This is a genomic window from Sphingopyxis sp. SE2, from assembly GCF_032227185.1.
In the GTDB taxonomy this organism is placed as follows: Bacteria; Pseudomonadota; Alphaproteobacteria; order Sphingomonadales; family Sphingomonadaceae; genus Sphingopyxis.
The window spans coordinates 3,713,727-3,944,412 of sequence record NZ_JAPMXW010000001.1; the positions used below are offsets into that span (position 1 = coordinate 3,713,727).

A 230,686-nucleotide genomic window follows, 5' to 3' on the forward strand; every position below is an offset into this window, starting at 1 on the left:
TCGGCCGCCTTCACATCGTCGAGCACGCCCTTGAGGCGCTCCTCGAACTCGCCGCGATATTTGGCGCCCGCGATCAGTGCACCCATGTCGAGCGCGAGCAGACGGCGGTCCTTCAGGCTGTCGGGCACGTCGCCGTTGACGATGCGGAGTGCCAGCCCTTCGGCTATCGCGGTTTTGCCGACGCCGGGTTCGCCGATCAGTACCGGGTTGTTCTTGGTGCGGCGCGCGAGGATCTGCACCGTGCGGCGGATTTCCTCGTCGCGGCCGATGACGGGATCGAGCTTGCCCTCGCGCGCGACCTCGGTGAGGTCGCGGGCGAATTTTTGGAGCGCGTCGTAGCGGTCCTCGGCCGACGCCGTATCGGCGGTGCGGCCGCCGGTCAGCTTGGCGATCGCGGCGTTCAAGGCTTCGGGCTTCACGCCGGCGTCGGCAAAGGCCTTGCCCACCGGCGTGCTCGGGGCGAGCACCATCGCGAGCAGGATGTTCTGGACGGCGACATATTCGCTGCCCGCCTTTGCCGCGACCTGTTCGGCTTGGTCGAGCAGGCGCACCGCGTCGTTGTCGAGCCCCGGTGTCGCCTGCGCGCCCGATCCCGACACGGCGGGGAGCTTGGCGAGCAGCGCGTCGATGCCGGCCACCGCGCGCGCGGTGTCGCCGCCGCTGTTGTCGATCAGCCCTGCGGCCATGCCCTGATTGTCTTCGAGCAAGGCCTTGGCGATATGCTCGGGCGCGATCCGCTGATGGTTCATGCGGATCGCGATCGTCTGCGCCGCTTGCAAAAAGCCCTTGGCGCGGTCGGTAAATTTTTCGAGGTTCATTCTGGATAAGCCCCTTTCTCGCCGGGCAAGATAGTGTTGCTATTGTGCAACACAAGGGGCATTGCGAGGTTCCGCAAGACTCTATTCGCTGTCTCGCGCGAGCTGGTCGAGCAGGCGCACGCCGAAGCCGGTCATTCCCTTGGGAACAAGCGGTGTTGCTTTGTCGGCCTGGTTGACGCCGGCGATGTCGAGATGCGCCCAAGGGGTCGCCTCGTCGACGAAGAATCCGATAGCGTGCGCGCCGAGGCTGGCGCCCGGTCCCTGCCCCGGCGCGATGTTACGGATGTCGGCGATGTCGGATTTGAGCTTCTCGGCGTAATTTTTGTGGAGCGGCATCCGCCACAGCTCCTCGCCGCTCGCGGCGCCGGCGGCGAGCAAGGCGTCGGCGAGCTTTTCGTCGCGCGCGAAGAGGCCGGCATATTGATCGTCGAGCGCGCCGACGATCGACCCGGTGAGCGTCGCGATATTGACGATCGCGCGCGGCTTGTAAGTCGCCGCGACATATTCATTGGCATCGGCAAGGACGAGACGGCCTTCGGCGTCGGCGTTGAGCATCTCGATCGTCTTGCCCGACATGGTGCGCGTGATGTCGCCGGGGCGCTGGGCATTGCCGTCGGGCATATTTTCGGCCAGCGCGGCGACCGCGACGACATGGACCGGCGCGCGCGACTTTGCGAGCGACAGCGCCGCGCCGACGACCGAGGCGGCGCCCGACATGTCGCCCTTCATGTTCCACATGCCGTTTCCGGGCTTCAAGGAAATGCCGCCCGAATCGAAGGTGATGCCCTTGCCGACGAAAGCGATCGGCGCGTCGGATGTGCCCGCTCCGCGATAACGCACCGCGAGCAGGCGCGACCCGCGCGGGCTGCCCTGTCCGACGCCGACGAGCGTTCCCATGCCGAGCTTGCGCATCGCCGCTTCGTCGAGCACCTCGATGCTGACGCCCGGCGCCCCGGCAAAGGCCTCGCGGACGCGCGCGACGAAGCTTTCGGGATAGATGATGTTCGCTGGCTCGTTCGCGAGGTCGCGCGACAGGCGCACGCCGTCGACAAGCGACTTCCAGCGGCGGGCGAAGGCGGTTTCGGCCGCGGCGGGGTCGGCGCCCACCAACGTCACCGCGCCCGTCGGCGGCGTGTTTTTGTCGACCGTCTTGTAGCGGTCGAAGCGATATTGGCCGACCGCGAAGCCATAGGCGGCGTCTGCCGCGCTTATGTCGCCGAAAGCGCCCGCGATGGTCACCGGATGCGCTTCGCTCTTGAGTTCCTGTGCCGCCTTGCCGCCCGCTTCGGCCAGCGCGAGCGACGAGGGCGTAGCGCCCGCGCCGACGAGCAGGATGCGTGGGTGCGCGCCAATGCCGCGCAGCGACAGCGTCGATCCGGCCTTGCCGTCGAAGCCCGCCGCGGTAGCCGCTGCGGCGACGGCCTGACGCTCGGCCGCGGTCAGCGCGACGCCGTCGAGCGGCGGCAGCGTGGCGTCGGTCATTATGACGACGAGCGCGGCGCCCGCGGGTGCCGTCTCGGCAAAGCCGATCGCGCGCTCGGCGCTGTTCGCGGCGGTCGCCGGGACGACGCCCGACCCGATGACGCTCTGCGCCATCGCGGCGGGTGCGGGCGCCAGCGTAAGGCAGGCGGATAGGAGCAGGCTCTTGATGCGCATCGTTCGAAATTCCCCGTTGTTCAAAGACCTGTATCCTGCATAGCGGCGCTCGGCCCACCCGCAAATCCGCCTCGACGAACGACAGCCGCTTGCCATCGGACGACATGACGGCCACAGATGCGCCCGGACCGGCGACGAAGAGGACCCACGATGCTGCGACGGATTTTACTGGGCTTTCTGGCTCTGGTCGTCGTTGCCGCCGTATCGCTCGCTTTTTGGGAACCGCTGACTGCCGAAGCGCCGCCGGCCCCCGTCTTCAAGCCTGCCGACGTCCGCATCGCGCGCGACAATTTCGGCGTGCCGCATATCTTCGGAAAGACCGACGCCGACGTCGCCTATGGCGTTGCCTATGCCCATGCCGAGGATGATTTCTCGACGCTGCAGGAAGTGCTCGCGATGACGCGCGGGCGCGCCGGCGCGATGCTCGGCGAGGATGGGGCGAAGGTCGACTATGCCGCGGCACTGCTCGATATCCGCGCGACGACGCGGCGCGACTGGCCGCGGCTTCCGGATGACGTGAAAAAGCTGTTCACGGCCTATGCCGCGGGGCTCAACCATTATGCCGACAAGCATCCGGACGAGGTGCGGCTGGCGGGGCTGTTCCCCGTCACCGGCGAGGATGTCGTCGCGGGCTTCGTGCTGCGCTCGCCCTTTTTCTTCGGGCTCGATTCGGTGCTCGGTTCGCTCACCGAAGGCACCGAGATCGGGCGCGAAGGCGGCCCCGCGCTCGACAAATCGGGCAAGCTCGTCCCGCGCGAGCTGACGCCGGTCGGCACCGACCCGGCCGATAACGGCTCCAATGCGATGGCGGTCGCGCCAGCGCGATCGACCGACGGCGCGACGCGGCTCGTCTCCAATTCGCACCAGCCGTGGACCGGCGGCGTCGCCTGGTACGAGCTGGTCGTCCATAGCGATGAGGGCTGGGATTTCGCCGGCGCCAACTTCCCGGGCTCGCCTTACCCCTTCCTCGGCCACAATAAACATCTCGGCTGGACCAACACGGTGAACCGGCCCGACCTGATCGACGTCTACAAGCTGGTGCTCGACGACAGCGGCGAAAATTACCGCTTCGACGGCGCGTGGCGCCCGCTTGCGGAGCAGCGCATCTGGCTGAAGGTCAAGTTCGGCCCGTTCGTGCTGCCGGTGCCGCGTACCATCTGGCAGTCGGTCCACGGGCCGGTGGTGAAGAATGAAAAGGGCGCCTTTGCGATCCGCTACGCCGGGATCGATCAGGCGAATATGGTCACCCAATATTATCGGCTCAACAAGGCGAAGAGTTTCGCCGAATGGCGCGCGGCGATGGCGGGGCAGGGCGTGCCCGCGACCAATTTCATCTATGCCGATGCAAAGGGCAATATCGGGCTTTTCTACAATGCCATGTTCCCCGACCGCCCGGCGGGGTTCAACTGGCGCGGGGTACTGCCCGGCGACACGTCGGCGGATCTGTGGACGAAGACGCTGCCGTTCGACCGCGTGCCCGCGCTCGTCAATCCGCGCTCGGGCTATGTGATGAACGCGAACAACACGCCGTGGGTCGCGGCGGGGCCGGGCGACGAACTCGACGCCGCGGCCTTTTCGCCGCTGCTCGGGATCGAGGACGATATGACCAATCGCGCGGTGCGGCTGATCGAGCTGTTCGAAGCGTCGGGGCAGATCGACGAGGCGCGGCTCAAGGCGATCAAATATGACACCGCCTATTCGCGGAGGGGCTATGCGAAAGCGTGGATGGACCGGCTGCTCGCACTCGACACCAAGGATGATCCGGCGCTCGCGCGGGCGCAGGAACTGCTGCGCGCATGGGACTGGACTCTCGACGGCCGGGGCAAGGGCGACGCGCTCGCGCTGATGGTGCTGCGTCCGGCGAACGGCCGCCATTACCAGCGCCGTGCGGCACCCGACCCGCGCACCGTGCTGAAGGAGACGGTCGCGCATCTGCAGGAACATTTCAACGGGCTCGATCCGAAGCTCGGCACCGTGCTGCGCCTCCGCCACGGCGAAGGCGCGAACCGCGTCGACCTGCCGCTCGACGGGGGCAACGACACGGTGCGCGCTTCGACCCTGTGGGACGAGGAGCCCGACGGGCGGCTGAAGGTGCGCCACGGCGACAGCTTCATCATGTTCGTGACGTGGGACCGGAACGGGCGCGTGCGCTCCGAATCGATCCAGCCGTTCGGCGCCGCGACGACGCGCCCCGACAGCCCGCATTACAATGATCAGGCGCCGCTGTTCGTGGCGCATAAATTGAAGCCCGTGCTGTTCGATCCGGCCGCGCTGAAGGCCAGCGGCGCGCGTTTCTATCGGCCTTGAAAGCCCGGAACCGCTGTCCTAAACCGTTGATACAGTGCCGTCCGGCACCCGATTTCGAGCAGGCGTTCGCCTGCGTGCCTTGATCTAGGGGATTTTCATGGCTCGTTTCCATCGTTTCGTCGTCGCCCTTGCCTTGTCGACCTCGCTCGTCGCCGCCGCTCCTGCGCTCGCCAAAGCCGCGGCGCCCGCGCCGACCGCCGACCTCGTCAAAGCGGTCGATATTCCCTACGAAGCCTTCACGCTCGACAATGGCCTGCGCGTCATCGTGCACGAGGATCGTAAGGCGCCGGTCGTCGCGGTGTCGGTGTGGTACCGCGTCGGGTCGAAGCACGAGCCCGCGGGCAAGACGGGCTTCGCCCATCTGTTCGAGCATCTGATGTTCAACGGCTCCGAAAACGCTCCCGACGATTTCTTCGAGCCGCTGCGCCAGGTCGGCGCGACCGATTTCAACGGCACCACCTTCCTCGACCGCACCAATTATTTCGAAACGGTGCCGACCGGCGCGCTCGATCTCGCGCTGTTCCTCGAAAGCGACCGCATGGGGCATCTGCTCGGCGCGGTGACGCAGGAAAAGCTCGATAACCAGCGCGGCGTCGTCCAGAATGAAAAAAGGCAGGGCGACAACAATCCCTATGGGCTGCTTCGCTACGAGATTTTCGAGAATCTCTTTCCCAAGGGGCACCCCTATCATCACAGCACGATCGGCTCGATGGCCGACCTCGACGCGGCGAGCCTCGACGACGTGAAGACATGGTTCACCGACAATTACGGCCCGAACAATGCGGTGCTCGTCCTTGCGGGCGACATCGACGTGCCGACCGCGAAGGCCAAGGTCGGCGAATGGTTCGGCGACATTCCGCGCGGTCCCGAGATCAAGGTGCCCGCAACCTCGCTGCCGACGCTGCCCGCGCCGCTCGCGAAGGAGGTCAAGGACCTGATCCCGACGACGCGCATCTATCGCATGTGGACGATGCCGGGACTCAACGATGCCGAATCGGTGCCGCTGCAGATGGCGATGTCGGTGCTCGGCGGGCTGTCCTCGTCGCGGCTCGACAATGCGCTGGTGCGCAAGGACCCGATCGCGGTCAGCGTTTCGGCCGGCGCGTCGCCGTTCGAGGATGCGGGGATCGTGCTGGTCCAGGCCGACGTCAAGGCGGGCGTCGATCCCGCGCATGTCGCAAAAAGGCTCGACGAGGAAATCACGGCCTTTCTCGCAAGCGGGCCGACCGCCGACGAATTGCAGCGTGCGACCGCCAGCTATCTCGGCGGGGCGATCTCGCAGCTCGAATCGGTCGGCGGTTTCGGCGGCAAGGCGGTGACGCTCGCCGAGGGTGCGCTCTATTCGAACGATCCCGCTTACTATAAAGTCGAGCTCGAGCGGCTTGCCAAGGCGACGCCCGAGCAGGTGCGCGACGCGGCGCGCAAATGGCTGTCGCGCCCCGCCTTTTCGCTGACCTATACGCCCGGCGAGCGCACCGAAGGCGGCGAGCATCGCGGCGGCGCGGTGGTCGCGGCGAAGGGTGCGCCGGCGGTCCAGCCCGACCGCTACTGGAACCCGGCGCTCGGCGACGTCGGCCCCGACAGCGGGATCGGCGCGGCGACCGCGATCGCCGACCGCTCGCAGTTTCCTGACGTGACGGGCCTCAAGGCGCTCGAATTTCCCGAGATCGAGCGCGCCAAGCTCAAGAACGGCATCGAGCTGGTGTTCGCGCGCCGCACGACGGTGCCGACGGTCAACGTCCAGGTGAGCTTCGATGCCGGCTATGCCGCCGACCCGCGCAGCGCGCTCGGCACCCAGTCGCTGATGCTCAGCCTGATGGACGAGGGCACGACCAGCCTCGATTCGATCGCCTTTGCCGAAGCGAAGGAGCGGCTCGGCGCGCAGACCTATGGCTATGCGGACGCCGACGAAACCGCGCTCGGGCTGTTCGCGCTCAAGCCGAATTTGCGCGCGTCGCTCGCGCTGCTCGCCGATTATGTGCGCAATCCGGCCTTCGATGCGAAGGAGCTGGAGCGGGTGCGCGCGCAGCAGCTCAACCGGCTCAAGGCCGAACTCAACGAACCGCGCGCGATCGCGCAGCGGGTGCTGATGCCCGCGCTCTATGGCGCCGAGCATCCCTATGGCATTCCGCCCTCGGGCCTCGGCAATGCCAAGGCGGTGACCGAAGCGACGCGCGATCAGCTCGCGGCTTTCCATTCGGCGTGGATCCGCCCCGACAATGCGCGCATCTTCGTCGTCGGCGACACGACGCTCGCCGAGGTGAAGAAGGAACTCGACACGGCGTTCGGCGACTGGAAAGCGCCGGCAACGCCGAAGCCGACGAAGCATTTCGAGGTCGCGGTTCCGAAGCCGCAGCCGCGCATCCTGCTCGTCGACCGGCCCAAGGCGCCGCAGTCGGTGATCCTCGCGGGCAAGGTGCTCGACGCCAAGGGCGGCGACGGGCTGGAAGTGCTGCGCGCGGCGAACGACATCTTCGGCGGCAATTTCCTGTCGCGCTTCAACATGAATTTGCGCGAGACGAAGGGCTGGTCCTATGGCGTGCGCACAAGCGTGTCGGGCGAAAAGAATCGGGTCAGCTGGATCGCTTCGGCGCCGGTGCAGGCCGACCGTACCGGCGATTCGATCAAGGAGTTGCAAAGCGACCTCAAGGCCTTCCTCGGCGACAAGGGCGTGACCAAGGAGGAATTGCAGCGCACCGTGAACGGCAGCGTCCGCGAACTGCCGGGCAGTTTCGAAACCTCGAGCGACGTGCTCGGCGGGCTGCGCGCGATCGAGAAGTTCGATCGTCCCGACGATTATTACGAGAAGCTGCCCGCGACCTATGAGGCGATGACGCCCGAAGCATTGGATGCCGCGGCGCGCGGGGCGCTCAGCACCGACGATCTCGTCTATGTCGTCGTCGGCGATGCCGCCGTGGTGAAACCGCAGCTTGACGGATTGGGTCTGCCCGTGGAAACGGTGTCTCCCGCTAACTAACATCAGTTTCAGTAAGGAGAGCGCAGATGTCCCAAGTCGATGGCAGCTATGATTGCGTCACCAAGTCGCCGATGGGCGACCAGAAGTCGGTTTTCACCGTCGCCAGCAACGGCGACAGCTTCACCGGCCAGAACGCCGGCGCGATGGGGTCGCTCGATGTCGAAAATGGCAAGGTCGACGGCAACAAGCTGAGCTGGACCATGAACATGAAGGTGCCGATGCCGATGACGCTCGAATGCGAAGCGACGATCGACGGCGACGCGCTGACCGGCACGATCAAGGCCGGCGCGTTCGGTTCGATGGCGATGACGGGCACGCGTCAGGGCTGACCCGTCCACGGGCAACAAGCGAAGGGCCGCCTTGATCGGGCGGCCCTTTCTCTTTGCATAGCAATGCCCTTTCGGCTTTGCGGACATTGGGGGGCTATCCAAAGCGGCGGCTTGGGCGCATAGGCTGCTGCCATGCACAAGCCGGCCCAATCCCCCCAACGGAGCCTGCCGGGCGACCGGGAAATGGTGGTCATGATGGCGATGGTCATGGCGCTCAACGCGCTCGCCATCGATTCGATGCTGCCCGCGCTGCCGTCGATCGGCGAGACGCTGGGCGTCACCGTCGCCAACGACCGTCAGCATGTCATCTCGATCTATCTGCTCGGCATCGGTTTCGGGTCGTTGCTTTACGGGCCGCTTTCGGATCGCTTCGGGCGCAAGGGTGTGCTGGTTCCGGCGCTGTTCGCCTATCTGGCGCTGTCGATCGGCTGCGGGCTCGCGACGAGTTTCGAAATGCTGCTCGCGCTGCGCTTCATCCACGGGCTGGTGAGCGCCGCGCTCGGCGTGATCGTCGTCGCGGTGATCCGCGACCTGTTCGCGGGCGACGCGATGGCGAAGCGGCTGTCGCTGATCTTCCTCGTCTTCATGATCGTGCCGATCATTGCGCCGACGATCGGCGCTGGCATCGCCGCGGTGGCGGGCTGGCGTGCGATCTTCATCGTGCTTGCGGCGATGTCGATCGTGATGCTGCTCTGGCTCCGCCGGCTACCCGAAACGCTCGATCCCGCCGACGTGCGCCCGCTCGATTTCAAGACGATGGTCGCGGGTTGGGCAACGGTGACGCGGCACCGCCGCGCCGCGGGCTATATGATCGCGTCGGGGATGATGCAGGGCGCGCTCTACGGCTATCTCAACAGCAGCGAGCAGATCATCGCCGAGGTGTTCGGGGCGCGGGCGATGTTCCCGTTGATCTTCGCCATCGTCGCGGTCGGCATCGCGATCGCCAATTTCTCGAACGCCGCGATCGTCGAACGCTTTGGCGCGCGGCGCGTGTCGCAGTCGGCGGTGTTCGCCTTCATGGCGACGTCGATATTGCAGATCGTCGCGGCGCTCAGCGGCGCCGAGACCCTGTGGATGTTCACCGTGCTGATGATGGTCAATGTCGGTCTCGTCGGCTTTATCGGCAGCAATTTCGGCTCGATCGCGATGGAGGATTTCGGGCATATGGCGGGCGTCGCCTCGTCGTATCAGAGCTTTGCCAAGACGCTGCTCGCGGCGACCGTCGGCGCGACGATCGGCCAGCAATATGATGGTACGACGCTGCCGCTCGCTTATGCCTTCCTGATCTCGGCCGTCGTCGGCCTCGCGCTCGTTTTCTGGGCCGAACGCGGCAAGCTATTCACCCGGCCGGGAACCGCGCCGAAAAGTCCGTATTGACGACCATCTAGGCTCGCGGTCATAGGATCCGCTTGGGGGTGGAGAGTTACCGTTTCCTAAAGCCCAAAATATCGCGTTCGGACAAATCTACCGAGGTAGAAGCCTGCGATAGCTCCTGCCGATGGCCAAAGAGGTCCGAACAGGAAGTCTAGCCCGCTCGTAGAACGGAGACTTTCTGGGTGCTGGCTCTGCCATCTGCTTATGTAGGCAATCATGGTGATTGGAATCGGCAATAAGGCCAAGCAGCCTATCTTGTGGCTCGGAATTGCCAAGCCAACAAAGAAACCCGCAACGAGGCCGATGATTAGAAGAGCTTCAATCCCAATCACACGCTCTTTTTAGGTGCCATAATCAACGTTCGCAATCGGTCGATTGCTGTCATCGTCTTATCGGATAACAAAAAAAGGGGGCCGAAGCCCCCTTTCCCTCTATTGGTCGAACCGTCAGTTGAACGACGGTGCCGGCGGGACCGGCGGCGGCGGTGCGTCGGGGTCGTCCTCGTGCACTTCGACATGCCCCAGACCCACATGGCTGCGCTTGCGGCTGTAGACGAAGTAGACCACCAAGCCGACGGCGGCCCAGATCAGGAAGAGGTTGATGCTCTTCTGGTCGAGATTGAAGAAGAGGTAGAGGCAGCCGAGAATCGCGATCGGCGCCGTGATGTAGATCAGCGGCGTCTTGAACGGACGGTGGCGGCCCGGATCGGTGCGGCGGATCACCATCACCGCGATCGACACCGCGGCGAAAGCGAAGAGCGTGCCCGAGTTCGAGATGTTCGCCAGCTGCCCCACGGGGAAGAAGGCAGCGAACAGCGCGACAGCGACGCCGGTGATGATCGTGATCACGTGCGGCGTGTTGAATTTCGGGTGGATCTTCGAAAAGGCCTGCGGCAGCAAGCCGTCGCGGCTCATCACGAAGAAGATGCGGGTCTGGCCGAACATCATCATCAGAATGACCGACGGCAGCGCAAGGCCGGCGGCGAGGCCGATGAGATTACCGATCTGCGGCCAACCGATTTCGCGCATCGTCCACGCCAGCGCTTCCTTCGAGCAGACCACCGCCTGATCGCTGATGGCGCCGCACGCCGCCGCGAGTTCGCGGCTGCCGGGTTCGAGCGCATGGCCGGTCGCGGCATCGATGCCGACCGGCTGCGCGCCGACGGTGCCGATGACGCCCGCTGCAACGAGCAGGTAGAAGATGGTGCAGATCGCGAGGCTGCCGATCAGGCCGATCGGCATGTTGCGCTGCGGATTCTTGGTCTCTTCGGCCGCGGTGGAAACCGCATCGAAGCCGACATAAGCAAAGAAGATCGACGCCGCAGCGGCGCCGATGCCGCCGATACCCAGCGGAGCGAAGGGTTCGAACTTCTCCATGTTCATCACCGGCAGGGCGAGGACGATGAAGAGCGTCAGCGCGGCGACCTTGACCACGACGAGGAAGGCGTTGACCGTCGCGGATTCGCGTGTTCCGATGACGAGCAGCATCGTGACGAGGCCCGCGATGAACATTGCGGGCAGGTTGATCATACCGCCATCGAACGGCCCGAGCACGTATTTTGCGGGTATATCTATCCCGAAACTATGCTCGATCAACCCGACGACATAGCCCGACCAGCCGACCGAAACGGCGCCCGCGGCGACCGCATATTCGAGGATCAGCGCCCAGCCGACCATCCAAGCGATCAGCTCGCCCATCACGGCATAGCTATAGGTGTAAGCCGATCCCGACACCGGGACCATCGACGCCATTTCGGCGTAACAGAGCGCGGCGAAGGCACAGACGAAGCCGGCGATGATGAAGCTGATCATCATGCCGGGGCCCGCCTTTTGCGCGGCTTCTGCGGTCAAAACGAAAATCCCCGTCCCGATCACGGCGCCGATCCCCAGCATGGTTAGCTGAAAGGCGCCGAGCGTGCGCGTAAGCGATTTCTTTTCCGCTGTCGCCAAAATGGCATCGAGCGGCTTTACGCGGTCAAATAGCATATTCTTCCCCTTTGGAGCGGCTGAGCTGCCGCCCGTCTCATGGCGGGGCAGACTAGCCGCTCCGCGCGTCAGCGCAACTTAATTTCAGAGGGCCACCGCCTTACCGTACCGTAAAGCGCACACGGTCAATCATTCGGCCGCCTGGATCAACCAGCGCGAGCATATGCGCGCCCGGGCGGGGCAATATTTGCTGCCCGGCGTCGGCATCGCCGAGCGGTTTTTTGTCTAGGATCAGCCGGTATCCGGCGACCGATCCGCTGACCGTGACCGCGAGCCGCTGGCGATCGATCGGGATGTCGGGGTCGAGCGCGTAGACGCTGCCGCTGACCGGGCTGGTGATGCGCGGGCGGCGCGCGGCCTGCGGCGCGGAGGCCATTTCGGTCTGCGCGGTGCCGGCGAGGAAATATTCGCGGCGCGGCGGCTCGCGCGTGCCGGGGAGGCTGACCTGCCGCACCTCGACGCCGTTCGGCATTTTCGGCGGCTTGCCGGGGCTGCCGGCATGGAGCGCCATCATCACGTCGCGCCAGACCGGCGCGGCGCCCGAGGTGCCCGACACCGCGCGCATCGAATCGCCCTCGAGATTGCCGACCCACACCGCGACGGTGAAGCGGTCGGTAAAGCCGACGCACCAATTGTCGCGCATGCCTTTCGAGGTGCCGGTCTTGGCCGCGGCCCAGAAGGGGAGGCGGAGCGCGCTGTCGGCGCCGAACGCGTCGGCGCGGGCGGAGGCGTCGGCGAGGATGTCGCCGACGATGAAGGCGGCGGCGGGGTTGACGATCGCGCGCGCTTCTTCACCATCTTTGCGCATATCGCTGAAGTGGACGGGCGACCACTTGCCCATATTCGCCAATGTTCTGAAGGCATTGGCTTGTTCGACGAGCGACACTTCAGCCGAACCGAGCGCGAGGGAGAAGCCGTAATATTCACCGTCCTCGACAAGGCCGTGATAGCCCAATGCCCACAGGCGGTCGCGGAACTGCTGGACGTCGTCGATGATGAGCGTGCGCACCGCGGGGACGTTGAGCGACGAGGCGAGCGCGTGGCGGACGCTGACCGGTCCCTTGAAGCTGCGGTCGTAATTTTTGGGGACATAGAGCCCCGACGCGGTGTCGAGCTGGACCGGGCTGTCGTCGAGGATCGAAGCGGCGGTGAGCCAGCCATGCTCGATCACCTGCGCATAGAGATGCGGTTTCAGGGTCGAGCCCGCCTGCCGCCGCGCGTTGGCACCGTCGACCTGCGCGGCGGTTGATCCGAGGCCGACACCCCCGACATAGGCGAGCACCTCGCCGGTCGCGTTGTCGAGCACGACGACCGCGCCGTCGCGGACGCGGTTCGCGCCGAGCCCCTCAAGCTGGCGGCGCAGCGCGACGATCGCGGCGGTCTGGATGCGGCGGTCGATCGTCGTCGCGACGCGCTTGCCGGGCTTGTCGAGCAAGCGGACGGCAAGGTGCGGCGCGAGGCCGGGGTCGAAGCGCGCGGCATGCTCGCCCGAGACGAGCGTTGCGGCGGCGGCGCGGATCGCCGAACAATCCTTCGCTTTCGCAATGCGGCACGCGCGGCGGCTGAGCGCCTCGGCGCCCGCGGCGGGATTGGGGAGCAGGCCCGCGAAGAGCGCGGCGTCGGTACGATTCATTTGGGCGGGCTTCTTGCCGAACAGGCTTTGCGCGCCCGCGCCGATGCCCTGCGCCTCGCCGCGCAAGGGCAGGAGGTTGAAATAGGCCTCGAGCATCTGTTCGTGCGACCAGTTCGACGCAAGCGCCTGACCCGCGCGCATCTGACGGATCTTCGTGCGCCAGTCGCGCTGGCCCGGCTGCGCGAGGCCGGGATCGAGAAAGGCGGCGAGCTGCATCGCGAGCGTCGAGGCGCCGCGCGAGCGGTCGCCTGTCGCCCCTCTTGTAAAGCGCGCGCGGACCGCGCTCGCGACCGCGAGCCAGTCGACCCCGCCGTGCGACCAGAAACGCCGGTCCTCGGCGTTCACCACCGCGTCGCGGACGGCGGGGCTGATGTCGCCGAGCGGCACCCACGCGAGGCGGCGGCGTTCGAAATCGACGCGCTCGCTGTCGAGAAGCTGGCCGTCGCGATCGTAGAGCCAGGCTTCGCTGGGGCGCCAGTCGGCGCGGACGGTGGCGAAGTCGGGCATCGGGGGTGATTTCGTCGCGAGGTGGGCGATGGTGGTGAGGACGAGCGCAGCGAGCGCGAGCCAGGCGAGGGCGTCGCGGAGGCGGAATCGAACGGTCATTGGTCGCGAGGCCTAAACAATCCTCCCCGTGCCGAAGGCATGGGGAGGGGGACCGTCGCCGCAGGCGATGGTGGAGGGGCGGCTACCTCGCGCCATAGCCCCTCCGTCAGCGCTTCGCGCTGCCACCTCCCCATCGCTGCGCGACAGGGAGGATTTTGCGGGCTCGCGCTTGCCCATCAAGACCCCACGCTCGCCACCGTCAGCGGCGCGTTCGGCCACTGGCCGCGGATCGCGGGCGAATACATCGCCTCGACGCGTGTCGGGGGCAGCGTGAAGCGGCCCGAGCCGTTCAAACGCACGACATATTCGACCGCGTGGGTGCCCGCGGGCATCCAGCCGAAATAGCCGCGCCAGCTGTCCTTGCCGCGCTCGACATAGCTCGGCTGCGCGCCCGATCCGCCCGCCTGTTCGGCGAGCATTTCGGACTGGCCGCCGAGATTGCCGACGATCGTCGCGCCCGGGGCGACCGGATCGCTCACCACGACCCACGTCCGGCCCGCGGTCGCGACGACCTCGATCCGCACCTTGATCACATCGCCGCGCGTCAGCCGGTCCTTGTTCGCCGCCTTGACGATGCTGACCGAGCGCTTGATCCGATAGCCGGCGTTGAGCGGTTCCTTGAGTGGCACCGCCGCCTTGACGATGACGGTGGCCCATGGCGCGCCGCCGCCCTGATGGCTGAGGCTCATCGTCGCCGCGTTGAGCGCGACGCGGAGCGGCGAGACCGGCTCCGCCGGCAGCGGCCAGCTTTGCGTCGCGGTGTCGCCCGCGAGGCCGATGTTGGTGACGCCGGTGATCGCGCTCGCCGGATAAAGCGCGGCGAAGCGGCGGACGGTGACCGCGCCCCATGCGTTGGCGGGGGTCGTGTCCCAATGCCCCTTGCGCTGGCGCTGCGCGACGCCGACCATCAGCTTGCCCGCGTCATCCTCCCAGCCCTTGCGGCCGAGCACGGCTTCGAGCGCCTTGATCGCCATCTCGTCGCCGCTGGTCATCATCCACCACGGCGCTTTCGCATCGTCGACGAGGTCGAGGCGCGTGCCTTCATAGACGAGGCGCTTTCTGAGTTCGGCTTCGGCCGCGGTGCGCAGACCGGCGGCATTTCGCACCCCCGGCGTCTTTTCGAGCGCGACGAGCCAGTCGGCGAGCGTGCCCGTCGTCATGTCGGCGGGCGCGACGTCGATCGCGGCGACGAGGCTGGCGCTCGACGCCTTGTTGCGTGCGAGCGCCGCCAAGGCCGCGATCCGCACGGGGCGGATGTCCCACGGGCCGTATCCCTTGCGCGTGAGGCGTCCTTCGACGACCGCCTGCAGCGCCTTCACCATCTTTTCCCTCGATGCCTCGGGGATCGCGAAGCCGTTCGCGGCGGTCACGTTCATCACATAGGCGGTGAGTTCGATCGATCCTTCCATCCGTTCGTTCGGCCAGTAGCGGAGCAGCCCGTCGTCATCGAGATAGGTCGGCATTGCCCCCGCGAGCGCCTGCCAGCGGCCGATGTCGCCCAATGCCACGGCGCGCGACGTCTGCTGTTCGAAGCAGGTGTAGGGATAGGCGCTCATATAGTCGCGCACGCCGGTGAGCGGCGGCGCGAGCGTGCCTGCGAGCGCGATATCGACATAGCCGCCGGGGAGCGCGCCCGCGGGGATCGCGATCGGCAGCGTCGTCGCGGGGCCGACGCGGAACAGGCTCGCGGCCCAGGTTTCGACCGGCACCGCGGGTTCGACGACCTGTTCGAAGACGAGCCGGTCGCGCGCCTTGCCGCCCTTGGCCACGGCATCGACGGTCCATTCGATCGGGCCGGTCTGATCGGGCGCGGTCATCGACCAGCTGATCGGCACCGTGCCGCCCGCGGGGATGGTGACAGTGAGCGGCGGCGCGGTCGCGACGGCGGGCGACAGCGTCGGGGTCGCGGTGACCTCCATCGGCTGATCGGTGCCGTTCCTGAGCGTGAAGCGCGCGTCATAGGTGTCGCCGGTACGCACCAGTTCGGGCATGCCGGCGAAGACGCCGAGATCCTGCACGGTGCGCACGCTCGTCTCGCCGGTGCCGAAATATTGCGAGCCGTCGGTCGCGATCGCGACGAGGCGGAAGCCCGAGAGATTGTCGCTGAGCGGCACGTCGACCGTAGCGCGGCCCTTGGCATCGAGCGGGACATGGCCCTTCCAGAGCAGCACGGGGCGGAAATCCTCGCGCGTCAGGCCCGAAAGGTCGCCGCCGCCGCCGCCGCCCGGTTCGAGCGCCTTGCGGCCATAGTGGCGCTTGCCGACGACCTGCATCTGCGCGGTCGAGGTGAGCACGTCGAGCGTGCGTTCGCCCATCATCGCGTTGAGCACTTCCCAGCTTTCGTTGGGCGCGAGCTGAAGCAGCGCTTCGTCGACCGCGGCGAAGGCGACGTCGGCATTTTTCGGCGCCTTGCCACCCGGGGTCTCGACCTCGATCGCGACCTTCGCGGTTTCGCGGACCGCATATTTCTCCTTGTCGGCCTTGACCTTGACGCCGAGCTGATGGCCTTCCCAGCCGACCTTGATGCGCGCGATGCCCATGCGGTAGGCGGGCTTGGCGAGGTCAACGAGGGCGGTCGGCGGCGCGCCCTCGCTATTCTCGATCTTGAAGCCGGCCGTGCGCTTGAGCTTGCGGAACCAGCTTTCGCCGCCGGTGACGCGGCCGCGCACCGCCATCACCGAGACATAGACGTCGGGGGCGTAGGTCGCGGGCAGCTTGACCTTGACGACGGGATTGGTGCCCTTCAGCGGCACGACGAAGCTCGACAGCACGCCCTCGCGCTCGACGGTGACGAGCGCGGTCGCTTCGCGGAATGGCATGCGAACCTGGAATTTCGCGGTGTCGCCCGCGTCGTAGCGCGGCTGTTCGGCGATCACGTCCATGCGGTCGCCATTGTCGCCGCCGAACCACCAGTCGTCGTCGCCCGCGAGCCAGACCGAGCGCACGGCGCGCGCTTCGTTGCCGTCGACATCCTGGGTGGTCGCGACGACGGTGATTTCGCCCGAGACGCCGGGCGCCATCGCGCAGCTCGCGCGGCCGAGCTTGTCGGTCGTCGCGCTGCATGTCGCGCCGAGGCGCGTCGTGCGCATCTGATTGTCATAGGCGTAGAAGCCGCCGATCAGGCGGCGCCGCGCGGTGATAATCTCGCGGTTGTAGAGCGCGACGGCGACGCGCTGGCCGCGGATCGGCTTGCCGTCCAAGTCGAGCGCGATGAAGTTGAGGCGCAGGTCGTTGTCGCGCATCAGCCAGCCGTCGGTCTTGAGCCCGAGCCGGACGGCCGAGGGATAGAGAGTGATGCGGCGGCTCGACGTCAGCGTCTCGCCGTTCGCATCCTCATAATCCATTTCGGCGGCCATCAGCGTCGGTTCGGTGATCGGCTGGTCGACGGTGACGCTCGTCGTCGCGCTGCCATTGGCGTCGAGGGTGAGCGGGACCGAGCGCGCGAGCGGCAGGTCGGCCGACGGCGTATCGCCGCTGTCGTCGAGCTGGACCACGCCCTCTTTCACCGGCTGGCCGTCGAAATCCCAATCCTTGTAGTCTTCGGGTGGCGACCAGCTCGAGCGGAAATTGGTGCGCAACTCGACCGGTATGTTCGGCGCGGGGCCGCCCGAGAGATAGCCGACGAAGAGATTGAGCGGCACCGCGGCGGGGCGCACGAGCGCGGTCTTCGGCCCGGTGATCGTCGCCTTCATCGTCGGCAGGCGATATTCGTCGACCTTGACCGTCTGGCCCGGCCAGATCGTCTTGTCTTCGCCGTCCTTATCCTTGGTGACGAAGACGAGTTCATAATCGCCCATCGGCGCCGAGGCGGGGACGTTCCATACCGTCTCGCCGCTGCCCGCCGCGGTGATGGCGAACGGCATCTCGAATTCGGTGTCCGAGCCGCGGTGGACGAGGCGAAGCTTGCCCGCGAGCGGTTCGGGGGTGCGGAAGCCGAGGCCGATCGGGCGGCGCAGGATATGCTTCATATGCACCGTCTCGCCCGCCTTGACGAGCGCGCGGTCGAAGACGGTGTGGAGGATGTCGCTGCGCTCCGACCAGCCATAGGGGAGGTCGAAATCATAGGGACGGATGCCGTTTCCCCAGTCGGTGAGCGTGAAGCTGAAATCGTCGCCCGAGCGCGCGCTGACCATCAGGGCATGGCCTTCGCTTTTCGCCATGTCGGGATTTTCCTCGCAGCTCGACCAGGTTTCGGGCTCGGGCAGCGCCGATGGGAAGGCGAGGCGGCCCGCCTTGTCGGCGCTGCCCCGCGCGAGCAGGCGGCCGGTGCAGGCGTCGGTGACGCGGATTTCGGCGCCGCCGACGGGAAGGCCGGTGTCGAGCGCGGTCACCCACGCGAGCGAGCCTTCGCGGCCCCATTTGAAATGCACCGCCATATTGGTGACGAGCGCGGCGGTCGCGACATAGCGCGTGCCGCGGCGGCCGAGCAGCGCGGCGCCCAATTCCGGACTCGCGATCTCCACGACGTGGAAGCCCTTTTCGGCGAGCGGGATGCCGACGACCTCGAATTCCTTGCCGCCGCCCGGCGGGGTCAGTTGCAGGTTGCGGCGTTCGCCGCCCGCCGGGGCGCCGACGAACACCGATTTGGTGCCGGTGTAGTTGACGGTGACGTCCTTGCCCGCGGCGTTCTTTTCCTCGCGATAGTCGGTGTCGTCGGCGTCGTCGACGCGGCGAAGCCAGCGCGCGATCGCGGCATCGTCGTCGCCGACCCGAAGCGCGGCCACGGGCATCTTGAGGTTCGACTGGACGAGGCTGGCTTCGACCCCGCGCACGGTGACGGGCAGAACGCCGCCTTCGCCGGCTTCGAGGATGCCGAATTCGGCGGCGAATTTGACCAAGGGTGGGGCGCGGTCGATGTGGAATTTCAGCGGGAAGTTCGACTGGTTCTGCAGCTTGCGGCCGCTCTGGTCGGTGACGTTCGCGGGCAGCACGAGCGTCGCGTCGACATTCTGCTGCAGCGGGCCGGCGAAGCGCACGGTGGTCAACCAGTCGTCGTTCTTGTCGTCGTCGTCGATTTTGGGCGTAAGGCGCTTGCCGTCGGACGTGCTCAGCGTCGCGGCGAGCGCGCTCTCGCGCCGTACGGGCGAGGCGAAGCTCAACACGACATCCTTGATCGGATTGCAGCCCGCCTGCGGATTGACGCGGCTGCACGACATTTTGGCGGTGAAGGCGGGGCGCACGTCATAATCGAAACGCTGGTCGCGGCCCGCGGTGCGGCCGGGCACCCCGGCTTGGCTGATGCGCGCGTCCCAGACGAGCGCCATCTCGCGTCCCGGCGGCAGCGGGCGGCGGCATTTGAGCGCGACGATGCGGTCGAGCGCGGCTTCGCGGTCGACGCCCGCCGCGGGGAAGCGCTGCGGCAGCCCGGCGTCGTAGGTGAAGGACTGGCGCGACCAATTATTGTCGCCGAGCCCGGTCAAAATCTCGGTCGCGGTTTCGCGCGGCAGGACATGGCCCCTGTGCATTATGCGGACACAGATTCACGGTAGCGGTTTGATGAGCAGCGGCATGAGGCCATTGGCGTCGAGATCGAGGTGATCGGACCAGACATAATCGCCGGTGAGATTGATGCGATCCCAGCCCAATGGTGAGAGCCGAGACAGCATAGCCGGATCGATCTGGCTTCCGCGGCGGCGCATTTCTTCGACGGCGTGCCCAAGATAGCGACAGTTGAACAGGATGATCGCTGCGGTGACGAGGTTGAGGGCAGCCGCGCGGGTTTGCTGGTTCTCCAAGCCACGGTCGCGAAAGCGACCGAGCCGATGGAAGGCGACCGCTCGCGCCAGGCTGTTGCGCGCCTCGCCCTTGTTCAACTCGGCGGTGACCGTGCGGCGTAGCGCCGGATCGTCGAACCAGCGCAACGTGAACAGCGTGCGCTCGATCCGTCCTACCTCGCGGAGCGCCGCGGCGAGGCTGTTCTGCTGGCGGTAGGCGGATAGCTTTTTGAGGATCAGCGAGGGCGTAACGGTGCGATCACGCATCGCGCCGATGACGCGTTCGATATCCGGCCAGTGGCTGACGATCAGATCCCGGTTGAGCCTGTGACCGAACAGTGGCGCAAGCCTGCCATAGCGCTTCGAAGGTTCGAATGCGTAGAGGCGCCGGTCGGACAGGCGAGGAATGCGCGGCTCGAAATCGAGCCCGAGGAGATGCATCGTTGCGAACACGATGTCGGAAACGCCGCCTCCATCGACGTGCAGTGCGGTCAGATCGGCGTTGCTGTCATGGCCGAGGAGCCCATCGAGCGCATGGATGGCTTCTCCTGCCGTGCCGGCGATCACCGTCTGGTGCAGCGGCGCGTAGCGGTCGGTGATGGTGGTGTAGATCTTGACCACTGGGTCGCGACCATAATGGGCGTTGACCGCTCCGCCGGCTTCGCCCGGCCCGCCCAGGTAGAAGGCCTGGCCATCCGCGGAAGCCCGGTGTCCTTGCCCAAACCAGGCGGCGATCGGCTCGGCGTGGATGGCGTCGGTCAGACAGGCGAGCGCCGCCCGAAAGGTTTCCTCGCGCATGTGCCATGTCTGCATGCGCAGCAGCGCGCGGCGTGACCCTGCGCCGCATACCTCGGCCATGCGCGACAGCCCAAGATTGGTCGCTTCGGCAATCAGAGTGGCGAGGAAGGCCTGCTCATCGCCAGGCGGCAACCCGGTCGAGACGTGCCCGAAGTGCTGGGTGAAGCCGGTCCATCGTTCGACCTGCGACAGCACGTCGGTGATACGCGTGGCAGGCAGCATACCGTAGCAGGCAAGCGTCAGATGCCGTCCTTCGTCGTGCCCGGCATCATCGTCCTTCAGTTCCTTGGGGAAGCGCAATCGCTCGCCAGCGAACAGGGCAGCATCACGTCCGGCCAGATTCTGGGCGACGTCGCACAAGGCTTTGTCGAGTTGCGCGGCGCGCTGATCGAGCCATGCGTGTGGATCACCGAGCGAGAACACCGGTTGCAGCGCTGCGCCACTTGATGGCGCGAGCAGCACGTCCAGCGACCTGTGCAGCCGTGACCTCGGCACCCAGATATCACCCGATGCCAGTGCATTGGCGAGCGCCCCGTAGGTGGCCATCTCCCAATGCGTCCGGTCGATCTTGCCGGCGACCACGACATGGCGGTGCCAGCGCCGCTCGACATGACCGAGCGGAACGTCGGCAGGGAGCGGCTTGCGCCAGTCGCCATCAAGATCCGACAGGACCGTCATCGCATTGCGCAACGCCGCGGTGCCGACCCGGCCGTGGAAATCGAGCGTTTGCAGGAATAGAGGTCCTATTCGTTTGAAGGTCCGGTATTCGGCTGCGATCTCGCTCAACACATCGTCCCTGTGAGGTGCCGCGGTACGACGGATGATCGCGGCATCGGCATCGAGCATGTCGAGAGGCACGATATCCCTGAGGGCCGCGCCGATATCTTCACCGGTGCGTGCTACCCGGCTAACTGTTTCCAGCACGGTGGCGATGCGCATCAGTCGGTCACGGCCTTCGCGTCCCGAAATCGCGATTCCCTGTTCCAGGCGTTTGCGGGCACGAAGGTGAGCGCGTCCCATCAAGGCGCCGAACATGGCGATCGCCGCGTCGGTAAGCGTGGCTTCCATCTCGCGCAGCGTAGCAAGCAGGATGGCCCGCCTGCGGGAGGCGCGCATCTGTTGGAAGGCCTGGGCGGTATAGCGCACGCCTTCGCGGGCGAACTGCGTCATGCGTGGCTCGTGCAGGGGATCGACCGGAACACAGGAAATTCCGGTCCTGCGGATCAGAGCGATCTTCTCAAGGATTTCGGCGAGCGAGGCTGACGCGACGCGGGGCTGTGGTTCGCGCAGCCACGACAAGCGGCTCTGTCGATCATGCACCTTCTCATCGACCAGCGTATCGAGGCGCTGACGCATATCCGCATCGAGTTTATCATGGATTGCAGCGACCAGATCGGTTTCCACCCGCAGCATCGCCTCGGCCGCCATCCGCTCGACTACGCTGATGCCGGGGATAACGATGCGCCGCGTGCGCAGCTCGTCGAGCAGTCGATCGAGCAGAATACGCCCGTCCACGATGGGCATGGCTTCGATTTCCAGCCAGGTCATCATGATACCGCGCGCTGGCCGGCTCAGATCGGTGAAGCCGAAGCGCGCCTTGATGGCGGCAAGCTGATCGTAGCGGGTCGGCGCTCGCCGCGCGAAGTCGGCGATGGCGCCTGCATCCACCCCGACCTGCTCGGCGATATGGTCGAGCATGATCGCAGGCAACAGCTCGCCTGCGCGCAGATGCCGCCCCGGAAAGCGGAGGCAACAGAGTTGCAGGGCGTAGCTCAACCGGGTTGCCGGAGTGCGCGCGGTGCCGATTGCAGCAAGGTCCTCGGCATCGAGGCCATAGTGTCGCACCACCGCCGCCTCGCTGTCGGGCAAAGCAAGCAATGCGGCGCGCTGCCGCTGGGTCATCGGAATACGTGCGGGCATGTTTCATCCTTCAAAAACCTCTTGCCTTTTGCCCGCTTAATGAAAGAGGATTGTGAAAGGCCCAAGGCTGCGGAAATTGGTGCATCCTGTTTCCACCTCCGGATACGGCCGTTTGTGAAAGAGACGCAGATGACGCGCGAACCCTATCTGATCGGCTATGCCCGCGTATCGAAGGGCGACGACCAGTCGAACGCCGCGCAGCGGCGCGCGCTCGATGCCGCCGGCTGCAAGCGGATGTTCGAGGAGACCGCCAGCGGTGGGCGGTGGGACCGACCCAAGCTTCTGGAGATGATCGGCCAGTTGCGCGAGGGAGATGTCGTCGTCGTCTGGAAGCTCGACCGACTGTCGCGCAGCTTGAAGGACATGCTGCACATCATGGAGCGGATCGAGCACGCGGGAGCGGGCTTTCGTTCGCTGACCGAGGCGATCGACACCACCACCGCGGCAGGGCGGATGATGATGCAGATGGTGGGAAGCTTCGCCGAGTTTGAGCGGGCCATGATCCGCGAGCGTACCAGCGCCGGCCTTGCCCAGGCTCGCGCAGAAGGACGGATCGGCGGGCGTCGGCCCAAGCTCGGCGACAAGCAGCGCCGCGAAATCGCCGAGTCCGTCACGTCCGGCCGCAAGTCCGGTGCCGAGATGGCGCGGCTCTACGGCGTCAGCGAACCCACCGTCTCGCGCATCGTCGCCGCGCACCGCCAGCAATTCAGTCAGCAGCAGAGGGAACAGGCATGAAGCGTGGTCACGATCTGTCCGGCGTCATGAAGTTCGCCACCTCGCCGGCCTGGGGCGAGCATCTGGGCGAGGCGCTCGGCGATCATCTCGGGCTGGCGATGGAGGAGTTCGACTTCGAAGCGGACGAGCTGGCGGACATCGTCGGCGATCATTGGGCCGGCGTGTTGTGGGGATGCGCGTTCGAGGATCTGCTCACGCGCACCATCGAACCCGGGGACCGGAACATCGTTGATGACTATATTCGGCGCCGGGGCTGGAACGAGAGCGGCCCGACCAAAATCTACCTGCGTGCCCTCCGATCGTCGGTGATGAGCCTCCACGAGGTGAGCGAGGTCGAGCCCGGGAGCGGCTTCCTTGTGCGTGACCTGATCCAGGGCAGCGAGCCGCTTCGAGTATCCGAGCGCAGCGCCTCGCAGACGCTGAAGCAATGGGACAGGATCGGTGCCCGCGTCGTGCAGGTCGGAGGCAAGCACCTCCTGTCGGGGGGCGTGCTGTCGTTCACTATGGAGGCGGCCGAGGCGATCGTCGCCGATCTACGGCGCTCGAAGGGCAAGCGCAGCCCGCAAACCGCGTTGAACCTAGACGCCGACGATCTGGCTGCACTTCCGGCCCTCATCAGCACGGCATGGCTGTTCGATGTCGTTCCCAGGACCATGGGACCGGCGTCCATCCCCACGCTGCACAACAGTGATGGCGAGGAGGTGATGTTCCACCGCGTGCGCTTTCCCTTCGCACGCGGCGTGACCCAGGCGCTGGTCGGCGAGCGGCTTGATACTCTCCCTGCGCTTCAGCGGGAAACCACGCACTTTTGGAACTGGCTGGGCGAGAAACCGAACGGAAAAGCGAAAAGCACCGGGCGCATGGCGTGGGGTGTGACGATGGCGGACGGCACCCCGGTGCTCGGCAATGTCGAATTGAAAGGCCGCGCCCTGATGCTCGCCGTCACCTCGGCCGAGCGAGCGAAACGCGGCACCACGCTTATCAACGATGCGCTCGCCGGGTTGGTCGGCTCGCCGCTGACCACGATTGAGACGGTCGAACAGGCCATGGCGGCGCGGGCCGAGGGGCTGACATCATCCGAACCGGCACCCGCCATTGCGCCAGAGGTTGCAACCCCGCTCATCCATGCCATGCTCGACCGTCAGTACCGCGCGACGCTCGATGAACCCGTCGGCATGCTCGGCGACATCACCCCGCGCGCAGCCGTTCAAACTGCCGCAGGCCGGCACCGAGTAGCCGGGTGGCTCAAGCATCTCGAAAACCGCAGCAGCAGCCAACTCGACGCGAACGACCCGATGGCCACCTACGACTTCACTTGGATGTGGCGCGAACTTGGCATCGAGAACCTGCGCAAATAGTTCGCTACCCCTGACGTCGATGCCTACCGTGAATCCGTGTCCCTACAATGCACAGAGGCCGACATCGAGCGGGATCTTCTCGCCGATGCCGTCGACCGCGCAATAGCCGTAGCGGCCGACCGAGGCGCGGTCGGCGGCGACGTTGGTCGCGACGAGGAAGATCTGCTCCTCCTCGATCCCGCCGCCCATGCCGCCGACGAGCACCGCGCGCGCCGAGGGGCCGCCGGTGTCGAGCGCGAAGCGGCTGTTGCCCGCGACCGCGACGCCGCGCGCGGTGGTCAGCCCGTCGCGCAGCTCGACATGACAGGCGAGCCCGCCGGGGAGCGGTTTGTCGAACTCAAGCACCCAGGTGCGCGTGTCGACCCAGCGGCCGGTCGACGGAAGCTTGCAGTCGTTGGTGGCGGGTGCCGGTGCGCGCGGGTCGCCGAGCGGGACCATGTCTTCGGAGAAACGCAAGGTGAAGCGCGTGATCGTGCCGTCGCCGGTGCCCGAGCTGCCGGGGGTCGCGAGTGTGACCTGCGGTACGGTGTCGGCGGTCGCGGTCGCGGCCATCGCGAGGGTGAGCGGCAGGATCAGCGCCATTTTCGCCTTGCCGGCCAGCCATGTGCCCAGCGCGCGCCATGCCTTGCCCATCGCTTCGTCTCCCCTTCTGGCCCGGATATCTATCCTGCTGGAAACAGGGGCAAGAGTCCACCCGTCGCCGTGCATCGCGCACGCTTAGTCGCAGAGGGGGAAAATGCTGTGACCGGGGTCACAGACGGAGCGCGATATCAGCGCGCGAGCATCGGGCCGAGCGGCTGGCCGGCGAAGATGTGGACGTGGAGGTGCGGGATTTCCTGATGGCTGTCGAGGCCGGTGTTGGCGAGCAGGCGGTAGCCCGGCGCGACGAGGCCCTGATCGCGTGCGACCTTGCCCACCGCGCGGACGAAACCCGCGATCTCGGCTTCGCTGCCGCGCTCCGAAAAATCGTCCCAGCTCACGTAAGCGCCCTTGGGGATTACGAGGATGTGGAGCGGCGCCTGCGGGTTGATGTCGTGGAAGGCGAGGGCATATTCGTCCTCGTAGACCGTCTTCGACGGCAGCTCGCCGCGCAGGATGCGCGCAAAGATGTTGCTGTCGTCATAGGGGCGGGTCGCGTCGATCGGCATGAGGAAGCTCCTAGTGGGGGCGGCCGGCCTTTTCGGTGTGGCCCGAGGTGCCGTGGCGGCGCGCCAGTTCGGCGGCGATGTCGTCCCACGACAGGCCGCGTGTCGCAAGCAGGATGGTGAGGTGGAAGACGAGGTCGGCCGCCTCGCTGGTCAGCGCGGCGTCGTCCTCGGTGAGCGCCGCGATCACCGTCTCGACCGCTTCCTCGCCCAGCTTTTGCGCGATCTTGCCGCGGCCTTTCGCGGCGAGGCTCGCCACATAGGAAGCCTCGGCGTCGCCTGCCGCGAGACGGTCGCGGATGATCGATTCCAGCCGGTCCAATGCTTCGCCCATCGCGCTCACCATCATCCGATCCTTTCGGACGCGTGCGTAGCGGTGCGCGCCGGTCGCGGCAAGCGGGTGCGAGGCCCAAAAAATTACCGCTGCGTAAACCATATCGAAACGCCCGGCGGATAATTTTGGGTGCGCCGGGGGGCGAGATCAACTTCTGAATGGACAAGGATATGGAAATGGGCACCGGCCCCCGGGTGTTTCTGGCTGCAACGGCCTCGGCGATTGCGCTCGCGGCGAGCCCCGCAATGGCGCAGGACGATGGCGACGAAATCATCGTCACCGGCTCGCGCATTGCGAAGAGCGAATTCACCAGCGCCGACCCGATTCAGGTCATCGACCCCGAGACGGCGAAGCTGCAGGGGCAGGTGCAACTCGCCGACGTGCTGCAGTCGACTCCAGCAGCGCAGGGATCGATCCAGATCAATTCGGCGATTTCGAACCGCTTCGTCGCCAATGGCGGCAATGACGTTCAGACGGTGTCGCTGCGCGGGCTCGGCGCCGAGAGGACATTGGTGCTGATCAACGGCCGCCGCGCGGGGTCGGCGGGGATTCGCGGTTCGGTTGCGCCCTTCGACCTCAACGTGCTGCCGCTGTCGGTGGTGCGCCAGGTCGAGATACTCAAGACCGGCGCCTCGTCGATCTATGGCTCGGATGCCGTGGCAGGCGTGGTCAATATATTAACCCGCGACGACCTCGACGGGTTCGAAGCGGGCGGTCTCTCGTCGATCACCGAACATGGCGGCGGCGAAAGCTACGGCGCCGACGCGAGCTTCGGCAAGACATTCGACCGCGGCCATTTTTTCGCGACGGTCGACATCTTCCGCCAGCAGAATCTGACGCGGCGCGACCGCGGCTTCCTCTTCTGCTCCGAAGAATATCTGAAGCGCGAGGCCGACGGCAGCCGCGCCGACATCGTCGATTTCCGTACCGGACGTCCGGCGTGCAGCAGCACGCAGGCGAACATGATCGTGTTCAGCGATTTTTCGGGGGTCGACGAAAATGGTTTCCCCACATTCGGCCCCGGCCTGATCGCGCCGAACGGGCAGGCGATCTTCGCCGGACAATATGGCAATGAATTTGCGGGCGTCGGCATCCCGATCAATGCCTATAATCCGATTGGCGTGTTCGGGCCGGACAATTTCTTCGGGGTCAATTTCGACGGGCCGTCGACCGGCGCGCTCAACCAGTTCGAGCCCGCCGAGCAGGGTTCGGACGTCTTCTCGAGCGTGCGCCGGGTCAGCGCTTTCGTCGAGGGGGCTTACGACGTCACCGACGGGATTACCGCTTATGGCGAATTCCTGTTCAGCAACCGCAAGTCGCATAACAATGGCGTCCAGCGGATCGAGCTGCAGCAGTTCACCGGCGCGTCGATGCTGCCCTTCTTCCTGTGTGATCCGACGCAGTATAATTGCGATCCGGGTGACATGGGCGATCCGCTCAACGGGGAGTTCGGCGGCAATCTGATCCTGCGCCCGCGCGTGCTGGTGAAGTCCCAAGCCCAAGCCGACGTCGATTATTATCGCGGCGTGCTGGGCCTGCGCGGCGAGATCGGGGCGGCATGGAAATGGGATGTCCACGGCCAGCACAGCCGGTCGGACGCGAGCTATACGCAGGACGTCATCTATCAGGATGCGATCGCGTCGCAGAGTTTGCGCACGCGTTCGTGCGCGGGGACGGTGACCGCGATTCGCGGCGTCGAGTGCATCGACATCGACTTTACCGATCCGCGCGTGCTGCGCGGCGATTTCACGGCGCAAGAACGCGCCTTCCTGACCGGACGCGAGACGGGGCGGACCTTGTTCGAGCAGAGCTCGGCCGAGGCGCTGCTGACGGGCAAGCTTCTGACGCTTCCGGCCGGGCCCGTCGGCGTCGCCTTTGGCGCGAACATCCGCCGCGACGAGATCGACGACACGCCGGGCGAGGCGACGCTCGCGGGCAATGTCGCCAATTTCACGACCTCGGGCATCACCGCGGGGCGCACTGTGTCGAAGGAGCTTTTCGGCGAGGTCGAATTGCCGCTGCTCGCAGGCGTGCCGATGATCGAGCGGCTGACGCTGTCGGCCGCGGCGCGCTACACGCATGTCGAGGCGACGGCACGCGGCGGTGCGCAGGACAGTTTCAGCGATACGACGTGGAAGGTCGGCGCCGACTGGGCGGTGACCGACTGGCTGCGTTTCCGCGGCACTTGGGGCACCTCGTTCCGCGCGCCGGCGCTGTTCGAACTCTTCCTTCAGGACCAGACGGGCTTTCTCGGCCAGTCCGACATCGATCCGTGCATCCAGACCGCGGCGCGGCTTGCGGCGGGGGCGATCAGCCAGCGCATCTTCGACAATTGCGCCGCCGACGGCATCGCCCCCGACTATGCCGGCGGGATCGGCCCGGCGACGATCGTGTCGGGCGGCGGGCTCGGCCGGCTCGAACCCGAAACCTCGACCGCGAAGACGGTGTCGGTCATCCTGACCCCCGATCTGTCGGGGGCGCTGTGGGGCGGGCTCAAGACGCGCCTCGCGGTCGATTATTTCGACATCAAGGTGCGCGACGAGATCGCGCTGCTCGGCGCGGCCAACATCCTCACCGGCTGCTATGATTCGGAAAATTTCGCCAGCGAAGCCTTTTGCGGCCTGTTCACGCGCACCGCCTCCGGCCCCGACGCGCAGAGCGTCGCGAGCGTCACCGACCGCTATGTCAACATCAGCCGCCAGCAGGGTCGCGGCGTCGACGTGTCGCTCGCGGTCGATCAGGACCTCGGCAATCTGGGGTCGCTGACCTTCCGCGCGCAGATGACATGGCAGGTCGAGGACAAAGTCGAGCTCTTCCCCGGCACCGAGATCGACGACAATGGCAAGATCGGCAATCCGAAATGGGTCGGCGACTTCAACCTCGGCTGGACGAAGGACAAGTGGACGCTTTTCTACGGGCTCGATGTCACCGGCGCGGCGTCGAACGAAGAGGATCTGCTGCGCGCGCAGGGCGGCGATCCGTGCCGTACCTCGAGCTTCCGTCCCGGCGGGCGCTTTTGCCCCGACGTCAGCGTGCCGGCAACCTTCTATCACTCGCTGTCGCTGAGCCGCGACGTCGCCGACCGCTTCCGGATCACGCTGGGCGTCGCCAATCTGTTCGACACGCCGCCGCCGCGCGTGTCGACCGTCGTCACCGCGACGCCGCCGGTCATCGGGCAGGCGCCGGCGTTCGGGACGCAATATGATTATCTGGGGCGGCGTTTCTTCCTGGGAGTGCGCGGGAAGATTTGAGCCGGGTTCCGTTTTGGGGTGGGGTCTATCGGCCTTGCGCAAGGCCGATAGACCCCACCCCAACCCAGTATCAGGTGAAACGTCCCCCCGGACGTTTCAGATCGGTCCGGGGGACCGATCGACCTGATACTCCTGAAGGGGAGGGGCTTTCTTCTCTCAATGGCAGCAATCGGTCACCACCGGTCGTTCGCAAACCGGCGTTCCAAACAAAAAGGGCGGCTCGCGGGCCGCCCTTTCGTTTGCCTGTCCGGCCGATCAGTCCTGATGCGGCTGGATGTTCACCGCCGCGAACTTGCCGCGGTCGTCGACTTCGATGTCGAAAGCCACGCGGTCGCCCTCGTCGAGGCCGGTCATGCCGGCGCGCTGCACCGCGCTGATGTGGACGAAGGCGTCGGCCTGTCCGTCGTCGCGCGCGATAAAGCCGAAGCCCTTCGTCGTGTTGAAGAATTTGACCGTGCCCGAGGTGCGTTCACCGGTCAGCTGACGCCGGCCGCGGGCGCCGCCCGGACGGTCGCCGTCGCGCTGGCGCGGGGCGAATTCCTCGATCGGCAGGGGCTCGCCCTCGATCTTGAGGTCGATCGCCGACACCTTGCCGTTGCGTTCGACGAGCGTGAAGCCGAGCGGCTGGCCCGACGCGAGGCCCTGGAGGCCCGCCTGTTCGACCGCGCTGATGTGAACGAACACATCTTCGCCGCCATCGTCGCGGGCGACGAAGCCGAAGCCCTTCGATGCGTTGAAGAACTTCACCGTGCCCTGGCCCTCGCCGACGACCTGCGCCGGCATACCGCCGCCGCGTCCGCCGCCGAAACCGCCGCCGCCGCGATCGCCGCCACCGAAGCCGCCGCGGTCGCCACCGCCGAAGCCACCGCGATCGCCGCCGCCAAAGCCGCCGCGATCACGATCGCCGAAGCCGCCACGACCGCCGCCGTAGCTGTCGCCGCCGTAGGGAGCCGGTTCGAAGCTGTCGAAATTGCCGAAATCATCGCGCTTGCCGCGTCCCCGATGGCCACGGCGATCCTTGTTGAAACTCATTGCTTAGTAGTCGCTTTCGGTCGTCCACACCCCATTCAACCGGCTCCTTGCGCCGGACGGGGACGCAGTTCACCACGGGCACGGACTCGCCCCATGCCACCAAGAGCGCAAGATATAGCCTAATTATCCACAGGCTGCGAACAGAAAATTTCAGAAAGGCGGCGGGGAATATCGCCCGCTTTGCCGCGGGCTTCGGCGGTCCGGGGCCGGGCCCCGAAACCAGCCATTGAGCGGCAGGGCCGCTTGGCCTAAGGCGGGCGTCTATGACAGTCTATTTCCACGAAGAAGATCTGCCCGAGGGCGTGCTGCGTCCGGGGCCGGTCGCGATCGACACCGAGACCATGGGTCTGAACCCGCTGCGCGACAGGCTCTGCCTCGTCCAGATCAGCGACGGGACGGGCGACGAGCATCTGGTGCGCTTCGGTCCCGGTAGCGCCTATGATGCGCCGGTTCTGAAAGCGATTCTGACCGATCCTTCGCGGCTGAAACTCTTTCATTTCGCGCGCTTCGACATCGCCGCACTGCAGCAGGCGCTCGGCGTGGTGACCGCGCCCGTCTATTGCACCAAGATCGCCTCGAAGCTGGTGCGCACCTATACCGACCGGCACGGGCTTAAGGAACTGGTGCGCGAGCTGCTCGGCCAGGAGGTGTCGAAGCAGCAGCAGTCGAGCGACTGGGGCGCGGCCGAGCTCAGCGACGCGCAGCGCGACTATGCGGCGAGCGATGTGCGTTTCCTGCATGCGATGAAGGACATTCTCGACGCGCGGCTGGCGCGCGAGGGGCGCATGGCGCTTGCGCAGGCCTGTTTCGATTTCCTGCCGACGCGCGCCGCGCTCGACCTTGCGGGCTGGCCCGAGGTCGATATTTTCGCGCATAGCTGAAGGTCCGGGAGGTTTCGCCCATGTCCGAACGCGCCGATCTCGATCGCACGATGCGCCAGATGTGGGCGGCGAGCGGGTCGAGCCACGACCGGGTGGTGCGCATCCTGCGCTTCGGGCTGCCGCTCGTCATCGGCGTCGTCGCGGCGGTGCTCGTCTTCTCACCCTTCACCCAGCGCGCCGAGATCAGCTTTCTGCTCGCCAAGGACAAGGTCGATATGGCGAGCGAGCGGATGAAGGTGACGCGCGCCGAATATCGCGGGCAGGATGCGAAGGGACAGCCCTTCGCGCTGCTCGCGGGCAGCGCGGTGCAGAAAAGCTCGGCCGAACCGATCGTGCGGATGACCGACCTGTCGGGGGCGATCAAGCTCGCCGACGGCCCCGCGACGATCGTCGCGAAGAACGGCGCCTATAATATGGAGACCGAAAAGGTCGCGGTCCCGGGAACGGTGCAGGTCAAGAGCGCGAACGGCTATAGCATCGACGCGAGCAATGTCGCGGTCGACCTCAACACGCGCACGCTCTCGGGCGAGGGCGGCGTCGACGGCACATTGAACATCGGTCGCTTTTCGGCCAATCGGCTCTCCGCCGACCTCGACAAGCGGATCGTGCGGCTCGAGGGCAATGCGCGGCTCAGGATCAATCAGGGAGTGCTCAAATGAACCGGCTTTGGACCCTGAAGAGCATGGCGCTTGCGGGCGCGAGCTTCGCCCTGACCAGCTTGGCAATGCTGTCCAGCGGCGGCGGCGACGCGGCGCGGGCGCAGGCACTCGCCAATCACAACAGCAACGCGCCGGTCGATTTCGCGGCGGGCAGCATCGAGGTGCAGGACCGCGCCGACCGCGTCGTGCTCGCGGGCAATGTCCGCGTGATGCAGGCGGGGCTGACGGTCACCGCGCCGCGGATGACCGTCGCCTATACGCGCGCGGGCGGCACCGACGTCAACCGGCTCGACGCGACGGGCGGGGTGACGGTGGTGAAGGGCGACGAAATGGCGAAGGGCAATGTCGCCATCTACGACCTCGACCGGCGCCTGATCACGATGGTCGGCAATGTCGAACTGCGCCAGCGCGGCAACAATCTGCGCGGCGGACGGCTCGTCATCGACTTGAGCAGCGGGCGCGCGACGGTCGACGGGCGCGGCGCGGCGCGCGGACCCGACGGCAATCCGGTAGAGGGCGGCACCGGCGGGCGCGTCACCGGCACCTTCACGGTACCGGAAAGAAAGCAGTAACCACGCCGCTTTACCGGGCCGCAACCATGCGGTTTCACCATGGCTGCAGGGACCAGGTCATAGCGGTGCCGGGGGGCAACGCCGCGCATAGTTGAAAGCAGCCCCCATGCGCTTTGCTCCCATCGTCCCGCCCCGGCGTCCGCTGTTCGGTCGCCGCCAGGAATCGCCCACCGCGATCGTCCCGACCCCCTCCTCCGAGGAACGGCGGCTGATCGACCGGATCATCCGCCACGCGGGACGGCGCGAGTCGCGCTAGACGAGGGAGTTGGCGCGGCGGCGTTGTGCCCCTACATGGGGCGTCCATGCCCCCCGATACCGCAACATCCGCCGACGCCAGCCGCGAACCGCCCGTCCTTGCGACGCTGCGGCGCTTTCTCCCCTATCTGTGGCCCGCGGGGCAGGCCGAGGCGAAGCTGCGCATCGTCCTTGCGGGACTCATCGTGCTTGCGTCGAAAGGCGTGCAGCTGTCGATGGGTTTCCTCTACGGCGCCGCGATCGACCGCATGGCGCCGGGAATGGAGGAGGGCGTGGCGCTCGCGATCGGACTGGTGCTCGCCTATGCGGGCGCGCGTTTTGCCGGGGTGTTGTTCGACAATCTGCGCAACGTCGTGTTCGAGCGCGTCGGGCAGGATGCGACGCGCGAACTCGCGATCGCGACGTTCAGCCATCTCCACGCGCTGAGCCTGCGCTTCCACCTCGCGCGGCGTACGGGCGAGGTCACCAAGGTGATCGAGCGCGGCACCAAGAGCATCGACACGATGCTCTATTTCCTACTCTTCAACATCGCGCCGACGGTGATCGAACTCGCCGCGGTGCTGATCATCTTCTGGACCAAATTCAGCTTTGGCCTAGCGAGCGCGACCGCGCTGATGGTCGTCGTCTATATCATTTTCACGCGCAAGGTGACCGACTGGCGCAACGCGCTCAGGACGCGGATGAACGACCTCGACACGCTGACGATCGGGCGGAGCGTCGACAGCCTGCTCAATTACGAAACGGTCAAATATTTCGGCGCCGAAGAACGCGAGGAAGCGCGCTACCGCGACGTCGCCGACCAATATGCGCGCGCCGCGGTCAAGAGCGAGAACAGCCTCGCCTGGCTGAACATCGGGCAGAGCCTGATCACCAACGCCGCGCTCGCGGGGGCGATGGCCTATACCGTCTGGGGCTGGTCGACCGGCGAGTATAAGGTCGGCGACGTGGTGCTGGTGAACACGCTGCTTGCGCAGCTCTTCCGACCGCTCGACATGCTCGGCATGGTCTATCGCGTGATCCGGCAGGGGCTGATCGACATGGAGGCGATGTTCCGCCTGATCGACACCCCGCCCGAGATCGCCGATGCGCCGGACGCGTGGCCGCTCGTCGTGAACGGCGGCGCGGTGGCGTTCGAGAATGTCGTCTTCGGGTACGAGCCCGACCGCACGATCCTGAACGGCGTCAGCTTCGCGGTCGGCGCGGGCGAGACGCTGGCGATCGTCGGGCCGTCGGGCGCGGGCAAGTCGACGATCGCGCGGCTGCTCTTCCGTTTCTATGATCCGCAGGGCGGGCGGATCATGATCGACGATCAGGATATATCGCAGGTGACGCAAAAGAGCCTGCGCGCCGAGATCGGCATCGTCCCGCAGGACACGGTGCTGTTCAACGATTCGATCGGTTACAACATCGCCTATGGCCGCGAAGGCGCGAACGCCGACGAAATCGCAGCGGCGGCCGAGGGCGCGGCGATCGACAGCTTCATCGCGTTGCTGCCGCAGGGTTACGACACCGAGGTCGGCGAGCGCGGGCTCAAGCTGTCGGGCGGCGAGAAGCAGCGCGTCGCGATCGCGCGAACTTTGCTCAAGAATCCGCCGCTGCTGATCCTCGACGAAGCGACGAGCGCGCTCGACAGCCGCACCGAGGCGGCGATCCAGTCGACGCTCGACCGCATCGCGGCGCGGCGCACGACGCTGGTGATCGCGCACCGCCTGTCGACGGTGACGAACGCCGACCGCATCATCGTGCTCGAGAAAGGCCGCGTCGCCGAGACGGGGACGCACGACCAGCTGCTGGGCATGCGCGGCCTCTACGCCGACATGTGGGCGCGGCAGCAGGCCGAACGCGACGAGGGCACGGTCGACGCCTGATCGCGGCGTTCGCTAAATTTTAACGCCGGTTTACATTTCTGTAAGTGATTCCCACCCATTGAGCCTCTTTGGCTCTGTCCGCCTGACGGACGTTCGAGGGGAAGGTGGGCGCTTGATCAGGCTGGCGATGTGTATCGCGATCGACCACGATCCGTGGCTCGTCGCGCTGGCGGTCGCGATTTGCGGCGTCGGCGCCTTTGCGATCGTCCAGATGTTCGAGCGCGCGCGCGATGGGTCGCGGTCGCAGGGAATCGCCTGGGCCTTCCTTGTCGCCGTCGCCGCGAGCGCGACGATCTGGTGCACGCATTTCGTCGCGATGCTGGCGTTCGAGGCGAAAGCGCCGGTGACGCTCGATCCGGTGCTGACGATCGCCTCGCTGATGGTCGCGATGGTCGGCAGCTTCATCGGCTTCGCGGTCGCGGCGTGGGGCAAGGACGAGGTTTTCGGCGCGATCGGCGGAGCACTGTTCGGCGCCGCGATCGCCGCTATGCACTTCACGGGCATGACCGCGTACCGGGTCGACGGGATCGTGACTTGGGACGGCCAGTATATCGCGGCAGCGGTGATCTGCGGCATGGGTTTCGCCGCCGCGGCGCTGACCGTGTTGCGCACGCGCCGCGCGGTGCGATACCGCGTGCCGCTCGCGACTTTGCTCATCGTGCTGGCGATCGCGTCGCTTCATTTTCTCGCGATGACCGCGATGCGGATCACCCCGATGGCGCTCGACGAGACGCCGCTGCGTCCGGCCGAGTTCAGCGCGCTGGCGCTCGCGACGGTGCTCGTCGGCGGGATGGTGATCGCGGCGGGCGTCTTCGCCGCGATGCTCGACCGCCAGACGCGGTCGGAGGCGCTGCGCGAGATGACGCGCATGGCGATGAACGACGCGCTGACGGGCCTGCCCAATCGCGTCGCCTTTCGCGGCGAATTGGCGCGGCAGATCGGCGCGGCGATGGTGAGCGGCGAGCGGGTCGGGCTCTGCGCGATCGATCTCGACCGTTTCAAGGAAATCAACGACGTCCACGGCCACAAGGCGGGCGACGAGGTGCTTGCGCGGATTGCGCAGCGGATGCGCGATACGCTGGGGCATAACGAGTTCGTCGCGCGGCTGGGCGGCGACGAGTTCGTCGCGCTGACACGCTTTACCGAGCGCGCGCAGCTGACGGCCTTCGCCGCGCGGCTCGATGCCGAACTCAAGGCGCCGCTGGTCTTTCCCGATTTCGAGGCGCGGCTCGGCGCGAGCATCGGCGTGGCGGTCTTTCCCGACGATGCGGCGACCGCCGAGATGCTGGCGAACAATGCCGACCTCGCGATGTACCGCGCCAAGGCCGATGCCGCGACCACCCCGTGCCATTATGACTGGCAGCTCGACGAGGCGATCCGCGACCAGCGCGAGCTGGCCGCCGACCTGCGCAGCGCGATCGATCGCGGCGAACTCGACGTCCATTATCAGGTCCAGACCTCGGTCACGACGGGCGAAATTACCGGATATGAAGCCTTGCTGCGCTGGACGCATCCGGTGCGCGGCGCGATCCCGCCGGCGGTCTTCATCCCGCTCGCCGAGGCGAACGGTTTCATCCTCGCGCTCGGCGAATGGGTGATGCGGCGCGCCTGCACCGACGCGGCCGCCTGGCCGCACGCGTCGAAGGTCGCGGTCAATGTCTCGCCGCTGCAGCTCGCGCACGTCGACCTGCCGCGCCTGTTCCACCAGATATTGCTCGACACCGGCCTGCCGCCGCGGCGGCTGGAGATCGAGCTCACCGAAACCGCGATCATCGCCGACCGCGAACGCGCGCTGCACGTGCTGCGTCAGATCAAGGCGCTCGGCGTCGGCGTTGCGCTCGACGATTTCGGAACCGGCTATTCGTCGCTCGAAACGCTGCGCGCTTTTCCCTTCGACAAGATCAAACTCGACCGCTTCTTCCTCGCCGAGCTTGCCGGCAACGTCCAGTCGACCGCGATCCTGCGCGCGGTGCTCGCGCTCGGCAAGAGCCTGTCGATCCCGATCCTTGCCGAGGGCATCGAGACCTCCGAACAGCTCGACGTGCTGCGCCGCGAGGGCTGCGACGAGGCGCAGGGTTTCCTGATCGGCCGGCCGGGGCGCGGCGTTGCGCAGGGCGACGATCGCGGCGGCGACGACCGGGTGTTCGCCGCCTGACGGCTCGATCGCAACGAAAATAGCCGGCTTGGGTTGACCCTGCGCGCGCCGCGCCTTTACGCAGGGTCTCATGCCGCATGATACCACGCTGATCGGAACCATCGTCGCGGGCCTTGGCGTCGCCTTTCTGATGGGCGCGCTCGCGCACCGGCTCAAAATATCGCCGATCGCGGGCTATCTGCTCGCGGGCATCCTCGTCGGCCCCTTTACACCGGGCTTCGTCGCCGACACCGGGCTTGCGATGCAGCTCGCCGAGATCGGCGTCATCCTCCTCATGTTCGGGGTGGGCCTCCACTTTTCGTTCAAGGACCTGCTTTCGGTCCGCAAGATCGCGGTGCCGGGGGCGACCCTGCAGATCGCGGTCGCGACCGCGCTCGGCACGATGCTCGGCCTCTGGCTGGGCTGGTCGATCGCGGGGAGCGCGGTGTTCGGGCTGGCGCTGTCGGTCGCATCGACCGTCGTGCTGCTCCGCGCATTGCAGGCACGCGACATGGTCGAGACCGAGAAGGGGCGCATCGCGGTCGGCTGGCTGATCGTTGAGGACCTCGTCATGGTGCTCGCGCTCGTGCTGCTGCCCGCGATGTTCGGCGACCGCGGCGACGAAGGAGTGAGTGCGGGGCTGCTCCAGTCGGCGGGTATCGTGCTGGTCAAGGTCGTCGGTTTCGCCGCATTCATGTTCCTGATCGCGCGGCGGGTGCTGCCGTGGGTGCTCCACTGGGTCGCGCATTCGGGGTCGCGCGAGCTGTTCCGGCTCGCGGTGCTGGCGATCGCGCTGGGGGTCGCATTCGGCGCGGCGGTGATGTTCGACGTATCCTTTGCGCTCGGCGCCTTCTTCGCGGGCATGATCCTCGGCGAGACGCAATTGTCGCGGCGCGCCGCCGAAGAGACGCTGCCGCTGCGCGATGCGTTCGCGGTGCTGTTCTTCGTGTCGGTGGGCATGCTCTTCGACCCCAAGGTGATCGTCGAGCAGCCGCTGCCGGTGATCGCTACAGTCGCGATCATCGTCATCGGCAAGTCGGTCGCGGCCTATGCGCTCGTCCGTGCCTTCGGCCATAAATCGCAGACCGCGCTGACGATTTCGGTGAGCCTCGCGCAGATCGGCGAATTCTCGTTCATTCTTGCGGGGCTCGGCGTCGGGCTCGGGGTATTGCCTGAGACGGGGCGCGACCTGATCCTTGCGGGTTCGATGCTGTCGATTCTGTTCAATCCCATCCTTTTCACGCTGGCGGTGAAGCGCATCCGCGCCGACGAACCGATCGAGGAACCGTCGGGAGACATTGTCGAGGAAGCGCCCGAACCGTGCAACGCCGGGGTCGTACTGATCGGTTATGGCCGCGTCGGCAGCCATATCGGCAGCATGATCTGCGGCCGCGGCGAAGGGCTGACGGTGATCGAGGACCAGAACGACATGGCGGCCGCGGCGCGTGAGGCGGGCGCAACGGTGATCGTCGGCGACGCCACCAAGGAGAGCATTTTGCGCCAGGCCGGGCTCGACGAGGCGTCGACGCTGCTGATCGCGATTCCCGAGGGGGTCGAGGCGGGGGCGATCGTGCGCCGCGCGCGTGCGATCAACCCGAAGCTGGTGATCGTCGCGCGCGCGCATTCGGACGAGGAAGTGAGCGACCTGGTCCGTCGCGGCGCGGACCATGTCGTGATGGCCGAACGCGAGACGGCGTCGCGGATGGCCGAACGGGCGATGCTGACCTTGGCTTGAGTTTTAATCTCGTCATCCCCGCGAAAGCGGGGACCCAGAGCTTGCGTCGGCTGATCCCGCCCTGGGTCCCCGCTTTCGCGGGAATGACGAGGTTGGTTTGTTGCGCGTTTGGATGAGTCCGGGGCTTCCCTCTCCCCATCATCCGCCCTATCGCCCTCTCCAATGTCCGCCGACGCTCTCCTCCCGTTGCTCAAATCGACCTTCGGTTTCGACCATTTCCGCGGCCGACAGGGCGATGTCGTCGCGCGCGTGATGGCGGGCGAACGCACGCTCGCGGTGATGCCGACCGGCGCGGGCAAGTCGCTGACTTATCAGCTGCCGGCGGTCGCGCTCGATGGCTGCGTCGTCGTCGTGTCGCCGCTGATCGCGCTGATGCACGACCAGCTGCGCGGTGCGCGCGCGGCGGGAATTCGCGCCGCGAGCCTGACGAGCGTCGATGCCGATTTCGCCGACACGCGGCAGGCGTATCGCGACGGCGAACTCGACCTCCTCTATATCGCGCCCGAGCGCGCCACCGGCGAAGGCTTCCGCTCGTTGATGGAAGCGCGCACGCCCGCGCTGTTCGCGATCGACGAGGCGCATTGCGTTTCGGAATGGGGGCATGATTTCCGCCCCGATTACCGGTTGCTCCGCCCGTTGCTCGACGCTTTCCCGTCGGTACCGCGGCTTGCGCTGACGGCGACGGCCGACAAGCACACGCGCGAAGATATCCTCCTCCAGCTCGGCATCCCGGCCGAAGGGCTGGTGCTCGCGGGCTTCGATCGCCCGAACATTCGCTATCGGGTGACGCCGCGCGTGACTCCCGCAAAGCAGCTCACCGATTTCATCGCCGCCAATCCCGGGCCCGGGATCGTCTATTGTCCGACGCGCGACGGGACCGAACGCATGGCGCAAAAGCTCGCCGCCGCGACCGGACGCAGCGTCGCCGCTTATCACGCCGGGCTCGACGCCGAGCGCCGCGCGCGGGTGCAGCACGACTTCGTTGCGTCGGAGGATGGCATCGTCACCGCGACGGTCGCCTTCGGCATGGGGATCGACAAGCCCGACGTGCGCTTCGTCGCGCATGCCGGGCTGCCGAAGTCGATCGAGAGCTATTATCAGGAAACGGGACGCGCGGGGCGCGACGGCGACCCCGCCGAGGCGCTGATGCTATGGGGCGCCGAGGATTTCGCGCGCGCGCGGATGCGGCTCGGCGAATTGCCCGAGGCGCGCATCGCAAGCGAACGGGCGCGGCTCAACGCGCTCGCGGCGCTGGTCGAGACCGTCGAGTGCCGCCGCGCGCTGTTGCTGCGCCATTTCGGCGAGTCGCCGCCCGAACGCTGCGGCAATTGCGACACCTGCCTCGAACCGCCGCGCCAGCTCGACGCGACGGTGCTGGCGCAGAAACTGCTTTCGGCGGTCTATCGCACCGGGCAGAGCTTTGGCGCCGGGCATGTCGAGGCGGTGCTGACGGGGCGGAACGACGAGCGCATTGCCCAGCGGGGGCACGACAAGCTCTCGGTCTTCGGTATCGTCGCGGGCGAGGAGGCGCGGCTGATCAAGCCGCTCGTGCGCACGCTCGTCGCGCGCGAGGCGCTCGAGACGACCGAGCATGGCGGGCTGATGTTCGGTCCCGCCGGGCGCGCGATGATGAAGGGCGAAACGCCGGTGTTGATCGCCGAGCCGCCGGTGAAACGGACGCAAAGGGCTTCGCGGGCGGATCGGGCCGCCGCGAACCCGGTCGGCGATCCCTTGTTCGACGCGCTTCGCGCGATGCGGCGCGAACTGGCGGCCGAAGCCGGGGTGCCGCCCTATGTGATCTTCCACGACGCGGTGCTGCGCGCGATGGCGAGCGAACGGCCCGCGACGCGGAGCGCGCTCGCCGACATTCCCGGCGTCGGCGGCAAGAAGCTCGACGCGTGGGGTGACGCGTTTCTGAACGTCATCCGCCAATATTGATTGCAGCTTCACGCCCACCACCTTCATGCTTGTCAGCAAGTGGGCGGCGGGAGTAGATCGGCGGCATGAGCGATTTTCGTCCCCTGTCCGCCCAGTTCAGCGTCGCGCCGCAGATCGGCATCGAGGATGTCGCCGAGGCCAAGGCGCAAGGCTTTGCGCTGGTGATCAACAACCGTCCCGACGGCGAGGAGCCGGCGGCGCCGCAGGGCGAGCATATCGCGGGCGCCTGCGCCGCCGAGGGGCTGGCCTATGCCGCGATCCCGATCGGCCATGCGGGATTCAGCCATGCGCAGATCGACGCGCTCGACAAATTGCTGGCGAGCGCGACCGGACCCATCCTCGCCTATTGCCGGTCGGGAACGCGCTCGACGCATCTCTGGGCGCTGACGCGCGCGCGCGCCGGCGACGATGTCGGCGGCATCGTCGATGCGGCGGCAAAGGCGGGCTACGATCTTTCGGGGCTGCGGCCGATGCTGGACGCGCTGTCGGGGGAAAAATGACCGCGGTGCTTGTCCAGACGGGCGCGTCGCTCGTCGCGGTGCTGTTCATCGCCTGGCTGGTCGGCAGGATGGGGCTCGGCGCCGATCCGCGGATTGCGGACGAAGCCCACGCGATCCGGCTCGCCGAAGAGGCCGAAGCGGGGTTTCGCGGGATCGAAGTCGCGCGCGACCGCGCGGGCTTTGCCGCGATCGTCCGCAATGCCGAGGGGCGGATGATGCTGATACGCGCGCATGGCAATCATTTCGCGGCGCGGCCGGTCGATGCGAGCGTTATCGGACGGCTCGACAAGGATTTCCTGACTTTGACGATGCCGGAGCGAACATTCGGCGCGGTGACGCTGCAACTGGGGAAGGATGCGGGGATGTGGGCATCGCGTATGCGGGAGTTCGGCCGTGCCTGAGCTGCCCGATCCCGTCGTCTACGCGGTGCCGGGTTTCATCCTGCTGCTGATCGTCGAAATGATCGTGTCGCTGCGTCGCGACAAGAGCCGTTACGAGGCGCGTGACACGCTGACCTCGCTGATGCTCGGCACGGTGAGCCAGGTCGCCGGAGCGCTCGTCGGCGCGGCGGTGATCGGCATGGCGGTGTGGGTCTATCAATTCCGTCTGTTCGACATCGGGATCGAGTTCAGCACTTGGTGGTGGGCGTGGATCCTCTGCTTCTTTCTCGACGATCTCGCCTATTATGCCTTTCACCGCAGCGCGCACCGCGTGCGCTGGTTCTGGGCGAGCCATGTCATCCATCATTCGAGCCAGCATTATAATCTGTCGACCGCGCTCCGGCAGACGTGGACCGGCTTCTTCAGCCTTGGTTTCATCTTCCGCCTGCCGCTGTTCCTGATCGGCTTTCCACCCGCGATGGTCTTTTTCTGCGCGGGGCTGAACCTGATCTACCAGTTCTGGATTCATACCGAGGCGATCGGGCGGATGCCGCGCTGGTTCGAAGCGGTGATGAACACCCCGTCGCACCACCGCGTCCATCACGGCGTCAATCCGCGCTATCTCGACGCCAATTATGCGGGCGTCTTCATCATCTGGGACAAGATGTTCGGCAGCTTCGTCGCCGAACGCGACGACGAGCCGGTGCGTTACGGCATCGTCAAGCAGCTCGGCAGCTTCAACATATTGTGGGCCGCGGTGCATGAATGGGTCGGGATCGCGAAGGACGTGTGGGCCGCGCCGTGGAAGCACAAGCTGTCCTATATGTGGCGCGAGCCCGGCTGGAGCCACGACGGCAGCCGCGCGACGAGCGCGATGATCAAGCAGCGCTGGGCAGCGGGGCGGTCGGTCGAGGAGCCGGCGGAGTAGGCGCCGAAAAGGGGCACGCGGAGACGCGGAGGGATTACCAACTCCGTTCGTGCTGAGCTTGTCGAAGCACAGTTTTTCGCCTTGGCGTCGTAAGAAGGAAGAACGGCCCTTCGACAAGCTCAGGGCGAACGAAGAAGGAAACCCCTTCTTCCTTGCTTCGCCACCTAATGACATTCATGTAAGTCGCAGTGGACCACCGACCGGGTGGCGAGGGGAGCGGCTTATGGATCAGTTCGACATCATCGTCATCGGCGGGGGCAGCGCGGGGAGCGCGGCGGCGGGGCGGCTCGCCGAGGATGGCAAGCGCGCCGTCTGTCTGGTCGAGGCGGGCGGGCGCAACGACAATATGCTGATCAAGACGCCGGGCTTCATGCCCTTCATCCGGAACAGCTCGAATTATAAATATGAAACGGTGCCGCAAAAGGGGCTGAACGGGCGCACCGGATACCAGCCGCGCGGGCGCGGGCTCGGCGGCTCGAGCGCGATCAACGCGATGGTCTATATCCGCGGCCACGCCTTCGATTACGACCAGTGGGAATCGCTGGGAGCGACCGGCTGGAGCTATGCCGACGTGCTGCCCTGGTTCAAACGCGCCGAGCATAATGAGCGCGGAGCCGACGATTTCCACGGCAGCGGCGGGCCGCTCAATGTCATGGACCAGCGCTGGCCCAATGTGACGAGCCGGCGCTTCGTCGAGAGCGCGGCGGCGCTGCAACTGCCGCGCACGGCCGATTTCAACGGTGCGAGCCAGGAGGGGTTTGGCCTCTATCAGGTGACGCAGAAAGCGGGCGAACGCTGGTCGGCGGCGCGCGCCTATGTCGAACCCTTGCGCGAACATGGCAATTTCGCGGTGCGCACCGGCGCGCTGGTCGAGAAGATCGTCGTCGAGAACGGCCGCGCGACGGGGGTGGTCATCCGGCGCGGATCGAAACGCGAGACGCTCCGCGCGCGCGGCGGGGTCGTTCTGTCGGCAGGCGCCTTCAACAGCCCACAGATATTGATGCTGTCGGGGATCGGGCCGGGCGCGCATCTCAAGGACAAGGGGATCGCGGTCGCGCTCGACCGCGCCGGAGTCGGCGCGAACCTGCAGGACCATATCGACTATGTGTCGAGCTGGGAAACGCGCTCGGCCGACCCGTTCGGCGACAGCGCGAGCGGCACTTGGCGGATGCTGAAAGCGATCTTCGAGCATCGCCGCCAGCGCACGGGCATCATGACGACATGCTTTGCCGAGGCGGGCGGCTTCTGGAAATCGCGGCCCGATCTGCCCGCGCCCGACATCCAATATCATTTCGTCCCCGCGATGCTGGAGGATCATGGCCGCACCAAGGTGAAGGGCCACGGTTTTTCGTGCCACGCCTGCGTGCTCCGGCCCGAGAGCCGCGGGTCGGTGACGCTGGCGTCGGGCGATGCCGCCGCGGCGCCGGTGATCGATCCGGGCTTCCTGACCGATGCGCGCGACATGGCGACGCTGCGCGCCGGGGTGCGGATGATGCACCGGATCGCCGCCGCGCCGCCGCTGTCGGATTATGCGGGGGTCGACCGTCACCCGGTCGATCTCGACGACGATGCGGCGCTCGACGCGCTGATCCGCGCGCGCGCCGATACCGTCTATCACCCTGTCGGCACGTGCCGGATGGGCAGCGATGCCGATGCGGTAGTCGATCCGGCGCTGAAGCTGAACGGCGTCGAAGGGTTGTGGGTCGCCGACGCGAGCGTGATGCCGCGGCTGGTCAGCGGCAACACCAACGCGCCGAGCATCATGATCGGCGAACGCGCGGCCGACTTCGTGAAGGCGGCGCTGGCCTGAGCGCTAAGAGCAAGCGGCCGCCAACAATCGGCCGCTGCCCGTCAAGTCATACCGACTCGCGGGCGGGCGCATATCGATCACCTCGCGCGTCACCAGCCCATGGCGCCCAAGCGCGGCCAGCCCCTGCGACAGCGCCCGCGGTGTCGCAGGGGCGAGCAGGCGCGACAGCGCGTTGAAGCGGTCGTGCCCCGCGCCGATGCCGACGACGAGCGGCAGCCCCCAGCGCGTCGCGGCGCCAGGGGGCAGGCCGAGCGCGCCATGGGCTTCGGCGATCGTCGCGGCGCGCGCGGCGGCCGCCTGTCCGCTGCCGGTCAATATATATTCGGGGCGAAGCGGGTGGCCGTGACCGGGGTTGCGCCGCACCCAGCCGATCGCCTGCGCCGCCTCCAGCGTCCGCGTCAGGCTGTCGCGCGACAGTCCGAGCCGGTGGACGAGTTCGACGAAGCGCGCGCCTTTGCGGGCCGCGAGATCGGCGAGCAAGGGCACCAGCCAGCGGTGGCTGCCGAGCTGGACCAGCAACGGATCGGACTTGCTTGACGGCATTTGCAAGTAACTATACAAACCAGACCATCGATGCAAGGATGCTGGCAGAGGGAGCAAAGGCATGGCACTCGAATATGGATCCGAGCTTACCTGCTCGATGGGGGTGAAGGACATGACCGCGTCGATTGGGTGGTACGGGCGGGTGATGCGCTGCGAACTGCTCTACCGCGCCGACGAGATCGGCTGGTGCGAAATGAAAACCCCGATGGCGGGGGTCAATATCGGGCTGAGCGAGGTCGAGAGCGTCGTGCAGGGCGGCGGCGCGACCAATGTGTTCGAGGTCGCCGACATCGTCGAAGCCAAGGCCCATCTCGATGCCGAGGGCGTGCGGCAGGACGGCGATATCCAGCATATTCCGGGGCTGGTGAAATTGCTCACCTTTTACGATCCCGACGGCAACGCCTTCATGTTCTCGCAGTCCGATATGGCGTCATGACGGCACTCGGCTGGGCCGCCGCGGCGCTTCTCGCGTCCGCGCCGCCCGCCGCCGAGCCACCGTCGCTGACCGCCTGGCACGGAAGCTGGGTCGGTGAGGGCGAGGCGTTCGGCAAGCCCGCGACCGCGACGCTCGAGATCGCGCCGGGCGAGGGCGGCGCGACGATGCTTTCCTATCGGCTGAGCATCGAGCGAACCCCGCCCGTCGCCTACTCGGCAGAGGCGACCTATGCCGTCGATGCGAAGGGGCGCGTCGGCGGGAAATGGACCGACAGCACGGGGCGCACGCGCGCGGTTGCGGGCGGGGTGAATGCGGCGAAATGGTGGACGCATTGGGGCAGCGCCGATGTCGAGATCGGCCGATCGACCTATGTCCTCGACGAGAGTGGGCGGCTCCTCGTCAGCGATTCGGTCCTGCAGGAAGATGGCGGCTGGCGCGTCTTCGCTGTGCTGCGCTATACGCGCAAAAACCCCTGAAAGCCGCCACTTTTCAGGCGGGCGCATGTTGTGCACAAAAAAAGAGGGCCGGGACTTGCGTCCCGGCCCAGCCTTTCAGGCTCTCCCCTCCTGAAGGCCTCTGTGCATTGTAGGGACACGGATTCACGGTAGGCATCGACGTCAGGGGTAGCGAACTATTTGCGCAGGTTCTCGATGCCAAGTTCGCGCCACATCCAAGTGAAGTCGTAGGTGGCCATCGGGTCGTTCGCGTCGAGTTGGCTGCTGCTGCGGTTTTCGAGATGCTTGAGCCACCCGGCTACTCGGTGCCGGCCTGCGGCAGTTTGAACGGCTGCGCGCGGGGTGATGTCGCCGAGCATGCCGACGGGTTCATCGAGCGTCGCGCGGTACTGACGGTCGAGCATGGCATGGATGAGCGGGGTTGCAACCTCTGGCGCAATGGCGGGTGCCGGTTCGGATGATGTCAGCCCCTCGGCCCGCGCCGCCATGGCCTGTTCGACCGTCTCAATCGTGGTCAGCGGCGAGCCGACCAACCCGGCGAGCGCATCGTTGATAAGCGTGGTGCCGCGTTTCGCTCGCTCGGCCGAGGTGACGGCGAGCATCAGGGCGCGGCCTTTCAATTCGACATTGCCGAGCACCGGGGTGCCGTCCGCCATCGTCACACCCCACGCCATGCGCCCGGTGCTTTTCGCTTTTCCGTTCGGTTTCTCGCCCAGCCAGTTCCAAAAGTGCGTGGTTTCCCGCTGAAGCGCAGGGAGAGTATCAAGCCGCTCGCCGACCAGCGCCTGGGTCACGCCGCGTGCGAAGGGAAAGCGCACGCGGTGGAACATCACCTCCTCGCCATCACTGTTGTGCAGCGTGGGGATGGACGCCGGTCCCATGGTCCTGGGAACGACATCGAACAGCCATGCCGTGCTGATGAGGGCCGGAAGTGCAGCCAGATCGTCGGCGTCTAGGTTCAACGCGGTTTGCGGGCTGCGCTTGCCCTTCGAGCGCCGTAGATCGGCGACGATCGCCTCGGCCGCCTCCATAGTGAACGACAGCACGCCCCCCGACAGGAGGTGCTTGCCTCCGACCTGCACGACGCGGGCACCGATCCTGTCCCATTGCTTCAGCGTCTGCGAGGCGCTGCGCTCGGATACTCGAAGCGGCTCGCTGCCCTGGATCAGGTCACGCACAAGGAAGCCGCTCCCGGGCTCGACCTCGCTCACCTCGTGGAGGCTCATCACCGACGATCGGAGGGCACGCAGGTAGATTTTGGTCGGGCCGCTCTCGTTCCAGCCCCGGCGCCGAATATAGTCATCAACGATGTTCCGGTCCCCGGGTTCGATGGTGCGCGTGAGCAGATCCTCGAACGCGCATCCCCACAACACGCCGGCCCAATGATCGCCGACGATGTCCGCCAGCTCGTCCGCTTCGAAGTCGAACTCCTCCATCGCCAGCCCGAGATGATCGCCGAGCGCCTCGCCCAGATGCTCGCCCCAGGCCGGCGAGGTGGCGAACTTCATGACGCCGGACAGATCGTGACCACGCTTCATGCCTGTTCCCTCTGCTGCTGACTGAATTGCTGGCGGTGCGCGGCGACGATGCGCGAGACGGTGGGTTCGCTGACGCCGTAGAGCCGCGCCATCTCGGCACCGGACTTGCGGCCGGACGTGACGGACTCGGCGATTTCGCGGCGCTGCTTGTCGCCGAGCTTGGGCCGACGCCCGCCGATCCGTCCTTCTGCGCGAGCCTGGGCAAGGCCGGCGCTGGTACGCTCGCGGATCATGGCCCGCTCAAACTCGGCGAAGCTTCCCACCATCTGCATCATCATCCGCCCTGCCGCGGTGGTGGTGTCGATCGCCTCGGTCAGCGAACGAAAGCCCGCTCCCGCGTGCTCGATCCGCTCCATGATGTGCAGCATGTCCTTCAAGCTGCGCGACAGTCGGTCGAGCTTCCAGACGACGACGACATCTCCCTCGCGCAACTGGCCGATCATCTCCAGAAGCTTGGGTCGGTCCCACCGCCCACCGCTGGCGGTCTCCTCGAACATCCGCTTGCAGCCGGCGGCATCGAGCGCGCGCCGCTGCGCGGCGTTCGACTGGTCGTCGCCCTTCGATACGCGGGCATAGCCGATCAGATAGGGTTCGCGCGTCATCTGCGTCTCTTTCACAAACGGCCGTATCCGGAGGTGGAAACAGGATGCACCAATTTCCGCAGCCTTGGGCCTTTCACAATCCTCTTTCATTAAGCGGGCAAAAGGCAAGAGGTTTTTGAAGGATGAAACATGCCCGCACGTATTCCGATGACCCAGCGGCAGCGCGCCGCATTGCTTGCTTTGCCCGACAGCGAGGCGGCGGTGGTGCGACACTATGGCCTCGATGCCGAGGACCTTGCTGCAATCGGCACCGCGCGCACTCCGGCAACCCGGTTGAGCTACGCCCTGCAACTCTGTTGCCTCCGCTTTCCGGGGCGGCATCTGCGCGCAGGCGAGCTGTTGCCTGCGATCATGCTCGACCATATCGCCGAGCAGGTCGGGGTGGATGCAGGCGCCATCGCCGACTTCGCGCGGCGAGCGCCGACCCGCTACGATCAGCTTGCCGCCATCAAGGCGCGCTTCGGCTTCACCGATCTGAGCCGGCCAGCGCGCGGTATCATGATGACCTGGCTGGAAATCGAAGCCATGCCCATCGTGGACGGGCGTATTCTGCTCGATCGACTGCTCGACGAGCTGCGCACGCGGCGCATCGTTATCCCCGGCATCAGCGTAGTCGAGCGGATGGCGGCCGAGGCGATGCTGCGGGTGGAAACCGATCTGGTCGCTGCAATCCATGATAAACTCGATGCGGATATGCGTCAGCGCCTCGATACGCTGGTCGATGAGAAGGTGCATGATCGACAGAGCCGCTTGTCGTGGCTGCGCGAACCACAGCCCCGCGTCGCGTCAGCCTCGCTCGCCGAAATCCTTGAGAAGATCGCTCTGATCCGCAGGACCGGAATTTCCTGTGTTCCGGTCGATCCCCTGCACGAGCCACGCATGACGCAGTTCGCCCGCGAAGGCGTGCGCTATACCGCCCAGGCCTTCCAACAGATGCGCGCCTCCCGCAGGCGGGCCATCCTGCTTGCTACGCTGCGCGAGATGGAAGCCACGCTTACCGACGCGGCGATCGCCATGTTCGGCGCCTTGATGGGACGCGCTCACCTTCGTGCCCGCAAACGCCTGGAACAGGGAATCGCGATTTCGGGACGCGAAGGCCGTGACCGACTGATGCGCATCGCCACCGTGCTGGAAACAGTTAGCCGGGTAGCACGCACCGGTGAAGATATCGGCGCGGCCCTCAGGGATATCGTGCCTCTCGACATGCTCGATGCCGATGCCGCGATCATCCGTCGTACCGCGGCACCTCACAGGGACGATGTGTTGAGCGAGATCGCAGCCGAATACCGGACCTTCAAACGAATAGGACCTCTATTCCTGCAAACGCTCGATTTCCACGGCCGGGTCGGCACCGCGGCGTTGCGCAATGCGATGACGGTCCTGTCGGATCTTGATGGCGACTGGCGCAAGCCGCTCCCTGCCGACGTTCCGCTCGGTCATGTCGAGCGGCGCTGGCACCGCCATGTCGTGGTCGCCGGCAAGATCGACCGGACGCATTGGGAGATGGCCACCTACGGGGCGCTCGCCAATGCACTGGCATCGGGTGATATCTGGGTGCCGAGGTCACGGCTGCACAGGTCGCTGGACGTGCTGCTCGCGCCATCAAGTGGCGCAGCGCTGCAACCGGTGTTCTCGCTCGGTGATCCACACGCATGGCTCGATCAGCGCGCCGCGCAACTCGACAAAGCCTTGTGCGACGTCGCCCAGAATCTGGCCGGACGTGATGCTGCCCTGTTCGCTGGCGAGCGATTGCGCTTCCCCAAGGAACTGAAGGACGATGATGCCGGGCACGACGAAGGACGGCATCTGACGCTTGCCTGCTACGGTATGCTGCCTGCCACGCGTATCACCGACGTGCTGTCGCAGGTCGAACGATGGACCGGCTTCACCCAGCACTTCGGGCACGTCTCGACCGGGTTGCCGCCTGGCGATGAGCAGGCCTTCCTCGCCACTCTGATTGCCGAAGCGACCAATCTTGGGCTGTCGCGCATGGCCGAGGTATGCGGCGCAGGGTCACGCCGCGCGCTGCTGCGCATGCAGACATGGCACATGCGCGAGGAAACCTTTCGGGCGGCGCTCGCCTGTCTGACCGACGCCATCCACGCCGAGCCGATCGCCGCCTGGTTTGGGCAAGGACACCGGGCTTCCGCGGATGGCCAGGCCTTCTACCTGGGCGGGCCGGGCGAAGCCGGCGGAGCGGTCAACGCCCATTATGGTCGCGACCCAGTGGTCAAGATCTACACCACCATCACCGACCGCTACGCGCCGCTGCACCAGACGGTGATCGCCGGCACGGCAGGAGAAGCCATCCATGCGCTCGATGGGCTCCTCGGCCATGACAGCAACGCCGATCTGACCGCACTGCACGTCGATGGAGGCGGCGTTTCCGACATCGTGTTCGCAACGATGCATCTCCTCGGGCTCGATTTCGAGCCGCGCATTCCTCGCCTGTCCGACCGGCGCCTCTACGCATTCGAACCTTCGAAGCGCTATGGCAGGCTTGCGCCACTGTTCGGTCACAGGCTCAACCGGGATCTGATCGTCAGCCACTGGCCGGATATCGAACGCGTCATCGGCGCGATGCGTGATCGCACCGTTACGCCCTCGCTGATCCTCAAAAAGCTATCCGCCTACCGCCAGCAGAACAGCCTCGCCGCGGCGCTCCGCGAGGTAGGACGGATCGAGCGCACGCTGTTCACGTTGCGCTGGTTCGACGATCCGGCGCTACGCCGCACGGTCACCGCCGAGTTGAACAAGGGCGAGGCGCGCAACAGCCTGGCGCGAGCGGTCGCCTTCCATCGGCTCGGTCGCTTTCGCGACCGTGGCTTGGAGAACCAGCAAACCCGCGCGGCTGCCCTCAACCTCGTCACCGCAGCGATCATCCTGTTCAACTGTCGCTATCTTGGGCACGCCGTCGAAGAAATGCGCCGCCGCGGAAGCCAGATCGATCCGGCTATGCTGTCTCGGCTCTCACCATTGGGCTGGGATCGCATCAATCTCACCGGCGATTATGTCTGGTCCGATCACCTCGATCTCGACGCCAATGGCCTCATGCCGCTGCTCATCAAACCGCTACCGTGAATCTGTGTCCGCATAATGCACAGGGGCCCTGAAACTGTTGACCCAATGAATGCCATATTAATGTCATGTTGGAAAGGCTAAAATTGCGGCAATGCTGCACAAAATTTGTGCAGCATTTCAGTTGAGAAAGGGGCCGGCACGCGCCGGCGATCCGGCCCCTTTCGCGGCCGCTTAAAAGCCCTTTCGCACCGTGACGCCGAAGGTGCGCGGCTGGTTCGTCGCAAAGCCGAGCCGCGCGCGTCCGCCGCGCTCGCGGTCGAAGGCGAGCAGGGCGTTTTCGTCGAACAGATTGTTCACATAGACCGAGATTTCGAGTTCGTCGGGAAACTCGATTCCCGCGCCGATATTGACCAGCTGATAATCGGGCAGCTTGAGGTCGAGCGTCGTCGCCGATCCGATCGGTGCGCCGCCGAAGGTGAAGCCGTGGACGAAGGTCCGCGGGTTGTTCTCCTGATCTCCCGGCTGCGTATAGCGGCTGCCGACATGCTGGAAGGAGGCGGTGACGAAGGCGTTGCTGTTCCCCGAGGTGTCGATCGGGAAGCTGTAGGTCGCGTTCGCCGCCATCTGGAACTTGGGCACCGAGGGCAGGCGGTTGCCGTCGCGGATGCCCTCGATCACCGTTCCGTCGGGGCGCGTCAGCGTCGAATCGAATTCGGCCTCGACATAGCTGCCCGACAGTCCGAGATCGAAGCCGGTGAACGGGCTCGCCGACAGCTCGAATTCAAGCCCCATCGTATGCGCGTCGGCGTTGAAGACGATACGCGACGAGCAGCTGCCGGCATCGGCGGTGACCTGCAGATTGTTGATCTTGGTATAGAAGCCCGCGGCGTTGAAGGTGATGCCGCCGAACTGCGCCTTCACCCCGCCTTCATAGTTCCACAGCGTTTCGTCGTCGTAGCGCGGCCGGCCGCCGAAGGTCTCGGCGTCGGGGCCGCCCGGATTGCCGCCGTCGCAGAGCGGCAGATTGAGCGGATCGTTGACGCCGCCGAGGCGGAAGCCCTTCGACGCCTGCGCGTTGAGCGTGACGCCGTCGGCGACGTCGTAGCTCAAGAGCAGGCGCGGCGAAAAACCGGTCGACGAGGTCTTGTCGCGGTCATTGTCGCCGTTCGTGAACAGCCCGCCCGATACGAAGCGCCGCGTTTCGTCGAAGGCGTAATAGCGGCCGCCGACCGTCGCGGTCAGCCGTTCGGTGAAATCATAGCTGACCTCGCCGAAGATCGCGATTTGCGACAGGTCATAGGGGATGTCGGCATTGTAAGGCGAATCGGGGCCGAAGCCATTCGCCACCGCCGCCGAAGTTCCAGCGCCGAGGGTCGCGTCGGTGAAGGCGTCATAACCGGGCGTCGGCAGGCGCTGGGCATAGTCGCGTTTGACGTTCGCATAATAGCCGCCGACGAGCCATTGGAAGGGGCCCTCGCCTGCCGAGTTCACGCGAAGTTCCTGCGTGAACTGCTTGACCCCCGTCGTATCGACGAGGTTCGACGGGAGCAGGATGCCCGCGTCGGGGAAGCCGAGATCGGCCGACACGCTGCCGGTGAGCGCGCTCGCGTCGCGGCTGACGAGGATGTCGCGATCGGTATAGCTCGTGACCGAGGTCAGGCCGATCGTGTCGCCGCCATAGTTCATCGTGAGGTCGAAGAGCTTGACCTCGTCCTCGAAGGCTTCGTCGAGCAGCAGATATTGCTGGCGTTCCTCGAAGGTCACCTGCGGGCGCGTCGTCGTGAACTGGTTGGCATAGAGATTATAGACCTCCTGCCGGTTGAAACCGTCGGTGGTCACCTTTTGATAGAGGAAACGCGGGGTGATCGAGAGATTCTCGGCCGGTTCCCAGCGGAGCGACACGCGGCCGCCATAGCGTTCGCCGCTGTTGACGTCCTCGCTCTCGCCGCCGCCTTCGCGCAGCGCATCGATGAAGCCGCCGTAGCGCGTGTAGTAGCCGACCGCGCGCATCGCGAGATTCTCGCTTAGCGGCAGGTTGATCGCGCCTTTCAAATGCCCGCCGAAATCGTCGCCATCGACGAGATTCACATTGCCTTCGACCTTGCCCTCGACGCGGTCGGTGGTCGGCTGGTTGGTGATGTAGCGGAGCGTGCCGCCGACCGAACCCGAGCCGAAAAGCGTGCCCTGCGGCCCGCGCAGCGTTTCGACGCGGTTCAAATCGAACAGGTCGAGGTCGGGGGTGAAGAGCGACAGCGAGACGACCGATTCGTCGAGATAGACGCCGACCTGTTCCTTGACGCCCGGCTGGTCGCGCGCGATCTGGCCCGCCGAAACGCCGCGCACCGATACCTGGCTCTGCCCGGGCCCGAGATTCTGGACGGTCAGCCCCGCGACGTTGCGCGACAGATCCTCGATCGTGCTCGCATTGGCGCGCTCGATCGCCTGTTCGGTCTGGGCGTTGATCGAAAAGGGAACGTCCTGAAGGCTGGCGTCGCGCTTGGTGGCCGTGACGATGATCTCGTTGCCGTCATAGCTGTCCGACGGCGCGTCCTGCGCCGCTGCCGGGGCGCTTGCGAGCGCAAGGCACGACAAGCCTGCGAGCAAAGATGCTCGTGCATTCATGATAATCCTCCTCCTGGTGGCCAATCTGACTCTGGTCCGGGCGGGAGGGTGCGCTTCTTGCGGGTGAGAGGCAATGGGGGACGATTCGCGCGCAATAAAATTACCCGGACCTGTTGCGTCGCGGCCACAGTATAAAAATGGCCGGGGACGTCGGTCGCGGGCCCGTGGCCCTTTCGGCCACAATCAAAAAAAGAGGCCGGGACGGCGGTCCCGGGCCCGTGGCCCTTTCGGCCACAATCAAAAAAAAGGCCGGGACGTCGGTCCCGGCCAGTGGTTCGCAGGAGGAACCTGGTGAGGATCCCGCCGCCGCCGATTGAAAGGAGAGAGACGTGCGGCGACGGGTATCCTGTCTCGTCAATAATTATAGGCGCGCTCGCCGTGCTCGCCGAGGTCGAGGCCTTCGCGTTCGACCTCTTCCGACACGCGCCCGCCGGTGACCAGCTTCGCGACATAGAAGGCGATGGCCGAGCCGGCGCCGGACCAGAGGATCGCGACGAGCACCGACTTGATCTGGATCCAGAGCTGGCTGCCGAGGACATAATCGTCGCCTGCGGGGCCGCCGAGCGCGGCGAGCATCGTCACCGCGGTGCCGACCGAGCCGATGATGCCGCCGAGGCCGTGGATACCGAACACGTCAAGCGAATCGTCGAAGCCGAGCTTGGGCTTGATCTTCATCACGAACCAGCAGCAGACGATGCCGGCGATCGCGCCGAGCAGGATCGCGCCGAACGGACCCGAATTGCCCGCGGCCGGGGTGACGGCGACGAGGCCGGCGATCGCACCCGAACAGGCGCCGAGCAGCGAGCCCTTGTGGCCGAGCGCGCGTTCGGTGAGCATCCAGAAGAGGACGCCCGCGGCGGTGGCGGTGAAGGTGTTGATCAGCGCGAGGCCGGCCGAACCATTGGCTTCGAGCGCCGAGCCGGCGTTGAAGCCGAACCAGCCCACCCAGAGGAGGCCGGTGCCGATCAGCGTCATGGTCAGCGAGTGCGGCGCCATGATGTCCTTCTGGTAGCCGCTGCGCTTGCCGATGATGAAGCCGCCGACGAGCGCTGCGACGCCCGCGTTGATGTGGACGACGGTGCCGCCCGCGAAGTCGAGCGCGCCCCAGCCGAAGATCAGGCCGGTCGAGGCATCGTCACCGCCGAGATACCAGACCATGTGCGCGATCGGATAATAGACGATGGTCAGCCAGACGATCGCGAAGACCATCACCGCCGAGAATTTCATGCGCTCGACGAGCCCGCCGAGGACGAGCGCGACGGTGATCGCCGAGAAGGTCATCTGGAAGGCGATGAAGACGAATTCGGGGATCACGACGCCATCGGTGAAGGTCGCGACGGTCGAATCCGCGGTGACGCCGGCGAGGAACATCTTTCCGGCCGAGATGAACTGGTTGGCGTCGCCGCCGAAGGCGAGGCTGTAGCCGTACATGACCCAGAGGATCATCGCGAGCGCCGCGACGGCGAGCACCTGCGTCAGCACCGAGGCCATATTTTTGGTGCGGACGAGCCCACCGTAGAACAGCGCAAGGCCCGGGACGATCATCGCCATGACGAGCACGGTCGAGATCATCATCCACGCGGTGTCGCCCTTGTCGGGCGTCGGTACGGCTTCGGCGGCGGCGGGCCCCGCTTCGGCGACGGCTTCCTGTGCCCAGGCGGGCAGCGCGGCGAACAGCGAAAGGCCCGCGGCCCCGGCGCCCGCCGCAATCTTGTTTGCGAACTTCATTGCTTCCCCCTTTATCATTACAGAGCCGCCTCGCCGGTTTCGCCCGTGCGGATGCGCACGGCCTGACCGACGTCGAGGACGAAAATCTTGCCGTCGCCGATCGAACCGGTACCGGCGCTTTGCTGCAGCGTTTCGACGACCCGCGGCGCGAGCGCGTCGTCGCAGACGAGTTCGATCTTCACCTTCGGCACCATGTTGGTGGCATATTCGGCACCGCGGTAGATTTCGGTCTGCCCCTTTTGCCGGCCGAAGCCTTTGACCTCGGTCACGGTCATGCCGGCGATGCCGAGTCCGGTGAGCGCCTCGCGCACCTCGTCGAGCTTGAATGGTTTGATGATGGCCAGGATCAGCTTCATGACGCCCCCTTTTGCTAATGGCACCATGTTGCACTGCAACGGGCGTGCCAAATTGCGCCCGAGGTTCGAAAGTTAACATTTTGTGACGGTTTTGGAGTCACCGACGCACCGGATCGTGCGTTCGGTGGGCAGTGGAGGCAGGGCGTTGCCTAAAATTTAGGCAGCATTGTTCCCCTCCCGCTTGCGGGAGGGGTTAGGGGAGGGCCTGTAACGTCGCTGCCCTCCCCGCTGCGACTAGCGAGCAAGCTCGCAAGTCTCGCTGCCCCTCCCGCAAGCTGGAGGGGGTTTAAGTGTCGGCGGCGGCCTTGAACCGCGCCCAGATGGGCAAATGATCCGACGCCCTCGCCGCGAGCGCGCTGCGATGGACGCCCGCCTCGACCGCTTCGAGGTCGGGGGTCGCGAAAATCCGGTCGAGCTTGGCGACGGGGCGGCGGCTGTGGAAGCTGTGGCCGGTGTCGACGAGGCGGTGTTGCGCGCCGAAATCGGCAAGGCAGCCGCCGGTCGCGCGCCATTCGTTGCAATCGCCCATCAGGATCGTCGGCAAGGGCTCGCCCTCGGCGACATGGTTCAGGATCGCGCGCGCCTGCTGGCGGCGGCGCAGCCCCGAAATATCGAGGTGCATGCCGACGACGCGGAGCCGCGTATCGCCGATGCGCACCGTCGCGGCGACGGCGCCGCGCGGTTCGAGCGTCGGCAGGTGGAGCGCGTGACTTTCCTCGACCTCGGCACCCTTGCGCACGAGCAGCGCATTGCCGTGCCAGCCGATCGCATAGGGACGCCCGCTCAAGAGATCGACGGGGACATAATCGCTATGATCCGCGAACATGTGCGGCGGGATCGCGCTCGCGCGGGTGCCGAAACGCCGGTCGGCCTCCTGCAGCGCAACGATGTCGGCATCGAGTTCGCCGAGCACCGACAGCACGCGGCCTGGATCGCGGCGGCGATCGAGCCCGATGCCCTTGCGCATATTGTAGCTGGCGACCTTGATCATCTGCTTTTCAAGCGCTCAGGCCGCGGTTCCGTTCCCGCCGCCCTCGAACTCGGTCATCAACGCGCGCGCCTCGTCCAGATCCTCGTCGAGCACCATCACCCGCACCGGAATGAGCAGCCCGACGCTCTCGGCGATATTCATGCCCGCGTCGAAACAGACCGCGTGGACACCCGCGCTTTCGAGCCGGCCGCGCAGCAATTCGGCCTCGGCGCCGTTGGGAAGCCGCACCAGCTCGACGAGCGGCATTAGGACGTAAACCCGTAGATTGCGCGGTCGAGGCGCCGAAATGGCGAAGATATCGGCTTCGCGCGGCTGTCGCAGAGGGTGGTTCCATCTGCAAGGCCGCGCGGGGGCGAGATCGAAGCCATTTCGACGTCCCCCACAACAAGCGGAAGGGGGGATTTGACCGATTTTGTCCATGGCCGCGTCAGCAAGCCTGGGAATATACTCATATGCCTGCGCCTCGCTTCCTTGCCCTGAACAAAATCGCTTCAAACCTCGAACGCGCAATCTACGGATTTACGTCCTGAGGCTCGCCCGAAATGAAACGGTCGGTCGGGCGCGTCGGCAGGCCGTCGATGCTCCGGTCGCGTTCCTTGAATTTTTCGACCCACAGCGCGCGGTCGGCTTGGCGGTGATATTTTTGCAGCGTGTCGCGCTCGTGTTGCAGTTCCATCATCGGCACGCCCCAGCCGCAGCTCGTCTGCACGCTTTCGATGTCGATCACGAAAATCTGGCGCGTGCCGGGAAGCAGCTTGAAATGGGCCGCGAGCGCGTCCCATTCCCCGTCCTGCGGCAGCACGGGACGCCCGCGGCCATAGATGCGCAGGATCAGTGCGCTGCGGTCGAAGGCACAGAACATGATCGTGATCCGGCCATCGGCGGCGAGGTGCGCGTGGGTTTCGTTTCCCGATCCGCCGAGGTCGAGATAGGCGACCTGATTTTCGGAAAGGACGCGGAAACTGTCGGCATAGCCCTTTGGCGACAGGTTGATCCGGCCGTCGGCGGCGGCGGTCGCGGTGAAAAAGACCGGCTGCTTCGCGATGAAGGCGATATGCTTTTCGGTCAGCGTATCGGTGAATTCGGCCATGGCTGTTCTCCGGTTCGGATCCGCCCTATCACCAATTCTTGCCCTCTTCTATCGCCGCTTCCTCATCGGGCCGGGTCGCGCGGCCGAGCGCGTCGTTGCGGTGGGGGAAGCGGCCGAAGCGGTCGACGATGTCGAAATGCTTCTTGGCATAATCCTGAAACATCGGGTCGTCGAACTGGCCGAACAGGCGCAGCGATTCGCGCTGGTCGCCGAGATCCTCGCTATGCTGAAAGGGCAGGCAGGCGAACTGGCGGCGCTCGTCGGGCCAGCTTTCGTGCCAGCCGCGCGCGACGATGCCGCGCGCGATCGCGCGGGCGAGGCTGTCGGTCGCGAAGGCGTCGGCGTGGCCGCGATAGATGTTGCGCGGCACCTGATCGAACAGGATCGTCGCCGCGAGCGCGGTGTCGGGGTCGGTCAGAAAGGCCTCGGCGGGCTGCGAACGGAGGGCCTCGTGCCAGCCTTCAGCAAGATCGCGGACCTCGGCATCGAAATCGGGGCCGCCGCCGTACCAGTCGTCCATGCCATGGTCGTCGAACCAGAAGGCGAGCAGCTGCCGGGCCCAGTCGGCGGGGGGCGGTGCGGGTGCTTGGGAATCGTTCGTCATTGCGAGCGCAGCGAAGCAATCCAGAGCGGTTTGCGCAACCCTGGATCGCTTAGCTGTGCGCTCGCGAAGCTATTCGCCCTTCGCTTTTCGATAGGGGACGAATTCGCCGAGCGAAACGAAGCCGCTGTACATCCGGCTCGTCCGATCGTGCAGTTCGAGCGTGTCGATGCTGCACAGCTGGCTCCCCGTCGTCCTGAGGACGAGAATATCGTCGTCGTCGAGCGATTCGGCGCCGCCCTTGGGCCGGTTGACCCAATAGGTGCTGCCGACCTTGTAGACGATCGCGGTCTTGTCGATGATCTGCGAGCTGCGCGCGGTCGACAGCGGGATGCAATTCTGCGGTTCGCCGGCGACGCGGCCTTCGAGCAGCTTGGCGAGCTCGGCCTCGGGATCAAGCTTCTCGCGCGCGGTCGCGGCGGGAGCGGCCGCTACGGCCGCGGCGGCAATGAGCGCCGGGATGAGGTGACGCATGGTTCGACTCCTGTCTTCATCATAGCCTACCCGGCGCCCGTTTACGCGATTGTGCGTGAACAGGGGCTGACTCGCCGCCGTTTCAGCACGCCCCGTCGGGGAGCGGAATGCCGAACGGGCCTTTGCACTTCTTCTTTTTCGCGGGCTCGGCCGGAGCGCTGCCGCCCGTCGACGCCCCGCCCATGCCGCCGAAATCGGCGCCGATCATCAGCATCGTGTGCGACCGGAAGCGCACTTTCGCGGTCCAGTCGATATTCCACACCGCATTGCCCGCGGGCTTTGGCGGATAGGAGAAATTCGCCTCGGGTCCGAAGGCGTTCAAATTGCCGATCATCATCTCGCCCGACGCCTTCTTGACCTCGGCGGGAATCTGGCAGCTCGTCTGCGACGGGGGCATCACGATCCTTTTGGTGATCAGGTTCGCGACGACCGACGGCGGCAGCCAGTCCCACAGGCCGCCGCCGAATTCGCGCGCGTTGCTGCTCGTCCACCACACCATGTCGCCGTTCCCGCCGCCGCGGTCCATGCCGCCGAACGCCCAGGCGACATAGCCGGTCGCCGGCTGGAGCGCGTTCCAGCGGATCATCACCGACCCGTCGCCCTGCTGCACGGTCGAGGCACCCAGCGCGGGCATATAATCCTGCGCGAGCGTGAAATTGATCTCCGGCCCCACATTGCCCGCGACGCGGTGCGCGCCGAGCAGCGAGCTGTCCTTCGGCACCGCCTTTGACGATTTGCGGTTCGGCCAGTCGGCATAGGAGTCGCTGTTCGACGCCATCACCTCGCGGATGCGCGGGACGGTCGAGGTGAAAAGGTTCGGCGGCACTTGCCCCGCCGCGACCTTGGCAAAGTCGATCACGACGGGCTGCCCCGGCCCGGCCTTGGCGCCGCAGCCCCAAAAGAGCAGCAGGCGGCCCTTGGGACGTTCGAAATTGTCGGGCATTTCATTGCCGTCCTCGCGCGGACGCGGTTGTCCGGGCTCGGGCCCCCATAGCGGCAATGACGCGCCAAGCTTCGCCTGCGGCTGGAAAAAATGGTCGGCGCGCACGGGCGGCTTGGTCGGCGGCTGATTCGCCCCGAGCCGGAGTTCGATCGTGCGCGCGACCTGATTTTCGGGGCCGCCGCCGAACATCATCCCCATCATTCCGCCGACGCCGGGCTTGCGCCCGCCCGCGGTCATCGCGGCGAAACCCGACGCGGTCGCGACGTCCATTTCATAGCGTTCTTTGGGTCCGGTGGTCTTTTGCGCCGAGCCCGGAACGGCGGCGAGCATCGCGGCGATGGCGGCGACGGAAACGAAACGCAGAGTCGAACGCATGCTATCCTCCCTGTTGCGAGGGATCCCCCCACGGATGATGCGACCGAAACCTATTCTTGTTTGGATTGTCTATAGGCGTGAGGTGGCAGAACGCCAAGTGAGGGCGATCACAGGAGTGATTATCCTTTGGCGCAGTTTTGTGTTGGATTCCGAGCCGGAAATTTCGGCTTAGAATCCGATCCTAACAGATGGTAAAAATTTTTTGAGAACCCTCTTGCCTATTTTGCCTAGGTGAATCATTTTTACGTACCCAAGATTTTTTGGGTTATCGCCAGAGGAGAATCGTATGGCAGCTCGGAAGCCCATGATGGGTCCGACGCCTGAACGCAATGATCTCGAACAGCAGGTAAAAGAGGCTTTGGCAAAGCCGCTGACCGATGATGAGTTTGATCAACAGAAGGCAAGCTTTGCCTATGGGAATGCGCCAGACTCGGATTTCATCACCAAGGACAGCGCTATGCGCGCAATTCATAGTTTCCGTTTGAAGGAAGCAGCCTAGGGAAGGGCCCGGCGAGAGCCGGGCTCTCTTTTTATGATCGTTTTGGAATCGCAAGATGCCGAACTCTATGCTCGGCTTCTGGAGAGAAATCTGATCCGCCAGTACGACTTGCTGGCAAACTGCATTGAAATTGGCCTTAAACAAGGTCCCTTTGCGTTGGATATTATGATGCCTTGAAGGCAGCCGACCGCGCGTGGGAAAATGGAAATCTCGACGTGTCTGCTCTCGAAGCATATCTGGCCCAACTGGTTTCCGAGCAGCTAAGCGACGCATAGATATCAGGCAGTCCCGCCCACCGTCAGCCCGCTGACCAGCAAGGTCGGCTGGCCGACGCCCGCAGGGACGCTCTGCCCCGCCTTGCCGCAGATGCCGATGCCCTCGTCGATCGCCATGTCGTCCCCGATGCCGGTGACCTTGGTGAGCACGCTCGGCCCGTCGCCGATCAGCGTCGCGCCCTTGATCGGTGTGCCAAGCTTGCCGTTCTCGATCTTGTACGCCTCGGTGCAGGAAAAGACGAACTTGCCCGACACGATATCGACCTGTCCGCCGCCAAAGCTCTTGGCGAAGATACCGTTCTTGACGCGGCTCAGAAGCTCGGCGGGATCGTCATTCCCGCCGCGCATGAAGGTGTTGGTCATCCGCGGCATCGGCGCGTGCGCGAAGCTCTCGCGGCGCCCGTTGCCGGTCGGTTCGACGCCCATCAGCCGCGCGTTGAGGCGGTCCTGCATATAGCCTTTGAGGATTCCGTCCTCGATCAGCACCGTCTCGCCGGTCGGGGTGCCCTCGTCGTCGATGCTGAGCGAACCGCGGCGGCCGCCGCCGACCGGGCTTTCCATCGCCCCGTCGTCGACCACCGTCACGCCGGGCGCCGCGACGCGTTCGCCGATACGGCCGGAAAAGGCGCTGGTGCCCTTGCGGTTGAAATCGCCCTCGAGCCCGTGGCCGACGGCTTCGTGCAGCAGCACGCCGGGCCAGCCGGGGCCGAGCAGCACGGTGAACTCGCCCGCGGGGGCGTCGACCGCGCGCAGATTGACGAGCGCCTGGTTCAGCGCCTCGTCGATCGCGCGGTTCCACTGTGCGGGTTCGAACAGATGGTCGTACATATAGCGGCCGCCGAGGCCGAAATAGCCGCTCTCGCGGCGCCCGTTCTCCTCGACCACGATCGAGACGTTGAGGCGGACGAGCGGGCGGATATCGGTCGCGAGGAAGCCGTCGGCGCGGACGATCTCGACCACCAACCAGCTCCCGGCGAGCGCGACCGAGACCTGCACGACGCGCGGATCGCGCGCGCGCGCGGCGGCGTCGACCTTCTGGCAAAGCTCGACCTTCTTCGCGAAGGGGATGAGGTCGAGCGGATTCGCCTCGTCGTAAAGGTGGCGGTTGGTGCGCGGCGGCGGGCCGGCGGGAGCTTGGCTGGCGGGATCGAGCAACGCGAGCGTTTCGGCAGCGCGGCGGATCGCCCCTGCGCTGACGTCGCTCGCATGCGCGAAGCCCGTCATCTCGCCCGATACGGCGCGGAGGCCAAAGCCGGCGTCGGTCGAATAATCGGCGGTCTTGAGGCGCCCATCGTCGAAGCCGAAGCTCTCGGTCGCGCGATATTGCAGGTAAAGCTCGCCGTCGTCGGCCTTGGCGAGCGCCTCGCGCGCAAGCTTCTGCGCGAGATCGGGGTCGAGCGCATCGGCGCGATAGAGGAAGCGGCGGGGGTCGGTCGGGCTCGTCATTGGGGTGATATAGGGAAGCGAGCCGATGACGCAAAGGCCCGTTCGCCGCGCCGTGGCGAACAGGAGGCTGGACAAGCCCGCCGCGCTCTGGTGAAGCCCATGGGCATGGCCGAGGTCAAACTGCATCCCGACTGGCTCGCCCGCATCGGCGGCGAGTTCGAGCAGCCCTATATGGCGGCGCTCAAGCAATTTCTGGCGGGCGAGCGCGACAAGGGGAAGGCGATCTTTCCGCGCCCGCGCGACTGGTTCGCCGCGCTCGACGCGACGCCGCCGCAGGATGTGCGCGTCGTGATCTTGGGGCAGGACCCCTATCACGGGCCGGGGCAGGCGCACGGGCTCTGCTTTTCGGTGCAGCCCGGCGTGCGCACCCCGCCGAGCCTCGTCAACATCTACAAGGAAATGAAGAGCGACCTCGGCATCCCGCCCGCATCGCACGGCTATTTGAAACATTGGGCCGAGCAGGGCGTGCTGCTGCTCAACAATTGCCTGACGGTCGAGGCGGGGATGGCCGCGTCGCATCAGGGCAAGGGATGGGAGAAGTTCACCGACGCCGCGGTCGCGGCGGTCGCCGCCGATCCGGCGCCCAAGGTCTTCATCCTGTGGGGCAACCATGCGCAGAAGAAGGCGGCGAACGTGCCGGGGCTGGGCCCCGGCGGCCCGCACCTGATCCTGCGCGCGCCGCATCCCTCGCCGCTGTCGGCGCATAACGGCTTTTTCGGGTCGCGGCCGTTCAGCCAGGCGAATGCCTTTCTCGAGGCGAAGGGGCGTGGCGCGATCGACTGGCGCTTGCCCGAAAACCCCGACGCATGATCCCCGCCGCATGAGCATCCTGGCCGATCCGGCGACGCTGGCGATTCTGGTCGTCGCGGTCGTGTTGCTCGGCATGGCGAAGGGCGGGCTCGCCGGGGTCGGTGCGCTCGCGACGCCTCTGGCGGCACTGGTGCTGCCGCCGGCGACCGCGGCGGCGCTGCTGCTGCCGGTGCTGATTGTGCAGGACGTGATCAGCGTCTGGTCGTTCCGCAAGACATGGGACGGCTGGATCATCGGCTGGATGCTGCCCGGCGCCGCGCTCGGCATCCTCGCGGGCTGGTACTATGCCGAACGGGTGAACGAGGCTCAGCTGATGGCGGCGCTGGGCGCGATCACGCTCGCCTTCGGGCTTTACCGTCTGTGGGTCGAGCGCGGCGGGCGGATCGTCGCGGCGTCGCAGTCGCCGGGCTGGGTCGGCAGCCTGTTCGGCTTCGCGACCGGGCTGACGAGCCAGATCGCGCATGCCGGCGGCCCGCCGTTCCAGATGTGGGTGACGCCGCGCCGCCTGCCGCACCTCGTCTTCATCGGGACGAGTTCGGTGCTCTTCGCGCTGATCAACTGGATGAAGGTTCCCGCCTATCTCGCGCTCGGCGCCTTTCCGCACGAGGTCGTCGTCGCGGCGCTGCTGCTGATGCCGCTCGCGATCGTCTCGACGCTGCTGACCGTGCGCTGGATGAAGCGGATGAACCCCGAACGCTTCTATGTGCTCATCTATGCGCTGATGGTGTTGCTCGGCGCCAAGCTGCTCTGGGACGGGCTTTCGGGATGAGCGCGCCAGTGATCCTCGTCGATGCCGACGCCTGTCCGGTGAAGGACGAAATCTATCGCGTCGCGTGGCGGCACGAGGTGGCGGTCAAGGTCGTGAGCAACAGCCGGCTGCGCGTGCCCGAGCATCCGCTGATCGAGCGGGTGGTCGTCTCGGACGGCTTCGACGCCGCCGACGACTGGATCGCCGAAGCGGCGGATGCGAAGAGCATCGTGGTCACCGCCGACATATTGCTCGCCGACCGCGCGCTGAAGGCGGGGGCCACGGTGCTCGGCCCGAACGGCAAGCCCTTTACCGCGGCATCGATCGGCCCCGCGATCGCGACGCGCGCGATCATGGCCGACCTGCGCGCGGGAATGGACGGCCGGGTGGGCGGGCCGCCGCCCTTTTCGAAGGCCGATCGCTCGCAATTCCTGCAGGCGCTCGATGCGGCATTGGTGCGGCTCAAGCGCGGTTAGAGCATCAAGCTGATAATCGGAATCAAACCCGACCCCGTTTGTGCTGAGCTTGTCGAAGCACCGTCCTTCTTCTGCGGTGCCAAAAGAAAGAACGGCCCTTCGACAAGCTCAGGGCGAACGGGTTTTAATTAGCGCACGATGCTCTAAAAAGTTTCTTTCTTTTCTTTTCAAGTCTTTGTGAGTTTTTCTCCGGCGAGTGACGGCGATCACCGCCGGGTGCGATGCCGCGCGGCATAAGCAGCGCATCGGGAAAGACCCGAACCCAATTCGATGACTTTGAACCGATTCTGAAAGGAAATGAAGATGACCAAGAAGATGATCGCCCCTGTCCTCGCGCTCGCCATCCTCGCTTCGGCGACCCCCGCGATGGCGCAGTCGGCGCAGCCCGCGCAGGGCAGCATCACGGTGACCTCGAACCCGATCCAGATCCTGATCGGCCTGCTGCTCCCCGCCGTGCAGAAGGTGCGCGAAGCCGCGCGCTAGGCGCGACCGGTTTCCTATCCGGGCCGCCCCACCACGGCGGTCCGGAACCACAGCCCTCCCGCCCCTGCGACCCAGGCGGGAGGGCTGTCTCGTTTTCGAGTTCCGCGCCTAGGGTCCTGACCCTAGCCCGCGGCGCCCGCCGCCTGCATCTCGGCGATCAGCCCGTTGTCGATTTCTTTCGCGCGCTGGTAGGCCGGGCGTTCGCGAAGTCCGGCGGCATAGGCCTCGAACGCCGGGCGCGGCGCGATGGTGCCGAACTGCAATCCCCAGTCGATCTGGCTGCCGACATAGACGTCGGCGGCGCTGAAGCGGTCGCCCGTGACGAACGCCTTGCCCGCGACCGCGCCTTCGAGCGCGTCGAGAGCCGCGGCGAGCGAACCGAAGCCCGCCATGCGCTGCTGGTCGGCATCGGGTTCGATTCCGAAATGCTTCGCGGTGATCGCCTGTTCGACGGGGCCCGCGGTGAAAAAGAGCCAGCGATAATAATCGGCGCGGTCGGCCGGGTCGGGGGCGAGGCCCTTTTCGGGAAAGGCGTCGGCGAGATAGGCGCAGATCGCGGCGCATTCGGTGACCGCCTTGCCATTGTGGACGATCGCCGGAACCTTGCCCATCGGGTTCACCTTGAGATAGGCGGCGTCCTTCATCGTCGTCCCATAATCGAGGATGCGCGGTTCGTAAGGCACGCCGACCTCTTCGAGCATCCAGCGCGCGATCTGTCCGCGCGACATCGGGTTGGTATAGAAAATCAGTTCGTCGGCCATCGCGCTTCTCCCATTGGATTGATTCGGGTAAGAACATATCAAGAACAAAGTTCGACTGCCAGCGGACTTGTTTTGTCATGCCAGCGGGCTAAGGCAAAGCGATGAGCGACGAACGCATCTGGACCGCCGCCGTGCTGGTGATCGGCGACGAGATTCTCTCGGGCCGCACGCAGGACAAGAATGTATCGCAGATCGCGACCTGGCTCGACGTGCAGGGAATTCGCTTGCGCGAGGTGCGCATCGTGCCCGACGTCGAGGACGAGATCGTCGATGCGCTGAACGCGATCCGCGCGCGCTACGACTATGTTTTCACCACCGGCGGCATCGGCCCGACGCACGACGACATCACCGTCGATGCGGTGGCCAAGGCACTGGGCGTCGGCGTCATCGTCCATCCAGAGGCGCGCGCGATCCTCGAGGGCTATTACAGCAAGCGCGGCGGCGAGCTGACCGAGGCGCGGCTGCGCATGGCGCGCACCCCCGACGGCGCCGAGCTGATCCCCAACCGCATGTCGGGCGCGCCGGGCATCCGCATCGGCAATCTGTTCGTGATGGCCGGTGTGCCGCACATCACCGCGGGCATGCTCGACGCGCTGACCGGCGAGCTCGAAGGTGGCAAGCCGCTCGTCGCGCATACGATCGGCGCATGGGCGCCCGAGAGCGAGATCGCCGACCTGCTCCGCCTCGGCGAAAAGGAGCATCCGGGGGTTGCGATCGGCAGCTATCCCTTCTTTCGCGATGGCAAGGTCGGGGCGAATTTCGTCATTCGCTCGACCGATGGCGCCGAGGTCGCGGCCTGCATCCAGATGCTGACCGCGGGCTTCGATGCGCTCGGCTATGCGGTGACCGACGGCGGCATCTGATCGGCCGGCTGCGCGCGCGGCAGGCGGCGGAGCATGGCAATCGCTAGCAGGCCAAAGACGGCGGCGACAATGAAGGCGGCGCCCGGAAAATGCACCGGCGCCTTGTCGGCGGTGAAATAAGCCATCGTTCCCGTGAGCAGCAGCGGGGCGACGAGCTGCCCCAGCCCCATCGCCATCGCCGAAATCCCCTGAACCTCGCCCTGCGTCTCCGCCGTCGCGCGGCGCGACATCATCGCCATCAGCGACGGCTGCACCGGCGCCTGCAGCGCGATGGGAATCAGCAGCAGGAAGGCGCCGATCGTCGAGGTGGTGAAGGCATAGCCGATATAGACCGCGACCGCGACGAGGATGCCGAGCGTCGCCGCGTCGCGCTCGCCGAAGCGCGCGACCGCGGGCCCGACGACGAACGCCTGCCCCAATGCGATCATCACCCCGACCGCGGCAAGGCTCGCCCCGATCATCCCCGGCGTCCAGCCGAGCTGCGCGATGCAATAGAAGCTCCACGTCATCGGATAGACGAGGCTTGCGATTTGCCACAGCACGAGCACCCCCGCGACGCCGTCCATGCCGGGCAGCGCGCGCATCGTCTGCCACGCGCCCAGCGGATTGGCGCGGCGCCAGTCGAAGGCGCGACGGCGTTCGGGCGGCAGCGTTTCGGGAAAGATGAACAGGCCGTAGAGCATGTTCGCGGCGGCGAGGATCGCGGCGGCGACGAAGGGCGCGCGCGGGCTCATCTCGCCGAGAAAGCCGCCGATTGCCGGCCCCGCGACGAAACCGATCCCGAACGCCGCGCCGACGAAGCCGAAGTTGCGCGCGCGCTCCTCGGGCGCGGTGATGTCGGCGATCGCCGCCTGCGCCGCGGCATAGCTGCCGCCGAAAATGCCCGACAGCGCGCGCGCGACGAACAGCCAGGGCAAGGTCTCGACCACGGTGAGCAACGCATAATCGACCGCGAGCCCGCCCAATGCGAGCAGCAGCACGCGCCGCCGCCCGAAGCGGTCGGAGAGGTTGCCGAGCACCGGCGAGGCGAGGAAGGTCGCGACCGCCATGACGAGGCCGATCCACGCGCCGACCTCGATCGCGTGGGGCAGGTCGATTTCGCCGACCTCCATCACGAGCTGCGGCAGCACCGGCATGATGATGCCGAAGCCGATCGCGTCCATGAAGATCGTCGCGACGATGAACGGGATGGTCCGCGCCGGCGTCACGTGTTCTTTTCCCTTGTCCCGGCCTTTGTCCTATTAAGCGCCACCGAACCCTCCTTGATGCGTTGCCGATAGATGAAACTCGAAATCTCCGCCTCCCTAAATTACCGCCTGTCCGAACCGGTCGACCTGATGCTCCAGATCGAGGCGGCGAACGGCGGCGGCCAGCATGTCGAGGACGCATCGCTCGACCTCGGCGAGCCCGAATCCATTTCGCGCGTACCCGCGGCCGACGGCATCTGCGACCCGATCTGGCTGCGTGCCGAGGGCACGCTCCGCGCCGAATATCGCGCGCGCGTCGCGGTGGACCGCCCCGACATCGATCTCGCTTCGCTGGCCGAAGTGCCGCTGCACCGCCTGCCGGCCGGCGCGGTGCCCTATCTCAACGAATCGCGCTATTGCCCCTCGAACAAGTTTCACGCCTTCGTCGACCGCCGTTTCGGCGAGCTCGAAGGCGGGGCGAAGATCGTCCGCATGCGCGACTGGATCGAGAACCGCTTCACCTATGTCGCGGGCACCAGCGACGTCGATACCGGCGCGCTCGACAGCTTCGTCGAACGGCGCGGCGTGTGCCGCGACTATACGCATGTGATGATCGCGCTCGCCCGCGCCGCGCATATCCCGGCGCGCATGGCGAGCGTCTATGCGCTCGGCGTCGAGCCCATGGACTTCCACGCCGTCGCCGAAGTCTATCTGGATGGCGACTGGCATATGGTCGACGCGACCGGGATGACGAGGCCGTCGGGATGCGCGCGCATCTGCATCGGCCGCGACGCCGCCGACATCGCTTTCCTCACCGCCTATCGCGAGATCCAGCTGGTCGAGCAGTCGGTGAGGGTGAAGCCCTGCGAAGAGAAGTAGGCCCGGCGTGGCAAAGCCACGCCGTCAGTCCCCGCGTCGCGGGGCTGGCCGAGCTTTCGCTGATCGCGATTTGCGAAAACTGGAGCGGTGAAGGGAATCGAATAGTCGAGAAAATTAAAGAGAATCGAAGCAATATTGTCCGATGCCAATCCGAAGGCCCCCTGAAAGGCCCCCGTCAGTTCCTGACTTAAAAGTTCGCGGGTTCGATTCCGAACGCGGCGCTTGCTGGAGATTCGTAGCTATAACGACAGCCCGAGCTTTTGGGAATGAGGGCCTTACCGGTCCTCTCATAATCCCAGAATGCAGGCTGCCGACCCGCGCGGCGTAAGCATCAAATAGGCTAGCGTTGAAAGCGCCGCACCTACAAGTGCCGCGCCGCTCACGACCTTAAGAGCAGTCCGATGCCAACTGACTCTCTTATCAAGATCGTCATACATTCCGACAAACTCATCTCGCAACGCGGCCTCTTCACGGTTCAAGCGTGTGCGCTGCGCCCCCATCTCCAAGCCGATGGTGTCGAGGGTGTGAAGCTGGTTGCGAACCGCGACCCAAAGTAGTCCGATGAAAATCCACGCCCCAAGAAGGACCGCCGTATTCGTCCAGAATGCTACATCGCACCCCTCAGGCTTCTTAAGCTGCGTCGCAACCACGATCGTTGCCACGGGAATGCCGAGGAGCTGACCTTGCACATCAACGATCGTCTTATGAATTTTCCCGACGTAATCTAACCGCGCGGTCTCAATCTCCTTTTTAACCTTCGAATACGAGAAGCTCGACACGAATAGGCGATAGCCTTTTTCCACTTTCTCACAGAGAAGTCCGAGGTTCGCGATGAGGTAGACAAACCGTTCCGATTGTCGCTGAGCTCGCACGACTTCGGTAACCGCATCCGCTAGCAAGCGGGTTTTCTCATCTCGATGCGTCGCCCCCTCAAAAATGGCGTTCAGGCGTGAAGCCTGGCCTTCGAGAGACGCTGGGAGATCCGAGGCAACGAACGTAATCGGCACTACGACCTGTTCCTCACCGAGGAAAACCAGTTCTCGCTGAAGCTCGCTAACGTAGTTTGCGGCCTCGCGGAGAAGTGAAACAACAACCAGCATTGCCCGGTAGCGAGCTAACGGCGCCGGGACGGGATCATCACCGCGAGCATACCCGGGATCGATCACATAGTATGCTGACGGTTCTTCAAAAGATGCGTGGGGAGCGGCGAAAAGGGCATCGAAGTTTCGTGCAAGAAGCCCCAACTTGTAGCTGGGCGCTCGGACGTTGATAGATACATCATCTCCGACATTAAACGGGTGAGCATCGACCAGGCTGATCTGAGTTAGGTCATACAACCGTTCATCGGCATCAATGGCCCGAAGAATTCCTGCTATATGATCGTTCGCCACACGGAGCACGCCGCCGCCATCACCATTGAACGTGATATGGCGATACAACTCAATAAGGTCGGCAAAGCCGACGTCAGCCATGGCCGAGCCCTTCTGATTGTAGCTGGGCAACAAGTTCATCGGGCAGGCCGGTTAAGGTGAGTGTGTTGGCTTTCGGATCGTAAATCACCGCGCGGCTGCTGACCGCGTCACGGTCAAACTCGACCTTCCACTGTTTCGTGCCGCCCTTGAAGCGAACCAGCGAGGCCAATGCGCGACGATCCGGCACGAACCGGTCACTCAGCGCACGATCGGTATTCCCGAGATGGTCGGTTAGTTGTTTCGGATTTTTCGGCATGAGTTCGTTCGCTAGACTCTCGAACTCGATCTCTTCGCGGTTGCTTGACGCCCGTTCGCAGATGGCCTTTGCTCGCGCGAGAAATTCGTTGCCGTCCTTCTCCGGCATTTTCATCTCGGCCACAAATTCCTTTAGCGCTGCAACGAGATTGGAGGTGTCGACTCGCGCCTCGACTACGGAATCGCAACCCAAAAAAAGTCGAAAATACTCCGAAACGTCACCTTTCCCCTTAAGGAAACTGATGTAACGATCGGCACCTTCTGCCCAAGCTGTCAAATTTATCCGCCCGGCGAAGCGAAAACCCTCAAGATCAAGATGGTTCACGTCCTTGATATCTTCTTGCCCGGAGAGGGCCGCGCTGATTTTGTCGGAAACGATTGAAACCAGCAGAAAATCCCGCCCCTCGCGACGAAAATGGGCAAAGAAGACATGGCCGCCGGTCGACGCCGTCCGTGCTTGCGCTTGGACGCGAAGCGTGTCCATCATCCGGATCGTCAGGCGCAGAAAGTCCTTCTCCGGCTCATCCACATAATCTCGAATTTGACCTTGGGTCGGATATCCCTCGCTGGTCGTGAACTTGCCGTAACTCTTCGAGGCGCGACGATTATAAAGGTCATACAGCTCGTCGATGACACGCTGCGTCGTCTTCGTGACGGGCAAGGTTTTTGTGGGCGCTTTGACAACGTACGCCCCATCTTGCCGTTCAAGATCGTGAACGGCCAAAGCAACGATTTGGTTCAAAGCGGCATCCCCTCTTTACGGCGCTATTAGGCTCGCCGCATCCTCCGACGGAGAACACAATAGCAACCTCTCAGTCTAGAGTGCAACTGACGAAGGTAGGTGCAGACTTCAGTTCCGCCCTCGCTTCATTGGAGCGGCCGCCGCCTTGGCCGCAGGCTTGCGCCCGCCGCCGCGCCCTTTGGTACCTAGCCCGATCTCCTTGGCGAGCGCTCGGCGCGTCTCGGCGTAGTTCGGGGCGACCATCGGATAGTCCTTCGGGAGGTTCCACTTGGCGCGATAGTCATCGGGCGTCATACTGTAGTGCGTCATCAAATGGCGGCGCAACATTTTCAGCTTCTTGCCGTCTTCGAGACAGACAATGTAGTCGGGTTTTACCGACGCGCGGATCGACACAGCCGGTTTCTGCTCTTCGACCGGCTCCTCGACCGGACCGCCAAGTCCCGCGAGCGCGCCATGCACGCGTGAAATCAGGTCGGGTAGATCGGCCATGCCGACGCTGTTGTTCGATACATGCGCCGCGACAATATCGGCGGTCAGCGTGAGCAGCATATCCTGGGTGTCGTCAGACATCGGCGATCTCCTTTTCTGTCCGTGTCCTATCAACTGCCTGATCGTCCGGCCACGACTATTTGACCGATAGGGCATCGCGCCGCGCGCCCGGAACGGGCGAGCGGCGCGCGATTTTTCACTCTCAAGGATAGAGGGCGGCGGGATGCCGCCGCCCTAAGTTCACGCCGCTTCGCGCTGCGCCTCTGCGTCGTGCGGCGCAGCCTCGGTGTGCGCAGTAACGGTGCCGACCCCGCCGCGCTCGGTGTAAGCGGCAGGTGGAAAGGCCATCCACCTCGGCACCCACCCTTCGACCTTTGCGCGGCCATTACTCCCGTCAAGATGATCGCGAACGATCGCCTTCAAGGTCGCGCCCTTCTCATTGGCGTTGACGGCGGCGACCTCGGCCCCGCCGACATCTGCAACCAGCGCGGCCAGCACCTCCTTGTCGCGAAGTCCGGCGAAGAAGGCGTCGTCGGCGCTCCACCACGCGGTCATGTCGATACCAATTTGAAGGCCCACCGCCTCGACGACAGCGCTTCCGGCGAACAGCGTCTCACCCATGACGATAGCAAGGACGTCCATTACCGCTCGGTCGGGCAGGTCGAGCAGCCGCTGGAACAGGTCCGCGAGCGGCATCGAATTGCCGCCCGTCACTGTCGGTTCCTCGGCGTCAAAGCCGAGCAGCGCCAACACCGCGCGCCGCTTCTCATCGAACTCCGCCTCGGCCCTGCTGACTTCGACGCTCTCGCGTACATCGTCATCCTTCGCCGACTGCGGCTCTACCCGCACACTCCAGAGCGGCGAACCCGCGATGGCGTGGGCAATCATCAACCGCAGCGCGACCGCCGGATGGCCGGTCAGTTCGGCGCGCACGGCGGCATGGCGATGAAGATCAACATAGGTCTGCATCCGCGCAGTCAGTTCGGGACGCGACGCCTTGGGCGCGGCCTCGATTTTCTCGCCCTTTTCGAGCCGCGCCGCTTCTTTCGCGGTGACATAGCCCTCGTGGATGTCGACCTCGCCGCTATCGCGGACCTCAATATAGACACGCCCGCCCTTGCGCTTAGCCGCGTGGCGATGTTCCCATTCGCGAAAATATTCGCCCTTCGGCAGGACGACGACCTCGTTCCACCCCGCGTCTAGAAAGCGCGCGCGCCGCTCCTCGACGGCGGCAAGCTGCGCGGTCCAGAACGCATCGCTGTCCGCGAAATAGCGCTCGTCCCCGAACAGGTCGGCGATGATCGCGAGGCCGCTCGCCTCGACGTCGAAGAGGGCATGGGTCGCACTGATCGCGCCGCCGCCGAACAGCCAGTTCTTAAGCTGCTGGCCCTGAGGGCAATAGGCATTTGCGTCGTCGAACAGCGCCAGCCATGCGCGCTGCTGCGACTTGGACGCCATCGTCAGATGCCGCACCGTGCCCGCGCTGATCTTCTCCTTCGCGTAGAGCGAGCGGATGCGCGGCAACAGATTGCCGAGCGCGAGGATGCGCTTGACCATTGCCTCGGGCATTCCGAACGTGTCGGAAATATCGGCGATGCTGCGCCCCTCGCGGACCAGCCGCGTATAGGTAACCCATTGCGTCACCTCGTCGGCATCGCGCCGCGCCACATTCTCGATCAACGAGGCTTCGAGCGCGGCGGCATCGTCGCCTTCTTCGAGGATCGCACAGGGCAGCGGCTCGGCATCGCCCTTTTCGCTGGCGACAATGGTCGCAGCCGTGAAGCGCCGCGCTCCTGCCACAATCTCGAACGCACCCTCAGCGCAGTTTGGCCGGACGATGAGCGGAACGAGGATACCACGCGCGCGAACGGTCGGCAGAATATCCGCCACATCCGGCGCCTTCTTGGCGTAGCGCATATTGGTCTTGCTGATCGACAGCTTGCCAAGGTCGATAAAGTCGAGTTTCATTGTCTTCACCTTTCTTCTGGAAGGTGCCGGTCCGTCGAGTTTAGCGATTGGGCGGACCGGCTTAGGTTCGGCGGCGAGACGCGCCGCCCGCGTCTGCCTCAGCCCTTAGGCTTCGGAAGTTCGTCGCCGCGCGCGGCATGGCGGAAATTCTGTTCGGCGGTGATGATCGACCCCGCGCGGCGCGCCGCAGCGGTCCAGCCCGACAGCGGAACCTTGGATGCAAAGCCCAGATCGCGCTCGATGCTGAGCCCAAAGGGCAGCCGCACCGACGCCAGCTCGGACAGGCTGAACGAACCGAGTTCGGGGCAGCCGAAACCAAGATCGGCAAGCCCGAACAGCGTGTCGCCATCCTCGCCCAATTCGGTCGCAAGCCACGTGGCCGCGCCGACTGGGGAGAAGAATTTGGCAACGGGCACGAAATCCGGCTCCACCGCACCCGCCATCACGGCAGCACGTCGTGCCTCGTCATTCGCGCGCAAGGCGGCATGTAAATCTGTGGACAGGAGCTTGCCTCCATCACGGCGCTCATTGGTCTTTCCCATGTCATCCTCCATTCCCGCCCCCTAACCATCAGGCCCCCGGCGGAGCGGGGGTGGGCGGCGAGATCGACCTGCCGGGCGCGGCCAAGAAGGCGGCCCGCACCCGAAGGGCTGGAACGAAGAGGAAGAGCCGCGCAGCGGCTTGCGGGACGCCGGGACGCGCCCAGAGGGGAGAGCCGGCCAACCCAGCGACAGACGGGAGGCCGATTAATAAGTAACCGTGTCCTGAAGGCCGCCTTGCAGGAAGCTGCTGCGCGGTATTGATTGCCGCTCTTTGCGAGGAGCGGTGATGAGCGAGGATATCGAGGTGGCGGGAGCGAGTACTCTCGTGAGTGGTCATATGAGTAATCATATGAGTAGTCAGATCGCGGTGGTTGCCGGGCGCCGCCGCTGGTCAGCGGACCAGAAGCTGTCCATTCTGCGCGAGGCGTTCGGCTCCGATGGCTCGATCGGTGCGACCTGCAAGCGGCACGCGATCGGTAGCGGACAGCTCTACACATGGCGCCGACGCGCGCTGGCGGGCGATCTGGACGGATTGAAGCGCACTGCGCCTCCATCATTTGCCGAGGTAGATATGTCCGTGTCGACCGCCGCGATGATGGGAACCGGCCAGATCGGGATCGAGCTCCCGTCGGGGGTAAGGCTCACGGTCGATGCGGCGGTCGATGCCGGCGCACTGGCTCGGGTGATGTCCGTCCTTGCCCGATGATCCCGTTACCACCGACGACACGTATCTATCTCGCCTGCGGCGCCACCGATATGCGCAAGGGGTTCGATGGCCTCGCGGTGCTGGTGCAGCAGGTGCTGGAGAAGAGTCCGCACTCGGGCGCGCTGTTCGCGTTCCGCGGCAAGCGCGGCGATCTGGTCAAGCTGCTCTGGTATGATGGTCAGGGCCTGTGCCTGTTCTCGAAGCGCATGGACCGCGGCCGATTCGTCTGGCCGATCACCAAGGCGGGCAAGGTCAGCCTCACCGCGGCGCAGCTTTCGATGCTGCTCGAAGGCATCGACTGGCGGCGTCCCGAACGCACTGCAGTGCCCTTGCTCGCAGGGTAAAAAGTGGCGGATTAGTTAGGGTTTTACTGGCATCGCAGCGCCTGTTTTGCTAGGTATCCGGGGTGTCGGAACCAGCCTCTTCCTGCATCGACAAAGACGCTCGGATCGCCGAGCTCGAAGCCGCTCTCGCGGCCCGCGATACGCTGATCGATACCCTCCGCCACCAGCTTGCGCAGCTTCGCCGCATGACCTTCGGCCAGTCCTCGGAGAAGCTCGCGCTGCAGATCGAGCAGCTTGAGCTCGCCCTCGAGGAGCTCGAAGGCGAAGCCGAGGTCGCGGACAGCCGCACCGCCGACAGGGCGCCCGCCCAGCGACCCTCGCCGGTGCGCGCGCTGCCCGATCATCTGCCGCGCGCCGAACGGCGGATCGAGCCTGAGGCCGGCAACTGCACCTGTCCCGATTGCGGCGGCGCGCTGCGCCCGCTTGGCGACGACAGTGATGAGCAGCTCGATATTGCCCCGGTCCAGTGGCGCGTCATCCGCACCGTGCGGCCCAAGTATAGCTGCCGCGCCTGCGACAGGATTGTCCAGGCACCGGCGCCGGTGAAGGCCATAGCACGTGGCAAGGCCAGCTTCGCGACGCTCGCCCATGTCGTCGTCCACAAGTTCGATCACCATCTCCCCCTCTATCGCCAGGCAGAGATGATGGCGGCGCAGGGCATCGACATCGATCGTTCAACCCTCGCCGGCTGGGCGGGCCAGGCCGCGCATCTGCTCGATCCCATCGTGAGCCGCATCCGCGAGGAAGGACTGAAGGCCGCCAAGCTCCACACCGACGACACGCCGGTGCCGATGCTCGTGCCCGGCAAGGGCCGCACCGCGCAGGCGCGGCTCTGGGCCTATGTCGTCGATGACCGCGCATCGGGCGCCGCCACCCCGGCGCTCGCCTGGTATCGGTTCACCCCCGATCGCAGCGGCATCCATCCGCAGAGCGAGCTGGGGTCGTTCACCGGCCTTCTTCAGGCCGACGGTTATGCCGGATATGACAAGCTCTACCAGGGCAACGGCATCCAGGAGGTCGCCTGCTGGGCGCACTTCCGCCGCAAGATCTTCGAGTGCCACCAGACGAGCCCGACGCCGCTAACCACCGACCTGCTCGATCGCATCGCCGGGCTCTACCGGATCGAAGAGGACGTCCGCGGCCAGCCGCCTGATGTCCGGCGCCGACACCGGCAAGAGCAAGCAATGCCAAAGATCGACGCGCTTCGTGGCGTGATCGACGACGCCCTGCGCCGCCTATCGCCCAAGTCGGCGATGGCAAAGGCGCTCGCCTATGGTCGCAAGCGCTGGGACGCGCTGACCCGCTACATCGACGAGGGCATGGCGGAGATCGACAACAATATCGCCGAGCGCGCCATCCGAGCGATCGCGATCGGGCGCAAGAACTGGCTGTTCGCCGGATCGAAGGCCGGCGGCGAACGCGCCGCCGCCATCTACTCCGTCATCGAGACGGCCAAGCTCAATGGCGTCGAGCCGCAGGCCTATATTGCCGATGTCATCGAGAAGATCGCCTCAGGCTGGCCCGCGTCCCGCTGGGACGAGCTCATGCCCTGGAACTGGCAGCCCCAGCAGCCGATCGCTCAGGCCGCGTAACTGCGGCCTTCAGACCACGCTTACATTAATAACGCCGGCGCGTTCAACGCGGCGCCAACACGATCGTCAGCGACGAAGAATTATTCGCCGTTCCGGCGGATATAGAGAAGGAACGCGCTCTCGGGCGGGCCGCAGGCGGTGCGGCGTGCGTGCGCAGATGTGCTTAGCCGCCGCACCGCCAAGATAGCCGGACCGAGTGCGCAGCGCGGTCAGGACAGACGCGCGATCCCTGTCGGCGCCTGCCGCCGGCAGCGCGCGCACATTTGCAACCGCGCACAATTTCCGGGGCGTCGCGGGGGCGGCTAGCCCCTGCGGAAGGGGTGCGGACGGACCTTAATCCGGCCGTCAGGGGAAGGCTTTCCCCTCATCCTACATTTAGCCAGCACCCTAATGAGCTGATTGCGCTAAGCTATATATTCGACCTAAGGTTTAATCTCTTTCCGAATTTTGGGGGCGCTATGAGGGCAAATTTTCTAGCAATTCTGGCTGTTGCAACCTCCGCCAGCATTGTGCATCCGTCTTATGGTCAGCAGATCCTAGTTTACCGTGGGGCAGTAAAGTATCCCGAATTCGCTGGGCGAGACAAGGCCTACGCCTATTTGCGCACGCGCATCGTCGAGGAGATGCGAACCGGTCCGAACTTTGCTGGGCGCTATGCCATTCTGCAATTGGGTTGCGGTACTGGATGCAGCTCTGTCCTAGTCGCAGACGTGTCCACGGGCAGGGTTTATAATTTCCCCTATGGCGGCGAAATATATCAGATGCTGACACTCAAATACGACGTAAGCGTGGTCTGAAGGCCGCAGTTACGCGGCCTGAGCGATCGGCTGCTGGGGCTGCCAGTTCCAGGGCATGAGCTCGTCCCAGCGGGACGCGGGCCAGCCTGAGGCGATCTTCTCGATGACATCGGCAATATAGGCCTGCGGCTCGACGCCATTGAGCTTGGCCGTCTCGATGACGGAGTAGATGGCGGCGGCGCGTTCGCCGCCGGCCTTCGATCCGGCGAACAGCCAGTTCTTGCGCCCGATCGCGATCGCTCGGATGGCGCGCTCGGCGATATTGTTGTCGATCTCCGCCATGCCCTCGTCGATGTAGCGGGTCAGCGCGTCCCAGCGCTTGCGACCATAGGCGAGCGCCTTTGCCATCGCCGACTTGGGCGATAGGCGGCGCAGGGCGTCGTCGATCACGCCACGAAGCGCGTCGATCTTTGGCATTGCTTGCTCTTGCCGGTGTCGGCGCCGGACATCAGGCGGCTGGCCGCGGACGTCCTCTTCGATCCGGTAGAGCCCGGCGATGCGATCGAGCAGGTCGGTGGTTAGCGGCGTCGGGCTCGTCTGGTGGCACTCGAAGATCTTGCGGCGGAAGTGCGCCCAGCAGGCGACCTCCTGGATGCCGTTGCCCTGGTAGAGCTTGTCATATCCGGCATAACCGTCGGCCTGAAGAAGGCCGGTGAACGACCCCAGCTCGCTCTGCGGATGGATGCCGCTGCGATCGGGGGTGAACCGATACCAGGCGAGCGCCGGGGTGGCGGCGCCCGATGCGCGGTCATCGACGACATAGGCCCAGAGCCGCGCCTGCGCGGTGCGGCCCTTGCCGGGCACGAGCATCGGCACCGGCGTGTCGTCGGTGTGGAGCTTGGCGGCCTTCAGTCCTTCCTCGCGGATGCGGCTCACGATGGGATCGAGCAGATGCGCGGCCTGGCCCGCCCAGCCGGCGAGGGTTGAACGATCGATGTCGATGCCCTGCGCCGCCATCATCTCTGCCTGGCGATAGAGGGGGAGATGGTGATCGAACTTGTGGACGACGACATGGGCGAGCGTCGCGAAGCTGGCCTTGCCACGTGCTATGGCCTTCACCGGCGCCGGTGCCTGGACAATCCTGTCGCAGGCGCGGCAGCTATACTTGGGCCGCACGGTGCGGATGACGCGCCACTGGACCGGGGCAATATCGAGCTGCTCATCACTGTCGTCGCCAAGCGGGCGCAGCGCGCCGCCGCAATCGGGACAGGTGCAGTTGCCGGCCTCAGGCTCGATCCGCCGTTCGGCGCGCGGCAGATGATCGGGCAGCGCGCGCACCGGCGAGGGTCGCTGGGCGGGCGCCCTGTCGGCGGTGCGGCTGTCCGCGACCTCGGCTTCGCCTTCGAGCTCCTCGAGGGCGAGCTCAAGCTGCTCGATCTGCAGCGCGAGCTTCTCCGAGGACTGGCCGAAGGTCATGCGGCGAAGCTGCGCAAGCTGGTGGCGGAGGGTATCGATCAGCGTATCGCGGGCCGCGAGAGCGGCTTCGAGCTCGGCGATCCGAGCGTCTTTGTCGATGCAGGAAGAGGCTGGTTCCGACACCCCGGATACCTAGCAAAACAGGCGCTGCGATGCCAGTAAAACCCTAACTAATCCGCCACTTTTTACCCTGCGAGCAAGGGCACTGCAGTGCGTTCGGGACGCCGCCAGTCGATGCCTTCGAGCAGCATCGAAAGCTGCGCCGCGGTGAGGCTGACCTTGCCCGCCTTGGTGATCGGCCAGACGAATCGGCCGCGGTCCATGCGCTTCGAGAACAGGCACAGGCCCTGACCATCATACCAGAGCAGCTTGACCAGATCGCCGCGCTTGCCGCGGAACGCGAACAGCGCGCCCGAGTGCGGACTCTTCTCCAGCACCTGCTGCACCAGCACCGCGAGGCCATCGAACCCCTTGCGCATATCGGTGGCGCCGCAGGCGAGATAGATACGTGTCGTCGGTGGTAACGGGATCATCGGGCAAGGACGGACATCACCCGAGCCAGTGCGCCGGCATCGACCGCCGCATCGACCGTGAGCCTTACCCCCGACGGGAGCTCGATCCCGATCTGGCCGGTTCCCATCATCGCGGCGGTCGACACGGACATATCTACCTCGGCAAATGATGGAGGCGCAGTGCGCTTCAATCCGTCCAGATCGCCCGCCAGCGCGCGTCGGCGCCATGTGTAGAGCTGTCCGCTACCGATCGCGTGCCGCTTGCAGGTCGCACCGATCGAGCCATCGGAGCCGAACGCCTCGCGCAGAATGGACAGCTTCTGGTCCGCTGACCAGCGGCGGCGCCCGGCAACCACCGCGATCTGACTACTCATATGATTACTCATATGACCACTCACGAGAGTACTCGCTCCCGCCACCTCGATATCCTCGCTCATCACCGCTCCTCGCAAAGAGCGGCAATCAATACCGCGCAGCAGCTTCCTGCAAGGCGGCCTTCAGGACACGGTTACAATACGACGTCAAAAGCAGCGCGATCACTGCCACTTGGCTTAACGAGGATGGTCAGTGCGAGTCTGATGATATGATTTGGAACGGTGTCCGCTTTTTATCGCAGAACCGACGGATTATCGGTAGTCGCGCTCGCTGCGAGGACTGATATTCAGACTGCCGACTGTCATGCAGCCTGCCGAGTTTCAACAGCTGACTGGACTGCTTTAGCTACATCCTGAATGAACCTGTGGAGCCCACCTGGCTTTCCAATTCCCCGAATTCCTAATGCCATTGCCCTGACTGTGCCTAAGGGAATTTGCGACACTTCTAGTAGCGTTGGCGGCGTGCCCACGGGTGCAGCTTCCAAGCTCGGATAGATCAACGTCGCGCGGACGGTGCCTGTTGCGTGCATGAAGGCAAGCATTTCGTACCGATCTGCTGCGGTAATTCCCTCGAAGCCTCGTTCTTGGTGCCCTTTATATTTAGCGTCAATGATGTGTGATCCGAGTGAATCTGATATAACTGCGTCAGGATAAACCTGAAGAGCCGATTTTTGGGCTCCCTTTTCTGAAGTCCCGAACCGGTAGGGCCTTTGAAGTGCTACGCGGTTAGCACCAATAGCCATTACAAGCGCACGCTCTAGCAATGCCTCCCACGTCTGCCATGTGGCGACAGTAAATCCGAATGTGGAGAAGGGACCCATTGACGGCGATGTGCTAGCTCCTCGGTTAAGCTCAAAAGAAAGATCGTAAGCCGATTGCCAAGCGGATAGCCGGGGTGGCATCGTTCGGTGGATTAGGCTTGGCCGAGTTCGCGGGCGGCCCCATCGCACAGCAAGGTCGGTCAATCCGCCCGACACGCTAGCATCGCGGACATGCGGTATCAGAGACGAGATTCCCGCGTGAATCGTTGCCAGCCATTCGTTGTCTAGGCTCATTTGATAGACACGCTGCGACCACCCTTCGTCGTCAGGGTTGAGGAGCGCCTCCGGATCAAGCTCCGAAACTGGTTCAAATGAGAAAACGGTGGACGCACGCCGTGTCTTGAGTGGCCGACGACTGTTCTGCCGGATTAACCCAAGCAGTATTCTGCCAACGAGGTCCGCCATCGTGTTTTGCGACGTGCTCGAAGCCGCGACTGTCCGGATCAGATCGACGTGCCCGTAGACCGTAAACAGCGCCAGAAACAATAAATCTTCCTGCCACTGATCGCCGGGCAGCGCAAATTTCGGTCGGATTTCCAGTTCTGCATTTCGTCTGATCGAGATCGTTCCCGCAATCCCCTTTGCGGACACGCCCTTGGCACTGATCTCAATGGGGCTGGACGACAAGGAATGCTGAGCCTGTAGCCGCTCTCCAACCTTGCGCAGTTCCTGCTCGGCGTCAGCTGATGAGCTCCCAAGGTGGGACGCTAATTCACCAAGGATCGCGACCGGAGGGCCATACTCCACAAGTTGGAATATGCGGTTTACGCTAGCCACCGGCCACTTGCCGAAGAACAGCGTAGATCGTTCCGCTCTCGATATTTGGAGCTACGAGTTGCTGCTTTTGATCGATTCCATAAGGTGTGCTGACAATACTATAGCCCGCGCCATCCTGGCTCTCGTTGAAAACCACTCCGGCTCCGATCAGGTCTCCGAAGAACACTTCCTGTACGTGTGACGCGATTCGCTTCCACCAACTCACCGCTCTGTTGAGCGCCTCGGGTACATCTGCTGGCGCAGAATCTGGTGATAGGAAGATGCCGTGTCCAATTCGAAAGTCTGGGCCGCGGCCCAGTGCGATGCGCTCGTTTACTTTCTCCCAAGCTCGGACAGCGGCCTCGACCACGTCGCCGGGCGCTTGCGGAGCATCTAGACTATTGCCGGATGCACCGAGCAAGCCACGCACGATGTCCGGCCGGGGCTCTAATGGGATTGGCTCAAAGCGCCGCAAAAAAGCGACATCCAGCGGCTCAATCGAAACGTCGGCTTGGTTTATTGCGGCCAAGATATAGAGATGCGGCGAGAGGCGCATCTCGGCTATCTGGCCATCGTCGTTGAGAATGTGAATCGGCCACGTGGTTTTGGTGGGCTGATCATTCTTATCGAGCCGCTTGTCCGGTTCGATCGCAACGATAGAATCGCCAAAAAGCTGAACGGCTGGCCCGCGGTTCAGCTCGTCAATCATCAAGAGCGATGCTCCGCCGCTTAACGCTGCTTCATTTGCACGGATTAGCGCGCCCTTCGCCACCTTAAAACTTGCGACGCCGCCAGTTACGCTCGGGACAAAGGCAGTCGTGAAATCGCGAGCACGAGTGTTAGCGGAAAAAGCTATTCGTTCTACATGTCGGTTTTCGCGATCAGGACTGGGAAGACCCGGGACCTGAGGATTCGGCACCGCTACCTCAGCCGGGATTGCGACTCTTTGTGGGATCGCTACCGGCTGAGCGGGCTGAGCGGCTTGCGGAGCTCCCGCCGCGAACGCGTCCGCCACTTCCTGCAATAGGTAGGTCTTGCCACATGACGGTGGGCCTGACAGCAAGACGTTATGCCTTGTGCTCAGGGCAGCGAGAATCGCTATGGCCTCATTGGAATACGCCATCAATATTTGATCCAATGAGTATGCTTCTCGAAGTCGATGAAGCCTTGATTAGCGTTGGTTTTCTGTGGGGTCGCCAACACTTTCTTGAAGAAATCATTCACGACTGAATGCCACTGCCCGCTCGCCAAATCTTGCTCGCTATAAAATGTAAGGATCACGTTAGCACTGGCATCTTCTATGATCAGAAGGAAGAACCGACCCTCACCAGCTGGTGGCTCGAGACCAAACTTACTCAGTTGGGCGAGCCGACCCTCTCCCTCTCTAGCCGTCGTCGGCGGCTCGAACCGAAGCTCCCTTGTCGAAGCTGAACCATTCTTTTTCGGAATGCTTACATCTGCCGTATATAGGGTGACGCTCGTTCGCACCCCGTTGCGAACGCGAGGCTTTTTTTCGCGACCGGGAAGGGCACGCGCGAACACACCGTCGAATTTTTCGAAAGGCGTGAAACGAAAATCGCGAGCGCCGCCTCCGGTATTAGAATCGGCCGACGTCGCCGTGAATTTCCTCAAATCTCCTGGCATCACTTCGCGAAAAATGATGCGTTTTACATTTGCACCAGCCATTGCCCCCTCCGATTCCAGCTTTATGTCGCTGCACGAAGCGGTTGAACAGCGTTGTTTTCAATATTTGCTGATTGCGACGGCCGATAGGGCCGCGCACCTAACTTGATCGCCGTTTCTACCCTTTGAGCAAATGTGTTCTGGGCGGCCGACTCAACAGCTGAGAGTATAAAATCCCGGGTCACAGTGGAACGACGCTCGCCGGCTAGAGCCGGCTCGCTGCGGTCAAGACTCGGGAAGTCGCTCAAAATTAGGGCAATTTCATCTGTTGAAATGCCGTATGCGCGGAAACAGGCGAGGTCGATGTTGCGGCGCAATTCGGCGATCGCCATTGCTGAATCCGTACCGCCGCTCGCCGAAAGCGCGGCAACTTGCCGTGCGTCCATTGCAACACCCCGCCCCGGTAATTCGAAGGGCCGAAGAGGTGGGAGAGGCACGCTCTGAAGAAGAAAATAATTTACCGTGGTGGTGAGCACACGCCGAAGCATCCAGTCAAACGCGAAGCTGTTGACCATCCCGCACCATAGATCGAGCGCCTCCGTACCAGGCAAGTTTGGGAACGAAACGGTCGGCACCTTATTGCCACACACCACCCCTGCCGGAATCACCGCCGCCATCATCGATCGCTCGTTTGTCTGGCCTGCAATATCACAGAACCCCGCCCTAACGGTATCTACGCGCTTGGCAGCAGACTTGGGAATGTCGGACTTCCCGATCCAAAACTGGGGCTCGATCGATGTGACGCCGAGCGGAACCGGTGTCCAGATTGCCCGACGCCCACTGCCTTCAAGATAGCTTTTTGCACCGAAGCGAAATTGGTGAACCATGCGTCCTTCGACCAATGGTACCGCGTTTGCTACCGGATAATCGCGAAAGGCATGTCGCTCGCGTGTCATGTCGACTTCACGCATTAAGTGCGGCCACCAAGGTGAAGTTGGCTCAGACCATCGCTGCCCAGCTTCCGCCATCCGTTGGAAAAGTTCCCACTCAGCGACACTGCGGACTTCGGGAATAGAGAGATCGGGCCGAATTTGCTCCAGCGTCTTTCGATCAATGCTTGAGAAAGGACCGCGCTCGCACGCGCTGCCGGTAGCCTCTCCGTAACCGATTCTGACCGCCGAATTCGCGTTTGACCGACGCTGATCGGCAGTCATTGCAACGAACTTGAACCGAGTGTCGATCTCAAAGAAACGCTGCTTGTTGTCTAGGACGGTAAACGAGACCTGTCCGAACTGATCGAGCAGCAGCTTCCGCACTTCCGTCGTTGACTTCGAGCGAATCAGGCCGGCAGGAAGCAGCGCCGCGATGCCAGCTTGGCCGTCAGTAAGTTCGACCATCATCTGCGTGAATGCCACAAATAGGTCTGTTTCGCCGCGACCGGCCAGCGGGTAGCGGGCGACGATTGCTTCCGTGTATTCACGCATGCGGAGCCGCTCTTCTTGGAGCGCCACTCCCGGTTCCTGGGAATGGGCCGCGCCATAATGCCTGTCCGCGCCAGCTGCTACTTCCTGTTCATGCCGCAGAACTTTGAGCTTTTCCCATGGCGGATTTGCGACAATCACCCCTAGCGTCCCATCAATCGCGGCGCGCCATTCAGACTGGGTTCGAAGCAAGCTATCCCCATGCAGCCAGCGAGACGACATTTCCGTGATCGCTGCTACGTCATCCGTTAATGAAGCGAGTGAGAGTTGAGCACCGCGGAGTGCGTTGCTGGATTGGTCGGCTGCTATCACCTTCTCGGCGAGCCACCGAGCAGGCGCATGGCCCCTCTCGCAGGCGGCAATGCTCGCCGCAGCAAGCAGCATGCCTGCTCCTGACGCCGGGTCAAGAATTTGGTCGCCCCGGCTGTTTAGTTCCGCGGACATCTGTCCAATTAGCAAGGCGAGGCGGAAGTCCGTGTAATGAGCGCCGGCGATCCTCGTCTCGTGCTTCGAAAGGGGTTCGCGAGCGAGCGCGCTGAGAGCCAACGCATGAGGAATCCGCGTGCGTGCGATTTCGGCTAACACAGGCTGAGCGAGTGTTGAGGCCTCGGCGACAGTCAAGCGCGGCTCAGAGAGCACACATTTTTCGCGATATTTGGCCAGATCAAAGCCGCCAATGAGCGCAGCGGCGGCGTCCAATATTTCCAGCCGTTGTGCAAACTGCTCCGTTGGAGCACTAGATGACCCATGGGCCAGAATTTTATCCGCCTTAGCCAATAGCACTCGCTCAAGAGGAGGCGGAGCGCTCATGTGGCAAGCTCCTGAAGCCCGTAGCGCGCGCCAAGCCTCAGCCGCTTGGACTCAAATTTATCTTCGGCACGCATGAAGCTCAGGATATATTCGGTCACGCTATTCCCGTTGGCGCTAGCCATGCGATTGGGCCGGTAGCGTCCCACGCCTTGGATAGGCGTGCATTCCACGCGGCCGGTCCTTTGCAAGGCGGCGCAGAGATCGCCCAGATCAACATGCCCTTCACAGCTGTACGAAATTAACACGCGTCGCGACGGCATGCGCTCTACCAGTGACACCAAAGCATCAAGTGCTTTTGTCTTGTAGCAAAACGCCGACGCTTTGTTCTTCCAAGGTCGCAAACCACTGACACCCTCGACGTCCGGGTCGTCGCCTACAGCGATCGTTTCTAAGATATGATAATACGACGCGTACTGACGCTTGGTGTACGGCGGATCCAAATAAACTAGGTCATCGGGCGCCGGTCGCAGGTCAGCAACGTCAGCAACCGTCGTCTCAAGCTCCACCGACTCCGCCTTCAACTCGCGCGGAAGCATTACGAGTGGCGAATGTGCCGCATTTTGCCACTTGCTGAGGAAACAGCCGTAGGTGCCGGCGATGTTGGCCACCCGATTAGCTGCTGAGATGAGATCGCAAATAAGCAACTGTTCTTCGCGAGGCGTCAACAAGCCGTTCTCGACCCAACTTACAATCTGCGCGCGTATAGCGTCGATAGCGCCTGCATTCTTCTCGGTAAAATATCGCCGTTCTATTCCTTCGGCGTCGAACTGCACCGAGGCCGGGCTATAAGTTCGCCACATGGCACCTTGGATCGGTCTGAGTCTGTTGAGCCTGTCTATGGCGCCGAGGTAGCCTCCAAGCTGCTCCATCCGAATGTCGGCTTTCGACGCCAACCTCGCTGAAGTCATTACGATGGCGCTCTCTAACGCATCGTTGGCCCAAATCGGCCACCCGAGAGACGCGGCTAATTCACTCACGGCTCCTGTGCCGCTGAACGCATCCACGAATCGCCCGCTTCCATCGTCGAAAGCCTCAATCGCTTGCTCTAAAGGCGTGGTAAGCCGAGCCTTGGAGCCGATGTACCGGAATGTCATGCGGCCCCCTTCAAGGTCAGATAATTGCGATTGGGGGCAACCTAACAGGAACGCGATTCAATGGGAATCGGGCACGCGCATAAAATTTCGTCACTCAATGCTCACTCATTCGGACTCTGCTTCGAACTCGAATCACGAGGGACCAAGCTGACCGGCAGGGCAGGGACATGGCCGGGTTCCCCGCCCTCAATTAAACTCAGTATAGTGGCTCCCAAAGTGCGCCCCCCTTCAGCACCGCTTTGGCGAATCGAACTGATCGACGGGCGATGCAAGCTTGCGATAGGGGCGTCATCGAAGCCGATGATCGCAACCTCTGCTGGCACGAGAACATTTTGGGTAATCAGCGCGTCGCAAGCGCCCGCAGCGATGGCATCGCTTGCGGCAAAAACCGCATCAAACGAAATATCGGCATTAAGGGCATTGCAGGTCGCGTCAAAACCTCCCGAATGCGAGAACTGTGCTGGTAGCGTCGCAACGAGATGAGCGTCAGTTGATTCCAAATACTGACGTAAGCCCGCTAAGCGGGCAGCGACCTCTGGATGGCGAGTGTCTCCCAGAAACAATATGCGTGACGCCCCTCCGTCCACAAGATGCTCGGCCGCCAGCGCTCCGCCCATATGATTGTCGCTTCCCACGACGACGGTCTTCCCCCTCGCCGGAGGCTCTCCCCATATTACGGTTGGCACAGTCAAATTCGACGTCTCGTTCACGCGTCCCGCATTCGCTCCTTGGCCCAGAATCACAGCGCCATCGACGCCGACCGCGCCGGACGACGCGAAGTGTTCGCTTGTCGTGAGTAACATGGAGTATCCGGCCGGAGTCAGGACTTCGAGAAGCCCCCCGATCATTGAAAGTACTAGAGGGTCGGCGTACGCATCTCGACCGACTAGTTCGTGATCGATCGCGACCGCTATCGTCCGCGATTCCCGGGTGCGTAGATTACGCGCCGCTACGTTCATCCTATAACCAAGGTGACGAGCGATCTGGGTGACGTGCTCGCGAACTTCTGGCCGTACCAGCTCGCTACCACGCAGTGCGCGAGAAACGGTTATTGTCGAAACGCCAGAAAGGTCTGCGATGGTTTTCATCGTTGGTCTGTCACGTTCGCGAATGGTTCACCCCCGGTGGCCCACCACCTCATCAATCTCAGCACGCCGGCGTACTCAATCTCGCAAAACGCATGGCCGCAGCGGACGGAATTTGCATTGACCGCCCGACGGTAGCCGTCAAGAATGGCCGGATCAAAACATCATTGATGAACCTGGCGCCTAAGGCCCACGACAACTAAGGGAACTGCGGGACGAGCAATGGCGACATATCGTGAGATACAAAAGCTAGTGAAGGCCCAGGGGAATTTTGTGCCTAAGACGTGTTGGATCGCTCATGTGAAAAGCGACTTCGGGCTAACCGACAGGATTGCATCGACCCGCCTCGTTCAGAACGACCGCCGGTATCCATGCCCTGCACACCGGCGCCCGGCGATCGAAGCCGCCCTCGCGCATTTCAATATGATCCAGTCGTAGGCACGGCGGCGGACACATATTAAAGTTGGTCCCGGTTGCCCTCGGTGGGCCATGCGATCCAGTCACCACTGTTGAAATGCAACCGCCTTTCGACACCGCGCGAGCGCCCGCATCATATGATACTCAACCCCTTGTTCCCGGATGCCAATTTCTTCCGCGATCTCCCGATAAGTCTGGCGACGCAACCGATGCATCAAGAATATGCGCCGCGTGCGACGGGGCATCGCAAGAAGCACGCGTCGTAAACCCCGCCGCAAATCCGATGCTTCCATCGCCAACATCTGTTCCGGACCGGCTGGCGCGTCACGACCTTCATCGAAAGGGAACAACCCCTTTCCCTTGCGTTCGTTCTGACGTGCGCGCTCAATCACGAGATTGTGCGCAGCACGGAAGAGGTAGGCGCGAGGATTTTCGACCCGCTCGAATGCGCCGGTCCGCAACATGCGCGTGAATGCTTCTTGCGTGAGATCAGAGGCTTCCTCGCGGCCCACGCGACGCCTGAAGAAGTGGAATAACCGCCGGTTCTCGAGGCGGTAGAATTGATCGAAGGAGGCGAACGGACCGGGCGTGGTCATGGCCGTTCCTCCCGATTGCCTCGGGTGGGCAGCGGCGCATCCCGCGCAGCGCGGTAAAGGGCGATACCGGCCTCGATCCGGTCGAGGATGAAAGTGTCGCGTTCGGACTTCGCCGCGCGGATGTCGGACTTCGAGTAAACTTCGACATCAACGGCACAGCGATTGCTCAGTTCGCGGTCAATCGTCGCCCGCGCGCGCCGCCAACAAAGTTCGTCAGTGAAAAGCGGATGATTGACGACGACCCAGAATTCATAATCGGAAAATTCGATCGTCCGGCGGTCTTCGTACCAGGATCGCCGCGCATAGGGACCGACCAGGATGATCCGCTTGACCTGTCCCGGCTCGGGCGCCTGAACCTGCGAGGGATCGAACAGGCCACGCAGGATGCGGGTGATGCGCTCGATTTCGCGCTGCTTGCGCCGGATGAGATGGCCGACGCGCGCCATCACGACCTCGCGCGCGTAAACGTCGGTTGTTGGGGGTGTCATTTGCAACTCGCACCGCGGCGGTCCGCGCGATTGGGCGCGGATGGGCAAGCGGTGTTCGCTGTGGTGCCGCCAGAGCGGCTATCAGCAACCGTCCGACACGCGGCCGGACCTACATGATGCCTGGCAGGATAATCCCCGGAATGGCCGCCAGTCGTTCCGTTCCGTGCGGTGGATTATTCCAGAATCACCGCCGCTCGGCAAGTGACAAGGCCCAGCGGACAGTTCACTGAGAGATTGACGAGCGCCGACTGCCTGCCAATATTGCTTAGTGCAATTAGTAAGGAGGCCCCCGTGGCACTGATACCAGATGGTCGTGAAGTGGACACGGAATTTGGGACGAACAGGTCTGGGAAGGACCTGAAGGGCAACCCCGTTGTCGTAAGCGGTTCGCATGAAGCGATCCAGGATTATGGTTGGCGAACGATTTGGGGCGCAGGCGAAACGAAATATCAGCGGGGCAAATACGAGCAAATCGGCGATACTCGGCTCGTCCGCGTGACGGTCGCGGACTGCGCAGAGGAAGAGTCGGATGCCTGAGCGATGCGGGTCCCGATCCCGTGCTTACTTTCGGGCTGCTCTCTCAAGCACCGCGATCTTCTCAGAACAAACCTGATGGACGACGCGGCCGAGTTCCTCGACGCGTTCGCCTAGCCATAACAGTTCGTCCTCGCTAATTTTGTAGTGCTTAGAATAGCGAGCCTTGGTGTAGGCTTCCTTCAGCTTCTGGAACATCGATCGCTCGCGATGCGTATCCTCCGGCCAAATGCCGAAAAGACGGCGATCCAACCCCTCGGCGAGCGACCGCAGGAATGCGATATTGTGATTGTATGGCGTGTAGAAGGTTAGCGTGAGCAATAAGCACCCGTATAGTCGTTCGGTTGCCTGATGAAGCTGAAAGGCGGACTCCTTCAGCCTGCCTCGGCTAAGCGCGTACTTCGACGTATCTAAAAAGCCCGCTGCACTCGGCATCCATTCCTCAAAATACTCTCGGGCAGCATCAAGCGCCTGCTCGGCGGTTTTGGGTTTCGGTGCCCCCAATTCACGATCATCGGCCTCGTATAGCGCGATACCGTCCTTCGCGACCTCCATGAAAAAGACGCGCCCGTGCGAGAGCCCGTCGTTGACCTCGTGCAAGCTGTGCACGATGAAATTGACCGGGGTGTGGAGGGTCTTCTCGATCGTGTAGGCGCGGATTAGACGTTCCTCGGCCTTGGCCCAATAGGCGGCACGATCCGTCAGTTCCTTCTGGCTGACGATGACGAGGATGTCGAAGTCAGATTTATACTGGTTGGCGGACAGTGGCGCATCGACCCAATCGCCTCGGGCGTGGCTGCCGAACAGGATGATCTTGAGAATACGCGCGCCCTTCCGCGGGCCGGTCGCATTTTCGGTCGCGCCCCGAAACTCCTCGAAGATTGTCTCGACGACGCGTTCAAGTTCGCGCTGCTTGGCGGCAGGAAGGTGATCAACGTCTGTTCGCATGATCATCGAATCTTCGAGAAACTGTAGTGGTTTGGCAAGGACAATCGGGTAGCCGGTGTACAGCTCTGCCGACGACCGTTTTTCGGAGAGGCAATTGGCAAGACCCTGAAACCTGGGCAGGGTCAGCAACCTGACTCTAAGCATGGGCGAGGAAAATACATGGGCAGACCGCCGAAACATGACCTCTCAAGGTGGAATGTGGTCGACGATTGGCCCGATCCGGTTCCCGTCACAGAAGTGGAGATTGCCGTGTTCGAACGCTGGTTCGGCGACGTGTTCGACGAACTATTTGACCCTCCCGCTCCGCCTTCGATCGCGCCAGAAACGAGCGCGCACGTAGAAGAGATGGTCGCTGAGCCTTTGTGGTCTTGGCCCGACCTGCGATGCATTCGCCAGCAGGGATGAAAAGCTATTGGATGTGACATTCAATCAGATGAGCGGCGCCATAGGATCGCTGATTTTACTCTGGTCCAGGATTGAACGGTCTGCTCGCGATGACGTCGTCCGTCTCTTGGGATTCCTCCCGGCCAAGGCACACGGCATCAAAGCCGTTATAGGAACTTGGGAAGGCGCGGTCGTCGAGGCCCAGCCATCCGACACGCTGTGCTCCCTGCTAGCGGCTACTCTCAGATTGCAGCTTCAGGGGCAGCTGGATATTCGCAACGGGATTTGTCACGGCCTGATCGGAATTATGGGGTCGGTCGGCGACGCCCCTGCCTCGTTGAGCTGGGAGTTGAACGGCTCGAAGCACTCGATCTCCTGGGAAGAGTTACAATCGTCACTTGGGTGGCTTTCCAAGATTCCTTTTGCCTTCTCGATGATCTCGAATCCGGCGTTGGACCGCCTCGACTGCAGGGTGGTCGACACAATCGAGAACCGAGAATGGTGGCGGGCCGAGTGGGGTCTGCACCTGCCGTAACTGCGACCACAGGTGGAAATGCTCTCTGTCAGCGCAATCTCGGTTGAAGAGGTCAAAGTCCAAATGCCGCAAGGTTTTTAGATAATGCCGAGCCCGCCACTTTGTGAGCGTCGGCCGTCGGCGACGCAGCCTGTTCGATGGCCGTCTGCACGGCGCCAGCGCGTTCATTGATCGCCGAAACCAGCCTTGCGCGATTATCGGTGACGATCGTCGCCGACTCTTTCGCTCGCGAGATGCCGACGTAGAAGCTCTTCTGGTCGACCAGATTAGTTGCTTTGCTGTCGGCGTGGATGATGACATGATCGGCAGTGCGCCCTTGGGCCGCGAAGGCGGTATCCACATAAGCGTGGGCGACATGCCGGTCGCGCGCAGCATCGAGGTCGAGCGTCTGCACCTGACCGCGAGCGCCAAGTACCGTCGCGGTCCGTGCCTGTCCGTCGATCGCCGTAATTTCGCCCCGCGCTCCATTGATCCGCCCGGCGTCGCGATCGTTGCGGGTAAAGCGGATGTTGTCACCGGTCCTGAGGTCCATATTCTGCGTTGCAAACACCTGCACCTTGCCGGCGCCCCATTGCCGAAGTCGCCAGTCGACCTCCAGTCCATCCTCGGACCTCAGCGTGATGGCGGCCTTCGCCGGATCGACCGCCTCGACACGATAGGCTTCGCCCCGCGCGACGCCCTTGTCGGCATAGTCGCGGGTGAACCGCACGACATCGCCCCGGTCGTAGCTCAGCGGATCGCGTGCCTCGGCGCGGGTGAGGCTCTTGTTGACGAGACTTTCGATGGCGACGGCGGGACCGGAAAGCACGCCCGACTTGACCAGCGCCGCCCTTATGTCCGCCGTCAACGCATCGCGCCCGTCGCGCGATGGCTCGATCACGAGCGTTCGCGCCCGCGCCGCCTTGTCGAGCCCGGCATAACGCTCGGCGATGGCTACGAAGCGGCTGGCGCGATCGGCATGTTCGACGATCTGGCCGCCACCGCGATCGAGCGCGGCGAGCGCCTTCTTCGCATCGCCCTCGATCGACGCGAGCACCGCATCCTTGGTGGCCGCATTGCTCTGCCGGACGATTTCGCCGACCGTGGCTGTCTGCATGCCGGCACTCTGAAGCTGCGCGAAGGCCGCGCCGGCCTCGACCGATCCGAGCTGCTTCACGTCGCCCACTAGGATGACGCGGGCATCATGCTGCTCGGCCAAATGGAACAGCCGCGCGGTATCGCGCGCCGACAAGAGCGAGGCTTCGTCGACGACCCATGCGACCGGCTGACAAGACGCAGAACCTTCCGGCACGAGCAAATGGCGCGCCACGGTATCGCCGCGCGTGCCGAGCGCCTCTCCGAGTGTCATCGCAGCCGATGCGGTCGGCGCCAGCGCGACTACCGACACGCCGCGCGCTTCGGCCTCGCGCGCGAAGGTGGCGAGCACCGTCGTCGTCTTGGCGGTGCCAGCATAGCCCTGAACCGCGGTGATCCGATTGCGGCTGGTAAGGAGCTGTTCGGTCGCGGCCTTCTGGTCAGCGTTCCAGCCAAAGCCGGACCGCTCCGCCTGCGCTGCCGCGCCCGCGACCGCCTTGGCGGCAGCGAGCGGGGAGGCGATCGGCGCGAGCACACCGCGCCCGTGCGCTTCGATACGAAGCAGCGTCTTCTCGGCCGCGATATTCTGGCGGGTCGTGAACCCGGCGAACGCGGCGCCCCGCCGATCGAGGAAAGTGCGGTCGACCAGCTCGCCCTCCTTCGCCGCCCGCCCGATCGCGTCGCCGATATCGGCATAGCTGACCCTGCCAAGGCCAACCCGCCCCGCTTCCTCATGCAGCACTGCCGCCGGGAACACTGATTGCCGCTCGCCAAGCTTGTCGGCGGCATGGGCGACGGCGCGATCGGCGATCGATGCATCGGGAAGGTGAAGGCCGTTCGCTACCCTGCCCTCGGCCTCGCGCACCAACGCCAGCCGCGCATCGGCATCGAACCCAGCCCCGTCGGCGGTCGCGCGCCAGTCGGCGACAAGCGTGCCATGGTCGGTCGCCATCTTCGCCTGTCGTGTATCAAGCGCAGCCACCTGCTTTTCGGCGGCGCTGGCTTCTTCGCGAGACGTGCCGCGCTCGCCGAGCGCCGCCTCGATCTCGGCGCTGCGCGTGCTGAGCGCCGCCATCACGTCCGCCGAGACGCCTTTGATCTCGAACATCGACTCCTTGCCCGGTGCAATCTCATAGCCGAGCTCGCGGACATTCAAGGCAAGCTCCTGCCGGTAGATGGCGCCGATCTGTTTCTGGAGCTGATAGATGGCGCGGGGCTCCAGGCTGCGCCACGAGCCATCGTCGCCCTGCGTCGCATTCATGATGACATTATGGGTATGGAGCTGCGGGTCCTGCGCCCGGCTCGTCCCATGCTGGAAGCTCGCGACGATGAGATTGCCGGTGCCCTCGCGCGCCACGCTGCCGCCATGCCGGACGCGGGTCGCGGCCATATGCGCCTCGACATGCGCGAGCGCGGTCTTCACCGCCTGCCCATGTGCCTCGATCAATCGCCGGTCGCCCGCAACCTCGGCCATGATCGACACCGACTTGGGGGCACTCAAGGTCACATCCCAGCCGGGCCGATGTTTGAGCTGGCCGTCACGAACCGTGCCGAGTTGCTGGCCCGCGACCTTGCCGTCGAGCAGTTCTCGAAATCGGTCGCGGTCAACATCGCCCGACAGACCAAGTTCCTCGGCGCCTTTGCCGTGCCATTCGGACGGCGATAGTCCGCCCTCGGCGTAATAATCGTCGGCCTCATAATAGCTGCTCGCTTGCGCCGAACTCGTCAGCGCCGATACCGACGCGACCATCAGATTGGTCCACCATCGTCGGCGGGCGGGGGTGCCGACGACTTCTTCCTTGATTTCGGCTTTTCGGCGACCGGCTCCTCGGCCGGTGATGGCACTGCGCTATCTGGCTCTTCTTTGGGCGCCGCCTCCAATGGCCGGTGCCAGAGGGTCGTCTCCGGGTTCGCCGCAACAAAAGCTGGCTGGCGCGGCTCGCCGCGTTTCTCGATATGGTCGGCAGTGAGCGCGATGCGTGCGACGGGAAGCCCATCGGGGAACAGCAAATAGCCCTCATAGCGTGCAAGACGGAGTTCGCTTTCGAACACGGCGGGACGGGTCTTGCGCTGGCGGCCGAGCGTCATCCGCGGCTTGTCGTCGCCGTCGCCGAGCGCGCCGGTCATGGTTTGGACCTCGACCTCGCAGGTGCCGATCGTGTCGCTCGCCCAGCGCCGGGACTCGCCATCGCCCATCTGGAGGAACAGCTTGGTGTTGCAGCAGCCGAGCATGGATTCGGCAAGATCGTCGCCGTAGCGATGCCGCATCTGCCCGACGCCCTGGAAGGTCAGCACAACCGCTGCCCCGAACTTGCGGCCCTCGGGCAGCAGACGCGTCAGATTGTCGACGCGGGGCAGGTCGGCAAGCTCGTCGAGCAGGAACCAGACGCGCCGATCGGGTGACGGAGCAAGGCCAAGCATGGCACTCGCGGCGCATTCGAGCCAACAGGCGAGCAGCGGCTTCAGCGCCGCAAATTGTTCTTCCTTTCGCGGGACGAAGATCCAAGGCTTGGCGCCTTTCGTTTCGTCGAGCCCGCCGATGAAGTCGCGGAACGAAAAGACCTTCTCGCCTTCCTCTGGCATCCGCAGGAACTGGATCAGGTTCGCGGCCTTGGCGAGCATGAAGAGCACGCTGCCTGTGGCCCGGTCGGCGTCGTCGGAGAAAGTGCGCGCCGACGACGTGTCCTTGAGCCAGGTCTTGAGCTCTTCCTTGCCCAGCGTCTTCAGTGCCGCGTGCAGATCGAGCAGTGTGCATCTTTCCTCTCTCCAAAGTTCGCGGATCATGTTGGCGACGAGGATGCGGCTGGTCTCCAGCCAGACATCCTTGTCCTTATCACTGGTCTCCGTGACGAGTTGCTGCGCGATGCGATCGGCGTCGGCGGGATGCGCGATCTCGGCGAAGGGCGACCAATAGACGCAGCGGGCATCAAACGGATTGAGGATGATGTCGCCGCACTCGGGCCGGAAGTAGTGGGCGATGAACTCGCCGCTGGTGTCATAGACCAGCGCGGCTTCGCCGCGGGCGGCGATCCCGTCGAGCATCTGGCGCAGCACCGTCGTCTTGCCGCTGCCGGTCGTGCCGACCATCGCCATGTGCCGGGTTTCGAGGCGACGGGGAAAGGGGACGGGACCGATCGCCAGCGGCCGTGCACCGGCTTCGGTTCGCGCTAGCTTCACAAGCTCCTTCTCGCTCGTCACCCTGGTGCCGTCGATCACGCGATCGCGAAGTGCGCGTTCGCGCCTGCGCGCGGCGACATCGCGAAGCAGGAACAGGCCGGAGAGCCACGCGACAAACCCCAGCATGGCGCCGCGCATGACGAACGACTTGGCGATGCTCGCCCGGCGGACAAAATATGGATCGGTCGCGACCGTGCGGGCGGGCGTCAGATAGTCCGCGCCCTCGTAATGAATCACCATACCGGGATCGCCGCCGGCGCTGCCGGAAAACCATGACAGCATCTTCGCGTGATAGTGGGTGCCGGTGTCCCGAAGGATGCTCGGGTCGAGCATTAGATAGGGGGCCGCCAAACCGCAGAGCGCGATCGACGAGACCATGATCGCGAACTGTCGTTTGAACCGCCGCGTCTGACTGTAACGAAGATGACGCCGCAGCGTCTCGGCATGAAGCCGGAGATCGTGAGGCTCGCTCATGATCGTTCCTCCGCCGCCGCCCGTTGCCGGTCGTAAGCCCGCTGAGTCTCGGCGGTGATGACCTCGTCGCTCTTGCCGCCTCCCTTCGCCGCGCTGCGCGCATAGCAATAGGCAGCGCAGGCTGTGTGCAGGGTGCGGTCGAGCAGGCGTTCGACATCGGTGAGGCGCGCGCTGATCGACGCCACCTCGGCGACCATTTCGCGATCGTCGGAGCTGCTGACGGCGGGATTTACCTGCCCGTCGATCCCTGTCTTCACGCAGCGGCGAAGCATCGCGTAAACCGTCTTTCCCTGCCGGTCGGCGAGTGCGCGAAGCGCCGTGTCGAGGGCCACGGGCAGGCGGATGGAATGTTGGACGGTCTTCATCGCACCGCCTCCCTGAGGGTGCGGATCGCACCCTCGGATTTTGGCGGAATAGCGTCACTTCGGCGAAGCAATGGAGGAGCGCACTCTGATCGCACCCTCGAAAAGTGGCGGAAAAGCTGGATGCACCCGTGCGTGAGGTGTGTATCCAAATTACGGGTCCGATGCGTAGCATCGCGGCCCTGCGACCTTGCGTCAAAGGCGACCGATTCAGACATGATCCGGGCCCTCCGTGACGGGGCGCCTAGCTCCCTTGCGAGCGGCCCAATCGGCGATCATTGCCTTCGCTTTGCGGTCTGCCGTTCGGCGGTCGTAAGGATTTTTTGCCGGTGGAGATTCGCGGCGACCATTGTCCGCAAGCCAGGCGAGAATGGCGCGCTCGATAGCGGCCCGCATATGTTCGCGAAGGTCGTTTGCCTCGAAGGGATCGAGGGCAATCGTGACGCCGCGGCTGAAGATTTCTCCGCCCAAGGGAAGCGCAAAGTCGCCCGCCAATTGAAGCGGACCATCGATGTGGCAGTGGCTCACGTCCCCATCGTAGACTGCCAGCGGTGGCCGCTCGGCGTAGCGCCAGAAATTGACGGCGGCGCGGTACGTGTCACCGTCCTCGCCGTGGGCGAGCAACTTTTTAATGATCGGCCACATGTAGACGGCGGTCTGAACATCTGCGTCGATCTGCATGTCGGGCTTTCGGCCCCAAGAAAAAAATCGAGCAAGAGCGTTGCGAAGAACGGACATGTCTTGTCCTCCTGAATCGAGATGTGATCGGGATGCGCGGGCGGCAATTCGCCGCGTCGGTATCAAGTCTCGGGGCGAGCCTCGGTGAGCCGCGCGATGGATGCGGTCGTGATCAGCGTTCGCGTGCCGATCTTCAGCGCATCGACCTGGCCGGTCTTGATGAGCTTGTAGATTGTACTCCGGCCGACGCCGAGCGCCTTGGCCGTGCGGTTAATCGAGTATGCGAGTTCATCCATTGTCGCCTCCGTTGGAGTGCCGCGATGCGGCGGGCGACAGGATCATTTGCAGCTAAGCGCGGGCAGTTCGAACGGTGTGCGTTTTCGTCAGAAATCCGCCGTTCGTGGCCGTTCCCCGGTAATTGGCCCCGATTGGACACCGCGCAATTGCGTGGTTTCTCGGTAATTCAGGCTAGGATTTAGACGAGCGATTTTTCGCGATCGTCTCCAGAATCTGCTTTGCGTAAGAGGAAAGCTGCGTTCTGCTTGGGGTTTCACGGCGGCGGCTGTCATACCAATCTTCCAGCAGCTCGATAATTCGGGTCTGATTTCCGCGCTTCTTGGTGATGTCGATCGCCTGCACCTCGGGATGCTCGATCAATGAGATGACCGCGTCGGTATAATCATATTTCTTGGGCGCTCCGGCGCGATTTGGCTCGGCTTTGGCGTCAGCAATAAGCTTGTCTACATCCGCCTCGAGGAATAGCTCGCGGTCGAACCAGAGTCCGACTGGGCCGAAGAATGCGCTGCGGATCGTGTTGTCCTTGGCCACATGCGCGGCGCGAAGCTTTCCGAAGAAGTAGCGGTGGTCAACATATCGGCGCGCGCCATTGCGGGAGTAGTAGAAGGGGCGTGACGTCGATTCGAGCTGGAGAATGGCGAACAGGCGTTCCAGATTGCGAACTGCCAAGTCAGACTGGTCCGCGTAAACCGGGCTCTGGGGCGATTTCGCTTTCATCCCGCCATACTGAAACACGCGCCACGATGCTCCAATCGCGATCATCAACGCGGCGCCGCCAAGTCCAATCAGCGTGGCCAAATCCGCGCCCGGCGCCTTGCCAACCGTAAGAGCGCCACCAATGAGAACAGCGCCGGCTGTAACTAATGCCGTCATCATAAACGACGACGTCCAGATCCAGTATCGTTTCTGGATCGCGCGTGAGGCATCCGCTGTGATGCGGTCAAGCTCGGCAAGTCCGATCTCTTCATCGGCGTTGATGAAGCGGGCCGCGACGACGCGGAGCGGCAATACTTCCTTCCGGTCGTCCACCATCTTCTCCTAGCGAGGGAAGTCTACATTGCCTCCATCACGGAGCTGACACAAATAATCACTCCACCACTGGGCCATCTCGACGCGTTCCGCCCAATAGGCCGACTGGTTATATATGCGCCTGATGCTCCCCGCGACCAAGTGAGCGAGCGCGCGTTCGATGGCATCGGGGTTCCACTTGCCCGACTCGTTGAGCAGCGACGAGGCGGAGGTTCGAAATCCGTGGGCCGTCATTTGCTCCTTGGAATAGCCCAGACGACGAAGCGCTGCATTGATCGTATTGTCACTGATAGGCCGCGCCCGTGTTCGTACCGAGGGGAACACATATTTGCCGTTACCAGAAAGCCCGCGCATACTATCCAAAATCGCGAGTGCCTGGCGTGACAGTGGCACCGCGTGCGGTTGGCGCATTTTCATCTTGGCAGCGGGCAACGTCCAAACCGCCTTCGCGAAGTCGATTTCTGTCCATTCCATCTGGCGCAGTTCACCGGGCCTCTGAAATACATGTGGGGTCAGCTTGAGCGCATGCATCACTGCTGGATCACCCACATATCCCTCAATCGCGCGGAGTAGGGCGCCAAACTCCAATGGGTCAGTGATCGCCGCGAAATGCTTTACGGTCGGTTGGATAAGCGCGCCGAGCAACATCTGTGCAGGATCGCGCTCGGCCCGTGCCGTAGCGGCGGCGTAGCGGAAAACGCGGCTCGCGAAACCCCGGGCCTGCTTGGCCGCCTCTAGCCGCCCGCGCCGTTCCTGCTTCTTCAACTCGTGGAGTAACTCCGCAGGCGTGATGTCGGCCACCGGCCGCCGCCCGAACTCTGCGCCCAGCAAACGCAAAAGCCAGCGATGCTTTTCGAGTGTCGCGGGTGCGACACCTTCCTTCTCTCGCTTCGCTATCAGCTCTTCGGCCACCGCCGCGAAGCTGTTGCCTGCGCTGATACTCGCAGCGATTCGTGCCTGCCGCTTGGCAGTGTTGGGATCGACGGCATGGGCGAGCTGCTTCTTCGCATCATCCCTTGCCGCTCGCGCTTCGGCGAGCGTGATTGCAGGATAAGCGCCGAGCGCCAGTTTACGCTCCACTCCATGAAGGCGATATTTAACGCGCCAAAGCTTGCTGCCGATCGGATTGACCAAGAGATAAAGGCCGCCCGAATCCGAGACCTTATAAGGCTTATCTTTTGGCTTCGCCTTGCGGATCGCGGTGTCGGTGAGCGCCATTTGGGGGCCTCGCAAATCAGGGACTTTGGAAAGGCCCCCGGATATGCCCCCGAATCGTTCAGCTACACGCGATCATGGGCAATCACCGGAAGCCAGTGAATGCTCAAAAATTAGCGGATTTTCAGGGTTTTTTCAACCATCAGCGGTTGCGCGTGGGCAGCAAGATGGAGCGGGTGAAGGGAATCGAACCCTCGTCGTAAGCTTGGGAAGCTTCTGCTCTACCATTGAGCTACACCCGCATTTCAACCATTTAGCTGCTGCATGGCGCGCTGTTTTACAGTTCGTTTTACCGCAGCGGTCGAGGCACCTGCCTTTGCCGCCATCCGGATCGCCGGTCAATGGGTTCATTTCGATTTGCAGGCCGCCGGGGCCAAATGGAGCCCCGGCTAGACCTCGAGGCGGAATATCTGGCCCGATCCGTCGAGGACGAGCTCGTGGATCATGTCGATCCGCTCGCCGTCCCAGTGATAGCGAAAATGGCGGCCTTGCACGGGCTTGGCGATGACGTCCGGCCAGAAGGCGGCGACACATTCGCCGCCGGGATTGCGAACCGAGGGATAGACGATCCCGTCGCTGCCGGCGTCGCGCTGCCGGCGCGCGAAATTCTGCGACGGCGCGTAATCGTCGGGGGCGAGGAGCGCGTCGAAGCCGCCCGTCCGGATGTCGATGAGCGCGGCCTCGACGGCGCCGACGAGTTCGCGCATGTCCGAGATCCAGCCCGGTTCGTCGCGGGTGTCGAGCAGGCGCCGGGCCTGATGGTGGGTGACTTCGGCAACCGCCGTTTCGAAATTTCCGGCAGCGTAATAGGCGCCGAAATGGCCGTCATGGAATCGCCCCGGCCGGTCGGGCGAGCAATGGGTGAAGGGCGCCATCACATAGCTCGCGCCCGGTCCCGCGACGCGTCGTTCGACCGGCACGAGGTCGAGATTGCCGATCGTCTCGGCGATCCGGGGGTTCGTCTTCGCTTCGGCCGCGGCGAGCAATTCCCAATCTTCCGGCTCGGCGAGATCTTCGAACAGGTCGATCGGCGGATATTTGCTTTCGATCAGGCGGACGGCCGACGGCCAGTCGACGCGGGACAGCGGCGCGCCCGGCATCCCTCCGTCACCACGCGCCGCGATAGCTGTCGAGATAACGGCGCACGCGCATCAGATCGGTCAGCTGGCCGCCGAGCATGATCTCGAGCGCCGAGCGGTCGCCGAAGGCGCGGTTGGGCGCCTTGACCCAGCGATAACCGCGGTCCGCCTCGGTATAGAGGAGCCGCAGCGCCTTGTGGATGCCGATGAGGTTCGAGAGGCGCGCCGCCAGATCGACGGTCCAGCGGCCATATTCGCCTTGCTTCCAACGCTGATAGGTTCGCACGGCGATGTCGCCGAGCAGCACCGCCGCCTGCGCGTCGGTCACGCCCCAATGGTCGAAGAGCCGGATCACCGCACGCTGCATGGCCTGCACTTCCGCATCGGAGAAGCGGAGAGCGGGCGGTGGCGGTGCGCTTTTGATGGCAACGAGTTGCATAAGCCTTTCCTATGACAATTGGCGTATATATAGATAAATTACGTCAATTGTCAATTGGGATGGCGAATCCGCGGGGCGGCCATTCCTTCAGCGCGCCGATTCGAGGATCGTTTCCATCGCAACGAAGGTCGAGGTGCTTGCGACATGGGGCAGGCTCGAGATTTTTTCGCCCAGCACGATGCGATAGCGGCGGATGTCGGGGGTGCGGACCTTGAGCAGATAGTCGAAGCTGCTCGCGATCATATGGCATTCCTCGACCTCGGGAATCCGCCGCACCGCATTGTTGAACTGCTTGAGCGCTTCCTCGCGCGTGTCCGACAGCTTGACTTCGGTAAAGGCGACATGGTCGAGCCCGACCTTGGCGGGATCGACGATCGCGCGGAAGCCGGTGATCAGCCCGCTGTCGACGAGGCGCTTGACGCGCTGCTGGCAGGGGGTTTTCGAGAGGCCGACCTGGAGCGCGAGCTCGGTGAAAGTGATCCGCCCGTCGCGCCCCAGAATCGCGAGGATCTTGCGGTCATATTCGTCCAGTTCGACTGCCCAGGAGCTATTTTTCATGTGAATCGACTAGGATCAATCCAAAACTTGGTCAATTCGTATATGGAATCCCCGTAAACAAGTCGGATCGACTTACGGCGATATGGTAACAGGGGGCATGACCCAAAGCCCCGACCGCGCCCCCCTCCGCACCTTGGCCCGCCGCAGCGAAGCCGACATCGTCGCCGGTCTGCGGACCGCGCTCGCAACCTCCCCGGCGAGCGTCGAGGCGGTCACCCGCCGCGGGCTCGAACTGATCCGCAAGGCGAAGGCCGACGGCGAGCGCGAGACGCTCGTCGCGCAGCTGATGAACCGCTATCGCCTCTCGACCGAAGAGGGCGTCGTGCTGATGTGCCTTGCGGAGGCGCTGCTGCGCGTCCCCGACAATGCGACCGCCAATGCGCTGATCCGCGACAAGATCGCCGGACGCCACTGGGCCGAGGGCGACGATGACGACAGCCCGCTGGTCGTTGCGCTGTCGGCGCGCGGGCTGTCGCTCGGTTCTGCGACGTTGATGCTCGATGCAATGGGCAGCAAGGCGAACCCGCTCAGCCTGCTCAAATCGATGATCCGCCGCTCGGGCGAGCCGGTGATCCGCCAGGCGGCGCTCGCGGCGATGAAATTGCTCGGCCAGCAATTCGTGATGGGCGAGACGATCGACGCGGCGGTCAAGCGCGCCGACAAGGAAAAGAGCGAACTCGCAAGCTTCGACATGCTCGGCGAGGCGGCGCGTACCGCCGAGGATGCCACGCGCTACTATGACAGCTATGCGAATGCCATCGCGCGCATCGGCAAGGGCGCGAAGCCCGGCGATCCGCACGCCAACCACGGCATTTCGATCAAGCTGTCGGCGCTCCACCCGCGCTACGAATATCTGCAAGCAGCGCGCGTGCGCGATGAGCTGATCCCGCGCGTGATCGAACTCGCGAAGGCGGCGCGCGCGGTGAACATCCCGCTGATGATCGACGCCGAGGAAAGCGACCGGCTCGAACCGCATATGGACGTGTTCGCGGCGCTGATCGACGCCGGGATCGCCGATGGCTGGACCGGGCTCGGCATCGTGATCCAGGCGTATCAGAAGCGCGCGCCCGCGGTGATCGACTGGCTGGCCGAGCGAGCCCGCGCGCGCGGGGTCAAACTGTCGATGCGCCTCGTCAAGGGCGCTTATTGGGATACCGAGATCAAGCGCGCGCAGACGCTGGGCTTGAGCGACTTTCCGGTGTTCACCGCGAAGCTCCACACCGATCTCAACTATATGCGCTGCGCGCAGCTGCTGCGCGACTGTCAGGACTGCATCTATCCGGCGTTCGCGAGCCATAATGCGATGACACTCGCCTTCGTCGCCGAACTGTTCGCGGGCGCCGATTACGAGCTGCAGCGGCTGCACGGCATGGGCGAGGGCGCGCACGACGCGCTCGTAGCGTTGTTTCCGCCGCCGCGCCCGGTGCGCGTCTATGCGCCGGTCGGCACGCATCGCGATCTGCTCGCCTATCTCGTCCGCCGCCTGCTCGAAAATGGCGCCAACTCGAGCTTCGTGCATCAATTCTCCGACCCCGACGTCAGCGCCGAACAGCTCGCGGTCGACCCGCGCAGCGTGGCGAGCCCGGCGGTGCCCGTCATCGCGACGGGGCTCGGCCTGTTCGATCCGGTGCGGCGCAATTCGCGCGGCTACGACCTTGGCGATCCGGGCGTGTCCGAGGCGCTGGTCGCGGCGATCGGCGCGGCGCGGCGGAGCGATATGGTCGCGGCGCCGATCGTCGGCGGCGTCGCGCGGGACGGCAAGGCCGAGCCGGTGCGGAATCCCGCGACGGGCGCGGTCGTCGGGCGGGTGATCGAGGCCGACGCGGCGACGGTCGCCGATGCCGTGACCGCGGCGCGCGCGGCGCACGACAATTGGAGCCTCGCGGGGGGCGCCTTCCGCGCCGAACGCCTCGAACGCGCCGCCGACCTGCTTGAGGAGCATGACGCGCTGTTTCTCGGCCTCGCGATCGACGAAGCGGGGAAGACTCTCGTCGATGCGGTCGCCGAGGTGCGCGAGGCGGTCGATTTCCTCCGCTACTATGCCGCGCAGGCGCGCGCCGATTTCACTTACCCGGTCGCGCTTCCCGGCCCGACGGGCGAGCGCAACGAGCTGATGCTCGAGGGCAAGGGCGTATTCGTTTGCATCAGCCCGTGGAACTTCCCGCTCGCGATCTTCCTCGGGCAGGTGTCGGCGGCGCTCGCCGCGGGCAATGCGGTGCTCGCGAAGCCCGCCGAGCAGACCCCGCTGATCGCCCATGCCGCGATCGAACTCCTGCTCGAAGCCGGCATCCCCGGCGATGTGCTTGCCTATCTTCCCGGCCGCGGCGAAAGTGTCGGCGCGGCGCTGACGAGCCACGACGACATCATCGGCGTCGCCTTCACCGGATCGACCGAGGTCGCGCGAATGATCAACCGCAGCCTCGCCGGGCGCGACGGGCCGATCGCGACGCTGATCGCCGAAACCGGCGGCGCGAACGCGATGATCGTCGATTCGACCGCGCTTCCCGAACAGGTTGCGCGCGATGCCGTCGCGTCGGCCTTCCAGTCGGCGGGCCAGCGCTGTTCGGCGCTGCGCCTGCTTTGCGTGCAGGAAGATGTGGCGGGCACGATGATCGAAATGGTCGCGGGCGCGATGGCCGAGCTCAATATCGGCGATCCCTCGGTGCTGTCGACCGACGTCGGCCCGATCATCGACGAGGAGGCGCGGGCGAACATCGCCGCCTATGTCGCCGAAGCGCGCGCCGCGGGCCGCGTGATCGCCGAGGCCGGGCGGACGAACATGCCCGCGGGCGGCCATTTCGTGCCGCCCGTCCTGATCCGGCTCGACCATGTAACTGACTTGAAGCGCGAGATTTTCGGTCCGGTGCTGCATGTCGCGACGTGGAAGGGCGGCGAACTCGATGCGCTGATCGATGCGATCAACGCCTCGGGCTATGGGCTGACCTTGGGCGTCCACACGCGCATCGACGGCGTCGCGGCGCACATCGCGGCGCGCGCGGCGGTCGGCAACGTCTATGTCAATCGCAACCAGATCGGCGCCATCGTCGGCTCGCAGCCCTTCGGCGGGCGCGGCCTGTCGGGGACGGGCCCCAAGGCCGGTGGTCCGCATTACCTGCACCGCTTCGCCGAGGAAAAGTCGATCTCGACCGACATAACCGCGGCGGGCGGCAATGCGGCGCTGATGGCGGGGTGAGGCTGGGACGGGCCTCTACTTTCCTCGTCATCCCGGCGAAGGCCGGGATCTCGCCCGAGCATCTTTACGCACCGGCGAGATCCCGGCCTTCGCCGGGATGACGATTCGGGCGGGAATGGTCGGATTGGTCCGGGTTCCAGCCGGAAAACCACGAGGCCCGATACAGAGTGGACGGCTGTCCCGGGCAATACGTCCGAAAGCGTCTCGCGGCGAAATGCCGCGGCGACCCTGTGTTCTGGTTGCCCCCCGCAGCGGCGCCGGATTAGCCTTTTCCCGGCGGTGCGCCAATGGGGATTTTTACGCGCCCGGCACGCCCAGTAGCTGCGCCTGCGCCGTCAACCGCCCAGCCGCCGCCGGGTTCGCCGCGATGCCGTCCTTCAGCGCCTGCGCGGCCTTCGCCGTTTCGCCCAGCGTCATGCGGCTGCGCATCAGCATGATCCAGCGGTCGACGTCGGCCGGATTGGCCTTCAGCTTGGCTTCGAGGCCGCTCACCATGCCTTCGATCATCGCGTCCTGCTGCCCCTTGGGGAGCTGCGACGCGGCTTCCATGTCGGCGCGGCTCGGCCCCGGGATCGCGCGCGCGGCGACGGGCATTTCGTCGGGCGTCAGCGCGCGCGGCTGCGTGGCGGCGAGGCGCGCGGCGACCTCGATTTTGTGGATCTGGCCGACCTGTTCGATCGTCCGGCGCAGATCGGCTTCCCACGGCGCCCCCTGCGGCGTGTCGGCGAGCAGCGCGAACCAGTCGTCGATCGCGCCTTTGTGATCGCCGCCGATGTCCTTTTTCACCGCAAGGAAGTAGCGCGCGCGCGGATCCTTCGCGTCGAGCGCGATCGCCTTGTCGAAAGCATCCGAAGCGGCGGCGGGCATCGGGTCGCTGTCGCTCGCCATCACCCGCGCTTCGCCGAGCGCCGACCAGAGTCCCGCCGATTCGGGCGAAAGCGCGACGGCCTTTTCATAGGCGGCCGCCGCGCCCGCGAAATCGCCGAGGTCGAATTTCGCCGCGCCGAGCGTCGTCCACGCGTCGGCACTGTCCGGTTCGCGCTGCGTCCGCGCTTCGAGGTCGGCGAGCTGGTCGGACGGCGCGGCGGCGGTTTCGCTGGCCGGACCCGTGGCGGACGGTGCGGAATCGCGCCAGATCGCATAGCCGATGGCCGCCGCGAGCAGCACGAAAGCGGCGATCAATATCATGCGATTGTTTCTCGTCATGCCGCCGGTCATGCCCCCGCCATCCTGTTGCTCTCGCTCATTTTTACCCCTCATCATACGGCGCACGAAAAATGCCGGCTGTGCGCTCCGTCATATTGCCTTTGCCCGGCGATGGTGTAGCCTTTGGTTCATAAGGTCGGTCAACGATAAAATCGTCAGGGGTCGCACCGGCTTTCCCAGTCAACAGGGGAGGGGTGCATGGCAGTTTCGGATCACGTCGATTTTGCGACGTTCATGGAAGGCGTGAAGCGGCGCAATCCGGGGCAACCCGAGTTCGTGCAGGCGGTGCAGGAAGTGTCGGAGGACATTTTCGACTTCATCGCCGACAAGGAAGAATATCACGCGCAGCAGATATTGCGGCGCATCGCCGAACCCGACCGGGTCGTGTCCTTCCGCGTCTGCTGGGAGGACGACAACGGCAATATCCGCGTCCAGCGCGGCTGGCGCGTCCAGAACAACAATGCGATCGGACCCTATAAGGGCGGCATCCGTTTCCACCCGAGCGTCACCGAAAGCGTGCTCAAATTCCTCGCGTTCGAACAAACGTTCAAGAACGCGCTGACCGGGCTGCCGATGGGCGGCGGCAAGGGTGGGTCGAATTTCAACCCCAAGGGCAAGAGCGTGCGCGAGATCATGCGCTTCTGCCAAAGCTTCATGACCGAGCTTTATCGCCACATCGGCGCCGACATCGACGTGCCCGCGGGCGACATCGGCGTCGGCGGGCGCGAGATCGGCTTCATGTTCGGCCAGTATAAGCGGATCACCAACGAATTCACCGGCGTGCTCACCGGCAAGGGGCTCGAATGGGGCGGCTCGCTGATCCGCACCGAGGCGACGGGCTATGGCGCGGTCTATTTCCTCGCCAACATGCTCGCGGCGAAGGGGCAGGATCTGGTCGGCAAGAGCGCGGTGATTTCGGGATCGGGCAATGTCGCGACGCACGCCGCCGAAAAGGTCGTGCAACTCGGCGGCAAAGTGCTGACGCTGTCCGATTCGGGCGGCTTCATCCACGATCCCGACGGGATCACGCAGGACAAGATCGACTGGGTGAAAGCGCACAAGACGCATCGCCGCGGGCGGATCGAGGACTATTGCGAAGAGTTCAAGACCGCGACCTTCACGCCCGGCAAGACGCCGTGGGGCGTGAAGTGCGACGTGGCCTTGCCCTGCGCAACGCAGAACGAACTGCTCGGCGAGGATGCCAAGACGCTGGTCAAGAACGGCTGCATCGCGGTCAGCGAGGGCGCCAACATGCCGACCAACCTCGAGGGCGTGCACGTCTTCAAGGATGCGAAGATCATGTTCGCGCCGGGCAAGGCCGCCAACGCCGGCGGCGTCGCGGTGTCGGGACTCGAAATGAGCCAGAACAGCGGCCGCCGCGCGTGGAGCGAGGGCGAACTCCAGCAGATGCTCAAGGACATCATGGACGGTATCCACAAGAATTGCCTGACCTATGGCGATCAGGGCAATGGCTATATCGACTATGTGAAAGGCGCCAATATCGCGGGATTCAAGAAGGTTGCCGACGCGATGCTGGCTTTCGGGGTGGTGTAAATCGATCCAGAGCGTAATAAGCGCCGGATTGGGAAAAAGGGGTACTGCGGATGACGGCGCACGCTGGGAAGGAGCGCGGCGATCGGCCTCGGGCGGCATTTGCCGCCCGTCGTCCCACGCGCGCGGCATTTGCCGCCCGTCGTCCCACGGCATTTGGCGTTCTGGCGGCGATGTTGCTCGCGCTCGCCATTGCGGCGTTCGCCTTTGCGCCGCCCGCGCGGTCGCAGGGCGAAAGCGGCGCGCGCTACACCGGCGTCGCTTCGTGCGCGGGGTCGACCTGCCACGGCCGGATGGAAGGCGACGGCACAATCGTCCGCCAGGACGAGCTGATGAAATGGCAGGAGCCCTCGACCCCCGGCGGTGCGCACAGCCGCGCCTGGGCGGTCCTCAATAACAATCGCAGCCAGTTCATCGCGCGCAATCTCGGCATCGGCGATCCGTCGAAGGCGCAGATGTGCCTCGGCTGCCACAGCACCGCGGGCACCGCGCGCGCCGTTCCCGCCGAGGACGGCGTCGGCTGCGAATCGTGTCATGGCCCTGCGGGCGGATGGCTCGCGAGCCATTATGCCGGCGTCGGCACCAACGCCGATCCCGACCGCGAAATGCGCGAAAAGCATCTCGCCAACCTGTCGGCGGGGCTCAAGAAGCTCGAGGATCCGATGGTGCGCGCGGGCGTTTGCGTCGACTGCCACTTCGGTTCGGCCGCCGACGGTCAGTTCGTGACGCACCGCATCATGGCGGCGGGACATCCGCGCATCTCGTTCGAGCTCGACCTTTTCTCGTCGCTGCAGGCGCATCATCAGGAGGATGCCGATTACGGCTGGCGCAAGTTCGGCGCGCCGAACCGGCGTACCGATCATGTCCAGATGTGGGCGGTGGGGCAGGCGACCGCGATCGAGCGCAGCCTCGCGCTGTTCCAGACGCGGCGCGGGACCGAGGGGATATTCCCCGAATTTTATTTCCTCGACTGCCACAGCTGCCACCGCCGCATCTTCGACCAGGCGAAGCCGGTGCGCACCGGGCTCGACAATGTTGGGCGCAATCTTCCCGAGGGCATGCCGCCCTATAATGACGAGAATCTGATCATGCTCGCTGCCGCGGCGCGCATGGCCTCGCCCGCGCTCGCCGACCAGCTCGCGGCGCGCACCGCGGCGTTCCACAAGGCGATGGCGGCTGACCGGCAAAGCGCGGTGCAGGCCGCGGCACAGCTGTCGCAGACGGTCGCGGCGCTCAAGCGCGCCTTCGCGTCGCGCAGCTTCTCGGGCGCCGACGCCTTCGCGATGGTGGACGCGATTTCGGCGAAGGCGATCAGCGATCGCTACACCGACTATTCCGGGTCGCAGCAGGCCGTCATGGGCGTCGATACCCTGCTCAACGCGATGGTGTCGTCGGGGCGCGTCACGGTCGGCGCGGCGGCGGGCATCCGCAGTGACATCGATCGCGCTTACGCGGCGGTGAAGGATCCCAACGCCTATAAACCGTCCGAATTCCAGGCCTCGTTCGGCAGCGCGGTGCGCGCGATCGGGGCGCTGCGGTAAGATCATGCGAAGCAAGACCTCTCTTTTCCGTTCGGCCGCCTTTGCTGCGATGGCTGCGCTGCTGCTCACCTCTTGCGGCGGCGGCGGCGGCGGAACGCCGACCCCGACACCCATCCCAACACCGACCCCGACGCCCACGCCGACGGGCGGGCTCTACACCCCGCCCGCCGTCGCGGCGCTGACCACCGCCGACGTCGAACGCGTGCTCGCGCAGGCGATCGCGGAGGCGCAGGCGCGGGGCCTGCCGTCGGTGATCGCGGTGACCGACCGCGTCGGCAATGTGCTCGGCGTCTTTCGCATGACCGGCGCGCGCGCCACCGCGACGACCTCGCCCGCGCCCAATGGCGACAATATCGACGCGCAGAACGTCACCTTCCCCGCCGAGGGGGGCGCGATCGCCAAGGCGGTGACCGGCGCGTACCTCTCGAGCGGCGGCAACGCCTTTTCGACGCGCACCGCGAGCCAGATCGTCCAGGAACATTTCCCACCCGCGCCGACGACCGCCGGGCTCGAAAGCGGGCCCCTGTTCGGCGTGCAGTTCAGCCAGCTGCCGTGCAGCGACCTCGCGGCGCGCTTCGGCGCAGCGGGTGCGGCGGCGCTGATCGGGCCGAAACGCTCGCCGCTCGGCCTCGCCGCCGATCCGGGCGGGCTGCCGCTCTACAAGAATGGCGTGCTCGTCGGCGGCATCGGGGTGATGGGCGACGGCGTTTACGGCAGCGACCCCAATATCCTCGATGTCGACAATGATCCCGAGGAGTATATCGCGCTTGCGGGGACGCGCGGGTTTGAGGCGCCGGGCGCGATCACCGCCGACAAGATTGCCGTCGACGGCACGACCCTGCGTTTCTCCGACGCGACCTTCGCCGGAGTGATGACGAGCGGCGGCGCGAGTTTCGCGAGCCTCAACGGAACCGCGGGCAGTCTCGTGGCGGTCATCGGCTATGCCAATGCGTCGATCACCGCGGGGACCGCCTATGGCACCGAAGCGTCGGGCATTCGCGCGTCGACCGCCGCCGAATTTTCGAACCGCGACGCCTTTGTGCTCAGCGACGGCAGCGGCGCGAACCGCTACCCGATCCGCGCCGGCACCGACGGCGCGAGCAACAGCGCGCCGCTGACCACCGCCGAAACGCGCGCGGTGCTCGAAGAGGCGTTCGCGGTGATGAGCCGCGCGCGCGCGCAGATCCGCCGCCCGCTCGACAGCCGCGCGCAGGTGACGATCAGCATCGTCGACACGCATGGCGCGGTGCTCGGCATCGTGCGTTCGCCCGACGCGCCGATTTTCGGCACCGATGTCAGCCTGCAGAAGGCGCGCACCGCCGCCTTCTTCTCGGGCGCGCAGGCGGGGGCTGAACTGAACGCCAACGCCAGCGCCGACGTGCGCCAATTCGTCGCTGCGACGCGGACATTCCTGAGCGATCCGGCGGCGCTCACCGGCACGATCGCCTTCGCCGACCGTTCGGGGGGCAATTTGTCGCGGCCCTATTTCCCCGATGGCGAGGTCGGCCGGCCGCACGGCCCGCTGTCGCGCCCGATCGCACAGTTCAATCCTTTCTCGACCGGGCTGCAGTCGGCGCTGATCATCGGCAATCTGGGGCAGCATCTCGGCTTCGTGTCGGGCGCCAGTCCGACCGACACGCCGGTGCGCTGCACGACCTTGCCCGACGTCGCGCCGGGGCGGAACCGGCTCCAGAACGGCATCCAGATCTTCCCCGGATCGGTGCCCATCTATCGCGGCAACAGCCTTGTCGGCGCGATCGGCGTGTCGGGCGATGGCATCGACCAGGACGATATGATCAGCTTTTTGGGGACGCACAACGGCGGCGCGCGCGTCGGCGGCATCGGCAATGCGCCGAAAGCGATCCGTGCCGACACGATCGTCGTGGGCGTCGGCGCCGGCGTGCGCCTGCGTTATATCAGCTGCCCCTTCGCCCCCTTCCTCGACACCGCGCAGCAGAATGTCTGCGAGGGGCTATAGATGATGATGACGGGGGGCAGCCTTTGGCCGATCATCGCGACGCTCGCGGCGCAGGGTGCGCCGGGCGCCGATGTCGCGCCGCCGCCGCCCGCGCCCGAAGAGCCGCCGGTCGCGGAAAACGCCGCACCCGCCGAGCGGCCCGCCGAAGAGCTGATTCCGCCGCCGCCGCCGGTCGACTGGCAGGACAGGATCAAGGATGATCTGGTCACCGAGATCATCGAGGGCCGCCGCCGTCCCGGCTATCGTCCCGATCTTCCCGATGCGCTGAGCCAGGACAATGTCGGCGCGCTGCGCCCGCCGCCGCCGCAGGCCTTTCCCGGGATGGAGGATCAACTGCCGATCCCCGACCGCTGGCGCCTGATCGAGACATTGGGCGTGGTCAAGGAACGCTGGTTCGATCCCTATAACCAGAACACCTACAAGGGCGACCGGCCGATCGACCGCAGCAAGGTCAAATGGCTTCCGATCAAGGGCGACGACTGGTTCATCGTCGCCAATGCCGTGTCCGACACCGTGTTCGAACCGCGCACCTTTCCTATCCCCGTCGGCGTCCAGACGACCGAGCGGCCGGGCAGCCTCGACGTGTTCGGCAAGGACCGCAGCTTCGTCTTCGCGCAGACCTTCATCGCGGGCGCGGCGCTGATCAAGGGATCGACCGCGTTCAAGCCGCCCGACATCGAATATCGCGTCACGCTCGCGTACCAAGCCAATTATGTCGACGTGCCCGAACGGCGCGTGCTCGACGTGCGCCCGTCGAAGGCGAGCCATCGTTACGACAGTTTCCTGGGGTTGCAGGAACTCTTCGTCGACAAGCATCTCGGCAACACGTCCGACCGCTATGATTTCTATTCGGTCCGCCTCGGCATCCAGCCGTTCCAGAGCGATTTCCGCGGCTTCCTGTTCAACGACAGCCAGCTCGGCATCCGCCTGTTCGGCAACCGCGACAACAACCGATTCCAATATAATCTCGCCGCCTTCTGGCGGCTCGAAAAGGACACGAACAGCGGCCTGAACGACATTACGCAGACGCCGCGTGACGATTTCGTGCTCACCGCCAATCTCTATCGCCAGGATTTTCCGGTCGTCGGGCTGACCAGCCAGATCAGCGTGACGTACAATATGAACCGCGAAAAGAACGACGTGCAGATCGACCACAATGGTTTCCCGGTGCGGCCGGCGCTGCTCGGCGACCTGCGCGGGCGCGAATATGACGTGGTTTACCTCGGTTACAGCGCCGACGGGCGGATCGGGCGGATCAACCTCACCGCGAGCTTCTATGCCGCGCTGGGCGAGGATCGGAACAGTTTCTTCACGAGCAAGCCCGCCGAAATCCGCGCGGGCTTCGGCGCGGTCGAACTCAGCTACGATCATGACTGGATGCGTTTCCGCCTGTCGGGGCTCTACGCGACCGGCGACGGCGATCCGTATAACAGGACCGAGGGCGGGTTCGACGCGATCTTCGAAAACCCGATCTTCGGCGGTGCCGACACAAGCTACTGGATCCGCCAGACGATCCCCTTCGCGGGCGGCGGGCGCGTCATCGCGATCAACGGGCGCAACGGCATATTGAACTCGCTGCGCTCGTCGAAGGAGGAGGGGCAGTCGAACTTCAACAACCCCGGCACCGTCTTCGTCGGCGCGGGCGCCGATTTCGACCTGACCCCCGAATTTCGCGTCAGCACCAATTTCAACCATCTGTGGTTCGAAAATACCTTGAGCCTGCAGGCGCTGCGCGTGGAAGGGTCGATCCCAAAGGATATCGGCTTCGACCTGTCGGTAGCGGCGATCTGGCGGCCCAAGGCGACGCAGAATATCGTCGGGCGCCTCAGCGCTGCGGTGCTGCTGCCCGGCAAGGGCTTCAAGGATTTGTTCGACAACAAGCAGAAGAATGACGCTTACGTCTCCATCCTCGCCAATGTGATCCTGAGCTTTTAGGGCGATGACATTGAACCTATCACCCTTCCCGTATCCCCGAACGAAGACGAGGGGCCCATTCGAGCGAAGCGAGAATCCTCCAGGAAGCTGGCCTCGACTTCGCTCGGCCTGGCCCCTCGTCTTCGCTCGGGGATACGGGGTGGGAGGCCGACTTCTCCTTCTCTTCGCCTTCATTCTGACGTCGCTGGCAATCGGCGCACAGGTCAGCCGTGCGGCCGAGGAGGAAAAGCCGGTCAAGGTCGAATATCGCTTCACCCCGCCCGCGCCGCGCGAGCAGGGCGACGCCGAGGTCGCGACGAAATCGAACGGCTGCTATTCGTGCCACACGCGCACCGACCAGCCGTCGATGCACGCAACCCCCGCGGTGAAGCTCGGCTGCACCGACTGCCACGGCGGCGACGCCAGCCAGCGCGGGACACCCGGCCTTGGCTACCAGCATCCGACGAACAAGGCGGTGATGAAGCTCGCGCACCCGCAGCCGACGCTGCCCGGCGCGTGGCACGACAGTTCGGCGAATCCCGAGCGGAGCTATACCTTGCTCAACAAGGAATCGCCCGAATTCATCCGCTTCGTAAACCCCAGCGACTATCGCGTCGCGCGCGAGGCGTGCGGTGCGTGCCATCTCGAAGTGATCGAGGCGACCGAACGCTCGATGATGTCGACCGGCGCGATGCTGTGGGGTGGCGCGGCGTACAACAATGGCATCGTCCCGTATAAAAACTATGTGTTCGGCGAGGCTTATACGCGCACCGGCGAACCCGCGTGCATCCTTTCGCCCTCTTCGCGGCTGACCGCCGAGGAATATAAGGAAGCGTGCAAGCCGGGCTTCGGTTTCGACAAGATACTGACCGACGAAGAGAAAAAGCGCGGCGCGCTCGCGAAAATGTATCCGCTGCCGCGCTGGAGCGTGCTGCCGCCCGGCGATGTCTTCCGCGTCTTCGAGCGCGGCGGGCGCAACATCAACACGCAATTCCCCGAAATCGGCCTGCCCAACCCGACGGGCAGCATCCAGCGGCTCGAGGAGCCCGGGCGCCCCGACCTCAAACAATCGAACCGCGGTCCCGGCACGGGCCTGCGCGTCTCGATCCCCGTGCTCAACATCCACAAGACGCGCCTCAACGATCCGCTGTCGTGGTTCATGGGGACGAACGACCAGCCCGGCGACTATCGCCATTCGGGCTGTTCGGGCTGCCACGTCGTCTATGCCAACGACCGCGAGCCGCGGCACAGCCTGACCTACGCCAAATTCGGCCGCGACGGCGAAACCGCGACAATCGATCCGACGATCGCCGAAAAGAAACGGAAGCCCGCGGGCTATGGCGACGGGCATGGCGACGACGCGCACGGCACTGAAGACGGCCACGAAGCTGTCGGCGGCCATGGTTCGTTGATCGATCCCGCCGATCCCGACGTCCCGGCGCGCCCCGGATCTCCGGCGCGCGGCGAATCGGGCCATCCGATCAGCCACGCCTTCACCCGCGCGATTCCGACCTCGCAGTGCATGTCGTGCCACATGCACCAGCCGAACATCTTCCTGAACTCCTACCTCGGCTACACGATGTGGGATTATGAATCGGACGCGCCGCAGATGTGGCCGGGCCCCGAAAACACGGCGCCGCGCCCGCCGGGGATGAGCGACGAGGAGTATCGGAAGAAATACAAGCAACAGCGCTATCCGACCGCCGCCGAAGTGCATCAGGTGCTCGAACGCAATCCCGAGGCGGCGGCGGCACGCGGACTGTGGGCCGATGTCGAATTCCTGCGCGACGTCTATGACGTCAACGACAGCAACAAGGACACGCAATTCGCCGACTATCACGGCCATGGCTGGAATTTCCGCGGCATCTTCAAGCGCGACCGGAACGGCAATCTGCTGAACGCCGACGGCAATATGGCGACTTACGGCACCGATACGGCGAACATCGTCGACCCGAAGGACCCCGAAAAGTGGCGCAAGAGCTGCAGCCACTACAGCGATCTGAAGGAACGCGATCTTTGCCTGTCGAGCGCCGATCCCGGCAAACCCGGCGTCGAGGGCAAGTTCGTGCCGCCCGGGCTCAACCCCGGCAAGACGGTCCATATGATGGACATTCACGCCGAAAAAGGGATGCAATGCGCCGACTGCCACTTCGCGCAGGATAGCCACGGCAATGGCTATATCCAGGGCGAAGTCGCGAACGCGGTCGAGATCGGCTGCAAGGATTGCCACGGCACCGCCGATGCGTTCCCGAATCTGCTGACCTCGAACGTTGCCGCGCGGCCGCAGGGGACCAACCTCGCGCTGCTCCGCAACCCCGACGGGCGCCGACGCTTCGAATTCCAATATAATGACGATGCCGAGGTGATCGGCCTCATTCAGCGCTCGATCGTCGATCCGAAGCTCGAATGGCAGGTCAGCCTCGTCAAGCAGGCGGTGACCCCGGGACCGCATTTCAACGCCAAGGCCGCGCGCGCCAAGCTGATGGCGCGGGCGGGCAGCGAGGACGGCAAGTTCGAGTGGGGGCCGGGGGTCGCCAAGGAAGACCGCGCGCACGGCGACGAGAAGATGACCTGCTTCACCTGTCACCTGTCGTGGACGACGAGCTGCGGCGGCTGCCATTTGCCGATCGAGGCGAACTGGAAAACCAAGATGCACCATTTCGAGGGTGAGGAGACGCGGAACTTCGCGACCTACAACCCGCAGGTGGCGCGCGACGAAATGTTCCAGCTCGGCCGGCACCAGCTCACCAAGCCCGGCGAGCCGGGCCCGAACGGCGAGGTGCGCGGCATCATCACCCCGGTCCGCTCGACCTCGGCGCTGGTGCTGTCGTCGACGAACATCAATCGCGAGCGCATCTATGTGCAGCAGCCGCCGGTCTCGTCGGCGGGCTATTCGAGCCAGGCCTTTGCGCCGCATTTCCCGCACACGGTCCGCCGGTCGGAAACCAAGCAATGTTCGGACTGCCATCTGTCCGCCGCCGACGACAATAATGCGATCATGTCGCAGCTGCTGCTGCTCGGCACCAATTTCGTCAATTTCGTCGGCCTCAACGTCTGGTCAGGGATGGAGGATGGCTTCCAGGCGACGCGCGTCACCGAATGGGACGAGCCGCAGGCGGTCATCGGCAGCTATCTCCACCGCTATTCCTACCCCGATTATTGGAAGCTTCACGTCGATCAAAACGGCCGCGAGCTCAAGCAATGGGTGCGCGGCAAGACTTTCGACAAAAAGGGATCGGGCGAAACGCAGGCGCTCGAGGAGTTCGCCAATATCGTGCAGGACACGAGCGGCCGGGTGAACTGCCTCCAGCAGCGCGGCGAATATATGTATGTCGCCGAGGGCAAGGGCGGCTTCCGCGTCTATGACGTCGCGTCGATCGGCAACAAGGGTTTCTCCGAACGCATCGTCCGTGCCCCCTTCTCGCCGATGGGACACGATACGCATGTGAAGACCAAGAACGCGACCTGCATGGCGATCGCAACGACGCAGCCGATCAGCGTGTCGCGCAACGAGAATATCGTGAAAAATTTCCCCGAGAACCACGAACAGGTGATGCACGACATCTATCGTTACGCCGCCATCACCGACAGCGTCGAGGGGCTGGTGCTGGTCGACATCGACACGATGGCCGACGGCGAATTCCGCAACAACAAGCTGAAACGCGCGCTGACGTGGAATGAAGGCAATGTGCTCGCGGGGGCGCGGCACATCACGCTCGCGGGCAGCATCGCCTATGTCACCACCGACGCGGGGCTCGTCGCGCTCGACCTGACGGTGCCGCTCCAGCCGAAGGTTACGGCGCAGCTGCCGCTGACCGATGCGCGCGCGAGCGCGGTGCAGTTCCGCTATCTCTGGGTCACCGACGCCGAGGGGGTAAAGCTGTTCGACGTCACCGATCTGGCGCAGCCGGTCGCGGTGCCGTCGGGCACGGTGCGGCTCACCAACGCGCGGAAGATCTATATCGCGCGCACCTATATGTATGTCGCGGCAAAGGCGGACGGGCTCGTGATCGTCGATGTGACGCGCCCCGCGGCGCCGATCGTCTGGCCGGGGCTGACCTTCGGCGGTACGCTCAACGATGCCGAGGATGTGATCGTCGCGTCGACCAACGCCTCGCTGTTCGGTTATGTCGCCGACGGGCGGAACGGTATCAAGGTGCTCCAGCTCACCAGCCCCGACAACCCCGGCCTCTATGGCTTCTCGCCCAGGCCGACCCCCGAACTCATCGCCTGGGCAAAGACCCCGTCGCCCGCGCTCGCGCTGTCGAAGGGGCTCGACCGCGACCGCGCGGTCGACGAAACGGGCGGGCAGATGGCGGTGTTCGGCCGCCTCGGCTCACGCCCCTTCACGCGCGGCGAGATGGAGAAGCTGTTCCTGAACAGCAAGGGGACGGTGTACAAGGTTCGCGACGAGGTCGACGAAAGCGCGTGGCGACCGCCGCTGCTGTATGCGAATTGAGGAAAACCGTCTGGTTTCGACCGGAAGCGGCCCTTTAATCCTCCCTGTGGCGCCGCCATGGGGAGGTGGCAGCGCGCAGCGCTGACGGAGGGCCATAGCGCGGCCGTCGCGGCCCCTCCACCACCGCCTGCGGCGCCTCGCGGGAAGCAACGCACCCCGCGCGTTGCTTTTACCCCGCTCTCTCCCCCTTCCCATCGCTGCCCGAAGGGCAGTTCATCCTGAGCGGCCGGCCTGCCGGCCAGCCGAAGGGCGACAGGGAGGATCTTGCCATCGTCATCCTCTAACGAGACACGTGGCTCGTTAGACTTGATCCGGGATCCATAACCGCGCCGTCGTCGTGGATCCCGGATCAAGTCCGGGATGACGAACGACTGGAAACCACCCCCTAACCCGACGAAGGCAGCCGCCTAAAGCCGCTCCGCCTGGACCACGCTGTCCGATGCGCGCAGCGCCGACAGGATGCGCATCACATGCTGGACGTCGCGCACCTCGACGACGACGTCATAGGTGTGAAAGCCGCCCTCGCGGTTCGACAGCCGCAAATTGGTGATGTTCGCCATATTGGCGGCGAGGATGCCCGACATTTCGGCGAGCGTCCCGGGCTCGTTGCGGATGACGATGCACAGCCGCGCATTGCCGCCCTCGCTGTCCTCCTGCCATCTGAGGTCGATCCAGTCGGCATCGACGCCATCGGCGAGGCTCGGGCAGTCGATGACATGCACCTCGATCCCTTCGCCCGGGCGCGACAGGCCGACGATGCGGTCGCCGGGCACCGGGTGGCAACAGTCGGCGAGCTGAAAGGCGACGCCGGGGGTGAGGCCCGCGATCGACACCGCCGCGCCCTGCACCAGCTTGCCGGGCTTGGTCTTCATCTCGGCGGTGATGCCGGGGACGAGCGCCTCGAGCACCGCATTGTCGGTGAGCCGCTGCTTGGCGATCGCGACATAGAGCGCGCTATCGTCGTCGAGCTTCAGCCGCTCGCGCGCCGCGGCGCGGGCCTTGTCGCCGACCTTGTTCGGCAGCCGCGCTACGATCTCGTCGTACATCGTGCGGCCCAATGCGGCGAGTTCGACCTTTTCCTTCGAGCGGACATGGCGGCGGATCGCCGCGCGCGCCTTGCCGGTGACCGCGAAGCCGAGCCAGGCGGGCTGGGGCGTCTGCTTGTCCGACGACAGGATTTCGACGGTGTCGCCATTCGAAAGCTGGGTGCGCAGCGGGACGAGCCGGCCGTTGACCTTTGCCCCCACCGTGCGGTCGCCGAGCCCGGTGTGGACGGCATAGGCGAAATCGACCGGGGTCGCGCCCTTGGGAAGCTGGTGCAGGCTGCCCTTCGGCGTGAAGGCGAAGATGCGGTCCTGATACATCGCGATGCGCGTGTTTTCGAGGAACTCCTCGGGATCGTGCGTCTGCTCGAGGATTTCGATGAGGTCGCGAATCCACCCGGCCTGGCCGTCGGGGGTGCTGCCGCCCTGCTTGTAGGCCCAGTGCGCGGCGAGCCCGAATTCGGACTGCTGGTGCATGCCGAGGCTGCGGAGCTGGATTTCGATCCGCATATTCTGCTGGTGCATGATCGTCGTGTGCAACGACTTGTAGCCGTTGCGCTTCGGGGTCGAGATATAATCCTTGAAGCGGCCGGGGACCATTTTCCACTTGCGATGGATCAGGCCCAGCGCGGCATAGCAGTCGGCGTCGGTCGGGGTGACGATGCGAAAGGCGATGATGTCGGTCACCTGCTCGAAGCTCACGTGGCGTTCCTGCATCTTGCGCCAGATCGAATAGGGATGCTTCTCGCGCCCCGACACCTCGGCCTCGATCCCCGCGGCGGCGAGCAGCTCCTTGAACTCGCGGGTGATCGCGGCGACCTTGTCCTTGCCCCCCGCGGTCAGCTTGGCGAGGCGGCCGGTGATCGTCGCATAGGCTTCGGGCTCGAGCTCGCGAAAGGCAAGCAGCTGCATCTCGCGCATATATTCATACATGCCGATCCGCTCGGCGAGCGGGGCGTATATGTCCATCGTCTCCTTGGCGATGCGGCGGCGCTTGTCGGGATTCTTGATGAAATGCAGCGTGCGCATATTGTGCAGCCGGTCGGCGAGCTTGACGAGCAGCACGCGGATGTCGTCGGACATGGCGAGCAGGAATTTGCGCAGATTTTCCGCGGCGCGCTCATTTTCGGTCTGCGCCTCGATCTTGCTGAGCTTGGTCACCCCGTCGACGAGCCGGCCGACGTCGCTGCCGAACAGCCGCTCGATCTCCTCGGGGGTCGTCAGCGTATCCTCGAGCGTGTCGTGAAGCAGCGCGGTGACGATCGTCTCGCTGTCGAGGTGAAGGTCGGTCAAAATGCCCGCTACCTCGACCGGATGGCTGAAATAGGGGTCGCCCGACGCGCGTTTCTGGCTGCCATGCTTCTGCACGGTGAAGACATAGGCGCGGTTGAGCAGCGCCTCGTCGACGTCGGGATCATAAGCGCGCACGCGCTCGACAAGTTCATATTGCCTTAGCATCACACTCAATGTCGTCCATGTTGCATATATTGCAATGCGAAATTTGATTGCGCCCGGCGCCAATGCGTTAGCAACTTTGGTAAAGCCCGTTGGAAGCATCGTTCGTCGCGGGTAGGAGAATCCGCGAGATGGGGACCGATGCTCTCGATTCGACCGCGCCGCCGCGGGTGTCGATGGTGATGCCCGTGCACAATGGTGCGCGCTGGCTCGCCGAGGCGATCGATTCGGTGCTGGCGCAGGATTTCGGCGATTTCGAACTGGTCCTCGTCGATGATGCGTCGCGCGACGCCTCGCCCGCGATCATGGCGGAGGCCGCGGCGCGCGACCCGCGCGTGCGGCTGTTGCGCCTCGACACCAACGCCGGGCTGCCCGCGGCGCTCAATCACGGCTTTGCCGCGGCGCGCGGCGAACTGCACAGCTGGACCTCGGACGACAATCTGCTTCGGCCGCAGATGCTGGCGCGGCTCGTCGCCGTGCTGGATGCGCAGCCCGGCGCCGACATCGCTCACGCCGATTTCACGCTGATCGACGATGCGGGGGGCGAACTCGGCCGCTCGCGCGTCGGCCCGGTCGAACGGTTGCTCTATGGCAACAATGTCGGCGCCTGTTTCCTCTATCGCGCGCGCGTGACCGAGGCGCTCGGCGGCTATGACACCGCGCTGTTCGGCGTCGAGGATTACGACTTCTGGTTGCGCGCCGCGCGGCGCTTCACCTTCGTCACGCTGCACGAGGACCTCTACCTTTATCGCAAGCATGGCGGCAGCCTGACGAGCCAGCGCGCCGAGCATATCCAGGCGCTGACCGCCGAGATCGTCGAACGCGCGCTGCCCGACGCGCTGCCCGTGCGCAGCCGCAGCGAAATCCTGCTCGGGCTGGCCCTACGCAGCCAGCATCGCTGGCGGCTCGACCTGGTGCACCGCGCGTTTCGGGCCGATCCGGCGCATGTCGCGGCGCGGCTACCCGCGATCGCGCGCTGGTCGCTCGTCGTCGCGCGCAACCGCATCGCCGCCTGATCGGCCAACCCGGACGTGAAAAGGCCGCCGCCCCTCGCCGAGAGGGCTGCGGCCTTTTTCGGGGTTGTCCGGTTATTTCGTTCCGTTGCAGCGGGCGAGTTCGTCGGCGTCGAGCGCCTTGCCGCCGGCGGTGAAACTCGCGACCGGGCCGGCAGCCTTGGCGAGCGCGGCGCACATGATCAGCGGACGGCTCGTCCCCTGGCCCGCGGTGCAGCTGGCATCCTTGCACGCCCAGACGACGTCGCGCGAGACGAAACGGGCCTTGGGCGCGGGGGCCGCGAGCTCGGCGCGATAATAAGCGCCGCCCGCCGCGGTCGCTGCAGCCGGAACAAGCGCGAGGCCGCCGGTCAGCGCGGCGCCGGCGAGCGGCAATGAAGCGAAGAGGGGAGAAAGTTTGAAAATGGGCATCTGGACCTCCTGTTTTGTGCAACCCAAAAGGGTTGCGAATCGCAACTAGCGTTTGAGTTGCGAAATGCAACGGAGGCCCTATATTTTTTTTGGCACGCCGGCAGATTTTACGTTAGGGCATTGGGCATGGGAAAATTACGCGAAGTATTGAACGACCTGCACGGGGACAATTGCGCCCTGCCGCTCGCGCTCGAGGCGATGGGCGAGCGATGGTCGTTCATGATCCTGCGCGCGGCGTTCAACGGCGTGCATCATTTCGAGGAGTTCCAGCAGGAACTGAACATCGCGCGCAACATATTGTCGAACCGGCTGTCGAAACTCGTCGACCATGGCATCATGGCGCGCGAGGTGATGGCCGAGGACCGGCGCAAGGTCCGCTACCAGCTCACCGACAAGGGAATCGAACTGCTCCCCGCGATGATCGCGCTGCGCCAGTGGGGCGAAAAATGGGGCGCCGGCGTGCCCTCGACCCCGGTGCTCGTCGACGCGCGCGACGAACAGCCGATCGGCCCCGTCACGCTGACCGCGCACGACGGGCGAGTGATCGGATATAAAGAATTGCTGTGGAAGCATCGGTCGGAACTGCAGCCGCTGGGGCAGGCGCGCGTGCGCGCCGATAATCCCGCGGCGCCGGTCGCGGCCGAATGATGCGCCCCGCTGCCGTCCGCGACCCTGCGCACGGCCACTGACATAGCCAACGCACGGACCCTCATGCCGCTGTTTCGCCTGACTTCGCCCGGGCCCTTCTTCGACAACAAGGTCCGGGCCTTCTGGAATTTGCAGATATTGGGCTGGGCCGCGTGGCTCGGGCTGCGCGGCGTGTCGGGGCTTGCCAACGGGCAGGCCTTCACCTTTTTCATCCCGCAGACGATTTCGGCGATCACCGGCTTTTCGCTGACGCTGATCCTGTCGGTCTGTTACCGCGCGCTGATCAACCGCCGCCCGCTTTTGATGTGGGGGGTCAGTTTCGGCCTCGCCGGCGTCGCGACCGCGCTCTGGGCCTTTATCGACGCGTGGGTCGCGCAGATCCAGAACCCGGCGAGCGAGGCGGGCTTCACCAGCCTATTGCTCGGTGCGATGTATATCGACGCGACCTCGCTCGCGGCCTGGTCGGCGCTTTATTTCGCGATCAACTATTTCCTCCAGCTCGAGGAACAGAATGACCGCGTGCTGCGGCTCGAGGCGCAGGCGGCCTCGGCGCAGCTCGCGATGCTGCGCTACCAGCTCAACCCGCATTTCCTGTTCAACACCTTGAACAGCATCTCGACGCTGGTGCTCCTGAAACAGGCCGAGCCCGCCAATGCGATGCTGTCGCGCCTCTCGGCCTTCCTGCGCTACACGCTCGCCAACGAGCCGACCGCGCAGGTGACGCTGGCGCAGGAGATCGAGACGCTGAAGCTCTATCTCGACATCGAGAAGATGCGTTTCGAGGAGCGGCTGCGCCCCCATTTCGCGATCGATCCCGCGGTTTCGCGCGCGCGTTTGCCGTCGCTTTTGCTTCAGCCGCTCATCGAAAACGCGATCAAATATGCGGTGACCCCGCAGGAGGAAGGCGCCGATATCACGATTTCCGCACAGCTGGCCGGTCAAAATGTCCGGATCACCGTGTCCGACACGGGCGCGGGATTGTCAGCCGACCCCACCGACCCCACCACTGGCGTTGCAACGGAATCGACCGGTGTGGGTTTAGCCAACATCAGGGACCGGCTGGCGCAGGCTTTCGGCGATCAGCAAAGGTTCGACGTCCATATGGGCGCTGATGGCGGATTCACGGTGGTGATCGAGTTTCCGTTCCAGCCCGACGGGCAAATGACGATTGGAACCGAACGCACATGACGATCAGAACCATCCTGGTGGATGATGAAAAATTGGCGACCCAGGGCCTGCAACTCAGGCTCGAAGCGCATGGCGATGTCGAAATCGTCGACACCGCACAGAACGGCCGCGAGGCCATAAGAAAGATCAAGACCCACAAACCCGACCTCGTCTTCCTCGACATCCAGATGCCGGGGTTCGACGGCTTTTCGGTGATCCAGGGGCTGATGGAGGTCGAGCCGCCGCTCGTTGTCTTCGTCACCGCCTATTCGGACCATGCGATCCGCGCCTTCGAGGCGCAGGCGGTCGACTATCTGGTGAAGCCGGTCGAGCCCGAACGGCTCGCTGACGCGCTCGACCGCGTCCGCCAGCGGCTCACCGAAAAGCGCGGTGCGGCCGAGGTCGAACGGCTGAAGAATGTGCTCGCCGAAGTCGCGCCCGAAGCGGTCGAGGATTATGACGCCGAGACGCAGCCCGACGCGCACGCCGCCGACCGCTATGAAAAGATGATCAACATCAAGGATCGCGGCCAGATCTTCCGCGTCGACGTCGACAGCATCGAGCGGATCGACGCCGCGGGCGACTATATGTGCATCTATACCGCCGACAACAGCCTGATCCTGCGCGAGACGATGAAGGACCTCGAAAAGCGGCTCGACCCGCGCAATTTCCAGCGCGTCCACCGCTCGACGATCGTGAATTTGAGCCAGGTCAAACAGGTCAAGCCGCACACCAACGGCGAATGTTTCCTCGTGCTCGGTTCGGGTGCGCAGGTGAAGGTCAGCCGCAGCTATCGCGACGTGGTGGCGCGGTTCGTGCATTAAATTGGCTCGCACGGAGGCACGAAGCCACAAAGAATCCCTCTCATCCCGTTCGTGCTGAGCTTGTCGAAGCACCGTCCTTTCTTCGCCGCCCAAAAGAAAGAACGGCCCTTCGACAAGCTCAGGGCGAACGGATTGTAGAAGTCTTTGTGGCCTTGTGGCTTCGTGCGAGTCCCGAAGCGGGCACGGCGCCTAAAGTTGGTGCCCGGTCCTATCCCGCTTCGTCGCGAGATATTGCTCGTTATATTTGTTCGTCGGCAGCGCGAGCGGGATGCGTTCGACGACCTCGACGCCTTCCTTCTCGAGCCGCGACACTTTTTCGGGATTGTTCGTCATCAGCCGGATGCGCGGGATGTTGAGCAGGTCGAGCATCCGCCCGGCGATCGCGAAGTCGCGCGCCTCGACCGGGAAACCCAGCCGCAAATTCGCGTCGACCGTGTCATAGCCCTGATCCTGCAGCGCATAGGCGCGCAGCTTGTTGACGAGCCCGATGCCGCGCCCTTCCTGCCTCAAATAGAGCAAAACCCCCCATGGGGCGTCCGCCATCGCGTGGAGCGCCGCGTGAAGCTGCGGCCCGCAATCGCATTTGAGGCTGCCGAGCACGTCGCCGGTCAGGCATTCGCTGTGCAGCCGCACGACCGGCGGGTTCGCATCGCGCTTCCCGATGACCAGTGCGACATGGTCCGACGCCTCCTCGGGCGAACGGAAGGCCACGATCTCGGCGCTCTCGCTCGCCTCGACGGGCAGCCGCGCGCGCGCCGCGATTTCGAGCCGGGCGGGATCGAGCAGCGCGGCGACATCGTCGACGCCGCATGCGGTCTCCGCATCGCCGGTCGCTTCGCGCACGAAAAAGGCCGGGAGCAGGCCGGCATGACGGGCGATCGTCATCGCGGCCACGGCAGCGGTTTCGCTTCCGGTCGAGACCGTGCGGAAGGGCCCTTTAAGCGGATTCGCGAGGTCGAGCGCCGGGTCGGCAATCGCCAACGCCGCGGCGACCGTATCGGCCGCATGGGCCAGCCGCACCGGTCCCGGTGTCGCGGCGGCGCGCTGGTTGGTGAGCTTGAGCGTAACGGCGCGTTCGCCCGAAAGCAGCACATCCTGGCTGGCGAAGTCGGCGAGCGCCCCATCGCGCGCGCTTTCGACGGCGAGCAGGTCGAGTGCGCCATCGCCGCCCGCGATGCGGAACGGCCAGCCGCGCCGCAGCGCGTCTATGGCGCGGGCTGCCCGGCGAGCTCCGATATCGTTCAAAAGTCGAACTCGGTGATCAGCGGAATATGGTCCGACGGCCGCTCCCAGCTGCGCGCCGGCTGGACGATGCGGTGCGATACCGCGTTCGCCGTCAGGTCGGGGGTCACCCACATATGGTCGAGCCGGCGGCCGCGGTTCGACGCTTCCCAGTCCTTCGCGCGGTAGCTCCACCAGGTGTAGAGCGGCGTCGGCGCTTCGATGAAGTGGCGCCCGAGGTCGACCCAGTTCGACGCCGCCTGCAACCGCGCGAGCGTTTCGACCTCGATCGGCGTGTGGCTGACGACGTCGAGCAGCGCCTTGTGGTTCCAGACATCGCTTTCGAGCGGCGCGACGTTGAAGTCGCCCGTCAGCACCGTCGGGGTGCCATTGAGCGCCCCCGACCATTCGGTCATACGGCCGAAGAAGTCGAGCTTCTGTCCGAATTTGGGGTTGAGGTCGCGGTCGGGAATGTCGCCGCCCGCGGGAATATAGACATTGTCGAGCCGCACGCCCGACGGCAGCGTCACCCCGACGTGGCGCGCCTCGCCGTTCGCCTGCCAGTCATATTTCCGCACGTCGGTCAGCGGCACCTTGCTGACGATCGCGACGCCATGGTGCATACGCTGGCCGTGGGTGACGATATGTTCATAGCCCAGCCGCCGGAACATCTCGGGCGGGAACAGGCTGCATTCGACTTTGGTTTCCTGAAGGCAGAGGATGTCGGGGGCCTCTTCGCGCAGGAATTTTTCAACGATGCCGATGCGCGCGCGAACGCTGTTGATGTTCCACGAAGCGATGCTGGTACGAGTCATGGTTCGGCTCTATCGGCGCGCGTTCGCGTTCGCAATGGCCGCTGCCGCGGACGGGATGCGTGGGAGCGGCGGGAAGTGGCCGTAATCAGCATAGCGAGCCAACTATAGAACCCGCATCCCCGAGCGAAGTCGAGGCAGCGTGGCTATGCGGTTCTCGCTTTGCTCGAACGAGCCCCTCGTCTTCGCTCGGGGATGCGGACTATTTCGGATTTCTTGCAATAGAAGCTATGTCCGCTCCCCACCCCCTAGCGGCTACCTGGCTCTTGACCGCCAGACAAATTAAACCCCCGTCCCAGGGGCGGTGGAACGGGGGTTCAAGGTCAGCGTTCGTCACGCTCTTGAATGAAGGTGCCTGGCAACCCGGGTGGGGCAACAGGGGGAAACCCAAATCCGGGGCCGTGTTGGCGCCTTCGAGAGTTGGAATAGCGGCTCTTCCCTGTCGCCAAGCTGAACAAAAAGGACTGTCGGCCGCCGGTCCTGCAGTTCGTCGATAGCGGGCGACGGTTGGTCTGGAAAAATGGGCGCCGGTCGTGAACCGGACCGGCGCCATGACGGCAAAAGGGTTAGCGGCCGCGCCGCTTCGGGCGGGGATCGGTCCAGCGGAACGCCGAATCGGCGACCGCGACGTTGAACTTCTGGTTGCTGAGATCGATCCGCGTGCGGTTGTTCTGCGAATCGAGCGCGACCCAGCCGCGCAGGCGCAGCCCGCCGGGCGCCGCGCCGTCGCGAACGAACACCATGGTGATCGTGCCATATTCGGGGCGCTTCGGATCCTTGACCTCGACGCTCAGCACGTCGTTGTTCCCGGTCGGCTGGATCTTGGCATATTTCGACAGGTCGCGGTCGGGGTCGAGCAGCGCACCGAGCGGCGAATTCTTCACCGGCCAGCTCTGCACCTGATTGACCTCATAATCGATCATCGTCAGCCGGCTGCCGTCGCCCACGATCAGCAGCGGCACGCCCTTTTGATATTGGAAGCGGATCTTGCCCGGGCGCTTGAGGGTCAGCTTGCCCGACACGCGCTGGCCGTTGCGGTCGGTCTGCACGAAGTCGGCGGTCATCGAACTGGTCGATTTGAGGTGCGACTGCACCGACGCCAGCGCGTTCGCCGACTGGGCGATCGCGGGCGAGGCGATCGCGAGGCCGACGGCGGCGAGGGGAGTAATCATTTTCTGGAAGGTCATCTGCTTCTCTGTCTTGCTTGCGGACCCGCATCGTGAGGGTCAGGCGTTTAACTCGGTCTGAACCGACACTTCATCTCTCCGTCATCCCGGCGAGATCGTGTTCGGAGTCACGTGCCTCCGAAACACCCTTCGCCGGGATGACGGGTAGGGAAGGCTCCTACCGCGGCTGGCCATATTGATCGGTGAGCACGTCGCGGCGGCCGACATGGTTCGGCGGGCTGACGATGCCTTCCTCCTCCATCCGCTCGATCAGGCGCGCGGCGCTGTTGTAGCCGATGCGCAATTGCCGCTGGAGCCAGCTCGTCGAGGCCTTCTGGCTTTCGGCGACGATCTGGCAGGCCTTGGCGTACATGCGGTCCTCGGCGCTGTCGCCGCCGGCGGGGGCGCCCTCCATCGCGAAGCCGCCGTCCTCGGGATCCTCGGTGACGCTTTCGATATAGTCGGGGCGGCCCTGCGCCTTCCAATGTTCGGCGACCAGCCGCACCTCGTCGTCGGAGACGAAGGGGCCGTGGATGCGCGTGATCTGCTTGCCGCCGGGCACGTAGAGCATGTCGCCCTTGCCGAGCAGCTGCTCGGCACCCGCCTCGCCCAAAATGGTGCGGCTGTCGATCTTCGACGTGACGTTGAAGCTGATGCGCGTCGGGAGGTTCGCCTTGATCACGCCGGTGATGACGTCGACCGACGGGCGCTGCGTCGCGAGGATCAGGTGGATGCCCGCCGCGCGCGCCTTTTGGGCGAGCCGCTGGATCAGGAACTCGACCTCCTTGCCCGCGGTCATCATCAGATCGGCCAGTTCGTCGACGACGACCACGATCTGCGGCAGCGGCTGATAGTCGAGCGTCTCTTCCTCATAGACCGGCTGGCCGGTGTCGGGGTCGTAGCCGGTCTGGACGCGGCGTCCGAGCGATTTGCCCTTGGCGAGCGCGCCGCGCACCTTGTCGTTGTAGGACGCGAGGTTGCGCACCGACAGCGACGACATCATCCGATAGCGGTCCTCCATCTGCTCGACCGCCCATTTGAGCGCGCGGATCGCCTTCTTGGGTTCGGTCACGACGGGCGCGAGCAGGTGCGGAATATCGTCATAGACGCTGAGTTCGAGCATCTTGGGGTCGATCATGATCATCTTCACCTGATCGGGACCAAGGCGATAGAGCAGCGAGAGGATCATCGCGTTCAAACCGACCGACTTGCCCGACCCCGTCGTGCCCGCGATCAGCAGGTGCGGCATCGGCGCGAGGTCGGCGATCATCGCGTCGCCGCTGATATTCTTGCCGAGGATGATCGGCAGCGCGCCGGTCTGGTCCTGGAACAGCGCGCTGCCGATGATCTCGTGCAGCACCACCGCCTCACGCTGCGCGTTGGGCAGCTCGATGCCGATGACGGTGCGGCCGGGGATCGGCGCGATGCGCGCCGACAGCGCCGACATGTTGCGCGCGATATCGTCGGCGAGGTTCGACACGCGGCTGGCCTTGGTGCCCGGCGCGGGTTCGAGTTCGTACATGGTGACGACCGGGCCGGGGCGCACCGCGGTGACGACGCCCTTGACCTGGAAATCCTCGAGCACCGATTCGAGCAACCGCGCGTTGCGTTCGAGCGCCGCCTTGTCGATCTGGCCCGCCGGCCGGTCGGGCGCGGGGGCGAGCAGGTCGATCGAGGGCAGCTGGTAATTGGTGAACAGCTCGGTCTGCGGCTTGGGCCGGGGTTTCGAGGGCGCGCTACGCTGCGCGGGGTCGGCGATTTCGGGGGGGGCGCGGTCGACCGGCTCGGCCACGGCGCGCGGCCGCACGGCGGACTCCAGCGGGCCCGGCACCCGGTCGTCGGCGCGCGGCGCGCGGACGGGCTCGGCGATGCGGCTGCTGGTCGCGGCGGGCAGCCGGAAGCGCGATGCCCAGCCCTTTTCGAGCCTGAGCGCGCGCCACGCGAGCCACAGCCCCAGCCCGACGAGCAGCAGGATCGTCGCAAAGCGGATCAGCGCCGCGGCGGGTTCGCCGGCCTGCGCGAAGAGTGGCGCGATCGCGCCGCCGAGCAGCAGCGCGATGATTCCGCCCCAGCCCGCGGGCAGCGGCGCGTTGGTCGCCGGCGACCAGAGTTCGGCGCCCAGCCCCACGAAGAGGATGCCGATGAAGCTGTAGGCGAGCTGGCGCGGCCAATAGGGCTGCGCTTCGCCGGTCCATAGCCGCCAGGCGATGATGCCGAGCAGCGGCAGCAACAGCGCGACGCCGACGCCGCCGATCGACAGGCCGAGGTCGGCGAACCAGGCGCCCGCGCTGCCCATCCAGTTGGCCGCGGTGCCGTGCGCCGCGGTGTTGAGCGCGGCGTCGGTGCTGTCGTAGGTGATCAGCGCGAGCGTCAGGAACAGCGTGAAGAGCCCGAGCGCCACCGCCGCCGCGATCACGAGCGATCGCGCGACGCTCTGGCGGAAAACGGTGCGCCAATCGGCCTTTGCGGGTGCGGCCTTGCGGCTTGCCATGCTCTCTTCCGGTCCCTGTCAGTTAACCCCGGCGATATGCGCATGCGGCGGACTCGCCGTCAAGCGCGGCTCCGCGCTCGCCCACAGCCTTTCCAACCGTCCCGCCGCACGCTAGGGCGAAGCGATGAAAGAAACGCTGCGCAGCGATGTCCTGATTTCGGGCGGCGGCCTTGTCGGCCAGGCGCTCGCCCTTGCTCTCGCCCGTCACGGCCTGTCGGTCCAGATCGTCGATCCCGCCGACCCGGTGACGACGATCGCGCCCGGCTTCGATGGCCGCGCCTCGGCGATCGCCAGCGCGACGTGGCAGATGTTCGAAGTGCTGGGGATCGCCGGCCGCCTCGCCGGGCACGGCTGTCCGATCCGCGCGATCAAAGTGGGCGACGGCGCCCCCGACAGCGGCCGCGGCGGCGAACTCGACTTCGTCACCGCCGACGGCGACCCGCCGCTCGGCACGATGGTCGAAAACCGCCAGCTCCGCCTCGCGCTCGCCGCCGCGCTTGCCGATGCGCCGCTGGTGCGGTTCTGGATGCCCGCGACCGTCGTATCGCGCGTGATCGACGGGCATGGCGTCACGCTGACGCTCGCCGACGGCACGAAACTCGCGGCGCCGCTGCTGGTCGTGGCCGAGGGTCGCCGCTCGCCGACGCGCGACGCCACGGGGTTCAGCATCGCCAACTGGTCCTACCATCATCATGCGATGATCGGCGCGGTCGCGCACGAAAGGCCGCATGGCAATGTCGCGCACGAAATCTTCTATCCCTCGGGGCCCTTCGCGCTGCTGCCGCTCGTCGATGACGAACGGGGGCGCCACCGCTCGGCCTTTGTCTGGACCGTGTCCGAAAAGGACGGCCCCGGCTTCGCCAAGCTCGGGGAGCGCGGCTTCGTCGCCGAACTGCAGAAACGCGCGGGCGGTGTGCTCGGCGCGATGGAACTCGTCGCGCCGCGCATGACCTATCCGCTCGGTTTCCACCACAGCGCCTCGATCGTCGCCGACCGCATCGCGCTCGTCGGCGACGCGGCGCACGGCATCCACCCGATCGCGGGGCAGGGGCTGAACCTCGGGCTTCGCGACGTCGCGGCGCTCACCGAAGTGCTCGTCGGGGGGGCGCGGCTCGGGCTCGACCTCGGCGATGCGGCGCTGCTCGCGCGCTATCAGCGCTGGCGCGGGCTCGACAATATGATGGTCAGCCTCGCGACGGACGGGCTGACGCGGCTGTTCGGCATCCCGGGGCGCACCGCCGCCGCGATCCGCCGCACCGGGCTCGGCGCGGTGCAGCATATGCCGGCGCTCAAGCGATTCTTCATGGACGAGGCGCGCGGCGAGGCGGGCGACCTGCCGCGCCTGCTCGCGGGAGCAGAAATCTAGGTATTATTACCTAGGCGTCCGGCAGGTCGCGGCTAAGCATGACCGCCTATCCCCTACCCATGCGGCAACCACGCCGCGGCAGGATGGGGGCAGGGCCATGTCGACAAAGAGCGATGCGCTCGAGACGGCGGTAACCGATTATATCCGGGCGCGGACGGCTCTCGACGCGATGCCGGGCGCCCGGGCCCGGGCGCTCGCCGATCGCGCCTTCGCACGCCTCGCGGCGCTGGCGGCGCCGCGGATCCGCTATTTCACACGCCGCTATGGCCTCGCCGACGTCGCCGAGGATGCGGCGCAGGTGTGCGCGATCGCGCTCCACCGCGCCGCCGAACATTATGATCCCGCGCGGGCGCGCTTCACCACCTATGTGACCTGGCAATTGCGCGCCGAACTGCAGGCGCTGCGCCACCGCCTGCACGGCGACCAGCGCTGCGCGGGCCGCCGTCACGTCACCGCGACGCTGTCGCTCGACGCCATGCAGGCGGAGGGCATCGACGATTGGCTGGTCGATCCCGCCGCCGAAATCGAAACCGAACAGGGCGCCGCCGACAATCTCGCCGCGCGTCTCGCCGACCGGCTGGTCGCGGATTGGGCCGACCGCCGCGGCGCCCGGTCATGCGGGCCGCGCGGCAATGCGCGGCTTGCGGCCGAGAAGGAACTCGTTCGCCGCCATCTGACGGTAAGCGACGCCGCCGCGCGCCTGCGCGAAAGCGACCGCCATGTCGTGCGCCGCGCGCTCGCCGACATCGCGCATCACGCATCAGCCCGCAAGCTCCACTAAATTTATTGCAGCGTCGCGCGCCCGTCGTCGCTGTCGAAGCGACCGAAGAATTGCATCAGCTGGACGACCAACTCGGCGCGCGCGTCGATCGGCGACGCTTCGAGCAGCGCCTGCTTCGCCGCCGCGTCGAACGGCGCGACCTGCGCGATGCCGTTGACGAGCGTCGCGTCGTCGAGCTGGCCGACCGAATCCCAGTCGACGACATAACCCTGCCGCTGCGCAAAGCGCTTCGCCTCGCGCTCGAGGCTGGCGCGCTCGATGCTCGCGAGCACGGCGTCGTCCTCCGCCTCGACTTCGATCTCGGCCTCGACCTGCCGGAAGGGCGTGGTGACGTCGAGTTCGCGGCGGACGCGAAAGCGCGCGACGCCTTCAAGCACAAGGTTGAAGCGCCCTTCGTCGAGCGCTTCGACATCGATGATCCGCCCGACACAGCCGACGTCATAGAGCGCCGGCGGCTCGCGATCCTCTTCGCCCGGAATCTGGCGCGGCTGGATCATTCCGATCTGCCGGTCGCGCGCCAGCACCTCCTGCACCATCGCCGAATAGCGCGGCTCGAAAATATGCAGCGGCAGGTGCAGCCCGGGAAACAACACCGCGCCGGTGAGCGGAAAGATCGCGATCCGCTGGATAGTCAAAGGCGCGTCGGTGTTCATCAGCCGAACAGGATCAGCGACAGGCGGCGGCGTTGCGCGGCGACCCATGGGTCTTCGAGCCCGACGGCTTCGAACAGCGACAGCAATTTCGCGCGCGCCGCATCGTCGTTCCATTCGCGGTCGGCGGCGACGATGTGGAGCAGATTGTCGGCGGCAGCATCGCGCTGGCCCGCGCCGATCTGCGCGCTCGCAAGGTCGAATCGCGCCTGATGATCGCCGGGGTCCGCCGCGACCGCGGCTTCGAACGCCGTGAGTTCGCCCGCGTCGGGTGCGTCCGCGGCAAGCGCGAGGGCGCTCTTCGCCTGCGCGATCGCGGGATCGGCCGTGATCCCGGCGGGCACCGCGTCCAGCACCTCCTGCGCGCCGGCAGCATCGCCCGTCAGCACGAGCGCGCGAATCAGCCCGCCGTGCGCCGCGGCATTGTCGGGCGCAATGTCGAGGATTTGCGCAAAGATGCTCGCGGCGCGCGCGCCGTCGCCTTCGGCGAGCACATTCTCGCCCATTTCGATGAGCGGCGCGATCTCGACCGCCAGATCCTTCGCCGCGCTTTCGATCGGCAGTTGCGCGAGCAACTGGTCGAGAATCGCCTTGAGCTGGCTTTCGGTGCGCGCATTGGTCAGGTTCGCGACCGGCTGGCCCTGAAAGATCGCATAGACGGTCGGGATCGACTGCACCTGGAACTGGCCGGCGATGAAGCGATTCGCATCGACGTCGACCTTGACCAGCACGACGCCCTTGTCGGCGTAATCCGCGGCGACCTTTTCGAGCACGGGGCCGAGCTGTTTGCACGGGCCGCACCATTCGGCCCAGAAATCGAGGATGACCAGGCTGGTCATCGACGGCTCGACGACATCCCGGCGAAATGCTTCGACGGCTTCCTTTTCCTGCGGATTCAGACCGAGAGTGGCCACGAAAGGGGTGCTCCTTATATATTTGTGAGTCCCGGCGCCGGCCCGCTCCCCACCGGCCTCCCACAACCTGTATGATATGGGAGGCCGGGTGGGGAGCGGGCCGGCGCCGCTTCCGCGCAAGCGGAAAGGACTCTTGTCCCGCTTATGTGGGATTTGCGGACGATATGCCAACCCTTCGGAGAAAATGCGCAATCAGGGGTTGCCGAGTCAAAAAGCCGGTGCTAATCGCCCGCCTCACCCGCTGGAGCCGACCGGTTTCCAGCCGCCAGAGCGGGCGTAGCTCAGGGGTAGAGCACAACCTTGCCAAGGTTGGGGTCGAGGGTTCGAATCCCTTCGCCCGCTCCAGAATTTTCCGACAATCGCAGCGAGACGACGGCCTCCTTCGGGCGGGTCGTTTGCTTGCGGCCGTTCCCTTCGTCTCCATCTCTTCATCGGCCGCGCATTCCATGTAGGACGCGCGCGCAGGGTCAGGCGAAGGTCAGCGAGGCGAGCGCGACGATGAAGATCAGGATCACCGCGGTGAACAGCGCGGTCAGCGCCGTGAATAGAAAGGCGCTCGACGGACGCCGCGAATAAAGCTCGCCGGAATCGCCAGCCGCGCTCGCATCGCCATCATCGGCCGCGCCGTCGCCGTGCGGCGTCTTTAGCAGCGCGGCGCTGATCGCGCTCGCCGGGACCGGCGCCAGAAACTCGCACCCGAAGAGCCGGCCGTTCTCGCGCACGACGCGCGCCGGCGCGGCGCCCAGTTCGGGCAGGACCAGCAGAAAGGTTTCGCCGAGCGCGAAGGGGGCGTCGGTCTCGATCAAAAGGCCCGTTCGCGACAGGTTCCGAATGACGACCGCGGCTTCGCTCGTCGCCGAGCGCGCCGCGACGTCGAGCCGCAAGGTGCGCCGCGGCATTCGTCGGCGGTCGGTCGCCTCGACGGGTTCCGCGATATGGGCCAGCAACGATCTCACCGGCGTCTCCTTTGACGACCAGCCATCGCGCGGCAAGTTTAATATTGCCTTGCCGTCGCCGGGCGCCGCACCGGATGCGTAAAAATACCCGGCAGCGATGTCGTCGGCACCGTGCGCGCGCACTTAACAATTAAACGGATTCTGCCCCCATCGGCGGGGAGTTATGCGATGAACCGTTGCATCCTGTGGACCGAATCGGGACGGAATCGGGTGGAGGGCGGACAGGTTGCCGCTTTGAAATGTCATACTATCTTATTGAATAGTAACGTTCTTATGCGGATCAATCCCGCTCCAGAGCAGCAAGATTAAGTCCGAGACCGTGTTTTCTAAAAAATTGTTAACGCGCTTGCGGAGTCTCGAGAATCCATGCTCTCCTGATGGGTGGGGAAGGTCCGAGTCGCTCGGACAGTGGGTCGCACTGACATTGGTGGATTTTGCTTTGCTGCATTCGCGGCGGGGTGAAGTGCGTGCGAGGAAAATAGCCATGGATTCTTTCGACAATCCGGCCCGCAACGGAATCACGGGGCCTCAAGGCGGAGGCGGGGAGGGCGCATCGGCGGACCGGTCGAACCAGGCCGTAGCGGATAGCCAATTCCTGGCCGCTGCCGCACAGGTCACCGCGGCCGCATCGGCGCTGCCGCTGGCGATCCAGGCGATCCTCCTTCCCGACGCGAGCGGGCGCGTCGTCCTGCCCGCCGGCGCGTCGATCGACGACATCAGCGTGTCGGGCGCCGACCTGATCGTCACGCTGCCGAACGGGCAGGTGCTGATCATTCCGAACGGCGCGGTGGATATTCCGTCGATCGTCATCGACGGCGACACCGTGCCCGCGAGCACGGTCGCGCAGCTGCTCGACAATCTGGGCGAGCTCAATCCCGAGGCCGGCACGCGCAGCTCGGGCGGCAATTTCGCCGACCCCGAAGGCCCGATCCAGGACGCCTATGCGCTCGGCGACCTCCTGCCCTACACCGAACTCGCCTTTCCGCAGCCCGAAGACCGCGAGCTGATCCCCGACCTTCCCGACGACGAGCCCGAAGTGGTCATCGTCACGCCCGACCAGCCCGCCGGGGCCGTGGCCGCCACGGCGAGCGTCGACGAGGCGGGGCTTCCGGCGCGCGGCGAGGAACCCGCGGGTAGCGACAGCGAGGCGAACAGCGAAACCACCACCGGATCGATCGTCTATGACGCCGCCGACGGCGTGGGCGCGATCACGATCAACGGCACCGCGATTACCGCGGTCGGCCAGGTCATCGCGACCCCGCTCGGCCAGCTGACGATCACCAGCCTGGCGCCGGGCAATGTCGGATACAGCTATACGCTCGCCGACAACAGCGATGCGAATGCCGACCCGACCGATATCTTCACCGTCGTCGTCACCGACCGCGACGGCGACACCGCGACCGCGACGCTGACGATCGACGTCGTCGACGACGTCCCGACCGCGCGCGCCGATAGCGACGCGGTCGCGGCGGGCAGCTTCGCGCCCGAGACGGGCAATGTGCTGACCGGCGCGGGGACGAGCAGCGGCGCAGCGGGCGCCGACACGCCGGGCGCCGACGATGCGGTGCTGACGGGCATCCGCGGCGCCGACGGCGAGGGCGGCTTCGCGGCGCCGGGGACGGTTCAGGGCCAATATGGCGCGCTGACGATCGCTGCCGACGGCAGTTATACCTACGTCCGCGATCCCGGCACGCCCGGCGGCGTCGACGATGTTTTCTCCTATCAGATTACCGACGGCGACGGCGATACATCGACGGCGACCCTGACCATCCGTATCGCCGATGCGCCGACCGTCATCACCTTCGTCCCGGGCGAAGGTGATGACGGGACCATCGTATACGAAGCCGACCTGCCGGGCCGCGACGGCGAGACCCCGGGTTCGGCCTTCGGGGGCGGTGAAGGTGGTGGCGCTTCGACCAGCGGCACCATCACCTTCACTGCGGTCGACGGCGTCGGCAGCGTGTCGATCCGCGGCATGGCCGTGACGCCGGGATCGCTGCCGCAGACGATTGCGAGCGACGCGACCGGAACGCTCGTCGTCACCGGCTACAATTTCGATCCCGCGACCGGCGAAGGGTCGGTCACCTATGTCTATAATCTTATCGACAACACGCTCGACGGCGACGGCACGACGGTCAGCTTCGACCTCGTCATCACCGATGCCGACGGCGACGCGGCGTCGGATACGCTCGACATATCGATCGTCGACGACGCGCCGGCCGCGCGCGCCGACAGCGACAGCGTGACCGAAGACGGTCCGGCGACCGCCGACGGCAATGTTTTGACGGGCTTGGGTGGCGGCGACGCCAATGCGACCGACGGCGTCGTCGACACTCAAGGCGCCGACGGCGCGGTCGTGACCGGGCTGGCGGGCGGCAGCGTCGGCGAACCGCTCGCCGGCGCCTATGGGGTGCTGACGCTGAACGGCGACGGCAGCTACAGCTATGTGCTCGATAACGCATCGCAGCCGGTGCAGGGGCTTTCGGCGGGCGAGGTGCTGACCGAGACCTTCACCTACACGATCACCGACGGCGACGGCGACACCTCGACGACGACGCTGACTATCACGATCAACGGCACCGACGACGGCGTGACGGTGGACGGCCTCGACGCCGAGGGCGCCGAGCTCACCGTCGACGAGGATGATCTTGCGGACGGGTCGTCACCCGACGCCGCCGCGCTGACGCAGGACGGCAGCTTCAGCGTCTCGACCCCCGACGGGCTCGGGAATGTGAGCGTCGGCGGGGTGCAGGTCGTGACCAACGGCGTCTTCACCCCCGGCACCGCGACCAGTCCGCTTGGGACCATCAACATCACCGGATTCACGCCCGTCACCGGCGCCGACGGCTCGGTGATCGGCGGCAGTTTCACTTATGAATATGTCCTTGCCGACAACACGCTGACCCACGCGAACGCCGGCGAGGACGACGTCACCGACAGCTTTGCCGTCACCGTCACCGACAGCGACGGATCGAGCGCGAACGCCAGCCTCGACGTGCGCATCATCGACGATGTCCCCGACGCGGCCGACGACGGCGCCGGCGCGGCCGAAGACACGCCGGTCGTCATCGACGTGCTGGCGAACGACGTTCGCGGCGCCGACGGCGTCGATCCCGCGACGGGCGTCGCGCTCGCGACCGCGCCGGCGAAAGGGACGGTCGTCTACAATGGCGACGGCACCTTCACCTATACCCCGACGGCGGGGCAGGAGGGCGAGGACAGCTTCACCTACACGATCACCGACGGCGACGGCGATACGTCGACCGCGACGGTGACGGTGACGCTCGCGAAGGATTCGATCCCGACGATCGATCTGGGCGCCGACAACAACGTCGACGAGGCGGGGCTGCCGAACGGCTCAAGCTTCGCCTCGAACAGCGAGACGGCGACGGGCAGCTTCACGCTGACCACGGGCAACGACAGCGTCGCATCGCTCGTGATCAACGGCGTCGATGTGACCGCCGGCGGCACCGTGACGACGCCTGTCGGCGTGCTGACCGTGACGGTCGGCGGCGGCGCCTACAGCTACAGCTATACGCTCACCACCAACACGTCGGGGGACGACAGCTTCGACAGCTTCACCGCGGTGGTGACCGACAGCGACGGCGACACCGCGACCGACACGCTGGTGATCGATATCGTCGATGACGTGCCGACGGCGCGCCCCGACACCGACAGCGTGACCGAGGACGGGCCGCTGACCGCCAACGGCAATGTGCTGACCGGCAGCGGCGGCGGGGACGCGAACGGCACCGACGGCGTCCTCGATACGCAGGGCGCCGACGGCGCGAGCGTGACCGCGGTCGGCTTCGGCGGGACGGCAGGCAGCGTCGGCGCGGGGCTGGCGGGCGCTTATGGCACGCTGACGCTGAACAGCGACGGCAGCTACAGCTATGTCCTGAACAATGCGGCGCAGCCGGTGCAGGGCCTGTCGGCGGGCGAGACGCTGACCGAAGTCTTCGCCTATACGATCACCGACGGCGACGGCGATCCCGCGACGACGACGCTGACGATCACGATCGATGGCGCCGACGACGGCGTGACGATCGAGGGGCTCGATGCCGAGGGCGCCGAGCTGTTCGTCGACGAGGATGATCTGCCGGTGCGCGCCGGCGAAGCGCCGGGGTCGGATACGACCCCCGACGGCGTGACCGACGGCGACAGCTTCACCATATCGACCCCCGACGGCATGGGCAGCGTCGTGCTCGACAGCTTCAACGGCGTGCCGCTCGGCGCGCCGCTGACGCTCGTCACCGCCGACGGCAGCTTTACGCCGCAATCGGTCGCGACCGCCTATGGCACGCTCTCGGTCACCGGCTTCACGCCGGTCATCGGCGCCGACGGTTCGGTGATCGGCGGCAGCTTCACCTACAGCTATACGCTGACCGACAACCGCACCGACCACCCCGCCGCCGGACAGGACGACCGCACCGACAGCGTCGGCGTCACCGTCACCGATGCCGACGGCTCGACCGCCAGCGCGGCGATCGACATCCGCATCACCGACGACGTGCCCGACGCGATCGACGACGGTACGACGCAGACGCTGGAAAATGCGCCGGTCACGATCGATGTGCTCGCCAACGACGTCGAGGGCGCCGACAGCGTGCAGCCGGGGGCGGTCGAGCTGGTGGCCGGATCGCTGACCGGCACAGGCACGCTCGTCAACAATGGCGACGGCAGCTTCACCTATACCCCCGCGGCGCAGGAAAGCGGCACCGTCAGCTTCCAGTATCGCATCACCGACGGCGACGGCGACACCGACGTCGCCACTGCGACGATCACGCTCGTCGCCGATTCGGCGCCGCAGATCCGCAATGCCGATGATGTGACGGTCGACGAGGACGGGCTTTCGGGCGCCAATGCCGACAATGGCCTCGCCGGCGAAGTGACCTCGACCGGCAGCGCGAGCGCGGCCGGGACGATCACCGTCGATTTCGGCAGCGACGTGCCGGCGGCGCTCGCCGGTTCGCTTGTCCTGAACGACAGCGGCGCGCTCGACACGCAGCTTACCGTCGGCGCCGTTCCGGTGACCTTCGCCAAGGACGGCGACGATCTCGTCGGCTCGGTCGGCGGCGCCGAGGTGATCCGCATCGCGCTGACGAGCGCGGTTGCCGGCCCAGGCGCGACCGAAGTCACCTATGGCTATACGGTCACATTGTCGCAGGCGGTCGATCAGGCGCTGCCCGGCATCGAGGACAGCGATCTGCTCGCGGGCATCGGCTTCACCGTCACCGACAGCGACGGCACCCAGTCGTCGGGCGCGTTCGACGTCACGATCGTCGACGATCTGCCGACGCTCAACGTCTCCGACACGCCGGTGAGCGTCGTCGAAGGCGCGACCGTGAACGGCACATGGACGCTCGATCAGGGCGCCGACGGCGTCGCGTCGGTGTTCGTCAGCTTCGGCAGCGGCAGCGCCACGCTGTCGCTGACGCCGGGGAGCAGCGTGTCGATCGCGCAGCCGACGGGCACGCTGACGGTGGGCGCAGACGGCAGCTTCAGCTTCGCGGCGGCGAACGATCAGGATGACGCCGCGAATCCGTCCGCGACCTTTACCCTGTCGGCGGTCGATCGCGATGGCGATCCGACGTCGGACAGCCTGACGATCGCGATCGCCGACGGCGCAGGCCCGGTGAACGCGACGCCGGTCACGCTGACCGTGAACGAGGCGGCGATCGACGGCATCGGCAGCAATCCGGCAAGCCCGGACGAGACCGACAGCGGCATCCTTGCCTTCACCGCGGGGTCGGACACGCTCTCGGGCTTCGCCTTTACCGGCGTCGCGGGCCTTGTCGCCAATCTCGACGGCGCCGGCACCGACATCTTCTGGTCGATGGCGCCCGACGGGCAGACGATCACCGGCTCGCTGACGCTGGGCGGGCCCGCCGCGATTACGATCAGCCTGACCGCGCCCGCGAGCATCGCGCCCGGCGCGACGGCGAATGCCAGCGTCACCGTCACCCTCGCCGACAATCTGCCGCACGCGATCGCCAATGCCGCGCAGACGCAGGCGCTGGGAACGGTCACCGTGCAGGCGACCGATACCGACGGCGACCCCGCAACCGGCGTCGTCACCGTGCAGGTCATCGACGATATTCCGGCGGCGAACCCCGATGTCGACAGCGTGACCGAGGACGGCGCGCTGATCGCGGACGGCAATGTGTTGACGGGCAGCGGCGGCGGTGACGCGAACGCCACCGATGGCGCCGCCGATACGCAGGGCGTCGACGGTGCGGCCGTCACCGCGCTCGTTGGCGGCACGGTCGGCGCGCCGCTCGTCAGCACCTATGGCACGCTGACCCTGAACGCCGACGGCAGCTATTCCTATGCGCTCGATAATGCGAACAGCGCGGTGCAGGGCCTCTCCGCCGGTCAGACGCTGACCGAGACCTTCACCTACACGATCACCGACAGCGACGGCGATCCCGCGACGACGACGCTGACGATCACGATCAACGGCGCCAACGACGGCGTGACGATCAATGGCCTTGCGGTCCCCGGCGGCGAGGAGGTCGTGAACGAAGACGATCTTCCCGACGGATCGTCGCCCGATGCCGCGGCGCTGACCCAGACGGGCGACTTCACCGTCACCGCGCCCGACGGTCTCGACGACGTCACCATCGGCACCGCGCAGGTGATGACGAACGGCGTCTTCACGCCCGGCCTGACGACGACGAGTGCGTTCGGCACGGTGACGATCACCGGCTTTACCCCCGTCACCGCGAGCGACGGTTCGGTGATCGGCGGCACCTTCACTTACGAATATGTGCTCGATGACAATACGCTGACCCATCCGGCGGCGGGCGAGGACAATGTGATCGACAGTTTTGCGGTCACCGTCACCGACAGCGACGGGTCGGTTGGAAATGCCAGCCTCGACGTCCGGGTCATCGATGACGTGCCGGCGGCTTCGCCCGAGCCGAACCAGAATGTCGCCGAGGGCGCGACCGTCACCGGCACGCTCGATTTCGTCGAGGGCGCCGACGGCGCCAGCGTCACGGCGATCAACGGCACGACGCTGATATTCGGCGGCGACGGTTTCTCGCAGGCCATCGACATCGGCGACGGCACGATCAAGGTAAAGACCGACGGCAGCTACAGCTTCACCGCCGATGCCGCGGTGCCGGGGACGGGGAGCGCCTCGGCGACCTATACGGTCACCGACGGCGATAACGACACCGCGACGGCGGCGATCAGCTTCACGATCACCGATGCCAATGTCCCGACCGCGGGCGAGACGCAGGCGTCGGTCGACGACGACGCGCTCGCCGGCGGCAATCCGGCGAGCACCGCGGGCGACCTGCCCGATCCGAACAGCGATGGCGACAATGATCAGGCGACCTTCAGCGGCCTGCTGAACCTCGATTTCGGGGGCGACGGCGCGGGTTCGGTCGATTTCGCCGCGATGGACGGGCTGTTCGTCAATGTCGGTCAGGAATCGGTCCAGCTCGCCTGGAACGCGGGCACCGGCACGCTGACCGGCACGGGTCCGCGCGGCCCCCTGTTTACCGTCGAAGTGACCGACAGCGCGGCGGGCGCCTATAAGGTGACATTGCTCGACAATGTCCTGCACGCCGCCGGCGGCGACGAGAATGACGCCACCGCGACGCTGACCTTCACCGTTACCGACAGCGACGGGTCGCCCGCGAACGGCACGCTCGAAATTACCTTCGACGACGATGCGCCGACGGTGACCGCAGGCGGCGCGCAGCCGGTCCTGACGGTCGATGAAACCGCGCTCGGCATCGATGCACAGGCCAGCTTCGCTTCGGTGTTCACGCCGGTGTTCGGCGCCGACGGCGCCGCGGCGGCGAATGCGACGACCTATGCGCTCGGCATCAACGCCGGGGCGACGGGGCTGGTCGACACCGCCACCAACGAAGCCGTCGTCCTCAGCGTCGTCGGCGGCGTGGTCGAGGGGCGGACCGCGACGTCGGACGCGCTTGTCTTCACGCTCAGCGTCGCGGCGAACGGGACGGTCACGCTCGACCAGATCCGCGCCGTGGTCCATACGCCCGACAGCGGGGCCGATCAGCCGACGGGTCTGGTCGCCGACAACCTGATCACCCTGACCGCGACGGTCACCGACGGCGACGGCGACACGGCGGCGGCAACGGCGAATATCGGCCAGAACCTCGTCTTCCGGGACGACGCGCCGGTGGCGGAGGACGACAGCGCGGGACTGACCGAAGGCGGTCCGAGCTTCGTCACCTTCGATGTCGACACCAACGACAACAACGGCGCCGACGGCTTCGGCAGCCGCAGCTTCACCAGCCTGACCAGCAGCTACGGCACGATCACGATCAATGGCGATGGGACGCAGACCTATACGCTCACGCCCGCCGGACAGGCCGCCATCGATGCGCTGGCGCCCGGGGCGACGCTGACCGATGTCTTCACCTATACGCTGACCGACAAGGACGGCGATAGCGATCCCGCGACGCTGACGGTGACGCTGACCGGCACCGACGACGGGGTGACGATCACCAATCTGACGCCCAAGCTGGATGGCGGCGACGCGACGGTGGACGAGGACGACCTGCCCGCCGGGTCGGACACGACCAAGGAATCGCTGACCACGACGGGCAGCTTCAATATCTCGGCGCCCGACGGCGTCGCGGATCTGTCGATCCACGGCGTGCAGGTGATCAACAACGGCGTCTTCACGCCCGCGGCGATCCCGACGCCGCTCGGCAATATGCTGAACATCACGGCCTATAATGCCGCGACCGGCGAGGTCAGCTACAGCTATACGCTGAACGCGGCCGAAACGCATGCGAGCGTCCAGGGCGAGAACAGCCTGTTCGAGGATTTCACCGTCGAACTTACCGACACCGACGGCGACAATGTCGACAGCCTCCTGTCGATCGCGATCATCGACGACGTGCCGACCGCGCGCCCCGACACCGATGCGGTGGCCGAGGATGCCGGCGACGCGACGGGCAATGTCATCACCGGCGTCGGAACCGCCAACGCGCCGGGCAGCGCCGACACCGCTGGCGCCGATGGCGCTACGGTAACCGGCGTCGCGGCGGGGACGTCGGCGACGGCGGTCGCAGGCAATGTCGGTGCTGCGGTGGGCGGCAGCTACGGCTCGCTGACGCTGAACGCGGGCGGCGGCTACACCTATGCGCTGAACAACGGCAATGCGGCGGTGCAGGCGCTCGGTGTCGGAGAGACGCTGACCGAGACCTTCACCTACACGATCACCGACGGCGACGGCGACACTTCGACGACGACGCTGACGATCACGATCAACGGCACGAACGACCTGCCGACGATCGGATCGGCGACGACCGCGGTGTCGGACGAAGGTCTGGCGGGCGGTTTTCCCGATAGCGCCGGGACCGTCGACACGACCGACCTCACGCTCCGCACCGGCACGATCGCGGTCGGCGACCCCGATGGCGATCCGCTGACGCTGTCGCTCGGCGCGCCCGCGACGGCGCTGTTCTCGGGCGGCCAGCCGATCGTGTGGGACACGACCAACCCGCAGCTCCTGCTCGGCAAGGTCGGGACCGAAACGATCATCAGCGTCGCGATCGACAATGGCGGCAATTACACCGTGACGCTGTCGGGGCCGATCGACCACCCCGACACGACGCAGGAGGATGCACTGTCGCTCGTCGTGCCCGTCAGCGCCTACGACGGCACGACGACGGTCACCAATGCGAGTGCGCTGACGATCGGTCTCGAGGATGATTCGCCGGTTGCCATCGCGCCGCTGGCCGCCGCGCTGATCAACGCGCCCGGCTCGTCGGTCTATCAGTCGCTCGACAGCGACGGCGACGTCGACAATAATTACGGCGGCGATGGCCCCGGAAGCGTGATCTTCACCGCCGCGACGATCGCCGCGCTCCAGGGCCAGAATCTGACCTCGGGCGGCCAGGCGCTGACCTATGTCATTTCGGCAAACGGCACCGTGCTGACCGCCGAAAAGCCGAACGGCGACGACGTCTTCATCATCCGCCTGCAACCCGCGGGCCATGCCGACCAGTATCAGGTCGAGATGGTGCAGAAGCTCGATTCGACCGCGACGGTCGATTTCAACAGCGGCGGCTATGACTTCGTCGGCGGCAACACCGCGTGGGTCGGTTTCGTGAAGGCGGGCGACAACAACAGCCAGGACATATTGATCACGCCGATGAAGAATAATGCCGACGGCGGCACCGTCAACGCGAACAACACCGAAACCGGCGTCGACAACAATAATGTCGGGCCGACCGAGGCAGTGCGCGTCGATTTCGTTATCGACCTCACCGGCTCGCCCGGCAACGGGCAGGACTATGGGGTTCTGGCGAACCAGAACCACGCCTTTGATTCGCACTATACCGCGAACGGCGCGTCGGCGCTGTTCACCAATATCAACAGCAGCAGCAGCGTCCGGCTGGTCGCGCGCGACGATGTCGATACCGACAATGATATCGGGGACGGCATCAAGGATACGATCACCAAGGTCGCGATCAGCTATAACAATGCGACGCTCTCGGTGACCGCCAACGGCACCTATAATGTCGGCGGGCAGAACTTCACCGTCACCTTCAGCAACGGCGAGGCGACCGTCGCCGGGGTTGTTTCGAACGCGGTGGTCGCGGGCTTCACCGCCGACGGCTACAACAGCATCGAATTCCACCACGCGGGCGGCGACACCTTCAAGATCGGCGACTTCGGCGCGGTCGTGCAGACCGAAAATCCGGTGAATTTCAATGTGCCCGTGGCCATCGTCGATGGCGACGGCGACACCGCGCCGGGCTCGCTGGCGATCACCACCGCGTCGCCGCTCCTCGTCGTCGGATCGGCCACCGGCGACGTCGGCGGCGAGCCGACCGACCATGTCGTCGCCAACCCGCAGGGCCTGCCCGACGGGGCGATCCAGGGCGGCGCCTTCGACGACACGCTCGTCGGCGACCCCGGCTCGGTGACGATCACCGAGGGGCAGCAGGCGAATGTCGTGCTCGTGCTCGACAGCTCGGGCAGCATGACGACCCAGATCGCCTTCGGGGGCGGTACGATTTCGCGGATGCAGGCGCTCAAGAACGGCGTCAACGCGCTGATCGACAGCCTGTCGCAATCGGGCGCGCTTGACGTCCGGATCACCGTGATCGATTTCGATGGCGACGGCGACAATCTGGGGACCTTCGACCTGATCGTGAACGGCGTCGTCCAGGCGGCGCAGGTCACGGCCGCGAAGGCGGCCGTCAACGGGATGACCGCCTCGGGCAGCACCAATTATGAGGACGGGCTGCAGGATGCGCTGAGCTGGATCAACGGCGGTAACGGCATTGCCGGCGCCGACGTCAACAAGGTCGTATTCGTGTCCGACGGCAACCCGACCGTCTGGAACACTGGCGGCAACGGCGACGACAGCGACGCCACCAATGTCCAGAATTCGATGAACCAGGTGCTGGGCTCGGACGGCACGAACGAACCGCAGCAGATCCTCGCGACGGGCTATTCGATCGATTCGGTGGGGATCAACGTCAACGCGAGCCTGCTGGCGCGGCTCAGCGACGTCGAGGACGGCAATGCTTCGGGCGGAACCGGCAGCGCGACCAACGCGACGTCGGCCGAACAGCTCGCGGCGGTGCTGCAGGTGCTCGGCGGCTCGACCGACCTCGCCGCGGCGGGAGCCGATACGATCACCGGCGGCGAGGGTGCCGACGTCATTTTCGGCGACGTGCTTTATACCGACGCTCTCGCGGCGCAGCTTGGCGTCAACCTGTCGCCGGGATCGGGCTGGGCGGTGTTCCAGACGCTCGAAGGCCGGGTGAACGCCGAATCGATCGATCCCGCCGGCAATGGCGCCGACTGGAATCGTCAGGACACGATCGCCTATATCCGCGCCAACTACACCGCGCTGGCGCAGGAAAGCGGCCGGACGGGCGGCAACGACACGATCAATGCCGGCGGCGGGAACGACGTCATTCTTGGTCAGGAAGGCAATGACACGATCAACGCCGGGGGTGGCGACGACCTGATCCAGGGCGGCACGGGCCGCGATGTCATGACCGGCGGGACCGGGGGCGACACCTACCTCTTCAACGCTGGCGACAGTCGCCCGACGCTGGGCGGCACCGGCAATGGCGGGACGATCACGGGGCACGACGTGATTACCGATTTCAATCTCGCGGCCGATATTTTGAACCTGCCCGGAACCCCGGTCCCCGACGGGAATGGCGCGGTGAACGGAACAAACTCGGTTCTGACGATCAGCGGACAAGCGATCCGCTCGCATTCGGTCGCCGATGGCGTGATGACGTTCGACGACAATGATAGCTTCGCGAACGCGCTCACCCTGTCGAGCGATGCCCACGTCGCGGCGGCGGTCGACTATCTGCAACGCAACGACCTCGGCCCCGCGGGGACGACCGTCGCTTTCGTCGCGGGCACGCGGACCTTCGTCTATCAGCAGGTCGGAACCAGTCCGAACCCCGCCAACGACATTCTCGTCGAGCTGCAGGGCGTCACGATCACCAATTTGAACACGCTGATCGGCACGCGCGTCACCCCGGTGACGCTCGATCTCGGCGGCGACGGGCTCGATTTCGTGTCGTCGTCGGCGGGCGCCGCCTTCGACCATGACGGCGACGGCGTGCGCGAGGCGACCTCGTGGGCGGGTCGCGGCGACGGCATCCTCGTCCGCGACGCCAACGGCGACGGCATCGCCAATGACGGCGGCGAGATCAGCTTTTCGGTCGCCGGCTCGACCGATCTCGAAGGGCTGCGCCTGCAATATGACAGCAATGGCGACGGCAAGCTCAGCGCCGCCGACGCCGAATTCGCCAGCTTCGGCGTGTGGCAGGATGCGAACGGCGACGGCGTCACCGACGCGGGCGAGTTCCGCTCGCTCGCCGACCTCGGCATCGCCAGCATCGCGCTGACCTCCGACGGCAAAGCCTATGTCGCGGGCGACGGCGAGGTGATCGTCCATGGCGAGGCGAGCTTCACGCGCACCGACGGCAGCACCGCCGCGGTCGGCGACGTTTCGTTCATCGCCCCGCGCGCCGCGAACGACATCGAACGCACGGCGGGCAATCAGGCGCTGGCCGGCTCGCTGGTCGCCGCGTCGTTGATCGCCATCGCGCATGACGTGCGGCCGGACGGCCCGGCGACGGGCAAGAGCGTGAGCGAAAATGTCGTCACCATCGAAGCGGCCTATGAAAGCGGCGTCGCGGCGGCCGAAAACGTCCATGCGGTCGCGACGCACATCGTGGCCGAAACCGCACACGAACGGGTAGAGGAGGCTCGGCCCGTGCCGCCCGCCGCCACCCACGACGACGCGGCGCCCGCTTCGATCGATACGGATCGCGGCGACTGGCGCACCGATGCGGCCGGCGATGCGGACGCCGATCGCGGCGCGGATGCGCTGTTCGACCAGGTCGCGGACCATGCGGCGCCGGGTCAGGGCGTGATGGACGGGCTGCTCGCGCTCGCCGCGCTGCCCGCCGAAGCCGCCATCGCCGATGCGGCGGCGCACGACCCGGCGGCGACGGCGGTGCTCGCCGAGGTGATCGAGGGCAGCAATGCGATCGACCAGCTGATCGATACCGTCGCGGGCGGCGGAACCGTGCAGGAAGCGGTCGAAGCGCCCGCCTTCGATCTGGCGCAATTCCTCGACCAGCGCGTGATTCTTGAGGCGGGGATCGTCCCGCATCAGGCGATCGAGCAGGAACTTCACCAAGTGGCGGCGGCCTGACCGGCGCATTGCAGGACCAGAAAGACCTAGTGGGAGGGCGATTAGATCATGGCACATCAGGGACAATGGATGGCGGGGGCGCTGGCGGCGCTGCTACTCGCTCAGCCAAGCGGCGCGATGGCGCAGGCGCTCGCCGATCGGCCGATCGGCGAGCTCAAGACCGAGGTGCGCAGCCGCTACGACGCGGCGCTCGCGATGTCGATCGACCCCGCCGTCGCGGCGGCCGACAGCAATAGCTACGCCTGGGCGTCGGAGGCCAAGGTCCAGTGCGGCATCGCGCTCGGTTTTCTCAAATCGAACAGCAAGGACGCCGAAAGCCTGCGCCGCTGCGACTTCGCCTATGGCATGATGACGCGCCAGCCGGCGCCGCCCGCCGAAGCGGCGCTGGTGCCGCCGCCACCGCCGAGCACCGAAAATTGCCCGCCCGAGGTCGCCTCGACCTTCTATTTCGACTGGGATTCGACCACTCCGCCCGCCGACGCGGCGCAGTCGGTCGCTTTCATGGCCGAAAACCGCACGCGCTGCGGCTGGACGAATTTCACCGTCGTCGGCCACACCGACCGCTCGGGCCCCGATAGCTACAACGACGGGCTGGCGCTGCGCCGCGCGCAGGCGATCGCCGACATGATGGGCGGCGCGGGCATTCCGGCGGGCACGATCGCCGTCTCGGGAATGGGCGAGCGCCAGCCGCGCGTCCAGACCGTCGACGGCCAGCGGACGCCCGAAAACCGGCGTGTCGAAGTCGAAGTGAACGCGATGGGGGGACAGTGATGAAACCGCAACATAAGCTCGCCGGCCTTGTCTCGGCGCTCGCCATGGCCTGTTTCGCCGCATCGGCCGCGGCCGAACCGACCAGCATGCAGAATGTCATGGCGGTCGCGATCGATTCGAACCCGCAGATCCATCAGGCCGAGATGAACAAGCAGGCGATCGAGTTCGAACTCGAGCAGGCGAAGGGCCTCTATCTGCCGCGCGTCACGCTCGAATTGTCGGCGGGCGTCCGCCGGCTCGAAAATGCGACGCGCCGTGCGCTCGGCATCGCCAATGACGAGCTCTATCCGCTCGAGGCGGGGATCCGCGCCGAACAGACGCTGATCGATTTCGGCCGCCGCCGCGGCGAGAAACTGCGCCAGGCGGCGCGCGTCGACGGCGCCGCGCTGCGCGTCGTCGAACGCTCCGAATTCATCGCGCTGCAAAGCGCGCGGCAATATCTCGACGTCCTGCTCCAGCAGCGCGTCGTCGCCGCCGCCGAAGACAATATGACCTTCCACAACGGCCTCGTCGCGGACCTGTCGGGCGGGGTTAGCGCGGGCTCGATCAGCATCGCCGACCTTCAGCAGGCGCAGGAACGCGCCAAGGCGGCGAGCGTGCGCGTCAGCGAAGCGAAGGAAGCGCTGCAGAATGCGAAGATCGAGCTGCTCGCGCTGAGCGGGCTTCAGGTCGACGAGGTGCAGATGCCGCCGGCGATGGCCGAAAAACTTCCCGTCAGCCTCAGCGAAGCCGTCGGGCTCACCCGCACGCGGCATCCCAAGGTGCTCGAGGCGCAGGCCGACGTCGACGCGTCGAACGCCGAAGCCAAAAAGGCCAAGGGCGATTTCGCGCCCACGATCGGCCTCGAACTGTCGGGCCGGATCGGCGACGATATCGACGCCTTCCGCGGTGAGACGAACGACCTGCTCGGCCGCGTCGTGCTGCGCTGGGATATTTTCGACGGCGGGATCAACCGCGCCAAATATCAGGAGATGGTGCGCCGCGCGAGCGAGAGCCGCTTCCGCCTGCACGAGGCCGAGCGCAATGCCGAGGCCGATACGCGCCGCGCCTGGAACGCCCGCGAGACGCAGACTGCGGTGTTCCGCGACCTCGTCGACCAGAGCAAGGCGACCGACGAGCTGCTGCTGTCCTACCGCGACCAGTTCGGGGTCGGGCGGCGCTCGCTGCTTGATGTGCTCGACGCGCAGAACACGCGCTTCAACGTCCAGGTTCGCGCCGAAACCGCGCGCTTTTCGGAGATGTTCGCGGTCTATCAGATTCTCGCCTCGACCAACAATCTGCTCGACGCCTTCAATCTGACCGCGCCCGAATCGCGCCGCGTCTATGCCCGCGAAGAGGTCGGTTACGGCCCGCCGGCGCCCGCCGAACTCCAGCGCCGCCGCTACCCGCAATGACGTCCATGGATTGATTCCAGCTAGAAAAATTTGAAATGTTCCAGGATCAATCGACGATTGCGTATATCGGCAAGGAGGCACCGGGCGATCCGCTGATCGCCTGCATCCTCTTCGTCGCGCAGCATTTCGGGCAGAATTTCCAGCGCGGCGCGCTCGTCGCGCTCGCCCGCGACGAACGCGGCTTCCTTCCCTTTCACCAGGCCGAAGCCGCGCTCGACCTCTGCTTCATCAACAACGAACGGCTCCATGCGCGCAAGGTACGGCATCTCGCGCGCGAACTGCCCGCGATCGTTGGCCGCACCGATGGCACATGCGCGGTGCTGCTCGAGGCGAAGGACGAGCAATATCTCGTCTGGGAACCCGGCGCCGCGCTGCCCTTCTGGGCCGACGAGGCGGCGGTCGAGGAAAGCTATGCGGGACAGGCGGTCGCGGTCGCCGCCGATCCGACCGCGATCCGCGCCGAGGAACGGCCGTGGGACGAACAGGCGAAGCGCCACTGGTTCTGGGGCGAGGTGCGGCGGATGCGCCGCTCCTTCTATCCCGTGCTCGGCGCGGCGTTGATGATCAATCTGCTCGGCTTCGCGCTGCCCTTGTTCACGATGAACGTCTATGACCGCGTCATCCCCAACAAGGCGGTGTCGAGCCTGTGGGTGCTCGCGATCGGGGCTTTCCTCGCCTTCGCGGTCGAATTCACGCTGCGCCTCGCGCGCGCGACCTTGCTCGACGATCTCGGCCGCGATCTCGACGTCAAACTGTCCGAGAAGATTTTCTCGAAGGTGCTGAACATGCCGCTCGCCGACCGGCGCGGCAGCACGGGGATGCTCGCGCGCCGCGTGTCCGAATTCGAAAGCGTGCGCGATTTCTTCGCCTCGACGACGATCGTGCTGATCGTCGACCTCGCCTTCCTCTTCCTCTTCCTGATCATGATCGCGGTGCTCGCGGGCTGGCTCGCACTCGTCCCGCTCGCGATCATTCTCGTCATGGGCGTCGCGGGCTATTTCCTCCAGCGGCGCATGATGCAGGCCTCGCTCGACAATCAGGCCGACATGAGCATCCAGCACGCGATGCTCGTCGAGGCGATCGGCGGCGCCGAAACGGTCAAGAGCTGCGCCGCCGAGGGACAGGTGCTCGGCCAGTGGCGCCGGATGGTCGACACCAGCGCGCGGACGCAGACGGCGCTGCGGCGGACGGGCGCCGCAGCGATCAACCTCGCGACACTCGGCCAGCAATTTTCCGGCCTCGCGCTCGTCGTCGGCGGTTTCTACCTGTTCGACGCGGGCAAGATTTCGATGGGCGCGATCATCGCGATCGTCATGCTCGCCGGCCGCTCGATGGCGCCCGTCGGTCAGCTCGCCTTCCTGATGACGCGCGGGCGGCAGGCGGTGACGACGATGGCGAGCATCCAGCAGATGATCGAGGCTGGCGACGAACGCCGCATGGGCAGCAGCGCGCTGAATCTCACGATCGACAAGGGCGACGTTGCGGTCGAGGGGCTGTCCTTCACCTATCCGGGCGCCGCGGCGCCGTCGCTCACCGACATCGACCTCAAGATCGATGCGGGCGAGCGGATCGCGGTCGTCGGCCGCGTCGCGTCGGGCAAGTCGACGCTCGGGCGGCTGCTCTGCGGACTCTATGCGCCCGATGCGGGCAATATCTTCATCGACGGGCTCGACAGCCGCCAGCATTCGCCGATTTACCTTCGCTCGCAATTCCGCTTCGTCGGGCAGGACGCGGTGCTGTTCAGCGGCTCGATCAAGCAGAATATGCAATATTGCGCGCCGGCAGCGACCGATGCCGAGCTGCTCGCGACGCTGCAGTCGATCGGCGCCGACCGCTTCATGGGTCGCGACGAGACCGGACTCGACCGCGGCGCGGGTGAGCGCGGCGGGCAGCTCTCGGGCGGTCAGCGCGGCTTCCTCACCATCGCCCGCGCGCTCGCCTCGCCCTCGCGGCTGCTCTTCCTCGACGAGCCGACCGGCGCGATGGACACGCAAAGCGAGCGGCTGTTCATCGAGGCGCTCGATAAGGCCGTCGCGAAATCGCAGACACTGATCATCGCGACCCACCGCGAAGCGATCCTCCGGCTGTGCGACCGCATCATCGTCATCGACGGCGGCCGCATCGTCGCCGACGGCCCGCGCGCCGAAATCCTCGCGCGATCCACCAAGGAACCGGTAGCATGATCCCCGAACTCCATATCGGCCGCGACGGCGCCGCGCGCGCCGAGGCGCCCTGGGCCGACGCCGATGCGCGGCGGCCGCCGAAGAGCCTGAAGTTCATATTGCCGGGGCTGTCGCTGTTTGCGGCGGCGATCCTCTTCGCCGCGTCGAACGACCGCCTGTCGCGCTTCGTCGAGGGCTGGAGCGCCGACCCCGCCGAAACCGCCAAGGTCGCGAAGCAAAAGGCGATCGCGAAGCTGATCACCGAAACCGAGACCGATTCGATCGTCCCCGCCGCCGAGGGCGCCGACGCCGTCGCGCGCAACGCGCTGCTTCCCGTCTCGGCGCTGCCGGTCGAAGCCGCGCGCCCCTTCCTGATGCCGACGATCTCGCTCGCCCAGTCCACCAACGCGCAGCGCTGCCTGACGCAGGCGATCTATTATGAAGCGGCGACCGAATCCGACGCGGGCAAGGCCGCGGTCGCGCAGGTTATCCTCAACCGCATGCGCCACCCCGCCTATCCCGACACCGTCTGCGGCGTCATCTATCAGGGCAGTTCGCGCCCCGGCTGCCAGTTCAGCTTCGCGTGCGACGGCTCGATGCGCCGCCCGCCGGTGCCCGCGCTGTGGCGCCGCTCGGCCGAGATCGCGCGCGCCGCTTTGTCGGGCCATGTCGAGGCGAGCGTCGGCATGGCGACGCATTATCACGCCAATTATGTCCTGCCGCGCTGGGCACCCAAACTCACCAAGATCGAACAGATCGGCGCGCATATCTTCTATCGCTGGCCGGGGTCATGGGGCAAGCCGCGCGCTTTTTCCGACGCATATTCCGGCGCCGAATATATTCCCGCCTTCAGCCAGCTTTACCAAGGCGGCGCCGCGACCGTCGAAGCTCTCGCCGGCGAAGCGATCGCGGTTCCGGGCATAGCTCCGCCGCGCGATCCGACCGACCACCGTGCCGACAATGACGTCGGCGGCCGCGTCGACGTCACCAAAGGCTGGGTGCCGAACATTCCCGACCCGACGCAGACGAAGGCGCGCTTCGACAGCCTGACTAGCCAGCAGGGCGTGCAGGCCGCGCCCGAAACCCTGCCCGGAACATAAGCATGGCGGTCGTGAAATTTTGGCAACGCCTCCGCGGCAGCGAGCAGATCATGGTCGCCGCCGCCGTCGGCCTCGTCCTCTTCCTCCTGTGGGCGAGCATCGCGCGCGTCGACGAGGTGTCGCGCGGGCAGGGGCGCGTGATCCCCTCGTCGAAGGTGCAGATCATCCAGTCGGCCGAACCCTCGACGATCCGCGAAATCCTCGTGCGCTCGGGGCAGACGGTGCAGAAGGGGCAATTGCTCGTTCGCCTCGACAACACGACGTCGCAGTCCGAACTCGGCCAGCTCGAAACCGAAAACGCGCGCCTCGCGCAGCGCGCGGCGCGTCTTGCGGGCGAGGGCGGTGCGGGGGCCGGGTGCGTGGGCGCCGATTGCGGCGACGAAGCGCGCCTCGCCGCGGTACGGCGCTCGTCGCTGCAAAGCCAGCTCGCCGCGCTCTCGGCCAGCGTCGAGCAGCGCCGCCGCGACATGGCCGAGGCGCAGGCGACCGCTTCATCGCTCGAGGCCAGCCTGCGCCTCGCGCGCGAACAGGTGGCGATGCTCGAACCGCTCGCGGCGAAGGGCGTCGTCCCGCAGACCGAGCTGCTCACTGCACAGCGCGAGGCCGTCGACATCCAGGGCCGCCTCGCCGCCGCGCGCCAGGCGATCTCGCGTTCGCAGGCCGCCGTCCGCGAAGCGGGCGCCGAGGTGCAGCGCGCGCGCTTCGACTTCCAGCAGGAGGCGCTCAACGAACGCAGCCAACTCGCGACCAAGATGGCGGTCAATGAGGAAACGATCCGCGGCGCCGAAGGCCGCCTCGCGCGCTCCGAAATCCGCTCGCCGGCGCGCGGCGTCGTCAACGACCTGCTCGTCAATACCTTGGGCGGCTACGTCAACGCGGGCGAACAGATCATGCAGATCGTGCCCTTGGGTGACAAATTGCTCATCGAAACGCGCGTCACCCCGCGCGACATCGCCTTCATCAAGGTGGGCGACCCCGCCAACGTCAAGGTCACCGCCTACGACTTCTCGATCTATGGGGGCCTCAACGGCAAGGTCGTGCGCGTGTCGGCCGACAGCATATATGACGAGGTCGAGCGGCAGGCCTATTTCACTGTCGTCGTCGAAACGACGAACGCCTATCTGACCTCGAACGGCCGGCGGCTCCCGATCACCCCCGGTATGCTATGCGATGTCGAGATTGTGACCGGAAAGAAATCGGTGCTGAGCTACTTGCTCAAACCGGTCTTGAAGGTCAGCGGATCGGCGCTTACCGAACGCTGATTGTTGAGCGCGAGCGTATAGCTTTTCTGCGACGCCGGAATCGCGGCCGGATTCGTCGACGGCGGTGTCCCGCGATAGGCGTGCACCCAGCGTCGGTTGCCGCTGAACGACAGCACCGGGCGCACCGCATTGGGCTGGCTGCCGTCATAAAGGCGGTCGGTGACATTATCGAGCACGAGCTTCCCCGCGTCGGTCTCGACGAGCAGAAAGGCATGGTCGGCGTTCGCCGCGAGGTCGCGGAGCAGCACCAGCTTCATCCGCTCGGCATCGATTCCCGCGGCGCGCAGCATCTGCATCTTCAGGATCGCGAAATCCTCGCAATCGCCCTTGCCGCGCGCGATCGTCTGTTCGGCGGTCGCCCAATAATCGCGCTGGCGGTAATTGCGGTCGTCGCCGACGTAGGCGATCGCGCGATTGACCCACTGGTTGACGCGCGCGAGCAACTCCCGCTCGTCCAGACCCCGCGACGCGTTCGCGCGGCGCAGTTCGGCCTGCATCAACGCGGCGGGAGCGGCGCGGCGAACGCGGTCCCAGCGATTGTCGAAACGCGTTTGCTTGACCGGGATCGCGCGCGTGCCGAGCTCGGCATCCGCGTCGGTCCGGGCGAAGGGCGCGGCGATCGGTGACATGCCGCAATCGGCGACGGGCGCCGCGAAAGAGACAGGCGCCCGGCTCGAGGGCTCGAGCGTCTGCCGCACGGGCATCGCTGCGGGGACCGGCGCGGTTGACGCGGCCGCCTGTTCGGCGCGGATGCGGTCGAGCGCGCTCGGCGCGCCGCCCAGCAGGGCGCGCGAAATGTCGGCCTGTGGCGCTGCAGCGGCGCCCGCGACGACGGCGCACGCAGCCTTGCCGCCCGTCACCGACTTCGCATTGACCAGCTTCGACGCGGCATGCGCGGTCGACGGCGTCAGCGCGGTCGCGGCCAGCGCCGCCGAAGCGGCGAGCCACCGCGACTCGAAAACGGGATGGGCAGACTTGCTCATGCCGCCCGCTTTGCCGGGGGGACGTGAGAATCCGCTTCATGACCATGGTAAACACAAAATTCACCATGTGGCGCTGCGCCGGGGCGATCAGCCCGCCGATTTGAGCGTGAGCGGCAGCCCGGCGGTGAGCAGGACGACCTCCTGCGCCGTCATCGCGACCGATTGGTTGAGCTGCCCCGCCGCGTCGCGGAAGCGCCGCGCGAGCGCATTGTCGGGGACGATGCCCAGCCCGACCTCGTTGGCGACGAGGATCAGCGTGCCGTCGTGCCGCGCGATCGCGTCGCATAATTGCTTCCCCGCGCGTGTTATATCGGCGTTGGCGAGCAGCAGGTTCGACACCCACAGCGTCAGGCAATCGACGAGCACGACCGCGCCGTTTCCGCTCAGCGCATCGATCGCGGCGGGCAGATCGCGTGGCGCCTCGACCGTCGACCAGCGCGCATCGCGGTCGGCCCGGTGGCGCGCGATCCGCTCGCGCATCTCGTTATCGAACGCCTCGGCGGTCGCGATGAACACCGGCTCGCCCCCCGCCGCCTCGGCGCGCGCCTGCGCATAGCGGCTCTTGCCTGAGCGCGCGCCGCCGATCACGAACAGCGACGCCCCGCTCATGCGCCGATCCCCACGATCCGCAGCATCGCCTCGATGTCGGCGTGGCGCGCGAATTCGGCGGCGACGGCGTCGAGCGCCGCGTCGACATCGGCGGCATAGTCGCGGCCGTTTCCCGTCACACCGATCCGCGCGAGTAGCGCGCGGCGCAGCGCGGGCGACGCGAACAGCCCGTGCAGATAGGATCCGATCACTCGTCCCGCCGGATCGACCGCGCCGTCGCTCGCGCCATCCTCAAGCGTCGCGAACGCCCGCTCCGAGCCGGGGCCACGGGTTTCGCCCATGTGCATCTCATAGCCGGTGACCGGCGCCCCCAGCGCGGTCCCGGTCACCCGCCGCAAGATTTTTGCGGGCGACAGCGTCGTTTCGACATCGAGCAGGGCCAGCCCGTCGACCTCGGCGGGCGCTCCCTCGATCCCCAACGGATCGGCGATCCTTTGGCCGAGCATCTGATAGCCGCCGCACAGCCCGACGATCGTCCCGCCGCGCCGGTGATGCGCCCGGATGTCGATGTCCCAGCCCTCGGCGCGCAGCGCGGCCATGTCGGCGATTGTCGCCTTCGACCCCGGCAATATGATCATCGCCGCCTCGGCGGGGATCGGCCGCCCCGGCGGCACCATCACCACCTCGACACCGGGCTCGAGCTTCAACGGATCGAGGTCGTCGAAGTTCGAGATACGCGGCAGAATCGGGCAGGCGATCATCCGCCGCCCGTCGCGCGGATCGGCGGGGCGTTCGAGGATCACCGCATCCTCGCTCGGCAACCGCGCGGCGGCGCTCAGCCACGGTATGACGCCCAGCCCCCGCCAGCCGCTCCGCCGCTCGATCTCGCGATAGCCGTCGTCGAACAGCGCGGGATCGCCGCGGAACTTGTTGATCAGGAAACCGCGGATCATCGCCGCATCTTCGGCCTCGATCACCGCGCGCGTGCCGACGATCGACGCGATCACCCCGCCGCGGTCGATATCGCCGATCAGCACCACGGGCACGTCGGCGGCGCGCGCGAAGCCCATGTTCGCGATGTCGCCGGTGCGCAAATTGATCTCGGCGGGCGATCCCGCGCCCTCGACGATCACGATGTCGCACTGGCCGCGCAGCCGGCCATAGCTTTCGAGCACCTCGGTCATCAGCGCGCCGCGCGCTTCGCGGAAATTGCCGCTGCCCAGCGTGCCGCGCACACGGCCATGAACGATCAGCTGCGAGGTGCGGTCGGCCTGCGGTTTCAGCAGCACCGGGTTCATGTCGCTGTGCGGTTCGACGCGACACGCCATGGCCTGGAGCGCCTGCGCGCGCCCGATCTCGCCGCCGTCGGTCGTGACCGCGGCATTGTTCGACATATTCTGCGGCTTGAAGGGGCGGACGGTCAGGCCGCGAAGGGTGAGTGCGCGGCAGAGCGCGGCGACCAGCACCGACTTGCCGACGTCGGACCCGGTGCCTTGCAGCATCAGCGCAGCCATGTCGCGCCTCCCGCGATCAACCACAGCAGCAGGCAGGCGCGCAGATAAACGGCGAGCGCACGGTCGACCGCCGCGCCGCTCGCTTCGCCTGTCCCGTCGCCGATCCATGATTTGCCCTGCATCACCCCGTCATAGGCGATCGGACCCGCGAGCCGAAGCCCCAGCGCGCCCGCCATCGCCGCCTCGGGCCAGCCCGCGTTGGGCGAGGCGTGTTTGCGCGCGTCGCGCTGCAATATGCGCCATCCGCCGCCGCCCGCGAGGCAGATCAGCACGCCCGCCAGCCGCGCCGGAATCCAGTTTGCGAGATCGTCGAGCCGCGCCGCCGCCCACCCGAACGCGCGCCAGCGCTCCTCGCGGTGGCCGATCAAACTGTCGGCGGTGTTCACTGCCTTATACGCCCACACCCCCGGCAGGCCGAGCAGCAGAAGCCAGAACAGCGGCGCGGCGACGCCGTCGCAAAAGCTTTCGGCGAGGCTCTCGATCGCGGCGCGCGACACCCCGGCTTCATCGAGCGCGGCAGTGTCGCGGCCGACGATCATGCTCACGGCGCTGCGCGCACCGATGAGGTCGCCCGCGTCGATCCGCTCGCCGACCGCGCGGACATGATCGAACAGGCTGCGCTGCGCGAGCGCGGGCCAGGCGAGGATCGCGACGCCGATCCAGCCCCAGCCGCTCAAGGTGGAAAGCAGCAGATGCTGGAGTCCGAGGCCAAGGCCGCCGGCGACGAGCAGCAGGAGGACAAGCGTTAGAACGCCCAGCGCGCGCCGCCTCGCAAAGCCAGACGCGGCCCGGTTCCACCGAGCCTCGCAGCCGGCGATGATGCGCGCGAACAGCCCCACCGGATGGCCGACGCGGCGATACAGCGCACCCGGCCAGCCGAACGCCGCGTCGAGCGCGAGCGCGGTGAGCGCGACGGGCTCAGCCATGACCAAGCGCCGCATGGAGCCGCGCCAGCGCTTCGGCATCGGCGGGCAGCCCGAGGCGCAGCCAGCGCGGCTCGTCGGCGAAGGGGCGGGTCAGGATCGCACGCCGGGCAAGCCGCTCGAACAGCGCGCGGCCGTCATCGGTTTCGATCAGGCGAAACAGCGGGCAGGCGCCCGCCGCGCGATAGCCATGCCGTGCTAACACCGCATCGAGCGCGATCGCCTCGGCGGGGAGGCGCTGCCGCGTCGCTTCGATCCAGCCAGCATCGGCATAGGCGGCGGTGCCGATCGCGATCGCCGCTTCGGATAGCGGCCATGCGCCCAGCCGCGCGCGTAGCGCAGCGACGATCGCCTGCGGCGCCAGAACGAAGCCAAGCCGCACCCCCGCGAGGCCGAAAAATTTGCCGAAGGATCGAAAGACGATCAGCTTTCGATCGTCGGCGACCGACGCTGCGACGCTCAGCGCCGGATCGGCATCGGCAAAGGCTTCGTCAACGAGCAGCCAGCCGACGCCGCGTTCGAGCCATCCGAGCAGGGCATCGGGGGCAAGGGGGCGCCCGTCGGGGTTGTTCGGATTGGCGAGGATCAGGTTTCCGGTTGCGCCCGGCGCCACATCCCAGCGGGTTTCCGCGCTGCCCGCGATCATCGCGCCATGGGTGCGATAGCCCGGCGCGATGTGGGCGGTATCGCCGCCGATCAGTGCCCCGACCAGGCGTAGTCCGATCTCGCTGCCCGGCACCGCGCAGACATGGCATGGATCGACGCCGAAATAGTCCGCTGCGACGGCTTCAAGCCGCGCGAGATGCTCGGGCTCGGGCAATCGCCGCCAGTCGAACGCCATCCCCGCGGCGCCCGGCCAGGGATGCGGGTTGATCCCCGTCGACAGGTCGATCCAGTCGCCTTCGCCGAATTCGCGCTTCGCGGCCTCGATGCCCCCGCCGTGCCAGGTCCACGGCTCACTCATGCAACATGCGCCCACAGCAGTGCGGCCGCGAGGAGCAGGCTTTCGCCGATCTCGATCCCCGCGCCATGCCCGTCGCCCGAAATCCCGCCGATCCGGCGCAGCAGCCACCAGCCCCAGACAAGGAAGATCAACGGCGCGGCGAGCAGGGAGGGCGACACCCACGCCGCCGCCAACAGCAACCCGCCCCAACCCGCGAAATCAACCGGGCGCACCGCGTTGCGGAAACGCGAGCCCAATCCGGCATGCAGGTCGGGCAGCGCGCGCGACCAGACCAGCGGTCCGATTCGCGCCGCGAAGGGAACAAGCAGGGCGGCGGCGAACGCCTCGCGTTCGAACAGCGCGTGGAGCAGCACCAGCTTGGCGATCAGTTGCAAAACGATTGCGACCACCGCGAAGCTCCCGACATGCGGATCGCCGAGTACCGCGATCAGCCGATCGCGGTCCTTGTGCGCCGCGCCGCTCGCATCGGCGATGTCGCCCAGCCCGTCGAGGTGCAGCGCGCCGGTGACCGCGACCCAGGCGATCAGCGCCGCAAGCGCGCCGGTCCACGGATCGATCCGCGCCCCCGCCCAGCCCGCGCCCGCGACGATCGCGCCGACGATCAGCCCGACCGCGGGAAACCAGCGCATCGAGGCGGCAAATTCCTCGCCCGACACCGCGACGCGCGGCGTCGGCAGGCGCGTCAGGAACTGGATCGCGACGATCAGCCCCTTCATGGCCGCAGCCCCACGATTTGCGCGCTCGGGCGTTCGCCGGGCCAGACACGCAGCGACAGCAGCGCCGCATAGGGCAGGTCGAACGCCCAGAGCCGGCGCTGGTCGAAACTGCAGAGGACATGCAAGGCCGCGCGCATCGCGCCGCCGTGCGTGACGACCAGCGCCGGCACCGGCGCGAGGTCGGCGATCGCGGCAACAATGCGTGCCACCAGCGCCGACCAGCGCTCGCCCCCCGGCGGTGGGTTCGCGTCGGGGTCATCGACGAAGCGGCCAAAGGCACCGTCGTCGACGGCGTTCACCGCCATACCGTCCCAGTCACCGAAATCGAGCTCGCGCCAGCGCCGATCGGAGGTGAGCGGCAGGTCGACCGCCGACCCGATTGCCTCTCCTGCCGCGCGGCATCGCCAAAGGTCCGAAGCGACCAGGCATTCGATGCCCAAGCCCTCCGCTTGCGCAACACACGCCGCGATTCCCGCTTCGGTCGGTGCCCCGTCGGTGCGTCCCATCAGCAGCCCCGGCGTTTCGGGCGCGCCGTGGCGCAGCAAATGGAGCGCGAAGCCGGTCACAGCGAGGCCGAGACCGCCGCCTCGGCAAAGGTCGCCATCCGGTCGTGCGCGGCGAGCGCGCTGCGCACGATATTCGCGGCGACCGCCGCGCCGCTGCCTTCGCCCAGCCGCATATCGAGCGACAGCAAAGGGTCGAGCCCGAGCAATGCCAGCAGGCGCTTGTGCCCCGGCTCCGACGAACAATGGCCCGCGATGCAATGGTTTACGATCGCGGGGTTCTCCGCCGCCAGCGGCGCGATCGCCGAAGTGCAGATAAAGCCGTCGAGCAGCACCGGCACGCCGAGCTGGCGCGCACGCACGATGGCGCCCGCGATTGCCACGATCTCGCGCCCGCCGACGCGGCGCAGCGTTTCGAACGCCGAACGCGGCGCCTCGGCGTGGAAGGCGAGCGCGCTCTCGATCACCTGAATCTTGCGCGCGACGCCGTGCCCGTCGACCCCGGTCCCCGGGCCGGCCCATCCCGCCACCTCGCCCGCGAAGCTGCGCGCGCAAAGCGCGGCGGCGGCGGTCGAATTGCCGATCCCCATCTCGCCGAGCACGAGCAGATCGAGATCGGGCTCGACCGCCGCCGCGCCGCGGTTCAGCGCGTCAAGGCATTCGTCCTCGCGCATCGCCGGTGCGACGGTGAAATCGGCGGTCGGCCGGTCGAGGTCGAGCGCGACGATGGCCAGCTCGAGCCCCGCCGCCTCCGACAAGGCGTTGATGGCCGCGCCGCCGCTGGCGAAATTGGCGACCATCTGCGCGGTGACGTTCGGCGGAAAGGCGCTGACACCGTGCACGGTGACGCCGTGATTGCCCGCGAAGATCGCGGCGCGCGCACGCTCGATCCGCGGCCGCGCCCGGCCCTGCCAGCCGGCGAAAAAGATCGCGAGATTTTCGAGCCGGCCGAGCGACCCCGCCGGCTTGGTGAGTTCGGCCTGCCGCACCCGCGCATCGGCGGCGGCACCGGCGTCGGGCTCGCCAAGGTCGGCAAGCGCGGCTTCAAAGGCCTCGACAGAAACGAAACTGGTCATTCGGCGACAAATCCTGGCGGCGGCGTGCGGGTGATAAAATGGCCTTTGACCCCCTCGGGCCACAGCGGCCAGGCGACGCGGCCATGCTCGCTCGCGGCATAGTGCACGGCATAGTCGAGGATCGCGCGCGCCGACGCCTCATCGCCGTTGAAGCGGCCGAGCACATAGCCGATCTTGTCCGGCGCGCGCAGGTGGACGGTGCAATGATCCTGGCACGCGAAAAGGCACGCCATCTCCTGCACCGCGATCGCGGCATAGCGCGGTTCGTCCCGCTGGAGCTGCTTCATCGCCTCGACCAGCCGCGCGCCGCCGCGCACGCCCGCCGCGTCGACCTGCGCCGCGCGGCTGTGGCGGCAGCTGTTGCACACCACCACCGCGGGGCCCGGATCGACGCGCGTCAGCATCAGAAACGGCCCCTTATGCCGGCGTAGATGCTGCGGCCGAGCGAGCCATAACGGAACGCCGTCATATATTCCTCGTCGAAGAGATTCTCGGCGCGCGCGAACAGCTTCACCGCATCCGACAGGGCAACTTCGGCGCGCAGATCGACGAGCGTATAGCCGCCCAGCCGCTGCGCACTGCTCGCATTGTCATAGCTTTTGCCCGACCAGCGCAGCGCCGCGCCGAGCTCGAACCCGGAACCGAAGTCATAGCTCGCCGAAGCATTGGCGCTATGTCGCGGACGGCGCGGGAGCCAATTGCCGAAATTGGCGCTGCCCTCGGAGCGATCCTCGGCGACGATCCAGCTGTAATTGCCATCGAGCGTCAGCCCGCCGAGCGTCAACGCCGCGGCGCCCTCGATACCATGCGCCTCGCTGCGCGCGACGTTGAGATAATAGCCGAAGCGCGGCACCGGCGGATTGCTGCCGGGGACAGTGCACAGCGGGTCGTCGGGGTCGGTGCAGCTGTTGAAGATAATCTGGTTCTTCGTCGTGCGGTCGAACCAGGTCGCGCCGAAGACCAGCTTGTCGCCGAACAGATGCTGCTCGACCCCCGCTTCCCAGCCGTGCGCTTCCTCGGGATCGAGCCCGACATTCCCATATTCGCTGAACAGCTGGTAGAGGCCGGGCGCCTTGAACCCCTCGCCATAGCGCGCGCGCAGCACCGTTCCGGTCGGCAGGCGCCACACGCCGCCCGCCGCGAACAAGGTCCGCCCGCCATAGCGATTATGATCGTCGTGGCGGACGCCGCCATTGAGCGTCAGCCCGTCCACCGGCTCGATGCCGAGCTGGCCATAGATGCTGGTGATTTCCGCCTTGCCGCGAACGAAATCGGGAAGCGGGACGCCAAGCGACGCCGACGGCGAACGGCTGCGGAAGTCCGAACGTTCATTCTCGACCCCGAAAATCGCGGTGATGCGGTCGGTCAAGTCGAAGCCGCCCTGATATTCCCAGCGCTTGTTCTTGCCGTCGGCCTCGAAGCTGCGCGGACGTGCGCGGTCGGGGTTGAAATTGTCGCGGTTGGTGTCGGTATAGGCAAAAGCGACACGATTGCGGAATCGCCCGTCGGCGAGGGCAAAATTGAGCCCCGCATAGCCGACGAACTCCTTGTTCTGCCCATAATCACTGCTGTCGGTGTTGAAGCCGTCGAACTCGACCCGGCCGCTCGAATAATATCCGCGCACCTCGGCGCTGACATTGTCGGCGAGCGCCAGTTCGGCGCGGCCCGAAACATTGCTGTTGCGATAGCCGTCGCGCTCGACCCCGCCGAACGCCTTGGCGTGCGACGAAATGCCGTCGGTCGCGAATCGCTGGCCGCCGAGGCGCCAGCTCAAGGGGCCGGTGCGCCCGCCGATCGCGGCGCGTGCGCTCACCGTCTCGCGCGACCCCGCCTCGAGGTCGAAGCTGCCTTCGAGTTCCTTTTCCGGCGATGCGGTGACGATATTGATCACCCCGCCGATCGCCTGGCTACCCCACAGGATCGACTGCGGCCCGCGCAGCACCTCGATCCGGTCGATGTCGCCCACGAGCAGATTGGCGAAGTTGAAACCGCCGCCGGTCGACGAGGGATCGTTGAGCTTGACCCCGTCGATCACCGTCACCGTATGTTCGGATTCGGCGCCGCGGATACGCAGCGAGGTCGAGGTGCCGTAACCGCCGTTGCGCGAGATGCTGATCCCCGGGGTGCGTAGCAGCAGTTCGGTGACGCCGATATCCTGCGCGCGGTCGATCGCGTCCTTGTCGAGCACCGCGACCGACGACGGAATCTCGTCGAGCGTTAGCGGCGCGCGCGTCGCGGTGACGGTGATGCTGTCGGCATCGGCGGCGACCGCATGCGCCGTCTCCTCGGCGGAGGCGGTGGAGGAAGCCGCGACGGCGGCGAGACAGATCGAACTTCGGTAAATCACTTTGAACATTGGACAAACCCATCGACAATGCCGCCCATGCGCGCGGCCGATCGGTCGTCCTTCGGGGACGCACGACATCGCCCGCGCACCTGCGCAGCCAGCTTTGTCGTCATGCGGGTTCACCCCCGTCCGCCCGGCACACCCTGTCCGCGCGAAAGACGACGGCGACGGGCAGGTCTCCTGGCTTGCGGGTCGGCGCCGGTCGGCCGCCTTCTCGGGACCGGGGTCCCAATGGCGTATGGCCGATGGCTCGCCGCGTACAGTTGCAGGGGCAGCCGGGGTTTTCCCGTTCCCTCTTCGTCTCCGTCGCCGGAGAACCTGTCGCTTGCCGCGGCCGTTAGCCTTATTCGGAGGCGGCGGTCAATCGCCTCTCGGATCATATTTGCTTATGATTTTTCCGTCATCCCGGCGAAGGCCGGGATCTCAAGGCCTCGTTCCAAGGCACCGGCGAGATCGTGTTTCAGAGTCACGTGCCTCTGAACACCCTTCGCCGCGAGTCATTTGCAGGCCGCCATGGGCTGAATGTCGATCGATCCTAAAACAGCCCCGGCAATTCGCGCTGCGCCGCGCTCGGGCGGTCGGGCACCAGCATTGTCGGCGGGGCCGCTACCGCGAAACGGCGGTCGCTCGACGCCGTGCGGGCGTTCGCGTCGGCGATCCGCGTCGTGCAGGCGTTGCCGGCAAGGAAGTCGATCGCGGCGCGGATCGACGCCTCGCGCGGGTCGCCGAGCGGGAAGCCCAGATCGTCGTTCGCGGCGCAGCTGTTCGCGATCTTCGGCGCCAGCCCGTCGTAATAGTCGCTCTGCCCGCTTGCATTGCCGGTGGCGAAGGCGACGACGCGCATCCGGTCGTCGCACTCGGCCTTGTCGAGCGCGATCTGGCCGACCGGCTTACCAAAGGTGTTGCTGCCGACGAGCGTCATATTGGTGCCGAGATAGGGCAGCATCGAATTGATCACCAGCTCGCTCGCCGATGCGGTCGACCCGGTGCCGATGAAGGCGATCCGCGTCGGCGCAATCGATTGCGCGCCAGGCGCGAAGCGATGCTCGTCGTCCTCGGCGGACTTGCTTGGGCGGAAACGCGTCTGCGAAAAAAGCTGGCCGGCGCGTCCAGCACCCATCAGGTCGCCCATCAGATTGGCGGTCGAAACGAGGCCGCCGCCATTATAGCGGAAATCGATGACGATGTCGGTGACGCCCTGCGCGCGGAAATCGGCGAAGGCGGCGCCGAGCTGGTTGTCGGCCGACGAAATGAAGGTGCGCAGGTTGAGATAGCCGTAGTTGCGACTGCCCTCGCTGATGATCTTGGCGCCATAGCGGTCCGAAACGGGATCGAGCGCATAGTCGGCCTTGGCGACGGTGACGTCGCGCGTGCCCGCCGCGTCGGTGATGCGCAGCACGCGGCTCACCCCGGGGTCGTTCGGGCCGAGCGCGTCTGTGAGCCCCTGGGTCCCCCCGGCGGCGACGATGCTCGCGACGGTGCGCACATTGCCGCTGTTCGTGCCGATCCCGACGATCGCGGTGCCGCGGTCGATCCCCGCCGCAAAGGCCGGCGCGCCTTCATAGGCTTCGGCGATGACGATGCGCTGATTGACCGCGTCATACGCCATGAGCACGCCGAAACCCGCGCTCGATCCGCTCTCAAAGAAGGCATTCTCCTCGGCGATCGAGGTGATGTAGGTGAAGAAACGGTCCTTGTTCAGCGCGCGCGCCGGGGCGACCAGCGCATCGATATAGGATTGGACGTCGCTATAGGCGCCGGGATTGACGCCGCTCGCGACGTCGCCGGGGAACAGATACCATTCGTCGATCACCGCCTTGGCAAAGGACTGGCGCGAGGCGAGCGCGCAATTGGGCGTCGGGGTGGGGCTCGGCGTCGGGGTGACCGTGACCGGGCCGCTGCCCAGCGTTCCGCCGTCGCCGCCGCACGACGCCAGCATCAAAGCCGCGAGCGTTAGCGCCGCTACCGGCCGCCTCGACTTGCCCATCAATATTCTCCCCGGTTCGACCCAACGACCTTTATTCGGCGTCCGCCTCGCTCCCATCTTGCCGGCCCTTGAACCCCTGCGCGATAACATAAAGTTCGGGTGACCCCTTGCGGCTGGCGGGCGGCTTGGCGTGTTTTACCGTTGAAAAGTGTCGCTTTAGTAAAGTCAACAATTCGCGGTCGGCGCCGCCCGCGAACACTTTCGCCACGAAGGCTCCGCCGGGCAGCAAATTCTGCACCGCGAAATCGGCGGCGGTTTCCGCGAGGCCGATCGTGCGCAGATGGTCGGTCTGCGGATGGCCGACGGTATTCGCCGCCATGTCCGAAATGACGAGGTCGGGGGCGCTGCCGAGCGCCTCGATCAGCTTATCGGGCGCCGCATCGTCCATGAAATCCATCTCGAGGATTTCGACCCCCTCGATCGGTTCGCAAGCAAGCAGGTCGATCCCCGCGACGCGCGCGCGCGGGTTCGCCCCCCGCACGACCTGCGACCAGCCGCCCGGCGTGATGCCCAGATCGACGACCGCGCGCGCCTTCTTGAGGAAACCGAATTTCTCGTCGAGCTCGATCAGCTTGTACGCGGCGCGCGAGCGATAGCCTTCGGCCTGCGCGCGGCGCACATAGGGGTCGTTCAATTGCCGTTGCAGCCAGCGCGTCGACGACACGCTGCGCTTCTTCGCGGTCTTGACCCGCACATGCAGTCCGCCGCGCCCGCCACCTTTGCCGCCGCTGCCGCTCATTTGCGATACTCGCGGCGCGTGACCGGAATGTCGCGGCCCTGCATCGCCAGCGTGCGCAGGATGCCTTCGCGGATGCCGCGGTCGGCGACGCCAACGCGCGCGGCGGGCCACAGGTCGATGATGCTTTCGAGGATCGCGCAGCCCGCGACGACCAGATCGGCGCGCTCGCGCCCGATGCACGCGATCTCGGCGCGGTCGGCGATGCTCGCGTCGGCGAGGCGGCGGCTGATGTCGCGCATCGCGTCGGCGGGAACGACGAGGCCGTCGACCGCGCGGCGGTCGTAGCGCGGCAGGTTCAGGAAGACGCTGGCGAGCGTCGTCACCGTGCCGCTGGTGCCGAGCAGGCGCAGCGGCTCGCCGGCAAAACGTTCGGCGCGCGCGGCAAAGGCGGCAAAGGCCTCGCGCGTCACCTGGCGCATATGCGCGTAAGCGGCTTGGCGGCCCGCGAGGCTGTCGTCGGGCAGCGGCGCGTGTTCGGTCAGCGACACGACGCCCCACGGCACGCTGATCCAGTCGTGGATCTTGACGTCATGCTCGGCGACCTCGACGTGCATCAGCTCGGTCGACCCGCCGCCGATGTCGAAGATCAGCGCCGGGCCGTCGCCGGGTTCCATCAGATTGTGGCAACCCAATACCGCCAGCTTCGCTTCCTCGGCCGCCGAGATGATGTCGAGGACGATCCCCGTCTCGCGGCGGACGCGTTCGGCGAGTTCCGCGCCGTTGCTCGCACGGCGGCACGCCTCGGTCGCGACCGCGCGCGACAGCGAGACGTGGCGGCGGCGCAGCTTGTCGGCGCAGATCGCGAGCGCCGCGACGGTGCGGTCCATCGCCGCGTTGCTGATCCGGCCGGTGCCGTGCAGCCCCTCGCCCAGCCGCACGATGCGCGAAAAGGCGTCGATGACGACCAATTCGCCATTTTGCGGCCTCGCGATCAGCAATCTGCAATTGTTGGTGCCAAGGTCGATCGCGGCATAGCTGCGCGGCCGCGTGATCGGCAATGGGCGCGATTCGCCGCCCGCTTTTCGTCCTCTTGCCGCCGGGCCGGGCCGCGGCGGTCGCCCTGATGGCGCTGCCATTTGCCGCATGGCTATTGTACCTGTTCTGCTCACGCGCCCGCAAAACCGCGAACGTGCACTTGGCGGCGAACCTAGGCTTCCCGCGCCCGCATGGCAAGGCCCCCGCCCGGGGACGGGCCCGCAAAGAAAACCCCGCCCGGCGCGGGGCCGGACGGGGTCGAAGGGGGAGAGGAAAGTTGTTGGGGGTCGGGTCTGCCCCTTAACGGCAGCCGTCATTCCCCCTGTCGATCGCGCGGCCGGCGAGGGCGCCGACGGCGCCGCCGATGATCGTGCCGACCGTCTTGTCGCCGCGGCCCGCGATTTCATGGCCGGCGAGGCCGCCAGCGATCGCGCCGATCACGGTCCCGCCGGTTCCCTTGTCGCACTGGCGATAATGGCGGCGGTTGTCGCGGTAATAGCGGCGATCGCTCCGGTAATCGCGGCGATCGTAACGGCGATAGTCGCGGCGGTCATAGCGACGGTCGTCGCGATCATAGCCGCTGTAATAGCTCGAATAGCCGCCCTGGTCATAATAACCGTTCTGCGCCGCGGCGGGCGTTGCCAGGCCCAGCGTCGCGGTGGACATCAGGGCGGCGATCGAGAGAGTCACCATTTTTTTCATCGTATTTCTCCTTCTTTCGTCACTTGGCCCTTCGGGGCTGTGGTCGATGATCATGTTTTGCCCGATTCGCATTGAGCGAAGCCTGAACATCATTGTTGGCTGCCGTTCAGCTTCGCGCGCCGAAACGCTTTCCTTTCGCTCGGCGGCACCCTAACCCCGCCGCGATGCGCCGCCTCCTTACCGCTGCCCTGATCTTCGCCGCGCTCGGGCCGATGCCCGGAACCGTGATGCGTGCCCCGGAACCGGACCTGACCGAAAGCGCCGCCGCGCGCCCGCTCATATTCGCGCCGGAAGCGGCCGGTACGCTGCGCTTCGTGCGCGGCTGGCACCTCGTCAGCCCGCACAGCCGCTTCGGCGGCTTCTCGGCGCTCGCGCGGACGAGAACAGAGGCGGGGGCGAACCGTTTTCAACTCGCCGGCGACAATGGCTATTGGACGCGACTGACGCTCGATTCGCGCGGCGCGGTTTCGGATGTCGAAATCCGGCCGCTGCCCACTCCCGACGGGCGCCCGCCGCGCAAGTCGATGGCCGATGCCGAGGCGATGGTCGTCGACCCTGCGAGCGGCAAAAGCTGGATCGCGCTCGAAGGGATCAACGAAATCTGGCGGCTGGACGCCGACCTCGCGGCGATCGAGGCGCGCCGCAAGCTGCCCCACCCGCGCTGGCCCGCGAATCGCGGCTCCGAAGCGATGGTGCGGCTCGCCGACGGGCGCACAATCGTCCTTTCCGAAGACGCCGACGACGATCCGCGCGGACGCGAAGGACTGCTCTATGCCGACGACCCCGCCGAACCCGGCCCGGCGCCGATCCGCTTCTTCTACGCGTCGGACGGGCGCGGTCTCGTCAGCGACGCCGCGCCGCTGCCCGACGGGCGCATCCTGCTCGTCCACCGGCGGCTCGGTTTCGATCCGGTGTTCACGACGATCGTCGCGATCCTCGATCCCGCCGACATCAAGGCGGACAGCATCGTGCGATCGCGGACGATCGGCCGCGTTCCCGCACCGCTCGCCGAAAATTACGAGGGCGCAGCGGTCTCGGTCGAAGGCGGGCGCACCTTCCTCTGGCTCGTCGCCGACAATAATTTCAACGTCTGGCAGCGCAGCCTGCTCTTGCAGTTCGAGCTGGTGGACCTGCCGCCCAAAAGAACGCCGGACAGCAAAAAGGCCGCACGGTAATCCGGCGGCCTGATTGCGTTTTTGTGCCGCGAAACGGTTCCGGCCCGCTCCCCCACCCAACCTCCCGACATGGTAGCCTATGGGAGGTTGGGTGGGGGAGCGGGCCGGAACCGCACCAGATCAAAGCGCTTAAGCGGCCTTTTCGGCCAGCTTCTTCGTCACTTCCTTCTTCAGCTTGCGCGCGTTCGCCGACAGCTGGTCGTCGCCGGCCTTGAGCAGCCAGTTGTCGAGGCCGCCATTATGCTCGACCGAACGCAGCCCGTGGGTCGACACGCGCAGCTTCACGCCCTTGCCGAGCGCGTCCGACAGCAACGTCACATTCTGCAGGTTGGGCAGGAAGGTGCGCTTGGTCTTGTTGTTGGCGTGGCTGACATTGTGGCCAACCTGGCGGCCCTTGCCGGTCAGTTCGCAGATGCGCGACATCGTCTTCGTCCTTGTCCAAGAAACTGGGTCAAAAAAATTTCAGGTCGGCGTCCGGGCACTTCCCGCAAAACGGGGAGCACAAGACCGGAGTGAGCCGGGAAAGGCGCGCGCTTATCGGCTTGCCGGAGATTCGTCAAGCGAATAGGGCGGTTCCACTGCGTGGATCCGGCACCAGCCCGCTCCCCCGCCCGGCCTCCCTAGGCTACTATCGTTAGGGAGGCCGGGCGGGGGAGCGGGCTGGTGCCGGACGTTCCTGCGCAGCAGGAACAGACAATCATGGCCAATTTTCTTCTTCCCGAACCGATGCGCCGCGCGCTCGATCTCGCCCGCATTGCCGCCGAATGGGGCGAAGTGCCCGTCGGCGCGGTGGTCGTCAAGGATGGCGCGATCATCGCCGAAGGCCACAACCGCCCGCGCGAATCGCACGATCCGACCGCGCACGCCGAAATCGTCGCGATTCGCACGGCGGCGGCAAAGCTCGGCAACGAACGCCTCGACGGCTGCGACCTCTATGTCACACTCGAACCCTGCGCGATGTGCGCGGGCGCGATCGCCCACGCGCGCATCGCGCGCCTCTATTACGGCGCCGACGATCCCAAGGGCGGCGCGGTCGTCCACGGCCCGCGCACCTTCGCGCAGCCGACGATCCACCACCGGCCGGAAATTTACGACGGGATCGGCGAAGCCGAAGCGGCGGCGCTGCTCAGGAATTTCTTCGCGGCGCGGCGGTAGCGACGACAGGGACGGCTTTGGGGTGGGGAGCTGTCATCAGTTTGACCGTCATCCCGGCGAAGGCCGGGATCTCGCCGGTGCGGTAAACCGATAGGACGAGATCCCGGCCTTCGCCGGGATGACGAGGAGTGTCGCGCAGCGATGGGGAGGGGGACCGCCGCCGCAGGCGGTGGTGGAGGGGCCGCGACGGTGCGCCATAGCCCCTCCGTCAGCGCTTCGCGGCGATCCCCCTCCCCAGCGCTTCGCGATGGGGAGGATCTGTACGTCCGCAACCGGTCGAAACCCGCCGCCGCCATATCGTACCGAGCGCCTTCACCCACCCAGCATCGCCTCCACCCACGCCGGCACCAGCGCCGTCGCCGGCCCGTGGCGCGCCTCGTCGAACCAGTGGCTCCCCTGGCTCGGCTCCATATTGAGCTCGAGCGTCCGCGCCCCCGCCGCCCTTGCTTCGCGCACGAAACCCGCGGCGGGATAGACCGCGCCCGAGGTGCCGATCGACACGAACAGGTCGGCGCGGTTGAGCGCGTGATAAATCTCCTCCATCCGGTACGGCATCTCGCCGAACCAGACGATGTCGGGGCGCAGGCTCCCCGCGGCGCCGCACGCGGGGCATCCCGGGCGGTCCAGCAGCGGCCCCGTCCACGGGCTGCGCACATCGCATCCGGTGCACCAGGCGTTCAGATGCTCGCCGTGCATGTGGAGCAGCCGTTTCGCCCCCGCGCGCTCGTGCAGATCGTCGACATTCTGCGTGACGATCAGGAACTCGCCCGGCCATTCGGCATCGAGCCGCGCCAGCGCCCGGTGCGCCGCATTGGGCTCCTTGGTCTGGATCGCCTCGCGCCGCATGTCGTAGAATCGCAGCACCAGGTCGGGATCGCGCTCAAAGGCCTCGGGGGTCGCGACATCCTCGACGCGGTGCTGTTCCCACAATCCGCCGGCGTCGCGAAACGTGTCGATGCCGCTTTCGGCGGACACGCCCGCGCCGGTCAGGATGACGATATTCTGGATAGGGCTCATGCCTTCCTCCTATCCGCTCGCCCCGCCCGCTTCAACGCGCCCCGTCATCCCGGCGAAGGCCGGGATCTCTCCGTCTCAGCCATACGCACCGGCGAGATTCCGGCCTTCGCCGGAATGACGATGAGAGAAGCGCATCTCGACTTCGCTCGATGCGAAGGGCTAAGGGAGGTCTGGAAGGATAGGGGACGCAACATGACCAGCATCGGCATTATCGGCAGCGAAGGGCGGATGGGCGTCGCGCTCGCCGCCGCGATCTCCGAAGCGGGACAGCGCAGCTGCGGCGTCGACAGGGGGGGCAATGTCGCAAAGCTCGCGGCGGGGGCGGACGTTCTCGTCGATTTCTCCTCGCCCGCCGCGCTTGAAGCGACGCTCGACGCCTGCGTCGCGGCAAAGAAGCCCATCGTCGTCGGAACGACGGGGCTCGAGGAACGCCACCATTATCTGATCGACGATGCGGCCAGGGACATCGCGGTGCTCCAGACCGGCAACACCTCGCTCGGCGTCACCCTGCTCGCGCATCTGGTGCGCGAGGCGGCGGCGCGGCTCGACCCCGAATATGATATCGAGATCGTCGAGATGCACCACCGGAACAAGGTCGACGCGCCGAGCGGCACCGCGCTGCTGTTGGGGCAGGCGGCGGCGGAGGGGCGTGGGATCAACCTTGCGACCTGCTCCGAACGCGGCCGCGACGGCCTCACCGGCGCGCGCGGGCATGGCAAGATCGGCTTCGCGAGCCTGCGCGGCGGCACCGTCGCGGGCGACCATGACGTGATCTTCGCGGGGCCCGAGGAAATGATCACGCTGTCGCACCGCGCCGAAAACCGCATGATCTTCGCGCGCGGCGCGGTGCGCGCGGCGCTGTGGCTGATCCGCCAGAAGCCCGGGCGCTACACGATGCCGCAGGTGCTGGGGCTTTGATTCGCGCCCGCGCCCCCGCTTCTCCCCTGAAATTCGCGCTGCTTTGGGGCTTGCCGGCGGCCCTCCTGTCGCTTTTCATCGCGTTCATGATGATGGGGGCTGGACATGGCTGGGTGACGCCCTTCTGGTTCAGCCTTGGCGGTTTCGTGGCTTTTCCCGTGGGCATCTGGGCCCTGGTCGCACCTGCCCGGTTGCACCCTCGCGTCTATGCTGCCCTGCTTCTGCTCGCTCTGGCCAGCGATTATCAGCTTTACGCCATGTCCGATGCCGAGGGGTGGCAATATTTCCAGCGTGCCGCGCCGTTCAGCTTTTTTTGGCTCGCCCTATGGTCGCTCTGGCAGCTGGCTTTTCTTCGCGCGTTCCTGATCGCGCTTCGCGACCGTGCCGCATGAAAAAAGCCGATATCTTCGAATTCTACCGCCGTCTTGCCGAGCTCAACCCCAGCCCCGAGACCGAACTCGAATATGGCAATATCTATCAGCTGCTCGTCGCGGTGGTGCTCTCGGCGCAGGCGACCGACGTCGGGGTGAACAAGGCGACGCGGAAACTGTTTCAGGAGGTGAAGACGCCGCAGCAGATGGCCGATCTCGGCGAGGACGGGCTCAAGCAGCACATCAAGACGATCGGGCTGTTCAACGCGAAGGCGAAGAATGTCATCGCGCTCAGCGAAATCCTCGTCCGCGATTTTGGCGGTGAAGTGCCCGCCGACCGCGATGCGCTCGTCGAGCTTCCCGGCGTCGGGCGCAAGACCGCCAATGTCGTGATGAACTGCGCCTTCGGGGCCGAAACCTTCGCGGTCGACACGCATATCTTCCGCGTCGGCAACCGCACCGGCCTCGCCCCCGGCAAAACCCCGCTCGCGGTCGAAAAGAAGCTCGATAAGGAAACGCCGCAACCCTTCCGCGTCGGCGCGCACCACTGGCTGATCCTCCACGGCCGCTACATCTGCAAGGCGCGCACCCCCGAATGCTGGCGCTGCCCGGTTGCCGACCTCTGCCGCTACAAGCCCAAGACGCCCGCGCCGAAGGCAAAGAAGGCGGCGTGATACCCATTGCATGGATGTGGGCTATGAGGTGGCCTCCGGCCATTATCTTACCCGTCATCCCGGCCTTCGCCGGGATGACGATGATAGTAGGGCCACTTCCGGTCGAAAGCCGCCCTTTAAATATTTCGCGCAGAGGCCGCAGAGATCGCGGAGTTGGGGTGCTCTCCTCTCTGCGATCTCTGCGGCCTCTGCGCGAATCATTCTGACCGCGCTTGCGATCCGCGCCAAGGTCGCCATAGTCCGCTCCCATGCGAAACCTCACCGCTCCGCTCGCCCTCGCCGCCGCCCTGCTCGCCGCCGCGCCCGTCCACGCCAAGCCCGCCGACCCCGCGGTGGCGAAAAAGATACTCAAGGACAGCGTCGCGATCCCGACCGTCGAGGGCCGCGGCAAGGTGCCCGAACTCGCGGCCTATTACGCCGGCGTGCTCAAGGCGGCGGGCTATGCCGACGCCGATATCGAAATCACCCCGATGGGCGAGACCGCGACCTTCGCCGCGACGCTCCACGGCACGACCAAACAAAAGCCGATCGTGCTGCTCGGCCATATGGACGTCGTCGAGGCCGACCCCAAGGACTGGACGCGCGACCCCTTCGTGCCGGTCGAGGAAGATGGTTATATTTTCGGGCGCGGATCCGAAGACAACAAGTTCGACATCGCGATGATGGTCGCGACGATGGCGCAGCTGAAAAAGGACGGTTTCAAGCCGAAGCGGTCGATCATCTTGGCTTTGTCGGGCGACGAGGAAACCTCGATGACGACGACGCGCGCGCTCGCGGCCAAATATAAGAATGCCGAATTCGCGTTGAATGGCGACGGCGGCGGCGGGCTGATCGCCGAGGACGGCAAGCCGCAATATTACGGGCTGCAGGCGGGCGAGAAGACTTATGCCGACTTCACGCTCGAAGTCACCAACCCCGGCGGCCACAGCTCGCGCCCTTCGGACGTCAATGCGATCGTCCAGCTCGCGAACGCGCTCGCCAAGGTCGGTGCCTATCGCTTCGCGCCGCAGCAGAATGAGCTGACCAAAGTCGGTATGCCGATCGTCGCCGAGCAGGTCGGCGGCGAGATCGGCGCGGCGTTGAAGGCCTTTGCCGCCAACCCCGCCGACGCCGCGGCGATCGCGACGATCCGCGCCGAGCCCGAATATGTCGGCCAGATCGGCACCACTTGTGTGCCGACTTTGGTCAAGGGCGGCCACGCCGAAAATGCGTTGCCCCAGCGCGCGACCGCGAACATCAACTGCCGCATCTTTCCCGGCGTGCCGGTCGAAACGGTGCGCGCCGAGCTCGAAAAGGTGATCGCCGACCCCGCGGTCAAGGTGAACACCGATCCCGACGCCAGCGCCAGCGATGCCTCGCCGCTGCGCCCCGATGTGATGGCGGCGGTGAAAAAGGCGGTGCACGCACGCGCGCCCGGCCTGCCGATCATCCCGTCGATGAGCGCGGGCGCGACCGATAGCTATCATTTCCGCGCGCAGGGCGTGCCGAGCTACGGCGTCGCGGGGCTCTTCTCGAAAGCGAGCGACAGCTTCGCCCACGGCCTCAACGAGCGCGTGCCCGTCGACGCGATCGCCCCCGCGCTCGCGCATTGGGACAGCTTGCTGCGCGATTTGTCGAAGTGACTCCTTCTCCCCTCGGGGGAGAAGGATACGCAGCCTTGCCGCGAAGCGGCTAGGCGAAGTTGGATGAGGGTGAGGGCGGTTAGGGCAGCAACGCCCCCACCGCCCTTTCGACCATCGCCGCCGCCGCTTCGGCGCCGAAGCTTTCGGGGTCGAGCGACAGTTCGAGCCACAGCCCGTCGACCATCGCGGTGAGCATGATCGCGAGCCGCCCGGCGTCGGCCGCGCCGCAAAGGGCAAGCAGTTCGCCGAGCCGCGCGCGATAGCCCGCGTAACTTTCCGCATGGATTTCGGCCATACGGGGATCATTTCGCGACAGCGCCCAGAAGGCGGTCCATGCGCCGAGCAGTTCGGGATCGGTCACCGGCGGGCGAAAGCTGGCGGTCAGATAGGCGGCAAGGCGCGCGCGCGGATCGTCGCCCGCCGCCTCGACGGCTTCGGCAAAAATCGCGTCCATCCGGTCGCTCGTCGCCTGATAGGTTGCGGCAACCAGATCGTCGATGCCGCCGAAATAATGGCGCAGCAGCCCCGGCGATACGCCGGCCTTTGCGCAGATCGCGCGCACGTTCGTCCCCGCCAGCCCATGTTCGGCAAGGCACGCCGCGGCCGCCTCGATCAGGTCCGCCCGGCGGGCATGGGCGCTTTCGCGCGTAAAGGCTTGGCGAGCGGCGGTCATATTGTTATACGCATGTATAACAAGGACCCGATCATGGCAACGCTACGCGACACCTTCGACAACTTCCAGAACGTCGACCCCTTGGGCGGCTGGTCGCTCCCCGCCTGGACCTACAGCGACCCCGACTTCCACGCCGCCGAGATCGACCGCATCTTCCGCCCGAGCTGGCAGGTCGTCTGCCACGACAGCGACATCCCGAACTCCGGCGACTGGCACAGCATCGATTATTGCGGCGAGAGCGTCATCCTCGTCCGCGGTACCGACCGCATCGTCCGCGCCTTCACCAACGTCTGCCGCCACCGCGGCTCGCGCCTCGTCGACGGCGCGGCGGGCTGCGCGAAGAAGCTCGTCTGTCCCTATCACGCCTGGACCTATGAACTTGATGGCCGGCTGACGGGCGTGCCCGATTCGGCCAGCTACCCGACGCTCGACAAGGGCAAGGCGGGGCTCGTTCCGGTCGGGCTCGAACAATGGCGCGGTTTCTGGTTCGTGCGGCTCGACGACGACGGCGGTCCATCGGTCGCGTCTATGATGGCGCCCTATGAAGCGATGATCGAGCCTTACCGCTTCGAGGAGCTCGGCGCACTCGGCCGCGTCACGCTGCGCCCGCGCGAGGTCAACTGGAAGAATGTCGGCGACAATTATTCGGACGGCCTCCACATTCCCGTCGCGCATCCCGGCCTGACGCGCCTGTTCGGCAAAAGCTATGGCGTCGAGGCCGAAGAAAATGTCGATCGCATGTGGGGCGATCTGATCGACCGGCCGTCGGCCAACTGGTCCGAGCGCATGTATCAGCGGTTGCTGCCGCCGGTCCCGCATCTGCCCGAAGCCAACCAGCGCCACTGGCTCTATTTCAAGCTCTGGCCCAATGTCGCCTTCGACATCTATCCCGATCAGGTCGATTTCATGCAATGGCTGCCGACCGGGCCGACGAGCTGCCTGATCCGCGAGATCAGCTATGTCCTGCCCGACGCCTATTCCCAAGAGTGGCGCCGCGAGATGAAGGCCGCGCGCTACCTCAACTGGCGCATCAACCGCCAGGTCAATGCCGAGGACACCGCGCTGATTACTCGCGTCCAACAGGGCATGCAGTCGAAGAGCTTCTCGATGGGGCCGCTCAGCGACAAGGAAGTCTGCCTCAAGCATTTCTGCGCGCGGATGCGCGACATCATCCCCGAAGCGCGGCTGGAGCGGGCGCCAGCGGCGGGGTGGAGCCGATAAGCTTCCCCTCCCGCTTGCGGGAGGGGTTAGGGGAGGGGCGGTTCCCTCCGACGTCGAACGGGACAGGCCCTCCCCCGGCCCCTCCCGCAAGCGGGAGGGGAGCATGAGCGATCATCCGGTCATCATCGTCGGCGGCGGGCCCGCCGGCATGGTCGCGGGGCTGCTCTTCGCGCGCGCCGGGGTGCGGGTGACGGTGCTCGAAAAGCATAAGGATTTCCTCCGCGACTTCCGCGGCGACACGGTGCATCCCTCGACGCTCGAGCTGTTCAGCGAGATCGGACTGCTGGGGGAACTGCTCGAGGAGCCGCACGCCGCGATCGACACGATGACGCTCAATCTGCTGGGTGGGCGCTATACGATCGCGACGATGAAGCATCTGCCCGTTGCGGCGCCCTTCGTGGCGATGATGCCGCAATGGGACCTGCTCGATTTCATCGCGGGACAGGGTAGGCGCTACCCGACGTTCGACCTGCGCATGTCGACCGAGGCGACCGGCCTGACCTATGACGGTGCGGGTCGCGTCAGCGGCGTGACGCTGGCGACCGGCGAGACGCTGCAGGCGCAGCTCGTCATCGCCGCCGACGGGCGCCGCTCGGTGCTGCGCGACGCTGCCGCGCTGCCGCTTCACGATCTCGGCGCGCCGATGGACGTGCTGTGGTTCCGTATCCCCGTGCCCGCGGGCATGGATATGTCCGAAGTCGCGCTCGGCACGATCGACAAGGGCGGCATGGTCGTCGCGATTCCGCGCGGCGATTATTGGCAATGCGCGCAGATCATCGAGAAGGGCGGCTTCGCGCCGATCGAGGCGAAGGGCATTGCCGCCTTCCGCGAGCGCATCGTCGAGATCGCGCCCGGCCTCGCCGCCGGAATCGATGCGATCCGGGGCTTCGACGACGTCAAATTGCTGTCGGTCGCGCTCGACCGGCTGACGCGCTGGTCGCGCCCGGGGCTGCTGGCGATCGGCGATGCCGCGCATGCGATGTCGCCGGTCGGCGGCGTCGGGATCAACCTCGCGGTGCAGGACGCGGTGGCGGCGGCGAACATCCTCGCTGCGTCGCTCGCCGCGGGGGCCGACCCCGATCCGTTGCTCGCCAAGGTGCAGGCGCGGCGCTGGAAGCCGACGGTGCGGATGCAGGCGCTCCAGCGCGCCGCGCACCGGCGCGTCGTCGAACCGATGCTGCGCGGCGAAATCACCCGCGTGCCCTTCGCGGTCCGCCTGCTCGACGCCATCCCGCTGCTCCGCCGCATCCCGGGCCGCATTCTCGGCCTCGGCTTCGGCGGGCAGCATGTCCAGTCCCCGCTCGCCAAGGAATTTTCATGACCAAGCCCTATGACGCCCTCATCATCGGCGCCGGCCACAACGGCCTCGTCTGCGCCTTCTATCTCGCGAAGGCTGGGCTGAAGGTCCGCATCCTTGAGGCGCGCGACGTCGTCGGTGGCGCCGCGGTGACCGAGGAATTCGCGCCGGGCTTCAGGAATTCGGTCGCAAGCTACACGGTCAGCCTGCTCCAGCCCAAGGTGATCGCCGACATGAAGCTCGCTGATCATGGCTATCGGGTGATCGAGCGGCCGATCAGCAATTTCCTGCCGCAGGAGGACGGAACCTATCTGAAGCTCGGCGGCGGGCTCGAACGCACGCAGGCCGAGTTCCGCAAATTCAGCAACCGCGATGCCGAGGTGCTGCCGCAATATTATGACGCGCTCGAAAATGTCGCCGAACTGCTCCGCGACTTGGCGCTGCGCGTCCCGCCCAATGTCGGCGAGGGGCTGCGCACGCTGCTCGATGGGGCGCGGCAGGGCCGGCGCTTTGCGGGACTCGGTCTCGAACAGCAACGCGACGTGCTCGACCTCTTCACCAAGTCAGCGCGGACGATGCTCGACAGCTGGTTCGAGAGCGAGGCGGTCAAGGCGGCCTTCGGTTTCGATGCGGTCGTCGGCAACTATGCCAGCCCGGACACGCCGGGCAGCGCCTATGTCCTGCTCCACCACGTCTTCGGCGAAGTGAACGGCAAGAAGGGCGCGTGGGGGCACAGCGTCGGCGGCATGGGTAAGATCACCGAAATCATGGCGAAGGTCTGCCGCGATCATGGCGTCGAGATCAGCCTCGAAAGCCCGGTCGCGAAGGTGCTGGTCGACGGCGGCAAGGCGGTCGGGGTCAAGCTTGTCGGCGGCGAGGAAATCGCCGCGGCGCGCGTGATCGCCAATGTCGGGCCAAAGCTGCTCTACGAACGGATGATGGACGCGAGCGACCTGCCCGCCGACTTCCAGCGCCGGATCAAGGGCTTCCAGGCGGGCAGCGGGACGTTCCGTATGAATGTTGCGCTTTCGGAGCTGCCGAAGTTCACCTGCCTCCCCGAGCCCGGCGAGCATCACCAGTCGGGAATCATCCTCGCGCCGACGCTCGACTATATGGATCGCGCCTTCCTTGACGCGAAACAATATGGCTGGTCGAAGGCGCCGATCGTCGAAATGCTGATCCCCTCGACCGTCGACGAATGTCTCGCCCCACCGGGACAGCATGTCGCCAGCCTCTTCTGCCAGCAATTCGCGCCCGAGCTTCCCGGTGGCCGCGACTGGGATGATGAGGAGGAAATCGCCGCGGACACGATCATCGACACGGTCGAAAAACATGCGCCGGGTTTCCGCGCGAGTATCATCGCCCAGACGCGCCTGTCGCCCAAGGGGCTCGAACGCAAGTTCGGCCTCGTCGGCGGCGACATCATGCACGGCAATATGAGCCTCGACCAGCTCTGGGCGGCGCGCCCGATACTCGGCAACGGCGGTTATCGCGGGCCGGTGAAGGGCCTTTATATGTGTGGCGCGGGCACGCATCCCGGTGGCGGCGTCACCGGCGCGCCGGGGCATAATGCCGCGCAGGTCATCCTACGCGACCGGGGCCTCTTCGCGCCGCGATGGCGCTGACAATCGCGTCCAGATATAGAGCGGCAGCCCCGCCGCCATCAGGATCAGGCTCATCGCGCTGACGCCCGCTCCGGCGCCCCATAGCGTCCATATCGCATAGGCGAGCCCCGCGAGCGCGACGGAGATCGCGACGCGCAGCCGCAACGCCGCCGCGGCGCAGGCGAGGTAGAGCCACAAGGTTACCGAGGTCGAGAGGATCGCCATGAAGGTGAACATCTCGCTCGTCGACTTGCTGTTGTTCAGGATGACGCAGACGGTCGCGATGGCGCTCGACAGCAGCAGTGCCGCGGCGGGCGTGCCGTGGCGGTTCGTCCTCGCGAACCAGGCGGGAAGCAGCCCCTGTTCGGCAAGCCGCGCGGGCTGTTCGGCCTGGATCAGCGTCCAGCCGTTGAGCGCGCCGAGCGCGCTCACTGCGGCAAAGGCGGCGATCCACATCGCGGGGCCATGGCCCCAATAGGTTTCGGCGAACAGCGCGAAGGGCGCTTCCGAGGTTGCGACCGCGGCGGCGGGAAGCATCAGCGCGATCGCCGAACAGACGATCAGATAGAGGAGGCCGGTTGCAAGCGTGCCGATGATCGTTGCGCGTGGAATGGTGACCGTCGGGTTCGCTACCTTGTCGGCGGCGACGCTCGCCGATTCGAAACCGAGCAGCGCCCACAGCGTCAGGATCGCCGATCCGCTGACCGCGGTCAGCGAGAGCCCTTCGGCAGGAAATGGCGTGATCGTCACGGGCTCGCCGCGTCCAAAGGCGATGGGGATCAGCACGACGACGGTGACGAGGGGGATCAGCTTGATCGCGAGCGTGACGATCTGGAAGCGTCCCGCCGCGCGCGCGCCGCGCCAGTTGATCGCGGTGACGAGCCAGATCAGCGCAATCGTCGAGATTGCCATATGATCGCCGATCGCGGGGACGAAGAGGCCGAGGAAGGAGACGCTCGCGACCGCGAGCGTGACGTTCGCGGTCCATACCGAGACCCAATAGGCCCAGCCGATCATGAAGCTCGGGACCCGTCCGAAGGCAAGTTCGACGAAGGCGGTCGGTCCGCTCGCTGCCGGAAAGGCGACGGTGAGCCGCGCGATGACGAAGGCAAGCGCGAGCGCGCCCGCAATCGTGATCGCCCAGCCCGCGACGCCGTTCCAGCCGAAGGGCGCGAGGCTGGCGGGGAGCAGAAACACGCCCGACCCGATCATATTGCCCATGACGAGCGCGATGCACATCGAAAGGCCGAGCTTGCGGCCCGGCCTTTCGCTGCCGGTCGAAAAATCGCTCACCCGGTCAGAATTCCTTGCTGACCTTGATCCCGATCAGGCGCGGACGCACGACCGTGTCATAGAAGACGCCGCCGTTCGCGGTGACGCCGTCGGGGTCGCCGCAGGTGGTTTCGAGGCACTGGACCCCCGCGTTGATCACGCCGTTGCTGTCGAACAAATTGGTCGCGAAAAGCTCGGCTTTCCAGCTATCGCCCTTCACTCCGAGGCTGATGTCAGCGGTCGTATAGGCGTCGAACATGCCCTTAATGCCGTTTTCGAGTGTGCGCACGTCACTGCGTCTTTTGCCGATATGATTGACCGCGAACTGGACATGCCCGCCAAGGCCACCGACGGGGAATTCATAGCGCGCGACGATATTGCCCTTGAACTTTGGCGTGATGGGCAGGCCGGCGCCCTTCGGCGCGAGCAGCGCATTTTCGGCGCCGTCGGCACCCGGCAATGTGCAGTCGAAAGCGTCGTTGGCGATCGCGCAGAAATCGCGGCGGATCTCGGCGTCGTTATAGCTCATGCCCGCGTTGATCGAGAAACCGTTCTGCCGATAACCGAGGTCGAGTTCGACCCCGCGAATCCGCGCGATGCCGGCATTGCGGATTTCGCTGAGCCCGTTGAGGCCGAGGAAGGAGAGCTGGATGTCGTTCCAGTCCTGCTGATAGATCGCGCCGTTGAAACGCACCGGACCCCAGCTCGTCTTCCACCCGAATTCATAATTGTCGAGCGTGTCCGAGCCATAGGGCGGGAGCGATCCGCGCCGGTTGATGCCGCCGGGACGGAAGCCGCGCGACCAGGTCGCATAGACGAGTGCATCATCGCTGAACTTGTAGGTCAGGTTCAGCTTGTGGATGAAATCGGTCTTCTTCGTCCTCTTGTCGAGGTTGGTGCAAGGCGACCCGTCGACCACCGCCGGTCCCTGGCACGCATAGACCGGATTGCTGCTGAATCCGGGGTTGTTGTAGCCGAAAAAGCCGACAAGGCTGTTGTCATATTTGTACACGCGGCCGCCGCCGGTCAGCGTCAGCCGGTCGGTGATATCGAAACTGATCTCGCCGAAGGCGGCATAGTCGCGGTCGACGCGGATCTGCTTGGTCAGCCAGATATTGTCGACGGTGCCGGGTACCTGCAGGTCGTCGGACAGGTCGTCGATGATATAATGCTGCTCGATATTGTGCTTTTGCCGCTGCCAGAAGATGCCACCGATGAAGCGGATGCGCGCATCGGCGGGCGAGGCGACGCGGGCTTCGAAGAAGTTGCGCCGATAGCGGTCGATGCCCTGGATATACTGGTTCGGGCTGATCTGGTCGCCGGCATTGTCGTAAAGATAGACCGCCGATCCATAGAGCGCGTCGTAGAAATAGGCATAGTCCGAATAGTCGCTCTCGACGTCGGTCTTGCGGCGAAGATGCCCGCCGGTCACTGTCAGATCCCAATTGCCGAGCTTGCCTTCGATCGTCAGCGCGGCCTGCAGCCATTTGTCCTTCGACGATTCGGGATTGTACTGGACCGTCTGCAGCTTGCCGGTGACCGCGCTCGACCGTTCCTGCGCAAAGCTGCCGTTGGTCTTCTGGATCTGGCCCATGATCGTCGGGCGCAGCGTCCAGTCTTCGTCGAGATCGATGCCGAGCGCGAGGCGCGCGCCATAGGTGTCGGCGTCGTTGTAATTCTTCTCGGCAAGCGCCGCGTTGGTCTGGACGATGTCGTCGCCGGGCAGGTCGACCAGATCGTCGCCGACATATCGCTTGATCGGATAGGTGCGGCTACCCGGGATATTGTCGATATAGCCCGCGTCGTGGCGATACCAGCCGACGAGGCGCAGCGCCGCGCGCTCGCCGAGCGGGGCGTTGATGAAGCCCTCGACGACGCCGCCGAAATCGCCGTGCGCGACATTGTTGAGCTCGACGCCGACCTCGCCATAGGTGCCGCTGGTGTCGGGCTGGTTGGTGACGAGCTTGATCGTGCCCGCCATCGAACTCGCGCCATAGAGCGTGCCCTGCGGCCCGGCGAGCGCCTCGACGCGCGCAAGGTCATAGGCGTGGATGTCGAGCGCGCCCTGGATCGTCGTGATCGGCATTTCATCGAGGTAGGTGCCGACGGTGGGCAGCGAGGCCGAATGATTGGCATTTTCGCCCGATGCGACGCCGCGGAAATAGACCTGGCTGAACCCGGGCGCGGCGGTCTGGATCGTCACCGACGGAAGGAATTTGACGACGTCCTGAAATTCCTTGACCTGCAACTCGTCAAGCCGTTCGGTCCCGATCGCGGTGATGGCGAGCGGCACGTCCTGCAGATTCTGTTCGCGCTTCGACGCGGTGACCACGATGTCGCGGTCGTCGTTTATATTGGCTTGCTGTGCGAGCGCGGTTCCCGACGTGCACAATATCGTGCTGCCGAGCAGAAAGGCGCCGCTGTTTGTAAATGCTGCCGATAGCTTCCGCATGAGATCCCCCTCAGATGACAGTCATGTGACGGAGAATGACCGAGTGCGGCGCGAGCGCAAGCATTGTTGTGCGGTGCAGCGGTTGTTGGTCGAAAATGTCGCGGGCTGTTGCCCAAAGGCAACGTTTCGTCGCGGGCGCTTCAGCCGAAATCGGCGGGTACGGCTGGATAGGCGGTGAGCACGGGCCCCAGCGCGCCTTTCAGCGGGGCGAGCCATTCTTCATAGGGCCGCCACTGCCCGACGCCGTCGCGGTTGATCGGGCGGCGCACCTGTTCGCTCGACGCGGTGCGGACGGCGCGCGCGTTGACGTGAAACGCCATGCACCCGTCCTCGAACGGCTGGCCCAGCCAGGCGAGCATCGCGCGCACCTCGGCCTCTGGGTCGTCGAGCAGCGCTTCGTGGATAACGCGGTAGACGCGCCCGGGCTGCACGGCGTCGATATGCGCCATCAGCCGCACATAATCCCGGTAATAAGCGCCGACGTCGGCGAGGCCGTAGCTGAACGCCTGTCCCTTGGCGAAATGCTGACGGAAGTTCGAAAAGCAGCAGTCGAGCGGATGCCGACGCGCATCGATGATCTTCGCATTTGGCAGCACCAGCCGGATGAACGCGGTGTAGAGCCAGTTGTTCGGCAGCTTGTCGATGTAGAAGGGTTTGCCGGTCTTGCGCTGCACGGCGGTGCGATCGAGGAAGGCCGCGCCGAGTTCGGTGAGCCGGGCGAACGGGGTTTTGGCCAGTGCCTCGATCCAGCGGCGTCCGTCCTGCTTTGCCTCGCGGCCGAGCCCGAGCGCGAGCGCCGGGATGTCGGGCAGTTCCATCGTGCCTTCGATCGCCGAGTGGCAGCTCAGGATCTGTTCGATCAGCGTCGATCCCGCGCGCGGCATGCCGAGGATGAAGATCGGGTCGGGCGCCGGATTGCCCGCCCCGGCGCGCGCGCTGAAAAAGTCGGGCGTGCAGGTGGCGATGATCGCATCGACCGCCGCGCTAGTGTCGGCGGAGCGATAGCCGAGTTGACCCGACCGGATGGCGTTGCCCGCGGCATAGTGGCGAAAGGCGGGCGCATGGTCGCCGGCATCGTCATAGGCCTTGCCAAGCGCGAAATGCAGGTGCAGCCGGTCGTCGGCGCGCGTTTCGCCATCGGGTTCGGCGGCGGCGAGAGCCGCTTCCATTTGGCCCCGATCGCCCGCGTCGAAACGGATCGTCTTGAGATTTGCGAGACTCCACCAGATTTCGCCGAGCCCCGGGTCGGCGGCAAGCCCGCGGCGATAGGCCGCGATGCCGTCGTCCTGCCGCCCGACCGTCTTGAGCATATGGCCATAGCTCATCCACAGCTTGGCATGACCGGGAAAGCGGCGGGTCAGCTCCTCGTAGAGCGCGAGCGCCTCGTCATAGCCGCCGATGCGGCCGAGCGCGGCGGCGCGGAGGTTCGCGTGCGCGGGATTGTCGGGGTCCTCGCCAAGCACGGCATCGAGCGTCGCGGCCGCGTCGGCAAAGCGGTTCTGCTTGTAATAGACGGTCGCAAGATTGGCGCGCGCCGCGCCGAAGCCCGGCGCGAGCTGCAAGGCGCGCGACAGCAGCTTTTCGGCATCCTCATAGCGCCCGAGCCGCCCCGCGACTTCGGCGAGCATCCGGATCGCGGCGACATCGGTCGCATCCTCGCGCAGCCGCTGGCGCAACGTACCCTCGGCGTCGGGAAGGCGATTTTCGGAAAGCGCGAGCGCTGCGTCAACCATCGCGTCGTCGTGGATTGTCGCCGAAACCGCAGCGAGCGAAGCGCCCTGCGCCTCCTCCTCGCGGCCCAGCGCGCGGAGCGCCTGCGCGGCGAGCCGGTGCGCCGCTGCCGAGGTAGGCACTTCGTCGATGATCGCCTGCGCCTGCGCGAGCGCCGCGCCGGGCTGGCCGTTCAAAAGCTGGCGGGCGTTGGCGAGTGCCTGGTCGAGCGTGACGGTCGCCAATGCCGCTTGCCTCAGCTTTTTGCCGCGCGGGCCTTGCCGACCGCCTGACGCAGCGCGTCATAGCCGATCTGGCCCTGGAACAGCTGATCGCCGACGATCCAGGTCGGGGTGGCGTTGAGCTGGAGCTGGGTCGCGATCGCGAGGTTGCTGTCGAGCTCGCGCTGGAACAGTGCCTCGTTCGCGGTCGCGTCGGCGCTGCCGTCGGTCACGACACCCGCCTTTTCCGCCGCGGCCGCGATGGCGGCGGGTTCGAGCGACGACGCCTGGAACATCGCATGGTGGAAGGCGTCATATTTGCCCTGCCGCGCGGCGGCGAGCGCCATGATCGCGGCGTCGCGGCTCTGCGGGGCGATGATCGGCAATTCGCGGAACACGACCTTCAGGCGCTTGTCCTCGCGGATCAGCCGGTCGACGTCGGGCACGCTCGCGCGGCAGAAGCCGCAGGCATAGTCGGTGAAGACGACCAAAGTGACGTCGCCGTCGGCGTTGCCCGCCCATGCGCCGGCATAGGGTTTTTCGAGCGCCGGGCGGATCGCGTCGATGGCCCTCGCGATTTCGCCCTTGCGCTGCGCTTCGAGCGCCTCGGGAATGATCTGCGGGTTGGCCTTGATATAGTCGGCGACAATGGTTTCGACCTCGCTCTTGCTCATCCCGCCGCCGAACCGTTCGCCCAGCCAGAAGGCGAGCGCGAGGAGCAACAGGCCGCCGAGCGCCAGGCCCCATATGCGTGTGGAAACGCCTTCCATCCCGGCCCCCTTGATTTGCGGCGAACGCTGCGACGCCATCGCTTTGGTGTCTGTAGTTTTTTTGGCCGGCTGCGCGATCGGCGAGCGGTCGTCGCCTTCCATCATGCTCGCCGCGTTTTCGGGCGCGGGCTTCGCCATCGCCGGAATCGCGGCGTCGCCCGCGAACAGCGGCAGGTCGGGCGCTGCGGCCTTCGTCGCAGCGGCCTTCGCTTCGGCTTCCTCGCGCGCGAGCAATTGTTCGAGCCCCGACGGCGGCGGTGCCATTTCCTCGCGCGGCGCGGGGCGCAGCTTGGTCGCGGCGTCGCCCAGCTGTTCGCGCAGACTTTCGCCGCTCGCCTTGGCGATATCGACGACGCCCGCCCTGGTTTTGCCCGCAACCTCGCCGAGTCCGCGCCCGGCGTCGCTCGACAGTTTCCGGGCCTTGTCTCCGAGCGCCATCTTCTCCCAGGCGTCGCCGCTCGCCTTGGCCGCGGCGCGGCCCGCCTTCGCAGATCCGCGCCCGGCGGCGCGCGCGGCGCGAGTGGTGACGGCGCCGGTTTTCGCGGCGAGTTCGCGCGAGCGGCGCGGAATCTCCATCGCCTCGACGCGCGCGGGGATGTCGGCGCGTTCGCCGACGCGGATCGTCCAGTCGGCAAAGGCCTCCGCGCCGTTGCGGATACGGTCCCACAGATTCGCGGCGCCTGCCTTGATCGCTTCAGGCTTCACCAGTGGCTCGCCGCGCGGCTTCTCGGGTTTGCCATATCGCGTCAGGTCGATGCCGACGGGCGGCTCTTCTTTCGGTTTCGCCAGCCCTTCGCCTTGCGTCGGCGCGCCCATGCCCGGCGTCGGCGCGGGGTCGCGCAACCACGGCTGGTAATAATCGTCTTTTTTATCAGTCACTTGTTGCCCTTGCGCATCATTTTAGCGATGCGGTCCCCGTTAATCCTACTGAATCTAACGCCGTTTGCGCTCGCGTTCCACCTCGGCGCGGGCCACCATCGAAATATCCTGTGCACGGATCCAGTCGGGGGAGCCTTGGGGCAGTCCCTGCATCGCCATTTCGGCATTACGCAGCGCGAGCCCCGCCTGTCCACCCTCAAGACTGTAACGCTCGGCCGAGGCGAGCGCCGCGCGCGCCTGATCGCCCTTGTTCGCATAGACGATGCCGAGCTGATACCAGGCGAAGGGATTCTGGTTGTCGAGCGCAACCGCGGTTTTCAGTACGCGCTCGGCCTCGGGATAGTTGGCCGGGTCCTCGGTCGCGATCAGCGCATGGCCCAATGTCGCGCTGATCAATGGCTGCGAGCGCGACTGCGACACCGCCTTGCGCAGCGGGGGGATCGCTTCCTCGGGGCGCCCCGATTCGAGCAGCACCTGGCCTTCAAGCTCGAGAAAATAGGGATCGTTCGGATTCGTCGCGAGCAATCCCTCGACCTCTGCCAGGGCCTTTTGCGGGTAGGCGCTCTTGTGCCAGGCATAGGCGCGGGCGTAGCGCGCCGGGATGCTGCTGTTGCTTTCGGGAAATTTGCGCAACGTCCGCTCCGGCTCGGACATATAGCCCGACAGCTTGGCCTTGATCCGCTGGAATCTCTTTTCGATCGCGGGGTCAGCGGGCTTGTTCCATGCCGGATCGATGACATAGACCTCGCGCAGCGTCTGGATGCGGTCGCCCGACATCGGATGGGTGCGGCCATAGGCCTGATCATCGTCCTGCTTCACCGCATAGCGGAATTCGAGATTCTGCAATTTCTTGAAGAAGGCGAGGCTGCCGCGGCCGCTGATCCCGGCCTTCGACAGATATTGCGCTCCCGCGGCGTCGGCGGTCGATTCCTGGACGCGGCTGAAGGCGAGGAATTTGCCGAGCGCGGCCTGCTGGCCCGCCATCATGATGCCCATTCCCGCCTCGCCGCCGCCCGCCGCAATCGCCGCGGCGCCGAGCAGCAGGCTGAGCAGCGAGATACCGCTCGCCGCCTTTGCGCCTTCGTTGACGCGGATCGCGTGACCGCCCATGACGTGGCCGAGTTCGTGCGCGAGCACGCCCTGCACCTCTTCGGCGCTGTCGGCGGCTTCGATCAACCCGCTGAAGACATAGATGTCCTGGCTGCCCGCGACGAAGGCGTTGATGCTGCGGTCGCCGAGGAGATGGACGCGCACCTGTCCCGGCTGGAGTCCCGCCGCGACGGTGAGCGGGTCCATCATGTCCTGGAACAGCGCCTCGGTCTCGGCGTCGCGCAGGATCGATTGCGCCATCGCGGGGCGCATCGCGATCGCGAACGTCGCCAGCAAGATCAGCAGGATACGGAAGAAGGGGCGCGGCCTTTGCGCCCCGGACGCGGGTTGCGGCGGGAAAGCGGTCATCCCCGCCCTTCTTGCGCCGCGCGCCTGAACCCCGAGTGAAGCCATGTGGGCTTATTGGGGTTCAGGTGGCGCGGACGCAAGATCAGCTCGCGATTTCTGCGATCAACTGCCGCGGTTTAATTGCCGCCCGATCGGCTTGGACGATCAATTGCCAAAGGTGCGCTGCCACCAGCCGCGGCGCGGTTCGCCGTCGGGACCTTCCTCGCCCTCGTCGCCATTGGCGGCGACCGGTTCGGCGTCGCGCGTCGTGGCGGCTTCGGGCGCGGCCTCGGCGGCGACGGCCTTCTTGGCGCGGCTCGCACGCTTTTTGGGCGCGGGCTTGGCGGGTTCGGCTTCGGGCTCAGGCGCCGCTTCGGCAACCGGCGCTGCATCGACGGCCGCAGCCGCCGCTTCGGCTTCGGCCGCTGCCTTGGTTTTGCGTGGCGCCCGCTTGCGCTTCGGCTTCTCCTCGGCAACCGGTGCTTCTTCGGCGACCGGTTCGGCGGCTTCGGCCACTTCGACCGGCGCCGCTTCGGCTTCGACTACCGCCTCGTCGGCGACGTCCGCGGTATCGGCCTTCTTGCGGCTGCGTCCACCACGGCGGCGGCGCGGCTTGGCTTCGGCCTCCTCGGCGTCCGCTTCCGAAGCAGCCTCGACAGTTTCGGCCGGCGCGGTTTCGGCTTCGTCGGCGCTGTCGCCATCGCGATCCTCGCCGCCTTCGCTGCCTTCACCGATTTCATTGCCTTCTTCGTCGCGGCGACCACGACGGCCACGGCGTCGACGGCGGCGTCGCTTGCGCCCGTCGCCATCGCCTTCGCCCTCCTCGCGGTCGCGCGATCGCGCAGGACGTTCGTCGGCAGCTTCCTCTTCGGCTTCTTCTTCCTCGTCCTCGGGATAGTCGTCGTCATCCTCGATCGGCGCGATCGGGGCGAAGCTGCGCCGCGCGACCGGCGGCGGGCCGCTCACTTCGACCGCCATGCGCGCGCCTTCGGTCTCGCCGTCGGGCAGGATTTCGACCGTGACGCCGTAAAGCTCTTCGATCTCGCGCAGTTCGCGGCGCTTTTCGTTGAGGAGGTAGAAGGTCGCCTCCTGGCTCGCGCGCAGGGTGATCTTGTTGCCCTTGCCGCGCGCGGCTTCCTCTTCGATCAGGCGCAGCGCGCTCAGGCCCGCCGAGCTCGCGGTGCGGACAAGCCCAGTGCCTTCGCAATGGGGGCAGGGGCGCGTCGAAGCTTCGAGCACGCCGGTGCGCAGGCGCTGGCGGCTCATTTCCATCAGGCCGAAGCCCGAGATGCGGCCGACCTGAATGCGTGCGCGGTCGTTCTTCAGCGCCTCCTTCATCGCACGCTCGACCTTGCGGACGTTCGAGCCATGATCCATGTCGATGAAGTCGATCACGACGAGCCCCGCCATGTCGCGCAGGCGCAGCTGGCGCGCGATCTCGTGCGCGGCTTCGAGGTTGGTGTTGAGCGCGGTCTGCTCGATATTATGCTCGCGCGTCGAGCGGCCCGAGTTGATGTCGATCGAGACCAAAGCCTCGGTCGGATTGATTACCAGATAACCGCCCGATTTGAGCTGGACGACGGGGTTTAGCATCCCCGCGAGCTGGTCCTCGACGCCGTAGCGCTGATAGAGCGAGACGGGGTCGGCATATTGCTTCACGCGGCGCGCGTGGCTCGGCATCAGCAGCTTCATGAACTGCTTCGCCGCCTTATAGCCCTCGTCGCCCTCGACGAGCACTTCCTCGATGTCTTTATGATAGATGTCGCGGATCGCGCGCTTGACGAGGTCGCTGTCCGAATGGATCAGCGCGGGTGCCGAGCTGCCCAGCGTATTCTCGCGGATCTCGTCCCACAGGCGTGCAAGATAGTCGAAGTCGCGCTTGATCTCGACCTTTGTGCGGCTCATTCCCGCAGTGCGGACGATGCAGCCCATCGTCGGCGGCAGGTTGAGCTCGTCGATCATCGCTTTCAATTTGCGGCGATCGGCGCCGTTCGAAATCTTGCGGCTGATCCCGCCGCCGTGCATCGTGTTCGGCATCAGCACGCAGTAACGGCCGGCGAGCGACAGATAGGTGGTCAACGCCGCGCCCTTGTTGCCGCGCTCTTCCTTGACGACCTGCACCAGCATCACCTGGCGGCGACGGATGACGTCCTGAATCTTGTAGCGGCGGCGCAGCGACATGCGGCTCTCGCCATCCTCGTCGTCATTGCGGCGGCCCCGTCCGCGACCCCGTCCGCCCTTGCGGCCGTCACGCCCGCGGCGCTTGCGATCGCCGCGGCCATCCTTGCCTTCTTCGGCGCCTTCTTCGCTTTCGCCATCCTCGGCATCGCCGTTTTCGGCGGCCTCTTCCTCGTCGCCATCTCCATCTTCGCCGATGGTTTCAGGGACAGGGGCATCGCCATTTTCGTCTTCGTCGTGATATTCGACATCGGCGACATCGCCCTCGAGCTCGTCGAGATCCTCCTCGGCGCGCTGCGCGGCGGCGGCGGCATGTTCGGCCTCTTCGCGCAGCAGCGCGTCGCGGTCTTCCTTCGGAATCTGGTAATAGTCGGGGTGGATTTCGCTGAAAGCGAGGAAGCCGTGGCGATTACCGCCATATTCGACGAATGCCGCCTGCAGCGACGGTTCGACGCGGGTCACCTTGGCCAGATAGATATTGCCCTTGAGCTGCTTGTGCTCGGCGGACTCGAAATCAAACTCCTCGATTCGGTTGCCCTTGGTGACGGCGACCCGGGTTTCTTCCCGGTGCCGCGCGTCGATCAACATGCGCGTGGTCATTAGATACACTCCAAGCGCGCCTCGGCGCGCCATCAAAAAATCCCGCTAACCCTCCTTGCGGAAGGCCGCGGCGGATACGGGTGAAAGGAAAAAAGACGTTATTGCCGAAAGGAGCCTGCGTCCGGTCCTGGACGCGCATGCGGTCTTCAAATCCGGCGACGACCGGGGCGAAAGCGCCCGCGTCGGGATTTGAAGAGGGCATGGCAAGCCTCATACGGCATCAACCTGTTACAGGATGAGCGGGCGGGCAGGGCGGGCGACTGCGAACGCCCCGACTGTCCGGTCAACCGGGTGGACTGGCGGCAGGTATGTCCTTCCCGATATGTCCGGCGCCAAGGCGGCCATGATCCGCAGTTCTGCGGAGCAGGCCTTCCCCTCAAAAGGCCGGACGGCACCGGGAACGACGCCGTCAGTGATGGCGTGCTAGCATCGGCACAGGCCGACGGCAACCACAACCACCCCAGAAAGATAGGATGGCGCCAAGGTGTTGCAAGAAAACCATTCGGCCACGCGGCGGTCCGTCTTCCCTTTGTCTCGCGATGGCGAACGGTGAATTCACCCTGTTGTCGCGCCGGAAAGCTGGCGGCTTCGAATAAGGCTGGACCATCGCGCGCCTTGGACGGCATAGACGCGCCATGAGCCCGCTGCTCGTCCTGATTGGCATGATCGGAGCCCCCCCGGCCGCATTGCCGGCGCCGGCCGGCGCGATCCATGTCGACCCGCGCCCCGCCTCGGTCGGCGAATTCGACCCGGCATCGCGGGGCCCGGGCGGCGAATTGCAGCCGTTCACCGGCTTTCGCGCCAAGCGTCCGGAAAAACGCTATAGCGTGACGGTCCCGATCGGAAAGCCCAAGCCCGCGGTGACGCTGCCGCGTATCGAGGGTCCGGCCGACGCCAGCCTGCCGCTCGTGGTGATCGACGCGGGGCACGGCGGCCACGATCCCGGTGCGATCTCTCCGCACGACGGCAGCCATGAAAAGGACATCACGCTGGCGCTCGCCCGCGCGATCCGCAAGGATCTGCTTGCCTCGGGGCGGGTGCGCGTCGCGCTCACGCGTTCGGACGATCGCTTTCTCGTGCTCGAAGAGCGTTATGGCATCGCGCGGCGATTGAAGGCCGACCTGTTTATCTCGGTTCACGCCGACGCGGCCGAGAATCAGGACGCCAGCGGCGCGTCGATCTATACGCTGGCCGAAGTCGCCTCCGACCGCGAGGCGGCGCGGCTGGCGGCGCGCGAGAACAAGGCGAATATCATCAACGGCGTCGATCTTGGTGCCCACAGCGGCGATGTGTCGGCGATCCTGCTCGACCTGACCCAGCGCGAGTCGATGAATGTCGCCTCCGACTTCGCGCGGCTGCTTCAGCGCGAGGCCTCCGACGAGGTCAAATTCCGCACGACCGCGCACCGCTTCGCCTCCTTCATCGTGCTGAAGGCGCCCGACACCCCGTCGGTGCTGTTCGAAACCGGCTTCATCTCGAACAAGGACGACGTCGAATTTCTCGCCTCGCCCGCCGGCCAGAAGAAGATCGCGCGCGGCGTTCGCGAGGCGGTGCAGATCCATTTCGCGCGGCGCAACGTCGCGCGCTGATGCCCGAAGCTTGGCCTGCGCAAAGCTGCCAAAGTCCCGATTCTAGCCCCGGCTGACGATCATATGCGTCGCGCCCGCGCCCGCGACATGGCGTATCACGCGATAGCCGAGTTCGGGCAGGTCGATACCCGCGAACAGACTCTCGCCGCCGCCGAGCAGGACGGGCGCGACCGCCAGATGCAACTCGTCGATCAGGCGCGCTTTCAGATATTGGCGGATCGTCGACACGCCGCCGCCGATGCGGATGTCGCGATCGCTCGCCGCGTCGCGCGCGCGTTCGAGCGCGGCCTCGATCCCGTCGGTGACAAAGTGGAAGGTCGTGCCGCCCGCCATCGTGACAGGCGCGCGCGGATGGTGCGTCAGAACGAAAACCGGGACATGATAAGGTGGATTGTCGCCCCACCAGCCCTTCCATTCGTTGTCGGGCCAGTCGCCGCGTACCGGGCCAAACATGTTGCGACCCATGATCCACGCGCCCAGCTTTTCAAAGTTCTGCGCGCCGAAATCATCGTCGACCCCGGTCGTCCCCTCCTCCTTGTTGGACATTTTCTGGAACGAGCGCGTTGGGACGAACCAATCGTGCAGCCTTTCGCCGTCGCGGCCCAGCGGGTCCTGCAAGCTCTGTTCGCGTCCCGCGCCATAGCCATCGAGCGAGAAGCTGAATGCGGCAACCTTTACCTTGGACATGATCCTTCTCCAATGTGGTTGTATTATGCAACCAGTTGCGTGTCGCTATGCAATCTGATTTCATATTGCAAGCAGTTTTGTTCGGCCCTACAGCGGATGTGTGACGAACCCACGCTCCGGATGCCCGATCAACCTGACGCTCGAGACGCTCGGCGACCGCTGGAGCCTGATCGTCATCCGCGACATCATGTTCGGCAATCGCCGCCATTTCCGCGAATTGCTGACCGGGTCGGACGAGCGAATCGCCTCGAATATCCTTGCCGATCGGCTGAAGCGGCTGGTCGAGGCCGGGCTGCTCACCAAGGCCGACGACCCGACGCATAAGCAGAAGGCCGTCTACAGCCTGACCGAACGGGCGATCGATCTCGTGCCGCTTCTCGTTCAGATGGGCGCTTGGGGCCGGCGGCATCTTCCCGTGACGCACGAGATGTCGATCCGCCAAGAACTGCTGGAGGAGGGCGGTCCCACGCTTTGGGACGATTTCATGGACGAGCTGCGCACGCTCCATCTGGGCGCGCCGCCGCGCGGCGATTCGGCGAGCGTGCTCGAGAGATTGACCACGGCCTATCGCCGGGCCTTGAAACAGAAATAATATAGTCTTGACTAACTTTTCTGCCGGCGCCAGCTTTGTGATGCTGGCCGGGAGATAAGGATGGCGTGGAGCAACTGGTCGGGGAGCGTTACAGCCAGCGGGCAGGTCGCCCGTCCGCAAAGCGAGGACGAGCTTTCGATGCTCGTCCGCAGCGCCCACAAGCTGCGCGTCACCGGCGCCGGACATAGCTTCATGCCGCTTTGCGAATCGGGAGAGCTGATCGTCAGTCTCGATGATCTGGCGGGCGCGATCCACATCGCCACCGACCAGCGAACCGCGCGCATTCCCGCGGGCTGGAGCATCCGCAAGCTGACTGCGGCTTTGTGGGAGGAGGGGCTGGCGCTCGCCAATCAGGGCGACGTCAATCCGCAGTCGCTCGCCGGCGCGATGGCGACGGGGACGCATGGCACCGGCGTCGATCTCGGCTCCTTATCGACCTTCGCGCGCGGTTTCCGGCTCGTCGATGCCGACGGCGAGGCGCATTGGTGCGATGCCGACACCAACGCCGACCTCTATCGGGCACAGCGCCTCTCGCTCGGGCTGTTCGGGGTTGCGACCGAGATCGAGGTCGCGGTCGTCCCCGCCTTTCACCTTGCCGAAAGGATCGAGAAGCGTCGCTGGGCCGAAATCCGCGAAAGCTATGACGAATTGGCACAGCAGCATCGCCATATCGAATTCTGGTTCTTTCCGCACAGCGACGACGTGATCTTGAAATCGCTCGATCCGTGCGATCCGTGCGACCCCCCGCCCACGACGACCGACATGGAAGAAGCGACCTTCCGCCGCATCCTCGACATTTCGGCACGCCTGCCGTTCCTGACGCCCTTCCTTCAGCGAATGATGATGAAAAGCGGGATTTCGGGCCGCCGCCGTGGCCCCGCGTACAACATCTTCCCCTCCGACCGCACGATCCGTTTCGAGGAGATGGAGTATGAGGTGCCGCGCGCTGCCGGGCTCGAGGCACTGGACGAGGTCGTCGGCTGGATTCGCAAGAAACGGCTGCCCGTGACCTTCCCCTTCGAATATCGCACCGTTGCCGCCGACGATATCTGGATGAGCCCAATGAACGCCGGCCCGGTCGCCGCGATCTCGATGCACCAATATGCGAAAATGCCTTGGCAACACCTCTTTGCCGAGGCCGAGGCGATCTTTCGCGGCGCCGGCGGGCGGCCGCACTGGGCGAAGCGTCATCGACTGAACCGCGCGGACGTCGCCGCGCTCTATCCGATGGCAGGGCGCTACATCACAGTGCGCCGCACCGCCGATCCGCACGGCAAATTCCTCAATCCCCATCTGGAGACCTTGTTCGCATGACCACCGACCGTGAATTGCACAAGCATCTGATCGGCCGGCAAGGCTCGCGCGCCGACCTCAACACGCCCGCCCTCATCCTCGACGTCGATGCACTCGACCGCAATATCGGGCGCATGGCGATGCTCGCCGCCCGACACGGCGTCGCGCTGCGTCCGCATGCCAAGACGCACAAAAGCATCGACATCGCGCTCCGCCAGATCGCTGCGGGCGCGGTCGGGGTCTGCTGCGCCAAGATCGGTGAGGCGGAGGTGCTGGCCGGGGGCGGGGTGAACGGTATCCTCATCACTTCGCCCGTTGCAGCGCCCGCCGCGATCGAGCGGCTGGCGAAACTCGCGGCGACCGCCGAAGGGCTGATGGCGGTGGTTGATCATCCGGATGTCGCCGATCGGCTCCAGTCGGCGCTCGCCGCCGCCGGCGTGCGGCTCGACGTCGTCATTGACATCGACCCCGGCATCGCCCGCACCGGCGTCGCATCCGCCGAAGCCGCAGTCGCGCTGGCCCGTGCGATCGACCGGTCGCCCAACCTCGATTATCGCGGCGTGCAATATTACTGCGGGTCGCAGCAGCATATCGAAAGCTATGCTGACCGCCGCGCTGCGATCGTCGAGCGCGCCGCCTATTTGCAGGAGGTGATCGCGGCGCTCGCCGAAGCGGGCTTGGCGCCCGGCCTCGTCACCGGGTCGGGCACCGGCACGCACCGGATCGACCTCGATCTCGGCGTCTTCACCGAGCTCCAGGCGGGGTCCTACGTCTTCATGGACAAGCAATATCTCGATTGCGACCTGACCGGCGACGCCGAGCCGCCGTTCGAGGTTTCGCTGTCGGTCGATGCGCGTGTCGTCAGCGCGAATCACAGCGGTCTCGTCACGATCGACGCCGGGTACAAGTCGCTTTCGACCGACGGCGGCGTCGCGGTGGTCCAGCGCGGCGCGCCCGAAACGGCCTTCTTCGCTTTCATGGGCGACGAACATGCCGCGCTGATCGCGCCCGAAATCGGAAACGCGCTCCAGCCTGGCGATCCCGTCAGCCTGACCGTCCCGCACTGCGATCCGACGGTGAATCTCTATGACAGCTACCACGTCGTTTCCGGCGATACGCTGGTCGATATCTGGCCGGTCAGCGCGCGCGGCCGCGCGCGATGAGCGTCGCTGCGCGCCGCCCGCCGCAGCAGGACCGCGCGCGGCAGACGCGCGAACGCCTGCTCGACGTCGCGGGCGAATTGCTCGCCGAGGTCGGGATCGAGCGGATTTCGACCAATATGATCGCGGCGCGCGCCGGGCTGACCCCACCCGCGCTCTACCGCTATTTCGGCGACAAATATGCGGTACTCGAAGCGCTCGGGCAGCGGCTGATGGAGCGTCAGAACGCCGTGCTCAATGCTTGGCTCGCGTGCCATGCGCCGACGGGCATCGCCGCCATGGCCGACCATATCGGCGAACTCCTGTCCGAAAACGCCGCGGTGACACGCGCCGAGCCGGGGGCGGTGTGGATATTGCGGTCGCTCCACGCGTCGCCGCAACTCGTCCATGTCCGGCTCGAATCGCACCGGCACGTCGCCGACCGGTTGACCGAGGCCTGCCGCGCGCATCTTCCCCGCATCGACCGCGCTACGCTGTGGCCGCGCCTGCGACTCGCGGTCGAGATCGGCTTCGCGGTCGATGAAATGCTTTACGAAGAAGATCGTGTTTCAGCGGGCGCGGCGTTCGCCCAAGTGGCCGCGATGCTTCGCGCCGCGCTGCTCGACCTTACTGAGAACGCGTCATAGCCCGCCTCGCCGCAACCATGCTTTCCTTTCCGCGACACAGGCTTTAGAGGCGGGGACATATGGCCGCCGACAGTCCGCCCGATTTCCGCCTTCGCCTCCGCCGCGACGGCAATGCCGTCATCGCCCGGGTCCGCGACATGTGGACGCGGCGCTGGTTCCGCTGGCTATCCTATCTCGCGCTCGCCGGTCTGCTCGGTATCGCGCTGATCTGGGCGGTTTTCGCGCGCGATCTGCCCTCGGTCGACCAGCTTCGCGACTATGAACCGCCGCTGCCGACGATGGTCCGCGATGGCGAGGGCAAGCCGGTGCACGCCTATGCCCGCGAACGCCGCGTCCAGCTCGAATATAGCGAATATCCGCAGCTGCTCGTGCGCGCCTTTCTCGCCGCCGAGGACAAGACCTTCTTCAGCCACGGCGGCATCGATTATCCGGGCATCGCCTCGGCGATCGTCACCAATTTGACCAGCAGCGGCCGACCCGTCGGCGCCTCGACGATCACCCAGCAGGTCGCGAAGAATCTGCTGCTCACCAACGAACTCAGCTATCGCCGCAAGGTGCGCGAGGCGATCCTTGCGATGCGCATCGAGGATGCGCTGACCAAGGAGCAGATTCTCGAACTCTATCTCAACGAAATCCCGCTCGGCCGCCGCAGCTTCGGCGTGCAGGCGGCGAGCCGCGCCTATTTCGACAAGGATGTCGACCAGCTCGCGCTCCACGAAATGGCGTTCCTCGCAATCCTGCCCAAGGCGCCCGAGAAATATGGCCGCACGCGTTTCGAGCGCGAAGCGCTGGCGCGCCGCAACTTCGTGCTCGGGTCGATGGAGGACAATGGCTGGATCAGCGCGGCGCAGCGCGACGCAGCGCGCGCGATGCCGCTCGGCCTGACCGACAGCGGCAACCGCGCGGTCGCACAGGTCGGCGGCTATTATATGGAAGAGGTGCGGCGCCAGCTGATCGCCGAATTCGGCGAAACCGCCGAGGACGGCCCCCACAGTGTCTATGCCGGCGGCCTCTGGGTGCGCACGCCCTATGACGGCAAGATGCAAGAAGCCGCGACCATGGCGCTGCGCAAGGGCCTCCAGCGCTATGATGCGGGCAAGGGCTGGTCGGGGCCGATCGCGACGATCGAGGCCGACGACCAGTGGCAGAGCCGCCTCGCATCGAGCTTCATCGGCATCGATTACGACAATTGGCGCGTCGCCGCGGTGCTCTCGAAATCGGGCGGCGAGGCGCGGATCGGTTTTTCAAACGGTGACACCGGACGCTTGCCCGCAAGCTCGGCGGGGATGCGCTATCGCAAGACCGGCGGCAGCGCCTTTTCGGCGCTGCGCCCGGGCGATCTGATCGTCGTCAAATCGGCGGGCGGCGACCGTTATGCGCTTCGCAATATCCCCGAGGTGTCGGGCGGCATGGTCGTCGAAAGCCCGCATTCGGGCCGCATCTATGCGATGCAGGGCGGCTTCGACGTCCGCCTGTCGTCGTTCAATCGCGCGACGCAGGCCGAACGCCAGCCCGGCTCGACGATCAAACCCTTCGTCTATGCCGCCGCGCTCGACAACGGCATGACTCCCGCGACGATGATCGTCGATGGGTCCTTCTGCGTCTATCAAGGCGCGGCGCTGGGTAACAAATGCTTCCGCAACTTCGGCAATTCGGGCGGCAGCGGCGAACACACGATGCGCTGGGGCCTCGAACAGTCGCGCAACCTGATGACGGTGCGCGCGGCGAGCCTCGTCGGCATGGAACCGGTGGTCGAGATGATCAGCCGCATGGGCATCGGCCAGCACGAACCCTATCTTTCGACCGCGCTCGGCGCCGGATCGACGACGGTCGAGAAGATCACCAATGCGTATGCGATGCTCGCCAATCACGGCCGCGCGCTGAAGCCGCGCGTGATCGATTATGCGCAGGACCGCCGCGGCAAGGTGATCTTTCCGAAGAACTGGAAACCCTGCGAAGGCTGCAACATGAAGGACTGGGACGGCCGGCCGATGCCGCGCTTCGCAAAGTCGGGCAAGCAGTTGATGGACCCGATCACCGCCTATCAGGTCGTCCATATGCTCGAGGGCGTCGTCCAGCGCGGCACCGCGGTGCGGCTGCGCGATCTCGATGTCCCGCTGTTCGGCAAGACCGGGACGACTTCGGGGCCGAACGACGTCTGGTTCGTCGGCGGCACGCCCGACGTGGTGGCGGGCATGTATATCGGTTTCGACCAGCCGCGCAGCATGGGCGGCTATGCCCAGGGCGGCAGCTATGCCGCGCCGATCTTCAAGGATTTCGCGCTTGCGGCGCTCGCCGATCGCCAGCCGATTCCTTTTTCGGCGCCGAAGGGCGTGCGGATGGTGCGGATCGATCGTCAGTCGGGTCGCCGCGTCTATGGCGCTTGGCCGGGAACCGATCCCAAGGCATCGATCATCTGGGAAGCCTTCAAACCCGAAAGCGAGCCGCGGCGGACGATTCGCGAAGAAGAGATCAAGCCGGTCAAGGCGCCGCGGCGGCAGGATGTGCCCGTCCAGCAAACCCCGGGCCGGCGCAGCGACAGCGAATTCCTGGAGGATCGCGGCGGCATCATCTGACGGCTGCGCACCTCCTTCCCCTGCGGCCTTCCAGGCCGTAAGGGCAGAGCAAATAATTCAGGAGCAAGGACATGCGCGCCGAAGCGCAGGATCATATCGACAAGATTGGCGCCGCGCTGGCGCTGCTGCGCCGCTTTCTCGACTGGGACCGCGCGGTGCGGCGGCTCGACGAACTCAATGCGAAGGTCGAGGACCCGACGCTGTGGAACGACGCGAAGGCGGCGCAAGAGGTGATGCGCGAACGCCGCCGGCTCGACGAGGCGATCACCGCGACGCGTGCGATCGAGACCGAATGCGCCGACACTGCCGAGTTGATCGAACTCGCCGAGATGGAAGGCGACGAGGCGATGGTCGACGAGGCGGTGGCTTCGCTCGCTGTGCTCGCCGCGCGCGCCGAGGAAGACAAGATCAAAGCGCTGCTCGCGGGCGAGGCCGACGGCAATGACTGCTATGTCGAAGTCCACGCCGGTGCCGGCGGCACCGAGAGCCAGGACTGGGCCGAGATGCTCCAGCGCATGTATATGCGCTGGGCCGAAAAGCGCGGGATGAAGGTCGAGCTCGTCGAATATCAGGCGGGCGAACAGGCGGGCATCAAGTCGGCGACGATGCTGCTGAAAGGCGAGAATGCCTATGGCTATGCGAAGACCGAAAGCGGCGTCCACCGCCTCGTCCGCATCTCGCCCTACGACAGCTCGGCGCGGCGTCACACGAGCTTTTCGAGCGTCTGGGTCTATCCGGTGATCGACGACAATATCGAGATCGAGATCAACGAGGGCGACCTCAAGATCGACACCTATCGCGCCTCGGGCGCGGGCGGCCAGCACGTCAACACGACCGATTCCGCGGTGCGCATCACCCACATCCCGACCGGGATCGTCGTCGCGAGCCAGAATGACCGTTCGCAGCACAAGAACCGCGCGACAGCGATGGGGATGCTGAAGGCGCGGATGTACGAGGCCGAGCTACAGAAGCGCGAAGCCGCAGCGAGCGGCGAATATCAGGCGAAGACCGAGATCGGCTGGGGCCACCAGATCCGCTCCTATGTCCTCCAGCCCTATCAGCTGGTGAAGGATTTGCGCACCGGGGTGACCTCGACCGCGCCCGGCGACGTGCTCGACGGCGCGCTCGATCCGTTCATGGCGGCGGCGCTGTCGCAGAAGGTGACGGGCGAGAAGGTCGAGGTGGAGGACATCGATTGATGAAGCGCGCTGCCTTCGCCCTCGCGCTCCTGCCGCTGCTCGGCGGCTGCGAGGCGCCATGGGGCGACGACGGCGACCGCGCGACGAGCGCGCGCGACTTTCCGCCCGCCGACCGGCCGGTGGCGCCCACCGTCTCGACCAAATGGTCGACCGAGGAAGCACGCGACCGCGTCAACGAGGCCGAGGATGTCATGGATTCGGCCGATGTCCGCCCCGGCATGACCGTCGCCGACATCGGCGCCGGCGACGGCTATTATACCGTCCGCCTCGCGCAGCGCGTCGGCGTCAACGGCCGCGTTCTCGCGCAGGACATCATGCCCGAGGTGATCGAACGGCTCGCCGACCGCGTCGCGCGCGAGCGGCTCGACAATGTTTCGCTGAAGCTCGGCGCGGTCGACGATCCGCGCCTGCCCGGGGCGAGCTTCGACCGCGTCTTCATGGTCCATATGTATCACGAGATCGGCGAACCTTACGCCTTCCTGTGGCGGCTACGCCCCGCATTGCGCCAGGGCGGGCAAGTGATCGTCGTCGACGGCGACCGCTCGATCGCGCAGCATGGCACACCCTTCCGCCTGCTCGTCTGCGAATTTCAGGCGGTGGGCTACAAGCTCGTCTCCTACGACGACAAGCAGCATGCCGGCGGCTATCTCGCGCGTTTCGTGCCCAAGGGCAAACGCCCCGAGCCCGGGGCGATCAAGGTCTGCGACAATCCGTAAATGATTGATCCTCCCTGTCGCGCAGCGATGGGGAGGGGGCCCGTCCGCGAAGCGGATGGTGGAGGGGCGACGACGTTGCGTTTCGCCCCTCCGTCAGCGCTGCGCGCTGCCACCTCCCCATGCCTTCGGCACAGGGAGGATCGACTTTCAGTAGACGATCAGCCGGTCCTCGGCGCCGACGTCGGCGAGGAAGCTGACCAGCCCCGCGGCGCGGACATGCGGGACCAGCTCGGTCGCCGTCATGCCGACGAGTGCCATGCCCGACTGGCAGACGAGCAGCGCGACGTCCATCGCTGCCGCTTCCTCGATCAGCGAGGCGAGGTCGGGCTGGCCCGCCGCGCGGCGCGCCTCGTCGCCGCCGAACGACACCGGATCGCGCAGCAGCGCCGCGGCCTCGCCCTGCAGGAAGATGCGCACCGGGCGCCCGAGCGCCGCCGCGGCCATCCCGGCTTCGAGTGCCGCATAGAGCCGCCGCCCTTCGGCGACCGCGACGATGATGTTCAAGCCTTGCATATCGGACATTCGGGGTCCCCGGGCACGCCGACCTCGCGCCAGCGCCGATCGAGCATATCGACGATCGCGAGCCGGCCGGCGAGCGGCGATCCCCAACCGGACAGCGCACGCACCGCCTCGAGCGCCGCCATCGTGCCGATCATTCCTGCGAGCGCCCCCATCACGCCGGTTTCGGCGCAGTTGATCCCCGGCCGGTCGGGATCGTTGCCGACGAGGCAGGCGTAGCAGGCGTGCCCCGCACGCCAGCCCTCATAGAGCGCGACCTGTCCCTCGAACGCGCCGATCGCGGCGCTGAGCAGCGGGGTTTCGAGCGCCACCGCCGCGCGATTGACCGCGAGCCGCGTGGCGAAATTGTCGCAGCCATCGAGGATCAGGCTCGCGCCCGCGAGCAGCGCCCCGGCATTGGCATCGTCCAGCCGCTCGGCGACCGCGGCGACCTCGACATGCGGATTGATTCGCCGCGCCGCTTCGGCCGCGACCTCGGCCTTCAGCGCGCCGAGATCGGCGTCGGTGAACAGCGGCTGGCGGTGCAGGTTCGACAGCTCGATCCGGTCATGGTCGATAATCGTCAGCTTGCCGACGCCCGCCGCCGCCAGATAGGTGATCGCCGGGCAGCCGATCCCGCCCGCGCCGATCACCGCGACATGGCTCGCTTTCAGCTTCGCCTGCCCCGCGCCGCCGAACTGCGGCAGAATGATCTGGCGCGCATAGCGGTCGAGTTCGGCGTCGCTGAGCACGAGCCGGTCAGCGAAGCTTGATGTCCGAAAGCGAGGCAAGCCCCGCTGTGGCCGCAGTCTCGTCGACGGCATCACTTTCGACCCCGGTTGAGCCGAAGCCGCCGGCGCCGCGCGCCGTTTCGTCGAGCGTCGTCACTTCGGCGAAGGCGGCGCGCTGGAGCGGGGCGGGGACGAGCTGGGCGATGCGGTCGCCGCGCTTGATCTCGAACGGCTCGTCGCCGAGATTGGCGAGGATCACCTTCACTTCGCCGCGATAGTCGCTGTCGATCGTTCCCGGCGTGTTGAGACAGGTGACGCCATGCTTCAACGCCAGTCCCGAGCGCGGACGCACCTGTACCTCGTAACCGGCAGGGATCGCCATTGCGAAGCCCGTCGCGACCGCGTGGCGCGTGCCAGAGCGGAGCGTCAGCGTCTCCGCCGCGACGACGTCCATCCCCGCCGCGCCGTCCGACGCATAGGCGGGGAGGGGCAGGCCGCCGCCGTTGGGCAGCCGCTGGATGGCGATTTCAATCTCTTTCAAGGGGTGCACGTTTTTCGAGCTCATCGGCGATCTTTTCCATCAATTTGCGGGCGACGGCCGGTTTTGGCAGCCGGTCCCAGCTGTCTACACCATCCTGGCTAACGATATGCACGCGGTTCGTCTCGCCACCCATCGGGTCGGCCGACACGTCGTTCGCGACGATCCAGTCGCATCCCTTGCGCGCGAGCTTTGCCTGCGCGTGGGGAATGACGTCGTTGGTCTCGGCGGCGAAACCGATCAGCAGCGGCGGGCGCTCCGGGCTTTTGGCGACGCTCGCTAGAATGTCGGGATTTTCGGCGAGCGCGAGTGGCGGCACCTGCCCGCTGCCGTCTTTCTTGATCTTCTGAGGCGCGGCATCGGCGGCACGCCAGTCGGCGACCGCGGCGACCATGATCGCCGCATCGACGGGCAGGCCGTCGGCGACTTCGGCGGCCATCTCGACCGCGGTTTCGACATCGACACGGATCACGCCGGGCGGCGTCGGCAGCGGGACGGGGCCTGCGATCAACAAGACCTCGGCGCCGGCTTCGGCGGCGGCGGCGGCGATCGCGAAGCCCTGCTTCCCGCTCGACCGATTGGCGATGTAGCGCACCGGATCGATGGGCTCGTGCGTCGGCCCCGCGGTGATCAGGATACGCCGCCCGAACAGCGGGCGATGGTTGGCGGGCGCGAAATCGGGTTGGCCGGTGAGCGGGACGGGCGCGGGCGCATTTGCGAGTGCGGCGTCGATCGCCGCCTTGATCGCGTCGGGCTCGGGCAGGCGGCCGGGGCCATATTCGCCGCACGCCATCTCACCCTCGTCGGGCTCCATCACCGTCACCCCGTCGCCGCGCAAGGTCGCGACATTGCGCTGCGTCGCGGCGTGCAGCCACATGCGCACATTCATCGCGGGCGCGGCGAGCACCGGCTTGTCGGTCGCGAGCAGCAGCGTCGTCGCGAGGTCGTCGGCTTGTCCCCCCGCCATCTTCGCGAGCAGGTCTGCGGTCGCGGGCGCGACGACGACCAGATCGGCCTCGCGCGAGAGCTGAATATGCCCCATCTCGACCTCGTCCTTCAGGTCGAAGAGATGGGTGTAGACCTTGTTTTCGCTGAGCGCGGCGAGTGTCAGCGGCGTCACGAACTGCTCGCCCGCGCGCGTGATCACGCAGCGCACGGTCATGCCCGCCTTGCGGAGCAGGCGGACGAGCTCGACCGACTTATAGGCGGCGATGCCGCCGCCGATAATCAGCAGGATGCGCGGTGCGGCCATCAGCGGCGGCGGGCCTGCCCGGTGCGGGCGGCGATCGACAGGGGTTGATTCATCGCCGTCTCCTTCGCCACCCAGTTATGCGCTTCCTCGCCCCAGTTCAAGGACGCCTAAGCGGCGGCGGAAAGGACGCGCGCCGGGCGCCACAGCGAACGCGCCAGGGCGGCGAGCGCGGCGGGAGCGAAGGCAAGGCCGACGAACAGGGTCGGGGTGATGAGCATCGCCCAATAGAAATTGGCCGGGCGCGCGAAGAGCATCAGCAGCGCGGCGTAGAAGAGCTGGATCAGCAACACCGCGAGCCCCAGCCGCGAACGCCACGCCGCCCAGCCGAGCAGCGCGAGCGGCACGAGAAAGGCGGCCGCCCAGCCTTCGAAAAAACGCAGGATCGAGGACGCCTGAACGAAGGACAGATAGGCGATCCAGCCGCCCTGTCCGTGCCAGCCCTGGCTCGCGGAATCGGCGGGGGTGGTGACCGCAGCGAGCGCCGCGATATGCGCAGCAAGCCCCCCGGCGAAACACAGGCCAAGCACCAGCCAACCCGCGGCCGCGCGCCAGTCGCGATCGATCAGCGCGAACAGCCCGAACAGCATCGCGATGGGCAGCACCGTCTCGCGGATCGCCAGCGCGGCCGCGACGAGGAGCATCGTCGCCCACGCGCGCGCCGGGCGATAGAGCGCGAGGGCGAGCGCGAGAAGGACTCCCCCCGCGACCTCGTGAATATAGAGCCACTCGCGCGCGGCGAGCTGCGTCAGATTGACCGCGACGAACAGCGCGCCGATCGCGGCGTAGCGCGGGATGTCCGGTTCGGTCCGTAATCGCCGGTACCAGGCAAGGATCGCCGCGCCGCCGATCAGCAAGAAGATGAGCATGATGTTCCGCTCGCCCAGCGCGGCGACGATATGGGCGAGCGTCGGCAGGCGGACGGTCACGAAGGGGCGCAACGGATAATTTCCGCTCCGATGTTCCGCCGCCGCCGCCGGATAATAGGATTCGCCTCCCACGACTCGCTGCGCGATGCGCGCGTAAAGCGCATGATCGCCGACGAGGCCGTCGGAATGCGCCGATGACGGCTTGGCGGTCGCGACATGGTCGCCGCCGACGCCGCCCGCCGCGCCCCACGCCATCAGCAGCGCCAGCAGGCCCAGCACGGCAGCCGCGACCGGGCGCGAAATCCCCGCGAAGCGATTCCAGCCGGGCACGACCTTGTTCATTTGCGCCAGGTGAGCGCCGACGACATGGCGAAGTTCCAGATCGCGCCGACGACGACGCCCGCGACCCCGGCGACCCACCAGCGCTCGTCCTGCCCCGCCATCCAGGTGCCGATGCCGATATTGGCCACCGCCCCCAAAGCCGAAATCGCATAAAAGCTCGCGAGGCCGCCGAAAAGGCGCCAACCCCTCAGCTTGCGATCGGCATAGGTGAAGCTGTTGTTGAGGAAAAAGTTGAAGGCGATCGCGGTCATCACCGCCGCGGTCTGCGCGGTGAAGAAGGCGCTGCCGGCGCCGAGGATCATGCGCAGCACGGCGAGGTGGACGAACACGCCGAGCCCGCCAACCATCAGGAATTTGATCAGGCGCACGGGGACGACGCGGCCGATCGTCTTGTCGGCGATCAGTTCGGCATATTCGGCGATCACGCGCACCCCCAACTTGCTCTCGCCCGCCTCGCGCGTGCGGAACTGATAGGGTATTTCGGCCACTTTCAGCGGCACGGGGCTCGACGCCAATATATCGAGCAAAATCTTGAAGCCGACCGCCGACAGGCGGGGCAATGCGCGTTCGAAGGCGTCGCGGCGGACCGCGAAAAAACCGCTCATCGGGTCGCTGACGTCGGTGCCGAGCGCGATCTGGCCGGCGCGCGTTGCGAGCCGGCTCATCCGCGCGCGGTCCCTGTCCCAGTCGCCGATCCCGCCGCCCGCGACATAGCGGGTGCCGACGGCGATATCGGCGGCGCCATCGGCAATCGCGTCGATCAGCCGCGGCAGCGTCTCCTCGCTATGCTGGAGGTCGCCGTCCATCACCGCGACGATGGGTGCTGCGGTCGCCAAAATGCCCTCGACCACCGCCGACGACAGGCCGCGCCGGCCGACGCGCTGGACGATGCGGACATGGCGCGATTCGCGGGCAATGCGGCGCACCAGTTCGCTCGTCCCGTCGGCGGAATTGTCATCGACGAAAAGGACTTCCCAGCCGCGCCCGGCGAGCACCACCGACAGTTTCGCGATCAGCTTCTCGACATTGGCGGCTTCGTTGAGCGTCGGCACGACCACCGCGACATCGAGCGGCAGCGCATCGATCGTCAGCGGCGAATCGGCAATCAATATGTCGTGGCGCATGAAACCTCGGTTTTGTCCGGATTTCGCGTCCGGGGTTGGTCGAGGCCAGGTCCTAATGATTTAGGGTAAATGTCCGGTAACCAAGGCCGCGCGTGCGTCGGCTCAGCCGAGCCAGGTCAGGATACCGGCGCCCGCCGCGGCGCTGAGCAGAGCGGTCAGCGCATAGCGCCACCAGCGGCGCTTCTCGCCCTTGTCCCACATCAGCGGAATCTCGGGCAGCGGCGGCGCGGGCGGCGCGGCGCCCTTCCGCGGCAATTGCGCGTCGAGGCGGCGGATGATGTCGGGGATCAGCGCGAGCGTCTTGCCCTGTTCGCGAATCCCGTCGGCGAGCGCGGCTTCGGGGCCGAGTTCGTCGCGAATCCACGCGCTGACGAAGGGCCCCGAGACATCCCACATATTGATCTTGGGATTGAGCATCGTCGCGACGCCCTCGACCATCACCATCGTCTTCTGGAGCAGCAGCAGGTGCGGCTGCGTCTGCATGTCGAAATCGCGCGTGATCGCGAACAGTCCGTCGAGCATCTGCCCGACCGAAAGCTCGCTCACCGGCTTGCCGCGCATCGGCTCCCCGACCGCGCGCAGCGCCGTCGCGAACTCCTCGACGCTGTGATAATCGGGCACATATTGCGCCTCGAAATGAATCTCGGCGACGCGGCGGTAATTTCCCGTCGTCAGCCCATAGAGGATCTCGGCGAGCCAGTAGCGCGCCTGCCGGTTGATCCGCCCCATGATGCCGAAATCGACCGCGGCGATTGTGCCGTCAGCCTTCACGAACAGATTTCCCTGGTGCATGTCGGCGTGGAAAAATCCCTCGGCGATCGCCTGCCGCAGAAAGGCGTGGACGAGGTTCGATGCCAGCGCCTCCATGTCGTGGCCCGCCGCGACGAGCCGGTCGCGGTGCGAGATTTTGACGCCGTCGATCCAGCTCATCGTCATCACGCGGCTCGCGGTGCGATCCCAGTCGATCGCCGGCACGTCATATTCGGGCACCGCCGTCATCGCGTCGGCGAGTTCCGATGCCGACGCCGCCTCGCGGCGCAGGTCGAGTTCGCGCAAGGTCCAGCGGCGGAAATTGGCGATCACCTGCCGCGGGCGCAGGCGCGCAGCTTCTCCGCCAAAGGCTTCGAGATGCGCGGCCGCCCATTCATAGGTTTCGATGTCGCGCGCGAACTGCTTGTCGATGCCCGGGCGGCGCACCTTGACCGCGACCCGGCGCCCGTCGGTCGTCACCGCGCGGTGAACCTGCGCGATCGACGCCGAACCGACGGGCTCAGGATCGAACTCGCTGTAAAGACTTTCGAGCGGCGCTTCGAAGGTCACCTCGATTTCCTGCCGGATCCGGTCGAACGCGACAGGCGCGAGCGCGTCCTGCAGCGTCAGCAGGTTGCGCGCGGCCTCTTCGCCGACGAGGTCGGGGCGCGTCGCGAGCGTCTGTCCCAGCTTGACCGCCGCGGGGCCGATCGCCTGGAAGGCGGCGGCATAGTCGGGCAGCTTCGGCTGGATCGTGCCGAGCCGCGCGAGGCGGCACAATCGCTTGACTCCCGGCGGGGTCTGTGGCGCGGTTTCGATCCCGCGCAGCGCGCCGTGGCGTGCGAGGATGCGTCCCCACTTCAGCAGGCGGACGATATGGGTGACGGGTCGGGTCAAGCCTTCCACCCGCTGTGGATCGCGACGAGACCGCCGAGGATCGGCTCGACCTTGACCGCGGTGAAGCCCGCTTCGCCGATCATCTGCGCGAATTGGGGCATCGGCGGGAAGCGGCGGATCGATTCGATCAGATAGCGATAGCTGTCCTCGTCGTCGGCAATCAGCTTGCCGAGCTTGGGGACGAGGTGATGCGAATAAGCGTCATAGGCCTGCGCGAAACCCGGCCATTCGTTGGTCGAAAATTCGAGGCAGAAGAAACGCCCGCCATAACGCAGCACACGGTGCGCTTCCTTCAGTGCCGCCGGAATGTCGGTGACGTTGCGGATGCCGAAGGCGATCGTATAAGCGTCGAAGAATTGGTCCGGAAAGCTCAGCTTTTCGGCGTTCTGCTCGGACCACACGAGGCTGTCGATCCCGCGCTCTGCCGCGCGCTCCATGCCGACGCCGAGCATGTCGGGGTTGATGTCGGCGACCGTGATGCTCGCGCCGAACCGCTCCATACGAAAGGCGATGTCGCCGGTGCCGCCCGCCATGTCGAGGATCGTTTCGCCTTCGCGCGGCTTCACGCGGCGTACGAAGCGGTCTTTCCACAGGCGGTGCATCCCCCCCGACATCGCGTCGTTCATGATGTCATATTTGCGCGCGACGCGGCTGAACACTTCGCCGACCATCGCGGTCTTCGCACCCGCGGGGACCTGTTCATAGCCGAAGCTGACGGTATCGGGAGTGGCCATCGTTTGTGCGCCTTTTGCGGGGAGAAATTCTGTTGCGATGGCCTTTAGCCGGGCCTTGTCGCGCAAGCAAATGCCAGTTACCGCCATGTCGAAATGCCCGAGCTACCCGAAGTCGAAACCACCATCCGCGGCCTTGCCCCCTTCCTTGACGGGCAACGGCTTACCGCAGTCACCACTTTCCGCCCCGACCTGCGCCGGCCCTTTCCCGCCGACCTTGCACAGCGGCTGACCGGCGCAACGGTCACGGGCCTGTCGCGCCGCGCCAAATATGGCATCGTGTCGACCGACCGCGACGATCATATGATCTTTCATCTCGGCATGTCGGGACGCTGGCGTACCGAAGGCGGCGATGCGGGCAAGCACGATCATCTCCTGCTCGAAACCGGGGCAGGGCATCGCCTGTTCCTCCACGACCCACGGCGCTTTGGCTCGGTCGATCTGGTGAGCGGCGATCCGCTGACGCGCTTTTCTGCCTTTGTAACGCTCGGCCCCGAACCCCTGTCCGACGCTTTCGACGCCGCCTGTCTGGCAAAGGCGTTCGCCGGGCGTCGCGCGCCGATCAAGGCGATGCTGCTCGATCAGACCATCGTCGCGGGGCTCGGCAACATTTATGTCTGCGAGGCGCTCAACATGGCGCGCATTTCGCCGGAAAAGCCCGCTGCCGATGTCTCCAGGGCGAAGCTCGCACCGCTGGTTGCCGCGATCAAGGAGGTGTTGATCGCGGCGATCGCGGCGGGCGGCTCGACCTTGCGCGACTTCCTCGGTCCCGAAGGCGATCTCGGCTATTTCGCCAAGGACTGGCGCGTCTATGGCCGCGAGGGCGAGGCTTGCGAATGCAGCGGAACGATCGCGCGGATCGTACAGAGCGGGCGCTCGACCTTCTTTTGCTCCAAATGCCAACGATAATGCGGGATATTGCCCGCAAGGCCATTGACCAAATCGCCCTTCATCGCTATGCGCGCACCCTTCGAGCAGGGTCCGGTCGTCCGGAACCGGCCGCATCCGGACATCGATTCGCTGCATTTCGCGGGATTCGGCTGCTCTGCTGCTGCTGTGCTCCGACCATGTAGACCGTTTGAAAGACTAGAGGAATTTATGGCCAATACGCCGCAGGCAAAGAAGCGCATCCGCCGCAACACCGCGCGCACTCTCGTGAACAAGAATCGCGTTTCGCGCATTCGCACGCTGGTGAAGAAGGTCGAAACGGCCGTCGCCGCCGGTGACAAGGATGCGGCCGCGACCGCGCTGAAGGCTGCGCAGCCCGAAATGGCGCGCGGCGTCGCCAAGGGCGTGCTCCACAAGAACACGGTCGCGCGCAAGTTCTCGCGCCTGACCAAGAGCGTGAACGCGATCGCCTGATCATCCGCGTCCCGAAAGGGAACAAAAAGGACCCGCCGGCATCTTGTCCGGCGGGTCCTTTTTTGCATCGGATATTGTGACAGCCGGGTGGCAATAGTGTTGCAGCGCGGTAAGTGACGGAATTGCTGCGATTCGTTCTTCTGTCTCCGGAATGTCATAAATAAACATCTGATAATAAACGATAAAATCACGTTTCGACGCGATTCCGGTGACCCCGGCGAGTCAAGATTTTTATTTCAGTATTTTTACATGGCGAGCCCTTGATCGACTCGCCGCGCCCTGACTAGACAGGTGCGTCGCCGGCTTTCGCTGGCGGCCGTCACATCGACATGATTCGCATCCTTTCGGGCTCCTCGCCCGGATGAGAACCTGTGCCCGGCGCAGGCGACGAATCGGCATGTGGCCGGCCGCCCGAACCTCCGGCGCAAAGGGGACCTGAGGGGGCGGCACGGCGTGACAGAGAGCGGCAATCGGCATGGGCATGACGCAGGAGACAGAGCGATGAACGGCGATGCCGCCACGCTCTGGCCGCGCGTCGCCGAAGGGCTGCGCCGCGACCTCGGCGTCCGCACCTTCGACCATTGGCTGAAGCCCGTGCGCTTTGCCGATTATTGCGCGATGTCGGGAGTCGTGACGCTCGAAACCGTCAGTCGTTTCTCGGCCAACTGGATCAACGAACGTTTCGGCGACCGGCTCGAACTTGCGTGGCGGCAGCAATTGCCCGCAGTGCGCAGCGTCATGGTGCGCGGCGGCGCCGCGGCGGACGACCGCGCGGCGAACCTCGCGGCGGCGCCGCTGCCCAATTTCGAGGCGCCGCAACCCGCCGCCAACCCCGCGCTCCTCGGTTTCGACCCGCGCCTGTCGTTCGACCGCTTTGTCGTCGCGCGCAGCAACATCCTCGCCGCCAACGCCGCGCGCCGGATGGCGATGGTCGAAGCGCCGCAGTTCAACCCGCTCTACCTCTGCTCGGGCACCGGGCAGGGCAAGACGCACCTCCTTCAGGCTATCGCGCAGGATTATGCCGCGGCGCATCCGACCGCGAACATCATTCTGATGTCGGCGGAGAAATTCATGCTCGAATTCGTCGGCGCGATGCGCGGCGGCGACATGATGGCGTTCAAGGCGCGGCTGCGCGCCGCCGACCTCTTGCTCCTCGACGATCTCCAGTTCGTGATCGGCAAGAATTCGACGCAGGAAGAGCTGCTTCACACGATCGACGATCTGATGACCGCGGGTAAACGTCTCGTCGTCACGGCCGACCGCCCGCCCGCGATGCTCGATGGGGTCGAGGCACGGCTGCTGTCGCGCCTGTCGGGCGGGCTCGTCGCCGACATCGAGGCGCCCGAGGACGATCTTCGCGAACGCATCATCCGCCAGCGGCTCGCTGCGATGCCGATGGTCGAGGTCCCCGATGCGGTGGTCGCCTATCTGGTCAAGCATTTCACGCGCAACATCCGCGAACTCGAAGGCGCGCTCAACAAGCTGCTCGCCTATGCCGCGCTCACCGGCACGACGGTCGATCTCGCGCTCGCCGAGGACCGGCTTGCCGAAAATGTCCGCAGCGCGCGCCCGCGTATCACGATCGACGAGATTCAGCGCGCGGTCTGCGCGCACTATCGGCTCGACAAGTCCGAAATGGCGTCGAAGCGCCGCGTCCGCGCGATCGCGCGCCCGCGGCAGGTCGCGATGTATCTCGCGAAAGAACTGACTCCGCGCTCCTATCCCGAAATCGGGCGCCGTTTCGGCGGGCGCGACCATTCGACGGTGATCCACGCCGTGCGCACGGTCGAGGCGCTGCGCGTCGCCGACAGCGAACTCGACGCCGAAATCGCCGCGATCCGCCGCGCTCTCAACAGCTGATCCACAGGTTTATACCCAGTTTATCCACTGGATTATCCATGTCGTTCAACGTCGGCTTTGGGGTGGAGAGCTGTCGTCCAAATCCTCCCCTTTGCGCAGCGATGGGGAGGTGGCAGCCCGCAGGGCTGACGGAGGGGTCGACGCCGTCAGGCGTCGGTGCAAGGCCAGACCCCTCCACCACCGCTTCGCGGAGTGTAGGGTTGGATTGCCCCCGGCAATCCAAGTCCAGTCCGGGGGACTGGACGACCCAACACTCCCCCTCCCCAGCGCTTCGCGATGGGGAGGATCGAGCGACCGCTTCCGGTCGAAAGCGGTCATTCTCCACCATATGAAAAAGGCCCGCCTTCCAGTCGGAGGGCGGGCCTTTTATTTGGCTCTTCAAAGGTCGCTCAGCCCTTTTCGGGCGGCGCGACCGTGATCCGCACCCGTTCGCCCGAATTGCCCGGGAAGCCGGTAAACATCGCCTCGACGAGGTTCGGGACCAGCGCCTGCAGATTATTGTCGCGCGACTGCGCTTCGGCATGACCTTCGAACAGGCGCGAGCCGTCGGCGGCACGGTCGATCTGGAGGTTCAGGCCACTGGTATAGACGGTGTAGCTCGACACGTCGTTATAGCCCCAGCCGGGCCTGAAACCGCCCCACAGGAAGGGGTCGCGATAGCCATAGACATAGCGGCGCCCGCCGCGGCCGGTGACGATCACCGGGCGATAGAAGCCGCGGCCGTACCATCCGCCGCCGTACCAGGGATCGCCGAAGCCGGGGCTCGACACGACGCGTTCGCGGCCCTTGTCGACGCCATAGTCCATGCGGACGATCAGGTCGGCGCGTTCGCCGTTCGCCGCGGGGCGATAGCCGTAGCGCGTCAGTTCGCCCGCGACGATATTGGCATATTGGCCGAATTCGATGCCGCCCTGCAGCGCGGGATTGCTCGCCTCGACTGTGAAGCTCTGGCCCTGCGGCGCGGGTAGCTGCGACTGGAAGCGCGCGACATCGGCCTTGAATGGGGTCGCGCAGCCAGCCAGCGCGAGCGCCGCGCCCGTTATGGCGGCAAGGCCCAGCCGCCGAAAGTTGATCTTGCTCATCGTCTTGGCTCCGTGATTCGGGTGCGCGTTCATGCAGCGCTTTCGTACCATAGACTATGCCGATGCGACTTAACCTTGGTTGAACTCGTTTCGTCGCACGGCGGTTTCATCCCTCAATATGGGGACGAGAAACGCAAAAACAAGAAATTCCGCTTGCCGAACAGCGCTCAAACAGCACGCGGGCCCCGCGACCGTCAGCGACAGAGCCCCAGCGCGGCATAGGCGGCGTCGAGCGTCGGCTTGGCGAGCGCGCGTGCCTTTTCGGCGCCCTTGTCGAGGATCGCGTCGAGCGCCGCGGCATCGTCCTTCAGCGCGACGAACCGCGCGTTGATAGGGCCGAGCTTTTCGATCAGCAATTCGCCGAGCGCGGGCTTGAACGCTCCGAAGCCTTGCCCCGCATGATCGCGCAGCACCGCATCGACGCTCGTGTCGGCGAGCGCGGCATAGATGCCGACGAGGTTGCGCGCCTCGGGACGCCCTTCGAGCCCCGCGGCTTCGGACGGCAGCACCTCGGGGTCGGTTTTCGCCTTGCGGACCTTCTGCATCATCGTCTCGGCGTCGTCGGTCAGGTTGATGCGGCTCATGTCCGACGGGTCGGACTTCGACATTTTCGCGGCGCCGTCGCGCAGGCTCATGATGCGCGCGAGGCCTGCCGGGATGATCGGCTCGGGCAGCGTGAACACCGGCGCGTCGTCGCTTGCATAGTCATTGTTGAACTTCTGCGCGACGTCGCGCGCAAGCTCGAGATGCTGCTTCTGGTCCTCGCCCACGGGAACGTGCGTCGTCTGATAGAGCAGCACGTCGGCCGCCTGCAGCACGGGATAGGTGTAGAGCGCCGCCGACGCGCTTTCGCGATTCTTGCCCGACTTATCCTTGAACTGCGTCATGCGGTTGAGCCAGCCGAGCCGCGCGGTGCCGTTCAAGAGCCATTGCAGTTCGGCATGCGCGGGAACGCGCGCCTGGTTGAAGAGGATCGACCGGTCGGTGTCGATCCCGCAGGCGACGAGCGCGGCGGTCATCGCGCGCGTGTTGGCGGTCAGCTCCGCCGGGACGTGCGGCATCGAGATCGCGTGCAGATCGGCGAGGAAATAGAGCTTGTCGCCCTCCATCTCGTCCTGCATGCGCACCCAGTTGCGGATCGCGCCCAGATAATTGCCGAGGTGCAAATTTCCGGTGGGCTGGATGCCCGATAGCGTCCGCATGTCGATCGTCCCGTCTGAAGTTTTAAAGTTGGCGTCGGCGCAGCTGGCCGACGGTGTCGCGATTGACCACGCCGAACAGGAAGGCGCAACCAAAGAATATGATCGCCCCCGTGCCCACCAGCACGCCGAGCGCGACGATCCGTTCGAATACCCCGCCGATGAAGGCGTCGCCCGCCAGCGGGATCGCATAATAGAGCGCCGTCGCCATCGCCGCCGCGGCCAGGACGATGCGGGCGATTCGCCCGGCCACCCGGCCGGAGAGGCGGAACAGCCCCTTGCGATGAAGGATCGTGTACAGCATCGCCACATTGCACCAAGCGGCGATCGAGCCCGCCAGTGCGAGCCCCACGATGCCGAGCCGCGGGATCAGCAGGAGGTTGAGCGCGATGTTGATCGCCAGCGAAATCGCCGCGGTCCACACCGGCGTGCGCGTGTCCTTGCGCGCGAAGAAATTGGGGACGAGCACCTTGACCAGTACATAGGCGGGCAGGCCGACGACGAGCCCGCCGACCACCGCGCCGGTCGCGAGCCCGTCGGCGACGCTATATTGCCCGCCGACATAGAAGGCGCTGGTGATCGCGGGGCCCGCGACGAACAGCGCAACGGCGGCGGGGACGGTGAGCAGCATCGCGAGTTCGACCGCATTGCTCTGCAGCCGCGCGGCACCGTCGCGATCGTCCTGCGCGACGAAGCGCGACAGCGCGGGCAGGATCGCGGTCCCGAGCGCGATGCCGATGATACCGAGCGGCAGCTGGTTGAGCCGGTCGGCCATCGCCAGATAGGTGATGCTCTTGTCGGGCAGCGTCGCGATGAAGAAAAGGTCGATGAAGCGGCTGATCTGATAGACGCCGGCGCCGAACACCGCGGGCAGGATCAGCACCCCCATCTCGCGCACGTCCGCAGTCAGCCGGGGGCGGCGCAGCGCCGGGCGAAACCCCGACCGCCGGATCCAGTAATAGAGCCAGCCGAGCTGGAACAGGCCCGAAAGCGAGACCGAGATCGCGAGATAAAGCCCCGTCGCGGCTTTCGAGGCTTCGCCTCCGTCGCCGGTGAAAAGCCCGAGCAGCAGCGCGCCGATCAGGCAGATGTTGAGCAGGATCGGCGCGGCGGCGGCGGCGGCAAAGCGCGACAGGCTGTTGAGGATCGCCGCGAACAACGTCGCGACGCTCATCAAAGCGAGATAGGGAAAGGCGATGCGCGCCATCCGCACGGCGAGGTCGAAAGTTTCGCCGTCGGCCTGCAGCGCGTCGCTCGCGAACAGCCCCATCACCCACGGCATCACGATCAGCAGCAGCGCCGAAAAGACGATCAGGATCGGGATCAGCACCGCGAGCACCGCGTCGGCGAAGGCGCGCGCTTCGCTGTGGTCGCCCTCCTTGGTCATCCGCTGGTTGAACAGCGGGATGAACGCGGCGGCGAACGCGCCCTCGGCGAACAGGCGGCGGAAGATGTTGGGCAATTGGAAGGCGAGCTGCCAGGCGTCGGCGACGCCGCCGGCGCCGAGAATGCGGCTGAGCAACATGTCGCGCGCGAAGCCGAAAATGCGGCTGACCATCGTCAGGCCGCCGATCGTCCCCACGCTTTTGACGAGGCTGCTCAACCCCTCAGCCCGCCCCGGTTACGGGTTTCAGGCCTGGCCGACCGCGACTTCGCCGGCCGCTTCGGATTGCGCCGCCTGGACCTGCTGCGCGAAAAGGCCGTGGAAATCGATCGGTTCGAGCAGGAGCGGCGGGAAACCGCCATCCTGCACCGCATCGGCGACGACGCGGCGCGCGAAGGGGAAGAGGATGCGCGGCGCTTCGGCGAGGAAGAAGGGCTGAAGCTGGTCGTCGGGGACGTTGCGGACGCCGAACAGACCGGCATATTTGAGGTCGATCACGAAGCTCGTGCCGGCGTCGGTTTTCGACGTGACATCGATCTTCAGCGTCACTTCGTACAGATTCTCCCCGACATTGTCGGCGGCGATGTTGAACTGCACATCGACTTGCGGCGCTTCCTGCCACTGGTAAACGGCGGGAGCGTTCGGGTTTTCGAACGACAAGTCCTTCACATATTGCGAAATCAGGCCGATCGCCGGGCTCGTGTCTTCGCCGTTCGGTTGCAGGGCGGGATTGTTGAGGTCGGGGCTCGTCTCGTCGGCCATGATGAAGCTGCTTTCACTGAAAAGATGGAAACATATCCGCATCCGTACGGGCCGTGTCGGAACCGCGGCGGACGGTTGCCGCGGCGCTTAGCAGCGCCCGGAGGTGAGCACAATGGGCCCGATGGCGGTCGATGGTTAAGGGCGAATCGTTGACCTGCCGCCCGGCCGCGGCCATGGCTATTTGAAACCGGGCGCCGTATCGCCTATGTATCAGTCAAGATGTTTCGCTCTTCCGCATTGGACTTTTGCCCGTGACCGCTTTTTCGATTGTCCTGCTCGCCATGATCGCCGCTTTCCTCGGAATGCGGCTCTACTCGGTGCTCGGCAAGCGCACGGGGCATGAGCAAGAACCCGTGCTGCCGCGCGAGCGCGCAACCGCATCATCGCCGGTCCGCCTCGATGATGGCGAGGGCGCACCGGCCGCGGCGCCCGCGTCGGCCGACACGTCGGGGCTGGTCTATGAACCCGCCGCCGAGGCCGGGCTGCGCCAGCTGCTCGCGACCGACCGCAATTTCGACGCCGGCCGCTTCATGGAAGGCGCCGAGGCGGCGTATCGCATGATTCTTGAGGCTTATTGGAAGGGCGACCGCGACACGCTGCGCGACCTTTGCGACGACGACAGCTACGAGGCCTTCGTCGAAGCGATCGCGGCGCGCGAGGCGCGCGGCGAAACGCTCGACAACCGCCTGATCGGCATCGATTCGGCCAAGATCACCGCGGTCGAGATGAGCCGCAGCGAAGCGCGGGTCACCGTGCGCTATCATGCCGATATCAGCGCGGTGACCCGCGATGCCGACGGCAAGCTGATCGCGGGCTCGATGAGCGACGCGGCGCAGGCCGATGACCTCTGGACCTTCCGCCGCCAGATCGGCAGCGACGACCCCAATTGGGTGCTCGACGAAGCCGAATCGGCCTGATTCCGTGATCCTGACGGTAGGGGCGCCGCGCGCGCGGGCTTTCGGATTCGCGCTGCTGGCGGCGCTGCCGCTGCTGGCGGGCTGTGCATCGGCCGTTCCCGCCGGTGAGGGCAGCCGCCCGGCGACCGTCACTCCCGCACCAGCGCGTCCGCTCGGCACCCCGCGCCCCTATGTGCCGCGCCCGTCCGAGCGCCCCGGCGCCGCCGCGCAGCCGATCCCCGCGACCCCGCTTGCGCCGCTTCCTACCGCCCCGCCGCCTGCCGATGCGACGACCGCCTCCGCCAGCGGGGTGATCGCCGGCCCCGATTTCGCCACGCTCGGCGTGACCGCCGAGCAGGCGGCGGCCGCGCTCGCCGCCTTCCGCAGCAGCTGCCCGTCGGTGCAGCGGCGCACCGATACGAGCGGGCTGACGCAGGGCGCCGACTGGACCGAAAGCTGCACTGCGGCGAAAGACTGGGCGGACCAGGACGCGCTCGGCTTCTTCGCCCGCTATTTCGGCACGATCCAGGTCGGTGCGGGCGCCGCCTTCGTCACCGGCTATTATGAACCTGAAATCGCCGCATCGCGCGACAAGCGGCCGGGTTACGACGTCCCCATCTATCGCCGTCCCGCCGACCTCGTCGAAGTTGACCTCGGCCAGTTCGCCGACGATTTGAAGGGCCGGAAGATCCGCGGCCGCGTCGAGGAGGGTAATTTCGTCCGCTATTACGACCGCACTGCGATCGAGAGCGGGGCGCTCGAAGGGCGCGGGCTCGAAATCGCCTGGGCGGCCGACGCTGCCGAATTCTTCTTCCTGCAGGTGCAGGGCTCGGGCCGCCTCCGCCTCCCCGACGGCGGCATCATGCGCATCGGTTACGACACGCAGAACGGCCGCGGCTATGTCGGCATCGGCAAGCTGCTGCGCGACCGCGGCGAACTCCAGCCGGGGCAGGCGTCGATGCAGGGTATTCTCGATTATCTGCGCGCGGATCCGGTGCGCGGCGCGGCTGTGATGAACGAGAATCCGAGCTGGGTCTTTTTCCGTGAACTCACCGGCCCCGGTCCGCTCGGCGCTTTGGGCGTGCCAGTAACCGGCCGCGCGAGCGTCGCCGCCGACCCCAAATATGTGCCATTGGGCGCCCCCGTCTTCCTGTCGCTCGACCGCGCCGAACCCAATGGTCTCTGGGTCGCGCAGGACACCGGCGGCGCGATCAAGGGCGCGAACCGCTTCGACAGTTTCTGGGGCGCGGGCGAGGAGGCGCGCGCGATTGCGGGCGGCATGTCGGCGCGGGGTTTGGCTTTGCTCCTGCTTCCGCGCACCAGCATCGCGCGGCTGATCCCGGCAAGCTGATCGCGCCATGCCGCGGCGCCTCGATCCCGACGAAAGCGCGCTGTGGAGGAAGGTGGCAGCGACGGTGACGCCGCTGCCCAAGGCGAAGGCGCCGCTCGCGCCCGTGGTCCCGCCGACGGTCAAGTCGCCGACGCCGACTGCGCGCAGCACCGCCGTCCCCGCTGCCGCGCCGCGTCCTACGCCGGCAAAACTCCCGCCGCCGCGCCGCACGCACCAGGCCGCGACGCTTGACGGCCATTGGGACCGCCGCCTGCGCAAGGGGCTCGTCCGCCCCGATATGAGCATCGATCTCCACGGTCACACGCTCGCCTCGGCGCAGGCACTGCTCGATGAGGCGATCGGCCGCGCGCTGTTATGCGGTGCGCGCGTGCTGCTTGTCGTCGCGGGACGGCTGCGTCCGGGGGCCGACCGGCTGCCGATGATGCACGGCGATCCGCGCCCGCGCGGCGCGATCCGCGCCTCGCTCCCCGAGTGGCTCGCCTTTTCTCCCCATGCCGACCGGATCGTCGCGCTTCGCCCCGCACACATCAGTCACGGGGGAGCAGGGGCGGTCTATGTCATCCTGCGCAGATCGCGCGAGGATTAGAGAAAAGCGCGCATCAAAATGCCGCGATAGATCGCGGTGAGCCTGTGCAGATCCTCCACCGCCACCGCCTCGTCGAGCTTGTGCATCGTCGCATTGGTAAGCCCGAATTCGACCACCGGACACAGCGCGTGGAGGAAACGCGCGTCCGACGTGCCGCCGGTCGTCGACATTTCGGGCCGGAGATCGGTCTCGGCATGGATCGCTTCGGCGACCAGCTCGGACAGCTCGCCCGGCGGCGTCAGAAAAGCTTCGCCCGAAATCTTGCCCAATATCTTGGCCTCCTGTTCGATGTCGTGCGCGATCCGCTCGATCATCGCGACGAGGTCGGCGCCGCGATGCTGGTCGTTGAAGCGGATCGACAGCCGCGCCCGCGCCGATGCGGGGATGACGTTGGTCGCGCCATTGCCGACCTCGATATCGGTGAATTCGATGTTCGACGGCTGGAACCAGTCGGTCCCGGCGTCGAGGCTGACCGAATCGATCTCCGACAATATCTTCACCAGTTTCGGGATCGGATTGTCGGCGAGGTGCGGATAGGCGACATGCCCCTGCGTCCCCGGCACGTCGATCCAGATATTAACGGACCCGCGCCGCCCGATCTTCACCATGTCGCCGAGCTTGTTCACCGACGTCGGCTCGCCGACGACGATCATGTCGGGCTTCACCCCGCGCGCGTCCATATGCTCCATCAGCGCGCGGGTACCGAAGATCGCGGGGCCTTCCTCGTCGCCGGTGATGATCAGGCTGATCGTGCCCGCGTCGTGCGGGGTTGCCGCCGCCGCCGCGACGAACGCCGCGATCGATCCCTTCATGTCGACCGCGCCGCGGCCATAAAGCAGCTCGCCGCGAACCTCGGGCACGAAGGCATCGCTGGTCCAGCCGACTCCCGGCGGCACGACGTCGAGATGTCCGGAAAAACCGAAATGTTTCGGCCCCTTGCCCACGCGCACCGCGAGCAGATTTTCGACCGGCCCGTCGGGCTCGATCCCGTCGATGAAGCGCTCGACGGTGAAGCCCAGCGGGACCAGCGCCGCTTCCAGCGCGTCGAACGCGGCGCCGGTGGCCGGCGTGACGCTCGGCGCGGCGATCAGCGCCTTGGCGAGTTCGATCGGATCGACATGATGTGTCATGCCCGCCCCTTACTCCTTCGTTCGCGTGCAAGTCGAGGCTTTGCATGACGCCGCCTTTGTGCGAAACAAAGGAAGAACAAAATCCACGAGGACTGCCATGCCCAAGCTCGATCTCGAAACCATTCCGCAAACGAACACCACCGGTTACCCCGCGCCTTATGATGCGCCCGTGCAGGGCCGCTGGTACCGCCGCCTCGCGCCGCCGACCGGCCTCAGCGATTTCGCCGCGAGTCACGTTGTCCTCAAACCCGGCGCCTGGTCGTCGCAGCGCCACTGGCACGACGGCGAGGACGAGATGCTCGTGATGATTGCGGGCGAGGCGGTGCTCGTCGAGGATGACGGGCGATATCCGATGCGGCCGGGCGACATCGCGGTGTGGCCGAAGGGCAGCACCAACGGCCATCATCTGATCAACGAATCGGACGCCGATTGCATCTTCGTCGCCTTGGGCGGCGGCAAGAAATATGACACCGGCGGCGGCTATTCGGACATCGACATGCTCTTCACGCCCGACGGCTATTTCCACAAGGACGGCACGCCCTACCCGACATCGCGGATACCGTGACCGGTCGAACATGACCGCCCCGGCCCAAGCTTTTATTCCCCTATGCTCCTAAGCAATTGCATATCGCGGCGGGAAGGCTTAACCGGCGGCGCATCGACCGTTTAGAGTCAAGACAGGGCTGATATGGCTGGCAACGAACCAAGCGCGCGTCCGCGCTCCCCGCATTTACAGGTGTATAAATGGACCCCTGCAATGGCGGTCTCCATCTTTCACCGCGTCAGTGGTGACGGTCTCGCGATCGTCGGCGGGCTGATGTTCCTCTGGTGGCTCGGCGCGCTCGCCGCGGGGCCCGATGCCTATGCGGCGTTCGTCGCCTGCGTGTGGCACGACCCGAGCCCTGAGGTCGGCACCTTTCACCAGATCACCAATATCCTCGGCAAGATCGTGCTGATCGGGCTGACCTGGGCCTTCTTCCAGCATCTCTTCTCGGGGCTGCGCCACTTCGTGCTAGACACCGGCGCGGGCTATGAACTCAAGACCAACAAGCTCTGGTCGATCCTCGTTTTCGTCGGCGCACTCGCCGCGACCGCCGCGGCCTGGCTCTATATCTTTGCGGAGACGCTCAATGGGTAACGGAACGCGTCTCGGCCGCGTGCGCGGGCTCGGCTCGTCGCACCATGGTTCGCACCATTGGCTGCAGCAGCGCTTTACCGCGCTCGGCAATGTCCTGCTCGTCGGCTTCCTCTTCGTCTCCTTCCTGCGCCTGCCGATGACCGACCATGGCGCGGTGCTGCGCTGGGCGTCGAACCCGATGGTCGCGCTGGCGCTGATCCTGATGGTCGCCAACGTCTTCTGGCACCTTCGCCTCGGGCTGCAGGTGATGATCGAGGACTATGTCCATGGCGAGGCGACGCGCCTGCTCGCGCTCGTGCTTTTGAACTTCTACGCGATCGGCGGCGCCGCTTACGGCATCTTCGCCATCATCCGTATCGCGCTTGCGCCCGCCGCCGGGCTCGCTCCGGGGGGCATGTAAGATGACCGACGCCTACAAGATCATCGACCATATCTACGACACCGTCGTCGTCGGTGCCGGCGGCTCGGGCCTGCGCGCCACGATGGGCAGCGCCGAGGCGGGGCTTAAGACCGCGTGCATCACCAAGGTGTTCCCGACGCGCAGCCACACCGTCGCGGCGCAGGGCGGCATCGCCGCGTCGCTCGGCAACAATTCGCCGGACCATTGGCAATGGCATATGTACGACACCGTCAAGGGTTCGGACTGGCTCGGCGATCAGGACGCGATCGAATATATGGTGCGTGAGGCGCCGAACGCGGTCTACGAACTCGAACATGCCGGCGTGCCGTTTTCGCGTAACGCCGACGGCACGATCTACCAGCGCCCGTTCGGCGGCCATATGCAGAATATGGGCGAGGGCCCGCCGGTGCAGCGCACTTGCGCCGCGGCCGACCGCACCGGCCACGCGATGCTCCACGCGCTTTATCAGCAGTCGCTGAAATATGACGCGGACTTCTTCGTCGAATATTTCGCGCTCGACCTGATCATGGAAAATGGCGAGTGCCGCGGCGTGATCGCGCTGTGCATGGAAGATGGCAGCATCCACCGTTTCCGCAGCCAGGCCGTCGTGCTCGCGACGGGCGGCTACGGCCGCTGCTATTTCACGGCAACCTCGGCGCACACCTGCACCGGCGACGGCGGCGGCATGGTGCTTCGCGCGGGCCTGCCTCTCCAGGACATGGAGTTCGTCCAGTTCCACCCGACCGGCATCTATGGCGCCGGCGTGCTCATTACCGAGGGCGCGCGCGGCGAGGGCGGTTACCTCACCAATTCCGAAGGCGAGCGTTTCATGGAACGCTATGCCCCGTCGGCGAAGGACCTCGCGTCGCGCGACGTCGTTTCGCGCTCGATGGCGCTCGAAATCCGCGAAGGCCGCGGCGTCGGCCCGCACAACGACCATATCTATCTTCACCTCGACCATATCGATCCCGCGGTGCTCGCCGAGCGCCTGCCGGGGATCACCGAAAGCGGCAAGATTTTCGCGGGCGTGGATCTCACGCGCCAGCCGCTCCCGGTCGTGCCGACGGTCCATTACAATATGGGCGGCATCCCGTGTAACTATCACGGCGAAGTCGTCACGCTAGGCAAGGACGGCCCGGACACCGTCGTCCCTGGCCTGTTCGCGGTCGGCGAAGCGGCGTGCGTGTCGGTGCACGGCGCGAACCGTCTCGGCTCGAACAGCCTGATCGATCTCGTCGTCTTCGGCCGCGCGACGGGCCATCGCCTCAAGGAAATTCTGACCCCCGGTGCAGCACAGCAGCCGCTGCCGAAGGACAGCGCCGACCTCGCGCTCGCACGCCTCGACCATTTCCGCAATGCCAATGGCGGCTCGCCGACCGCGGAGATCCGCACCGAAATGCAGCGCGCGATGTCGCAGCACGCCGCGGTGTTCCGCACCGACGAGTTGATGGCCGAGGGCAAGGAAAAGCTCACCAAGACCTATCAGCGGATGAACGACGTCCATGTCACCGACCGCAGCCTGATCTGGAACACCGACCTCATCGAAACGCTCGAGCTCGACAATCTGATCGGCCAGGCGACGGTGACGATGCACTCGGCGTTCAACCGCAAGGAAAGCCGTGGCGCCCACGCGCACGAGGATTTCCCGAATCGCGACGACGCAGCGTGGATGAAGCACACGGTTGCGTGGTTCGACGGCTGGGGCGGCAAGGGCGGCGGCGTCCGCCTCGACTACCGTCCGGTCCACGAATATACGCTGTCGGACGATGTCGAATATATCAAGCCGAAGGCGCGGGTCTATTGAATCGCGCCGGGGCGCCGGCCGGCCTTAATCGCCGAACAGGCTGCGCACCGGGTTGATGTCGGAAAAGGGCACGTCGACGTCCTGACCCATGATCCACAATTTCTGGCACGCGATGGCGAAGAACATCAGCGCGATTGTCCAGACGATGAAGGTTTTGCGCGCGATCCAGCGGCGTTCGGCCTCTTCGGCGGCGGCGCGGGCCTTGTAATCGACGCCGAGTTCGCCTTCGAATTCGGCGACAAGCTGCGCGCGGCGGGTACGCGAAATATTCGCGATGCTCGCGTCACCCTCTTCGCGTGCCGATCGGCGTTTTGCCATGATCCACCTTGGCCCAGCTAGTCCTGGGCCCGGCTATAGCGCCGAGCCCCTGCCAATTGGTTAACCCGGCGCTATCGGCTCGTCGCAATTGCGATGAGTTTGGTGCGTGCCGTCGCCCCGCGCAGCAGCGTCAAATCGCGCGGCGGGCGGCCGAGCGCGGCGGCGAGCAGGCGCAGCACCGCGTCGTTCGCCGCGCCGTCGGCGGGCGGTGCGGTGACGCGGACATGCACTGCTTCGCCCTCGACCCGAATCTCGTCGCGCCGCGCGCCGGGCGTTACCCGCACCTCGATCCGCCCCGGCGCGGCGAGCGCGCGGAGCGCCTCGGTCAGCGCCGGGTCGGGGCGGTATTTCAGACGGTGACGACCAGCTTGCCGACCGCGGTGCGGTCGCCGAGCTTGGCGATCGCCTTGCCGCCGTCTTCGAGGCTGAAGCTTTCGGTGACGCGCGGGCTGATCTTGCCCTGCTCCCACAGCTGGAACAGCCGCGCGATATTGGCGCGATTGCGCGCCGGTTCGCGCGCGACGAAAGCGCCCCAGAAGACACCGGCGACGTCGCAGCTCTTGAGGAGAGTCAGGTTGAGCGGCAGGCGCGGGATGCCTGCGGGGAAGCCGACGACGAGATAGCGGCCCTCCCATGCGATCGAGCGCAGCGCGGGCTCGGCATAGTCGCCGCCGACCGCGTCATAGACAAGGTTCGCGCCATTCGGACCGACGGCTTCCTTGAACTTGTTCGCGAGTTCCTTCGACTGATCCTTGTCGAACGGCTGGCGGCCATAGACGACCACCTCGTCGGCGCCGGCAGCCCTCGCGATCCCGGCCTTCTCCTCGCTCGACACGCCCGCAACGACGCGCGCGCCGAACGCCTTGCCCAGCTCGACCGCCGCAATGCCGACCCCGCCCGATGCACCGAGCACGAGCAGGGTATCGCCTTCCTTGATATGGCCGCGATCGACGAGTGCGTGGATGCTGGTGCCATAGGTCATCAGCAGCGAGGCACCCTCGGCGAAGTCATGGCCTTCGGGCAAGTGATAGACATTGTGGACGCCGACCGCGACCGCTTCGGACATGCCGCCGTTGCCGCAGCCCGCGATCACCCGGTCGCCGACCTTGAACTCGGTCACGCCCTCGCCGACTTCGGCGACCAGCCCCGCGACCTCGCCGCCGGGGGCGAAGGGACGTTCGGGGCGGAACTGATATTTATCCTCGATGATCAGCACGTCGGGGAAGTTGACTGCGCAGGCCTTCACGTCGATCACGATCTGGCCCTTGCCCGCGGTCGGGCGCGGCAGTTCGCCCAGCTCGAGCGTTTCGGGGCCGCCGGTGGCGGTCGACAAGAGAGCCTTCATCATCTTCTCCTCTTATGGTGTGCGTTTGATCCTATGCGGCAGGGCGCATCCACGGCCTGTCGGCGTCGAGTTTGGCCTCGTAGGCACCGATCGCCGCGTCGCTTTTTTCGGTCAGCGAAATTTCGTCGAGTCCTTCGAGCAGGCACATTTTGCGGAACGGGTCGATCTCGAAACTGAAGCGGTCCTGATACTGCGTCGTCACCGTCTGATGCTCGAGGTCGACGAACACCGGATCGGTTTCGGCAACCTCCATCAGCCGGTCGATTGCTTGTTGAGGAAGCACGACGGGCAGGATGCCGTTCTTCACCGCATTGCCGGAGAAAATGTCCGAATAGGAGGGCGCGATGACGACGCGGATGCCGAGGTCGCCGAGCGCCCAGGCGGCATGCTCGCGGCTCGATCCGCAACCGAAATTATCGCCCGCAATCAGGATCGGCGCGCCTTTATATTCGGGTCGGTCGAACAGATTGTCGGGATCGGCGCGCAGGCTCTCGAACGCGCCGCGGCCCATGCCCTCGCGCGTCGTCGTTTTCAGCCAGTGCGCCGGGATGATTACGTCGGTGTCGACATTCTTGAGCCCGAACGGAATCGCGCGGCCTTCGACCTTGTCGAGCGGGGTCATGCCATCAGCTCCCTTACGTCGGTGAGCTTGCCCGTCACCGCCGCCGCCGCCGCCATCGCGGGGCTGACGAGGTGAGTGCGCGCGCCCGGGCCTTGGCGGCCGACGAAATTGCGGTTGCTCGTCGAGGCGCAGCGTTCGCCCGGGGGCACCTTGTCGGGGTTCATCGCGAGGCACGCCGAACAGCCGGGCTCACGCCATTCGAGCCCCGCGTCGGTGAAGATGCGGTCGAGTCCCTCGGCTTCGGCCTGTGCTTTCACCAGCCCCGACCCTGGAACGACGATCGCCCATTTGACATTATCGGCCTTGTGGCGGCCCTTGATCACCGCGGCGGCGGCGCGCAGATCCTCGATACGGCTGTTGGTGCAGCTTCCAATGAAGATATTTTCGATTTCGACATCCTGCATCCGTGTGCCGGGTTCGAGGCCCATATAGGCGAGCGACTTGGCGGCCGCGGTCTGCTTCGACGGGTCGGCGAAGCTGCCCGGGGCAGGGACGACGCCGGTGATCGGCACGACGTCCTCGGGGCTGGTGCCCCAGGTCACGCTCGGGGCGATATCGGCGGCGTCGATGACGACACTCTTGTCATAGGTCGCGCCCGGATCGGTCGCGAGGCTTTTCCAGTAAGCGACTGCTGCCTCCCAGTCGGCACCCTTCGGTGCATAGGGGCGGCCCTTCAGATAGTCGAAGGTCGTCTCGTCGGGCGCGATCAGCCCGGCGCGCGCGCCGCCCTCGATCGCCATGTTGCTGACGGTCAGCCGACCCTCGATCGACAGTGCGCGGATCGCGCTGCCGGTATATTCGATGACATGGCCGGTGCCCCCCGCGGCGCCGATTACGCCGGTAATGTGGAGGATAATGTCCTTCGCCGACACGCCGGGGCCGACTTCGCCCTCGACGCGCACTTCCATCGTCTTTGCGGGCTGCAGCAGCAGCGTTTGCGTCGCCAGCACATGTTCGACCTCGCTCGTCCCGATGCCGAAGGCGAGCGCGCCGATGCCGCCGTGGCACGCGGTGTGGCTGTCGCCGCAGACGATCGTCGTGCCGGGGAGCGAAAATCCCTGCTCGGGGCCGACGACATGGACGATTCCCTGCTCGGGCGCGACCGCGTCGATATAGCGGATGCCGAATTCTGGGGCGTTCTTTTCCAGCGCCGCCAATTGTGCGGCGCTTTCGGGGTCGGCGATCGGCAGCTTGTTTCCGTGGGCGTCGAGCCGCGGCGTCGTCGGCACATTGTGGTCGGGCACCGCAAGCGTCAGGTCGGGGCGGCGCACCGTGCGCCCGCTCGCGCGAAGCCCCGCGAACGCCTGCGGGCTGGTGACTTCATGGACGAGGTGGCGGTCGATGAAGATCAGGCAGGTACCGTCGGCGCGCTGTTCGACGACATGCGCGTCCCAGATTTTCTCATAAAGGGTGCGGGGCCGAGTCATGCGGTCCACTTACGCCAGTCGCATAACAATGCAAGCGAGTGGCGATCGAAAACGCAATTTTCGGTCGCGGAGTTTCTCATGTTTCGCCCTCGTCACCCCGGACTTGATCCGGGGTCCACAGCATCGGCCGCACGAATGGATCCCGGATCAAGTCCGGGATGACGAATGAGGAGAGGTGGCCTCGCGTAAACAACCGGCCTATAATCCGCCGCATGTCGACACCCGCTATCCTCGCGCTCATCCTTGCCACCGTCGTGGCGATGGAATTCGTCGCTTGGGCGAGCCATAAATATATCATGCACGGCTTCGGCTGGGCGTGGCACCGTGACCATCACGAACCGCACGACAAGGTGCTGGAAAAGAATGACCTGTTCGGCCTCGTCGGCGCCGCGCTGAGCATCTCGATGTTCGTCGTGGGCAGCCCGATGATCATGGGTATGGAAGCATGGGAGCCGGGAACGTGGATCGGACTCGGCATCCTCCTCTACGGCATCATCTATACGCTGGTGCACGACGGGCTCGTCCACCAGCGCTATTTCCGCTGGGTGCCGCGCCGCGGCTATGCGAAGCGGCTCGTGCAGGCGCACAAGCTCCACCATGCGACGCTCGGCAAGGAAGGCGGGGTGAGTTTCGGCTTCGTCTTCGCGCGCGATCCCGCCAAGCTCAAGGTCGAACTGAAGGCGCAGCGTGAGGCAGGGATCGCGGTAGTGCGCGAGGCGCTCGTCGACTAGGCGGTGCGATGGTCGGCGGTGATCGCGCCTGCTGCCATCAACTCCGCTTCGTGGCTTTCCTCGCGCCAGCTTTCGGCCAGCGCCTGCCGTTCCCAGTCCTGCATCGCCGGGTGCGTCAGCATATGGTCGACCCACGCATGCCCGGCGCCGACGTCGAGGCCATAGGTGCGGATGCGGAAGGCGACGGGCGCAAAGAAGGCATCGGCGGCGGTGAAGCGATCGCCCGCGAGATAAGGGCCGCCGAACCGCGACAGCCCTTCGGCGAACAGCTCGCGAAGACGCGTGATGTCGAGCCGGAGTGCGCCCGACGGCGGCTTCGGCGTCACGCGAACGCCGACATTCATCGTGCAATCGTTACGCAGCGCCGAAAAACCGCTGTGCATCTCCGCGACCGCGCACTGCGCCCAGGCGCGCGCATCGGCCCCTGTCGGCCACACGCCGTCGTGCCGGTCGGCGAGATAGAGGGTGATGCCGAGCGAATCGTAAACCGTGCGGCCTTCGTCGAGCAGCGCGGGCACCTGTCCGGTCGGCGAAAAGCTTCGGAATTCGTCGTAGTTGACCGGATTGGTGAAGGGTTCGATCTGGTCCTCGAAGGAGATGGAGAGGCCCTTCATCAGCATCCACGGGCGGAGCGACCAGCTCGAATAATTGCGGTTGGCGGTGATCAGCACATACATGCGTCGCGCTCCTGTGCGATAATGGGAGAGGTGTAATCGGGGTCGTGCGCGAAGGGCAGCGGCGTCCGGTCGCGAAGCGCCGCGAGCACGCTGCCGAAGTCGGTCCGCGCGCGCCAGCCGAAGCGTCGCTCGGCGCGCGACGGGTCATAGACGCGGTCGATTCTCTCGGGGAGCATCCAGCCTTCGGCGGCGTAGAGGTCGGCCGCGTCGGGATGATGGCGCGCGATCACCGCACGCGCGTCGCGGGCGAGCTCCTCGGCTTCGTCGCGCGCGAACGGCGGCTGGGCGGAGAGGATGAAGGTATCGCAGCCGATCGCCGGCGCGGCCTCGAGCGCGGCGAGGTGCGCGGCGGCGGCATCCTCGACCGTCAGGCGGCGATTGAGCAGCTCGTTGGCCTTGAGGTTCGGGCCGCTCGGCACGCCAAGCGTATCGTCATCCTCGGGGAAGAAGCGCCCGGTGCGCAGGATCGCGACCGAAATCCCGTGCTCGCGATGCACCAGCTTCACCGCCTGTTCGGCGGCGAGCTTGGTGATGCCATAAATGTTGCGTGGTTCGATCGGACCAAAATCCTCGTCCATCCACCAGGCGCCCGCTTCACCCGCGCCCGCCCGCACGTCGGCGCGCACCATCAGCGAGGTGGTCGAGGTGAAGAGGAAGCGGCCGTTGCCCGCCGCGACCGCCGCTTCGATCAGGTTCAGCGTGCCAGTGACGTTGACGTCAACGAACGCCTGCCGCGGATAGCGGACGATATCGGGCTTGTGCAGCGCGCCGCCATGAATGATGGCCTCGATCCCATGCTCGCCCATCGTGCGGTCGATGAGCGCGCGGTCGGTGACGGTGCCGACGACCTCGGTATACGTGCCGGGGACAACATCGAGCCCGACGACCTTATGACCGTTTTCAGCGAGCAAAGGAGCCAGATAGCGCCCGAGCCAGCCCGACGATCCGGTCAGCAGCACGCGCATCGATGATTCTCCTCCCGGTCGTGGTCGCGCGCCTGATACACAGGCGATGGACGCCGGAGCAAGGAGCCTTATCCCTTCGGGGGCTCGACGATCGCTTTGGCGGCGGTGCGC

188 protein-coding genes, 2 tRNA genes, 1 pseudogene and 1 riboswitch (2 of these 192 only partly in view) are annotated in these 230,686 nt (G+C 65.8%); of the genes and pseudogenes, 83 read left to right on the forward strand and 108 right to left on the reverse strand.

Features of this window, described 5'->3' with window-relative positions:
• Both clpB and OVY29_RS17770 read right to left on the reverse strand, forming a co-directional pair.
• On the reverse strand, window positions 1-818 hold the beginning of the coding sequence (gene clpB / locus OVY29_RS17765; RefSeq protein WP_313911826.1) for an ATP-dependent chaperone ClpB. It extends 1,762 nt beyond the left edge of the window; 818 of the gene's 2,580 nt are visible here — the first part of the coding sequence; the start codon lies at window positions 816-818; its stop codon lies beyond the left edge, outside the window.
• Window positions 819-899: 81 nt separating this feature from the next.
• Entirely contained in the window at window positions 900-2,474 is a 1,575-nt protein-coding gene (locus OVY29_RS17770) for a leucyl aminopeptidase (protein WP_313911827.1), read from the reverse strand.
• Between the two features lie 150 nt (window positions 2,475-2,624).
• Between OVY29_RS17770 and OVY29_RS17775 the strand changes: the two genes are divergently transcribed.
• The 4 genes from OVY29_RS17775 to OVY29_RS17790 all read left to right on the forward strand — a co-directional run bounded on the left by OVY29_RS17775 (window position 2,625) and on the right by OVY29_RS17790 (window position 9,464).
• Window positions 2,625-4,781, forward strand: a complete 2,157-nt coding sequence (locus tag OVY29_RS17775) for an acylase (RefSeq protein ID WP_313911828.1) — start codon at window positions 2,625-2,627, stop codon at window positions 4,779-4,781.
• A gap of 97 nt (window positions 4,782-4,878) precedes the next feature.
• Complete coding sequence (locus OVY29_RS17780; protein ID WP_313911829.1) at window positions 4,879-7,758, forward strand: pitrilysin family protein; 2,880 nt, start codon at window positions 4,879-4,881, stop codon at window positions 7,756-7,758.
• A gap of 26 nt (window positions 7,759-7,784) precedes the next feature.
• Window positions 7,785-8,087: a hypothetical protein gene (locus tag OVY29_RS17785; protein ID WP_037553171.1), complete on the forward strand. Its 303-nt coding sequence runs from the start codon at window positions 7,785-7,787 to the stop codon at window positions 8,085-8,087.
• A 132-nt stretch (window positions 8,088-8,219) separates the two neighbouring features.
• Window positions 8,220-9,464: a multidrug effflux MFS transporter gene (locus OVY29_RS17790; protein ID WP_313911830.1), complete on the forward strand. Its 1,245-nt coding sequence runs from the start codon at window positions 8,220-8,222 to the stop codon at window positions 9,462-9,464.
• A gap of 443 nt (window positions 9,465-9,907) precedes the next feature.
• Here the strand turns inward: OVY29_RS17790 and OVY29_RS17795 are convergent, their stop codons facing one another.
• The 4 genes from OVY29_RS17795 to OVY29_RS17810 all read right to left on the reverse strand — a co-directional run bounded on the left by OVY29_RS17795 (window position 9,908) and on the right by OVY29_RS17810 (window position 22,099).
• Window positions 9,908-11,446 carry an amino acid permease gene (locus OVY29_RS17795; RefSeq protein WP_037553175.1) on the reverse strand — a complete coding sequence of 513 codons (1,539 nt, stop codon included), beginning with the start codon at window positions 11,444-11,446 and terminating at the stop codon, window positions 9,908-9,910.
• Between the two features lie 100 nt (window positions 11,447-11,546).
• Entirely contained in the window at window positions 11,547-13,685 is a 2,139-nt protein-coding gene (gene pbpC / locus OVY29_RS17800) for a penicillin-binding protein 1C (RefSeq protein ID WP_313911831.1), read from the reverse strand.
• A 176-nt stretch (window positions 13,686-13,861) separates the two neighbouring features.
• Window positions 13,862-19,150: an MG2 domain-containing protein gene (locus tag OVY29_RS17805; RefSeq protein ID WP_313911832.1), complete on the reverse strand. Its 5,289-nt coding sequence runs from the start codon at window positions 19,148-19,150 to the stop codon at window positions 13,862-13,864.
• Between the two features lie 15 nt (window positions 19,151-19,165).
• Window positions 19,166-22,099: a Tn3 family transposase gene (locus tag OVY29_RS17810; RefSeq protein ID WP_058804985.1), complete on the reverse strand. Its 2,934-nt coding sequence runs from the start codon at window positions 22,097-22,099 to the stop codon at window positions 19,166-19,168.
• Between the two features lie 147 nt (window positions 22,100-22,246).
• Here OVY29_RS17810 and OVY29_RS17815 point away from each other — a divergent pair, with 147 nt between their 5' ends.
• Both OVY29_RS17815 and OVY29_RS17820 read left to right on the forward strand, forming a co-directional pair.
• Complete coding sequence (locus OVY29_RS17815) at window positions 22,247-22,852, forward strand: recombinase family protein (RefSeq protein ID WP_099185149.1); 606 nt, start codon at window positions 22,247-22,249, stop codon at window positions 22,850-22,852.
• Window positions 22,849-24,210 (forward strand): hypothetical protein, encoded by a 1,362-nt coding sequence (locus OVY29_RS17820; protein ID WP_313911833.1) that lies wholly within the window; start codon window positions 22,849-22,851, stop codon window positions 24,208-24,210. Before OVY29_RS17815 ends, OVY29_RS17820 begins: the two co-directional genes overlap by 4 nt.
• A gap of 42 nt (window positions 24,211-24,252) precedes the next feature.
• Here OVY29_RS17820 and OVY29_RS17825 read toward each other — a convergent pair whose 3' ends face one another.
• The 3 genes from OVY29_RS17825 to OVY29_RS17835 form a co-directional block, all read right to left on the reverse strand.
• Window positions 24,253-24,843 carry a hypothetical protein gene (locus OVY29_RS17825; protein ID WP_313911834.1) on the reverse strand — a complete coding sequence of 197 codons (591 nt, stop codon included), beginning with the start codon at window positions 24,841-24,843 and terminating at the stop codon, window positions 24,253-24,255.
• Window positions 24,844-24,980: 137 nt separating this feature from the next.
• Window positions 24,981-25,358 (reverse strand): histidine triad nucleotide-binding protein, encoded by a 378-nt coding sequence (locus OVY29_RS17830; protein ID WP_037553177.1) that lies wholly within the window; start codon window positions 25,356-25,358, stop codon window positions 24,981-24,983.
• Window positions 25,359-25,368: 10 nt separating this feature from the next.
• Complete coding sequence (locus OVY29_RS17835) at window positions 25,369-25,689, reverse strand: phosphoribosyl-ATP diphosphatase (RefSeq protein ID WP_313912077.1); 321 nt, start codon at window positions 25,687-25,689, stop codon at window positions 25,369-25,371.
• Between the two features lie 176 nt (window positions 25,690-25,865).
• On the opposite strand from OVY29_RS17835, the gene OVY29_RS17840 reads away from it, so the two are divergent.
• The gene (locus OVY29_RS17840) at window positions 25,866-28,940 is read left to right on the forward strand and encodes a TonB-dependent receptor domain-containing protein (protein WP_313911835.1); all 3,075 of its coding nucleotides are present in this window, start codon (window positions 25,866-25,868) and stop codon (window positions 28,938-28,940) included.
• Between the two features lie 255 nt (window positions 28,941-29,195).
• Here the strand turns inward: OVY29_RS17840 and OVY29_RS17845 are convergent, their stop codons facing one another.
• Window positions 29,196-29,972, reverse strand: a complete 777-nt coding sequence (locus OVY29_RS17845) for a cold-shock protein (RefSeq protein WP_037553179.1) — start codon at window positions 29,970-29,972, stop codon at window positions 29,196-29,198.
• Between the two features lie 263 nt (window positions 29,973-30,235).
• Between OVY29_RS17845 and OVY29_RS17850 the strand changes: the two genes are divergently transcribed.
• The 12 genes from OVY29_RS17850 to OVY29_RS17905 all read left to right on the forward strand — a co-directional run bounded on the left by OVY29_RS17850 (window position 30,236) and on the right by OVY29_RS17905 (window position 43,632).
• Window positions 30,236-30,853 (forward strand): ribonuclease H-like domain-containing protein, encoded by a 618-nt coding sequence (locus tag OVY29_RS17850; protein WP_313911836.1) that lies wholly within the window; start codon window positions 30,236-30,238, stop codon window positions 30,851-30,853.
• Window positions 30,854-30,873: 20 nt separating this feature from the next.
• Window positions 30,874-31,512: an LPS export ABC transporter periplasmic protein LptC gene (gene lptC, locus OVY29_RS17855; RefSeq protein WP_037553183.1), complete on the forward strand. Its 639-nt coding sequence runs from the start codon at window positions 30,874-30,876 to the stop codon at window positions 31,510-31,512.
• Window positions 31,509-32,084, forward strand: a complete 576-nt coding sequence (locus OVY29_RS17860) for an LptA/OstA family protein (RefSeq protein WP_313911837.1) — start codon at window positions 31,509-31,511, stop codon at window positions 32,082-32,084. The genes lptC and OVY29_RS17860 overlap by 4 nt, the downstream gene beginning before the upstream one ends.
• Before the next feature lie 106 nt (window positions 32,085-32,190).
• Window positions 32,191-32,340, forward strand: a complete 150-nt coding sequence (locus OVY29_RS17865; protein WP_313911838.1) for a hypothetical protein — start codon at window positions 32,191-32,193, stop codon at window positions 32,338-32,340.
• A 46-nt stretch (window positions 32,341-32,386) separates the two neighbouring features.
• Window positions 32,387-34,207 (forward strand): ABCB family ABC transporter ATP-binding protein/permease, encoded by a 1,821-nt coding sequence (locus OVY29_RS17870; protein WP_037553185.1) that lies wholly within the window; start codon window positions 32,387-32,389, stop codon window positions 34,205-34,207.
• A 112-nt stretch (window positions 34,208-34,319) separates the two neighbouring features.
• Window positions 34,320-36,362 carry a putative bifunctional diguanylate cyclase/phosphodiesterase gene (locus OVY29_RS17875; RefSeq protein ID WP_313911839.1) on the forward strand — a complete coding sequence of 681 codons (2,043 nt, stop codon included), beginning with the start codon at window positions 34,320-34,322 and terminating at the stop codon, window positions 36,360-36,362.
• A 70-nt stretch (window positions 36,363-36,432) separates the two neighbouring features.
• Entirely contained in the window at window positions 36,433-38,076 is a 1,644-nt protein-coding gene (ybaL, locus tag OVY29_RS17880; RefSeq protein WP_313911840.1) for a YbaL family putative K(+) efflux transporter, read from the forward strand.
• A gap of 162 nt (window positions 38,077-38,238) precedes the next feature.
• The gene (gene recQ / locus OVY29_RS17885) at window positions 38,239-40,014 is read left to right on the forward strand and encodes a DNA helicase RecQ (protein ID WP_313911841.1); all 1,776 of its coding nucleotides are present in this window, start codon (window positions 38,239-38,241) and stop codon (window positions 40,012-40,014) included.
• Between the two features lie 65 nt (window positions 40,015-40,079).
• Window positions 40,080-40,514 (forward strand): TIGR01244 family sulfur transferase, encoded by a 435-nt coding sequence (locus tag OVY29_RS17890; RefSeq protein ID WP_313911842.1) that lies wholly within the window; start codon window positions 40,080-40,082, stop codon window positions 40,512-40,514.
• Window positions 40,511-40,915, forward strand: a complete 405-nt coding sequence (locus OVY29_RS17895; protein WP_037553190.1) for a hypothetical protein — start codon at window positions 40,511-40,513, stop codon at window positions 40,913-40,915. The genes OVY29_RS17890 and OVY29_RS17895 overlap by 4 nt, the downstream gene beginning before the upstream one ends.
• A complete protein-coding gene (locus tag OVY29_RS17900; protein ID WP_037553191.1) occupies window positions 40,908-41,822 on the forward strand; it encodes a sterol desaturase family protein in 915 nt (304 codons plus the stop codon). Before OVY29_RS17895 ends, OVY29_RS17900 begins: the two co-directional genes overlap by 8 nt.
• A gap of 223 nt (window positions 41,823-42,045) precedes the next feature.
• Window positions 42,046-43,632: a GMC family oxidoreductase gene (locus OVY29_RS17905; RefSeq protein WP_313911843.1), complete on the forward strand. Its 1,587-nt coding sequence runs from the start codon at window positions 42,046-42,048 to the stop codon at window positions 43,630-43,632.
• 3 nt (window positions 43,633-43,635) lie between these two features.
• Here OVY29_RS17905 and OVY29_RS17910 read toward each other — a convergent pair whose 3' ends face one another.
• A complete protein-coding gene (locus OVY29_RS17910) occupies window positions 43,636-44,175 on the reverse strand; it encodes a winged helix-turn-helix transcriptional regulator (protein WP_313911844.1) in 540 nt (179 codons plus the stop codon).
• Window positions 44,176-44,236: 61 nt separating this feature from the next.
• Between OVY29_RS17910 and OVY29_RS17915 the strand changes: the two genes are divergently transcribed.
• Both OVY29_RS17915 and OVY29_RS17920 read left to right on the forward strand, forming a co-directional pair.
• Window positions 44,237-44,611 (forward strand): VOC family protein, encoded by a 375-nt coding sequence (locus tag OVY29_RS17915; protein WP_313911845.1) that lies wholly within the window; start codon window positions 44,237-44,239, stop codon window positions 44,609-44,611.
• Window positions 44,608-45,087, forward strand: coding sequence for a hypothetical protein (locus OVY29_RS17920; RefSeq protein ID WP_313911846.1), 480 nt, complete (start codon window positions 44,608-44,610; stop codon window positions 45,085-45,087). Before OVY29_RS17915 ends, OVY29_RS17920 begins: the two co-directional genes overlap by 4 nt.
• Window positions 45,088-45,242: 155 nt before the next feature.
• Here the strand turns inward: OVY29_RS17920 and OVY29_RS17925 are convergent, their stop codons facing one another.
• Window positions 45,243-46,604, reverse strand: coding sequence for a hypothetical protein (locus OVY29_RS17925; protein ID WP_313911833.1), 1,362 nt, complete (start codon window positions 46,602-46,604; stop codon window positions 45,243-45,245).
• Complete coding sequence (locus OVY29_RS17930; RefSeq protein ID WP_099185149.1) at window positions 46,601-47,206, reverse strand: recombinase family protein; 606 nt, start codon at window positions 47,204-47,206, stop codon at window positions 46,601-46,603. The genes OVY29_RS17925 and OVY29_RS17930 overlap by 4 nt, the downstream gene beginning before the upstream one ends.
• 147 nt (window positions 47,207-47,353) lie before the next feature.
• Here OVY29_RS17930 and OVY29_RS17935 point away from each other — a divergent pair, with 147 nt between their 5' ends.
• A complete protein-coding gene (locus OVY29_RS17935; protein ID WP_058804985.1) occupies window positions 47,354-50,287 on the forward strand; it encodes a Tn3 family transposase in 2,934 nt (977 codons plus the stop codon).
• 171 nt (window positions 50,288-50,458) lie between these two features.
• On the opposite strand, the gene OVY29_RS17940 is transcribed toward OVY29_RS17935, so the two are convergent.
• The 9 genes from OVY29_RS17940 to OVY29_RS17980 form a co-directional block, all read right to left on the reverse strand.
• A complete protein-coding gene (locus OVY29_RS17940; RefSeq protein ID WP_313911847.1) occupies window positions 50,459-52,849 on the reverse strand; it encodes a TonB-dependent receptor in 2,391 nt (796 codons plus the stop codon).
• Window positions 52,850-53,203: 354 nt separating this feature from the next.
• Entirely contained in the window at window positions 53,204-54,577 is a 1,374-nt protein-coding gene (locus OVY29_RS17945) for an ammonium transporter (protein WP_313911848.1), read from the reverse strand.
• A gap of 17 nt (window positions 54,578-54,594) precedes the next feature.
• Window positions 54,595-54,933 carry a P-II family nitrogen regulator gene (locus OVY29_RS17950; protein WP_003043080.1) on the reverse strand — a complete coding sequence of 113 codons (339 nt, stop codon included), beginning with the start codon at window positions 54,931-54,933 and terminating at the stop codon, window positions 54,595-54,597.
• 286 nt (window positions 54,934-55,219) lie between these two features.
• Window positions 55,220-55,924, reverse strand: coding sequence for an endonuclease/exonuclease/phosphatase family protein (locus OVY29_RS17955; protein WP_037553200.1), 705 nt, complete (start codon window positions 55,922-55,924; stop codon window positions 55,220-55,222).
• Window positions 55,925-55,939: 15 nt separating this feature from the next.
• Window positions 55,940-56,170 carry a DUF2007 domain-containing protein gene (locus OVY29_RS17960; RefSeq protein ID WP_037553201.1) on the reverse strand — a complete coding sequence of 77 codons (231 nt, stop codon included), beginning with the start codon at window positions 56,168-56,170 and terminating at the stop codon, window positions 55,940-55,942.
• Window positions 56,171-56,435: 265 nt separating this feature from the next.
• Window positions 56,436-57,014, reverse strand: a complete 579-nt coding sequence (locus OVY29_RS17965) for a pyridoxamine 5'-phosphate oxidase family protein (RefSeq protein ID WP_037553203.1) — start codon at window positions 57,012-57,014, stop codon at window positions 56,436-56,438.
• Between the two features lie 28 nt (window positions 57,015-57,042).
• On the reverse strand, window positions 57,043-57,618 hold the full coding sequence (locus OVY29_RS17970) for a DUF924 family protein (protein WP_037553204.1): 576 nt from the start codon (window positions 57,616-57,618) through the stop codon (window positions 57,043-57,045).
• 69 nt (window positions 57,619-57,687) lie between these two features.
• Entirely contained in the window at window positions 57,688-58,089 is a 402-nt protein-coding gene (locus OVY29_RS17975; RefSeq protein WP_037553206.1) for a hypothetical protein, read from the reverse strand.
• A gap of 82 nt (window positions 58,090-58,171) precedes the next feature.
• A complete protein-coding gene (locus OVY29_RS17980; protein ID WP_313911849.1) occupies window positions 58,172-59,407 on the reverse strand; it encodes a hypothetical protein in 1,236 nt (411 codons plus the stop codon).
• Window positions 59,408-59,693: 286 nt separating this feature from the next.
• Between OVY29_RS17980 and OVY29_RS17985 the strand changes: the two genes are divergently transcribed.
• A complete protein-coding gene (locus OVY29_RS17985) occupies window positions 59,694-59,906 on the forward strand; it encodes a hypothetical protein (RefSeq protein WP_313911850.1) in 213 nt (70 codons plus the stop codon).
• A 33-nt stretch (window positions 59,907-59,939) separates the two neighbouring features.
• Window positions 59,940-60,083, forward strand: coding sequence for a hypothetical protein (locus tag OVY29_RS17990; protein WP_313911851.1), 144 nt, complete (start codon window positions 59,940-59,942; stop codon window positions 60,081-60,083).
• 101 nt (window positions 60,084-60,184) lie between these two features.
• On the opposite strand, the gene tldD is transcribed toward OVY29_RS17990, so the two are convergent.
• The gene (tldD, locus tag OVY29_RS17995; RefSeq protein WP_313912078.1) at window positions 60,185-61,627 is read right to left on the reverse strand and encodes a metalloprotease TldD; all 1,443 of its coding nucleotides are present in this window, start codon (window positions 61,625-61,627) and stop codon (window positions 60,185-60,187) included.
• Between the two features lie 105 nt (window positions 61,628-61,732).
• On the opposite strand from tldD, the gene ung reads away from it, so the two are divergent.
• The 4 genes from ung to OVY29_RS18015 all read left to right on the forward strand — a co-directional run bounded on the left by ung (window position 61,733) and on the right by OVY29_RS18015 (window position 64,144).
• Window positions 61,733-62,437: a uracil-DNA glycosylase gene (gene ung / locus OVY29_RS18000; RefSeq protein WP_313911852.1), complete on the forward strand. Its 705-nt coding sequence runs from the start codon at window positions 61,733-61,735 to the stop codon at window positions 62,435-62,437.
• 10 nt (window positions 62,438-62,447) lie between these two features.
• The gene (locus OVY29_RS18005) at window positions 62,448-63,206 is read left to right on the forward strand and encodes a sulfite exporter TauE/SafE family protein (protein ID WP_313911853.1); all 759 of its coding nucleotides are present in this window, start codon (window positions 62,448-62,450) and stop codon (window positions 63,204-63,206) included.
• A complete protein-coding gene (locus tag OVY29_RS18010) occupies window positions 63,203-63,661 on the forward strand; it encodes a YaiI/YqxD family protein (protein WP_313911854.1) in 459 nt (152 codons plus the stop codon). The genes OVY29_RS18005 and OVY29_RS18010 overlap by 4 nt, the downstream gene beginning before the upstream one ends.
• Before the next feature lie 303 nt (window positions 63,662-63,964).
• Window positions 63,965-64,144, forward strand: a complete 180-nt coding sequence (locus OVY29_RS18015; protein ID WP_152567539.1) for a hypothetical protein — start codon at window positions 63,965-63,967, stop codon at window positions 64,142-64,144.
• Between the two features lie 122 nt (window positions 64,145-64,266).
• Here the strand turns inward: OVY29_RS18015 and OVY29_RS18020 are convergent, their stop codons facing one another.
• A complete protein-coding gene (locus tag OVY29_RS18020; protein WP_313911855.1) occupies window positions 64,267-64,905 on the reverse strand; it encodes a glutathione S-transferase family protein in 639 nt (212 codons plus the stop codon).
• A 101-nt stretch (window positions 64,906-65,006) separates the two neighbouring features.
• Between OVY29_RS18020 and OVY29_RS18025 the strand changes: the two genes are divergently transcribed.
• A complete protein-coding gene (locus tag OVY29_RS18025) occupies window positions 65,007-65,768 on the forward strand; it encodes a competence/damage-inducible protein A (RefSeq protein ID WP_037553215.1) in 762 nt (253 codons plus the stop codon).
• Here the strand turns inward: OVY29_RS18025 and OVY29_RS18030 are convergent.
• Complete coding sequence (locus OVY29_RS18030; protein ID WP_037553216.1) at window positions 65,741-66,976, reverse strand: tetracycline resistance MFS efflux pump; 1,236 nt, start codon at window positions 66,974-66,976, stop codon at window positions 65,741-65,743. The genes OVY29_RS18025 and OVY29_RS18030 overlap by 28 nt on opposite strands.
• A 72-nt stretch (window positions 66,977-67,048) precedes the next feature.
• Between OVY29_RS18030 and OVY29_RS18035 the strand changes: the two genes are divergently transcribed.
• On the forward strand, window positions 67,049-67,834 hold the full coding sequence (locus OVY29_RS18035) for a transglutaminase family protein (RefSeq protein WP_313911856.1): 786 nt from the start codon (window positions 67,049-67,051) through the stop codon (window positions 67,832-67,834).
• 287 nt (window positions 67,835-68,121) lie between these two features.
• On the opposite strand, the gene OVY29_RS18040 is transcribed toward OVY29_RS18035, so the two are convergent.
• The 5 genes from OVY29_RS18040 to OVY29_RS18060 all read right to left on the reverse strand — a co-directional run bounded on the left by OVY29_RS18040 (window position 68,122) and on the right by OVY29_RS18060 (window position 73,302).
• A complete protein-coding gene (locus tag OVY29_RS18040) occupies window positions 68,122-69,306 on the reverse strand; it encodes a hypothetical protein (protein ID WP_313911857.1) in 1,185 nt (394 codons plus the stop codon).
• Complete coding sequence (locus OVY29_RS18045) at window positions 69,299-70,303, reverse strand: nucleoid-associated protein (protein ID WP_313911858.1); 1,005 nt, start codon at window positions 70,301-70,303, stop codon at window positions 69,299-69,301. The genes OVY29_RS18040 and OVY29_RS18045 overlap by 8 nt, the downstream gene beginning before the upstream one ends.
• A 108-nt stretch (window positions 70,304-70,411) precedes the next feature.
• Entirely contained in the window at window positions 70,412-70,873 is a 462-nt protein-coding gene (locus OVY29_RS18050; RefSeq protein WP_313911859.1) for a MucR family transcriptional regulator, read from the reverse strand.
• Between the two features lie 159 nt (window positions 70,874-71,032).
• Entirely contained in the window at window positions 71,033-72,760 is a 1,728-nt protein-coding gene (locus OVY29_RS18055) for a ParB/RepB/Spo0J family partition protein (RefSeq protein WP_313911860.1), read from the reverse strand.
• A 98-nt stretch (window positions 72,761-72,858) separates the two neighbouring features.
• Window positions 72,859-73,302, reverse strand: coding sequence for a DUF2958 domain-containing protein (locus tag OVY29_RS18060; RefSeq protein WP_313911861.1), 444 nt, complete (start codon window positions 73,300-73,302; stop codon window positions 72,859-72,861).
• A gap of 349 nt (window positions 73,303-73,651) precedes the next feature.
• Here OVY29_RS18060 and tnpA (OVY29_RS18065) point away from each other — a divergent pair, with 349 nt between their 5' ends.
• The 3 genes from tnpA (OVY29_RS18065) (at window position 73,652) to tnpC (OVY29_RS18075) (ending at window position 75,944) form a co-directional block, all read left to right on the forward strand.
• A complete protein-coding gene (tnpA, locus tag OVY29_RS18065) occupies window positions 73,652-74,008 on the forward strand; it encodes an IS66 family insertion sequence element accessory protein TnpA (RefSeq protein ID WP_313911629.1) in 357 nt (118 codons plus the stop codon).
• Entirely contained in the window at window positions 74,005-74,352 is a 348-nt protein-coding gene (gene tnpB, locus OVY29_RS18070) for an IS66 family insertion sequence element accessory protein TnpB (protein ID WP_313911628.1), read from the forward strand. The genes tnpA (OVY29_RS18065) and tnpB (OVY29_RS18070) overlap by 4 nt, the downstream gene beginning before the upstream one ends.
• Before the next feature lie 62 nt (window positions 74,353-74,414).
• The gene (gene tnpC / locus OVY29_RS18075; protein WP_313911627.1) at window positions 74,415-75,944 is read left to right on the forward strand and encodes an IS66 family transposase; all 1,530 of its coding nucleotides are present in this window, start codon (window positions 74,415-74,417) and stop codon (window positions 75,942-75,944) included.
• Window positions 75,945-76,750: 806 nt separating this feature from the next.
• On the opposite strand, the gene tnpC (OVY29_RS18080) is transcribed toward tnpC (OVY29_RS18075), so the two are convergent.
• The 11 genes from tnpC (OVY29_RS18080) to OVY29_RS18130 all read right to left on the reverse strand — a co-directional run bounded on the left by tnpC (OVY29_RS18080) (window position 76,751) and on the right by OVY29_RS18130 (window position 88,214).
• On the reverse strand, window positions 76,751-78,280 hold the full coding sequence (gene tnpC / locus OVY29_RS18080) for an IS66 family transposase (RefSeq protein ID WP_313911627.1): 1,530 nt from the start codon (window positions 78,278-78,280) through the stop codon (window positions 76,751-76,753).
• 62 nt (window positions 78,281-78,342) lie between these two features.
• Window positions 78,343-78,690, reverse strand: a complete 348-nt coding sequence (gene tnpB / locus OVY29_RS18085; protein WP_313911628.1) for an IS66 family insertion sequence element accessory protein TnpB — start codon at window positions 78,688-78,690, stop codon at window positions 78,343-78,345.
• Entirely contained in the window at window positions 78,687-79,043 is a 357-nt protein-coding gene (gene tnpA / locus OVY29_RS18090; RefSeq protein ID WP_313911629.1) for an IS66 family insertion sequence element accessory protein TnpA, read from the reverse strand. Before tnpA (OVY29_RS18090) ends, tnpB (OVY29_RS18085) begins: the two co-directional genes overlap by 4 nt.
• Before the next feature lie 302 nt (window positions 79,044-79,345).
• A complete protein-coding gene (locus tag OVY29_RS18095) occupies window positions 79,346-80,641 on the reverse strand; it encodes a 5-methylcytosine restriction system specificity protein McrC (protein ID WP_313911862.1) in 1,296 nt (431 codons plus the stop codon).
• Complete coding sequence (locus tag OVY29_RS18100) at window positions 80,634-81,329, reverse strand: hypothetical protein (RefSeq protein WP_313911863.1); 696 nt, start codon at window positions 81,327-81,329, stop codon at window positions 80,634-80,636. Before OVY29_RS18100 ends, OVY29_RS18095 begins: the two co-directional genes overlap by 8 nt.
• 413 nt (window positions 81,330-81,742) lie before the next feature.
• The gene (locus tag OVY29_RS18105) at window positions 81,743-82,306 is read right to left on the reverse strand and encodes a hypothetical protein (RefSeq protein WP_313911864.1); all 564 of its coding nucleotides are present in this window, start codon (window positions 82,304-82,306) and stop codon (window positions 81,743-81,745) included.
• Between the two features lie 20 nt (window positions 82,307-82,326).
• The gene (locus OVY29_RS18110; RefSeq protein ID WP_313911865.1) at window positions 82,327-84,534 is read right to left on the reverse strand and encodes a hypothetical protein; all 2,208 of its coding nucleotides are present in this window, start codon (window positions 84,532-84,534) and stop codon (window positions 82,327-82,329) included.
• Complete coding sequence (locus OVY29_RS18115; protein ID WP_313911866.1) at window positions 84,531-85,628, reverse strand: DNA adenine methylase; 1,098 nt, start codon at window positions 85,626-85,628, stop codon at window positions 84,531-84,533. Before OVY29_RS18115 ends, OVY29_RS18110 begins: the two co-directional genes overlap by 4 nt.
• A 101-nt stretch (window positions 85,629-85,729) precedes the next feature.
• Window positions 85,730-86,716 carry a substrate-binding domain-containing protein gene (locus OVY29_RS18120; RefSeq protein WP_313911867.1) on the reverse strand — a complete coding sequence of 329 codons (987 nt, stop codon included), beginning with the start codon at window positions 86,714-86,716 and terminating at the stop codon, window positions 85,730-85,732.
• A gap of 497 nt (window positions 86,717-87,213) precedes the next feature.
• Window positions 87,214-87,726 carry an RNA polymerase sigma factor gene (locus OVY29_RS18125; protein ID WP_313911868.1) on the reverse strand — a complete coding sequence of 171 codons (513 nt, stop codon included), beginning with the start codon at window positions 87,724-87,726 and terminating at the stop codon, window positions 87,214-87,216.
• Window positions 87,723-88,214, reverse strand: a complete 492-nt coding sequence (locus tag OVY29_RS18130) for a hypothetical protein (protein WP_313911869.1) — start codon at window positions 88,212-88,214, stop codon at window positions 87,723-87,725. The genes OVY29_RS18125 and OVY29_RS18130 overlap by 4 nt, the downstream gene beginning before the upstream one ends.
• Window positions 88,215-88,505: 291 nt before the next feature.
• On the opposite strand from OVY29_RS18130, the gene OVY29_RS18135 reads away from it, so the two are divergent.
• Window positions 88,506-88,751, forward strand: a complete 246-nt coding sequence (locus OVY29_RS18135; protein WP_313911870.1) for a hypothetical protein — start codon at window positions 88,506-88,508, stop codon at window positions 88,749-88,751.
• Between the two features lie 24 nt (window positions 88,752-88,775).
• Here the strand turns inward: OVY29_RS18135 and OVY29_RS18140 are convergent, their stop codons facing one another.
• On the reverse strand, window positions 88,776-89,696 hold the full coding sequence (locus OVY29_RS18140; RefSeq protein WP_313912079.1) for a nucleotidyltransferase and HEPN domain-containing protein: 921 nt from the start codon (window positions 89,694-89,696) through the stop codon (window positions 88,776-88,778).
• A gap of 198 nt (window positions 89,697-89,894) precedes the next feature.
• On the opposite strand from OVY29_RS18140, the gene OVY29_RS18145 reads away from it, so the two are divergent.
• Window positions 89,895-90,101 carry a hypothetical protein gene (locus tag OVY29_RS18145; RefSeq protein ID WP_313911871.1) on the forward strand — a complete coding sequence of 69 codons (207 nt, stop codon included), beginning with the start codon at window positions 89,895-89,897 and terminating at the stop codon, window positions 90,099-90,101.
• Between the two features lie 7 nt (window positions 90,102-90,108).
• Window positions 90,109-90,615, forward strand: a complete 507-nt coding sequence (locus OVY29_RS18150) for a hypothetical protein (RefSeq protein ID WP_313911872.1) — start codon at window positions 90,109-90,111, stop codon at window positions 90,613-90,615.
• A 52-nt stretch (window positions 90,616-90,667) separates the two neighbouring features.
• Here OVY29_RS18150 and mobF read toward each other — a convergent pair whose 3' ends face one another.
• The 11 genes from mobF to OVY29_RS18205 form a co-directional block, all read right to left on the reverse strand.
• Complete coding sequence (mobF, locus tag OVY29_RS18155) at window positions 90,668-93,439, reverse strand: MobF family relaxase (protein ID WP_313911873.1); 2,772 nt, start codon at window positions 93,437-93,439, stop codon at window positions 90,668-90,670.
• Window positions 93,439-95,340 (reverse strand): type IV secretion system DNA-binding domain-containing protein, encoded by a 1,902-nt coding sequence (locus OVY29_RS18160; RefSeq protein ID WP_313911874.1) that lies wholly within the window; start codon window positions 95,338-95,340, stop codon window positions 93,439-93,441. Before OVY29_RS18160 ends, mobF begins: the two co-directional genes overlap by 1 nt.
• Window positions 95,337-95,705, reverse strand: a complete 369-nt coding sequence (locus OVY29_RS18165; RefSeq protein WP_313911875.1) for a hypothetical protein — start codon at window positions 95,703-95,705, stop codon at window positions 95,337-95,339. Before OVY29_RS18165 ends, OVY29_RS18160 begins: the two co-directional genes overlap by 4 nt.
• A gap of 207 nt (window positions 95,706-95,912) precedes the next feature.
• The gene (locus tag OVY29_RS18170) at window positions 95,913-96,440 is read right to left on the reverse strand and encodes a hypothetical protein (RefSeq protein ID WP_313911876.1); all 528 of its coding nucleotides are present in this window, start codon (window positions 96,438-96,440) and stop codon (window positions 95,913-95,915) included.
• Window positions 96,441-96,502: 62 nt separating this feature from the next.
• Window positions 96,503-96,676: a helix-turn-helix domain-containing protein gene (locus OVY29_RS18175; RefSeq protein ID WP_184101351.1), complete on the reverse strand. Its 174-nt coding sequence runs from the start codon at window positions 96,674-96,676 to the stop codon at window positions 96,503-96,505.
• 172 nt (window positions 96,677-96,848) lie between these two features.
• Complete coding sequence (locus tag OVY29_RS18180) at window positions 96,849-97,709, reverse strand: hypothetical protein (protein WP_313911877.1); 861 nt, start codon at window positions 97,707-97,709, stop codon at window positions 96,849-96,851.
• A 6-nt stretch (window positions 97,710-97,715) separates the two neighbouring features.
• Complete coding sequence (locus OVY29_RS18185) at window positions 97,716-98,924, reverse strand: integrase arm-type DNA-binding domain-containing protein (RefSeq protein WP_313911878.1); 1,209 nt, start codon at window positions 98,922-98,924, stop codon at window positions 97,716-97,718.
• Between the two features lie 165 nt (window positions 98,925-99,089).
• A tRNA-Gly gene (locus OVY29_RS18190) sits at window positions 99,090-99,163 on the reverse strand.
• Between the two features lie 147 nt (window positions 99,164-99,310).
• Window positions 99,311-100,021, reverse strand: coding sequence for an RES family NAD+ phosphorylase (locus tag OVY29_RS18195; protein WP_037553242.1), 711 nt, complete (start codon window positions 100,019-100,021; stop codon window positions 99,311-99,313).
• A gap of 7 nt (window positions 100,022-100,028) precedes the next feature.
• A complete protein-coding gene (locus OVY29_RS18200; RefSeq protein WP_313911879.1) occupies window positions 100,029-100,439 on the reverse strand; it encodes an MbcA/ParS/Xre antitoxin family protein in 411 nt (136 codons plus the stop codon).
• Between the two features lie 87 nt (window positions 100,440-100,526).
• Complete coding sequence (locus OVY29_RS18205; protein ID WP_313911880.1) at window positions 100,527-100,997, reverse strand: Lrp/AsnC family transcriptional regulator; 471 nt, start codon at window positions 100,995-100,997, stop codon at window positions 100,527-100,529.
• 97 nt (window positions 100,998-101,094) lie between these two features.
• Between OVY29_RS18205 and putA the strand changes: the two genes are divergently transcribed.
• Window positions 101,095-104,190, forward strand: coding sequence for a bifunctional proline dehydrogenase/L-glutamate gamma-semialdehyde dehydrogenase PutA (putA, locus tag OVY29_RS18210; protein WP_313911881.1), 3,096 nt, complete (start codon window positions 101,095-101,097; stop codon window positions 104,188-104,190).
• Window positions 104,191-104,487: 297 nt separating this feature from the next.
• On the opposite strand, the gene OVY29_RS18215 is transcribed toward putA, so the two are convergent.
• On the reverse strand, window positions 104,488-105,396 hold the full coding sequence (locus tag OVY29_RS18215; protein ID WP_313911882.1) for a tetratricopeptide repeat protein: 909 nt from the start codon (window positions 105,394-105,396) through the stop codon (window positions 104,488-104,490).
• Between the two features lie 198 nt (window positions 105,397-105,594).
• Here OVY29_RS18215 and gdhA point away from each other — a divergent pair, with 198 nt between their 5' ends.
• From gdhA to OVY29_RS18240, 5 genes are all read left to right on the forward strand, one after another.
• The gene (gene gdhA / locus OVY29_RS18220; RefSeq protein ID WP_313911883.1) at window positions 105,595-106,950 is read left to right on the forward strand and encodes an NADP-specific glutamate dehydrogenase; all 1,356 of its coding nucleotides are present in this window, start codon (window positions 105,595-105,597) and stop codon (window positions 106,948-106,950) included.
• A 50-nt stretch (window positions 106,951-107,000) separates the two neighbouring features.
• Window positions 107,001-108,488, forward strand: coding sequence for a multiheme c-type cytochrome (locus tag OVY29_RS18225; RefSeq protein ID WP_313911884.1), 1,488 nt, complete (start codon window positions 107,001-107,003; stop codon window positions 108,486-108,488).
• A 4-nt stretch (window positions 108,489-108,492) separates the two neighbouring features.
• Entirely contained in the window at window positions 108,493-110,466 is a 1,974-nt protein-coding gene (locus OVY29_RS18230; protein ID WP_313911885.1) for a heme-binding protein, read from the forward strand.
• Entirely contained in the window at window positions 110,467-112,401 is a 1,935-nt protein-coding gene (locus tag OVY29_RS18235; protein ID WP_037553255.1) for a hypothetical protein, read from the forward strand.
• 139 nt (window positions 112,402-112,540) lie between these two features.
• On the forward strand, window positions 112,541-116,839 hold the full coding sequence (locus tag OVY29_RS18240; RefSeq protein ID WP_037553256.1) for an LVIVD: 4,299 nt from the start codon (window positions 112,541-112,543) through the stop codon (window positions 116,837-116,839).
• Between the two features lie 407 nt (window positions 116,840-117,246).
• Here OVY29_RS18240 and OVY29_RS18245 read toward each other — a convergent pair whose 3' ends face one another.
• A complete protein-coding gene (locus tag OVY29_RS18245) occupies window positions 117,247-119,340 on the reverse strand; it encodes a RelA/SpoT family protein (RefSeq protein WP_037553257.1) in 2,094 nt (697 codons plus the stop codon).
• A gap of 128 nt (window positions 119,341-119,468) precedes the next feature.
• Between OVY29_RS18245 and OVY29_RS18250 the strand changes: the two genes are divergently transcribed.
• Window positions 119,469-120,353 carry a glycosyltransferase family 2 protein gene (locus tag OVY29_RS18250; RefSeq protein ID WP_052181949.1) on the forward strand — a complete coding sequence of 295 codons (885 nt, stop codon included), beginning with the start codon at window positions 119,469-119,471 and terminating at the stop codon, window positions 120,351-120,353.
• A 72-nt stretch (window positions 120,354-120,425) separates the two neighbouring features.
• Here the strand turns inward: OVY29_RS18250 and OVY29_RS18255 are convergent, their stop codons facing one another.
• A complete protein-coding gene (locus tag OVY29_RS18255) occupies window positions 120,426-120,761 on the reverse strand; it encodes a CC_3452 family protein (RefSeq protein WP_313911886.1) in 336 nt (111 codons plus the stop codon).
• 126 nt (window positions 120,762-120,887) lie between these two features.
• On the opposite strand from OVY29_RS18255, the gene OVY29_RS18260 reads away from it, so the two are divergent.
• The 3 genes from OVY29_RS18260 to OVY29_RS18270 all read left to right on the forward strand — a co-directional run bounded on the left by OVY29_RS18260 (window position 120,888) and on the right by OVY29_RS18270 (window position 123,400).
• Entirely contained in the window at window positions 120,888-121,409 is a 522-nt protein-coding gene (locus OVY29_RS18260) for a winged helix-turn-helix transcriptional regulator (protein ID WP_037553258.1), read from the forward strand.
• A 63-nt stretch (window positions 121,410-121,472) separates the two neighbouring features.
• Entirely contained in the window at window positions 121,473-122,597 is a 1,125-nt protein-coding gene (locus tag OVY29_RS18265) for a sensor histidine kinase (protein ID WP_037553259.1), read from the forward strand.
• A complete protein-coding gene (locus OVY29_RS18270) occupies window positions 122,594-123,400 on the forward strand; it encodes a LytR/AlgR family response regulator transcription factor (RefSeq protein WP_037553260.1) in 807 nt (268 codons plus the stop codon). Before OVY29_RS18265 ends, OVY29_RS18270 begins: the two co-directional genes overlap by 4 nt.
• 189 nt (window positions 123,401-123,589) lie before the next feature.
• On the opposite strand, the gene ribA is transcribed toward OVY29_RS18270, so the two are convergent.
• From ribA to OVY29_RS18290, 4 genes are all read right to left on the reverse strand, one after another.
• On the reverse strand, window positions 123,590-124,636 hold the full coding sequence (gene ribA, locus OVY29_RS18275) for a GTP cyclohydrolase II (protein ID WP_037553391.1): 1,047 nt from the start codon (window positions 124,634-124,636) through the stop codon (window positions 123,590-123,592).
• 5 nt (window positions 124,637-124,641) lie between these two features.
• Complete coding sequence (locus OVY29_RS18280; RefSeq protein ID WP_037553262.1) at window positions 124,642-125,436, reverse strand: exodeoxyribonuclease III; 795 nt, start codon at window positions 125,434-125,436, stop codon at window positions 124,642-124,644.
• A gap of 563 nt (window positions 125,437-125,999) precedes the next feature.
• A complete protein-coding gene (locus OVY29_RS18285) occupies window positions 126,000-126,620 on the reverse strand; it encodes a LolA family protein (protein WP_037553263.1) in 621 nt (206 codons plus the stop codon).
• A 157-nt stretch (window positions 126,621-126,777) separates the two neighbouring features.
• Window positions 126,778-129,090: an FtsK/SpoIIIE family DNA translocase gene (locus OVY29_RS18290; protein WP_037553265.1), complete on the reverse strand. Its 2,313-nt coding sequence runs from the start codon at window positions 129,088-129,090 to the stop codon at window positions 126,778-126,780.
• A 124-nt stretch (window positions 129,091-129,214) separates the two neighbouring features.
• On the opposite strand from OVY29_RS18290, the gene OVY29_RS18295 reads away from it, so the two are divergent.
• Together OVY29_RS18295 and OVY29_RS18300 are read left to right on the forward strand one after the other, a co-directional pair.
• Window positions 129,215-130,456, forward strand: coding sequence for an FAD-dependent monooxygenase (locus tag OVY29_RS18295; protein WP_037553266.1), 1,242 nt, complete (start codon window positions 129,215-129,217; stop codon window positions 130,454-130,456).
• Window positions 130,457-130,553: 97 nt separating this feature from the next.
• Window positions 130,554-131,237 carry a sigma factor gene (locus OVY29_RS18300; protein ID WP_037553267.1) on the forward strand — a complete coding sequence of 228 codons (684 nt, stop codon included), beginning with the start codon at window positions 130,554-130,556 and terminating at the stop codon, window positions 131,235-131,237.
• Window positions 131,238-131,239: 2 nt separating this feature from the next.
• Here the strand turns inward: OVY29_RS18300 and OVY29_RS18305 are convergent, their stop codons facing one another.
• Both OVY29_RS18305 and OVY29_RS18310 read right to left on the reverse strand, forming a co-directional pair.
• Window positions 131,240-131,890, reverse strand: a complete 651-nt coding sequence (locus tag OVY29_RS18305) for an LON peptidase substrate-binding domain-containing protein (protein WP_037553268.1) — start codon at window positions 131,888-131,890, stop codon at window positions 131,240-131,242.
• On the reverse strand, window positions 131,890-132,801 hold the full coding sequence (locus OVY29_RS18310) for a tetratricopeptide repeat protein (protein ID WP_313911887.1): 912 nt from the start codon (window positions 132,799-132,801) through the stop codon (window positions 131,890-131,892). The genes OVY29_RS18305 and OVY29_RS18310 overlap by 1 nt, the downstream gene beginning before the upstream one ends.
• Window positions 132,802-133,071: 270 nt before the next feature.
• On the opposite strand from OVY29_RS18310, the gene OVY29_RS18315 reads away from it, so the two are divergent.
• Window positions 133,072-133,146 (forward strand) — tRNA-Gly (locus OVY29_RS18315).
• Between the two features lie 122 nt (window positions 133,147-133,268).
• Here OVY29_RS18315 and OVY29_RS18320 read toward each other — a convergent pair.
• Window positions 133,269-133,757 carry a PilZ domain-containing protein gene (locus tag OVY29_RS18320; RefSeq protein WP_152567633.1) on the reverse strand — a complete coding sequence of 163 codons (489 nt, stop codon included), beginning with the start codon at window positions 133,755-133,757 and terminating at the stop codon, window positions 133,269-133,271.
• A 484-nt stretch (window positions 133,758-134,241) separates the two neighbouring features.
• Between OVY29_RS18320 and OVY29_RS18325 the strand changes: the two genes are divergently transcribed.
• Genes OVY29_RS18325 through OVY29_RS18350 form a run of 6 tightly spaced genes read left to right on the forward strand, consistent with a single transcriptional unit; the run spans window position 134,242 to window position 154,145 of the window.
• Window positions 134,242-147,456 carry a VCBS domain-containing protein gene (locus OVY29_RS18325; protein WP_313911888.1) on the forward strand — a complete coding sequence of 4,405 codons (13,215 nt, stop codon included), beginning with the start codon at window positions 134,242-134,244 and terminating at the stop codon, window positions 147,454-147,456.
• Window positions 147,457-147,504: 48 nt separating this feature from the next.
• On the forward strand, window positions 147,505-148,227 hold the full coding sequence (locus tag OVY29_RS18330) for an OmpA family protein (RefSeq protein WP_081933121.1): 723 nt from the start codon (window positions 147,505-147,507) through the stop codon (window positions 148,225-148,227).
• Window positions 148,227-149,621 carry a TolC family protein gene (locus OVY29_RS18335; RefSeq protein WP_037556052.1) on the forward strand — a complete coding sequence of 465 codons (1,395 nt, stop codon included), beginning with the start codon at window positions 148,227-148,229 and terminating at the stop codon, window positions 149,619-149,621. Before OVY29_RS18330 ends, OVY29_RS18335 begins: the two co-directional genes overlap by 1 nt.
• A gap of 35 nt (window positions 149,622-149,656) precedes the next feature.
• Window positions 149,657-151,804, forward strand: coding sequence for a type I secretion system permease/ATPase (locus OVY29_RS18340; RefSeq protein WP_037556053.1), 2,148 nt, complete (start codon window positions 149,657-149,659; stop codon window positions 151,802-151,804).
• Window positions 151,801-152,883 (forward strand): cell wall hydrolase, encoded by a 1,083-nt coding sequence (locus tag OVY29_RS18345; protein WP_052182315.1) that lies wholly within the window; start codon window positions 151,801-151,803, stop codon window positions 152,881-152,883. The genes OVY29_RS18340 and OVY29_RS18345 overlap by 4 nt, the downstream gene beginning before the upstream one ends.
• Window positions 152,884-152,885: 2 nt before the next feature.
• Window positions 152,886-154,145 carry an HlyD family type I secretion periplasmic adaptor subunit gene (locus tag OVY29_RS18350; protein WP_037556054.1) on the forward strand — a complete coding sequence of 420 codons (1,260 nt, stop codon included), beginning with the start codon at window positions 152,886-152,888 and terminating at the stop codon, window positions 154,143-154,145.
• On the opposite strand, the gene OVY29_RS18355 is transcribed toward OVY29_RS18350, so the two are convergent.
• The 14 genes from OVY29_RS18355 to OVY29_RS18420 all read right to left on the reverse strand — a co-directional run bounded on the left by OVY29_RS18355 (window position 154,091) and on the right by OVY29_RS18420 (window position 168,123).
• Window positions 154,091-155,128: a transglutaminase-like cysteine peptidase gene (locus OVY29_RS18355; RefSeq protein ID WP_052182316.1), complete on the reverse strand. Its 1,038-nt coding sequence runs from the start codon at window positions 155,126-155,128 to the stop codon at window positions 154,091-154,093. The genes OVY29_RS18350 and OVY29_RS18355 overlap by 55 nt on opposite strands.
• A gap of 87 nt (window positions 155,129-155,215) precedes the next feature.
• On the reverse strand, window positions 155,216-155,737 hold the full coding sequence (gene cobU / locus OVY29_RS18360; protein WP_037556055.1) for a bifunctional adenosylcobinamide kinase/adenosylcobinamide-phosphate guanylyltransferase: 522 nt from the start codon (window positions 155,735-155,737) through the stop codon (window positions 155,216-155,218).
• A complete protein-coding gene (locus tag OVY29_RS18365) occupies window positions 155,734-157,191 on the reverse strand; it encodes a cobyric acid synthase (RefSeq protein WP_037556056.1) in 1,458 nt (485 codons plus the stop codon). The genes cobU and OVY29_RS18365 overlap by 4 nt, the downstream gene beginning before the upstream one ends.
• Complete coding sequence (gene cbiB / locus OVY29_RS18370) at window positions 157,179-158,117, reverse strand: adenosylcobinamide-phosphate synthase CbiB (protein WP_037556058.1); 939 nt, start codon at window positions 158,115-158,117, stop codon at window positions 157,179-157,181. Before cbiB ends, OVY29_RS18365 begins: the two co-directional genes overlap by 13 nt.
• The gene (locus tag OVY29_RS18375; protein WP_037556059.1) at window positions 158,110-159,078 is read right to left on the reverse strand and encodes a threonine-phosphate decarboxylase; all 969 of its coding nucleotides are present in this window, start codon (window positions 159,076-159,078) and stop codon (window positions 158,110-158,112) included. Before OVY29_RS18375 ends, cbiB begins: the two co-directional genes overlap by 8 nt.
• Entirely contained in the window at window positions 159,075-159,794 is a 720-nt protein-coding gene (locus OVY29_RS18380) for an adenosylcobinamide-GDP ribazoletransferase (protein ID WP_037556061.1), read from the reverse strand. Before OVY29_RS18380 ends, OVY29_RS18375 begins: the two co-directional genes overlap by 4 nt.
• Window positions 159,791-160,360 carry a histidine phosphatase family protein gene (locus tag OVY29_RS18385; RefSeq protein WP_037556063.1) on the reverse strand — a complete coding sequence of 190 codons (570 nt, stop codon included), beginning with the start codon at window positions 160,358-160,360 and terminating at the stop codon, window positions 159,791-159,793. The genes OVY29_RS18380 and OVY29_RS18385 overlap by 4 nt, the downstream gene beginning before the upstream one ends.
• Window positions 160,357-161,373 (reverse strand): nicotinate-nucleotide--dimethylbenzimidazole phosphoribosyltransferase, encoded by a 1,017-nt coding sequence (gene cobT, locus OVY29_RS18390; protein WP_037556065.1) that lies wholly within the window; start codon window positions 161,371-161,373, stop codon window positions 160,357-160,359. Before cobT ends, OVY29_RS18385 begins: the two co-directional genes overlap by 4 nt.
• Window positions 161,370-161,777 (reverse strand): DUF1636 domain-containing protein, encoded by a 408-nt coding sequence (locus tag OVY29_RS18395; RefSeq protein WP_037556070.1) that lies wholly within the window; start codon window positions 161,775-161,777, stop codon window positions 161,370-161,372. The genes cobT and OVY29_RS18395 overlap by 4 nt, the downstream gene beginning before the upstream one ends.
• A complete protein-coding gene (locus OVY29_RS18400; protein ID WP_037556073.1) occupies window positions 161,777-163,729 on the reverse strand; it encodes a TonB-dependent receptor plug domain-containing protein in 1,953 nt (650 codons plus the stop codon). The genes OVY29_RS18395 and OVY29_RS18400 overlap by 1 nt, the downstream gene beginning before the upstream one ends.
• A 143-nt stretch (window positions 163,730-163,872) precedes the next feature.
• Window positions 163,873-164,057: riboswitch (cobalamin riboswitch) on the reverse strand.
• A 198-nt stretch (window positions 164,058-164,255) separates the two neighbouring features.
• Window positions 164,256-165,707: a S41 family peptidase gene (locus OVY29_RS18405; RefSeq protein ID WP_313911889.1), complete on the reverse strand. Its 1,452-nt coding sequence runs from the start codon at window positions 165,705-165,707 to the stop codon at window positions 164,256-164,258.
• A gap of 31 nt (window positions 165,708-165,738) precedes the next feature.
• Entirely contained in the window at window positions 165,739-166,446 is a 708-nt protein-coding gene (locus OVY29_RS18410) for an RlmE family RNA methyltransferase (protein ID WP_037556076.1), read from the reverse strand.
• Window positions 166,443-167,531, reverse strand: a complete 1,089-nt coding sequence (locus OVY29_RS18415; RefSeq protein WP_037556077.1) for a Ppx/GppA phosphatase family protein — start codon at window positions 167,529-167,531, stop codon at window positions 166,443-166,445. Before OVY29_RS18415 ends, OVY29_RS18410 begins: the two co-directional genes overlap by 4 nt.
• Before the next feature lie 190 nt (window positions 167,532-167,721).
• Window positions 167,722-168,123 carry a glycine zipper 2TM domain-containing protein gene (locus OVY29_RS18420; RefSeq protein ID WP_037556078.1) on the reverse strand — a complete coding sequence of 134 codons (402 nt, stop codon included), beginning with the start codon at window positions 168,121-168,123 and terminating at the stop codon, window positions 167,722-167,724.
• Window positions 168,124-168,287: 164 nt separating this feature from the next.
• On the opposite strand from OVY29_RS18420, the gene OVY29_RS18425 reads away from it, so the two are divergent.
• A complete protein-coding gene (locus tag OVY29_RS18425; protein ID WP_037556080.1) occupies window positions 168,288-169,298 on the forward strand; it encodes an esterase-like activity of phytase family protein in 1,011 nt (336 codons plus the stop codon).
• Window positions 169,299-169,427: 129 nt separating this feature from the next.
• Here OVY29_RS18425 and rpmB read toward each other — a convergent pair whose 3' ends face one another.
• Complete coding sequence (rpmB, locus tag OVY29_RS18430) at window positions 169,428-169,721, reverse strand: 50S ribosomal protein L28 (RefSeq protein WP_037556081.1); 294 nt, start codon at window positions 169,719-169,721, stop codon at window positions 169,428-169,430.
• Window positions 169,722-169,997: 276 nt separating this feature from the next.
• Here rpmB and tadA point away from each other — a divergent pair, with 276 nt between their 5' ends.
• Complete coding sequence (gene tadA / locus OVY29_RS18435; protein WP_200880193.1) at window positions 169,998-170,453, forward strand: tRNA adenosine(34) deaminase TadA; 456 nt, start codon at window positions 169,998-170,000, stop codon at window positions 170,451-170,453.
• Between the two features lie 312 nt (window positions 170,454-170,765).
• On the opposite strand, the gene OVY29_RS18440 is transcribed toward tadA, so the two are convergent.
• The gene (locus tag OVY29_RS18440; RefSeq protein WP_037555269.1) at window positions 170,766-171,470 is read right to left on the reverse strand and encodes an NAD-dependent deacylase; all 705 of its coding nucleotides are present in this window, start codon (window positions 171,468-171,470) and stop codon (window positions 170,766-170,768) included.
• 192 nt (window positions 171,471-171,662) lie between these two features.
• Between OVY29_RS18440 and dapB the strand changes: the two genes are divergently transcribed.
• The 4 genes from dapB (at window position 171,663) to OVY29_RS18460 (ending at window position 175,055) form a co-directional block, all read left to right on the forward strand.
• Window positions 171,663-172,388, forward strand: a complete 726-nt coding sequence (dapB, locus tag OVY29_RS18445; protein ID WP_037555268.1) for a 4-hydroxy-tetrahydrodipicolinate reductase — start codon at window positions 171,663-171,665, stop codon at window positions 172,386-172,388.
• Window positions 172,385-172,780 (forward strand): hypothetical protein, encoded by a 396-nt coding sequence (locus OVY29_RS18450; protein ID WP_313911891.1) that lies wholly within the window; start codon window positions 172,385-172,387, stop codon window positions 172,778-172,780. The genes dapB and OVY29_RS18450 overlap by 4 nt, the downstream gene beginning before the upstream one ends.
• Complete coding sequence (gene nth / locus OVY29_RS18455) at window positions 172,777-173,433, forward strand: endonuclease III (RefSeq protein ID WP_037555265.1); 657 nt, start codon at window positions 172,777-172,779, stop codon at window positions 173,431-173,433. The genes OVY29_RS18450 and nth overlap by 4 nt, the downstream gene beginning before the upstream one ends.
• Before the next feature lie 248 nt (window positions 173,434-173,681).
• Window positions 173,682-175,055, forward strand: coding sequence for a M20/M25/M40 family metallo-hydrolase (locus OVY29_RS18460; RefSeq protein ID WP_037555232.1), 1,374 nt, complete (start codon window positions 173,682-173,684; stop codon window positions 175,053-175,055).
• 79 nt (window positions 175,056-175,134) lie between these two features.
• Here the strand turns inward: OVY29_RS18460 and OVY29_RS18465 are convergent, their stop codons facing one another.
• Window positions 175,135-175,728, reverse strand: a complete 594-nt coding sequence (locus OVY29_RS18465; RefSeq protein ID WP_037555231.1) for a TetR/AcrR family transcriptional regulator — start codon at window positions 175,726-175,728, stop codon at window positions 175,135-175,137.
• A gap of 33 nt (window positions 175,729-175,761) precedes the next feature.
• Here OVY29_RS18465 and OVY29_RS18470 point away from each other — a divergent pair, with 33 nt between their 5' ends.
• The 3 genes from OVY29_RS18470 (at window position 175,762) to OVY29_RS18480 (ending at window position 179,871) form a co-directional block, all read left to right on the forward strand.
• Entirely contained in the window at window positions 175,762-176,949 is a 1,188-nt protein-coding gene (locus OVY29_RS18470; protein WP_037555272.1) for an aromatic ring-hydroxylating oxygenase subunit alpha, read from the forward strand.
• A 103-nt stretch (window positions 176,950-177,052) separates the two neighbouring features.
• Window positions 177,053-178,270 carry an FAD-dependent oxidoreductase gene (locus OVY29_RS18475; RefSeq protein WP_037555229.1) on the forward strand — a complete coding sequence of 406 codons (1,218 nt, stop codon included), beginning with the start codon at window positions 177,053-177,055 and terminating at the stop codon, window positions 178,268-178,270.
• Window positions 178,267-179,871 (forward strand): NAD(P)/FAD-dependent oxidoreductase, encoded by a 1,605-nt coding sequence (locus OVY29_RS18480; protein WP_313911892.1) that lies wholly within the window; start codon window positions 178,267-178,269, stop codon window positions 179,869-179,871. Before OVY29_RS18475 ends, OVY29_RS18480 begins: the two co-directional genes overlap by 4 nt.
• Here OVY29_RS18480 and OVY29_RS18485 read toward each other — a convergent pair.
• From OVY29_RS18485 to OVY29_RS18510, 6 genes are all read right to left on the reverse strand, one after another.
• Window positions 179,833-181,089 (reverse strand): amino acid permease, encoded by a 1,257-nt coding sequence (locus OVY29_RS18485; protein ID WP_081933070.1) that lies wholly within the window; start codon window positions 181,087-181,089, stop codon window positions 179,833-179,835. The genes OVY29_RS18480 and OVY29_RS18485 overlap by 39 nt on opposite strands.
• Before the next feature lie 58 nt (window positions 181,090-181,147).
• The gene (locus OVY29_RS18490) at window positions 181,148-183,574 is read right to left on the reverse strand and encodes a TonB-dependent receptor (protein ID WP_037555225.1); all 2,427 of its coding nucleotides are present in this window, start codon (window positions 183,572-183,574) and stop codon (window positions 181,148-181,150) included.
• A 140-nt stretch (window positions 183,575-183,714) separates the two neighbouring features.
• On the reverse strand, window positions 183,715-185,529 hold the full coding sequence (locus OVY29_RS18495; protein ID WP_037555223.1) for a tetratricopeptide repeat-containing sulfotransferase family protein: 1,815 nt from the start codon (window positions 185,527-185,529) through the stop codon (window positions 183,715-183,717).
• An 11-nt stretch (window positions 185,530-185,540) separates the two neighbouring features.
• Window positions 185,541-187,154, reverse strand: a complete 1,614-nt coding sequence (locus OVY29_RS18500) for a thioredoxin domain-containing protein (protein ID WP_052182205.1) — start codon at window positions 187,152-187,154, stop codon at window positions 185,541-185,543.
• A 54-nt stretch (window positions 187,155-187,208) separates the two neighbouring features.
• A complete protein-coding gene (locus tag OVY29_RS18505) occupies window positions 187,209-188,612 on the reverse strand; it encodes a M48 family metalloprotease (RefSeq protein ID WP_200880174.1) in 1,404 nt (467 codons plus the stop codon).
• Between the two features lie 144 nt (window positions 188,613-188,756).
• On the reverse strand, window positions 188,757-191,369 hold the full coding sequence (locus OVY29_RS18510; protein WP_037555221.1) for a ribonuclease E/G: 2,613 nt from the start codon (window positions 191,367-191,369) through the stop codon (window positions 188,757-188,759).
• A gap of 605 nt (window positions 191,370-191,974) precedes the next feature.
• Between OVY29_RS18510 and OVY29_RS18515 the strand changes: the two genes are divergently transcribed.
• Entirely contained in the window at window positions 191,975-192,958 is a 984-nt protein-coding gene (locus OVY29_RS18515) for an N-acetylmuramoyl-L-alanine amidase (RefSeq protein ID WP_037553820.1), read from the forward strand.
• A gap of 42 nt (window positions 192,959-193,000) precedes the next feature.
• Here the strand turns inward: OVY29_RS18515 and OVY29_RS18520 are convergent, their stop codons facing one another.
• Entirely contained in the window at window positions 193,001-193,645 is a 645-nt protein-coding gene (locus OVY29_RS18520) for a dihydrofolate reductase family protein (RefSeq protein ID WP_313911893.1), read from the reverse strand.
• A gap of 100 nt (window positions 193,646-193,745) precedes the next feature.
• Between OVY29_RS18520 and OVY29_RS18525 the strand changes: the two genes are divergently transcribed.
• From OVY29_RS18525 to OVY29_RS18555, 7 genes are all read left to right on the forward strand, one after another.
• Window positions 193,746-194,237 carry a winged helix-turn-helix transcriptional regulator gene (locus OVY29_RS18525; protein WP_037553818.1) on the forward strand — a complete coding sequence of 164 codons (492 nt, stop codon included), beginning with the start codon at window positions 193,746-193,748 and terminating at the stop codon, window positions 194,235-194,237.
• Between the two features lie 60 nt (window positions 194,238-194,297).
• Window positions 194,298-195,551 (forward strand): D-arabinono-1,4-lactone oxidase, encoded by a 1,254-nt coding sequence (locus tag OVY29_RS18530; RefSeq protein WP_037553817.1) that lies wholly within the window; start codon window positions 194,298-194,300, stop codon window positions 195,549-195,551.
• Complete coding sequence (locus OVY29_RS18535) at window positions 195,548-196,693, forward strand: DSD1 family PLP-dependent enzyme (protein ID WP_037553816.1); 1,146 nt, start codon at window positions 195,548-195,550, stop codon at window positions 196,691-196,693. The genes OVY29_RS18530 and OVY29_RS18535 overlap by 4 nt, the downstream gene beginning before the upstream one ends.
• Window positions 196,690-197,316 (forward strand): TetR/AcrR family transcriptional regulator, encoded by a 627-nt coding sequence (locus OVY29_RS18540; RefSeq protein WP_313911894.1) that lies wholly within the window; start codon window positions 196,690-196,692, stop codon window positions 197,314-197,316. Before OVY29_RS18535 ends, OVY29_RS18540 begins: the two co-directional genes overlap by 4 nt.
• A gap of 59 nt (window positions 197,317-197,375) precedes the next feature.
• The gene (locus OVY29_RS18545) at window positions 197,376-199,892 is read left to right on the forward strand and encodes a penicillin-binding protein 1A (protein ID WP_037553815.1); all 2,517 of its coding nucleotides are present in this window, start codon (window positions 197,376-197,378) and stop codon (window positions 199,890-199,892) included.
• 71 nt (window positions 199,893-199,963) lie between these two features.
• A complete protein-coding gene (prfB, locus tag OVY29_RS18550) occupies window positions 199,964-201,091 on the forward strand; it encodes a peptide chain release factor 2 (protein ID WP_037553814.1) in 1,128 nt (375 codons plus the stop codon).
• Window positions 201,091-201,807: a class I SAM-dependent methyltransferase gene (locus OVY29_RS18555; RefSeq protein ID WP_037553813.1), complete on the forward strand. Its 717-nt coding sequence runs from the start codon at window positions 201,091-201,093 to the stop codon at window positions 201,805-201,807. The genes prfB and OVY29_RS18555 overlap by 1 nt, the downstream gene beginning before the upstream one ends.
• Window positions 201,808-201,954: 147 nt before the next feature.
• Here OVY29_RS18555 and OVY29_RS18560 read toward each other — a convergent pair whose 3' ends face one another.
• From OVY29_RS18560 to OVY29_RS18595, 8 genes and pseudogenes are all read right to left on the reverse strand, one after another.
• Window positions 201,955-202,329 carry a DsrE family protein gene (locus OVY29_RS18560; RefSeq protein ID WP_235211433.1) on the reverse strand — a complete coding sequence of 125 codons (375 nt, stop codon included), beginning with the start codon at window positions 202,327-202,329 and terminating at the stop codon, window positions 201,955-201,957.
• A complete protein-coding gene (locus OVY29_RS18565; RefSeq protein WP_037553810.1) occupies window positions 202,308-203,057 on the reverse strand; it encodes a HesA/MoeB/ThiF family protein in 750 nt (249 codons plus the stop codon). Before OVY29_RS18565 ends, OVY29_RS18560 begins: the two co-directional genes overlap by 22 nt.
• Window positions 203,058-203,139: 82 nt before the next feature.
• A pseudogene (dut, locus tag OVY29_RS18570) lies at window positions 203,140-203,601 on the reverse strand (dUTP diphosphatase); the annotation flags it as partial.
• A complete protein-coding gene (gene coaBC / locus OVY29_RS18575; protein ID WP_037553807.1) occupies window positions 203,564-204,826 on the reverse strand; it encodes a bifunctional phosphopantothenoylcysteine decarboxylase/phosphopantothenate--cysteine ligase CoaBC in 1,263 nt (420 codons plus the stop codon). The pseudogene dut and the gene coaBC, both read right to left, overlap by 38 nt.
• 107 nt (window positions 204,827-204,933) lie before the next feature.
• Window positions 204,934-206,034, reverse strand: a complete 1,101-nt coding sequence (locus OVY29_RS18580; RefSeq protein WP_037553805.1) for a hypothetical protein — start codon at window positions 206,032-206,034, stop codon at window positions 204,934-204,936.
• Window positions 206,031-207,158 (reverse strand): glycosyltransferase, encoded by a 1,128-nt coding sequence (locus OVY29_RS18585; protein WP_052182019.1) that lies wholly within the window; start codon window positions 207,156-207,158, stop codon window positions 206,031-206,033. The genes OVY29_RS18580 and OVY29_RS18585 overlap by 4 nt, the downstream gene beginning before the upstream one ends.
• A 102-nt stretch (window positions 207,159-207,260) precedes the next feature.
• Window positions 207,261-208,805, reverse strand: coding sequence for a 2-polyprenylphenol 6-hydroxylase (gene ubiB / locus OVY29_RS18590; protein WP_313911895.1), 1,545 nt, complete (start codon window positions 208,803-208,805; stop codon window positions 207,261-207,263).
• Entirely contained in the window at window positions 208,802-209,539 is a 738-nt protein-coding gene (locus OVY29_RS18595) for a class I SAM-dependent methyltransferase (RefSeq protein ID WP_037553803.1), read from the reverse strand. The genes ubiB and OVY29_RS18595 overlap by 4 nt, the downstream gene beginning before the upstream one ends.
• Window positions 209,540-209,632: 93 nt before the next feature.
• On the opposite strand from OVY29_RS18595, the gene mutM reads away from it, so the two are divergent.
• The 3 genes from mutM to dnaA all read left to right on the forward strand — a co-directional run bounded on the left by mutM (window position 209,633) and on the right by dnaA (window position 212,758).
• On the forward strand, window positions 209,633-210,445 hold the full coding sequence (gene mutM / locus OVY29_RS18600) for a bifunctional DNA-formamidopyrimidine glycosylase/DNA-(apurinic or apyrimidinic site) lyase (RefSeq protein ID WP_037553801.1): 813 nt from the start codon (window positions 209,633-209,635) through the stop codon (window positions 210,443-210,445).
• 189 nt (window positions 210,446-210,634) lie between these two features.
• The gene (gene rpsT / locus OVY29_RS18605) at window positions 210,635-210,898 is read left to right on the forward strand and encodes a 30S ribosomal protein S20 (RefSeq protein ID WP_037553799.1); all 264 of its coding nucleotides are present in this window, start codon (window positions 210,635-210,637) and stop codon (window positions 210,896-210,898) included.
• A gap of 501 nt (window positions 210,899-211,399) precedes the next feature.
• Window positions 211,400-212,758, forward strand: a complete 1,359-nt coding sequence (gene dnaA / locus OVY29_RS18610) for a chromosomal replication initiator protein DnaA (protein WP_037553797.1) — start codon at window positions 211,400-211,402, stop codon at window positions 212,756-212,758.
• A 389-nt stretch (window positions 212,759-213,147) separates the two neighbouring features.
• Here the strand turns inward: dnaA and OVY29_RS18615 are convergent, their stop codons facing one another.
• The 4 genes from OVY29_RS18615 to secB form a co-directional block, all read right to left on the reverse strand.
• Window positions 213,148-213,840, reverse strand: a complete 693-nt coding sequence (locus tag OVY29_RS18615; protein ID WP_037553844.1) for a DUF4136 domain-containing protein — start codon at window positions 213,838-213,840, stop codon at window positions 213,148-213,150.
• Between the two features lie 194 nt (window positions 213,841-214,034).
• A complete protein-coding gene (trpS, locus tag OVY29_RS18620; RefSeq protein WP_037553795.1) occupies window positions 214,035-215,042 on the reverse strand; it encodes a tryptophan--tRNA ligase in 1,008 nt (335 codons plus the stop codon).
• A 22-nt stretch (window positions 215,043-215,064) separates the two neighbouring features.
• Window positions 215,065-216,642, reverse strand: coding sequence for a murein biosynthesis integral membrane protein MurJ (gene murJ / locus OVY29_RS18625; protein ID WP_037553792.1), 1,578 nt, complete (start codon window positions 216,640-216,642; stop codon window positions 215,065-215,067).
• Window positions 216,643-216,669: 27 nt separating this feature from the next.
• On the reverse strand, window positions 216,670-217,185 hold the full coding sequence (gene secB, locus OVY29_RS18630) for a protein-export chaperone SecB (RefSeq protein ID WP_037553791.1): 516 nt from the start codon (window positions 217,183-217,185) through the stop codon (window positions 216,670-216,672).
• A 251-nt stretch (window positions 217,186-217,436) separates the two neighbouring features.
• On the opposite strand from secB, the gene OVY29_RS18635 reads away from it, so the two are divergent.
• Genes OVY29_RS18635 through OVY29_RS18645 form a run of 3 tightly spaced genes read left to right on the forward strand, consistent with a single transcriptional unit; the run spans window position 217,437 to window position 220,018 of the window.
• The gene (locus OVY29_RS18635) at window positions 217,437-218,102 is read left to right on the forward strand and encodes a Tim44/TimA family putative adaptor protein (protein ID WP_152567557.1); all 666 of its coding nucleotides are present in this window, start codon (window positions 217,437-217,439) and stop codon (window positions 218,100-218,102) included.
• Window positions 218,103-218,106: 4 nt separating this feature from the next.
• Entirely contained in the window at window positions 218,107-219,432 is a 1,326-nt protein-coding gene (locus tag OVY29_RS18640) for a murein transglycosylase A (RefSeq protein WP_037553790.1), read from the forward strand.
• 7 nt (window positions 219,433-219,439) lie between these two features.
• Window positions 219,440-220,018, forward strand: a complete 579-nt coding sequence (locus OVY29_RS18645; protein ID WP_037553789.1) for a Smr/MutS family protein — start codon at window positions 219,440-219,442, stop codon at window positions 220,016-220,018.
• On the opposite strand, the gene dapE is transcribed toward OVY29_RS18645, so the two are convergent.
• The gene (dapE, locus tag OVY29_RS18650) at window positions 220,015-221,148 is read right to left on the reverse strand and encodes a succinyl-diaminopimelate desuccinylase (RefSeq protein ID WP_313911896.1); all 1,134 of its coding nucleotides are present in this window, start codon (window positions 221,146-221,148) and stop codon (window positions 220,015-220,017) included. The two genes, OVY29_RS18645 and dapE, sit on opposite strands and share 4 nt — an antisense overlap.
• 97 nt (window positions 221,149-221,245) lie before the next feature.
• Here dapE and OVY29_RS18655 point away from each other — a divergent pair, with 97 nt between their 5' ends.
• The 4 genes from OVY29_RS18655 to sdhA all read left to right on the forward strand — a co-directional run bounded on the left by OVY29_RS18655 (window position 221,246) and on the right by sdhA (window position 224,490).
• Window positions 221,246-221,713 carry a cupin domain-containing protein gene (locus tag OVY29_RS18655; RefSeq protein ID WP_037553787.1) on the forward strand — a complete coding sequence of 156 codons (468 nt, stop codon included), beginning with the start codon at window positions 221,246-221,248 and terminating at the stop codon, window positions 221,711-221,713.
• Window positions 221,714-221,905: 192 nt separating this feature from the next.
• The gene (sdhC, locus tag OVY29_RS18660) at window positions 221,906-222,286 is read left to right on the forward strand and encodes a succinate dehydrogenase, cytochrome b556 subunit (protein WP_037553786.1); all 381 of its coding nucleotides are present in this window, start codon (window positions 221,906-221,908) and stop codon (window positions 222,284-222,286) included.
• Window positions 222,279-222,686, forward strand: a complete 408-nt coding sequence (gene sdhD, locus OVY29_RS18665) for a succinate dehydrogenase, hydrophobic membrane anchor protein (protein WP_037553785.1) — start codon at window positions 222,279-222,281, stop codon at window positions 222,684-222,686. Before sdhC ends, sdhD begins: the two co-directional genes overlap by 8 nt.
• A 1-nt stretch (window position 222,687) precedes the next feature.
• A complete protein-coding gene (gene sdhA, locus OVY29_RS18670; RefSeq protein WP_037553784.1) occupies window positions 222,688-224,490 on the forward strand; it encodes a succinate dehydrogenase flavoprotein subunit in 1,803 nt (600 codons plus the stop codon).
• A gap of 24 nt (window positions 224,491-224,514) precedes the next feature.
• On the opposite strand, the gene OVY29_RS18675 is transcribed toward sdhA, so the two are convergent.
• The 5 genes from OVY29_RS18675 to leuC form a co-directional block, all read right to left on the reverse strand.
• Complete coding sequence (locus OVY29_RS18675) at window positions 224,515-224,808, reverse strand: hypothetical protein (RefSeq protein WP_037553783.1); 294 nt, start codon at window positions 224,806-224,808, stop codon at window positions 224,515-224,517.
• 71 nt (window positions 224,809-224,879) lie between these two features.
• Complete coding sequence (locus tag OVY29_RS18680; RefSeq protein WP_081932970.1) at window positions 224,880-225,092, reverse strand: DUF167 domain-containing protein; 213 nt, start codon at window positions 225,090-225,092, stop codon at window positions 224,880-224,882.
• 65 nt (window positions 225,093-225,157) lie between these two features.
• Window positions 225,158-226,153 (reverse strand): NADPH:quinone oxidoreductase family protein, encoded by a 996-nt coding sequence (locus OVY29_RS18685; RefSeq protein ID WP_037553840.1) that lies wholly within the window; start codon window positions 226,151-226,153, stop codon window positions 225,158-225,160.
• 31 nt (window positions 226,154-226,184) lie between these two features.
• On the reverse strand, window positions 226,185-226,775 hold the full coding sequence (gene leuD, locus OVY29_RS18690) for a 3-isopropylmalate dehydratase small subunit (protein ID WP_037553781.1): 591 nt from the start codon (window positions 226,773-226,775) through the stop codon (window positions 226,185-226,187).
• Window positions 226,772-228,202: a 3-isopropylmalate dehydratase large subunit gene (gene leuC, locus OVY29_RS18695; protein WP_037553780.1), complete on the reverse strand. Its 1,431-nt coding sequence runs from the start codon at window positions 228,200-228,202 to the stop codon at window positions 226,772-226,774. The genes leuD and leuC overlap by 4 nt, the downstream gene beginning before the upstream one ends.
• A gap of 212 nt (window positions 228,203-228,414) precedes the next feature.
• On the opposite strand from leuC, the gene OVY29_RS18700 reads away from it, so the two are divergent.
• Window positions 228,415-228,933, forward strand: coding sequence for a sterol desaturase family protein (locus OVY29_RS18700; RefSeq protein WP_037553779.1), 519 nt, complete (start codon window positions 228,415-228,417; stop codon window positions 228,931-228,933).
• On the opposite strand, the gene OVY29_RS18705 is transcribed toward OVY29_RS18700, so the two are convergent.
• The 3 genes from OVY29_RS18705 to OVY29_RS18715 all read right to left on the reverse strand — a co-directional run.
• Window positions 228,930-229,610, reverse strand: coding sequence for a glutathione S-transferase family protein (locus OVY29_RS18705; protein ID WP_037553778.1), 681 nt, complete (start codon window positions 229,608-229,610; stop codon window positions 228,930-228,932). The two genes, OVY29_RS18700 and OVY29_RS18705, sit on opposite strands and share 4 nt — an antisense overlap.
• Window positions 229,598-230,575: an NAD-dependent epimerase/dehydratase family protein gene (locus OVY29_RS18710; RefSeq protein WP_037553776.1), complete on the reverse strand. Its 978-nt coding sequence runs from the start codon at window positions 230,573-230,575 to the stop codon at window positions 229,598-229,600. Before OVY29_RS18710 ends, OVY29_RS18705 begins: the two co-directional genes overlap by 13 nt.
• A gap of 68 nt (window positions 230,576-230,643) precedes the next feature.
• Window positions 230,644-230,686, reverse strand: the final stretch of a protein-coding gene (locus OVY29_RS18715; RefSeq protein ID WP_037553774.1) for a serine hydrolase domain-containing protein. 1,238 nt of this gene lie beyond the right edge of the window; only the last 43 of its 1,281 coding nucleotides appear in the window; its start codon lies off the right edge, out of view; its stop codon occupies window positions 230,644-230,646.

Bases quoted from the DNA above. Each gene is read 5' to 3' on its own strand.
- OVY29_RS17770 (WP_313911827.1), bottom strand. From the start codon at position 2,474: ATGCGCATCAAGAGCCTGCTCCTATCCGCCTGCCTTACGCTGGCGCCC.
- OVY29_RS17775 (WP_313911828.1), top strand. From the start codon at position 2,625: ATGCTGCGACGGATTTTACTGGGCTTTCTGGCTCTGGTCGTCGTTGCC.
- OVY29_RS17780 (WP_313911829.1), top strand. From the start codon at position 4,879: ATGGCTCGTTTCCATCGTTTCGTCGTCGCCCTTGCCTTGTCGACCTCG.
- OVY29_RS17785 (WP_037553171.1), top strand. From the start codon at position 7,785: ATGTCCCAAGTCGATGGCAGCTATGATTGCGTCACCAAGTCGCCGATG.
- OVY29_RS17790 (WP_313911830.1), top strand. From the start codon at position 8,220: ATGCACAAGCCGGCCCAATCCCCCCAACGGAGCCTGCCGGGCGACCGG.
- OVY29_RS17795 (WP_037553175.1), bottom strand. From the start codon at position 11,446: ATGCTATTTGACCGCGTAAAGCCGCTCGATGCCATTTTGGCGACAGCG.
- pbpC (WP_313911831.1), bottom strand. From the start codon at position 13,685: ATGACCGTTCGATTCCGCCTCCGCGACGCCCTCGCCTGGCTCGCGCTC.
- OVY29_RS17805 (WP_313911832.1), bottom strand. From the start codon at position 19,150: ATGCACAGGGGCCATGTCCTGCCGCGCGAAACCGCGACCGAGATTTTG.
- OVY29_RS17810 (WP_058804985.1), bottom strand. From the start codon at position 22,099: ATGACCCAGCGGCAGCGCGCCGCATTGCTTGCTTTGCCCGACAGCGAG.
- OVY29_RS17815 (WP_099185149.1), top strand. From the start codon at position 22,247: ATGACGCGCGAACCCTATCTGATCGGCTATGCCCGCGTATCGAAGGGC.
- OVY29_RS17820 (WP_313911833.1), top strand. From the start codon at position 22,849: ATGAAGCGTGGTCACGATCTGTCCGGCGTCATGAAGTTCGCCACCTCG.
- OVY29_RS17825 (WP_313911834.1), bottom strand. From the start codon at position 24,843: ATGGGCAAGGCATGGCGCGCGCTGGGCACATGGCTGGCCGGCAAGGCG.
- OVY29_RS17830 (WP_037553177.1), bottom strand. From the start codon at position 25,358: ATGCCGATCGACGCGACCCGCCCCTATGACGACAGCAACATCTTTGCG.
- OVY29_RS17835 (WP_313912077.1), bottom strand. From the start codon at position 25,689: ATGGGCGAAGCATTGGACCGGCTGGAATCGATCATCCGCGACCGTCTC.
- OVY29_RS17840 (WP_313911835.1), top strand. From the start codon at position 25,866: ATGGGCACCGGCCCCCGGGTGTTTCTGGCTGCAACGGCCTCGGCGATT.
- OVY29_RS17845 (WP_037553179.1), bottom strand. From the start codon at position 29,972: ATGAGTTTCAACAAGGATCGCCGTGGCCATCGGGGACGCGGCAAGCGC.
- OVY29_RS17850 (WP_313911836.1), top strand. From the start codon at position 30,236: ATGACAGTCTATTTCCACGAAGAAGATCTGCCCGAGGGCGTGCTGCGT.
- lptC (WP_037553183.1), top strand. From the start codon at position 30,874: ATGTCCGAACGCGCCGATCTCGATCGCACGATGCGCCAGATGTGGGCG.
- OVY29_RS17860 (WP_313911837.1), top strand. From the start codon at position 31,509: ATGAACCGGCTTTGGACCCTGAAGAGCATGGCGCTTGCGGGCGCGAGC.
- OVY29_RS17865 (WP_313911838.1), top strand. From the start codon at position 32,191: ATGCGCTTTGCTCCCATCGTCCCGCCCCGGCGTCCGCTGTTCGGTCGC.
- OVY29_RS17870 (WP_037553185.1), top strand. From the start codon at position 32,387: ATGCCCCCCGATACCGCAACATCCGCCGACGCCAGCCGCGAACCGCCC.
- ybaL (WP_313911840.1), top strand. From the start codon at position 36,433: ATGCCGCATGATACCACGCTGATCGGAACCATCGTCGCGGGCCTTGGC.
- recQ (WP_313911841.1), top strand. From the start codon at position 38,239: ATGTCCGCCGACGCTCTCCTCCCGTTGCTCAAATCGACCTTCGGTTTC.
- OVY29_RS17890 (WP_313911842.1), top strand. From the start codon at position 40,080: ATGAGCGATTTTCGTCCCCTGTCCGCCCAGTTCAGCGTCGCGCCGCAG.
- OVY29_RS17895 (WP_037553190.1), top strand. From the start codon at position 40,511: ATGACCGCGGTGCTTGTCCAGACGGGCGCGTCGCTCGTCGCGGTGCTG.
- OVY29_RS17905 (WP_313911843.1), top strand. From the start codon at position 42,046: ATGGATCAGTTCGACATCATCGTCATCGGCGGGGGCAGCGCGGGGAGC.
- OVY29_RS17910 (WP_313911844.1), bottom strand. From the start codon at position 44,175: ATGCCGTCAAGCAAGTCCGATCCGTTGCTGGTCCAGCTCGGCAGCCAC.
- OVY29_RS17915 (WP_313911845.1), top strand. From the start codon at position 44,237: ATGGCACTCGAATATGGATCCGAGCTTACCTGCTCGATGGGGGTGAAG.
- OVY29_RS17920 (WP_313911846.1), top strand. From the start codon at position 44,608: ATGACGGCACTCGGCTGGGCCGCCGCGGCGCTTCTCGCGTCCGCGCCG.
- OVY29_RS17925 (WP_313911833.1), bottom strand. From the start codon at position 46,604: ATGAAGCGTGGTCACGATCTGTCCGGCGTCATGAAGTTCGCCACCTCG.
- OVY29_RS17930 (WP_099185149.1), bottom strand. From the start codon at position 47,206: ATGACGCGCGAACCCTATCTGATCGGCTATGCCCGCGTATCGAAGGGC.
- OVY29_RS17935 (WP_058804985.1), top strand. From the start codon at position 47,354: ATGACCCAGCGGCAGCGCGCCGCATTGCTTGCTTTGCCCGACAGCGAG.
- OVY29_RS17940 (WP_313911847.1), bottom strand. From the start codon at position 52,849: ATGAATGCACGAGCATCTTTGCTCGCAGGCTTGTCGTGCCTTGCGCTC.
- OVY29_RS17945 (WP_313911848.1), bottom strand. From the start codon at position 54,577: ATGAAGTTCGCAAACAAGATTGCGGCGGGCGCCGGGGCCGCGGGCCTT.
- OVY29_RS17950 (WP_003043080.1), bottom strand. From the start codon at position 54,933: ATGAAGCTGATCCTGGCCATCATCAAACCATTCAAGCTCGACGAGGTG.
- OVY29_RS17955 (WP_037553200.1), bottom strand. From the start codon at position 55,924: ATGATCAAGGTCGCCAGCTACAATATGCGCAAGGGCATCGGGCTCGAT.
- OVY29_RS17960 (WP_037553201.1), bottom strand. From the start codon at position 56,170: ATGCCGCTCGTCGAGCTGGTGCGGCTTCCCAACGGCGCCGAGGCCGAA.
- OVY29_RS17965 (WP_037553203.1), bottom strand. From the start codon at position 57,014: ATGGCCGAATTCACCGATACGCTGACCGAAAAGCATATCGCCTTCATC.
- OVY29_RS17970 (WP_037553204.1), bottom strand. From the start codon at position 57,618: ATGACGAACGATTCCCAAGCACCCGCACCGCCCCCCGCCGACTGGGCC.
- OVY29_RS17975 (WP_037553206.1), bottom strand. From the start codon at position 58,089: ATGCGTCACCTCATCCCGGCGCTCATTGCCGCCGCGGCCGTAGCGGCC.
- OVY29_RS17980 (WP_313911849.1), bottom strand. From the start codon at position 59,407: ATGCGTTCGACTCTGCGTTTCGTTTCCGTCGCCGCCATCGCCGCGATG.
- OVY29_RS17985 (WP_313911850.1), top strand. From the start codon at position 59,694: ATGGCAGCTCGGAAGCCCATGATGGGTCCGACGCCTGAACGCAATGAT.
- OVY29_RS17990 (WP_313911851.1), top strand. From the start codon at position 59,940: ATGATCGTTTTGGAATCGCAAGATGCCGAACTCTATGCTCGGCTTCTG.
- tldD (WP_313912078.1), bottom strand. From the start codon at position 61,627: ATGACGAGCCCGACCGACCCCCGCCGCTTCCTCTATCGCGCCGATGCG.
- ung (WP_313911852.1), top strand. From the start codon at position 61,733: ATGGCCGAGGTCAAACTGCATCCCGACTGGCTCGCCCGCATCGGCGGC.
- OVY29_RS18005 (WP_313911853.1), top strand. From the start codon at position 62,448: ATGAGCATCCTGGCCGATCCGGCGACGCTGGCGATTCTGGTCGTCGCG.
- OVY29_RS18010 (WP_313911854.1), top strand. From the start codon at position 63,203: ATGAGCGCGCCAGTGATCCTCGTCGATGCCGACGCCTGTCCGGTGAAG.
- OVY29_RS18015 (WP_152567539.1), top strand. From the start codon at position 63,965: ATGACCAAGAAGATGATCGCCCCTGTCCTCGCGCTCGCCATCCTCGCT.
- OVY29_RS18020 (WP_313911855.1), bottom strand. From the start codon at position 64,905: ATGGCCGACGAACTGATTTTCTATACCAACCCGATGTCGCGCGGACAG.
- OVY29_RS18025 (WP_037553215.1), top strand. From the start codon at position 65,007: ATGAGCGACGAACGCATCTGGACCGCCGCCGTGCTGGTGATCGGCGAC.
- OVY29_RS18035 (WP_313911856.1), top strand. From the start codon at position 67,049: ATGAAACTCGAAATCTCCGCCTCCCTAAATTACCGCCTGTCCGAACCG.
- OVY29_RS18040 (WP_313911857.1), bottom strand. From the start codon at position 69,306: ATGGCTGACGTCGGCTTTGCCGACCTTATTGAGTTGTATCGCCATATC.
- OVY29_RS18050 (WP_313911859.1), bottom strand. From the start codon at position 70,873: ATGTCTGACGACACCCAGGATATGCTGCTCACGCTGACCGCCGATATT.
- OVY29_RS18055 (WP_313911860.1), bottom strand. From the start codon at position 72,760: ATGAAACTCGACTTTATCGACCTTGGCAAGCTGTCGATCAGCAAGACC.
- OVY29_RS18060 (WP_313911861.1), bottom strand. From the start codon at position 73,302: ATGGGAAAGACCAATGAGCGCCGTGATGGAGGCAAGCTCCTGTCCACA.
- tnpA (WP_313911629.1), top strand. From the start codon at position 73,652: ATGAGTAGTCAGATCGCGGTGGTTGCCGGGCGCCGCCGCTGGTCAGCG.
- tnpB (WP_313911628.1), top strand. From the start codon at position 74,005: ATGATCCCGTTACCACCGACGACACGTATCTATCTCGCCTGCGGCGCC.
- tnpB (WP_313911628.1), bottom strand. From the start codon at position 78,690: ATGATCCCGTTACCACCGACGACACGTATCTATCTCGCCTGCGGCGCC.
- tnpA (WP_313911629.1), bottom strand. From the start codon at position 79,043: ATGAGTAGTCAGATCGCGGTGGTTGCCGGGCGCCGCCGCTGGTCAGCG.
- OVY29_RS18100 (WP_313911863.1), bottom strand. From the start codon at position 81,329: ATGATTGACGAGCTGAACCGCGGGCCAGCCGTTCAGCTTTTTGGCGAT.
- OVY29_RS18105 (WP_313911864.1), bottom strand. From the start codon at position 82,306: ATGGCTGGTGCAAATGTAAAACGCATCATTTTTCGCGAAGTGATGCCA.
- OVY29_RS18110 (WP_313911865.1), bottom strand. From the start codon at position 84,534: ATGAGCGCTCCGCCTCCTCTTGAGCGAGTGCTATTGGCTAAGGCGGAT.
- OVY29_RS18115 (WP_313911866.1), bottom strand. From the start codon at position 85,628: ATGACATTCCGGTACATCGGCTCCAAGGCTCGGCTTACCACGCCTTTA.
- OVY29_RS18120 (WP_313911867.1), bottom strand. From the start codon at position 86,716: ATGAAAACCATCGCAGACCTTTCTGGCGTTTCGACAATAACCGTTTCT.
- OVY29_RS18125 (WP_313911868.1), bottom strand. From the start codon at position 87,726: ATGACCACGCCCGGTCCGTTCGCCTCCTTCGATCAATTCTACCGCCTC.
- OVY29_RS18130 (WP_313911869.1), bottom strand. From the start codon at position 88,214: ATGACACCCCCAACAACCGACGTTTACGCGCGCGAGGTCGTGATGGCG.
- OVY29_RS18140 (WP_313912079.1), bottom strand. From the start codon at position 89,696: ATGCGAACAGACGTTGATCACCTTCCTGCCGCCAAGCAGCGCGAACTT.
- mobF (WP_313911873.1), bottom strand. From the start codon at position 93,439: ATGGTCGCGTCGGTATCGGCGCTGACGAGTTCGGCGCAAGCGAGCAGC.
- OVY29_RS18160 (WP_313911874.1), bottom strand. From the start codon at position 95,340: ATGAGCGAGCCTCACGATCTCCGGCTTCATGCCGAGACGCTGCGGCGT.
- OVY29_RS18165 (WP_313911875.1), bottom strand. From the start codon at position 95,705: ATGAAGACCGTCCAACATTCCATCCGCCTGCCCGTGGCCCTCGACACG.
- OVY29_RS18170 (WP_313911876.1), bottom strand. From the start codon at position 96,440: ATGTCCGTTCTTCGCAACGCTCTTGCTCGATTTTTTTCTTGGGGCCGA.
- OVY29_RS18175 (WP_184101351.1), bottom strand. From the start codon at position 96,676: ATGGATGAACTCGCATACTCGATTAACCGCACGGCCAAGGCGCTCGGC.
- OVY29_RS18180 (WP_313911877.1), bottom strand. From the start codon at position 97,709: ATGGTGGACGACCGGAAGGAAGTATTGCCGCTCCGCGTCGTCGCGGCC.
- OVY29_RS18185 (WP_313911878.1), bottom strand. From the start codon at position 98,924: ATGGCGCTCACCGACACCGCGATCCGCAAGGCGAAGCCAAAAGATAAG.
- OVY29_RS18195 (WP_037553242.1), bottom strand. From the start codon at position 100,021: ATGCCGGGCGCGCCGCTGTCCCGCGTCGACTGGCCGTCGGCCGTCCGC.
- OVY29_RS18200 (WP_313911879.1), bottom strand. From the start codon at position 100,439: ATGCAACTCGTTGCCATCAAAAGCGCACCGCCACCGCCCGCTCTCCGC.
- OVY29_RS18205 (WP_313911880.1), bottom strand. From the start codon at position 100,997: ATGAAAAATAGCTCCTGGGCAGTCGAACTGGACGAATATGACCGCAAG.
- putA (WP_313911881.1), top strand. From the start codon at position 101,095: ATGACCCAAAGCCCCGACCGCGCCCCCCTCCGCACCTTGGCCCGCCGC.
- OVY29_RS18215 (WP_313911882.1), bottom strand. From the start codon at position 105,396: ATGACGAGAAACAATCGCATGATATTGATCGCCGCTTTCGTGCTGCTC.
- gdhA (WP_313911883.1), top strand. From the start codon at position 105,595: ATGGCAGTTTCGGATCACGTCGATTTTGCGACGTTCATGGAAGGCGTG.
- OVY29_RS18225 (WP_313911884.1), top strand. From the start codon at position 107,001: ATGACGGCGCACGCTGGGAAGGAGCGCGGCGATCGGCCTCGGGCGGCA.
- OVY29_RS18230 (WP_313911885.1), top strand. From the start codon at position 108,493: ATGCGAAGCAAGACCTCTCTTTTCCGTTCGGCCGCCTTTGCTGCGATG.
- OVY29_RS18235 (WP_037553255.1), top strand. From the start codon at position 110,467: ATGATGATGACGGGGGGCAGCCTTTGGCCGATCATCGCGACGCTCGCG.
- OVY29_RS18245 (WP_037553257.1), bottom strand. From the start codon at position 119,340: ATGCTAAGGCAATATGAACTTGTCGAGCGCGTGCGCGCTTATGATCCC.
- OVY29_RS18250 (WP_052181949.1), top strand. From the start codon at position 119,469: ATGGGGACCGATGCTCTCGATTCGACCGCGCCGCCGCGGGTGTCGATG.
- OVY29_RS18255 (WP_313911886.1), bottom strand. From the start codon at position 120,761: ATGCCCATTTTCAAACTTTCTCCCCTCTTCGCTTCATTGCCGCTCGCC.
- OVY29_RS18260 (WP_037553258.1), top strand. From the start codon at position 120,888: ATGGGAAAATTACGCGAAGTATTGAACGACCTGCACGGGGACAATTGC.
- OVY29_RS18265 (WP_037553259.1), top strand. From the start codon at position 121,473: ATGCCGCTGTTTCGCCTGACTTCGCCCGGGCCCTTCTTCGACAACAAG.
- OVY29_RS18270 (WP_037553260.1), top strand. From the start codon at position 122,594: ATGACGATCAGAACCATCCTGGTGGATGATGAAAAATTGGCGACCCAG.
- OVY29_RS18280 (WP_037553262.1), bottom strand. From the start codon at position 125,436: ATGACTCGTACCAGCATCGCTTCGTGGAACATCAACAGCGTTCGCGCG.
- OVY29_RS18285 (WP_037553263.1), bottom strand. From the start codon at position 126,620: ATGACCTTCCAGAAAATGATTACTCCCCTCGCCGCCGTCGGCCTCGCG.
- OVY29_RS18290 (WP_037553265.1), bottom strand. From the start codon at position 129,090: ATGGCAAGCCGCAAGGCCGCACCCGCAAAGGCCGATTGGCGCACCGTT.
- OVY29_RS18295 (WP_037553266.1), top strand. From the start codon at position 129,215: ATGAAAGAAACGCTGCGCAGCGATGTCCTGATTTCGGGCGGCGGCCTT.
- OVY29_RS18300 (WP_037553267.1), top strand. From the start codon at position 130,554: ATGTCGACAAAGAGCGATGCGCTCGAGACGGCGGTAACCGATTATATC.
- OVY29_RS18305 (WP_037553268.1), bottom strand. From the start codon at position 131,890: ATGAACACCGACGCGCCTTTGACTATCCAGCGGATCGCGATCTTTCCG.
- OVY29_RS18325 (WP_313911888.1), top strand. From the start codon at position 134,242: ATGGATTCTTTCGACAATCCGGCCCGCAACGGAATCACGGGGCCTCAA.
- OVY29_RS18330 (WP_081933121.1), top strand. From the start codon at position 147,505: ATGGCACATCAGGGACAATGGATGGCGGGGGCGCTGGCGGCGCTGCTA.
- OVY29_RS18335 (WP_037556052.1), top strand. From the start codon at position 148,227: ATGAAACCGCAACATAAGCTCGCCGGCCTTGTCTCGGCGCTCGCCATG.
- OVY29_RS18340 (WP_037556053.1), top strand. From the start codon at position 149,657: ATGTTCCAGGATCAATCGACGATTGCGTATATCGGCAAGGAGGCACCG.
- OVY29_RS18345 (WP_052182315.1), top strand. From the start codon at position 151,801: ATGATCCCCGAACTCCATATCGGCCGCGACGGCGCCGCGCGCGCCGAG.
- OVY29_RS18350 (WP_037556054.1), top strand. From the start codon at position 152,886: ATGGCGGTCGTGAAATTTTGGCAACGCCTCCGCGGCAGCGAGCAGATC.
- OVY29_RS18355 (WP_052182316.1), bottom strand. From the start codon at position 155,128: ATGAGCAAGTCTGCCCATCCCGTTTTCGAGTCGCGGTGGCTCGCCGCT.
- cobU (WP_037556055.1), bottom strand. From the start codon at position 155,737: ATGAGCGGGGCGTCGCTGTTCGTGATCGGCGGCGCGCGCTCAGGCAAG.
- OVY29_RS18365 (WP_037556056.1), bottom strand. From the start codon at position 157,191: ATGGCTGCGCTGATGCTGCAAGGCACCGGGTCCGACGTCGGCAAGTCG.
- cbiB (WP_037556058.1), bottom strand. From the start codon at position 158,117: ATGGCTGAGCCCGTCGCGCTCACCGCGCTCGCGCTCGACGCGGCGTTC.
- OVY29_RS18375 (WP_037556059.1), bottom strand. From the start codon at position 159,078: ATGAGTGAGCCGTGGACCTGGCACGGCGGGGGCATCGAGGCCGCGAAG.
- OVY29_RS18380 (WP_037556061.1), bottom strand. From the start codon at position 159,794: ATGAAGGGGCTGATCGTCGCGATCCAGTTCCTGACGCGCCTGCCGACG.
- cobT (WP_037556065.1), bottom strand. From the start codon at position 161,373: ATGACCAGTTTCGTTTCTGTCGAGGCCTTTGAAGCCGCGCTTGCCGAC.
- OVY29_RS18395 (WP_037556070.1), bottom strand. From the start codon at position 161,777: ATGCTGACGCGCGTCGATCCGGGCCCCGCGGTGGTGGTGTGCAACAGC.
- OVY29_RS18400 (WP_037556073.1), bottom strand. From the start codon at position 163,729: ATGTTCAAAGTGATTTACCGAAGTTCGATCTGTCTCGCCGCCGTCGCG.
- OVY29_RS18405 (WP_313911889.1), bottom strand. From the start codon at position 165,707: ATGGGCAAGTCGAGGCGGCCGGTAGCGGCGCTAACGCTCGCGGCTTTG.
- OVY29_RS18410 (WP_037556076.1), bottom strand. From the start codon at position 166,446: ATGAGCGGCAGCGGCGGCAAAGGTGGCGGGCGCGGCGGACTGCATGTG.
- OVY29_RS18415 (WP_037556077.1), bottom strand. From the start codon at position 167,531: ATGCGGCAAATGGCAGCGCCATCAGGGCGACCGCCGCGGCCCGGCCCG.
- OVY29_RS18420 (WP_037556078.1), bottom strand. From the start codon at position 168,123: ATGAAAAAAATGGTGACTCTCTCGATCGCCGCCCTGATGTCCACCGCG.
- OVY29_RS18425 (WP_037556080.1), top strand. From the start codon at position 168,288: ATGCGCCGCCTCCTTACCGCTGCCCTGATCTTCGCCGCGCTCGGGCCG.
- rpmB (WP_037556081.1), bottom strand. From the start codon at position 169,721: ATGTCGCGCATCTGCGAACTGACCGGCAAGGGCCGCCAGGTTGGCCAC.
- tadA (WP_200880193.1), top strand. From the start codon at position 169,998: ATGGCCAATTTTCTTCTTCCCGAACCGATGCGCCGCGCGCTCGATCTC.
- OVY29_RS18440 (WP_037555269.1), bottom strand. From the start codon at position 171,470: ATGAGCCCTATCCAGAATATCGTCATCCTGACCGGCGCGGGCGTGTCC.
- dapB (WP_037555268.1), top strand. From the start codon at position 171,663: ATGACCAGCATCGGCATTATCGGCAGCGAAGGGCGGATGGGCGTCGCG.
- nth (WP_037555265.1), top strand. From the start codon at position 172,777: ATGAAAAAAGCCGATATCTTCGAATTCTACCGCCGTCTTGCCGAGCTC.
- OVY29_RS18460 (WP_037555232.1), top strand. From the start codon at position 173,682: ATGCGAAACCTCACCGCTCCGCTCGCCCTCGCCGCCGCCCTGCTCGCC.
- OVY29_RS18465 (WP_037555231.1), bottom strand. From the start codon at position 175,728: ATGACCGCCGCTCGCCAAGCCTTTACGCGCGAAAGCGCCCATGCCCGC.
- OVY29_RS18470 (WP_037555272.1), top strand. From the start codon at position 175,762: ATGGCAACGCTACGCGACACCTTCGACAACTTCCAGAACGTCGACCCC.
- OVY29_RS18475 (WP_037555229.1), top strand. From the start codon at position 177,053: ATGAGCGATCATCCGGTCATCATCGTCGGCGGCGGGCCCGCCGGCATG.
- OVY29_RS18480 (WP_313911892.1), top strand. From the start codon at position 178,267: ATGACCAAGCCCTATGACGCCCTCATCATCGGCGCCGGCCACAACGGC.
- OVY29_RS18485 (WP_081933070.1), bottom strand. From the start codon at position 181,089: ATGTGCATCGCGCTCGTCATGGGCAATATGATCGGGTCGGGCGTGTTT.
- OVY29_RS18490 (WP_037555225.1), bottom strand. From the start codon at position 183,574: ATGCGGAAGCTATCGGCAGCATTTACAAACAGCGGCGCCTTTCTGCTC.
- OVY29_RS18505 (WP_200880174.1), bottom strand. From the start codon at position 188,612: ATGACCGCTTTCCCGCCGCAACCCGCGTCCGGGGCGCAAAGGCCGCGC.
- OVY29_RS18510 (WP_037555221.1), bottom strand. From the start codon at position 191,369: ATGACCACGCGCATGTTGATCGACGCGCGGCACCGGGAAGAAACCCGG.
- OVY29_RS18520 (WP_313911893.1), bottom strand. From the start codon at position 193,645: ATGTCCAAGGTAAAGGTTGCCGCATTCAGCTTCTCGCTCGATGGCTAT.
- OVY29_RS18530 (WP_037553817.1), top strand. From the start codon at position 194,298: ATGGCGTGGAGCAACTGGTCGGGGAGCGTTACAGCCAGCGGGCAGGTC.
- OVY29_RS18535 (WP_037553816.1), top strand. From the start codon at position 195,548: ATGACCACCGACCGTGAATTGCACAAGCATCTGATCGGCCGGCAAGGC.
- OVY29_RS18540 (WP_313911894.1), top strand. From the start codon at position 196,690: ATGAGCGTCGCTGCGCGCCGCCCGCCGCAGCAGGACCGCGCGCGGCAG.
- OVY29_RS18545 (WP_037553815.1), top strand. From the start codon at position 197,376: ATGGCCGCCGACAGTCCGCCCGATTTCCGCCTTCGCCTCCGCCGCGAC.
- prfB (WP_037553814.1), top strand. From the start codon at position 199,964: ATGCGCGCCGAAGCGCAGGATCATATCGACAAGATTGGCGCCGCGCTG.
- OVY29_RS18555 (WP_037553813.1), top strand. From the start codon at position 201,091: ATGAAGCGCGCTGCCTTCGCCCTCGCGCTCCTGCCGCTGCTCGGCGGC.
- OVY29_RS18560 (WP_235211433.1), bottom strand. From the start codon at position 202,329: ATGTCCGATATGCAAGGCTTGAACATCATCGTCGCGGTCGCCGAAGGG.
- coaBC (WP_037553807.1), bottom strand. From the start codon at position 204,826: ATGGCCGCACCGCGCATCCTGCTGATTATCGGCGGCGGCATCGCCGCC.
- OVY29_RS18580 (WP_037553805.1), bottom strand. From the start codon at position 206,034: ATGAACAAGGTCGTGCCCGGCTGGAATCGCTTCGCGGGGATTTCGCGC.
- OVY29_RS18585 (WP_052182019.1), bottom strand. From the start codon at position 207,158: ATGCGCCACGACATATTGATTGCCGATTCGCCGCTGACGATCGATGCG.
- OVY29_RS18595 (WP_037553803.1), bottom strand. From the start codon at position 209,539: ATGGCCACTCCCGATACCGTCAGCTTCGGCTATGAACAGGTCCCCGCG.
- mutM (WP_037553801.1), top strand. From the start codon at position 209,633: ATGCCCGAGCTACCCGAAGTCGAAACCACCATCCGCGGCCTTGCCCCC.
- rpsT (WP_037553799.1), top strand. From the start codon at position 210,635: ATGGCCAATACGCCGCAGGCAAAGAAGCGCATCCGCCGCAACACCGCG.
- dnaA (WP_037553797.1), top strand. From the start codon at position 211,400: ATGAACGGCGATGCCGCCACGCTCTGGCCGCGCGTCGCCGAAGGGCTG.
- OVY29_RS18615 (WP_037553844.1), bottom strand. From the start codon at position 213,840: ATGAGCAAGATCAACTTTCGGCGGCTGGGCCTTGCCGCCATAACGGGC.
- trpS (WP_037553795.1), bottom strand. From the start codon at position 215,042: ATGCGGACGCTATCGGGCATCCAGCCCACCGGAAATTTGCACCTCGGC.
- secB (WP_037553791.1), bottom strand. From the start codon at position 217,185: ATGGCCGACGAGACGAGCCCCGACCTCAACAATCCCGCCCTGCAACCG.
- OVY29_RS18645 (WP_037553789.1), top strand. From the start codon at position 219,440: ATGCCGCGGCGCCTCGATCCCGACGAAAGCGCGCTGTGGAGGAAGGTG.
- dapE (WP_313911896.1), bottom strand. From the start codon at position 221,148: ATGACACATCATGTCGATCCGATCGAACTCGCCAAGGCGCTGATCGCC.
- OVY29_RS18655 (WP_037553787.1), top strand. From the start codon at position 221,246: ATGCCCAAGCTCGATCTCGAAACCATTCCGCAAACGAACACCACCGGT.
- sdhC (WP_037553786.1), top strand. From the start codon at position 221,906: ATGGCGGTCTCCATCTTTCACCGCGTCAGTGGTGACGGTCTCGCGATC.
- sdhD (WP_037553785.1), top strand. From the start codon at position 222,279: ATGGGTAACGGAACGCGTCTCGGCCGCGTGCGCGGGCTCGGCTCGTCG.
- sdhA (WP_037553784.1), top strand. From the start codon at position 222,688: ATGACCGACGCCTACAAGATCATCGACCATATCTACGACACCGTCGTC.
- OVY29_RS18675 (WP_037553783.1), bottom strand. From the start codon at position 224,808: ATGGCAAAACGCCGATCGGCACGCGAAGAGGGTGACGCGAGCATCGCG.
- OVY29_RS18685 (WP_037553840.1), bottom strand. From the start codon at position 226,153: ATGAAGGCTCTCTTGTCGACCGCCACCGGCGGCCCCGAAACGCTCGAG.
- leuD (WP_037553781.1), bottom strand. From the start codon at position 226,775: ATGACCCCGCTCGACAAGGTCGAAGGCCGCGCGATTCCGTTCGGGCTC.
- leuC (WP_037553780.1), bottom strand. From the start codon at position 228,202: ATGACTCGGCCCCGCACCCTTTATGAGAAAATCTGGGACGCGCATGTC.
- OVY29_RS18700 (WP_037553779.1), top strand. From the start codon at position 228,415: ATGTCGACACCCGCTATCCTCGCGCTCATCCTTGCCACCGTCGTGGCG.
- OVY29_RS18705 (WP_037553778.1), bottom strand. From the start codon at position 229,610: ATGTATGTGCTGATCACCGCCAACCGCAATTATTCGAGCTGGTCGCTC.
- OVY29_RS18710 (WP_037553776.1), bottom strand. From the start codon at position 230,575: ATGCGCGTGCTGCTGACCGGATCGTCGGGCTGGCTCGGGCGCTATCTG.